Origin of the sequence: Wolbachia endosymbiont of Aedes aegypti, from assembly GCF_021496215.1 — a bacterium.
Lineage (GTDB): Bacteria > Pseudomonadota > Alphaproteobacteria > Rickettsiales > Anaplasmataceae > Wolbachia > Wolbachia pipientis.
Map to the genome: position 1 here is coordinate 1095759 of NZ_CP090902.1, position 172026 is coordinate 1267784.

Consider the following 172026-nt stretch of genomic DNA (forward strand, 5'->3'; position numbering starts at 1 on the left):
TATAATAGCAAAAGAGATATTTAGAGAGCTCAAAATCTATCTTTGCCTGCGGATTAAACAACTAAATTTTAGTAAAAAATGATAGTATTACAAATCGTAAAATACTTTCAACATAGGAAAAATAAATTGCATATTTTTCAGTAAATTAGCTATGCTAAACACATGCAAAAACGTCATATAACTATTTGTTTCATACTGCTTTTTATAATAGGGATGTTATTCCTGATGCGTCCTATGATTTTTCCATGTTTAATATCTATTATTATTGCATATTTGTTTAATCCGCTAGTAGTCAAGTTTGAAAAGTATAGAATACCACGTTCATGTTCTGTAATTTTTATAATACTTATTTTATTAATAGCTTTTATACTAGTCATAACATTTGTTTTACCTATTATATATGTTCAAATTACTTCAATATTAAATTTCTTAGTGAGTAAAGTGCCCTCATTAAAGTTTAAAGTAATCCCCTCTGTATTAGAATTTCTTAATATGAAAATCGAGGATAGCTTATTTGATCATTTATCTAAAAATCTAGCAGAAAATTACAGCAACTATGTATCTTATTTCATGAATGCTCTTGATATTGCTAGTAACTTTATAATCCAAGTGTTAAGTTCAAGCTTTAACACGGTATCATTAATGGTGATTACTCCTGTAGTGTTTTTCTATATATTACGTGATTGGCCTTTAATTATAGAAAAAGCTAGTAAATTAATCCCTATTCCTTACAGAGGAAAAATTGCAGATTATTTTTCCAAAGTGGATTTCATTATATCTAATTATCTAAAGGGGCAGGTAAATGTATGTATTGTCATGATGGTCTTTTACTCTGTGAGTCTGAGCATAATTGGATTGGAACACTCTATTGTTATTGGAATTTTATCAGGAATGTTAACGTTCATACCTTACGTAGGGCCATTATTATATACCATTATTGGGTTTTTGAGCGCTATCACTCAATTTAGTGGATGGTTTGAAAGTGCTGCTGTTTTGCTATTATTTGGTGTTGGACAATTAATAGATTCAAATATATTAGTTCCTTTATTAATAGGAAAAAAAGTTCATATACATCCAACTGTAATTATTCTGGGAATTACTATATGCGCTTCATATTTTGGATTTACAGGTATATTACTTTTTATTCCAATAATAGCAATGTTCAATGTATCAGTAGAATATGCAATCAATAAATATTTTAAAAGTGAGCTTTATAAAAACGGCTAACAGACCTTTTGCATAATCAATTTATGGTAAGAGGAGAAATGAGCCCAGAATACCTGACACATTTGAGGAGCGTAAGTAAATTTCTGCGCAAAAATTACTACCAGAAAGAGGTTACGTAAGAGGTTCAACGTGCAATTAAATTTATTTAACAACAATCAAGCTGATTATAGCCGGCAAAATTACATCATCTTAGATGAAAATAAGCACGTATATAATTCGGTAGTTAATGATTTATCTTGGAAATGTCTGATTCTTTTTGGACCTAAAAGCTCCGGTAAAACTCATCTTGCTCATATTTGGCAATCAATAAACGATGCAATCTTTATCAATGTGAATAACTTCGTAAGCGAGATTAGGTATAGCGATGCTTTTATTTTAGAAGACGTACAAAACATTAAAGATGAAGCCATGTTATTACATTGTTACAATTACATGAAAGAAAACGACAAGAGGCTGCTAATCACTTCTTCAATTTCACCAAAAAAGCTTAACTTCAAACTAAGAGATTTAAGTTCTCGAATATTATCAACTATCAGCGTAAAAATTTTGCCTGCAAGCGAGGAATTATTAAGAATTATGCTAATAAAACGATTTTCAGATAAACAGTTAAAAATTGATTTAAAAGTGATTAATTATATTTTAGCAAGAATAGAACGTTCTTTCTATAGCATTGATAAAATTATAGAAAAGATAGATAATGAATCTATAGGGTCAAATGTGACCGTTCCTTTTATTAGCACTTTATTAAAAAAAGATGCCATTTGATTTCTTCTTTTGTAAAGGTGTATATTAAAAATTTATTAACACCCATAACACTAACGTAATTGGAATCTCTACCTGTCCATGTTAGAATTATAATCAATGTTATGTTATAATAAATATAGATAGATACAGCTAAGAAGTATTCTATATTTATAGTAGAGCTCACTTTATAAGGTGTTTTTTATAGATTTAACGTTATAATTTAACTATGATAAGAGTAAGATTAAATTTAAGAAAAAGGTTAAAGCAAAAGTTTGTGATGTTCACTCTATTGATAAATGCTTTATTTGTCTCATATTTTCTCATAAGAAACACAGGGAACACTTCTAATCAAATTATAGCCAAAGAAATAAATATAGGAACTGATAATGAAAAATAAACAGTCGCAAAATAAAAAAGAAAATCTTTACATAACATATTACATAGATGCTTTAGCTTCAGAGAGGTCCGCTGCACAAAATACTCTGGAAAGTTATCGTTCGGATTTACACCAGTTTGAAGAATTTTTATTGGAAAGCGGCACTACCTTGGTTGGTGTAAACAAAACCAATATTAAAGATTATGTGAAATCTTTATGTACACAAAAAAAATATAAAAGTAGCTCTATATCAAGAAAAATATCCGCTATGAAAAATTTTTACAAGTGTCTATTTAATAACGGAATAATAGATTTTAATCCAGCGCCGGCTAATGATGCTGAATTAAAGAATCCAAAAGTTTCTCGTCCTTTGCCTAAGTATTTAAGTGTCGAAGAAATATTTTTGCTAATAGACACAGTGAGAAAATCAGCAAGCGAATCGAATAAAGAGATAAGCAGTAAAAGGCTATGTGCGATTTTAGATATCCTTTACTCTTCTGGAATGCGTGTTTCTGAACTAATTAGTATGAAATTATGTGAAGTGTCACATTTAATAAACAGTAATAACAAAGAATGCTATATAATAATAAAAGGAAAAAGTGGTAGAGAGAGGCAAATTCTTTTTAATGAACAAGCATTGCAGAGCCTTAGAAATTATTTATCAGTTCGTGATAATCTGATCTCTAAAGAAAAGGAATCCGATTGGCTATTCCCAGGTGATAAACCTAATAAACCAATTACAAGGCAGAGGGTCGGTCAATTAATGAAGGAGTTGGCAAGAAAATGCAATATTGATGAAAATAAGATCTCTCCACACGTGGTTAGGCATTCTTTTGCTACCCATCTACTAAATAGCGGAGCAAATATTGTGTTGATACAGAAAGTTCTTGGCCATACTAACCTTTCTACAACACAAATATATACTCATATTGCTAACGAAAAGTTAAAGGACAAATTAGCTGATTCGCATCCTATTACTCAGATGATCAATAATTAAATTTATTGTTTTTAATTTGTAATAAAGTTAAATTTAAATAAATTTATGTGAGTTTGTGATTTCAAGTTTATTGTTTAATTTCTTTCTTATATTATGGGAGGTATTCTATACTTTCATTACTCTCCCTGTAATTTTCTTTTCTGAGTGTGTAATAACCATTTTCCTCGTCTGTTCGGTGAGAGTTGTATTATTCATGCTGCGTTTATTATGTGGCATTAAATATGAAGTGAGGGGAATGGAAAACATCCCTAAGCAACCTTTTATCATTGCATCTAAACACCAATCTCCATTTGAAACATTTATTTTTATACTACTATTTAGAAAAGCGGTTTTTATTTTAAAACGTGAATTGAAATGGATTCCATTCATTGGTTTGCATCTTATAGCGCTGAAAATGATTTTTATTAACCGTTCAGATGGTATCAGTTCTATACGCCATATAATCAAACTAGCAAAAATGCGTATAAAAGAAAATAGAAGCATAATAATATTTCCTGAAGGTACAAGAACAACTATAAACCAAAATATAAAATATCAACCAGGTATTGCTGCTTTATATAGCGTATTATCTGTTCCTGTGTTACCGGTTGCTTTAAACACTGGTTTGTTTTGGCCAAAAAGCATACTTTCTCTGAGAAAGAATCCCGGAAAGGCAGTAATAGAAATATTGCCCCCAATATATCCTGGGTTAAACAAAAATGAATTCTTGCAAAGTTTAGAAAAAATTATTGAAGAGAGAAGCAGTAGATTAACCATAGGAAAAACTGATATTGCAAATTAACAAAAAAACTTTATAATTAAGAGAAAAGTACAGTATTTTAGGTATTAATATATGGCAAATCATAAGAGTGCTAAAAAAATGATAAAGGTAATAGCAAAGCGCACTTTAATAAATAAGATGCGGAAAAGTAAAACTCGCACTGCTATTAGAAATTTGGTTGATATAATCAAGTCTGGCGACAAAGAAAATGTTGTTCTGGCATTTCGGAATGCTGAATCTAATTTACACAAGTGTGTGAATAAAGGTGTTATTCATAGGAATACCGCTGCGCGTAAAATAAGTCGCTTAAATGCAAAAGTAAAAGCATTGATGACCGCTTAATACGGTTAATGTAAAGTTAACTGTATTAATATATACTCCTCAGTTTGTATATTCTGTATAAAATTTAAGTAGCTTAAGTGATGGATAAAAAAGTGCTATTAGAACTAAGTAATGGATTAAAAATCGAGCTACCTGTATTAAGCGGAACAACAGGTCCTGATGTGTTAAATATCAAGGATTTATATAAGATGACAGGATTATTCACTTACGATCCAGGGTTTGTTTCTACAGCTTCATGCTCTTCTACAATTACATTCATTGATGGAGATGAAGGAGTTCTTAAATATAGGGGACATAATATAGCTGATTTGGCAGAGAATAATAATTTTACTGCTGTGATTTATTTATTGCTCTATGGTGAATTACCCAGTTCAGAGCAACACAAAAAATTTCTTCTCAAAATACAAGAATCATCCAAAGTATCAGAGCAAGTTACAAATGTAATTAAAGCATTTCCAAAAACTGCTCACCCTATGTCAATCTTAGTTGCATGTTTTGCAAGTTTGTCAGCATCTTATCATGAAAAGCATGGCAACAATGTCAATGGTGAAGACCTAGATTTTGGAATTTCTGCAATAGCGCAAGTTTCCACAATTATTGCAATGATTTATAGGCATATCAACAATCAGGAATTCATAAATGCTAACAATGAATTAAGTTACAGTGAAAATTTCTTAAAGATGATATTTGGCGATGCTGTTGATAATGATAAAAGCGCCCTTTTTGCAAAAGCTCTGGATAAAATATTTACTCTCCATGCTGATCATGAACAGAATGCTTCTACGGCGGCTGTCAGATTGGTGGGATCGGCTGGTTCTAATCTGTTTGCAAGCCTCTCTGCAGGAGTTGCTACACTTTGGGGACCAGCACATGGTGGAGCTAATGAGGCAGTTATAAATATGCTAAAAGAGATAGAGCAAAGTGGAGATATAGATAAATTCATCGAAAAAGCTAAAGATGATAAAGATCCATTTAAATTGATGGGATTTGGACATCGTGTTTATAAAAATTATGATCCGCGCGCGCGTATATTGGAAGGCGCTTGCCATGAGGTTCTAAGTAAACTAGAACAAAATAATGAACTGCTTAAAATTGCAAAAAAACTTGAAGAAATAGCTTTAAAGGATGAATATTTTATCGTGCGTAAGTTATATCCAAATGTTGATTTTTACTCAGGTATAATAATGAATGCTATTGATATCCCCTCAAATATGTTCACGCCTATTTTTGCACTCGCAAGAACCACTGGTTGGGTTACTCAGTGGTATGAAATGATAAATGATAAAGAAACTAAGATCTGTAGACCAAGGCAACTCTATTTTGGTAAATAAATTTATTTTCACTTCATTAGACTTCTTGCATAACCCAAACTAAGTAGAAAAAAGGTGTCATCCGAGTAGCTGACACTGGTTCCTTTACGACGGAAGTGTCCAGAGGTGTCATTCCAGTCTGGAATCCAGAAAAAAGGATGGTGTCATTCCGTATCCGTTCAGCCAATGGCGTCAACTTAAGAGCTTTCATTAGCAAACTCTCCTAAAGACATGATGGCGTTTAGGCTTATCTACTTTATTGCGGCTGTCCCGGTCGGATTTTAACTTTAGCGCGTATACTTAAAAAGGGCTTGAAAGTTTTTTGGCGCAATAAGTACCTGATAGAGTTTCTGTCTCATTACACTAAATAAAACTGAAAAATTTAAACGATACTCAGTAATTTGATCTGGGTTCCAAGGCCCTTGTGCATCACATATATGAAGCGATAATATATTGCACATGACCAAGTTTGCCCAAAATTCTTGTAATACAGCCTCTCCAGAAAAATTCTCTAACTCTGCTCCTACTTTGAGTCGTTTATAGCACTCCTCTATGTGCCACCTTAACACATAAGCTTTGCTCCAAAGTCTCGGTCAAAAACTCTGTTTCTCAGTTGGCTAATGTCAGCACTATAACTCTTACTTTCTGTCCTTTCATTTTATTTTTTAGCTTTTCATTTTCTAATATAAAATCAAAATCTAATTCGCCAGCGTTCCCATAGCTTACTATAATTTCTTTTTTGCAAGCGAAAAATAAAATCTACTTCCAAATTATAATGCTGCTGAATGAATTTTACTGAAGACGATCATAGATAAATAATAATTTCTCTTGATTTAATAAACGCATTTGAGTGATAACTTCGGGTAATTGCTCTGCCGCCAACGTTTGTTCACCTATATTCCAAGCTGCAAGACGAGCACTGCAAATCAGCGAAGTACACAAATCAACAAACAAATTGCCAATGGTGCCTGTTGTTCCATTTGGTTCAAACTCGGATACAATTTCCCCAGAGCTGGGTAATCTCATACCAGAACCATCTGCTGCAATAAGTCTATAGCCTCTCCAACTCAGGTTCATCCTGATAGGCTGTTTGGATGCTTAGATTCTTGAAAGCCTGTATGGCAAATCTTATACCTTGCTTTAGAAAAAGCTTGCTTTGAGGGTACATGTCAATGGCTCCATAAGTTCACATTCTATTCCCAAACTTTTTTTAACTAACTTTAAAATCATAGAAAATACTGTCGAAAAAGGAAGTTTTCTTGTTCGTGTAAAACTCAACACAATGGATTTTCTGAAAAGTTTTCGAGTATATTGCATTTTTAATTTGTAAGATAAGATCTTTTCCTTTTTGCATGCCTCACCTAAAAAAGACACATTTTAAACTTTTTTGTTGCAATAAAATAGAAACAAAAGTGCTGTCCCTTGCACTCTTTGGATAATTTAATGATAAAAAATTTAGAGAGAAATTTTATATACTATCGCTGATATTTTTCCTTAAGTTGACGCCATTGCCTGAACACTTACCTAATGATGAAGCTATCGAAAACATAGCAAAGAGACTTCAAAAATCTATAGACGATGCAAAAAAGCACAAGGTCATGTTTAGTGTTGATGTATTCCAAGGAGAAAAAAGTAATCAATAATAGATTATTCGATACTGATCTTATACCACCTCATGGAGCAAGATAAAAATGTTACTGAGACTGGAAAAGAAAAACTACGGCCTCTTATGTTAGAAATGTTTAATCTAGTTTCAACAGGCACTGATGTGAGCCAAGAAGTTCGGAGATTATTGCCAGAAGATATACTGAAAGAACGCGGCGAATATTTGTCACGTCTAAAACAAATTGTAAGTGATAGTATTGAAAATGACAAAAAAAAAGGAATTGTAGTAGAAAGAGATAATAAATTTTATTATGTACAGTGTCCAGAAAAAAGTGTGATCACTCCTGCAAAATTTATGAACTCCCCGGAATTTAAGGACTTAGAATATGGTGCATTGCGAATAAGAGAAGGAGATAATCTAATCTGAATAAAAAGCTGGCAATATCATGATATGCAAGGCAAAGTAAAAATGACCTTTAGGGTAGGCGATGAAAAGATCGAAATGATTTTATCTTCTGAAAAAGCTGAAAGTTTTGGTAAAATAATGGTACATATGGATGACAAAAGTTGTGAAATCTTCTCAAAGTACCTAAAAGAGCTAGAAAAAGAACCTCGTATAAGCAAGGTTGTTGAAGCTGCTAAAAGTTTTGCACAAACGAAAAGCAGTGCAGTTAGTCCACCTCTTTCTAATATGAAAAGAGTTGACACATCGCAACATTTTCAAAGTAGTGACCATGAATCACCAGAGCATTAACAATTATCATACATACATTGTTGCATATAGCAATAGTGTATGTGTATAGTTAGTAGGGTTTGTAAACTTAATAAAGTCTACAACTAATTTGAAAACTACTTTATTGTATGCAAGACTTTAAAATACTAGAAAATCTAAAAACCAAAGCACTAGAAGCTGAAAAAGGAGGCGGTTCTGACAGGATTACCAAACAACATGAAAAAGGGAAATTAACTGCTAGAGAAAGGCTCAGTATATTGCTCGATGAAAGTTCTTTTGCAGAATACGATAAATTCGTAAAACATCATGCAAATGATTTTGGCATGCAAAATGCTAATTTTTTAGGTGATGGGGTAGTGATTGGTCGTGGTACTATTTATGGCAGAAAAGTTTTTGTTTATTCTCAGGATTTTACTGTCTTTGGTGGTTCACTTGGTGCGTCACATGCAAAAAAAATATGCAAAATTATGGATATGGCAATTAATGCCAGAGTTCCAATTATCGGACTAAATGATTCTGGTGGAGCCAGAATTCAGGAAGGAGTAAATTCTCTTGCTGGTTATGGAGAAATTTTTCAAAGAAACGTAAATGCATCGGGTGTTATACCACAAATTTCTTTAATTATGGGCCCATGTGCAGGAGGTGCAGTTTATTCCCCAGCATTAACTGACTTTACTTTCATGGTGAAAAACAGTTCATATATGTTTATAACCGGGCCAGATGTAGTAAAAAAGGTTACCTACGAAGATGTAAGTTTCGAAGACCTCGGTGGAGCAAAAATTCATACAAGCAAAACAGGAGTAGCGGATTTTGCATTCAATAATGATGTTGAAATGCTGCTAAAAATGCGTGAATTCTTTACTTTCTTACCAGCAAATAATCAAGAATCACCAAAATCTGCACCAATCTGTAATGATGTTGACGACATTGATGAATCCTTAAACACTCTAATTCCTACCAATCCTAATACTCCTTATGATATGTATGAACTCATTGAAAAAGTTTGTGATGAAAGGAATTTCTTTGAACTGAAACCTGATTTTGCTCGTAATATCATAACTGGTTTTGGTAGAATTGGAGGAAATACTGTCGGTATTGTTGCAAATCAACCTATGCACCTTGCAGGATGTTTGGATATTGATTCTTCAAGAAAAGCTGCGAGGTTTGTAAGGTTTTGTGACGCATTTAACATTCCGATCATCACACTTATTGATGTTCCAGGATTTTTGCCGGGTACAAATCAAGAATACAATAATATAATACAACACGGAGCGAAACTGCTTTACGCTTACGCTGAAGCGACCGTGCCGAAAATTAGCCTTATCACTAGAAAAGCGTATGGTGGTGCATACATTGTTATGAATTCGAAACATCTAAAAGGTGATATAAATTATGCCTGGCCAACTGCTGAAATAGCTGTGATGGGCCCTGAAAGTGCAGTTGAGATTATATTTCGACACGAAAAAGATCAGCAAACGTTAATTAAAGAATATAAAGAAAAATTTGCTAACCCATTTTTTGCTGCATCATATGGATACATTGATGACATTATAGTGCCAAGTAAAACAAGGTATCACTTTTGTAAAGCATTAGAGCTACTCAAAAACAAGAAGGTAGAAAGGATATGGAAAAAGCATGACAACTTACCTCTGTAACTTTCTTCTAAGCCTTGCTTACAAGTTATGCAATATTATAAGTATAATCAGTGTGCCGTTACCAAGACTCGAACTTGGGACCTCGTCATTACCAATGACGTACTCTACCACCTGAGCTACAACGGCAAGTTTATATATTATGATAATGAATAACACAAAAAAGAATAAGGAAAAAGAAGAGGAGAAAAAAAGATTAGCGAAAGCTTTAAAGCAAAATATTTTGAAAAGAAAAAAGCAGCAACAGAGTAGACAGAGAACCCTTTCAAAACTCGTTTGTGGTGAGGAACTTTTAGGAGAAAGCACCGCAGAATACTCGAATGTATTTGAGAACGACAAAATTACCATCAGAAACTTAAGTTTTGAAGGAGGTATCATGCCAGAACTACCGGAAGTGGAAGTAATCTCTAATTTTTTGCTTGATAAAATTAAAAACAAGCAAATCAGTAATGTTATAGTGAATAATTGGAATTTACGTGCCCCAATAACAAAAAATATTGATGATATGCTAAAGGGCAAAGTCATACGCAACATCAAGCGTAGAGGTAAGTATACCATCTGGAATACAGATGGTAGTGTGGCTGTAATCATACATCTTGGCATGAGCGGAAAGCTTATATATGCTGACCACGATCAAATGCGGAATAAGCATGATCACGTGGTATTTTTATTTTCTGACAATACTTCAATAATTTTTAATGACCCAAGAAGATTTGGATTAGTTATCGTTTTAAATAAAGAACAAGAAACGGATTTTTTTAGCGATTTTGGAATAGAGCCCCTCACGGATGAATTCAGTGGAGACTATTTACAGGAGTTGCTGAAAAACAAAAAAGTGAATATCAAATCAGCGTTAATGGACAATAAATCAATAGTTGGCGTAGGCAACATATATGCTTCTGAGAGCTTGTTTAGAGCCCGTATATCACCACTCAGGTCAGCAAAAAACTTGACCTATAGAGAGTGCGAAAAACTTGCTGCTGAAATAAAAAATACTCTGAGTGATGCAATTGCTGCAGGTGGTTCAACACTGAAAGATTATGCACAGCCATCTGGATCTGCTGGATACTTTCAAAATAACTTTTACGTATATGGTAAAGTTCAAAAACCTTGCAAGATTTGCAATAATATCATAACACTTATACGACAAAATGGCCGTAGCACTTATTTTTGCAACGCGTGCCAGAATTAAGATTTTATTTTTTGATATGATATTTTCACTTGAAAAAGATCCATTTGATTTGTTTTCAAAGTGGTACAAAGCAGTACTTAATTCTCCGTGTGAACAACCAACTGCAATGACGCTAGCAACTTGTAGCAAAGACTGTATTCCATCTGCAAGAGTGGTATTACTAAAGGAATATAGCAAAGAAGGTTTTGTGTTTTTCACTAACGTAAACAGTAAAAAAGGGAAAGAATTGACTGAGAACCCCAAAGCTGCGTTAGTGTTTCATTGGATAGAATTTGCTAGGCAAGTGCGAATTGAAGGAGAGGTTAAACTTCTAAACGATGAAAGAACTGACAAATACTTCTCTTCTCGAGCGCTGGGTAGTCAAATTAGCGCATGGTGCTCAAAACAATCGAGCATTCTGAAAGATTGGCAAGATTTTGAGCAAGCTATAAAATTGAAGGAAAAAGAATTTCACAATACACAAGTTTCTCGTCCTGATTTTTGGGTGGGATTTTGCGTAATCCCAAAAGTAATTGAATTTTGGCAAGAAGGTGAATATAGGAAGCATATTAGATTTAGATACACTCTTGTTGAGGGAAGCGATTGGAAAGTGGAACAACTATATCCTTAAAAATGGTTGCGGGAGTAGGATTTGAACCTACGACCTTCAGGTTATGAGCCTGACGAGCTACCGAGCTGCTCCATCCCGCGTCGTTGCTTATTTAGTTATTATATATACAAATAATGAAAAAAGAAAAATAAAATTTCACCACATGCAAATATCGACACACTTATTAACTTTTCTTGACATAATAGTTAGTTATATACGTAACAATCTGCGCAATGAACAATATAACTTGATACTGTGGTTTCCTGTTCTTCAGTGTGCAGGAATTTTAACATATTTTTCCCTAAGTTTTGAACCAAGCTGCATATCTATTTTTCTTTTGCTTTTACCCACACTAATTTTGATTGCAATATTATACAGAAAGTACGCAATATTATGCATTGCTTTAATTGCAGTGCTCATAGGATTTACAGCCAGTAAATTAAGAACAGCTTTAGTTGATACTCAAATTCTTGATAAAGAGAGGTATGTAAAAAATATCGTTGCCACAGTGAAGGATATTAACGACAGGGGCTCATATAAACAATTTCTGCTTTCTGTTGAAAAATCCCCTACTATCTTAAAATCCTCTCCTGTCATCCCAGCGCCCCCTTTTGTCATCCCAGTACTTGATACTGGGATCCAGAAAAAAAAGATATGGATTCCAGCGTCACGCGCTGGAATGACACCGGATAGAGCTCTAGATAACATCAGAATATCAGTTAGAACCAAAGTGGAAAAAGGCATTAAAATAGGCGATCAAGTAAAATTATCAGCAAAACTCTTCCCTCTAAAGATTGCACCTTCGGAGTATGCATACGATTTTGCAAGAATAGCATATTACCAGAAAATAAGTGCAACAGGTTTTGCAACAAGCAAAATAGCCCTACACAAAAAGGCTGAAGCAAGGCAATTTCTAGAGTATATAGAATCTTTCCGTCAATACATTTATGAAAACCTGCAGCAAAATATCAAAAAACCACATGCGGATATAATCTCTGCATTACTGATCGGTAAAAAAGATGGCATAGATCAAAAAACTATGGACGCGATACGAGATTCAGGTATAGCACATTTGTTTGCCATATCTGGTTTGCATTTATCATTTGTTGCTGGTCTGTTTTTTGTAGTGTTTCGTAATTTATTCGCAATATCTGAAACTTTGACTCTTAAGTATAACACCAAGAAAATATCTGCATTCCTTACTATCTTGCCAACCACGTTTTATTTATTGATTACCGGTATGCAAATTTCTGCTCAGCGTGCCTACATTATGGTGATTTTAGTACTCGTTGCAATAATGATAGAGAGAAAATATCGAGGGTTAATAGCAATTGCGTTTGCTGCTTCAGTGATACTCTCAGTAGAACCAGAAGCAATTTTAAAGCCTGGCTTTCAGATGTCATTTTCTGCTGTTTTGGCACTGGTTGCCAGTTATCAAATTAATGCTAATAAGTTGTTCAAAATAAAAATAATGAAATATTTTGTGTCGATAATGATCAGCTCAGTAATAGCAAGTTTAGCAACTGTTCCGTATACGATATATAATTTTAATTATTTTTCAATTAGTGGCATTATCACAAATTTAGTTGCTATACCAATAGTTACATTAATTATTATTCCACTTGGAATAATCTATGTTTTGTTGATTCCTTTGGGTGTTGAATGGATTATAGCGCCATTTATAGAGCGCCCAATTGACAGCATTTTGTATATAACAAATGCAATCGCTAGTCTTCAGTATTTGGTTATTCCCATTCGTACTTTTCCTGCCTCATCAATTATTATAATAACATTTGGGTTATTGTGGCTGTGCTTGTGGGAAAGAAATTGGCGTTTCTTCGGAATTTTCTTTATTGTGCTGGGTATTTTCTCTAGTGCTATGTATAGAACTCCTGATATCTTGATAAATGCTGATAATGTTGCTGCAAAGGAGAGTGATAACTTACTATATTCTCTCACCAGAAAAAATAGGAACTTTGTTGTCAAAACATGGGCGAAGCAAAATGGGCAGAACCAAATTTTGAATCATAAAAAATACAATAACTCAGATAAAAGGCTAAAGTGTAACGATTATGGCTGCATATATAATAAAGGAAATAATAAATTAGTGCTGCTAGCTTATAAAAAAGAAGATATTTCAGAAAATTGTGATAAAGTTGATTTAACAATTCAATTAAGTGAATTCGACTATTCAGCTTGCAACGTTAAAATTATTAAACATGCTGATCTAGAAACGTATGGCACACATTCTGTTTGGTTAACAAGTCGTTACGTAAAGATTAATACAGTGCGCTCCAATAGGCCTTGGCACATGTTGAAAAATTAAGAAACTTGATTTTAAGGTTTGGTTAACGTATACCTAAATAAGTTTAAACTAGAAAAATGTTATGGTTACAGACACTCAAGATCCTTTCAAAGACTATTTTGATTTTTTAGGATTTAGAAAACTTTCTGACCAGCCCAGTAGAATTTTGAGCTCTATAAGAAAGTATTCTGGTACTATATCGATAGCAAGTACCATTGCTACTCTTATAGCATTTACTGCCTTTTCTATTCAGCCTGTTACAGTAAGTATTGCTGGGTTTGCGTTCACGCCAGCACCTCTTGCCTTTATTCCTCTTATAGTTCTCTTATTTACTGCTGTTATAAACTTTATAAATACACAAAAAATAAAAGAGAATGAAATAGATAAAAAAATAGGAAACTATCAAGTTGATGAACAGTACAGCCAGATTGCTCAAGAAGCTAAAAAAATTGAAATTGTAACAAATTTAGATCAAAAGGGGGAAAAGCTTTCAATAGTTTTACCAATTTCTAAGACGCAGAGAGAAATACTAGAAGATATAGAAGCAGAAAATAGAAATAGGATTCTCTTGTTTACTGGATCATATGTATTTGGTACTATTATAGTAGTTTCAGCAATATCACAATCCATTAATGCTCCAATAATATTAATAGCTTTATTAGTCGCTATTCTTTTATGCATCATATCAACACTTAGCAATCTAATAAGTAATAGCGTGGATCATGAAAATCATACTATTAGAAAACACAGTTCTTTAGGTCTTCTATTTCCATACTGGTCTGGAAAGGGCATGGTTGTATCAGTAGTAGAAAATAAGCTTGGTAAAAGGGAAAATGAACTAATATCTCTAATGAAAAAACTACTTAGTCCGCTTTGCAACTCATTTGACAGTAACCTTAAAAAAGCTTGCGATTTACTTGATAATAGCCTTTTAAAGCCTGCAAATATTAACATTAAAGAAACGCTTGATCACCTAAAAAAAATCAGAGAAGACATCAAAAAAGATTTAGATTGGCTACATGCAGAAATTTCAGAAGTTTTAAACAACACTAAAGAATTGACAAAAAAAGCACATTCACTAGATATTGAAGGTACTTTTTCTAGGTTAGAGAATGCTATTAAAATTGCTGAAGATAAAATTGAACGATTTGAACCAAGCCGCTTTGTAGGCTGGCTTCAATCAACTACGCAGTCTAATAATAACGAGTTCCTTAGCATGCTAAAAAAGTTAAAAGAGGATACAGAAGAGGAAAAAACGGAATTGAAGGAGCAATTAAACGTAGTAAGGAATGAATTAGAAGAAATAAAAAAGAAGCAAGCTCAACCAAGTACGCCTGATTTAGAAGCTAACAATGGAAATAATACTAATAAATTATTAGTATTAGAAAATAAAGTCAAAGAACTACGTGACACAGTTAGAAAGTTAGAGCTGGAAGCAGAACAAAATAAGCTGCAGCAAAAGAAGGAAAAGTTAGAGCAAAAAAAATCTGAACAAGAGAAAACAGATGAATGGAAAGAAAAAATCAACGGCAAACCAAGTGAATTCTTATATTATTTATTAGAATCTATTAAGCTGGAAGAAAAAGATAATAAAGAAAAAAAGGTTGAGGCAACATTACGAGATTTTGATAATAAAGTTACAATCTACTGGAAAGATGGCTCTCAAACAATTTGCCATATTAAAAAACAAGGTGATCTGCAAATTGAGTCTAGTGCAACAATGTTTACAGACCCAAATGTTCAAGCAGCATGGGAAATGGCGCGGGGTAAATCACTATAGATTACTCAATAATAACCTTAAGTGTTAATAATGATAAAGAGAAATTAAGGTTAGACACCTATATAGCTGAAAAATGCAACATATCACGCAGCAAAGCGCAAAGATTGATACAAAATGAGCAGGTGAAATTACTTGGCACACCGATAATTAATAATGACTACATAGTAAAACCAGATGAAGAGTATGTGGTGCATCTCGTTCAACCTGACATATCCACATCAATTGAGCCTAATTATGACATAAAACTTAATATCGTCTATGAAGATGAGGACATTATAGTTCTGAGTAAACAAAGTGGATTAACAGTGCACCCAGGTGCTGGGACAAACAATGATACGCTTTTGAACGCAGTTATCGCTCACCTTAATGTAAGACCAGGAATTGTTCATAGACTCGATAAAGATACTAGTGGGCTAATGGTAATTGCAAAAAATGAAGCAGCCCATAGTTTTTTGTCTGAATTGTTATCGAATCGCAAAATAAAGCGGGAATACTTAGCAGTAGTTTGGGGAACATTATCTTCTCAGCAAGGCACGATAAAAACTAACATTGCTCCCAAACGCGGTAATAAAGAAATGATGTGTGTAACAAAAATCACAGGCAAATTAGCAATCACTCACTATTTAGTGCAAAAAGTTATAGGACAAGTAAGCCTCGTTAAATGCACTTTAGAGACAGGCAGAACACACCAAATTCGAGTCCACATGAGCCACATAGGACATTCCATAGTTGGTGATCAAGTTTATGGAAAAAATAGTAGTAAAAGCACAAAATATGCTAAAAACTCTAGTTTCATTCGTAATTTCAATAGACAAGCACTACATGCTTATACACTGGGCTTATACCACCCAAAAAGTAAGGAATACATGGAATTTGTCTCTGATTTACCGCAAGATATAAAAACTTTAATTGGTGAGTTTGACAACATATCTTAATAACATTCGTATTAACCTATCAATATTATCATCCATGTTATCAGGAAGTTAATTAATGAAAGAAAAACTGCTGCACTACCTAGATCTTTCACCTTTTTTGAAAGTATGTGTTGTTCACTGGAAATACGCTCAATTGTCGTTTCAAAAGCAGTGTTAACAATTTCCACAATTAACACCAGGAATAGGCTGCTTATCATTACTGCACGTTCTAGATTACTTACATCCAAAACAAACAAAATTGAGACACATACTATAAAAAGCAGTAACTCCTGTCTGAACGCAATTTCTGATATAAAAGCTGATTTTATTCCTTCACAAGAGTATTGAATTGCTTTTATTAGACGAATAATGCCCTTCTTCATTATTATTCACAAAACCCTTTAATCAAAATTTTAACTCATTTAGATTTGCTACACCCTATAGCATTTTTATCATTTGTTCACCCTATTGGTTTTGAAATTAAGATTTACCGCAACTACAATAAGTACTCTTATCATCACATTTTGGTGTTAAGTCAGGATAGAACGTGAGTATAGCATCATTCTTTCTTACAAACACTGATTGATAATTGTCATCTTCCATTTCATATAGACACATTCCATCTTTTCCTAATTCCTTAAACGCCTTAGTTGCAGAAATTATCGGCATGAAGGTTATATGCGTATCCATTTGGGCATTTAACTTTCACTTCCCCATCCTTACCCAAATATTTCATTCCAAATGTATAAACCGGCGGCTTAATATCTGATTCATTGCACAGGATTCCAACTGCCCATTTATCCTCTTGAGCTTCAACATATCTACCTACAAAATGCATACCACCTAATTTATCGTTTGGCTCACCACAAAAAATATGTCCAAACCCTATAGTTTCTTTTTTACTTCCACTATTTGTAAACCAAATGTTAGCCAGTTCATCTTTAAGTAACTCCAAATCCGCATCTGGCGTAATCACTTATATATTCCTTTCACTACTTCTTGATGCTGCGGACAACTAAGTAAAATTTTGAAATCTTCTTTATCTGGATGTGCTCCCCAATCTCCACAAACTTTCAACACTCCTCTATCGAAGTCAGTTAATTCTGAAACGGTGGCTGGTTGTGAACTGAAAAATGGTTCAAAATTGACTTCAACATTTTCTTCTACATAGCCGGTGTGAAAATAATGATCCTTAATATAAAAAATAAATCCTATTATTGGTATTATTAAACACAAAATTAGTTTAACTGTCTTCGACATAATCACGTTCACAAAAAAGCTAGCCTATAAGAAATAATTTAAAAAAGTTTTAATCTAATCGTTTTTGCAGAGCAGCAACTCCCGGCATTTCATCGCCACTTAACCAATCTAAAAATGCTCCTCCACCAGTGGAAACATATGTAAAATCCTTATCGGCAAGGCCTGCAGCGCTTATTGCAGATAGACTATCGCCTCCCCCTATTATGCTGGTTAACTTTCCTTTGTGCGTTAAGTCACTTACGATTTTCATTACCCCTATTGTACCGCTTGCAAAAGCTGAATGTTCAAAAACACCAATAGGTCCATTCCACAGCAGAGTCTTACTGCTTGCTATTATACTGCTTATTGTACTCAAAGTTTGTGGTCCGATATCCAAAATTATATCACCGTCCAAAATGGACTCAGTTCTTCTTGAAATACTAGTGCTGTAATCAGAGTTTACTGCAACCAGCACGTCTTCTGGCACAACTATTTTGCAATTGTTTTTATTTGCTGTTTCAAGAATATTATGCAGAAGGTCGTCAACACCATTTTGAAAGAAAGATTTCCCTATATTTACTTTGCTGAATGACAAAAAATTATTGGCTATTGCACCACCTAGAACTAGGTAATTAACCTTTTCTGTTAGCTTCATAAGCACTTTTATTTTAGTTGATATTTTAGCTCCCCCAACTATCGCAGTAATAGGTTTAGCTTTAAACGATACAGCTTTTTCAAGATACTTTAGCTCATCTTGCAAGCAAAACCCTGCATAAGAGGGTAAAAATTCTGTAATGCGTGAAATAGAAGCGTGAGCTCTGTGAGAGCAAGAAAATGCATCATTTACATATATATCCGCTAGAGATGCTAGTTGTTTGGCAAAATTTGAGTCACTTTGCTCTTCCTCTTTATAAAATCTTAGATTCTCTAGTAATATTATATCTCCTGCATCCATAACACTTACTGCTCTTTGTACTTTTTCACCAAAGCAATCGTCAATGAATTTCACTTTTTTATTTAGTAACTGCGATAAAGTGTCAATTACATTTTTTAGCGACAGATTATTGTCTCTGGCCTTTGGGCGTCCAAAATGTGATATAATAATAATCTTTGCACTCGCATTCACTAAATACTGAATAGTAGGCAATGCTCTCAAAATACGAGTGACGTCACGAATTTCTCCATCTTTTATAGGAACATTGAAGTCAACTCTGAGTAAGACGGTTTTATTGTGAAGATCACAATTTTCTATACTAGGTATATTCATTACAAAATTGAAGCTATAAAGTCACTATACAGCAGTTTGATCTAAAGTAAAGTTTTAAGCTTACGAACGTTTAAGGAAATTTGCATGCCAAACGCTTGACACTGGAACCTTATCGTCATGCCATCACGAACCGTCATACCGCCGGGTATCTCTTAGCCGCTAACACGTAGCGGGATACTTGACCTTTACAGGGATGACGATTGTCGTTTAGCCATAAATATTTAAGAAATTTACTAAACAGAAAAAAAGGCAAAAGAAACCCTAGGGTAGCTAATTATTCACTATCCATTTTTTAAGTTGGCGTTTTTTGATGTTTTAAATGCTTTATAAGCGTATTTCAGCTTGTATAGGTAAAAACCTAGAAATTTGATAAAGACATAGAGTGCACATAGTGCAAAAAATTAAACATGAGACGCCAGATACGTTGAGTTTTTTTGTCATTTAATCTGTACAGAGAAGATAAATAAATAGCTTCAGTTTCATGATAAGGAGGCTGGCGGAGTTTGTCAAGTAAATTTTTCGTTTAATCCGTTTCTTGATTTAGGTGCCCTTGACTTCCGGCTGGGTCGAATTTGTATAGCTACATTGTCGGTAAATCTAAATTGCTTTAATGATTTTGATTGAAAAATAGTTTTTCTATTATATAAATGCTACTTTAGGGTAATCAAAATGGAAGACGATAAATATAGCCTAGGTTTAAGAGTTATCCATTGGTTGATGGCTGTTTTTATTATCGGTATGCTTTGTTCTGGACTTTATATGAAAAGCCTGCCACTTAGCAATGAAATTAAGTTCAACATATACGCTATTCATAAGGCTTGCGGTATCACTATTCTTGGATTAATCATAGTACGCATATTTTTTCGCGTCTTTACTTATGTTCCACCACTTCCAGCAAATTTTTCTCGGTTTGTAATCAATATAAGTAAAGCAGTACACTTTGGTTTATATTCTTTGATGGTGCTAATGCCACTATCTGGCTATGTCATGTCTTCTGCTTCTGGCAAACAGATCAAATATTTTTTTCATATCCCTTTGTTGATTAATCAAAACAAAGATCTAGCTAACACGGCTAACGAGCTACATTCGATGCTTGCATATTTTATGGTACTCTTTATAATCTTACATATACTTGGCGCCTTAAAACACACATTTATAGATAAACAAAACATTTTTAAACGTATGATATAGGTTATATGTTAAGTAGCCTCTGGAAAAAAGGAACAGATTTTCTTAGCAGTGAGTTTGCTATAATGGGTGGTGCTATGAGCTGGGTTTCAGAGAGGAACTTGGTCTCAGCAATCTCAAACGCTGGTGGTTTTGGTGTGATTGCATGTGGTGCAATGTTTCCAGACTTGCTAAAAAAAGAAATCATAGAGACGCAGCAATTAACTAACAAGCCATTTGGTGTAAATCTAATTACTATGCACCCAAAGTTGAGTGAGTTGATAGATGTGTGTATTGAAACGAAAGTGAGCCATATAGTGCTTGCCGGTGGACTGCCAACAAAGCCTAATATAGAAAAAATCAAGGGTGCAGGCATTAAAGTTATGTGCTTTGCACCAGCATTAAGCCTTGCGAAAAGGTTAGTAAAAATGGGAGTAGATGCATTAATAATAGAAGGAATGGAAGCAGGTGGGCATATAGGTCCAGTTAGCACTTCTGTTCTTGCACAAGAGATATTGCCTCATTTTAAAAATGAACAAATACCAGTGTTTGTTGCAGGTGGAATAGGAAGAGGTGAAATGATAGTTAATTACCTGGAAATGGGAGCAAGTGGCTGTCAAATAGGTACATTATTTGTCTGCACTAATGAGTCAATTGCCCACAAAAATTTTAAGGAAGTGTTTATTAAATCGGCCGCACGTAATGCAATACCTTCTGTACAGATAAGTGCTGATTTTCCTGTAATTCCAGTAAGAGCTATAGCCAACAAAGCAAGCGATGACTTTATGAAGCGTCAAAAAGAAGTTATTGATGAATACCAAAAGGGACAGATCTCAAAAGAAGATGGGCAGCTTGAAATAGAAAAATTCTGGGCTGGAGCTTTAAGAAGAGCAGTAATTGATGGAGATGTTGAAACGGGATCTTTAATGGCTGGCCAAAGTGTTGGCATGGTTGATAAGGAAAAGCCTGTAAAAGAAGTAGTGGATATGTTAGTTCAACAAGCAAAGAATCATATTAATAGCAAATCTGTAGAAGTAGAAAGCCCAGAAAGCAAATAGTTAAGCGACCTTCCAATAAGCAAGTTGCCGCAATTATTTATAATATGGCATAATTGCCCAGTTTTAATGTAAAATTAACGCTAAAGAGGTATCTATACATTTTGTTATGTATGGAGGAGTCTATGCTAAGTTCTAAAAAAGATATTAACCAACAATTGCACGACACTATATACAAAAAGGTAACAAAAGAAAATCATAAATATGGAAGCCCACAAAAGGGAGATGGAACTATCAAAAAATGCATAGAGTTGTTCAAGGAAGGAGCTAGTCCTGAGGTATTAACTGAATTAGAAAAATCGCTGAGAGAACAATTAGAAAAATCACCAGAAAAACAAGAGGAATATCAAAAACATTATAAGTATTATATCGAAAACTTTCTTCCTGCATTGAAAGATGAAGTAATAAAATCAGAAGAACTAGCTGTACCTAAAGTATTTAACAATGAAAGAGAACAATCACAAAGACCACAAACAATAAGAGGAAAAATAGTAAAAACAATTTTGGATATTACTAACAGGAGCAGCAGTGTAAGCTCAATACCAAATGCTGTTGAAGAAAATATTGAAGATCAAATGCAGCTAAAACATATTGAAGAGCAAAACAACACACAAGAAACACCCTTGAATGTAGCTGAGAAAAAAAATGGTGATAATAAAATACTTAGTAATTCAGATGTTGCAGAGGAAGTGTTTGAAAAATATAGCAAGGTTGTGAAAGAAATAGAGGAGAAGAAAACTTCTAAACTCAGTAGTGGCAATGACTCAGATAGTGGAATAGACTCACCTAGAACGAGTAAAGAAAGTTTGAAATCACCAGTAAGTAGCAGAAGGAGCAGTTTAACTTTAGTAATAAGCACTTCATCTGAGGAAAGTTTAAACTCAACATTGAGCTCTGTTGAAGGAGATAATGGCTTACAACCAGAGGGTGGAGAAAAAACTGAGTTATTAGAATCAAATTTGGAATCCCCAAAAGAAAACGAGACTCAAGTGCAGCCAGAGCAGACTGTAAAAAAAGAGCCAAAAATGCAAGAAAATGAAAACTCAGATGGTCAAGCAAATCCAGATCAAGTTAAGAAAGATATCCTACTTAAAAACCAACCCAATAACAGAAATCTTCACGTTGCACTTGTAGCAGGTTGTGCTCTCTCCACAATAGGGTGCATTGTTGCAGGAGCAATGACATCAGGATTGATAGGAGCAGGACTACTTGCTATGGCTGCAGTGTTTGCTATAGCAGCAGTAGCTGAATTGCATTCAAACTTCCTATCAAGTAAATTAACATCCATTAATGTGAGTCCTCTTGTTGATGATAAAGAGCTTACAGCATGTTCACGTCTGTAAAAATTAAATATGTGTTACTTGTAGTGGATAAGTGAATTCAGTTCTTGCCTATTGATATAAAAGTTGTTATATTTAAGAAATGTTTAAAAGGTATTTAGTTGATGCGCATTCAATTGAATAAAGTTTTGGTTTTTATAGCCTTATTAAGTTTCATTTTTGCATCATATTCTAGCGAAGCAAGTTCGGCGAGTGATGAATTAAAGGGTATACAAGAAACGGTAAAAAATTTTATTTCTTCATTTTCAGTTAAAGATACTGTAGAAAATATGAGTCCTTCAACAATCATAGGGTTGTGTATAGCTGCAGTGATACTTGCAGTAGTGTTCAGAGGTCTAATCTTTTTTATGATAATGTTTGGTGTACTGGTCCTGATGTTCGGTAGTACAGAAAAGGCAACAGACTACTTAAAAGAAAAATTTAACTTTGCAAAAGATATAAAATTACAATCCGATAGCGAAAAAAAAGATAAAAATTAAGATAGTATTTTTATCTTTTTTAATTATCTTTATTGAATACGCATATGCAGTTAAAAGTACCAACAGTTAACTCTAAGCTTAAAAAAAAGAACAACTTAGCATTACTAGAAAGCATTGATTTAGATTTTGTTCCTTATGCTTGTCATTACGATGAAGAAACCATACTAACAAAACAGGGAGAATTGTTAAAAATAATCAAGTTAGAAGATTATTCTTCTGTTGATAACTACAGCGACCTCAGAACTGAAATTAGAAAAAGCATATCAAAAAATATTAATAGCCTGTGTTTTACCGTTTGGATTCATACCGTTAGAAAGCGCAATAAACTGAGCTTGAAATGGAATAAAACTGAAGACTTCTCTGACAACCTACATTCAACGTGGTTTAATAAACTAACTGATAGTAAATTACAGTATATAAATGAACTATACATTGTAATATTGTTTAGCGATTTTGGCAAGCATACTAATAATTCGTTTTTTTTCAATAGAATAAAGAATAAGCATAAGTTGTCTTTACAAGAAAGCCATCAGGAGTTGCAAAAGATAACTGACGTAATTCAAAATGATTTAGGACCTTTTGGAGCTAAAAAACTGAGTCTAAGGTTTAGTGAAGGTAAAATATATTCTGAAATGATAGAATTTCTCCACTATATTGTTACATTAACGCACAAAGATTATCCAATACATGAAAGGGACCTGTCGCAATATATTAGAAATTTTAAAATAGCTTTTGGTTTCAATACGTTTCAAACAATATTTGAAAATCAACAGAAATTTGGCTCTATTTTCAGCATAAAAGAATACCGGGAAATCTCTTTAGGTAATATAGATAGATGCTTGCAGCTTGAATCTGAATTTATCATTACAGAAATAATGATATTTACTAGTAATAACAAAGCAATAAAAGAATTTAAAAAACAAATCAACATGCTGCAAATTAGTGAGGATAGTACCTTACTTAAAAGCTCAGGAATTGAAGAAATAATAGAGCTTGAAAAGACCTCTAGTATAGACTTCTGCCAACAGAAAATTATTTTTACAATATTTGCAGATGATAGGAATAAGTTAGCTGAAAGTATTAGTGATTTATCTTCTATAATGTCATTAGTTGGCTTCATGATGTTTAGAACTGATTTACATATGGAAAGTCATTTTTGGGCACAACTTCCAGGCAATTTTGCTTTTATTACGCAACCGAAAAATATCTTAACAAAATACGCTTGCAGCTTTGCTATGCTGCACGATTTTACGTCAGGTACATTAAAAGGAAGAAGGTGGAAAGAAGCGGTAATGATTTTTTTTTCAAAAAAAGGAAATCCTTACTTCTTTAATTTTCATGGAAGAAGAAATAATGGCCATACTACGATACTCGGAGCTCCAAATTCAGGCAGAACTTCACTCATTAATTTTCTATTATCAGAATCAAGAAAGTTTAACCCAAGAATTGTCATATTGGATAACACTGGAAAATCAATAATTTTTACTAAAGCAGTGAGTGGTAAATATTACATAATCGATCCAAAATATAAGGACAAAAGCCTAAAATTTAATCCACTAAACATTGAAGATAGTGCTTCCAATCGCAATATGTTGGTTGAACTGATCAGAAGAATGGTAGCCGATACGAGCTTGGTGGACGTAGAAGAAAAGATAAGAAAAATTGTGGATTCTATATTTGCTATACCCAAGGAATCACGTTCTATTTCACAAATTTCTGAGGTGCTCTTGCTCCTTGGGGGTAAGATAAGTAGATGGTGTGACGATGGTGACTTTGCTTACTTATTTCAAGATGGTGATGAATCAGATATTGACTGGGAAACAAAAATTATATCTCTCAACACCGCAAACCTTACAAAACAAAAGGAATGTATGTCCGTGATACTTTACTATTTTTTATATTCTTTTGAGGCAAAATGTGATGGCTCGCCTGCAATACTTGTTTTGGATGAAGCATGGGAGATAAGTAATATTTTTCCTACAGAGAAAGAGTTTGATAACTGGATGCAAAGAATGACGGAACTAAATGTTGTAGTAATCCTAAGTACTGAGAATTTAAATCTCGCATTTGCTAGCAAATTTACTCAATATTTAGATAAACATGTTGATACAAGAATCTTGATGCCGAACGTCAATGCAAATAGATTATACATGAAGGCATTTTCTCTATCGAAAGAGGAGCTGAATATAATTCTGCAGACGCCAACACAGGAAGGTTTATTTTTGATAAAACAGTACAAAGGATTAGTAACCTTAAATCTGGATTTGAAGGATATGCAAGAAATACATGTACTTTCAGCTAACAAAGAGACTATAAAGTATATGTATGAGGCAATAAAAGAAAAAGGAGAAGAAGTTAATGAGTGGTTACCGGTATTTTATGAGAAGTGTAAGGCTTAATTTCTTATTGATATTTTTTTTGATACTTGGTCTTTCGTATCAAGGATATGCTGATTGTCCAACATTTGTAGAAAGTAATACTTGGTGGGAAGCAATAGTTGGTGGAGATTGGGTAAAGGAAATTAAGGTGCAAGCAATAAAAGATCAAGGAGTTGATGGTTACTTTAATCCCAAAATTAGAGTATGTGCTTATGATGGACAAAGTTATTGTTATGACTTACAAAGTGGGGAATCCTGCCGCCAGATATATGGAACGCAAGGTACAGGAGCTGGAGTTTCTGCTGCAGCTTTTATCGACTGGGAAGGAGATAAAACAAAAGCTGGAGGAGAAATTGCTCGGGGTCTTAAATGGGAATGGGCAGACGGTGTTACTGATGAGGAAAAAAGAAGATTCGCTAACTCTCCTAAAATATGTGCTTGCAGTCAAAAAGGGGCTTGTATTTCAGGAATTTCTTCATGGGGTTCTAGAGTATTTTCGGGTGAGAATATTTTCCGTCCTGGGGAGATGGAAAAAGTCTGTGATACCTGCTACCAAACGGCAGTAAAATGTGCTCCTGTTCCACTTGCACCTGGCCCCCCTCCATTTTGTGAACAACTTGCAATGTCGCTTCCACAAGTTAGAATTGCTCCTATAACAGATAAAGACAATGATTACTTTAATCCTAAGGTTAAGGTAATCATTGGTGATCTGAAAGGAAGAGACGGAGAGATTGGAGAAAAATTAGATTTCCCTAAAGGGTATGGAGAAAATAAAGCTGAGTGGCGCTCTATTTTAGACAAAGATGGCATCACGTACTACTTCAAAACTTATAGAGAAAAAGATAAGCTCTGCGCTGAATACCTTGGAACTCAAAGTATAGATGAAAACAATCCACAGTTCATCCGCTGTTTTCCTGCACCACCTGCTCCAGAACCTGAGATAGTGGAGATAGTAAATGCAAATACATTGAAAGTAGAAATGAAGATGAGTGAGAGCACTTGTGCTAAAGCACATGGAACCTATAGTAATGGTTCCTGTACTTTTAATGTTAATACTGACCTCAACCATCCTATAAACATTGGCCCCCTATCTTTAAAAGTAGTAAAACCAGCAATAGTAGCAAAAACAACTGATAGTAATATTGATAATATTATAGAAGGTATATTAGAAAGTAATCCGCAACAATTTAAAGTTCTGAAAGAATATGGCTATGTTCCTGATGTGCAAATTAAATGTTCTAAAGGCGGAAGTTTTTATAGTTTTAATGATTTTGAGAAAAAGTTAAAAGACAAATCTATTCAATGTGAATTTAATAACTCTGGGCAGCCGGAAATAGAAGTAAAGTATAAAGGAAATTCTAACAGTAAAATGCTTTGTCTTTCTGGATGGCAGCCAGAACCAGAGGAGTTTGTTCTTAAAAGAGAAAATAAAATAATACCACTAAAATTAATGGGAACAAGATATACTAAATACAATGCTGTTTACTCCAAGGAATCAAATCAGTTCTATTATCTTCCAAGCAAGGAAATAGTTTACCCTTTGAAAGAAACTCAAGAGAGGTTGGATAAAATAATATTTAATAAGCAAGAGTATGTTTTCTTCCCTGATGAAAATGAGCAGAAGAAGGAAGAATGCAGTTATTGTGTGAAGAAAGATAGCAAAATAGACGAAAAATTAAAATCTGGTGAAGGACTGAAAGTAGTATACAAATTGACGGGTGTAGAGCATAAAGAAGGATGTGAGCAAGGTGATGATGGTTGCATCTGCTTTGATGGAAAGTGTAGCCGTTCAAAACAATATTTGAATAAAAATGAAGATGATAAGCCGTTCTACTTAAGGTATGAGGAAGTGGATTGTAAAGATAAGGATGGTAAAGTATTAAGAGATGAAAAAAATGAAGTACGAAAGTGTACACAATTAAAAGATCAACTGGTTAAAGCAAACAGAACAGAGGTTTTTTACGCTGATAAATTGTGTAGGTTCGATTTAGAAGGTCTCAAAAAGAAATTAAAAGAAAAATTAAAAGAGATAATCAAGGAACATCTGAAAAATAAGAAACCAGATCTTGAAAAAAATAATGAAAAATCCTATGATCATAAAAATAAAGATGTTTATACAGATGACTTATCAATAAAATTTGATCGTATTAAAATAGAAGCGTGGGGAAGTGGTGAAGCAGGTCATATACAAGGTAGTGGCTGTGACAATCAAAAATGCCATTCTACTGAAAGCAGAGTAGGGATGCCAGGAGATTATATTAAAGCTAAACTGAAAATCGATCCTAATTATCCTATAATTAAGGTGCAAGTCACAGAGGGAGGGGGTAACCAGGAAAGTAACTTCTCAGATAAGGACGGGGGACCTGTTTTCATAGAAATGTGCAATTCGCAGAAGCAACATTGCCAGCAACTGATTACTGTTGCAGGTGGAGGTGAGTATAGAACATACGGTGGTAAGGGTTATGAGGAAACAGTAATTCATAAGCAAGATTTAAAGCTAGAGGAGAAAATTGTAAAGGCAGATAAACTGAAGTCTACACAAGACAATCAAATAGCATATATAGAAAATGGTGAAATCAAGTATGAAACAGTAGAGTGTGGAAGTGGTTTGAGAAGCAGTAGATCTGGTGCAGGTGGCTGCATTAATAAAAGCAAAGGAATTGATGGTAAAGGCTCTCCAGGGTATGTGAAGATTAGACCTATTATAAAGGAATTTGACGAAGAAGAAATAAATGCTGCTATTAAAAAAGTAATAGAGAATCTATACGATCTTGAAACTATGACTGATTTTTGGGTAGGGGATCTTAACGTGAATATAAGTGGGATAATTAAAGAGGAAGTCAAAAAAGAATTATCAAGGTAAAAAGATATAGCTCTGGAAATGATGCTCTTGTTTTAATAATTAATTAAAGTAAAGCATGTAGTAAATGGTGTAATTGCTGTATCTTAACAAAAAGGTATAACGAATGTAGGAGGGTGCTTTATGTCTCTAAAGAATAAAATTTCTGAGTTAATAGAACAACAATTTAGCATTAAATACCATGACAATTATTTGGCTTACACTATACATAATTGGGCTGCAAGCGAAATATCTGATTCTATTACTTTTTGCATAATTGGTTGTGGAAATTGCAAGATTGGATATCAAGATGTTGCAAAGTCATTCAACATAACAAAAGAAGAAATTGACCAAGGTAATATTGCAAGCATAGAAAGTAAAATAAAAAGTGAAGCTGAAAAATCAGGTAGCGAGTTTTCTGAGTTGATTTCTAGAGTGGATCAATCGCTAAAAGAGCAGAGTGAAAAGTCTATTGTACAAATTTTAGATTCATCCGCTGAGGAGATGTTAAGGAGTTTCTGTGATAGCCCTGTACAGTCTCCAGAGCCTCAAGAACCCTCTGCTTCATCTGAAGAGCATGCTACAGAAGGCCCAGAAACTAGTGTTAATTCAGATCTTTTGTCAACCTAATCAACCCCATATATATGTTTTTTTTGTACCCATGCTTTGCGTTTTGGGGTGGAAAGAAAGCACCATTCTTCGTTGCATTTTTCTATCTTCATCACAACAAACTTGTCTATTTTCATAGTAATCTTGCTGTCTACACTCTGTTTTTGATATCCATAAGTATCTTCTTTTACAATCGCGTAGCGCTTATCACTAAGAAGATTGCCTTTTATCCATCCGCAGTCTTCATCTATATCGCAGACCTTTTTCCAACTCTCAAACTCTTCTATCACTTTCAGGGGCAGATTTTTGCAAGTGTATATCCATTTTACAGGATAGTGAAACCCTGGCCCCGTTCTCATGTTGATCTTATTTGATTTGGTTGAAACAAAGTTGTTAGCAAACAAGCTATGGCTAAATAATAAAAACAATAGGATAATAGTACTGAACCAAGATCCCAGTGTTACGCACTGGGATAACGTGAGGGATAGTGTAACAGACTTATTCATCATAATTCACGATTAGGTTGACATAAGATAAAGAGTAAATTAAAAATTGAATAGATCTTTAAATGCAAAATCAATGCCTATAGAAATATTAATGCCTGCTCTTTCACCAACAATGAGCAAAGCTGGAGGAAAAATTGTAAAGTGGCATAAAAAAGAACAAGACAAAGTTGAAGTAGGCGACGTAATTGCTGAGATAGAGACTGATAAAGCCATAATGGAGTTTGAATCTATAGATGAAGGAGTTTTAGCAAAAATTTTAGTAACAGAAGGAACAAGTGGCGTGCCTGTAAATCAACCAATAGCTTTAATGCTGGAAGAAGGAGAAGATGAAAGTGCACTTAACAACTATACTTCAACTTCCATCAATAGTGCAGTTAAAAAGGAAGTGACAAAAAGTGCTGTTGATAATCAAAAATCAGAACACCAAGATTTAAACGGAAAGCCAATAAGTCATTCTTCGGTGTCATTCCAGCGCGTGACGCTGGAATCCAACCCCTCAATGTCATCCCAGTGCTTGACACTGGGATCTAGAAAAGAAGAATGGATCCCAGTGTCAGCTACTCAGATGACAGAGGGTTATGCAGAAGGTAGAACAAAAATAAGCCCATTAGCTAAGAAAATAGCTCAAAATGAAGGGGTTAATGTGCAGCAATTAAAAGGTACAGGACCATATGGTCGCATAATTAAGGCTGATGTGTTGGAGTTTTTAGGCAGTGGTATACATACTGAAAGTCCTGAGAAAGATACCATAGTTGAAGTAAGCAACATGCGCCAAGTGATAGCACAGCGCCTGACTGAATCAAAACAGAATGTTCCACATTTTTATTTAACTGTAGACTGCCAGGTTGATAAGTTAATATCGTTAAAAAACGAGATTAACTCAGCAGATGAAAACAATAAAGTAACAATTAATGATCTAATCATAAAAGCTGCAGCTTTCAGCATGAAAAAATTTCCTGATATAAATTCTTCGTGGATAGATAATAAAATACTGAGATATTCAAATATAGATATTTCAATCGCTGTGGCACTTGAAGATGGGCTAATTACTCCTATAGTAAAAAATGCTGATAAAAAGGGTATTTTATCTATATCAAAAGAAGTGAAAGATTTAGTAAGCAGAGCAAGATCTGGAAAATTGAAACCTGAAGAGTTTCAAGGAGGAGGGTTTACTATCTCCAACTTAGGGATGTTTGGTATAAAAGCCTTCAGTGCTATAATCAATCCGCCGCAATCTTGCATTATGGCAGTTGGTGCATCTAAAAAACAACCAATTGTTATGAATGAGAAAATAGAAATAGCAGAAATAATGACAGTAACGCTCTCTGTTGACCATAGAGCAGTTGATGGGGCACTCGGAGCAAAGTTTTTAAATGCCTTTAAGCATTATATAGAGAATCCTCTGGTGATGCTTATTGAAACTGCGGTAATCTATTAGCATTGTTATTACAAAATTAATACCTCTAAGTTTATACTTTTATTAGTTAATAGGTTTAGAGGTAAAAAAATGAATACTACAGTAGAAAAAAATAATCCAAAAATTTTTCCTCAAAATGAAGGAAAGATTAACTCAAAAGGCATGGTTGCCCCACCTGTTCCTCCGAAATCTTCCCAAGCTAAATTTGCTGGAATAAAAGCAATTTTTGAGCGAAATGTACCTCATTCTCAAGCAAATGATAGTAATAAAACAGTGAGTAGCAATCTTGGAAGAACATTTGGCCCAACAATGCAAAAACTCATGGAAGACAACATTCATAGCACTCCTAACAAACAACGCCGCAATTCAGGGGATAGTGGTATCAGTGATATTAGTAGCAGCACTTCTGATGATGAGGATAGAACAATAAAAGATAAAATGATGGAAAATGTTAAGCAGGATAACCATCAAAAAAGCTTTGATTTACATAAAGTACAAGCAACTGATGAATTAGAAACCGTAAAATTTCTCAAAACGCTAAGCAAGAAAGAAAGAGAAAAACTTGGTTTTTCTCCTAAACAGCAAAATAACCAAAAGGTTGAGACTAGCAAAAAAACTTATAATCCACTTGATTGGAATCCAATCTATCAAGGTAAAAAGCTCTTTAGCTTAGGCAATATGTCGAGTAATTCGTCTTCATGTAGTGAAAAAAGCAATATTTCAGATGTAAGCGATAAGTCTAATAATTCAAACATTGTTAGATGTAATATTACTAGGAGTAACAGTAAGGAAGACCTTCGTAAACCTGATGCTTCACATAATGACAAATCTGCAGGTAAAAAATTATCTAATGTCAATGTAAGCGAATTAATCAGAAAGTTTGAACAAGGTAATGACATAGTAAAAGGGCGTTAATCAAATGTTACCCTATCTTTGTATATGTAAAGGTAGGGTATCTTTTCAAAATAGTATATCCTTTATAGCTTTGTTAATTTTTGACTCCCTCTCTGCAAAAGCAGTTTCTAGAGAGGTTTTAAGTTTTTCCCATTCTTCTTGACCATTTAGAACTAAAGATTTATATTCATTTTCAATTTTTTCCAATGCTCTTTGATATGAAAAACCTAATTCCTCATATATATCAATATTTATCGATTGCAGTATTACCAAAAATGAAAACAAATTCGGATCAGGTAATTCTTCTCTTGTGTGATTCAGAAGACACAGCTTTATTTTTTTTACGCAGTATTCTATTGTTTTTAACGATAGTGACAGGCTTTCTGCATAAAATATAAAACTATCTACAATCAAATTTTTTGACTTTTTCGGTAATTTAATATTTTCAAATAGTTCTTTTGTAAATTTTTCTATCGGTTGTTTTGGCAAATGTAAAGAGAGATCAGTAAAAGATTTTAGGTCAAAATTTGGTCCAAGTATTGTGCTGATTGCTCTTTGTACATTACTCTTATCTTTACTTACAGAAATAATGAAAACCAGCCCCTCCACATCAAGCATATACTTTATAGATTCCAAAAAATCGACAACGAATTTAGGACGGCACACATCAAGATTATCCACCATTATATAAATGTTTTTGTCTTTTCTGATTTTATTAACCACATCCGCTAACTGTGTTTTAAAATCTCTAGTACTCTCTTTTCTTCTTTGGAGAAGACTTAATTCACTCAAGACAAAACCTATGTCTTTTTTATCAGCCTCTTTTGCAGCATCAAGAAATACTGAAAGCATAGCAAGTGGAGATTTACTGATCAGCTTTCCTAGTGTGTTTAGAGAAAATAGCTCTTGGTTTATGTTCTTGAACTGTTGTATAACACTTCTTTTTACTTTATACGATACAAATAAATCTTCAAATAGGAAATTTAAAAAAGAAGGCAGTGGTTGGTCCAATGCATTGATATCCCATGCACTATAATAAGCTGCAATTTCATTTTGCTGTTTTAACTCTTTTACCCATTCTTTCAAAAAAAACGTCTTGCCCCATCCATCATATCCTTCCAAAGATATTATTGTAAAAGACTGATCAATTGTTTTAATTATAGTGTTGAATTTACCTGAAAATTGCTTATAGTTTAGGTGGTTATTTTCCCAAGCCACCACTTTAAGTGGTGGCACTATTTTTTTCTTTTTGAATGTTATTAGCGATATAAGTTTTTTTAAGCACATGTCTTATTTTATATTTAACTCATATTCTTGTCTTGAAGTAAGTGCTATCCTCAGCGTTCCTTCATCAAGATAGTCAATTTCTCCGCCCATTGGTATGCCGCAAGCAAGGCGTGATATTTTCACATCCAAATTTTTTAGCAATTCAATTATATATTGTGCAGTAACTTGGCCCTCTAATGTCGGATTAATTGCGATAATTATCTCTTCAATTTTAGACTCTGTCACTCTTTTCAGAATAGTGTCAAGGTTGAGTTCTTTTGGACCTATGCCATTTATTGCAGACAATCTGCCACCCAAAACATGGTATAAACCTGAATATATATTTCCTTTTTCAAACGCCCATAGATCACCTAATTCTTCTACTACACACAGTAACTTAGTGTCACGTTTTGGGTTAGTACAAATAGAACAAGGTGACTTAGTATCTAGATTTCCGCAAACTTCACACTCTATTATAAGATCTGCTAGCTCTTTAATCAAAGATGCAAGTGGTAGCATAACTTTTTCTTTGTTTTGGAGTAAATGTATAACTAACCTGCGTGATGATGATGGCCCTAAACTTGGCAATTTAGAGAAAGCATGAACTAGATTCTTTATGTTAACGTTCATTCAATAAATTCAGAATAGGCAGTCAAATGGTAACATCAAACCCTTTGTAAAGAAAGTGGTAAGTTTCTCTTGATCCCACTTTGATTAGCTATAGAAAAAATTTTTTACTCTAACGCAAAAAATTACTTCCGCACACTTAAAGCCTGATTATAATAGACTTCTTGCATAATCCAAACTAAGTAGAAAAAAGGTATCATCCGAGTAGCTCTCCTTTGTCATCCCAGTGCCCAGACACTGGGATGGCTTTGTTGCATCGCTAGCTATGATGGATTAAAGATAAAAAAGGTGGAGAATATCAGTAGCTTATTATTCTGGTATTTATAACAAGAACGGTCAGTGAATACCTAAATTTGAGTAAAAGAAATTTCACTACCACTCACTAATCCGGCTAAAATTCAAGAATTTCAATGCTTTAGCTATTTTCAATAGAATTAAATTTATTAATATAAATAACAAGTTACTATTCTTAAATTTGATCAGATTGATTGCAAAAAAAACAAGATTTTCAATAAGTTGCTTATAATCCTAATTATAGTTAGCCTTTCATAAGTAGCGATGCAACAAAGCCCACTGGGATCCAGGAATTTTATTAAGTTTGTAAGCATAAAAGTATAGCTAACGTGAGCTCTACGTCATACTGCCGCGAACCGTCATACCGCGATTCATTCGCGGTATCTCTTAGCCGCTAACACGTAGCGGGATGACGGTTGTCAGGCTAGCTGTCATCCCAGTGCCCAGACACTGGGATCCAGAAATTTTAATTGTAAGTAAGCATACTGGGTTGATAAGTATAAAAGTAGCTAGAAAATAAACATTTTTGATGAGATTATATGGAAAACTGGATGCCAGTGTCAAGCACTGGCATGACACCCTTCACGGACTTTTAAATTACTTTAGCTATAAATATTAAGAAATTTACCAAATAAAAAAAAAGGCAAAAGAAGCCCTGGGGTTATTATCCGCTTTAAAATATTGGCGTTTTTTATGTTTTAAACGCTTGACAAGCGAGATTCAGCCGCTTTTAATTGCAACTAACTTACGCTGCAAATGTTTAAGAAATTTACTAAGCAGAAAAAAAGACAAAGAATCCCCGAGTTAGCTAGTCTTTTACTATCTCTGTCGAGTATTGGCATTTTTTGATGTCTTGTAACGCTTTATAAGCGCGTTCAGCTTATTTAGATAAAAATCTAGATGTAGATGAAGTTTTGTAAAGACATGCAGTATCTATATACTGCAAAAAATTGAACATAAGACGCCGATACATTAAGTAATCCTTACCTTTTAATCTGCAGATTGGCGAAAGCAAATACAATAGCTTCAGTTTCATGATAAGGGGACTGGCGAGGTTTGTCAAGGAAGTTTTTTCGTTTCTATGTTGTCAGCTACTTGGATGACGCCAATCTGAGTTGACTACACCAACTCACATTCAGCAAAAAAGAAAGCTATCTCCTTACGAGCATTTTCTAGACTATCTGAGCCGTGAACTCTATTTTCACTAATATCATCAGCAAAATCACCCCTGATTGTGCCTTTATCTGCCTGCTTTGGATCGGTAGCTCCCATGATTTGTCTGTATTTACTTACTGCATTTTCACCAACTAAAACTTGAACTACCACAGAACCAGAGGTCATAAACTCTACTAATTCCCCAAAAAAAGGCCTATCTTTATGAATTTCATAAAACAGCTCTGCTTGTTTTTTTGTTAGTAACATCATTTTTTGTGCTGTGATTTTCAGCCCAGATTGTTCGATGTAGGAATTTATATTGCCTGTAATATTATTTTTTACTGCATCAGGTTTTAATATCGAAAGTGTTCTCTCAATTGCCATATTATTTCCTTATATAAAATAGTATATTTATAGATTTATTTTATTGTAAATTTTGATTTGATAAAAGCAGTTTTTTATTTATAGTTAAGAATAAACCATCAAGGAGGTATTGTATGGGTGAATGTTGTAAAAATAACACTACTAAACAAGCTGAGCCTACCACTAAAAAACAAGCTAAATCTACTACTAAAAAATTAGTAAGTAACTTTAAGTCATCACTTTTTTGTGGAACAAAAGGGTTTTTGACTTTTAGTCTGGCATTTTTAAGTTATTTGGAATATAGTTCACATCATAATACGAAATTAAAAGAAGGTGCTGCCTTTGCAATGAAAAGAAACACTATTCCATTTCTTGAAATGACAATCATAGCACCGCTTGTTTGTTTTGCACTGCCAGCTATGCTAGGCAGTATGAGCCTCATGTAATGCGCACTTTTATGTGCTTCCTTAATGATTGCCACATGTTTTATTGTCAGAACTTTTCATCTGCGTGAGAAGTTAATGGAAAAAATCACTAACCATAGTAGAAAAGAAATAGACGCGGAATTTAAGAAAGATACTATAAAATTTCCTATCTTTGATCAAAATAGAAAACACACCGAGTATAATTCGCCTAACTCAGGGCGACTACTGGATGAAACAAGTAGCACCTCTCTTTTCGTTAAAGTTTTACTTTTTCCCCTCAAGGTTCTTCTGAATGTCCTGCAAAGTTGTATAATGCTATCTTTAGCTGCTGTTGAACTTCTTGAAACGGTACCAAGTCTTTTTGTCGATACATTTTTCGATTGGAACTTCACATCCACCAAGAGTAACCTGAAGAGATCAGGCCACTTATTGTATGCCAGTGTAAGAAATTTAGTGCCTATAACTAAATTTGATGAGTGTGTAGCTAATTTTATAGGCACCCCAGAAGTAACTTGTTGTAGTAGTGCGTAGGTGAAAAAGGCAGTTATCTTATTTAATCTTGGCGGGCCTGATTCACTAAATGCGGTCCGTCCTTTTTTATTCAACCTTTTTTATGACAGGAGAATAATCAATCTACCGAATCCCTTTCGGTTTCTTTTAGCAAAGTTTATATCTGCGAAACGAGAAAATACTGCACGAAAAATATACGAGGAAATTGGAGGTAAATCGCCAATTCTAGAGAATACAAAAATGCAAGCTAATGCTTCAGAACTAAAATTAAACGAAAATAGAAACCATGTACACAAGGTATTCATCTGCATGCGCTATTGGCGTCCATTTGCTGACGAAGTTATTGAAAGTGTAAAACAGTTTGATCCTGACGAAGTAATTCTGCTGCCACTGTATCCACAATATTCAACTACCACAACTCTGTCATCCATCGAGAATTGGCAAAAAAATGCTAAACGGTATGGCCTAAAATGCAATACAAAAATGATTCACCGTTATTATGATAACCAAGATTTTATTGAAGCTCACACTAATCTGATAGCTAAGTACTATAAATTGGCTAGAAAAATCGGTAAACCAAGAGTCCTATTTTCAGCCCATAGCTTACCTCTTAGTATCATTAAAAAGGGCGACCCTTACGCTTCACAGGTAGAAAGAAGCGTAGAGTTAATAGTAGAAAAGTTAGCTATCAATAACTTAGATTGGTCAATATGTTATCAGAGTAAGATTGGTCCTGTAAAATGGCTAGAGCCAAGCACTGAAAGTGAGCTATTACGCGCAAAAGCTGATGGTGTACCTGTAGTTCTATCACCTATATCTTTTGTTTCTGAGCATTCAGAAACTCTAGTTGAACTTGATATAGAATATAAAGCAATTATCAAGGATGGATATTACTTTCGTGTGCCAACTCTCAGTACCGATCCCTTGTTTATAAAATGCTTAGCCGATTTGTGCATAAATCTCCCTTAAAGTCCTGATTCATAGGGCTTTTCTTTTAGGATTTTATGTGATAGAATAACAGGAAGTTATTAACTATTTCATGCCAAATAAGCTAAAAAAGAAATCTAACATACTCGCACAAAGGGTGCATGATATTTATGATCATGATTTCAGGAAGGTAATCTGCATCACAACAGGTTTAACAGCCCTATTGTGTAAGATTTCACTGCAATTTTGCTGCGAGTTCATTGACAATAATAGATCCAATATCTTTCTTATACGGAATGTTGCTCGACTAGTAAAGTTTCCGACATCTATTCTATACATTGCCCATTCTGCATTTACTCTACAGGATCTAATTAAGGATTACAGAAACCCTGAGAGTAAAAAAGAGCTGGCAAAAATTGTGGGTAAATCGGCTAATCTTGCAAGCAGCACCATAGAAGCATTGATGATGTTGAAAGTCATCCATTTTTTGGCTAGAGGTAATGCAGATGTAACAAGTTATATTAGTTCAACATCAACGATCCTATTTTTGTTCATTTCAGAACCTATAAGCTATTATTATACATGCAAGAAATATCTGGATAATAAGGATCCTGAAAAGTCTGCTAAGTGTAAGAAGGACCTTATTATCAGCACATTAACTTTGTCGTTAGGTTTATTAAACTTCATATTAAGAAGGATAGAAACTCCAACTATACCAATAAACTTGGGTAGTGGTATAATCTATAATTTCAACTTAAGCGTAACAGTCAGCATAATATATAGTACAGTATTTCTTGCAGTTCAACTTGATAAGTTGTTTAATCAACCTGTCAATGATGATCCTTCCACTGAACTTGATGATGTTCATAATATAAACGGTCATTCTAATGACAGCACTGTAGAGGTATAAGAATTAGGGATGAAAAGATTTTATTTCTACTGCCAACGCTAGTACTGCTAATTTGCTAACAATACTCCAAAGTGATAGAATTTTACCTTCTACAACCTGGCTAACATCATGAAACTCACAGTCAGTGGCATTCAAGCTAGAATATACATCTTTTCTGCTATTACATCGGTATAAGTAACATGTTGAAGTATCTCCTATATAGTATATTAGCGGTTCTGCAGAACTGCTTTTAAACATGTCAATGGTTGGTACACCTTCTTGTATAATAACGCTATTGATTGCTATTCCTTCTTTTATCTTTTTCATTTTATGACGCTTTTTTTTATTGAGGTTTAATATTTCCTCTCCACTTGTTGCTGTTATAATGCCCATCCCATATGTGCCATTGCTTGCTTTGATAAAAACGTAAGGTTGTGTTTTTATTTTATATTCTTCGTATTTTTTTTGCACTAGAGATAATATTTGGTCAACTTTAGTTGCTACTGCTCCTAGTGACAAATCATCATCAAAATCAACTCCATCACAGCTCTCTGTAAGCACAGAAATTAGCCATGGGTCTATTTTAAATTTGCCACAAAACTCAGATGCTAATTCTTGATAGATTTCAAAATACTTAAATTTCTGCCTGCTATGCCAACCGTATAGTGGGCTTGGTACTATATCTTGCTTTACGTCTTTCAGCGTGTCTGGAATGTGGCTCGTCATATCACGGTTCAGTATAATAACATCAGGCACAAATCCTGAAGTTGTCTTTAGCAGAGAGTTTTCTTTCACAACAGTTTCATACTGTTCTATTAAATTGTATACTTCATTATATAAAAGGCCAATTCTAGTCTCAAAACCTGCGAGTTGTAGTATTTTCTCTATAACAAATACGTTTTCTATATACATTTTATTGCGTGTATAATTTTCCGGTATTATAAGAACCTTTTTGTATTGATGTCTTTTAAAATAGCTTTTTATCAATCTTGCTGCCATCGTTCTTGATTCTTCACTTAAGTTATTGAACCCCGCAGGAAATAAATTAGCGTCTACTGGAACGATTTTATAGCCAGAGTTTCTAAGATCTATAGAGCTATAAAATGGCGATGTAAGGCCATTAAATTTTGCTTCGAACCAATTATTTATACTTTTTTCCAAATCTGGGTGAATTATGTTTTGCATCTGCACTTTAAATGTTATAAGGAAGGTATTATATTATAAGCTATAGTTGAACATATTTAGTAAATTTGACTAAAGATTAAAGTATAATGAGATTCTTATTTAAAGTGATAGAAAAATGATTCAACACGATAACAATAAAATGTATGGCACTACTATATTATCAATTAGAAAAGATAAAAGTGTAGTAGTAATAGGTGACGGACAAGTTTCACTGGGCCACACTGTTATAAAATCTGGAGCAAAAAAAGTTAGGCGTCTTTCTGGTGATTCCGTAATTGCTGGATTTGCCGGGGCAACAGCCGACGCATTTACTCTTTTTGAAAGATTAGAATCTAAACTTGACAAGCACCCAGGGCAATTAATGAGAGCATGTGTTGAACTTGCAAAAGACTGGAGAATGGATAAATATCTGAGGAAATTAGAAGCTATGATGATCGTTGCAGATAAATCTATTTCATTAGTAATTACGGGAACAGGTGATGTTCTTGAACCTGAAGATGGAGTCGCAGCTATTGGCTCTGGGGGAAATTTTGCTCTATCTGCAGCAAGAGCTTTAATTGACATTAAAGGAATATCAATAGAGGAAATTGCGAAAAAGGCTATGAAGATAGCTGGCGATATATGTGTTTATACAAATCATAATGTAGTTATTGAAAAGATAGAGGAGTGATATGTCTTCCAAGCAAAAAACTTTATGCACCAATTTTTCCAATCAGCCCATAACCCTTTCAGAAGGGTGGTCTTGTAGTAGTGACACCTACGATGAAAAAGATAACCTCTATAAAGATACTAAGAGTGGTTTTGATTCAAATGACAGCGATGTTCAAGTTAATGACAGCACTCAAGTTTTGTTAGATGACCTGCCACCACAGAAGATAGTTAAAGAATTGGACAGATTCATAATCGGACAGGATGATGCAAAGCGTGCTGTTGCTATTGCGCTCAGAAATCGTTGGCGTCGCAATCAGGTTCCATTTCCATTGCGTGATGAAATCATACCTAAGAATATATTGATGATCGGTCATACAGGGGTTGGTAAAACTGAAATAGCTCGTCGCTTAGCAAAACTTGCCGGTGCACCGTTCATAAAAATTGAGGCAACGAAGTTTACTGAAATAGGGTACGTTGGACGTGACGTTGATTCGATAATACGCGATTTAGTTGATGCAGCAATAGTTTTAGTTAAAGAGAAAGCCCGTAAAGCCTTAGCTAAAAAGGCTTTAATTTTAGCTGAGAAAACAATAGTAAACTCTATGGTAGGCGAAAATGCAACCGAAGAGAGTAAAAAAATTTTTAGAGAAAGGTTGAGGAATAAAGAGTTTGAGGACGGAGAAGTTTCTATTAACGTCAGAGAGAGCAAGAGTATGTTACCTACTTTCGATATACCAGGCATGCCAGGTGGGCAAGTTGGTGTGATGAATGTAACAGAAATAATGGGCAAGATGTTTAACGGGAGCAAAAAAACAAAAACTATTACGGTGAAGGTAAAAGAAGCGCGTGAAATATTAATTAATGAAGAAAGTGAAAGGCTAATGGATGAAGATAAGATAATCAAAGAAGCCATTGATCTTGTTAGTAATGACGGTATAGTATTTTTGGATGAAATAGACAAAATTGCAGCGCGTACAGAAGTAAAAGGTGAAGTAAACAGAGAAGGAGTGCAACGCGATCTGTTACCATTACTTGAAGGAACAACTGTTACAACTAAGTATGGCCATGTAAAAACAGACTATATATTATTTATTGCATCTGGTGCTTTTCATCAGTCTAAACCATCTGACCTCTTACCGGAATTGCAGGGCAGATTACCGATCAGGGTAGAACTTAAGGCACTTACTCAAGAGGATTTAATAAGAATATTAAAGGAACCAGAATCTAGTTTGTTAAAGCAGTACATAGCTTTAATGAAAACAGAAAATGTGACACTTGAGTTCACTGATGATGGTATAAAAACCATAGCTGAAATAGCGTTTACAGTTAATAGGCAAGTGGAAAATATAGGCGCAAGAAGGCTTCACACTGTCATGGAGAAGCTTTTAGATGAAATAAGTTTCATTGCTTCTGAGAAAAATAGCGAAAAATTCATTATAGACAGCAAGTATGTAAAAGATAAACTTGAGTCAATTTCGAAGCAGCTTGATTTATCTAAGTTTATACTTTAGGAAAAACGAAAAGCCTACTTTAAGTAGTATAGAGAGTGTTCAGAAGATTAGCCAGTAGACCTAAAATTTCAGCTATATTCTTTAGGCTGTTTTTCAACAGTAGAATGGTGTGCTGCGACCTCTTGCTTAACATCTAAGCTTAAGTCAATTATTGAGATATTTTCTTCATCATAATCTATGTCTTTTATTAACATATCGTCAGTAATAGTCAAAAGGTCAGGCGGAGAAAGAATAGTTCTTTTATTACCAGCTCTCATTCCCACAACTCCAAGCTCTATAGCAAGTGGTATTTTTTTATCGCCAACCCTAAATTGCACTGTTTGATCTTTGACTATATATTCCCCATTATGCTCCTTTACGCTATATTTAACCGATATCTCATCACCGCACCTTACTTGTTTTCCAGTCTTGTTAATTAAGTCATTAAAAACCATCAGATTATTTACTGAGTCGGGATATTTATCCTTTACTTCGATCAGTTTGACGTAATAAGAATTAAAATTCATTTTGTTCTCATTGGCAATAGTAACTACACGCTCTCCGCCTTCTTTCATACCTATTACCCCTAAACTCACTTCTTTTAGGTCATCTTGACCTATTTTCAAAGTAACATCAGAAACTTTGCTAGGGAGTGTTGCTGAGTTATTATTAGAAATTTTATATATTTGCAATAGGACTTCCAGGCCACAAAAAGCCTTGCTGCCACTGCCTTCAGTAATTTCATAAAAATTTATTGAATCTTCTTCCTTTTGCTGCGTTATTTCTTCTAAATATTCTGTCAGCCCATGCTTTTCAATATAGCGGTCAAGTGCTGATTCAAGTATTGGCTTCACTAGGTAATGTGCTATCGTCTGTATCAAACCACCATGCGTGGCATTTATCTCATAAAGCTTGTCCTTTTTTTCCGGTTTACCTTTGTTTATATAGACAATAGTAAACACAAAAGCAGAAGTTAAAGTGAGAATCATTACTACGGAAATAAGCATTTGTAATATAATTTTTCTAACCATCTTTCTTTACTTGATTCAATAAATCATATAAATAATTAGTATCCCCTGAAAGCGCACTCAAATTATCCAAGCCTTGTTTAAAGAGGCCGTCTATATAGTCCTCTACTTCACTTTTACCAAGCACAGACATAAGATTATTTGTTTTATCTTGTTCGTAGTCTTCAATATCATCCTTAGCTTGAAAGATAAGCCCTAGATTTATTCCATAGTTATATAACGCTTTACGTTGCTTGTCTGTAGCACCCCCTATTATAGCACCTATTTCACATGAAGCTGCAAATAGTTTTGCGGTTTTCATCAAATGAATTTCTTTTATTTTATCAGCTTGGCCCGACGTCATTCCAGCGTCATACATACAGTCGTACGAATGTTGTAGTTTTAAGGTAGAAAGGGTGTCATGCAAGTAGCTGACACTGGAATCCATTTCATGTTCAGCTCCACTATCGCATGGCTTTTTGCACGAAATGCTTGTAGGCAAAGCCTTCTGGATCCCAGTGTCCGCTACTTGAATGACAGAGGGTTGGGGGCTAAAATCTATATGCTCACTGTTAATATCTAAAGCCTGTCCTCCCACCATTCCCCTAATTCCTATTGCCTGAGAAAGAACTTTTATGATCTCACAGCGTTTCTCATTTAACGAAGATAATACCTCAAAAGCCAGAGTAAGTAGTGCATCTCCGGCAAGCACTGCTGTTGCTTCATCAAATTTTTTATGGCAGCTTAGCTGGCTTCTGCGAGTATCACTGTTGTCCATGCACGGTAAATCATCGTGAATTAGAGAGTAAGCATGAACAAATTCAATTGCTGCAGCAACTGATATTACTTTTTTAGCTTCCGCGTTAAACACTCGCGATGAAGCTACGACTAAAAAGGAGCGTATATGTTTTGCAGGAGCAAGGAGTATATAACGCATAGCTGATATAAGCTTATTCTCGCTATTTTCGGGTAAGAGTTTATTTACTTCTACAATAAGCAAATTTTTTGTTGTTTCGTCTAGCATTTTTGAATTGTTAATTGTTTAGCACGTAACGCTAGCCAGCTAGGGCAGTAGAAAACTTTACTGTAGTTTACCAGTTATAAAAGATATTGCAAACATAAAAATTTTTTATAACATCAAAGAATAGGTTATTTTTTTGGTAAGAAATGTGAATAGCGAACTAGCAAAGAGCACTAGAGAAGACATAGAAGAAAAAGTGAAAAAGATTATACTAGAGCATATTAGTAAGGATGTAGAGAAATTCAACAGCTCTTCAAAGCTTTCGGAGCATGGTACAGACAGCTTAGATGCAGTTGAAATCATCATGGCAGCAGAAGAAGAGTTTGGAATAGAAATTCCAGATGAAGACGCACAAAAAATGGAAACTATGGAGCAAATAGTTGAGTACATTAATAATAAAAAAGGCTAATAGTTAGTGTTAAATGAGCAGAAGAGTAGTAGTCACTGGTGTTGGTTTAATCACTCCACTAGCGGCAGATGTTGACAACACTTGGTCAAGGCTAATAAAAAGTGAGTCTGGCATAAAAGCAATCAATACGGAGAGATTTGACTCTTCTGATCTTGCTTGCAAAATTGCAGGGCAGGTGCCGTTGCAATCAGACAACATTGAGCACCATTTCAATCCACTAGATTATATTTCTGAGAAAGACTCAAAAAGGACAGATCGTTTTATCCATTACGGTATTGCAGCAGCTATTCAGGCAGTAGATGATTCATTAATTTTGGAAAGCCAAAATATCAATCGGGAACGTGTTGGTGTGACTATTGGCTCTGGTATAGGTGGTCTTCCGTCAATTCAGGAAAATGTTATTACCATGCAGGAAAAAGGGCCCAGACGTGTCAGTCCATTTTTTGTCCCTGCAAGTCTAATAAATTTGATATCTGGCCATATTTCTATTAAATACGAATTTACAGGTCCAAACGATTCAGCAGTAACCGCATGTGCAACAGGTGCGCATGCAATCATAAACTCAGCAAGAACTATAAAACTTGGTGAAGCGGATGTTATGATTGCAGGTGGAGCAGAAAGTGCACTGTGTAGAGTTGGAATTGCAGGTTTTGCATCTATGAAGGCGTTATCAACTAAATTTAACGATAAACCGGAAGAAGCTTCAAGGCCATGGGATGAAGAACGCGATGGTTTTGTTATGGGTGAAGGAGCAGGTATATTGGTGCTGGAGGAATACGAACATGCGAAAAAAAGGGGGGCAAAAATACATGCTGAACTGGTTGGGTACGGACTCACAGGAGATGCGCACCACATTACAGCACCACATCCAGAAGGAAGAGGCGCATTTAAGGCAATGCAGCTTGCTTTAAAGAGCGCACAAATTAATCCCAATCAAGTAGGGTATATCAATGCACATGGAACTTCAACGCCACTTGGAGATAAAATTGAAGTAATAGCAATGAAACAGTTATTCGGTGACTACGTTTATAAAATACCTGTTTCTTCAACTAAATCTTCTATAGGACATTTACTTGGTGCTGCAGGGAGCGTTGAAGCAATATTCAGTATTCTTGCGTTAAATAATGGAATTATTCCGCCAACCTTAAATTTACACAAGCCTTCAGAAGGATGTGATTTAAATTTTGTACCGTTTAAAGCTCAGGAGCATAAAATTCAATATGCACTTTCTAATTCGTTTGGTTTTGGTGGCACTAATGCATCGCTCATATTTGGACAAGTTTAGTTGATGTCACCCCAGTGTCTTCCTCTTGTCATTCCAGTACCCTCCTCTTGTCATGCAAGCAGCTCTCCTACTGTCATCCCAGCACGTGACACTGGGATGACAAACGGTTGTGAAAGGGAATACATATAAAAATTAAACTATCAATAGCAATTCAAAAAGAAAAAATATTCTATTCATCCCTGAAGAAGTATTTTATTGACAATTTATGAATAAAGATCAATAATGCAGAAAAGGAATTGATGGGCGTATGCATGAATTTAACCACTATTAATTGTACATTATTTGTTGTAATTACATATTTTTTGACGTGCATTATAGCTTGGTGCTTACCTTTCAAAGACATAACATTATTAACAACATTTGTTCCGGCTTCAGTTGCAATTTTGCTAACCATTTATAATAAACAGAAGGTAAGGGATCTTTTTAAACTTAGTTCGCCAAAAAACTGTCTATTAGGGTTTATACTTATTCTGGTAAGTATGCTAATTTCCAATGGTCTTTTGTCAATTTATTGCGGTTTTTCATTTTTCCGAGAGTCTTTTACGTTAGACCGTGTAAAGGATTTGAGTGCAGTTTTGAGTCCATTAGTGATGTTATTTGTTTTATTATCAACCTTTGTGATGTGGATCATTATGTCTCTTGGTGAAGAGATCGGTTGGCGTGGCTATCTTTTGAAAAATCTTAAAAGCAAAATATCAAATTTTTATATCAGAGCAATTATTGTCGGTATTATTTGGTCAGTATGGCACATACCAACTTATGTGGTTGCTGGCTCAGCTTTGTGGAAGGATGGCTTTACATTCCCGACTATTTGTGCTTATACCCTTTATATTTGTGCAATGTCTATAATGTTTACCTGGTTGTTTGAAAAAGACAACTCGATTTGGCCAGTAACTATTGCTCATGCAACAAATAATCTTGTGTATAGTGTTTTGAGCATTCTAATGCCGTCTCCTCCTCTGTCAACTTTCGATGCAGTAATTCGCCTTACATTAGGAGCAGCTGGTTATTTCATTGTTGCAATTGGTGTTATTTGGTTTGATAAAGCTCGAGAGCGTCATTTGAGTAATTCATAGTATAAAATTTCGGGGGCAATTCGCATCAGGTGTCATGACACTGGGATGATGAGGAAGAAAAAGCAAATTTTGCCTTTTACGGTCAATCTATTATACTTAGTAAGACTTCAATAAACTAATGAATTATACTTTATATCTAATTAAATGCACAAGATATTAATAAGAAATAACTACAAACCTTTGGTCGGAAAAATCAAGATTAATGGCTCAAAAAATGCTGTTTTACCAATAATGGCAGCAAGTCTATTAAGTAGCTCCTCGGTAATTTTGCATAATGTACCTGATTTAATTGATGTGCATCTAATGTCTAAGTTGCTTGAAAGTCTTGGAGCAGAAGTGAACTTTATGCACAATAAAAATTATAAAGCGAACCATACTTTGAAAATTGACTGCAGCAATATCAACAATCACGTGATGCCATATAAAACCGCAAGTAAGCTAAGAACTTCTTTTCTAATATTGGGTCCAATGCTTAGCAGATTTGGCAAAGCGAGAACAGCATTTCCTGGTGGATGCAACATTGGAAAGCGTCCCGTTGATATGCATATTAAAGCATTAGAAGAAATGGGAGCTAAAATTGAAATTGACGGCTATAATATAATTGCAACAGTGAAAGGAAAGCTACAAGGAAAAGAAATTACATTTGAGAAAATAAGTGTTGGCGCAACAGAAAATGTAATAATGGCAGCAACATTTGCAGAAGGAGTGACAACAATAAACAATGCTGCAACTGAGCCGGAAGTTCTTGATTTAATAGATTTTCTGAAGAAAATGGGTGCTGATATTGAAATTGATAATACAAAGGTCATAATAACAGGAGTTGAAGCACTAAATGGATGTGTTCATAAAATAATACCAGATCGCATAGAAGCAGGCACCTATGCACTAGCTGCTATAATAACCGGTGGTAAGTTGGAGTTGGAAGGAATAAATCTATCTGATATAAGGTGTATTACAAATGAGTTGGAGACTATAGGAGCTATGGTTGAACTGTATGATGGAGGCATTGTTATTTCCAGAAAAAATGGCTCTATTAAGTCTGCTAACGTTGCGACAGATCCATATCCCAATTTTCCCAGTGATATGCAACCACAACTGATGTCTGCAATGTGCATCGCTGATGGGATATCAGTAATTGAAGAGAACATTTTTGAAAACAGATTTACACATGCAGATGAATTGAGAAAGTTAGGTGCTAATATCAGCATCGAGAAAAGCAAAGCTACTATAAGTGGAATAAAAAGCTTATCTGGAGCTAATCTATATGCTACTGACTTAAGATCAACAGCAGCTTTGGTGCTTGCTTCTTTGGTAGCCGGTGGAGAAACTATAATAAACAATTCACATCATTTATGGAGAGGATATGAAGCAATGCATGAAAAACTCAATTCATGTGGAGCTGATATCTCCATTTCGTCTTGAGGATATTTTATGAATGAAGCAACCAAACGAACTATAGTAAAAGAAATAGATGCAATCTTATATGAAGAACATAAGGTATTAGACCATGGATTTATTCGAGTAGTGGATTATATGGGCTCTGATAGCGCTATAGTTCAAGCTGCTCGTGTTTCTTATGGCAAGGGAACAAAACAGATAAGTCAGGATGAAGCACTTATAAAGTATTTAATGAGACATCATCATACAACTCCATTTGAAATGTGTGAAATTAAGTTTCACGTGAAACTTCCAATTTTTGTTGCAAGGCAATGGATAAGGCATAGAACTGCAAATGTGAATGAATATTCAGCAAGGTATTCAATACTTGATAATGAATTTTATACACCTAAACCAGAACAAGTTGCAAAACAATCTGACAATAATAAACAAGGTAGCGGGGAAGCTTTTGATCCAGATACCTCAAAGGAAATAATAGATTCTCTAATAAATGACTCTAATTTAGTATATTCTCATTATGAAAAATTTATTGAGCAGGGGCTTGCAAGAGAAATTGCCAGAACTAACCTAATGCTTAATTACTACACGCAATTTTATTGGAAAATAGATCTGCATAATCTCCTTCATTTTTTGAAGCTTAGAGCTGATAAGCATGCCCAATATGAAATCAGAGTTTATGCAGAAGTTATGCTGGATATAATAAAAAAATGGGTTCCACTGGCCTACAATGCCTTTGTTGAATATTGCCTAGAATCAGCCTGTATTTCAAGAACTGGTCTAGAAATAATTCGCAAATTAATTAAAGGGGAAAACGTTACTAGAGAAGAAAGTAATATTGGTAAAAGAGAATGGGGCGAGCTGATGTCTATACTTGATAAACAATCTTAAAGATAAAGGCATACGTGTCAATCTCCTCTGTCAGTTAACTCTCGTTCACCAGATTGAATCTTGCTTTTTACATCACATTAACTCATCACTTTTATAGAACATCTCATTAAAATCATTTAGAGTTCCAAAATCCTGACCCTTGATAAACAGGTGATCATTAGCAACATGTGCTTCATCAAGAGTAAACAGCTCGTAATGATGATTGTGAGCGGGCCTAACAATTTCATTATATAAAACCATTACTTGTTCGTAGTTATATCCATCGCCAGCATGATATTTACCACGTACGGTATCATAAAAATTCTTTACATCATCATATGTCACTTGCAGCTCCACCTTATACTTTCCCACTTCAAGAGGACTTCCTGTCTTTATTTTTAAGGGATGTTGTGAATTTGCAACACTGTTAGAAGTTTCTGCTTCAATATCAGAATTTTTATCCATATTTTCTATCACACTTGCCATAACAGTTTCTTGTTCATCTTCTGTTGGTTTTGTTTGTTTTTCAGTCTTATTACTGCTACTGTCAGTTTCCACAGTTACTTTTTTTACTTCTATATCTTTTTGAGCTTTCTCATTACTTTGCTTGTGTATTTCATCTCCATGCAATTTTTCCTGCAGAGCTTTTTTCGTATCAGCATAATCATCACGATTGCTTTGCAAAGCTGGTTTATAACTGCTGCTATCATCCGCTTGCATTTGATCTATATAGTTAGATTCTTCTTCCTGTATAGTATTTTTTGCGTTATCCTCACCAACCGTTCCTTTCTCCCCAGACTTGGCTTCACTCTCTACCACAACTTCTTCGTCTACTTGCTCATCATCAATTGTAAATTCAGTACCTATCTGATTGCTATCTTCCTCCAATTCATTAGATAATTTTTCAGATAGCTGGTCACCACTCAAATATGGTTCTTTTGAATATTTAGCATAATTATGGGGATCGGTTCTGTTTTCTGAATAAAACCCACTTTCAAAGTCTGAGTAGGAGCTTTGATTGAGCACAAAAAATAAGTTTTCATAATTAACCAGCATATCACTATCAGGGCTAACAAAATTTAAATATTCATCGCCTTCCCATTCTGGGTGGTGTCTATACTCTGCTATGTAGTATTTACTAGAGTCGAGAGGTATCTTGTCACCTTCTTCCCCATCAAGTTGTAAAACTACTGCTGAATGCCCATTACCTAAATCATTACCTTTTACCACTTTGAATATTTTAATCTCATCCTTTTCTACAAGTTCTTTTAACTCCTCGTTCTTTTCATTTAACTCTTCCTCCCTTTGTCTTTCTGCTTCTCTCTCTCTTGCCAATCTTTCTGCTTCTTCATCAGCTTTCTTCTGCAGTTGTGAGAATACATTTTGTAATATATCTTGTGTGGTTAAGCTATTTGTGTTGCTTAAAAAATTATCTAACACATTTGATGCAATTGGTGACAATTCACCGTGATCATCAAATACTTTTTCCTTTGCTTTATCATAGTGATTTGGGTTATAGATTGCATACAGAGGATAAAAACCATAATCTGCAATTGACGCTCCGTCAGGTGATAGTTCCATTGAGAATCCATAGTAATTAAGTGGAAGATTGGAGGTTAAATATTTACCGTTATCATCCCTAACGTGTAGCTCACTTCTACCATTGTGCTCACTATATTTGTTGTAGTAGATATAAAAATTCTCATGGTTAAGATTGAAGTGATCATCTAGATTATCGAATTGAATTGTACTGCCAAGCTTCTCGCGCAAAAGATTTTTGCTTTCATCTGTAAGCTTTATATGTGCAGAAAAGTAGTATCGATCTATAGGTTCGCCTTTTTCTATTTCAAAGTTCAAAGTAATCTTGTCGTTGACCATTGGTAGCCTCCACAAATTCTATAAATCATTTTATTTATCAATCATACGGTCTGTACTATGAAAAATGTGTTAAACGTTAAGATTTTCTCTGTACCGATTCATCTATATTGCCAAGCTTAATAAAGTTACAAGCTCTTTAAAACAATGTTAAACTCAATCACTATGGCAAAAACAGTTGACGTATTACTACCACTTCCAATTGATCAGTTATTTTCATATGCAATTGAGGAAAATACTGAGATTTTACTTGGAGATTACGTAGTGGTGCCATTTGGCAAAAAACGCTTAATCGGAATAGTTTGGAAATACAGTGATAAAAGTAACCGAGAATTAAAATTTATTGAGCAAAAAATTGATTTACCAAATATTAGACCAAAATTGATCGCATTTGCAGAGTGGGTTGCGCAGTATAACTTAATACCTGTTGGTATGCTTGCCAAAGTGATAATGGGAGGAGTGTTAAAAGTAAATCACATAGATAAATTGGTTTGTGCTAAGCAGAAGCAGGAAATAAGTGAAATAAGTTGCCAATTAAGCCCTGAACAGCAGGTAGCTAGTGATAAAATAATCAGCAGTTTGAATGAGTATTCAGTGACTTTGCTTGATGGTGAGACAGGATCTGGAAAAACGGAAGTTTATCTCTCTGTGATTGCACAATTGATTAAGAATTACACTGCCGTTCCAAATGCTGCTCAGACTTTACCATCCCAGTGCCCAGAGACACAACTGTACGAACATTGTGATTTGGGTCTACCAAGAGGGTGTTATCCGAGTAGCCTGACACTGGGATCCAGTTTTTCATATAACCTCATTACAAATGTTTATTTTAACTTAAAACCAATACCTAATTTACAATCAAAATTCCTGGATTCCAGTGTCAAGCGCTGGAATGACACCTTTATACTCAAGGCAAAACCCACTGTAACATTTAGCATACCGTCTTTGCCACGTACTAGTATGACACCAGAATATGTTGAAATGACATCAGGAGAAGGTAATACACAAATTTTAATCCTCCTACCTGAAATTGTTTTAACTTCACAATTGGTAAATCGTGTTCGCGGTCAGATATCAAAAAACTTAGTTGAATGGCACTCAGGACTCACTCCAAAAACTCGCCGGAATAATTGGCTCAATATAGCAAGTGGAAATGCGCAGATAATTATTGGTGCACGATCAGCACTTTTTTTGCCTTATAAAAACCTAAAATTGATTATCGTTGATGAAGAGCACGACTCATCTTTTAAACAAGAACAGGGAATTATATATAATGCTCGAGATATGGCGATAATCTTAGCCAAATTTGAAAATATTCCGATTATTTTATCATCAGCTACTCCACTGCTTGAAACGATTCATCATGTTAAAAACGGGAATTACAATCATGTAAAGCTAACTAAACGATTTGGTGGTGCAGAATTGCCACTCATTAAAGTAGTAGATATGAGGAACAACAAGCAATGGATCTCCTCTGAGCTTTTTGAAAGCATCAAACAAACCATAGAGAAAAAACAGCAGGTTATGCTTTTTCTAAACCGCAGAGGGTATGCACAACTGGCAATTTGTAAAAAGTGTGGATATAAAATTTCCTGCTTAAATTGTGCTGTTTGGCTTACATATCACAAGAAAAAAAATGCTCTTTTGTGCCATCATTGCTCTTATCAATTAAAACTTCCAGAGAAATGCTCTAATTGCCAAAGTGAACAGCCATTGTCCCTCTACGGCATAGGAATTGAAAGGTTGCTTGAAGAAATGGTGAAATTAATACCAAACGCAAAAACTGCGATGATAAGCAGCGATCAGAAGTCGGTTAGTAACGTAATTGACTTGATATTGAAAGAAGAGGTGAACATTATAATCGGCACACAAATAATTGCTAAAGGGCACAATTTTCCCAAATTAACTTTGGTTGGAGTAATGAATGCAGATTTGAGTCTCGAAAATTCTGATTTGAGAGCAGCGGAAAAGACGTATCAATTATTGCACCAAGTTGCAGGCAGATCAGGAAGGTTTAATGAAAAAGGAATGGTAATAGTGCAAACCAATAATCCTGAAAGTTCAATAATAAAAGCATTGCTGCATCAAAAAAGAGACTCATTTTATGAAATCGAACTTAAGTCAAGACGCGAAGCCAAAATGCCACCATTTAGCAGATTAATAGCGCTTATAATCTGTGGTAAGAATCAGATTGCAACACAAAAAGCAGCGAATGAAATAGTAAAATCTCTTCTCTGTCATTCAAGTAGCTCAACTATTTGTATCCAGGAAAAAAATGTAGGTGTAGACAAAAAGGAATTTGAAATTCTTGGCCCATCACCAGCAGCGATAAATTTTTTAAATAATAAGTATCGGTATAGGGTATTATTAAAAATACACAATAAGCATAGTCTATCCATACAAAAAAAGCTGAAATATTGGATTAAAAATTGTAACTTGAATTCGAGTATTGCAGTGATAATAGATGTTGATCCTGTGAGTTTTTTTTAACGAGTTTATTTATATTCGTTAAGCCTTCTTGCCAATTACCACAACATTCTCACTGGGAAAAAAATAATCAGGTACAGCCATATTTTTCGGTGCAGGACCCCCAATTACTCGACCTGATGTATCATAATATGAACCGTGGCAAGGACAGAACCAACCATTACCATCTCTTGTAGCGTGGTCAACCGGTACACACCCAAGATGTGTACATATTCCAAGCATAATTAACCATTCGTCTTTTCCTTCGTATACTCTCTGCTCATCTAATTGAGGATCCCTCAAGCTCTTCACATTCACAGCTCTTGCAGCCTCAATTTCTTGCTTTGTGCGTCTACGAATGAATACTGGTTTACCTTGCCACTTTACTTTTACTCCATGTCCTTCCTGAATTCCAGACAAATTCACCTCCACTGTGGAAGTTGCTAGAACTTCAGCAGAAGGATTCATAGATTTAACCAGTGGCCAAAGTCCGCTTGCAGCTCCTATACCTGCCATAGCGCATGTAGTTAATGTTATAAAATCTCTCCTACTCTTATTTTTAGTAAGATCTTTAACAGGAGGTGTTTTTTTATCCTCTTTGTCTGCCAGTGGTTTTTTATTTTTAGTTAATTTTTTGTCCATTGATCTTTACTTAGCCATAAGTATATATTTTAATTTAAATACTGCGTATTAATCAACAAAAACTTGCGCTTTTTGTTTAACCTATACTACGGTTAAGAAGCGATAGAGTTTTCAACTTCAAAAATACTATCTTCAGTGGAATCAGGATCTTCAATTTTCGCTACTGACACCACTTTTTCTCTACTTTCTGTTTTAAACAGAGTGACTCCTTGAGTGCTGCGTCCTGCAATTCTAATCTCATTGACCGAAATGCGAATTAACTTTCCTTTATCTGTAATAAGCATTATATTATCACCCTGCTCAACTGGAAAACTAGCAACAACATTACCGTTTCTGCTAGTAGTAAGAATATTGGTGATACCAACACCACCCCTGTTAGTTACTCTATACTCATACGCAGAAGTTCTTTTACCAAAGCCATTTTCAGTAATAGTTAATATAAACTCCTCATTCACTGCAAGTTTTAAGAATAATTCGTTATCTATTCCTAAATCATTCAAAGTTTTTTCCAATTTAGAATCAATGGAGTTATTAATTGCAGTCCCCAGTCTTTTTGCAAGTGGAACTTTTAAGTAAAGTTCTTTTGTTTCTGTTGCTACACCTATCCCATTTAATATGGTCATGGATATCACGCTGTCATTCTTTACAAGTTTGATACCTCTTACGCCATCTGAATTGCGACTCTTAAATTGACGCACATCACTTACAACAAATCTGATACTTTTTCCAAGCGTTGTTGAAAGTAAAACATGGTCAATTTCATTACATACCTTAACCGATACTAATTTGTCTCCTTCATCGAGCTTTATTGCTATTTTTCCATTGCTTGGAATATAGTGAAAGTCCGCTAAGGAGTTACGCCTTATGTTTCCATAGGCAGTAGCAAAAACTATGTTTTGATTTTCGTCATTTTCACTTGGCAATGGCATGATATTAGTTATAGTTTCACCATCGCTAAGCGGAAATATGTTAACAAGTGCTCTTCCACGTGCGGTTGGCTCTGCAAGAGGTAACTTATAAACTTTTAATCTATAAACTCGACCAATGTTAGAAAAGAATAAAAAGCTAGTATGGGTATTTCCAACAAATAATTCTGTGATTACATCCTCTTCTTTTAATCCCTGTCCTAGCTTTCCTTTTCCACCACGACGCTGAGTTCTGTAGTGAGAAAGTTTTACACGCTTGATATAACCATTCATAGTTACGGTTATCACCATATCCTCTTGTGGAATTAGATCTTCAGCTTCAATGTCCGCGTCTGACTCTTCTATTGAAGTTTTTCGCGGCACAGCAAATCTGTTCTTTATTTCTTGTAGATTGTTTTTTATTTCTTTCATCAACTTCTCTCCTGAGCCAAGAAAAGCGATATATTCTTTTATCAGGTTGATCATTGAACTTAGCTCAGCTTCTAATTTGTCTTTTTCAAGGCCTGTTAAACGCTGCAGTTTCATATCAAGGATAGCTTTAATTTGTAGTTCAGTTAATCTATACACTCCATCTTTCAAAAAGCTTGCGCTATCTGAAATCAACTCGATAATAGTATTGATTTCATTCGAAGTTTTCCATTCTTTATTTAAAAGTTCTCTACTTGCTTCCGCAGGATCTTTTGCACCGCGGATGATTTTTATCACTTCATCTATGCTGAGGACCGCAATGTAGAGCCCTATATATATATGAGCTTTTTCCCTCGTTTTTCTTAGACGAAATTCTGTTCTCCTGATTAATACTTCTTTTCTAAAATCAACAAAAGCAGTTATGATTTCTTTCAATGACATCAAAGCAGGCCTGTTGTTATTGAGCACTAAAGTGTTAACACTAAAACTACTTCTTAGTGGAGTTAGCCCCAATATTTGATTAAGTATAAAACTTGCTTCAGCATTTCTTTTGAGGTCAATTACTACTCTAATACCAGACTTATCGGACTCATCCCTAATTTCTGTTATACCATCAATTCTTTTTTCTTTTACAAGCTCACCTATCTTCTCAATTAATTTTCCTTTATTTACCTGGTAAGGTATTTCATCAATCACTATTGCTTGCCTATCTTGTGGCAGATCTTCTATATGAGTCTTGCCTTGCACAACAATTGATCCACGACCAGTTGCAAATGCTGATCTTATTCCAGACCTTCCAAGAATTGTTCCCCCAGTTGGAAAATCCGGCCCTGGCATCACTTCAAGTAACTCATCCAAAGTAACTTCAGGATTATTTACATATAATATACAAGCATCTATTATTTCTCCAAGATTATGAGAAGGAATATTGGTTGCCATACCAACTGCAACACCACTTGCACCGTTTACCAATAGATTCGGAAACTCTGCAGGCAGCACAACTGGTTCTGTTTCATTTCCATCGTAGTTTGGCCTAAAATTAACTGTATCTTCATCAATATCATTCAGTAAAAAGTGCGACACTTTTTGAAGTCTTGCTTCTGTGTATCGCATTGAAGCTGGTGGATCTCCATCTATCGAACCAAAGTTACCTTGCCCATCAACAAGTGGTAAAAGAAGAGAGAAATCTTGGGCCATTCTAACCAAGGAATCGTAAATAGCTGCATCACCATGTGGGTGATATTTCCCCATTACATCCCCAACTATACGAGCTGCCTTTTTATATGGCTTACCGGCATCGAATCCAGCTCTTGACATTGCATATAATATGCGCCTGTGAACAGGTTTAAATCCATCCCGCACGTCAGGTATAGCCCGGCTTATGATAACGCTCATTGCGTAGGAAAGATAAGAATCTTCCAGCTCTTTTACTATTGAGATTGGTACTATATTATCCTGCATTTTCTATACTTTAATTGAAGTAATTAATAATACTAACATTCAGTTAAGCAAATGGGCAATGACAGACTTGAACTGCCGACCTCCTCGGTGTAAACGAGATGCTCTACCAGCTGAGCTAATTGCCCCTTTAGATCTAATTCTATAGCTCAATATTATTATTGTAAACAAAAATAGCAATAAATTGTATCCGTTCAGCAGAGTGGCAAAATAGGTAGACAAGGTGATCTAAAAAGATAATCATAGAGTAAATGTGAGGTAAGTCCTTACAATAAATGGTGTCATCCAAGTAGCCGACACTGGGATCCAGAAAAAAGAATGGTATCATTCCAGTGCTTGACACTGGAATCCAGCTTTTTTATAATCATTAAAACGTTGTATTTTTACATAAAACAGCTATTTTTATGCTCGCCAACTTAATAAAATTCCTGGATCCCAGTATCAAGCACTGGGATGACACCCTCCTGATGGGCCAAAATCACAATGTTCGTACAGTTATGCATTTGTTGTGTAAATTACCTTTGCAAACAAATGTTCGTATATCTGTGTTTCACACACTTTGCTTCAATATTTGCACATTAGCCACTCCCTTGAACAGATACGATAAATTAGATTTAGGTGAGCTATAAGCTTTTATGAAATCTTTGAGTGCGTGCTGTGAAGTTTTATAAATTTTAGTCTTGCTGTCACTCTGTATAAAGGTATTTTTTCACTCACATCTTTCGAAGTTGTAGCCATGTTCAACAATTTTAAGTAGAATATTGTAGCATTTTGAAAATCTGAAAGTTTATCTAGAATAACAGCTAAATTATAAGTATAAAAAATATTGTTTTCATCGAGGGAAATAGCAGTTATCATATACTCTTTACCTTTTACATAATCCTCCTTTTTCATATAGATCATACCTAAATTTGCTAATAAAGGAGCATAATTTTTATGTATATCATACAATTTTAACATTTCACTCAACGCCAGATCAGGATTATATTGTGAGATTATCGTCAGAAAATTTTTTAATATGTAAGGGTTACTAGGGTGTTCTTTTAACAGTCTTGTGTAAATCTCTACAGCTTTTTTGTATTCTTTATTAGCGTAATAAATATTTCCCAATCCAATTAAAGCATTTTTATGATAAGGAAACTTTGCAATGATCTGATTAAGGAGAGAAATAGCTGTTTCATTATCTCCTGATTCAAAGGAATCTTTTGCTTTTTTTAAAGTAGAGTATATGTCAAAACTCTTGCCAGAATTCTGCGCAATTTTGATGTTAAATTTATCACTTTTTCTCTCAATAACATCAAGATCTTTATATTTTTTATCAGCTTTTATATGCTTGACAACACTATCAAAGGCCTTCTGTATCTCCAAATTTTCACTAGCATAGGTAACAGAAGACCTCCATAAAATCACAACGCAAATTAACATGCAGATAAACATAGGTCCTAGTGTTGTGGCATTGGCTGCAGCGTGTAACCAGTAAACCTTATTTCTTTGAGCTATATGCAACACATTACAAATTCATAAATGCTAAATTACCTATCTCATACAATAATAAAGATATTATTAATTAGCGGGACGAACATGCTGTGTAGCCTTTCAGAATGCATTTATCTTTTGTCTTCCATATTTCGCTTTATTTCCACAAAAATGCTTCAATTTATCTTAACATTTTGTCAACTACCTTTGTAGATTTAAAAGGGCATTTTTACATATTCCATATGGCTGCCAGTTGCACCCCTCACATGCGTACTCGAATTTCTCTAAAGACATTTTCTCCCTAATCTTTTCTACCGCTTCACTCCAGGTCAAAGTCTCGCCAATTTTAATTCCTAAAATTTCCATATGCCTTCTATCTAGCTCTAAAACTTTAGCTTGTTCGGTGCATTTACCTTGTTTAGTCTGGTTTGGGCAAGCACTACAAATACTATCAAGATTACCAACTACTTCGATTTGAGTACTAACCACTTCACTTGCTATCTTCCTATAATTTTCTACAAAACCCTGAGAATACCCATATCCCCGAAACGCGAGGGTGCACATAAAATGATGAGGGCGAAATTTTATCATTTTTTCAAATATTGCAAAGCTGCTACAAGTAGAAAAATTTTTATCAAACCAGGAAGGATAAATGGTAAAACACCCACCATTATTGCTTGTCCCAGACCCAAGTAAACAGCAAGCCAACTAACACCACAAATAAAGATTACAACTGTACCAGCCAGACAACTTAAAGAATTACACACAAATGATTTATATTTAGAGTTCAGTAATTCATTTACTTTGCTCATTACCATAACAGCAGCTAAACAGCCAATTAAATATCCACCTGTTGGTCCAAGGAGAGCGTGATAACCACCAGAAAAATTTGCAAGAACAGGCAATCCTGCTGCACCAAGTGATAGATATGTAAGCACAGAATAGAATGCTGTTCTGCGGTGAAATTTAAGCCCAATAAGCATTACTCCTAAAGTTTGCAATGTGATAGGCACAGGCTGCAATGGTATACTTATTTGAGCCATCAAGAATAAAAGTAAAACGCAAGACAATATTTCAGCCAGTGTTGATCTGCTGCTAGATTGTGTTATAAACATACCTTCCCAATAAAAATAACTTATTAAATGTAATATATGTGTATGAGAGGTTTTGCAATTTAAATTTTGCTTATATTGTGCTACAATGAATTATTTATGCACTATTAAATTAAAAATGATGAGTAAACAAGATCTATTATCGTTGATGAGAGCAAGACACAGCGGACGTTCATACGATCCTACAAGAGCAATATCTCAGGAAGACATGGATATTTTAATGGAAGCTGTAAGGCTGACTCCCTCATGTTTTGGTGATGAACCCTGGAGATACGTAATATGCAACAAACAGAACAATCAAAGCGCATGGGAAAAGCTGCTAAATTGCCTTGATGAATCTAATCAAAAATGGGCAAAAGATGCACAAGTGTTAATCATATCTTTAAGCGCTAAGAATTTCCGCAAATCTGATAAAGGTGAAAATTTTTGGGCTAATCACGATACTGGTGCAGCGAATTATGGACTTATGTTACAAGCTGCAGTTATGAACTTAATGGCCCATCAAATGGGTGGATTTGATAGAGATAAAATAGTGAAAGAGTTCAATATACCCAATGACTTTAACGTAATGTCAGTGATAGCGGTTGGTTACGAAGAAGAGGGTGCTGAAACAAGTAAGAAGAAAAGAAGACCAATAGAAGAAATATTTTTTTATGATGAGTGGCCAAAATTCTGAAAATTTTATCAAAATGCACGGCACTGGTAACAATTTCGTTATCATAGACTCACGTTCAACAAACAATTTAGACTGGAACCATAGACAAATTGCTGATCAAAGCAGTTGTGATCAAGTGATAATTATAACAATGTCTAATGCTGCAGACTGTTTTATGCATATCTATAATGCTGATGGCAGTCGAGCTGAAATGTGCGGAAACGCAGCACGCTGTGTTGGATATTTGATAATGTCAGAAAAAGGTGCTGAATACTCCATTATTGAGCTAACAAGCAAACGCATTTTAGAGTGTTTTAAAGTGGGTGATAAATCCATAAAGGTTAACATGGGTAAACCTTTGCTAAAATGGCATGAAATTCCCTTATCTACTGAGTGTGACACTCTTCACTTACCTATAGAGCTTGAAATGCTAAAAGATCCTGTTGCAGTAAATATTGGCAATCCTCACATAGTTTTTTTTGTTGATAACATAAGTGAAATACCATTGCGAAATTTAGGACCAAAGCTAGAAAATCACGCATTATTTCCTCGGAAAATTAATGTTAGTATTGCACAAGTTGAAAAGTCTGGAGAAATAGCTTTAAGAGTTTGGGAAAGAGGTACAGGCATTACTGCATCATGCGGTAGTGCAGCATGTGCAGCACTTGTTGCATCCACACTACGTGGATCTCTGGTTGCCCAACAGACTTCAGTAAATTTACCAGGAGGCAAGTTATTAATCGAATGGGCAAATAACGTATTCATGACCGGTGATATAGGGTTTTTGTGACCCTAATTCTAGTGATGCATTACTTCCAATACCTTCTTACCAATTACTGCAGGGGTTTCAGCAATTGCAATTCCAGCGCTCCGCATAACTTCTAGTTTTGCACCAGCACTTCCACCGCTGGAAGAGATGATTGCTCCAGCGTGTCCCATACGTCTTCCTGGAGGTGCCGTTTGGCCTGCTACAAAACCAACGATTGGCTTTTTAGTTTTTTCTGTTTTCACAAAATGTGATACATCTTCTTCTTCGTTTCCACCTATTTCACCAATAACTACAATACCATGAGTATCGTTATCTTTTAAAAAGAGCTCCATACAGTCGACAAATGTTATACCATGAACTGGATCCCCCCCAATTCCGATACACGTGGATTGACCAAGACCAACAGCGGTTGTTTGTGCTACTGCCTCGTAAGTTAAAGTTCCGGAGCGAGACATAATTCCTATGTGTCCACGCTTATGGATATGGCCAGGCATAATTCCTATTTTGCATTCTTCAGGGGTAATAATTCCCGGGCAGTTGGGACCAATCAATCGACTTTTTGAGCCGATAAGCGCACGCTTAACTTTCACCATATCAAGTATAGGAATGCCCTCTGTAATACAAATTATCAATTCTATTTTTGCATCTATTGCTTCAAGTATTGCAGCAGCAGCAAATTTAGCAGGTACATATATAACTGTAGCATTTGCACCGGTTTTTTCTTTGGCTTCTGCTACAGTATTAAAAACCGGTAAATTAAGGTGAGTGCTCCCACCCTTTCCAGGAGTTACACCTCCCACCATTTTCGTTCCGTAATCAATTGCTTGCTCTGAATGAAATGTGCCTTGTGCGCCAGTAAAACCCTGGCATATTAATCTTGTATCTTTGTTTACTAAAACGGACATGCTTTATTTTACCTCTTTTACTATCTTTTGCGCAGCTTCATCTAGCTCATCTGCAGCAATAATATTTAATCCTGACTCTTCTAAAATTTTTTTTCCTTCTTCAAAATTAGTACCTGATAATCTAACCACTAGAGGAACTTTAATGCTCATTTCTTTTGCAGCCGCAACAATTCCACTTGCGATAATATCGCAACGCATTATACCACCAAATATGTTAACCAGAATTCCTTTTACGTTGCTATCAGACAATATGATTTTAAATGCTTCAGTTACAGTTTCTTTACTCGCTCCACCACCAACATCCAAAAAGTTAGCAGGCTCTGCTCCGTAGTATTTTATTATATCCATTGTTGCCATAGCAAGACCTGCACCATTTACCATGCAACCAATACTGCCATCCATTTTGATGTAACTGAGCCCATACTTTGAAGCCTCTATCTCTTCTTTCACTTCCTCATCATAATCACGAAGTTCCATAATTTCTGGGTGACGATATAAAGCATTATCATCGAAATTAATTTTTGCATCGAGCGCAATAAAATCTCCAGAATTTGTTTCAACCAGTGGATTAATTTCAATTTGGCTCGCATCAGTTGCAATAAACGCATCATATATTTTTTTTGCAATGTTCGATATCTTTTCTATTTGTTCTGGACTCAAATGAAAACGGCTGCTTAACTTGCTGCTATCAAAACTTGTAGCAGGATCAATATCAAATTTCACAATTTTTGCAGGAGAATTTTTTGCCACTTCTTCGATGTCCATTCCACCTTCTGAGGAAAATATGAATATTGGCCTACTGAGCTTCGGGTCGATTACCAGGCTTAAATAATACTCTTTCTTAATGCTTGAGCCTTCTTCAACGTACACTTTTCTTACTTGCTGCCCGCTTGGCCCTGTTTGATGAGTAACTAAAGTCATACCAATCATGTCCTTTACAAACTGTTGAGCTTCTTCAACTGACTTTGCTAGCTTTACGCCACCGGCTTTACCCCTACCACCTGCATGAATTTGAGCTTTAACTACAAACACGTCAGATTTTAATTGACTTACTTGAGTCTTTACTTCTTCTGCAGATGTAGCAACAAAACCTTTTGGCACTGGGACATTAAATTTATGGAAAACTTCTTTCGCTTGATATTCGTGAATATTCATAAAATAACCAATGATAAACTATTAACTTGAGTACAAACTACCAACCATAACGTTGCCTTCTGCACTCTTGTTGGTACCTCTTTTTTTTAGCTTCAGCTTTCTTTTTAGCTCTTTTTTCTGATTTTTTTTCATGATATTGTTTTTTCATTTTCAACCCTCTTCCTTCCTTTTGAATTGTTTTTTTCAATACTGGAAGAGATCTGTCTACATCACCATAATGGACTAATACTTCTATCAAACTCTATACCTCCTTCGATAATCATTTCAAAATCTATTTATAAATTAGAAAATTAACATTGTCAATTATTTTATAAACTTGAGCGTTAAAATGTAATATGCCATAATTTACATGGTAAATAATGTCATTCCAGTGTCAGCTACTTGCTTACTGATGGAGATTGCTCTTATGTTACAGCGTTCTTACAATTATACTAACATCGGGGCGGAGAGATTTGAACTCCCGACCCTTTGGTCCCAAACCAAATGCGCTACCAGGCTGCGCTACGCCCCGACTTCTTTACTCAGAGTATCAATAACTCAGGCAAAATGCAAGATTCATTTGTTTACTTTAGAAAAAATATAATATGAGATTTAATATTATCTTAGAATATGTTTTTTATTAGCTCCTCTTTAACAACAGACTGCTTCGTAGAAAGTCTACAGGGTTTTTGTGCGCGCAACACTGAACCAGATTTCTTTATGACCCAAACCTTAGTCATATTTAAAAATCTAGCTACACCAATTGGTGAAAGTGAGTGCAGCAACTACAGCAGTATCGACCCTTAAAATTCTTTTTCCTAGACTCAATTTTTGACAAAACTTATCGGCAAGATCAAGTTCATAAGATGAAAAACCACCTTCAGGGCCAACAATAATAGCAACATTTTTTTTGCCTTTCAGCACTTTGTCAGCTTTACCTGTTTCATCACACAAAACAAAATTTTTACTCTGGGAATCAGGTAACTCACAAAAGTTAATAGGAGGCAAAATCTCTGGTATACTTATCCTACCTGATTGTTCCGCTGCTTCGATTGCTTGTAATTTTGCTCTACTTAGGTTAATATTTTTTACCACTGTACGTTCCGTTGAAATAAATTGAATGCAGATTACTCCCATTTCAGTTGCCTGTCTTACTATGTTGTTCAAAGCAGCACTTTTTACCATGGCACAATACAGGTATAAATTTTCCTCATATTGCTGTTGTTTAGTGCATTCTTTGGGTGTAACTTCTGTCAATTTACGCGATATATTAACTACTTCTCCTAACCATTCTCCATCTTTTCCATTAAAAAGAGAGAGATTATCATACTTCTTAAGCCGCATTACATTGCAAATATAGTGACTTTGTTGTGGATTAAGTGCTAAACTCACGCCTTGTGATAAAGCTTCTTCAACATAGAGCCTAATTTTTCCCATTCAAAACTTTAATTATATTCTACTTGAGTGACTCTTACGGGATTTGAACCCGTGTTACCACCGTGAAAGGGTGGTGTCCTAACCACTAGACGAAAGAGTCAACTTGAATCTAACTAGGTTATATCGATTACATATATAAAGTCAATTCAATTATTTTGAATCACATAGTTAGAGGGATATATCAGTAATCTTATATCGACAGCCTCCTATTACTCCATGCTCAATACTCACTGAACCTATCTCAGATTTAGGAGCTAATTCTAATTGTTGTTCAACTTTTGTATCGGAATCATAGCCAGAATCGTAGCCAGAATCTCTACGCTCATATTTCTGCCTTATTTCTTCTACACTAAAGCCAGCCTTGGTCTTAATTTTTTGATCATTAGTCTGTTGCTGACTTATCGACTTATTAGCACTTAGCTCATTTAGCTTCACTTGCCAATCATTCACTTTATCTTGCACTAACCCATGGCAAGTTCCAGAATTAGCTTTTATGTCTTTTGCTTTTCTTTCTGCTCTTTTCTTGGACAAATCTACCCTAGCATAAATAGGTTCTGACGACTGTTCTGGCTCTTTCTGTTTTAGGCTAGTAGGCTTTTTTTGTTCTGAAAGATCATCTATAGTGCAATAAATAGGTTCTTCTGATATACTCAAATAACCACTATCTTCCAATGATAAATTTTCAGTGGATTTTTTATGTGAATCATATATTTCAGCATAAATAGATTCTTCTGATACACTCAAATAACCATTCTCCCCTAATGAGTTACTAACCTTAGCATCATACACCTCAGCGTAAATTGGCTCTTTTGAAGGCAAAGCATCATAATTAGTGCTCTTTGGCTTATACTCAAAAGTTCTAGAAGGTTTTTGAGGTGGTATTACATTGTTGTTCACCTCAGCGTACATAGTTATTGGCTCATATTCAGAGGTTCTAGGAGGTTTTTGTTGTATAGCTTCAACATTCAAATCATCTGTAGAATAATACTCTGCGCCTTTTCCTAGTAAAAAGGAAACTGTGGGGTGAAGAATTATCTCTGCTGGTAAGTTTTTCTCACTATCCAATTTTAGATTTTTTGATTCTGCTAAACTCTCAATAACACGAATTATAACATTCTTTCCATTCTCATCTATTGAGTGGATATCAGCTCCACGATTAATCAGCAATTCCATTATTTTGTGATCTGTAGCATGTCCTAAAGCCTGATTTAAAGCTTGATTATTATTTATATCAAATGATCCTGTATTCTTGAGAGACATAGTCTTTGAAAAGAATTTTCTAAAACTATTTAATGCATCATAGAGAATTAGAGTCAGTTTAACACCTTTTATGTCATTGTTTTTGACAGATTTAATTAAAAAATTATCTATTATGCCCATGATTATACCCCCTATATAAAAGCTCACTACCATGGTACAATTTTAAACTATGATGATTTATTTTCTACTAATAGCAGCTCTCTATAACCACTTAACAAGTGGTGGCATTGACATCATAATTGCATCTGGATTGCCGTCAGTCATTAAACCAAACCTTGTGCCACGATCGTATAACAGATTGAATTCTACATATCTGCCACGTTTTATTAATTGATTTTCTCGTTGTTCTTTTGTCCAAGATTTTTGTATATGTTTACGTATGATGTGCAAATAAATTTCCAAAAAGGCTTCACCTACTGCTTTTGTGAACTCAAAATCGTTTTCCCAGTTGCTAGAACTCAGATTATCATAGAAAATGCCACCAATACCACGCGGCTCTTTTCTGTGTTGTAAGAAAAAATAGTTGTCACATTGCTCTTTAAATTTTGGATAATATCCGGTGTCAAATCTATCACATGTCATTTTGATTGATTCATGAATATACTTGCAATCTTCTTCATTTTTATATATTGGCGTAAAATCCATTCCTCCACCAAACCATTGTTTTGAAGTATATATCAGCCTTGTGTTCATATGTGCTGCAGGGATAAGGGGCGATTGCATATGAGACACTAAAGATATACCGCTTGCCCAGAACTCTCCGTTACTTTCACTTGCACCAGGAATTTCATTAATGGCTGAATCTGCAAATTTTCCGTGTACTTTTGAAACGTTTACTCCAACTTTTTCAAAAACATTACCAAAAATAATTGTAGATTCACCACCTCCACCACCTGGGCGATCCCACTTTCTCTTTTCGATTTTTGGCTCTGCGGATGATTGTTTTTCAATTAATAAGAAAGATTCTATAATCTTATCTCTTAGTGCACAGAACCATTTAAATGCTTGTGTTTTTTGTTTTTCCATAATATCCTCTTGCTAGCTTATTAACATTGTTATATCTGATATTTAAGGAACTTAATTAGATTTGGATGATAATTATCTATCAAAGACGTTAATAAATCTATAATAATTAAATCAATATAATAGAACATTTTCGTATGTACAACAATGCCAAGTAACAATAATGAATAAAAGATACATAGATAACAAAAAAGAGAACAGGGTTGACTTCATACTAAGAAATTATGGAATGTCAATTGTTGTGATGGCAGTTATTATGCTCTTACCTCCAGTAGCAATATCGATACTCTACTTTTTTGATATATATAGTCAGCATATTAATATAGAGATTAATTTATTAGTTAGCATTCTAACAACTCTCTTTATGATGTATAATGTAAAACGCTACAGATACCTACTTAATACTATAGAATTTCAAAATGCAATATTTGCAAATGCACTAAATCATAATACAGAATTTTGCCTTATTTTACATAAAGATGAAGGTATTATTTATGCTGATGCAAGGTTCTACGAAAGGTTTAAAGATCATATAGATGATGACATTACGTTAGACAAGATTCTTGAAATAGGAGATGTTTCAGAAGCAGACAAAAAAGTACTCTATCATGCACTAAAAAATAACTCTTCTGTACAGGTATGCATTTCCTTAAACAAGAAGAATAGAGTATCTAACTTTCTTTTGCTCTTTGAGCCGATACCAGATAATCCCCAAATTGCTATAAATAGTAATAAGATTTTAAATTTATCATTAGTGCCAATAGCAAGGCCAGATGGGTATTTTGTATTAAAAGCAACACAGATAAACAAGGAGCAGATATATGAAGAGTTAATAGAAAAACACAGCATAGGAACTTACATTGCAAATGCCAAAGGGGTGATTTTATCTGTAAATAAAAGATTTTTAGACATATTTGAACTAAAAAAACTGGAAAAAGGTAGCTCAATCAGTGATTTTATATCTCAATCTAAATATAACAATACAACAACCGATAATGAAATTTTGTTTTTTACTATAAGTGGTATTCCATTCAAGGCTTATATGAGCACTGCTATATTTTGTGATAAATACAACCATAGCTATATATATGGCTTTATAACACCAACCGAATCAAATATTGTTGATTATCAATTACACCCTTGTTTTGCAAATTCATCAATTGCTATTGCACAATGTGACATAAACGGCAACTTTGTAAAGAAAAATACGGCACTAATAAAGCTTGCAGGGTCAGATAATAATTCAATCTTTACGTTGATATTGGATAGTTATCATGTGAAAATACGTGAATATTTTTCGAGTAATANAATAAATAATGCGTCTTTTGATGTACAGCTCAACGGCGGTAATAACATAAAAATATATTTCAATAAGTTTCTTCATAATAAAATGATCTTCATACTTTGTTATTTTATTGACAATACTGAACACAAAAACCTAGAGATAAAGCTTGAGCATTATCAAAAGATGCAAGCTATAGGGCAGTTAGCAGGTGGTATTGCGCATGATTTCAACAATATATTGACTGGGATAATAGGATTTTGCGATTTGCTTTTACTCCAACACTCAGCTGGTGACCCATCTTTTGGAGATATAATACAGATACAGCAAAATGCAAAGCGTGGATCAAATTTAGTAAGACAATTGCTTGCTTTCTCAAGAAGACAGACCTTGCAGCCAAAAATTATTGATGTAAATAATACTATAGCTAATCTTTATGAAATGATAAAAAGATTAATAGGTGAAAATATAAAATTTAATATTTATTATGGTAGAGACTTGGGTGCTGTTAGGGCTGATCAAGGGCAATTAGAGCAAGTTATACTTAACTTAGCAGTCAATGCTAGTGCTGCTATGGAAAAGGGCGGAGAATTAACTATACGAACCTTTAATCAAAAGATTGACTCATTAAATTCTACACCTCAGGATATGTTTTCTCCAGACAAGGAAGCGATTGAACATGGAAATTATGTTGTGATTGAAGTAATTGATACTGGATGTGGAATGACGAGTGATACAACTGAAAAGATCTTTGATCCATTTTTTTCTACCAAAGATATTACCTCTGGTACAGGTCTTGGCCTCTCTACTGTATATGGCATTATTAAACAAACTGAAGGATACATCTATGTTGCTAGCAAAGTAAATCATGGAACTAAATTTAGCATATTTTTGCCCATGGTTTACATATCAGATGAAAGTGATAGAGAGGAAGATAGTGAAGAAACAGAAAAACCGGTAGTAAGTGAAATTAAAGGTAATGGTATAATTTTATTAATCGAAGATGAAGATTCAGTAAGGGAATTCATCTCTAAAGCACTCAAAAGAAAAGGATTTGATGTAATAGAAGCAAGCATAGGCAGCGAGGCGCCAGAAATAATCAGTAAAAAAAGTCAACATATAGATCTTATAATCACTGATGTAATCATGCCAGAGGTGAGCGGCCCAGAAATAGTTAAAGAAGCATTGATCCATAGGCCAAATATCAACGTTATTTTTATTTCTGGGTATGCAGAAGATGCTTTTTTAAAGAGTGATGACATCAATATAGAAGATTTTCACTTTTTGCCAAAACCATTCACTCTGAATGAATTAGGAAACAAGGTTCAAAGTGTGTTACACAAAGCAAAAAAGACAGTCTAATTTTAGTGTGGTTAGCAACAAAAAAATTTTCTAATGCAAAAGTTTCTTGCATATATACAATAGAATTATTTTATACATAAGATAAAAGGCGTGAGCAAGATTATTGCAATAGTAAATCAAAAGGGTGGAGTTGGCAAAACCACAACTAGTATAAATTTGTCGACAGCCTTTGCTGCTGTGGGAAAAAGCACTTTATTGGTAGATCTTGATCCTCAAGGAAATGCTAGCACCGGACTCGGGATTTCTTATCGTAGTAGGGAAGAAAAAAACATATACAAAATACTACTAAGCAGCGAAAATAAATTGATAGAATCGGCAATTTTCAATATAAAGGAAATTCCGAATTTATCGCTAATTTCGTCAGTAGTTGATTTGTCAGCTGCAGAAATTGAATTATCGCAACTTGAGCGAGGAAAATTCGTACTAAAAAGCGCATTGGAGAAGATACGCGATAATTATGAGTATATAATCATCGATTGCCCTCCATCACTTGGGCTTCTGACCATAAATGCTTTGAATGCTGCTAATTCTATTATTGTTCCTCTTCAGTGTGAATTTTTTGCTCTGGAAGGATTAAGCCATTTAGTTAAAACTGTGGAGCTAATAAAAAGGAATAACCTAAACCCTTTTTTGGCAATAGAAGGGATAGTGTTAACAATGTATGACAGGCGCAACAAACTCAGTGAACAGATTAAAAACGATATTTGCCAGTATTTAAATGATAAAGTATACAAAACTATCATCCCATTGTATGAGACTGTTATTCCACGTAACGTACGGTTATCAGAAGCGCCTTCTCATGGAAAACCCGCTATTGTGTATGATCTTAAGTGTCCTGGTGCACAAGCATATATAAGTTTGGCAAGGGAAATTTTAAAAAAGCATGCGAGCAGTTGTAAGGAGAAGAAACTAGTAAGCGAGGGCGTAGTATGAAGGATGATAGACGCCTCGGCAGAGGTCTTGCCGGCCTCATAGGCGATAATTATGATAATAAAGAAGATCGACAAGAGCATTTGCCTATTTCATTACTGCACCCAAGCAAATTTCAACCGAGGAAACATTTTGACGAGGAGTCATTAAGAGAACTTGCAAATTCGATAAAGAAAAGTGGCATTATACAGCCTATCGTGGTACGCAAAGATTCAAATGATGATGGTTATGAAATAATAGCTGGAGAACGTCGTTGGCGAGCAAGCAAGATTGCAAATCTTGATAGTGCACCGGTTATCATAAAAGATCTGAGCGACAAGGAATGCTTGGAAGTATCCATTATTGAAAACATACAAAGGCAAGATATTAATCCAATAGAGGAAGGTGAAGCTTACAGAAAACTGATAGATGAGTTTTTCTATACACATGAGGAATTAGCTTCAGCTATAGGCAAAAGCCGCAGCCACATAACCAATATGATTCGGATGTTGTTGCTCCCTGATAGGGTGAAAACAATGATCAATGAGAAAAAATTGTCTATGGGTCATGCAAGAGCGTTGATTAATGTTGAAAATGCGGAAAGTATTGCAGAAAAAATAGTTTCTCAGGGCTTAAGCGTTAGACAAACTGAAAAACTGATAAAGGACCTACATCAAAACAACAATCAAAAAGAGCAGAGATATACTAGAAATCAAGATATGACAGTAATAGAAGGCGCTATATCTTCTCAACTTGGTTTAAAGATCAAAATTAATGACAACAATTCTAAGGGTAAAGTTATGATACGGTATGATAATCCAAATGAATTGGATTTGATATTGAAAATTTTGAATAGGAAACTTGAGGCATAGCTAGTAGTTGGCTAGCAAAGCAACAAACCAATATCAACTGTTGGTGTCATGAAAGTAGCTGACACTGGAATCCAGGAATTTTATTAAGTTGGTAAGCATAAAAGTATAACTTCTACGTCATACCGCCGCGGTATCCGCTAACAAGCAGCGGGATGACGATTGTCAGGGTAGCTGTCATCCCAGTGCCCTGACTACTTGGATCCAGGAAAAAGAATGGTGTCATCCAAGTAGCTGACACTGGGATCCAGAAGACTTAATTTCAACCAAGTGGCTGCATAATAAAGGCTGGATTCCAGTGTCACGCACTGGGATGACACCCTAGTAGAAATCGTTTTTGTAATTGCAACATTCGTGCAATCTTTAGCCATAAATATTAAGAAATTTACCAAATGAAAAAAAAGGCAAAAGAAGCCCTGGGGTTATTATCCGCTTTAAAATATTGGCGTTTTTTATGTTTTAAACGCTTGAAAAGCAAGATTAAGCTGCTTTTAATTGCAACTAACTTACGCTGCAAATGTTTAAGAAGTTTACTAAGCAGAAAAAAAGACAAAGAACCCCCGAGTTAGCTAGTCTTTTACTATCTCTGTCGAGTATTGGCATTTTTTGATGTCTTGTAACGCTTTATAAGCGCGTTCAGCTTATTTAGATAAAAATCTAGATGTAGATGAAGTTTTGTAAAGACATACAGTATCTATATACTGCAAAAAATTGAACATAAGACGCCGATACATTAAGTAATCCTTACCTTTTAATCTGCAGATTGGCGAAAGCAAATACAATAGCTTCACTATCATGATAAGGGCGCTGGCGAAGGGTGTCAAGTAAGTTTTTTCGTTTCATCCGATGCGCTGCCAAAAGCTATGCAAAAAGTCCAATGAGTTAACTCCCATATATCCTGAGTAATTCTTGTGCATTAGCTTTGATTAGGATAGGGCATTTTCTATCATTTAATAGGGAACGCAATATTTCAGTTGCACCTTTAATGTCGTTATTATGTATCTTTACTACAGCGATAGCTTCTTGGCTTGAATAAGGATACACTGTGCTTGATTCTAAATTATCAATTTTGTCTTTATTTATTTTTTCACCGTTGGAGTGAAGTAAGCTCATGACTTCTAAATATTGTGCTAACTCACGCAAAACATTAGGAGCATCTTTATCATCTGCCAAATCATTATAAATAGATGCTGTGTCTGTTGGCATTGAATCTGAGATATGATTGAATGCGCGTTCAAAATTTGCTAAATACTCCCAATTTGAATCTATTTCTTCTAGCAGCGGCTTATTATCTTTTTTTAAGAATAATACTTCGTAAAACTTGTCACCTGCAGTTATAGATTGTTTTGTGTTATCAATGTTGCGCAATAAGTATAATGTGATGCCAACTAACATTGGCGCGAGTGCAAGCAGAAAGATGTATTTTTTCATGGTAATATTCTGAATAGTTATATATTTATACATTAATGCTTTTGATTTGCAAAAACATATTGACATAGTGATTATATCACATAATAATATTCTTAAAGTTGTTTGAATAGTTGGAGATTAAAATATTTCTAAAGTAGAAATAAAGACAGCAGTATTAAGCTAAATTATTTTTTGTCGGATTTATCCGATGTACCCTCAACCTTTTATAGGTTGAAGTCTAAATTTGAGAGTTTGATCCTAGCTCAGAATGAACGCTGGCGGCAGGCCTAACACATGCAAGTCGAACGGAGTTATATTGTAGCTTGCTATGGTATAACTTAGTGGCAGACGGGTGAGTAATGTATAGGAATCTACCTAGTAGTACGGAATAATTGTTGGAAACGGCAACTAATACCGTATACGCCCTACGGGGGAAAAATTTATTGCTATTAGATGAGCCTATATTAGATTAGCTAGTTGGTGGAGTAATAGCCTACCAAGGCAATGATCTATAGCTGATCTGAGAGGATGATCAGCCACACTGGAACTGAGATACGGTCCAGACTCCTACGGGAGGCAGCAGTGGGGAATATTGGACAATGGGCGAAAGCCTGATCCAGCCATGCCGCATGAGTGAAGAAGGCCTTTGGGTTGTAAAGCTCTTTTAGTGAGGAAGATAATGACGGTACTCACAGAAGAAGTCCTGGCTAACTCCGTGCCAGCAGCCGCGGTAATACGGAGAGGGCTAGCGTTATTCGGAATTATTGGGCGTAAAGGGCGCGTAGGCGGATTAGTAAGTTAAAAGTGAAATCCCAAGGCTCAACCTTGGAATTGCTTTTAAAACTGCTAATCTAGAGATTGAAAGAGGATAGAGGAATTCCTAGTGTAGAGGTGAAATTCGTAAATATTAGGAGGAACACCAGTGGCGAAGGCGTCTATCTGGTTCAAATCTGACGCTGAGGCGCGAAGGCGTGGGGAGCAAACAGGATTAGATACCCTGGTAGTCCACGCTGTAAACGATGAATGTTAAATATGGGAAGTTTTACTTTCTGTATTACAGCTAACGCGTTAAACATTCCGCCTGGGGACTACGGTCGCAAGATTAAAACTCAAAGGAATTGACGGGGACCCGCACAAGCGGTGGAGCATGTGGTTTAATTCGATGCAACGCGAAAAACCTTACCACTCCTTGACATGGAAATTATACCTATTCGAAGGGATAGGGTCGGTTCGTCCGGGTTTCACACAGGTGTTGCATGGCTGTCGTCAGCTCGTGTCGTGAGATGTTGGGTTAAGTCCCGCAACGAGCGCAACCCTCATCCTTAGTTACCATCAGGTAATGCTGGGGACTTTAAGGAAACTGCCAGTGATAAACTGGAGGAAGGTGGGGATGATGTCAAGTCATCATGGCCCTTATGGAGTGGGCTACACACGTGCTACAATGGTGGCTACAATGGGCTGCAAAGTCGCGAGGCTAAGCTAATCCCTTAAAAGCCATCTCAGTTCGGATTGTACTCTGCAACTCGAGTGCATGAAGTTGGAATCGCTAGTAATCGTGGATCAGCACGCCACGGTGAATACGTTCTCGGGTCTTGTACACACTGCCCGTCACGCCATGGGAATTGGTTTCACTCGAAGCTAACGACCTAACCGCAAGGAGGGAGTTATTTAAAGTGGGATCGGTGACTGGGGTGAAGTCGTAACAAGGTAGCAGTAGGGGAATCTGCAGCTGGATTACCTCCTTAGGCTTTGCACATAATTTACCATTTTTAATGATGGTGTTGTTATGTGCTATACTGCTGTCTTTACTTCTACTTTATTTTAATTTCCCGATAACGGAATTTTATGAGTGATAGACCTCTTTCTCCACATTTACAAATATATAAAGTACAAGTTACTAGTTTTTTCTCTATTATGCATAGATTGACTGGTATCTTGCTATTCCTTTTATTAATGATACTTTCTTGGTATTTCATATTACATGTTTACTTTCCTGAGTTACTTATAGTAAGGTACTTAAATGCATTATTATTCACTCCTGTTGCTAAATTAGCTTATGTCTTATGTTTTATAAGTTTTGTATATCATTTTCTTAATGGTATTCGTCATTTATTGTGGGATGTTGGGCTTAATTTAGAAATTACTGGCGTTTCAAGGAGTGCTATACTGCTGACAGTAACGCTACTTCTTTCTACTATGGCTTTTTTATTTATGTTTATATGAGTCAGTCTGGAAATTCAGTACATCATTGGTGGGTTCAGCGTGTTTCTGCGGTAATTTTACTGTTCCTGTTTCCTTGGTTTATCTATTCATTTTCTTGCACATTTTATACTGATAGCTCTTTGTCTTTTAGTGAAAAATTTATTAATCACCCTCTAGAGCTTTTATTTTTTGTTGTATTGTTGTTTTGCATTTTTTGGCACGCAGTTCTTGGAATGCAGGTAGTATGCGAAGATTATATACACAGCGTACCTTTGAGGATTTTTACAATTACATGCATAAAGTACTTATCAAGCATTACTTATATAACCCTCGCTTTTACAATCTTTATCTTCTACAGGCATATTTTCTTGTAAAATCACCGGTGCTGTGTTAATATATTGTTAGTGTACTAGTTTTATTATTGAACTATAGCATTATAGCGATTTTGGTTTGACAATATGTTTGAAGCATTAAAAAAGGGAGCAATAGATCTTACACTTAAAGCAAAAGGTCTGCTTACTTCACCTGAATCTCAAGTTTACGTCGAAGACCTTAGAAAGGTAATGATGTATGATGGAAGGAAATGCCAGTATCCAAAAAATTATGATCAAATTGTACAGTCTGCTAAAATCATAGAAAACAGGGATATGCATGGAAATGCTATACTAGATAAAGATAAAAATCCAACCTATAAACTTTTGTATGGTCAAAAAGATGAGAATGGAGAACAACCAAGTTTCAGATTATCTTTAGTTACCAAAGATAAAGATAATGATAGATCTTATTTTACTATCAATTATATAGACAATCAGGGTAAGCAAATTCCGATAAATGAGTTGCATAAGTCATATTTTGAGCCATTAGGCTTTTCGAGAATGGATTTGAAAAAACACGTGCCAATTTTTGAAGCTGAAAAAACTAAGGATCCTCAATATCCATTTGAATTAACTAATTCTTCTGTGCTAACTAAAGAGGTAAAAAATAAAGAAGGTAAAGTTCAGGAAGTTGTTGATGAAAAAGGAAGAAATGGAGAATTGTTATACACTAGTGATTACAAGAAGCTAAGCACCCATTTTTCAGAAATTAGAGATCAGAATGGTAATCTAGAGCTAGATAAAAGTCTTATATCTGTTCCTATCGTTTTTGCTACAAGTTTAGCTAAAGTTTGTACTAAATTGTTGACTTCTCTTCCTATAAAGTTAGGGGAGCATTTAATAAGCGAACAAAACCCAATTGCAAAGTCTTTTGGTTATCTTTTATTTACTCCTGCAATGGCAGTAAAAAATTTAGTGGATATGGGAGCTACCATACTTAAGGCTCCAATTTTATTGTTTGTAGCAAATGAGAAAAAATATGGTGATGCTTACTACACCATGTGGAAACACCAACTGAAAGGATGTTTGGAAGAAGCAAAAAGTGACTTTAATGTTATTAAAGGTGAAGAAAGGCTAAAGCCGGATCATGGGAATCGTGATTCACTAGTGGGCACATGGGATGAGCTTAACGCTAGAAGGCCAAAGAAACAAGGGGATGATAAAGAAGTTAGCAAGAGTAATGAAATACTAAAGAGTCCTGAGGAAGAACAAAATAAGGGTAATGAAATATTAAGTGATAAAAGAAAAGGTCATGTTGAGGAATTACAAAATAGAAGAAATTCACAGCACGGGCAAGGCGCTACACATGATCACTCTCATTAGCAATTACTTTAAATCAACATTTACTTTCTTTATTAACTATTCCACAACAAAAACTTGCATGTATTTTGCCCTCAGTATAAGATATTAATTATTTAATTAATATCTTAACTAAATGCGCCCTGTAATATTGTGTGGTGGTAGTGGTAGCAGACTTTGGCCTTTATCTAAGCCAAAGCAATTTCAGAAAATATTTAGTCAGAACACTATGTTTCACAACACTTTGTTGAGGCTAAAAAGCGATTATATGCCGCCCATAATTGCTACAAATATACAGTACGAGTCATTAGTGATGGAGGAATTGCATGCACTGCAAGAATATAAAGTGATTTTCGAACCAGTGAAAATTGGAACAGCAGCGGCAATATTAATTGCTGCACTTCTCTGCAATGAAAACGAGACAATGTTAATTCTGCCTTCAGACCATTTTATAGGTGATTTGAATAGTTTTTATGCTTCTACTCAAAAAGCGTCTAAGTTAGCCTCTGAAACTAACTCTATAGTCACTTTTGGGGTTAAGCCTCATGAATTCAATTCTGAATACGGCTATATAAATGCAGTATATGATCAGAAAGAAAAATGTCATATAGTGAAAGATTTTACAGAAAAGCCCGAGCGTAAGTTAAGTAACGATCATTATTGGAACTCTGGAATATTTGTGTTTAGAGGTTGTCCGGAAACAAGTAAAAGGCTATAATATCTGAAATTTTAGTACGGGGTAAAGATGAGAAAAAAGTATCCAACAGATCTAAGCGAAAGGGAATGGTCAAGAATAGAAAAACACTTCAGAGTATCATACAAGAAAGGAGGAAGGCCGCCAAAGTATAGCAAAAGAGAAATATTAGAAGCAATTTTCTATGTATTGCGTACAGGGTGTCAATGGCGGTATTTACCAAATGATTTTCCGCTATGGAAGACTGTGTATGAGCAGTTCAGGCAATGGAAGAAGCAGGGAATTTTTGAGAAAATGAATTATGAAATTACAAAATATAGTAGAAGAAAAATAGGAAGGAATGAGCAGCCGAGTGCCTGTATAGTAGATAGTCAATCTGTAAAGACTACAGAAAAGGGGGGATCAAAGGCTATGATGGAAGTAAAAAAGTAAAGGGTAGAAAAAGGCATATAATTACAGACACTCAGGGTTTTATACTAGGTTGTTACGTAGGTGCTGCTAACGAAAATGATAGAGATGGTATTAAAATAGCATTAAACAATATGAGAACAAAATATACTAAAGTTAAAAAAATGTGGGCTGACATGGGATACCAAGGAAGAAATTTAAAGAATCACATAAAGGAAGAATATGACATAGATATTGAAATTGTTAAAAGGCCTCCATGTAGATTTTGGGTGCACAAAGATACGCCACCTGAGCTACTACCAACAAGAGAACAAGGGTTTAAAGTACAGCCAAGAAGATGGGTTGTAGAAAGGACTTTTGCTTGGGTTAATAGGAATAGAAGGCTATCGAAGGAGTATGATTTACTCACAACATCCACTGAGAATTTCATATACCTAGCTATGAGTAGGGTTATGTTAAAGAGGGAATATGCTTGAATTTACTAGTTTCCGGACAACCTCTTAAAGCAAAACGCTACATAGATGAGATTAAAAAATCTGCCCCGAATCTTTACAATTTATGTTTTAAATATTTCACACCGCAAGAGAGATTTCTGTATTTAAAACAACGAGATTTTGCAGGAATTGAAGGCATATCCATTGATTACTTGGTGATGGAGAAAGCAAAAAACGTTGCAATGATAGAAGCTAATTTCGATTGGTTGGATGTTGGAACTTGGAATTCAGTTTTAGAATTGAGTGAGAAGTTTAGTAAAGAACCGGCATCATTTCAGCATGTGATTAGAGAAAAAGAACCAGTTTCAACGACAGAAAGTAATAAAAATTTATTGAGTGGAGCTTGTAAGCAACCAAACAAAAGTCTAATTTCATTTATTCATAAAGTGAAGAAAGTAAAGGTGATAAGGAAAGAAGTTAAACCATGGGGATTTTGTAGTATAATTTTAATGAGCGAAAATTTTCTTATAAAATATCTTTTTATCAATCCATTAAGCTGCACTTCTAAGCAATTCCATCACTATAGAGATGAATACCATATAGTGCTATCAGGAGTTGGATATGTTAGTTTAGAAGACAAAGAATATGCTATAGCAAAGGACCATATGATAGAAATCCCAAGGGAAGTTTCCCATAGGATTGAAAATAGAAGCACAAGCTTTCCACTTGAAATAGTTGAATTTCAGATAGGAGAGCATTTATCTGATAATGATATAGTGAGATTGGATGATGTATATGGAAGAATATGGTAACGCCATAAATGCATTTGTTGGCAATTTATAATATGGGTATAGCTGCTTTATGTAAAAAATAATATTTACTAAATCTTAATATTTTAAACCTATACCCATATTTTAATAAATAATGAGTTGTAATTAATATGAAGGATCCATTTAAAAGTGACAATTATAGAGAAAATCTCGGTTTCCTTAAAGAAGCTATAAAAGCAAGAGATGAGTTAGTAACTATTAGACATTATAATAAAACGGTAAGGGATTTATCTCAGGCATTAAAGCGTTTTACAGATAAGGCAGAAGATGTAGCTAAGTTTGTTATACGTAGTGACTCAATTGATTATGTAAAATCGATGAATGGAAAGCCATCAGGTCTTAAGATATTAAAGGAAATATTGAATAGAATCTCGGGAAGAAATGTTCCAGTTAAGAATATAAGTAGTTTTATTGATAAATTACCTCCTCCTACTTCAATGACAATCTTTGAATATCTAGAGGCTTATCGTAAAATTTCAGGTTTGGAGCAAGTTGAAAGAGGAAATATTGCAATAGCTCCAGAAAAGCCAGAACGCAGTTTTCTAAAAGAAGATAGACAAGTAGAAGTTAATTATAATGATTCAGGCCATGGAAATTCATTAGATGAAAAGCCTGGATACAAAGAGATATCAAATTATCAAGAGAAGAAGAGTAAAATTTTAACAGAAAATTCACAAAGTTCAAAATCGCCTAGAGAAGAGCTAATTTATGTAACAGTTCCTAAAGAACATATGGAAGCAAAAAGAGAACTTAAACAAAAACAACAATCTAAACCTCCAATATTGCCAAAACCATCAATAGCATCCCCATTGCCAAAAAAAATGTTTACTGCTGGTCAAGAAGTTAGACAAAAACCAAAAGTAGTAGGAACTGTTCCTAAATCAACTAAAGATAAACCTGAATTACCACTAAAACTTAAAAAGTTAGGTCATACTGATCAAAAATCAAGCACAAAGCTAGAAATGGTAGTATCTTCTATGGAAAAAGAAATTAATTATAATATCGATATTAAAGTACAAGAGATAAGAAAAAAATTCAAACAAAATCAAGCAAAAGAAAGTCCTAATGCGCAAACTATTGAAAGCAGGACCCCTCCTGTTGCACAAGTGAATATAGATGTGGAGAAAAAAACTAGGCCATCACCAAAAGTTGCTTCCCAATCTCGCTTATTTCCAATGAGGGATGAAATATCTCAGATGAATCCCTTATCAGCAAAATCTGATCCGAGACCTCATGTTAGCAAAAATGCTCTTCTCACAGATGTAAATGTAAAGCAACTAGTTGTACAATTTGAAAATTATGGAAGGAAAGAATTATAACTTATTGAATAAACCCAATAATATTCTTGATTTTTTCTATGTTATAAAAGCACAAGCTCTCCACTTGAAATAGTTGAATTTCAGATAGGAGAGCATTTATCTGATAATGATATAGTGAGGTTGGATGATGTATATGGAAGATTTTGAAATTCTAATGTTAAAGATACTCTATAAGTCTGCTAAATTTAAGGAAGCAAAAATCTCTAGTTTTTAAATAAAGAAAAGTCTACAATTATACGAAGTTTCAAAAATATAATGTCTAACCTCAAAATATTTTGTAATGTCCATTGCCTTTGAAATTACTATGGCTGCTTGCTATTTGCGAGCAAGAAATGCCAGATTTTGCTCTATAATGACTTTGTTCTCTATTATCGGCATTGCCCTTGGAGTTGCAACACTAATAGTGGTGATGTCTGTGATGAACGGATTCAGAGCAAAGTTGCTTGACTCAATACTTGGCATTGATGGCCATATTAACGTTTATTTTGATAGGAACATAAATTCAGATTACTACGCAGTTTCAAAATCTATTGAGAGAATTCCTGGTATATTAAAAGCTACTCCTATGACCAATGATCAAGTTATTATTGTAGCAAATGGTAAAATTGCAGGTAGCGTAGTGCGAGGTGTGTCAACTAAAGATTTGCTTGATAGTACTGCCGTTACAAATAATGTAATTATAGGTGATGTAAAAAAATTTAATGAAGGGATAATAATAGGAGCACGCTTAGCAGAAGTTTTGAACATTGACTATGGCGACGAAATTACGTTTATATCATCTGAAGAATTTGATGCATTACTTGGTGAAATGCCGCGAATGAAAAAATATAAAGTTATAGCAATATTTGATATGGGTATGTTTGAGTATGATAATACCTTGATATATATGCCTCTAAAATCAGCACAAGCCTTTTTTAGTTATAAAAATAGCATAAAAAATATAGAAGTACTTGTAGACGACGTTACTAGAGCTGATAAGCTGGCAGATGCTATAGAAAAAGAAATAGGAATGGAAGCTGAAAGTTGGCAATCACAGCAAAGCCATTATTTTAGTGCTTTAAAAACTGAAAGAAATGTGATGTTTTTAATTCTCACTTTGATTATAGTTGTAGCAGCGTTTAATATTATCTCAAATTTAATGATGATAGTGCAAGAAAAGAAATCCGCGATTGCAATTATGCGTACATTTGGTGCAACAAGTGGAAGCATTATGCGTATATTTTGCGCTTGTGGTCTATTAATCGGTTTTACGGGAACTTGTCTTGGCTGTATTATAGGTGTCGTTTTTTCTCTCAATATCGAAAGCATTAGAGTGTTTTTAGAAAACATTACTAACGTCAAGCTGTTTGATCCTATGATATACTTTTTTTCAAGTTTGCCAGTGATATTAGTACCCCAAGACGTAGTAAATATTTCTGCACTTGCGTTACTCTTATCATTTTTAGCGACAATTGCTCCTGCGTTGCAGGCAGCTGCACAAGATCCTGCGGAGATACTACGTTATGAATGATACTCAGCAAAAGTACATAGGTTGGTTCTTAATTGTATTGTTATTTACCGGTTACATCACAATAAATAACATAATCTTTTTAAAAATAAATCAGCAAGAGAGTGAAAACAATGTGAAAGCTTTAACGGAAAACATGGATGAATTTAGAATTTTGCTTGAAGTTAATCAATCTAGAATAGAAAAAAAGATATTTGACCTCAAGAGAAGTCAGCATACTCAATGTGAGCAAGGTGATAATAACTCAAGATGTAAGAACCTTGCAAAATTGCTATTACTTGTGGTTAAAATGAAGAATTCGTTATTGCGAGAAGCAAAATTTGATAACCATATAAATTCAATAAAGCCTTTGATATCAGAGCTTGACGATCCAGAGATAGAAAATGCAGTAGATGAATTAGAAAATTTGAAAGAGATAAATACCTTACACGAATTGAAGTTATCTTTTGAAAAAACTATTGATACTATCGATTACAACAAAAGTACATTGTCTAAAAAAATCATTTCAAACTGGATAAAGGTAGACGACCGAAATGATCCATTAAGAGTAAAATTCGCAGAAATTGAGGAGTCAATAAATGATAATGATTGGCAAAATATAACTGTTACAGTAAGCAATTTAACGCATTCAGAATTCAAGCTATGGCTGAATAAATTGAATGGTTTTATTGTAGCTTCTAAGAATATTTCAACAATATATCATCACTTATTACAATATATCTCATGATTTATTTTATAATTTTCGCTTTTTCGTTTTTATTTGGTATATGGGTCAAGGTAAGTGGTGAAGTAATAAAATTGGAATTAGGCAATTACACTATAAGTATTGATCTATATTTCATTATTTTTACTTGTGTAGTTTTATTATTTTTATTAATTACACTTGTACGCTTTTTTTCCTCCATTTCATCAACATTTGCCAACATAAGAAATAGAAGAAGGGATAGGGAAGAATTGCTTCTCTTTGAAGCTTTCTTTAGCATAGACTTAGACAATATAGAGAATGCCCAAAAGCTAGTTAAAAGTCTGAGTGAGGAGAGCGATAGGTTGTCTTTAATAAAGCTCTTTAACTCAGGTAAGACGGGAAATTANCAGCTTTTTCAGTAACGGTTTAACAAATATTGCAAATAAAAATCGTAACTTAGCTCTACTTCTAGCCAATAAGCTGATTGTCCACCTCAAACAAGAAAAAGTAGTCTTTCAAAAATTTATAGAATATTGCTCTAGTTCAATTAACGATAAAATGCTATCTATTCCCTTTCAAATAGAGCATTGCATATTGAAAGAAGATTGGATTAATGCAATTTTGAGGTTGAAGGAAGCAGTTAAGTCCAATATTTTTCTCCCCTTTGATCATAAAGAAATGTTTGCAGTGTTTTATTGCGCTTTAGCAAAGCAATATGAAAGTAAAGGAAATTTTAAGGAGGCTATAAAGTCTTTATTTAGAGCACAACGTTATAGTGCAATTTTTCAGCCCATCAATTATTTAAAGGCAGAATTATATATTAAACTTGGAAAAATCAGAAAAGCTTCTGCAGTGCTAGAGGCAGAGTATACAGTAAATCCTACTCCTCAGTCAGCTAAAATGTACATCAATTTAAATAGTAAAGGTGCTGAAAGACTATACAACTTACGCCCTGATTGTTATTTTAGTTACTGTTTACTTGCTTTGTCCTCAATGAGTTCAGGTAAATATGATCTTGCAAGTCAATATTTAGATACTGCTATGAAAAAAGCTAATTACATGTCAATCTACTTTATTGTAATACAACTCAAGGTTACATTGCAAGAACACGACAAGGTAATTTATTGGCTAAACAAGATGGGCTCAGAAGCTTTGCCTGATCCAGGCTGGAAATGTAAAAATTGTAACAGGGAACTAGAACAATGGGATCATAAGTGTTCAAGTTGTAATAGTTTTAATTGTGTTTATTATATATTATAAAATTCCACAAAGTGTAGAAATTACCATTAGGCTACTTTCACATTGATATTGCTGAAGTTAGAGCACTTTCTTAATATAATCCTTATCTCCAAACAATAAACCTGCAAGTTTCTTAGCTAGACTTGGTTTTAATGTCAAAAAAACTTGCTTTTAGACACTAACAGTTATATATTTTAATAAATCAGGGTTGTATACAAAATGAAGAGCTTAAAGGAATTATCCTTAAGAATTAAGAATATTAGGTCTGTACAGAAAACCACGAAAATAATGCAAATGGTTTCTGCAGCAAAGTTGTTACAAAGCCAAAAGAAGTTATTAAATTCAAAATTATATGTATCTAAGCTGCATAACATTATTTTTTCATTAATGCTATCAGTTGATCAAGAATTACTGGCAAAAATTCTAAATGTCAGTAACGACGGTTCTTACCTAGTATTCATTATTGCGTCTGATCGTGGCTTGTGCGGCAACTTTAACTCTTCTATTGTCAAATTTAGTCAAGAGCGTGTAAATAAGTCAATCGCAAATGGCAAAAAAGTAGATATTGTATTTCTTGGTAAAAAAGCTTTTGATGTAGGTAAAAATAGATTTGACTCTAAAAGTATCTTAAAAATTGAAAATAGTAAGGGAATCACGTTAAAGCACGTAGAAGCTTTGGTTGATGGTATAGATTTAAGTAAATACGATAAAGTTAAAGTTTTTTATAGTAAATTCTATAATACCTTCACGCAAAAACCAATGTTGGAAACAATAAAACCATGGAGTAAAGACTCATCCTTGATTGATAGCTCTCTGGCTGGTCCAACAACAGATTACGGCTATGAGTATGAACCACAAAATATTGAATTTATTTTAAAATCTTTGGTTCAAGATTACGTTGTAATTGCTCTTTACTCTGCTTTACTTGAAAGTGCAACGAGTGAGAATAGTGCTAGAATGGTTGCTATGGAATCAGCAAACAGAAACACTAAAGAGATACTGAACAAATTAGCATTGCTTTATAATCGTTCTCGTCAAGCAGCGATTACGACTGATTTAATTGAAGTTATAGGTGGTGCAGAATCTTTATAGAAATCTAAGGAATAGAAAATGAATATATTAAATATTGCAGCAGATATTACTAAACTAATAAAAAAGCAAAATCAAGATGCGGAAGTTACAATATATGAAACTAATAAGACTTCAGTTTCTCAGCGTCTATCAAAAATTGAGCAAATATCACAATCTAAAAATTGCACTGTAGGAATCAGAGCTATAGCAGGTAAAAACAAAGCTGCGTATATTTCTACAAACGATTTGAATAATCTGAGTGATACAGTAAGCCAAGTGGTAGAAATGGCAAAGAATGCGCCAGAAGATCCTTGCATTAATTTTGCTGTAAATGGTAGTAATTATATCTCTTCTGCAGATTTAAGTATCTCAGATAATAATGTTGTAACCGTTGATAACCTAAAAGAAATTGCTGAAGCTGCAGAAAATTCAGCCCTTGCACATAAGAGTATCACTAATTCTGAAGGAGCCTCTTCTTCATACGCTTTAGTGAATACAGTATTATCGACTGTTTCTGGTTTTATTGGCTCGTTTAGTAAATCAACCTTTGCTAATCAGGTCTCTGTTATTGCTGGAAGAGAAAGTGAAATGAAGGTTGGTTACGATTATGATATAGCATGTAATTTTAGTGATTTAAAGTTGCCAGAGTTAATGGGAAAAGAAGCAGCAAAAAGAGCAGTTGATCAATTGAATTCACGTACAATGAAAACTGGTAAATTTCCAGTTATTTTTGAAAAAAGAGCAGCAAAAGGGCTAGTAAAAAGTTTTGCTTCTGCTATAAATGGGAGCAGTATTATAAGCAACAGTTCTTTCTTGAGGGGTAGTTTAAACGCTCAGATTTTCAACGATAGAATTAATATTATCGATGATCCATTGTTGCCAAGAGGCATAGCATCGAGACCATTTGATGGAGAAGGGATAACTAGCAAGAAAAATATATTTGTAAAAAACGGAATATTACAAAATTGGATTTTAGACTTATACTCGGCTAGAAAATTAGACTCAGAAACAACCGGAAGTGCAACTCGTGCAAGTAATGCTGCAGTTATTCCTGCAGCTAGTAACCTCTACATTGAGAATGGTGATGTATCGTTTGAAGAATTAATTCAGGAAGTGAAAGAGGGAATATATGTAACTGATTTATTTGGTTTTGGTGTCAATTTAATCAATGGCGATTACAGCCAAGGCGCTTCCGGATTTTTTATAGAAAATGGAAAAATAACGTATCCAATACATGAGATTACCATTGCTAGCAATTTGAAGGATATGTTTAGCAATTTAGTCGTTGCAGATGATCTAACTTTTTGTGGGCAATTTAATTCACCAACGATTAAAGTTAGCGAAATGACGGTTGCAGGTTCGCTTAACGATTAAAAAATTTATTTGCATCAAGTACAACAATTGTGTATTATTGTCATGTAATGTTAAGAATAGACTATGGAGTATAAAGGTTTAGTTTCAATAGCTAAGCTTAGAGCATTCTCAATCGTAATTTCAAAGTTTTTCATCACATTAGTAATGTTAGTTAATAATTTAGGAGTTGTTTAAATGGAATTTGGTAATGTAAAATGGTTTAATGCCGAAAAAGGCTATGGTTTCATCAAGCCAGAAGGTAAAGGGGGTGACGTTTTTGTACATATTAGCACATTGGAACGTTCGGGAATAAGACCTGAGGCACTTAAAGGAGAGAATAAAGAGAAGGGAATAAAAGGAGAAAGGGTGAGTTATGAGGTTAAAGAGGAGCGCGGTAGAAACGGAGAAGATAAAAAATCTGCAATAAATTTAAGATTGGAAGATTAATCTATTATGAAGTCTTTTAACAGGATTAACGTATTGTGAATAATTTTCATGAGATGGGTCTCCCAGCTTCGCTTAGACAAGCTCTAGATAAAAATAATCTTTTCGTCCCAACTCCAATTCAAATACAAGCGATTCCCTTAGCGCTACAAGGTAAAGATATTCTCGGATCTGCTCAAACGGGGACTGGAAAAACTTTAGCATTTGCTATTCCGTTGGTTGCTAAGTTGCTGAATGAGCCTAACACTGGTTCAGCTTTAGTCATCGTGCCAACCAGAGAGCTTGCGCATCAGGTAACAAATGAGATAAGAAAACTCTTATCTCAAAATTCTGCACTAAGGGTCGCTTTGTTGATTGGTGGTGAGCCTATTTTTAGGCAGCTAAATCAGCTTCAGAAAAAACCACAAATTGTAATAGGTACTCCTGGTCGTATTATAGACCATATTGAGCGTAAAACTTTGATTACTCGCAATGTTAGCGTTCTTGTGCTTGATGAAACGGATCGTATGTTTGATATGGGCTTTGGAGTTCAGATTGAAGAAATTATGAAGCATTTGCCTAAAATAAGGCAAACTCTTATGTTTTCTGCAACTCTTCCTGGAGATATAGTAAAACTTGCTGAGAAGTACCTTAATCGACCAGAACGTATTTCTGTTGATTGTGAGGCTACAACTTCTGTAAAAATTAAGCAAGAAATTGTTTATGCATCAGAATCAGAAAAATATGAAAAGCTTGTTACACAACTATGTCAGCGCGAAGGATCAATCATTATCTTTGTCAAAACAAAGCGAGGAGCGGATCAGCTAGCTAACAGATTGCACAAAGATGACTATAGCGCTTTAGCAATTCATGGTGATTTAAGGCAGCACAAGCGCGAAAGGGTCATTAATTCTTTTCGTCGTGGCCGTAATCAAATCATGGTTGCAACAGATGTTGCTTCTCGCGGCCTTGATATTCCCCACATTCAACATGTTATCAATTATGATGCACCACAATCGCAAGCTGACTATATTCATCGTATAGGTAGAACTGCACGCGCTGGAGCTGAAGGGTATGCGCTATCTTTTGTTACACCTCAAGATAAGAGAAGACTGCCTGCACTGGCAGACAAAGAAGGAGAGCTAAATTTTGATTGTAGTGTGCAATTTAAAAAACGTAACAGCAAAAAGGTCTTTAAAAGGCCAAGTACGTTAAAGACTAAATACGGTAGAAAAAAGATCAATGCATTTAAGAAGAAAAGCAGAGTACTAGAAAAAGCGTATTAAATAGGATTTACCTACAATTTGATAAGCGTAAAACTCGTCATTCCGCTACTCATTAGCGGAATCTATGCTGAGATATTGCGGTGCTATGACGTAGATCCAGAGTGGGATTCAAATTGGCTACAGCGAACTGCTGGATTTCAATTTTTTTAATAATTGTGTGCTATTCATTATATATGAGTTCCCACTTTTAAAGAGAATAGGAGATGATTTCCAAAAACTTAGAGGCAAGTTTGAATAGAGCACTATTCATTGCTTCTAATTTTAATCTTAAATATGCGAAAGTAGAACATTTATTGCTGGCGTTAACTAAAGACGTGGATGTAAATTACGTTTTATCAAGATGTAATATCAGAGCCGATGAAATCATCAGTATGGATAACATTCTATCAAGATGCAATATTAAGGCTAATGATTATAATAATAATATAAAAGGGTTTTTACAAAGCAGTTCTGAATTGATTATCAGTGGAGTTAAACCTAGCTCAATGTTTCAATGCATAATACACAGAGCAATAATACGGGCTCATAGCTTGGGGAAAAAAGAAATAAATGGAGCAAGTGTTCTAGTAGAAATTTTGTCTGGGCAAGATTTATACGTTGAAGATCTATTGCAGAAACAAAGTGCGAAAGATTCCAATTTGATTTACCACATATCTAACATGAAATACTCTAACGATATAGATGAATACACCACTAATCATAAAGTAAAACTTGATAAAAATAATGATGCTCCTACTACAGTAAATAAAGGTGAGCTACTAAAAGATGAGGAAATTCTACAAAGTTATTGTAAAAATTTAAATGACTATGCAAGAAGCAAAAAAATAGATTATGTTATTGGTCGTGATTATGAATTAAATCGCACTATAGAAATATTATTGAGGCGTAGAAAAAACAACCCTTTATATGTTGGAGATCCAGGTGTTGGCAAAACCACAATAGTTGAGGGTTTGGTACTCAAAATCATTGAAAACAGTGTTCCAAGTGCGCTCAGGTCCAGTATAATTTATGCTTTGGATTTAGGGTCACTCCTTGCAGGGACACGCTATAGAGGTGATTTTGAAGAGAGAATAAAATCTATAATAAAAGCGATTGAGGCAAAACCAGGTGCTATCCTTTTTATTGACGAAATACACACTATCATTGGAGCAGGTTCTACAAGTGGTAGCTTTCTTGATGCAGGTAACCTACTCAAACCTGCGCTTGCAAGAGGTACACTGCGTTGTATAGGTGCAACTACATATAGAGAATACAGCAATAGTTTTGAAAAAGATAAAGCATTAGCGAGGAGGTTTCAAAAAATTAATGTTAAGGAATCTTCTGTTAACGAAACGATAAAGATACTAGATGGTATAAAGCACTACTATGAAGGGTATCATGGAGTATATTATACAAAGAATGCCATTAGGTCTGCGGCTGAACTTTCGCATAAGTATATTACTGGGCGAATATTACCTGATAAAGCGGTTGATGTTATTGATGAGGCAGGGGCATATTGTAAATTGCTAAGAAACAGGGGTAAAATTGTAAATAGTAAAGATATTAAGAATACCATTACTAGAATTACAAATGTGCCTTGCGGATCTGAATCTGATGATTTGCAGAAAGTAAAGTCTTTAAAAGCTAATCTAGAGAAGGTGATTTTTGGCCAAGAGCAGGCAATAGAATCTCTTGTTAATTCTATTAAAATTGCTAAATCTGGGTTGAGAAATTACAATAAGCCTTTAGCAAATTATCTTTTTGCAGGGCCAACCGGTGTTGGTAAAACCGAGCTAGCAAAACAATTAGCAGAAAGCATGGGCATGAATCTTATACGCTTTGATATGTCCGAATATATTGAGTCTCATACGATATCAAGGATGATTGGTTCTCCTCCTGGATATGTAGGTTATGATCAGGGTGGATTACTCACAGAGTCTGTATCTAATAATCAATATAGTGTTGTGCTGCTTGATGAAATTGAAAAGGCTCATAGCGATATCTATAATATATTGCTACAAATTATGGATTATGGTTGCGTTACAGACACTTACGGACGTAAAGTTAACTTTTCCAATATAATCTTAATTATGACAACTAATGCAGGAGCAGCTGAACGCAGCAAAAGTTTTGTTGGCTTTGGGCATAAAAAATTTAACACTGGTGATAGTGAAAAAGCGATAGAACAGGTTTTTAGCCCTGAATTTCGTAATCGTCTTGATGCGATTATTTCTTTTTCTGACTTAAATGCGGATATAATTCTGCATATTGTAGATAAATTTATTCAGGAACTGAAAAAGCAGCTGACGCAAAAAGGCATAAACTGCTTGGTAGAAGATGAAGTGAAATCTTATCTTGCACAAACAGGTTATAGTAAGGAAATGGGAGCACGTCCGATAGAGAGACTTATTGAAAAAGAGATAAAAAGTTACTTAGCGGAAGAAATACTGAATCGTAAATTAATAAAAGGAAAGAAATTAAGAATCTATATGAATAAAGTAGAAAATAAAATTGCTTTTGATATAGTTTAAAATCCTTGTATTGAACTTCATCTTTGTTACAATCTATAACTTAAATTCAATTTGAATTATAGTGATAAGTGATAAAGTAAAACAAGTCCTAAGCTACTACGAAAGTGAAAACCCTGGGGTAAAAGCAAATCTTACTCGTATTCTCATGCATGGAAAGCTTGGCGGCACTGGCAAGTTAGTGATTCTGCCAGTAGATCAAGGATTTGAGCATGGTCCAATTAAAAGTTTTGAAGTTAACCCTGATGCTTATGACCCACATTATCATTTTCAGCTTGCGGTTGATTCGGGAGTAAGTGCATATGCTGCTCCACTTGGTATGATTGAAGCTGGTGCTGCAACTTATGCTGGAATGCTCCCACTTATTTTGAAACTTAATAGTTCCAACTCTTTACATTCAAAGGATCTAACCTCTGATCAGGCAATAACCTCTTCTGTGAAAGATGCGCTGCGTTTGGGATGCTTAGCTGTCGGATTTACTATATATCCTGGTTCTGCTAAGTGTTTCGATATGATGGAGGAAGCCCGTGGAATCATAGCTGAAGCCAAATCTTATGGACTTGCAGTAGTGCTATGGTCTTATCCACGCGGTGAAGGGATTTCCAAAGAAGGTGAAACAGCAGTTGATGTTATTGCCTATGCTGCGCACATGGCAGCTTTGCTTGGCGCTAATATAATAAAAGTAAAACTTCCAACTAAATATTTGGAAAGGGAGAAAATAGAAACAGAAAATATTGAATCATTATCTAAAAGAATTGAATATGTTAAAAGGTCTTGTTTTGCAGGGAAAAGAATAGTAGTTTTTTCTGGTGGTGAATCGAAGGAAGTAGATAACATATACAATGAAGCGAAAGAAATTAAGCAGGGTGGCGGTAATGGTTCAATCATTGGACGTAACACTTTTCAACGCAAAAGGGAGGAGGCTTTATCTATGCTAAAAGATATAATGGATATCTACACATAAAAAACGGCTGGGTGGCAGAATGGCTTATGCGGAGGACTGCAAATCCTTTTATACCGGTTCAATTCCGGTCCCGGCCTCTTTCATTCTCTATATCTTGTAAAAGTTAACAGTAGCTTTAAGTGTGTAACCTATAGAGAAAGCTTGTCTATAGTAAAATCAATTTCTTTTCAAGTTATGGTTATACTCTTATAGCGTTTCATGGTAAAAAATAAACTAAAAATAAGCAAAGTGTTTTACAAACGTAATTTACTATTTTTACTACCGCCCGAAGTTGCTCACTCTTTGGCAATTATGGCATTAAAGAAAATGCCTTATAAGAATCCTATAGAGCTACCAGAATCTTTGAGTGTGAATTTTTTTGGTAATAAGCTCAGAAGCCCCGTAGGTCTGGCTGCAGGTTTTGACAAGAATGCAGAAGTTATAAGGCCTATGCTCTCATTTGGTTTTGGGTTTATTGAAACTGGTACTGTAACTCGTAATCCACAATATGGAAACAAAAAGCCAAGAATTTTTCGGTTAATTAAAGATCAAGGGGTAATTAACAGATTGGGATTTAACAATAAAGGAATAGACTATTTTCTTAAACAAATAGGTGAAACCAAGCTTGATGACTGCATTTTTGGCATCAACATAGGAAAAAACAGTACATCAAAGGACCAAATCAGCGATTATGTTGACTTAATAAAGATAGTATATGGAAAGAGCAATTATATAGTGCTGAACATCTCATCCCCAAACACGCCTAATTTACGCAATCTGCACAATAAGCAAGAATTATCGGAATTGTTGAAATCCGTAACTCTAACCCGAAAATCAATTGATAATTCTAAATCCATACCAATAATATTAAAAATCTCACCAGATGTAGATCAGCAAACGAAAGAAAATATCGCTGAGCTTGCGTTGGAATATAAGATTGACGGATTAACAGTAAGCAACACTACGGTAAGTAGAGATAATCTGCATTCTCACCATAATGAGAGTGGTGGGTTGAGTGGCAAACCGCTGTTTAAACTTTCAACCGAGTTATTGGGCGATATGTACAAATTTACTAAGGGCAAAATATTATTGATAGGGTGCGGAGGAATCTCAAGTGGTGCTGATGCATATAAAAAAATAAAGGCAGGAGCTTCTTTGGTGCAGTTGTACACTGCTCTCATATACCACGGACCTCAAGTTGTAAACAAAATTAATCTAGAACTTGCAGAACTAATAAGGAGAGATGGATTTAGTAACATTAATGAGGTGGTGGGTTGTATACATTAATTTTGAAAGTTGGTGGTATTATTTTAATAAAATAAAACTAATTCTCTGGTATAAAGGTGGTAGAAAGTGCTTTTCTTTTAAATAATGGGTATGAAGAGTTTGAATGATGCAATATCTAAGATCATTGATTATAAATTTACAAATTATGCAATATTAGAAGAGGCACTAACTCACCCAAGCGTAAATAAAAGAAATAGCAAAAACCAGATTGTAAGCTACGAAAGACTAGAGTTTTTGGGCGATAGTGTTTTGAATATGGTTGTATCTGCCACACTGTTTAAACTATTTCCTGAAGAAAAAGAAGGAGCATTGGCAAAAAGAAAGACGGATTTAGTTTGTGGCAACACCATTGCTAATGTTGCTAAAGAAATAAAATTAGGCAGCTTTATCATCATGAATAATAGTGAACGCTGCAATGGAGGGAGATGTAACTTAAAAAATTTAGAAAACTCGCTTGAAGCACTAATAGGTGCAATTTATATTGATGGCGGGCTTGAAAATGTTGAAAAATTTATTATCCAATATTGGGAAAAGCTAGCTAAAGGCATGCTTGACCCCCCTCAAGATCCTAAAACCTCACTGCAAGAGTGGACTCAGAAAAACAAATTGCCTTTACCAGAGTATGAGCTTGTAAAACAAACTGGACCAGCGCACAATCCTGAATTTACTATATCAGTTTGCATAGAAGATTATGGTAAAGTTTCTGCATGCGCTTCTAGTAAAAAGATTGCTGAACAAAAAGCTGCTGAGTTGATGCTAGAAAAAATTGGAAAAGACGCTTCAGTTTAGGCAAAATAGGCATTAATGTAAATTTTAAGGAAGCTAATAGCGTTTAGGGTAAATGGTCAATTTAAGGAGAAGCATAGTATTATTCATAAAAAAGTTGATTTACCAAAAATCAAGCCTTATGTAGTGGAATATCAATGGCTGTTGTCGGAGATGCGGAAAAAAAGAAGTAGCAAGTTACCAAAAGGTGTTATGCCAGATACATTTGGTCCAAGAGTTGTTTTGTGAAGTTGACAGAGTCAATGAGAATGAAAGTTTTAAAAAATAGCATATTTTTTAATTATAAAAATTTGATATTAACTGTTGTTGGTTGATTGAGTAAAAACCAGTGAATGGTCACGTTAAAACATATTTTTAAATTTCTGCCAAAATCCTGGTTTATTATCATTAACCTTTGTAAATGTTATATTTAAACTGTATTTCGGATCATTTGGCACGTCGTATTTTATGCTAAATGTTGAAACTTTATCGTTATTGTAAATATGTACATCATCATATGATAGCTTTGTTGTGTAACACTTTACATACTTTTGCTTATCATGCACTAAATCACCTGACTCCCTTTCTAGTTCCACAAATTTCGTTTTTTTCTGACATTCCTTCATTTTTATTAAATCCTTATCTAGTGATATTGAAACTGGCAACGTATTTCCAGCATATTCTTTAGCTAAAAGTTCACTTTGAGGATACATTTTTATTTCCCTGCCAAAATGTGAGTCTATGAAATTATTACTCCAAAATTTATCGCCAGAATGCACGTACTCATCAGTAGCATACGGCACCCCACCATAATTGCATTGAACTTTGTAATCTCCAACACCGTTGTTTTGAAAAAAATCATGAATAGCAGTGTAGCTACCGGCAGCATCATTTATATAATCCATTACTTTATTCCTTAAATTTTTAGTTCATTATATCATAATCACTATGCCAATCAATCAAAAAAGCTCTCCCTTGCTGTTTTTAAAACTGATTTTGAGCAAGCGCTCTCGATTAGTTGGGAGCGTATTTGTAAGATTGTGACATTCGTGCCTCCCAGTTTTTCACATACTGCTGAATCAATTCAGGATAATCTGTAATAATTAATAAATTTTCAGCATTTCCTTTTTTAGCTGTCTTACTAAGGTTAAATGACCCTGTGATGACTTTTTGATTGTCAGCAATCATTATCTTATTATGAGCAATCTTTGGCTTATCATCGATCCAAATTGGTACTCCACCTGAAAATAATTCATTTATAACACTATATTTTGAGTAGAGTTGCGATTTATCTAAGATGACTTTAACATCAACACCGCGTTCTTTAGCATTAATCAAAGATTTTGCAACTGTTCCAAGAGTAAATGTATATTCTTGAACTAAGATAGATTTTTTAGACTGATCTATTACGTTGATTATCGGTACAGCACAATCTTCTCCAGGTGAAAAGCAAACCGTAGCTTTTGGGCAGGGCGAAAATATAAAACCCGCATAGTAATACAGAGAAAAACACATTAACAAGAATAAAAAGTGAAAAAGCCTCACAACAACCCACCCCCGGATATACGGCGATAGGCTACATTATAATTTAATCACCTGTCAATAGACTTCTTGCATAGTTTTTGGCAACAACCGTTAGAAACGAAAAAACTTACTTGACAAACTCCGCCAGCCCCCTTATCATGAAACTGAAGGCATTCAGTTATCTTCATCTGTGCAGATTAAACAGCAAGAAAACAACGTAGTTGGCGTCTTATTTTTAATTTTTTGCACTATGTGCACCTTATGTCTTCACAATATTCTAGGTTTTTACCTGCACAAGCTGAAACGCGCTTATAAGTCGTTTAAGACAGTATAGTACGCCAATTTGCAGGATTAGGGAGTGACAACTAGCTAACACGGGGTTTCTTTTGCCTTTTTTTCTGCTTAGTAAATTTCTTAAACATTTAAACTAAGGTGAGTTGCATTTAAAAGCAGCTAAATTGCAGTGTTTAAGACTTAAAAAACGCCAATGTTCTAAAATAGATATTAGCTGGGGCTTCTTTTGCCTTTTTTTTCGCTTGGTAAATTTCTTAATGTTTATAGCTAACATGAAGCTAAGTACGAACTTTGTTAAATACAACAAATGGTGTCATCCCAGTGCTCCTTTTTTTGTCATCCGAGTAGCTGACACTGGGATCTATTTTGCATGTAACTCCAATTGTGTTTTGGCATAAAACGCGACGCGTATTAGACTTATTTGCAAGCAAAGCTTGCTAGATCCAAGTAGTCAGGGCACTGGGATGACATCATAGGGACACTGGGATGACACCCTGACAATCGTCATCCCGCTACTTGTTAGCGGATGAGATACCGCGGCGGTATGACGGTTTGTGGCGGTATAATGAAGCTTGAAAGCGGATCACCTTTCACGACCCGTGTTTACTTCATTCACTTTAGGAGTATTAACAGGCGTTATTGCCGGGTTTTCAAGCTTTGTTGCCTGCTTCAAACCCTCGCTTACACTTTTGTCCTTTAAAATTTCATCAAGCTGCTTACTCTTTTGTTGCTCTTCGTTATTTGACGTATCTCTTTGAGCATCTTCTTTCATGCCACGAGCATTCTCTACATCCTTTTCACCTTCACCTAAAAATTTTTCTAATATTTTCTTAACAAAGCGCTTCAGAAGACTCAAAAACCCTTCTTCTTTTTGATTTTCTTGTGGTTGAGGCGTGTTATCTTTTTTGTCCGGCTCAGTGTTGAGCTTCTCTTTTACAGAACTCTTGCTTACTGAGGGATTAACGGTTTGTGAATCGTGCTCTGATGCTGTTTGCACAGAAGCTTCAGTAGTCTTTTTTTGTGTATTATGTTCAAGGTCTTTAACTGCTGTTGTAGTTTTTCTCGGAGTGTCTTGGAGTTTTTTGTCACTTTTTGGCTCTGCAACTTTTTCACTTGTGAAGATGCCCTTCCCTTTATATTGTTGGTCAAGCTCAGCAATTCTTTCAAAATCTTGACGTACTTTTTCATCTGCACGTCCTTTTTGACTTTCAAATTTCTGACTCAATTCTGCAACGTTTTTCATTTTGTTCTCAAGCTCCTTACTTTTCACAGCTTTTAGAGCCTCTGTTCCTTTTGCGATATAATTAACCTTCTTTTCTAATGAGGTACCTTCTGGAAAAGCACCTGGAGAACGTTCAAAAACATCTTTAAACTTTTTTTCAACACTTTCTTTAGATGTCTGGGCCATACCTGTTACCTATTAAAACATATCATATAATCAGTATATTAGCTAATTATATAAAAAACAGTTAACATAACTTGTGGTAAAAAGTGTTTATCAAGGGCGTCCTATTTATATCTTTTTCATTAAAATGCTATTTACTTATTAAGTTAAAATGTATAATTATATAAGAGATGAAAGATAGCTCATTAGCAGTAGTATTCGATTGGGATAATACCTTAGTTGACACTCAAGATAATATTTTTAATGCTATGCATACCATAAACTCAATGGGGTATAGTAATAAAGCTGCTGATAGAAATTCCCATGAGTCGAGAAAGAGCTATATGGTCAATTTATTTGGCGATCAGTGGAAAAAAGCGAATCAGATATATCAACAATATTTAGATGATGCACTATTGCAAAACATTGCTTTGAATCAAGGAGTAGAGAAAATGTTGCAGACACTGAAAAGCCACAATATTTATCTAGCAATAGTAAGTAATAAGAAAAATACTAATTTACGTAAAGAAGTTGCCTATTTTAAACTAGATTCCTACTTTGAAAGAGTGGTTGGGTCATGCGATACTGCAGAAGATAAACCATCTGCAACCCCACTGCTATTTGCACTAGAAGAGAGTACGTTGCCTATAAATAGAGAAAATGTGTTTTTCGTTGGTGATAGCATCACAGATGTTCTGTGTGCACAAAATGCCAATTGTTTACCTATTATATACGGTCAATCAATAAGCGGTTATGAAGATTTGTTATGTTTTCAACATTTTGATAAACTTACAGATTTTATAATAAAGTATTTAGAAGATAGGTAATGACCACTGTTACAGAGATTGCCAGTATAATAAGACGCTTTTGCGCATATTTGATAGATAGAGCAATTTTATTAATTCCAAACTTATTAATCAGACTATTGTTAAAGAATTTTCCGTTAATTTCATCTATGTGTATAGATTGCAGTTACTTCACATATTTTATATCTTCAAAAGCCCAAGCAACTCCTGGTCAGCAATTAATGAACATACATACCATAAGTTTGGACGGTTCTAAAATAGATTTGAGTTTAGCATTTGATAGAAGCATTTCTCAGTTTTTTCTTTCTCTATTATATAACATAATAGTTATCCTCATCGAGCTTTTCCAAGAACAGGACGTGTTAATAAACGCTTTCGATATATTAATAGTGCTACTCACTATATTAACGGTGCTGCTCACTCTTTGCTGGTATCTAGTTGCTTGCTTCTCTAAGAAAAAACAGACATACCACGACATGCTATTTAATACGGTTGTTATCAAAGGAAATATTAAATGAGTTGCTATAACTATCGTTATCATATAAATTATGCTGATGAATTGAACTAAGGGAAGATTATGAATGAAGAGATAGTAAAACATTTGAACAAATTATTGACCAATGAGCTAACTTCTGTACGCCAGTATCTTTTGCATTTTGCGATTCTCAAAAACAATGGAATTAATAGATTTGCAGAAAAGGTAAAAAATGAGCTTAACGAAGAACTTGAACATGCAAACAAGTTGGCAGAAAGAATTTTGTTATTCAAAGGAGTTCCAAATTTTCAGGATACAAACGAAATATCAAAGCATGATGGAAAGTTTACAAAAGACACAATACGGAAAATCTTAGAAGCTAATTTGAAATTAGAGGGAAAAGGTATTAAGGATATCAAAGAAACGATTTCTATCGCTGAGAAAGAAAAAGATTTTGTTAGTGTAATGTTATTAGAAGAGATGTTAAAAAATGAAGAAGAGCACTTCCATTGGATTGAAAAACAGATTGACCTTATTGAACTAATGGGTGTTGAAAACTATTTAAGAACACAAATATAGAGTGTTAAAAAAAATAGTATTTATTTTAATTGTACCTTGCTTGCTCCTTTTTTTATTAGGATCATGGCAAGTATTCAGATTGAACTGGAAGAATAATATTATCAAAAATATGAGTCTTCCTGTTGTTCATCTGTTGCCCAATAACGACCTTGAAAAATTTAACTATAGGCATGTCAAGATTGATGGGATTCTAAGTGACATAGAACTATATGTTTTTGCAGGGCAACACGGCTATCACGTGCTGTCTCCTATGTTGCTCACCACTGGACGTTACATGTTGGTGAATAAAGGAATAGTCGGAGAAAAAAAGGAGAAAAAAGTAAAAATTGAAAAAGTAGTTGCAGATGGAATTTTATATTGCGATAGCAATAAAAGTAAAAATTGGTTTATCAAGAACGATACTGCTTCGAATACATGGTTTACCCTGAGTACAGAAGAAATTTCCAATGAGTTAGGTATTAAGCTAGAGAAGTGTGTATTGTGGCCGAACAATTTTGGCAGCAAAGTAGCTATACAGCCAATGAAGCATTTGGAATATGCAATCACTTGGTTTGCACTTTCCTTAATTTGGTTGATTATGTGCGTAATTTACTATAGGCAAAACCTCAATAAAGCTTGAAGCTTTCTGTACATAAAATTAGAGAAGTAGTTATTCATCTTTATCACTACCAAGGTCTTTTAACATACTGTAATTGCCTTTTCTGAATCTACTTTTTAAAGACGTAACTCCACTTTCGCTAATACCACTAAGGCTCAGTGCAGCTCCACCTAGCTGCAATCCTATCTCAGATGTTTCAGGAATAATTTTACTAGCTCCTAGATCTCTATAAACCTCCACATTACTCAGATCTGGTAAGCGTATTACAATATTTACATGCGGAAAATTTGCTGCAACTAAAGAAACAACTTTTTTTATAGTAACTTCATTCTTTATTGAAATAACGAGAGCTTGAGCTCTTTCTATTCCTACCGATTTTAAAATTTCACATCTTGTAACATCTCCAAGATATATAGGAAAACTATCACTTTTTCCTTCTTTGACTATTTTCGATTGAATATCTACAACAACGTAACTTAAATGCTCTGCCGTAAGCATTTTTGTTACCATATATCCCACTCTACCAAATCCAGCAACTATCACATGGTTATAAAGATCTTGTGTATCTGTTTCAACAGCTTCATCATCTAATATTGTTTTCTCAGTGCTAAATGAGTTTGCTATCCAATCTCCAAGCCCCGATAAAAGAGGAGTGAAAGCCATGGTTACTGTAGTTACCATCATAAGTACTTGAGCGATTTCACTTGGTAGCACATTTAGCTCATCTGCTAAGCGAAACAAAATAAACGCAAATTCACCGCCTTGTGAAAGCAGTAACCCAGCTTGTATAGCAGGTGCACTCTTAAACCCAAAAAATCTACACAATATATATATAATAGATGTTTTTAAAACGATAAGGATAATCGATAATAAAGTAATTAGTGGTAACTTATTGAGTAAAAGTTCGGTATTGATGGACATACCAACAGTCATGAAAAATAAGCCAAGAAACAAATCTTTAAATGGCAATACTGCGTGTTCTACTGAGTGTCTATATTCTGTTTCTGCAACTAACAATCCAGCAACAAATGCACCTAATGCTAACGATAAATGGAATTGCTCAGTAATAAATGCTGCTCCTAATACTATTAAAAGCGTTGTTGATATAAAGATCTCATTACTTTCCATTTTAGCAATAACCGAAAATAAAGGTCTAAGCAATAATCTACCAGTTATAAATATCAGCACTAATGCAATAGCTGCTTGCACCAATGAACCTGCCAATGAGCTTATCAGGCTGTGCTCAGAATTGCCAGTAAGTAAAGGTACCAATACTATTAATGGTACCACTGCAAAATCTTGCATTAATAGCACTGCTATCGACAACCTACCAACCTGACTTGCTTGAGAACCTTTTTCTTGCAGAACCTGCAACACTATTGCTGTTGAGGATAGCGCAAGCCCACCACCAATAACTGTTGCTATATTCGTATTCACTCCGAAAGCAAGAGCGATGCACCATATTGCTACCATGGTAACTATAACTTGAAGAGAACCGAACCCAAATACATGAATACGCATAGCGATCAGGCGTTCAAATGTCAATTCAAGGCCTATAATGAATAATAGAAAAACTACACCAAATTCTGCAAGATTATCCATTGCTTCAGCTGAGTGTATCAGATTAAATCCGTGAGAACCAATAACTGCACCTGCAACGAAGTAACCAAGCACTGGACTAATATTCATTTTCCAAAATGCTATGACTATAAACACAGCAGCAGAAAGCAAAATTATAATATCAAACAAATGCTGAGAGCCACTGTGCATGATATTTAACCTGTAGAATTAGACCATTTAATTGAGCAGCCAATACTTGATTTTTGGTCAATTGGAGAATTACCAGTTTCTGCAATAAATTTCATAGCTTGAAATAAGTCACTACTTCCTACTTCATAGCTTTGAACCTTTTCTTTTTTTGTGTCGTTAAAACGTCCACGATAGCAAAGGTTTAAATTGGAATTAAAGCCGAAAAAGTCAGGAGTGCAAACAGCCCCGTATTCTTTAGCTATTTTCTGTGTACTATCAATTAAATATGGAAATATAAACTTATTTTCCTTGGCAAAATTAATCATATTTTCAAAGGAATCTTCTGGATATTCATTTACATCATTTGGCATTATTGCAATGGTGTTTACCTGATAATCTTTTTTCAATTGATCAACATCGCTTACCAGATTGCTAATAATTGACTGAACGTAAGGACAGTGATTGCATATAAACATTATAATAAGACCATTTTTTCCACAACAGTCACTTAATGCATAATATTTATTGTCTACTCCCAAAAGATTAAAATCTTTTGCAGTAAAACTAAAATCGACTTTAGGAGTATTCAGAGCAACCATAGACTATTATTATACCACATGTAATTTACGGTCTTATTATTTAAATGTCAAACGGTTTCTATGTATACTGTTTGCATATTCTTTTTTAGTATTATAATTATAAAACTTATGTTCATAACTTTCGAAGGAATAGACGGCTCTGGTAAAACAACACAATCTAAGCTACTTGCAAATCATTTTAAGCAAATTCGCGGCGAAAATAATGTGGTATTGACTCGAGAACCAGGTGGCACTAACTTTGCAGAGAAGGTAAGAGGAGTATTGTTAACGAATAATATTGATTCTATTTCTGAACTCTTGCTACTTATCTCGATGAGGCGCGAACATATGAAAAAATTAATATTACCAGCTCTTGCAGAAGGAAAAATAGTGATTTGTGATCGGTTTATTGATTCAACTATTGCATATCAAGGATATGGGTTTGGAGTTGACTTAAGGCTAATAAGGGACTTACATAAGCTAGTGGAAATTAAATATCCAGATATTACATTCATTCTAGATATTGATGTTAAAGTTGGGTTAAATAGAGCAAAAGACAAGAATAAATATGAAGAAATGGATGTTAATTTTTACAATAAGGTCAGAAAAGGATTTCAGGAAATAGCCATAAAAGAGCCCGTTAGGTGCAGTGTTATCACTGGAATTGAAACAAAAAATGATAATCACGTACACAATGAAATTATTGATAAAATCACCTAGCTTGTGATAGAAAATTATCAATTTCAGGTAACATTATTTCATATGAATAACTTTTTGTTTGAGTAGCTAAAAAACCTGTATTTTGTCTGGATCTTCTTCACTTATCATCTTATATGCCCTTGCGAGGTTCATTAATTCACTTCTATTTTTTTTATTGCTTACTTCAGTAATAGTAAAAAATTGATCAAAATGGTCTAAGAGGTCTTTATTTTTTATTGAAGACACAATATCGTCAATTTCTTTCACATATAATGCAAGTTTGTGTGCTTTACTACGATCTTCAAAACAAAGATTAACAAGCACGTTACGAAACCTATCTTTCGTAGTACTTCTCACTTCTGCTAATAAGGACTTAATATTTTCCTGGCAATGCACTCTCTTTACCGATTCAGCCGGTTCAACCATACCAAGAACATTCTTTACCAAAGATTTTTCTTCACAACTAAATATGAACATGTAATAACCCATCGATAAAGTGAAGAGCAAGAACATAGCCGGAAGTAAAAACGGAGCTAATACATTTTGTGACGCAGGGAAAATAAACCAGGTAACAGTTGCTATTGACACAGTTACAAATAATCCTGATAAACATAATTGTGCTTTTCTTCTATAATTCTGATCAATAACTGTACTTACACCAATAGAAGCTATATCAATCATTACTCACACCTCATTAAACATTAATACTAACTGAATGATAGCATTATTGTGATGAAAATGCAATATTATGAATATTTTAATACAATTTATATTGACAGTTACAATTCTGAATGTTTTATTGCAGCGTTAGCTGATTAGCATTTTTAAGATGAGGTCAACTCTCATAGAGAGAGGATTTTTTTACTTTCTCATTCTTCTCATTTTCTTCTCTAACAATTTTTTTTCCGTTTAGTATATCCTTTATTTCATCTCCTGTTAAAGTTTCAAACTCCAGTAGATTTTCAGCAATAAGCTCTAAGCCTTTCTTATGCTTGGTCAAAATGTCTTTTGCTTTTTCATAGCAAGAAGATATGATTTTTTTCACTTCTTCATCTATGAGCTTTAGCGTATCTTCAGATGTCATATGAGGATGTTGTGGATCTTGCTGCTCACGATTGTGATACACTAGCCCTATCTCATCATTCATTCCACATTTTTTTACCATAGCACGTGCTATGTTAGATGCTTGTCGTATATCAGAAGACGCGCCACTTGTAACTTTATCGTAGCCAAAAATTAACTCTTCTGCTGCCCTGCCACCCATGGCAACAGTTATATCTGCTATCAGCTTTTCTCTTGTGTGGGACACTCTATCTGTTTCCGGTAGTCTCATAACTAAACCTAAGGCCATACCTCTTGGAATGATTGTTGCCTTGTGTATAGGATCAGAAGCAGGCATATTAACCGCAATTATCGCATGACCAGCTTCATGGTATGCAGTCAGTCTCTTTTCCTCTTCTGTCATAATTAGGGATCGTCTTTCTACCCCCATCATTACTTTATCACGTGCATATTCAAAATCATCCATGGTAACAATTTTCTTGTTTCTTCTTGCAGCGATAAGTGCAGATTCATTCACCAAATTTGCTAGATCAGCACCTGAAAAACCTGGTGTTCCTCTTGCAACTGTTTTCACGTTTACATCTGGTGCTATTGATATTTTCTTTATATGAGTATTTAATATCTTTTCACGCCCATTTATATCGGGTAAAGAAATAGTAATCTGTCGGTCAAAACGACCAGGTCTAAGCAGTGCTGGATCTAAGACATCCGGACGGTTAGTCGCAGCAATTATTATTACACCTTCATTAGACTCAAAGCCATCCATCTCAACTAATAACTGATTTAATGTTTGTTCTCTTTCATCATTGCTGCCACCAAGACCAATGCCACGATGTCTACCCACCGCATCTATCTCATCTATAAAAATTATACAAGGAGCATTTTTCTTGCCTTGATCAAACATATCACGAACACGGCTCGCACCAACACCAACAAACATTTCAACAAAATCAGATCCAGAAATGCTAAAGAATGGCACATTAGCTTCTCCTGCAATTGCACGAGCAAGTAAAGTTTTACCAGTTCCAGGAGAGCCAATTAAAAGGCACCCTTTTGGTATTTTTCCACCTAATATTTGAAATTTTTGCCTTTGTTTAAGGAAATCAACGATCTCTACTAGCTCTTCTTTTGCTTCATCAATTCCAGCAACATCATCAAATGTTACTTTTTTTCCACTAGTCATGAGTCTAGCCCTTGACTTGCCAAAGCTTATAGTGCTGTTGCCTCCCGCTTGTGTTTGTTTAAGAAAGAATAGCAAAAAGCCAATAAAGATAAATGTTGGGACCCATGAGATAAGTAATCCACCAATTACGTTCATGGCAGAATCTCCAGTTGAAAAGGAGAATCTCACTTTTCTATCATGTAAATTTTTTATTAGGTCGCTATATATGACACCGCTTGAATTGAAACTTGAACCGTCCCTGAACTTGCCTTCAATGCTCTGGTTTTTTATGACAATATTTTCTACATCATTGTCTTCTAGTCTAGTTAAAAATTCCGAAAAAGGTATAATTGTTTTACTTTTACCTACATTTCTGCTGAATTGAATACAAGCAACTGAAATAAGAACAATAATTACTAACCAGATCAATAAGCCTTCTAAAAATTTTTTCATTTCTATTTCTAACTAAATACTAATCAAGCTTACCAAATTTTGTTTTATCGTGCTATTAATAATGCATTGAACCTTATCGTCATTGGTATTTTTTCCGTTATAATTTACATCAGGATAAGCAAGCACCTTGCTATCTTTTTGTACTGTAGGCAAAGAGTAGAAAACTTCAGGGCAGCAGTTGTAATCCTTCAGAAATTCAGGAACTTTTTGTGTTTTTTTTAATGGAGCGATGATAACTGAACACCCTTGATTTCCGAGTATTGTGCAGCTAAATCTGTTATCCCATTGGGTAGGTTCATTTAAAGGTAGGTTTACGGTAATTTCTTGTATCCTTGACGATTCTCTAATTATTAAGATATTTTCTCCATACTTTCTTATTTTACACCCAGAAAGTGTACAGTTAACATTACTATCCTTTTGCAATATTCTATTAAATATTGCAATGAGGCTGCTGTACCTTGGTTTATAATGTTTACTGGCAATTGCCATTATAGAGTAAAGAAGAAGCCTCAAGGCTATTTCCTCTGGCAATTGATAAAATTCACTTAGTTTAATTTCAATATAACCAAGATCATGCACATTAACGCAGTCATTAAACGCAAGGCGTGTGTAGTGCATCAACGCTTTTGCAGCTCTTTTCATATGAAGGGCTGTGAGGCATATTCGCTCTGTTAAAATCTCTTGATTATCACTTGCTTTAAGTAAGTTACGGTATAAAGTTCGTCTGTATTTTAAGTCATGATTGCTTCTATCTTCGATCCATTTTAACCGATGAAGCTTAGCGTACTTTTCTATTTCACTACGACTAAAATTTAACAATGGCCTAAATATATCAATACCATTTAGGAAAGACTTGTAGTCCATTGATGATAATCCATCTACGCCACTACCTCGCTCTAATCTTAACAAGAACGTTTCTGCTTGATCATCTTTGTGATGAGCAACAAGTAAATATTTAACATTATTATTTTTACACCACTCTGCTAGTAACTTATACCGTGCTTTTCGTGCCTGTAACTGAATATTGCCTTTAATATTTTGCTTCTCCCAATTTAATATGAACGATTCCTTTGCTCCAAGTTCCTTTGCATAACTTACAACAAAATCAGCTTCTTTTTGAGACTCTGGACGTAATCCATGATTTACTGTTAATGCTATAGGAAGTGAAAGCTTGTTTTTTTTTGCCCAGTTAGTCATTAAGTGCAGTAAGACTATACTATCTACACCACCTGATACTGCAACTGCAACTTGATTGTTATAGAAAGCAGAACTATTAACCACATTTTGAAATAATAACTCTAATTCCATTATGTCTCTTGACGGCCAGACAGGTCAGATCTCTTACGTCATACCGCGACTTATTTGTGGTATATATAGATCCCGCTAACAAGCAACGAAATATGACAAGTTTGTCCTTTTTTGTCTACCCCAGTGCCCTTTCTTTATGTCATCCCAGTGTTTGACACTGGGATCCAGGTTTTAATGCAAGAAACTATTTCTTTATTCCAGAAAATGAAAATTCCACTCTACGATTTTTAGCATGCTCTTTTTCATATTTAGAATTTCTAGAATCATCTTTTACATTAACCAAAGGCTCAGTTTCACCTTTAGAAGCAGTTTTTATTCTGTTTTCTATGTAGGGTGTACAACTAACCATAAATTTTTTAGCTGCATCAGCCCTTCTAGCGCCTAGCGCAAGATTATATTCATGAGAACCACGGTTGTCAGTGTGACCAGTTAAAGTAACCTTCGCGTCAGGGTTATCTTGTAACACCTCCATTACGTCAAGTAATGCATCTGCACTTACTTCAGCAATACTAGATTCATCATAACCAAAGAAAACTCTTTTATCACCTATCTGCTTAACAACAGAATTTATTTTATTTGTTGTATTTGCTCCTTTTTTTGGGCAAGAACTTACACCAGTAAGTAATAAACAAAAACAGCACATTATAACCAGTCTACTCCACATTACTAAACCTCCATAAATTTTAAATAGTGCGTAACTTTAATTTCAGTAGCTAATATCTCTCCATATTGTAATATAGTCAAGAGAAATAAAATACTAAATACTTTTTGTACAACCTTACAATTAATTTTCCTATAATATGCTGGACTCTGAGTAGAAAAATCCAATAAAAGAATAAAAAGTACAATTTTTTATTGTACTTTAAGCAAATATACTTTTAACTTTATTATTAATCTATTACGGTATTAAACAGATGTTTTCTAAAATAATGAACAAATATGCAATCTTATAAGTTTTTAGAGGAAGTATTATATAGGGTAAAGAATATCGAAAATACGCTAAAAGTACTAAACCAAAGCCAATTGAATATAGAGGACAAAGTTGAACAAATGAGTCTTCTAGAAGAAATCAGACATGAAATTATCTCTCATGACGCAATAAAGGAATCATTAGCAGATGCTCTTGGTAACAAAAAAAGTGCAAATACTCAGCAGCTAAAGTTAATAGAGAGAATACATAAAAGCAACAGTGCTGTTCCTATTGATTTAGTAAAGTCTTTATCCAAAGCTAAGGTTGAATGCCAAAATTTATGGAAGCTATCTCATTCTGAAACCAGTAACTTAGAAAAACTAAAAGAACGTTTTACTGATTTAATCACACTCATTCGCGAAGTAGCTTCTATAAAATCGCAGCAATTAAAATGCTCAAAATACGACTCACTGCTTGCTGACTATGACTCTGATATCACAGAAAAGAATATAAGGGAAGTATTCCCCAAGGTAGGCAAATTTTTTAGCGAAAATGTAGATAAAATAATTGAAAAGCAGAAAAAGGATAAGGTTACTAATATACAAAAAGTTGCTACTCAGAAACAGATTGAACTTGGCTCATTATGTTTACAGCAAATGGGTATTGCACTAAATGAGATTCGTACTTCTTATTACTACCCTATAGATTATGATGAATCTGATTTTTGTTATGGTTTATTTTCACTTTTACGGCATAGTGGTTATGCAATTTATCAAAAATGTTTAGCGCAAAATTCTATAAGTAGTCCAATTACGAGACATGTTATGTATGAAACTCAAGGGTTATTCATGGAAAGGATGATTGGAACATCCAGAGAATTTATTGAGTTTATTCAACCACACATAAAAGAGAAATTTGCTATAAAAGGCAAAACTAACGAGAAAGTTAGCAGTGTTGAAAATTTGTACTTGATTTTCAATGAAATAAACCTTTCTTCTTTTTTAAAAAATGCAGATGAATTTAGTCTGTTAGCTCATATTATGTTGAGAACTAGGTTAGAACAAGATATAATAAATGGTACATTGGAAGTCAAAGACCTGCATGATGCGTGGCTGGAAGGTATGAAGCACTATAAAATTCCAGTAAAAGCTGAAAATGAGCTAAACACTTATTTTCAAGATGAATATTGGGCAAGTGGTGTTATGGGCTACTTTCCTATAAAAATTATTGCTTTAATTGCTGCTGTGCAGATTTTCTCTTGCGTTAAAAAGAATCATTACGAATCATTAAGTGCTATAATAAAAGGAGATTTTAGTTTACTTATCAGTTGGTTATCTCAAAATATATACAGTGCAAAGTGTGGCCTGGAACTGCTAAAAAAAGTAACAGGTAAGGGTTTAGACGTTGAGTGTGTTACTTACTACTTATCTGAAAAGTATAATTTGTCTTAATAAATGGTTTTCTTGAGTTATGTATGAATTTTGTTCGAAAATTAACCGGAAAGTTTTATAGCCTTTTTACTTTCAAAGGTTTGTTTGCTAGCGATATTGCTATAGACCTTGGTACTGCAAACACTTTAGTTTATCAGAAAAATCAGGGAATAGTGCTTGATGAGCCTTCAGTTGTAGCAAGAATAAAAGAAAAAGGAAGTTACGTTCCTTATGCTTTTGGTAAAAAAGCTAAAATGATGCTTGGGAAAACGCCTGGAGAAATAGAGGCGATAAGGCCCTTAAAGGATGGAGTTATTGCTGATTTTAAAAGTGCGGAAGAAATGCTAAAATATTTCATACGCAGTGCAAACACAAAATTCACTGTTAATAAACCTAATATTATCATATGCGTTCCATCTGGATCCACGCCAGTTGAAAGGCGTGCTATACAAGATGCAGCAGAAAGTGCTGGTGCAAATGAAGTATTTTTAATTGAAGAACCAATGGCTGCAGCAATCGGAGCTGGGCTCCCGGTTACTGAACCTGAGGGTTCTATGATTGTTGATATAGGAGGCGGTACAACTGAAGTTGCAATTATTTCTTTAGGCGGAATTGTTTATTCACGTTCTGCCAGAGTAGGTGGCGATATTATGGATGAGGCAATAAAGTCATATATTCGTGAAAATCATAAATTATTAATCGGTGAAACAACCGCTGAGAAAATTAAGAAAAGCATAGGTTCAGCCAGTCTGCCAGGTGAAAATAACAAAGAGGGAATGATAATTAAGGGCAGGGATTTAGTGAGTGGCATGCCAAAAGAAATGCTTTTATCAGAATACCAAGTTGCAGAGAGTTTAATAGAGCCTGTACATCAGATAATTTCTGCTATTAAGACTGCGCTGGAGAGCACTCCACCTGAACTTTCTTCTGATATAGTCGATAGAGGAATAGTTTTATCCGGTGGTGGTGGATTATTACGTAATCTAGGTAAAGTTATCAGTGAAACAACAAAATTACCGGTTCGTGTTGCAGATGACCCACTTTGTTGTGTTGCTCTGGGTAGCGGAAAAGTGCTTGAAAACATGGATTATTTTGGCCATGTTTTATTTAAGCAGGATTAAATTATTTTTAAAGGTAGTTCATCGAATTTTATAGCAAATTTTACCTCAAGCATAAAGATGTCATCCAAGTAGCCAACACTGGGATCCAGAAAAATTGACTATAAACAAGTATGCTGTTTCGATGAAATTGTGTAATAGAAACTAGATTCCAGTGTCAGCTACTTGCATGACACCAAGTTTGTGTTTATAAATTAAGGCGATTATGCTAAAAGAATTTGAAATAGAACCTCTGCTAAAAGATAAAGCTCCGCACCAGACCAAGGCTGTTGTTGCAATGTCCGGGGGAGTTGATAGCTCCGTTGCTGCAGCACTGCTACATAACCTTGGGTACAAAGTGGTAGGTGTGACTCTTCAACTCTATGGCACCGACGGTAATGCTAACGCAAGAAAGGGCGCATGCTGCGCTGGACAGGATATTTATGACGCTAAGCGTGTAGCTGAAAGTGTTGGCTTTCCTCACTATCTTTTAAACTATGAGGAAATATTCAAAAAGGAAGTAATAGAGGATTTTGCGAGTACCTATATGCGTGGGGAAACTCCCATACCATGCGTGAGATGTAACCAAACGGTAAAATTTCGTGATCTATTGCAAGTTACAAAAAATCTTGGTGCGGATGTGCTCGTAACAGGACATTACGTGAGAAGGTTAGAAAAAAATGGTGAGGTAAAGTTGTGCAGAAGCATTGATAAAAGTAAAGATCAAAGTTATTTTTTGTTTGCTACAACTCAAGAGCAATTGAAGCTTTTGCGATTTCCACTAGGTGGGTTCTATAAAAGTGATATAAGAAAATTAGCAAAGTATTTCAGCTTACAAATTTCTGAAAAGCAGGACAGTCAAGATATATGCTTTGTTTCCGAAAGCTATAGTAAAACAATAGCTAAATTAGCTCCACAATCTGTACAGAAAGGTAAAATAGTGGATGTTAATGGAAAAGTGCTAGGCGAGCACAGTGGCATAGTAAATTTTACAGTGGGGCAAAGAAAGGGCTTGGGTATCGCACACAATGAACCTCTTTATGTGATAAAAATTAATACAGAAAATAATGAGGTTATAGTAGGTCCGATCAACGTATTAATGCAAAAAAAAATATTGATCAAGGAGTTAAATTGGTTAGAACAACCAAAGGAAGGTATGGAAGTAACTGTGAAGCTGAGATCATCACATGTGGGAAGTTTAGCAACAATACATTCAACTGACGAAAAAAATAAAGCCTGTGTCATTTTAAACGACGATTACTTTGGCATCAGTCCAGGTCAAGCCTGTGTAGCGTATAAAGATGAGCAAGTTATCGGCGGTGGATGGATATGCTCTTAACTAAAAGCTTTAATGCAGAGTGTAAACATACAATAGACTTCTTGCATAACCATATAACAGAAACAAAAAAACTTGCTTGACAAACTCCGCCAGCCCCCTTATCATGAAACTGAAGCTATTTATTTATCTTCTCTGTACAGATTAAATGACAAAAAAACTCACGTATCTGGCGTCTCATGTTTAATTTTTTGCACTATGTGCACTCTATGTCTTTATCAAATTTCTGGGTTTTTACCTACACAAGCTGAAATACGCTTATAAAGCATTTAAAACATTAAAAAACGCCAACTTAAAAAATGGATAGTGAATAACTAGCTGCCCTAGGGTTTCTTTTGCCTTTTTTTCTGTTTAGTAAATTTCTTAACGTTTATAATTTAGATTAGTTGCGGCTTAAAAGCAGCTAAATCGCGGTTATTAAGTGTTTAGAATAAAAAAACGCCATACTTGAAAGTATAATGTAAGTAATTAGCCAACCACGGGGCTTCTTTTGCCTTTTTTTTTGTTTGGTAAATTTCTTAATGTTTATAGCTAAACGACAACCGTCATCCCGCTAGCGGGATCTCTTGTTAGTGGCTGAGAGATACCGCGAATGAATCGCGGTATGACGGTTCGCGGCAGCATAAAGATAAGTCTCGTCATCCCACTGCTTGTTAGCGGGATCTGGAGATACCGCGGCGGTATGATAGTTCGTGGCAGCATGAAGATAAGCTCGTTATCCCGCTAGCGGGATCTCTTGTTAGCGCCGCGGCGGTATGACGGTTCGTGGCAGCATAAAGATAAGTCTCGTCATCCCGCTACGTGTTAGCGGGATCTCTTGTTAGTGCCGCGGCGGTATAGCTATACCTTTTTCTACTTAGTTTGGGTTATGCAAGAAGTCTAATAACATTTATTGCTATTTTGCCATGTATCCCTTATACTATAAAGTAGAACATTATAGGTTTCAGCAATGATAAAAGAAATTGAAGAACTAATAAAAATTGTTGGTAAGGGTAATTTATTAGAGACGTTATTTATTTTTTTAGGTAGCTTTCAACATGCTGACTTAGGTCGTTTTATGGATCACAGAAATCATTTTGGTTTGTCTGAATTCATTAGAAAAAAAGAGGAACCATTAGATAAATATTTTAACTTAAAATTTAGTCTACAAGGGCTGTTTTTAATTTATGCTCAAGCTTATCAAATTCTAAGTGAAAACAATAACCTGAATACTAAAGATGTCATAGATAAAATATATGAAGTTATTAAAGGATCTGAGTTAAATGAATATATAAATGAAGTAGTAGATGGAAGAAAATGAGATTTACTTAATATCTTAGCAAATCCAAAGAGAGAACCAATATTTAAAACAGAAGAAGATTTTGAAAATAAAGTACTCATTGGTCTTAGAAAGTTACTAAGTGAAGGAAATACATTAAACAAATATGACAGAGAATTTGCATTAAATAAGTGCGTTATCAGCAGCTATTATTCCATTCATGACATAAAAGCAGATAAAGATATAGCATTGTTCTTTTCTTTGGGTGGTCACTATAAAGAACTTTCGTCATCTAACAAAACAGTAAAAAGAGAAGTATTAGAGATATGTGAGAATCAGTTAATAGAGAGCTATATAATGTTCTTAGCTGGCAAACTACACATGATCGGATTATCAAGTAGAGATAAATATACAATCGACCATGAGAATGTGGATCGGCAAGAGAAAGCATTGAAAATGGATGGATTAATATATCCTATAAATACAAAAAACACCCTAGAGCAACTGTTAAAAAACCAAAATAGTGATGAATTTGAACAATTAATAACGAGCCCTGATAATATATACTACTCAGTGCTGCAAGAAGAGAATGAATGTAGGCCAAATCCTATCACCAGCAAGAAAAAAGAAAAAGACCATAAAAACACAGTCTGTAAACTTATTTTAGGTATGTTTGTATTATCTGTTGGGTTATATGTTGCTGATTATTTCTTTATGGAGCAAAAATTATTTAATCCAATAAAGGGTGTCCTACCACAGGATAATTTTGCTAATCTAGTAATTGCTGCAGTGCTTACTATCGTAATAGTATATGCTTTATTTCAATTATCACAGGAACCACCACTTTCAACAGTCAATAAGATGACGAATGAAAATTTAGGACAGCCCGTGCAAAATAAGTTTAGAATTACATAAATGTAGCAACTTAAAAGCATATATTGTATAATGCTTATTCTTAAGTTAAGAGGTAATTTATGGATTTAAGTAAAATAACAGCAGGACCAAATGCGGTGAATGTGGTAATTGAAATAAGTGCGAATGCTGAGCCTGTAAAGTATGAATTTAATAAAGAGTTTAGGTTGTTACAAGTTGACAGATTTTTATCTACCTCAATGACTTATCCTTGCAATTATGGGTTTGTACCAAATACCTGCGCAGGTGATGGTGATCCTGTGGATGTTTTGGTGCTAACTCAATTTCCCTTAGCATCTAGTGTTTTAATATCGGTGCGTCCAATAGGTGCATTACTCACTAAAGATGAAAAAGGAGAAGATGAGAAAATATTAGCAGTGCCTGTTTCCAGTGTTGATAGCTATTATGACAATATAAAGGACTATTCTGACTTATCTAAAAGCCTACTAGATAAAATTACTCATTTCTTTTCTCATTATAAAGATCTGGAAAAGGGAAAAACGGTAGCAGTTGGAGAATGGGTTGGTGTGGAAGAAGCAAAGAAAATCATTGAAAAAAGCAGAAATTAGTTTTTATTGATTTATAGCTAAAGTGGCTTAGGTTTGCCCACAAATTGAAAAACAACAAATTCGTCATTCCGCTACTTGTTAGCGGAATCTATACCGCGCACAACTGTACGAACATTGCAATATGGCACATAGTAAACGATGTCATTCCAGTGCGTGACACTGGGATGACAAGAAAGGGAGCACTGGAATTTTTGTTTCAGCATTAGCCATGCATCTGAACAGATACAAATATTGCAATTAAAAGCATTAGACAGGTGGTAGAGGTCTTGGTATTATATAATCTTTAGGTTCTAAATTTGGAAGGGTGGCCGAGCGGCTGAAGGCGGCGGTTTGCTAAACCGTTATACGACCCAAAAGTCGTATCGAGGGTTCGAATCCCTCTCCTTCCGTATACTGTTTTTAGCACGGTTTAAATTCGCTATATTAGCATGTTTTTAGCCTATTTACCAGCGTACCTGATTTTGTTGCAATGGTTTTTATTTCCATTGTCACTGAGATCACTATTAAAAAGTTGGCTAGCATTGACTCAGTATTTATTATAGAATTGGTTATTAACTTTACTTGTATGTATAAAATACTAATTTTACTGTTGATAGTGTTGCCACTTAGGTTGCTTGCAACCGAGATTGAAATTGTTGCAGATGTAAATGGTGAACCAATTTCAAATTTAGATATCGAAAAACGCATCAACTTTATAAATTCATTGTTTGGCACTCAAAGTGTTAATCAAAAAGAAGCAAAGCCTCAAGTGCTTAGGGAGCTAATAGACGAAATTATCATTATCAATGAAGCACAGAGGCTGAATATAAAATTGAGCAACGAGGAGTTAGATAATGCTATTATGTTATTTTTAACCCAAAGTTTTAAACTTAAGGCTAATGAAGTTGATCAATACATAGAGAAGCATAATATAGATCTTGGTATTTTAAGAAAACAAATAAAATGTCAGTTACTGTGGGGCAAAATTATTGAAGTAAGAATTGTGCCATTTATTAATATAAGCGATAAAGAAGTAGATGATGTAAAAAGGCAAACAGAAAAGCCGGATTATCTTATCACGTTCCAAGAGTTTATAATTCCTGATCAAAAAGACAAGGACGTTTATGGTATAGCTGAAGATTTAGTAAAAAAATTACGCAACAGTGATAACCCAGAATCTCCAATAAAGATGCGTAAAGCAACAGTTAATTTAAGTCAGCTAAAAGGAAAACTCAAGAGCGTTTTAGAAGGATTAGAAACCAGCGACATAGCAGGTCCATTCAGTTTCAGTGAAGGTTACTCCGTTATAAAAGTAATAGATAAAGTACAACTTAATCATGCACTGCTGGAAAGCACTTTAAAATTAAAACAGATTGTGGTTGAAGGTTCAGAAAGTTTATTAGATAATCTCAAGGAGCAAAAGGTCAGTTGTTTAAATTTTGATAAATTGGCAGATAATTTTAAGCTGCCAAACGCAAAAGAATTTGAAATAAAAATGCGAGATTTAAATCCTGATTTACAGATTTTATTTAGTAAAACAAGTGTGAATGAAATAGTAGAATTGAGAGAAAATGGCACTGCAAAGTTGATGATGTTGTGTGATATCAAGAGTAATGTAGCGGGTATAGAAGCAATCAAACAGAAAATGTACCAACAAAAGATTATGATACAAAGCAACTTGTTATTAGATGATATGCGTAAAAATGCAGCTATCAGTTATCGGTATAGTTGAAGTCAGAGAGTGTTCTTGTCTTTGTGTATAGAACTATATAAATTACTTTGTTCTATAAAATTTCAAAAAATTTGAACAAATGCAGTTAAAATAGCACATGAAGAATATAATGCTAATTGGTGGTGGAGTTGGAAATGCAGTGTTATTTTCGATAGGGAAGGCATGTCTTGAAAATAATAACAAGGTTTTGTACTTTGCTGGCTATAAGAAGTTAAGTGATGTATTTAAACGAGCACTGATAGAGCGTGCATCAAATGCAGTAGTTTGGGCATGTGAAGAAGGATTGATAGAAACAAGCAGAGATCAAGATAAATCCTTTCATGGTAATATAGTTGATGCAATAGTCTCTTATCAACAAGGAAGATTAGGTATTAATTTGAACGTTATAGATAAAATTATCACTATTGGTTCTGACAAAATGATGAAAGCTGTGAATGAAGCTAGAAAAACAATTTTAAAGCCATATCTGAAATCAGGCCACATAGCGATATCATCAGTTAATTCTCCTATGCAGTGTATGATGAAAGAAATCTGCGCTCAGTGTGTGCAGCAACATATAAATGCGAAAACAGGAGAAAGGAGTTTTGTTTATAGTTGCAGTAATCAAGACCAGGATATGGGGTGTGTTGACTTTGACTTTTTAAGTGAGCGCTTGAAGCAAAATAGTTTACAAGAAAAACTTACTGCAAAATGGATAGATCATGTTCAAAGATATTAAACAGCACAAAAAGGAAATAAGAGAGCAATATAGAGCTATAAGAAAAGATATTGATGAAAGTTATTCCAGTTATGCGGCAAATTCCCTTATTAATCTCTTTAATCAGAACTTAAGCTACGTTAAAGGCAAAACAATAGCAGCTTACATTCCAATGGATGAGGAAATAGATGTTGTGCCTTTGATGCATAGTTTACTCGATTTAGATTATAAAGTAGCAATTCCTAATAAAAATAAGTTACTAAAATTTGAGGAATGGAACAAAACAAATGAAGACGTAATTCCCGACACAATCATTACTCCTGTTATTGCTTTTGATGATCATTTTAATAGATTGGGTTTTGGCGGTGGTTGGTATGATACAATGATAGAAAAACTGCGGCCACTTGGAAAAATATTTATAGGTGTAGCCTATGAGAAACAATATTGTAAAGATTTACCTGTAGAAAAACATGATCAAAAATTGGATATTATAATCACTGAGATGTGTGTTAGATGTGGAAGTGGATTGCTCAAAAAAGTGGATAAAAAAGAATAGATCTCTACCTTTTCCATTCCCTCCCTCTCCAAGCCATCAGAGGGTTTTGGTTTCTCCTGTACTCGCTTGTTCAGAACTTGGACTATCTAATTGAGGAACTGGTGACTTCATTTGGTTAACTTTATCATTAACCATTTTTCTACCTCCTCTATTTTACCCTCACCAATGGCCATAATTTTAGATTGAAATTTCTCCATAAGTTCCTCAAGTGCTTCCTTATCACTTTCATAAGTACTAGTACCTTTTTCTCTAAGCTTTTTCATGTCATCTTCTGAAAAATTTTGAATAGTTCCATTCTTTACTAACTCTTGTATAGCAGATCGCTGCCCTTCATTTTGAAGCATGCCTATGACCTTTGCTTTACTCTGGGCGTTTTTTATTTTTTCACCTTCTTCGGACATATTATAGCCTATAATCTCTTGAGCCAAACTGTTGTATAATTTACTAAAGTTATCTTTTTTTGGCCCAACCTCAGGCAATTTATCCCCTAAATTTTTAGATAAACTTTTCACTGCTTTTCCTGCATCAATCGCACCTTCTTTTATTTTTTCCCCTGCCTTTACTATACCTATTCCTGCATAACGTGCTCCAATACCTACAAGTGCTATTAATGTAGCAAGCACAATAAGTGGAGAAAATGCTGCTCCTAATACCATTACGGCAGAAGCTATTCCAATTTTTTTATTTGCAGATGCTGATTTAAAATAATTGACTAGATTGTCCAGTGGACCTTTATTATTATTTATAACATTACTTATTGCTTGCTGATTAACAGATTTTAACGCCTCTTCTATTATTTTTGAGTCAACATTTTCAGAAGTTAAACCTTCAAGCGCTTCTTCAATGAATTGTATAAATAATTCTTTGTTGACCTCCTTTTGCAAGCCTTGGTCATTAATCGCTAAACCTAAATCTTTGAGGTTCATCCCTTTAACTTGTTCTGATAGGGTTGTAAATAACTCTTTTTTCCCCTCTTGTGGGATTGTGCAATACTTTCTATTATATCTGAAATAGCTTTTCTTAGTTCTGGATAGTCAGTGTCAAAAAACATACTATTGCTAGATTCCATATTCAGCTTCGTTGATTATAAATATGCCTAATTATACATACTAATCATTAATTATATTATAATTGATATAACATACCCCTTTCCAAATATAGAATTTGTATTAAAATATCTAGATTATATGAAATCAAGGTACTTTATGGGTGAAAAAAAATTAAAAGCTGCTGTGGTCTTATCAGGGTGTGGTCACCTTGACGGTGCAGAGGTAAGAGAAGCGGTTTTAAGTTTGCTTGTGCTTGATCAGCAGGAAGTGGATGTTAAATGCTTTGCACCTGATATCAATATCACACAAGTTATGAATCATAGAACAAAAGAGGCAACAAAAGAAAAAAGGAATGTACTTGTGGAAGCAGCAAGAATCGCAAGAGGCGAAATATATGACTTAAAAGAAGCCAAAGCTGAAAATTTTGACATGCTAGTTGTACCTGGTGGATACGGGGTTGCGAAAAATTTATCTGACTTAGCTGAAAGTAAAGACATGGTGACAGTAATGCCTGAATTTGAAAGATTAGTTTCAGAATTTTTTGTTACAAAAAAGCCAATAGGAGCGATATGCATATCTCCAGCCATCATTGTTTCAATTTTAAGTAGCAAGATAGGTAAAGAAGAAAGTAAGGTTAAGGTAACTATAGGAGATGACAGAGAACAGTTGATAGAAAGGCTTGGCGGCGAGCACATAAAATGCGATACAGAGTTATCAATAGAAGACGAAGAACATAATGTATTTTCCTGTTCTGCTTATATGCGTAGCGACGAAAGTACATACTCTGTATATCAAGGGATAAAGCATATGATTGACAGCATGGTAAAAAAGATTAACAAAAAAACTAAACAGCCATTCCTATAAGGTGTACTAAATAAGACTTCTCTATTAATCACACAATTAACTGTTGAATTTTACATTTCTAGCTGTATTATGGCTACGTAGCTAAAGTAACTTAGGTTTATCGACGCTTTACTACTTGTTAGCGGTGTGGTGTAGTGGCCATATATGTTTAGTTCTTTTTTTTAAGGTATTTTGTATGTCAGATCTTTTCTATATTGAAACTACGTGTTGTGTGGACGGTCAGTGTGATGTCTATACAGGGGAAGTGAGTTTTAATGATGTCATGTTAGGCAAGTTCAGTCTAAATTCGTGCAGCGGGAAAGAAGCTATGATAAATCTAGACATTATTACATTCGATATTAATATCGCTATTGATGGTCAAAATGGAAAGACAATAAAAAAAGACCTTAAAGGTCTTGAATTTGTAACTAAAGATGATGGTTCTTGGTATATTAATAAGGATTTTGGTGATGATAAATTTGAAGTTGTAGTAAAGCAATCATAATTTTACATCTCAGGTGTAACATTTAGTATAGGCGCTATTCTATTTATAATGTTCTTTACTATAGGCGCAGCAATTATTCCCCCGGTATGGTGCATCCCTTGAGGCTCATCAATAGCAATTAGCACTATGTACCTTGGGTCAAGCATAGTTAGCACTCCTATAAATGATGCTATGTTTGCATCTTTGCTATATTTACCATCTACAACTTTTTCCGCCGATCCAGTTTTTCCTCCTATTGAATATGCCTTTATTTTTGCTTTTCTGCCAGTGCCATCTGTTACTGCTGCACGTAATAATTTTCTCATTTCCCTGGAAGTTCTTCTTGAGATAATTTGCTCTCCTATACTTCTTTTATTCAACATCAAGGTTGCGTTATGAAATATCCCATTGTTGATTAATGCTGCTGCAGTTTGTGCAAGATGTATAGGAGTTACAGCTATGCCATAACCATAAGATGCTGTTATTAAAGTGGTTTCACTCCATTTATCCGGGATTATCGGTGTGGATTTTTCTGGTATTTCTATTTTCAAAGGAGAAAATAGCTTCATAGCTTTAAAGTATTCTACCTGTTTTTCAATACCTAGTTTGACTGCAATTTTTGCTGCACCAATGTTGGATGATTTTACAAATATATCTTGCACAGTAATTTTTGGAATTTTAGATTTATGAAAATCCTGAATTTTATACTTTCCGATGGTGATTGGTGTTGATACGTCATATAAATCGCTAGTTTTTGTAGCGTTTGCATCAAGCGCTGCGGCTATTGTAAAGTATTTTAATACCGACCCCATCTCATATACCCCAAGACTGGCGCGATTAAACTTTTGTACGTCTTCTGCCTTATTCTGTAAGTTGGGATTAAAATCAGGTAGGCTGACCATCGAGATAACTTCACTATTTCTCACATTTAAAACAATTCCTACTCCGCCAAGTGCCTGATATCTTCTTACAGCTTTAGTTAGCTCTTCATGCACTATGCTTTGCACTCGTGTATCTAAGGATAGTATTATGGGCTTTTCTTGCTCATTGTTTTTACTTATATACGCCTCAACTCCTGCAATACCATTGCCATCTATGTCAGTGTAACCAAGCACGTGTGAAAATAAATTACTGTGAGGATATATACGCTTTATGTCGTCATCAAAATTTACTCCTGGTACACCAGCGTTTTTGATCGCTAGTAATTCTTTTGGAGTCAAGTGCCGCTTTATCCAAGCAAATTTCTTTTCTGAAGTAAGTACTCTATATAAGTTCTTGTATTCGAGGTCATGCAAAGTAGAACACAGTTGTGCTGCTATACTTTCCGGATTCTTTACTTTGGTTGCATCTATATATAGTGATGTTGTGGGCACATTTGTTGCTATTACCACTCCATTTCTATCTAAAATATCAGGTTGTTTATGTACTATATTATCTTTTCTAAAATTTTCTGAAGTAGTAAGTTGATCAAATGTTAAAGAGAATATGCGAAAAATAATTATTATATAAAATATAAATAATGGTACTATAAAACACAGTGAGCGGAGCTTATTTTTAAGTAATGCTTGCATATTTACTTGATTTGACAAAAATGGAAATCATCTTAGCTGAACCACGAGGTTTTTGTGCCGGGGTAAAAAGAGCTGTGGACATATTAGCTATTACTTTAGAAAAATACAAAAACGAGCGCCAAGTTTATGTGCTACACGAAATTGTTCACAATAAATATATAGTAGAGGACTTTAAGAAACAAGGAGTGGTTTTTGTAAGCAGTATCGAGGAAATTGAAGATAATGAAGGAATACTGATCTTCAGCGCGCACGGAGTATCAAAAAATATAGAAGATGAGGCAAAAAGAAAGGGTATTCAAGTGATTGATGCAACATGTCCTTTAGTCAACAAAGTGCATAAAGAAGCAAAAAGGTATGAAAACAGTGGTAAAGAATTAATTCTCATTGGGCATGAAAACCATCCAGAAGTTAAGGGAATTAGGGGAAGAGTAAACAATCCTATCACTTTAGTGCAAACTTTGCAGGATGTATATGATTTAAAGGTTAAAGATCCAGATAATTTGTCTTATGTTACACAAACTACGTTAAGCATCGACGATACCCGTGACATTATTGCTGCCTTGAAATTAAGGTTTCCAGGCATAACAGGTCCAGATTTAAAGGACATATGCTATGCAACGCAAAACAGACAAAATGCTGTTAAAAAGCTAGCTGAAATTGTAGACATGGTATTAGTTGTAGGAAGTAAAAATAGCTCAAATTCAAACCGCTTATTAGATCTGTGCACTGCCAGAGGAAAAAGAGCCTACTTGATTGATAATTACAGCTGTGTGAATAAAAGCTGGTTTCAGGGCGTAGAAAAGATAGGAATCACCGCAGGTGCTTCCGCTCCTGACATATTAGTTGATGAATTAATAGACTACCTAAAAGTAAACCTGAGTGTAAAAATTTCAGTTATGCCAGGTGGTATTACTGAAAATGTTCAGTTTAAAATACCGAATCTGGTTTAAAACACAACTTATCTACTAAACTTCTCTTGAAATCACACAAACCAGCATCTATAGCTAAGACGTCATACCGCGATTCATTAGACTTCTTGCATAACCATATAACAAACTTTTATTGGGAATAGAAACGAAAAAACTTGCTTGACAAACTCTGCCAGCCCTCTTATCATGAAACTGAAGCTATTGTATTTGCTTTCGCCAATCTGCAGATTAAAAGGTAAGGATTACTTAATGTATCGGCGTCTTATGTTCAATTTTTTGCAGTATATAGATACTGTATGTCTTTACAAAACTTCATCTACATCTAGGTTTTTATCTAAATAAGCTGAACGCGCTTATAAAGCGTTACAAGACATCAAAAAATGCCAATACTCGACAGAGATAGTAAAAGACTAGCTAACTCGGGGATTCTTTGTCTTTTTTTCTGCTTAGTAAATTTCTTAAACATTTGCAGCGTAGGTTAGTTGCAATTAAAAGCGGCTGAATCTCGCTTGTCAAGCGTTTAAAACATAAAAAACGCCAATATTTTAAAGCGGATAATAACCCCAGGGCTTCTTTTGCCTTTTTTTTCATTTGGTAAATTTCTTAATGTTTGTGGCTGAACGACAACCGTCATCCCGCTACTTGTTAGCGGGATCTCTTGTTAGCGGCTGAGATACCGCGAATGAATCGCGGTATGACGGTTCGCGGCGGCATGACGATAAGGTTTATACCTTGTCATCCCAGTGCCCAAACACTGGGATCCAGTTTTCTTTACAAATTCACCAAAAGTGTTTCATTCTATAACATAAAACCCATACTCACCAAATCCAATGCATTACTTGCAATTAAGTTTCCTGGATCCCAGTGTCTGGGCACTGGGATAACAAAGGAGGACGTTATTCTAGTGCCAAGCACTGACCATTTCTGGTCTCTTAAATTGCAACTAATCTAAGTATTAAAAAATTTACCAAACGAAAAAAAAGGCAAAAAAAGCCCGATGGTTGGCTAGTTACTTACATTATACTTTCAAGTATGGCGTTTTTTTATTCTAAACGCTTAATAACCGTGACTCAGCCGCTTTTAAGCCGCAACTAATCTAAATTATAAACGTTAAGAAATTTACTAAACAGAAAAAAAGGCAAAGAAACCCTAGGGTAGCTAATTATTCACTATCCATTTTTTAAGTTGGCGTTTTTTGATGTTTTAAATAGCGTATTTCAGCTTGTGTAGCTAGAAATTTGATAAAGACATGAGGTGCACATAGTGCAAAAAATTAAGCATGATTTACGCCAAATACATTAAGTTTTTTTGTCATTAATCCACTGCAGAGATTGCGAAGATAAATAAATAGCTTCAGTTTCATGATAAGGGGGCTGGCGAAGGGTGTCAAGGAAGTTTTTCGTTTCATCCAATGCGCTGCCAAAAGTTTGTTATGCAAGAGATCCCATAAATTGGGTGTCATAATAACTACACCCACATTAATTTTGGTGTACGTGACCTTGAAAGATCGTGATTCAATACTTAAATTATTAGGGTAGTAGGCAAATAATGGAGCTCAAAATGCATAATGTACAAGAAACTGAAAATTTAAAATTTGACGCTGAGGTAGGGAAAGTACTGAATATAGTGATTCATTCACTTTACACCAATAAAGACATTTTTCTGCGTGAATTAATATCAAATGCATCAGATGCATGTGATAAGTTGCGCTATGAATCTCAACTAAACCCTAATTTGCTAGATTTGAGTGACGAATTAAAAATCACTATCAGCTCCAATAAAGATAAGAACGAGCTATATATCACTGATAATGGCATTGGAATGAATAGACAGGATTTAATAGACAATCTTGGTACAATTGCAAGCTCTGGTACGCAAAAGTTCTTGGATGCGATTAAGAATAGCAAGGATTCAAGCCAAACTGTGGAGCTGATTGGGAAGTTTGGTGTTGGTTTTTACTCAAGCTTTATGGTTGCATCAGAAGTAATAGTAGAATCGAGAAAAGCTGGAGAAGAGGAGTCTTGGATCTGGCAATCCAAAGGAGATGGGGAATATTCAATCAGCAAGTCAGATAATCAAGTCCCTCGCGGAACCAAAATTACGCTCATTATGCATCCTGAAGAAAACGAGTTTTTAGATAAATTTCGTGTTGAAAATATTGTCACTACTTACTCTGATCACATAAATTTTCCTGTTGAATTTATAGACGAAGAAGGAAAAAGTGAAAAGTTAAACAGTAAGGCTGCAATTTGGACTAAGCCAAAAAATGACGTTACTCAAGAGGAGCACAACGATTTTTTCCGCAGTGTTGCCCACGTTGGCGGGGAGCCCTGGATGATATTGCATAATAAAAATGAAGGTGCAATAGAATATACAAATTTGCTTTATGTTCCTTCTATAAAACCTTTTGATTTATTCCATCCAGATAGACGTTGCTCTGTTAAGTTATATGTAAATAAAGTATTTATCACTGAAGATAATGTACAGATCATACCGCAGTATTTACGTTTCTTGAAAGGTATTGTTGATTCACCGGACTTACCTCTTAATATCAGCAGAGAAACGTTGCAGAATAATCGTGTTGTTGAGCAAATCAGGAAATCCCTCACTAAACGCGCGATATCAGAGCTCGGTAAAAAGGCAAAAGAGAATTTAGAGGAGTACACAAAATTCTGGACCAATTTTGGTGCAGTATTAAAAGAGGGTCTTTGTGAAGCTATGCCAACTGATGAGAGAGAAGCGCTGCTCTCGATTTGCAGATTTCATAGCACTGGTGATGAGAAATTAGTCAGCATTGATGACTATATAAGCAGAATGAAGCCTGAGCAGGAGCATATCTATTATCTCACTGGAAATAGCTTGGATTCAGTGAAAAACAGTCCGCAACTTGAGGGATTCGTCAGTAAAGGACTAGAAGTGCTCCTATTTGTTGATCCAGTTGATGACTTTTGGACTAGTGTAATTCATGAATACAAAGATCAGAAAATCAAGTCTGTAACCCGTGCAGATGTTGATTTAGAAAAATTCTCTTCAGAAGAAGATAAGACAGATGAAGAAAATAAATCGAATGAAGAAAAAACTGAGGAAACTATACTGCAATATTTTACCACAGTGCTTGGAGATTCAGTAAAAAGCGTAAAAATTTCCAAAAAATTGACTGATAGTCCCGTATGCCTAGCGGTTGATGAAGGTGCTATGGATCTTCGCATGGAGCGTTTTTTGCGTGAACAAAAGCAGCTAAATTACCGCACGCCAAAGGTGCTTGAAATTAATACTAAGCATCCTTTAATAAAGAGTATAATGAAATCTTATGCTGAAAGTGGTGAAAACCCAACATTAGAAGACATGATTCATTTATTATTTTACCAAGCTTGCATCGTGGAAGGTGAAGAGATGGATGATGTAAGTCTGTTTGCTAAGAGATTGAATAATTTGCTTGGCAAGATTTCTGTTTAATGCTATACTTAGCTTAGCTGCTAGTTAGGAGGTAAAACATGTTTGGTTCCAATTTTAGAGACTTTGTATCACAGGATACAACTTCACAGGGCCAATCAAATTCTGAAAGATTAATCAAAAGTTGGCATGGTTTTGAAAAACCAGATTCTGAAGATTCAGGTATTGAAGGAGAGTTTGAAGTTTTAGATAGCGAAAGTCAAGAGATACCAGCTACTCCATGTAGCACACCCTCTGAAGATCTAAGTTTAGAGAATGCAATACTTGCAAACTTTCCTGATGGTTGTGATAGGTCGTTTACCGTAGAATCAAAAGATGAAGGTTCATTTGATACCATTCCTAAAAGTTTAACTTTCGCTGAAATAACAAATATCCTAAATCAAGCTATACAAGAAGATAATTGTGAAGAACTAGACAAGGTTGTACAAAATATTGAAGATTATGAAGGCAGGTCTATTACGCTGGATAATGTAAATTTAAAGAGTTTTTGTGAGCAACAACTTAACTTAGATTTACAAGATAGAAGCGATCATCAACATATATACTCAAATGTACTATCACAGTATAAATTTGATCAGGAGAATTTTGAGTGTGATTATTCAGTAAAAGAATTGGTATTATTGGCAATTGCAGCTAATGACAAGCTAGTAGAGCAATATCAGGATTTTCTTTTTGCTGAAGAAAATTTAAGTCTTTTACCTGTACTTGTTGGTGGTCAAAAATATATTGAAGCTTTTATAGAAAAATTCCATGGTACTGATGGAGTTTATGGAAGATTAAAAGGTCAAGCTATACAACTTGTCGAACCTAATAAGATTGACTTTTTCTCAGTTATAGCACTAAGAAAAGAGCAAGAATTACTAGAGACAGTTTTTGTCGAATACGTTTTAAGAGATTTTGGACAGGTGTTAAAAACAAGTAAACCTAATCCTTTGTATGGTGCGCTTGAAACAGCATCTCTGATCAAAAATGAAGAATTCATCACGATAGTGCTAGATGCATTTGAAAGATATATTAATGAGCTAACTAAAAAAGCCTCAACAGAAGAGTTATTAAAAAAGAGCTTTGCTACCTTGTTAGAAACTGCGATAAGCCAGGAACACACATCTGTCATTGAATACCTGTGCAAACGATACACTAATAGTGCAGATCGTGCCATTTACGATGTATATGAACAAGCATTTGCAGATGATAAAGTTATTACAATACTAAGGCAACAAATCCTGAAAAACATAGGAGCTCGTGGCAGAAAAGAAATTTATGATTTAATTCTGAAAACTGCATTGGATGCTGGTAATATTGCATTTATCGAGCACTTGTGTGAAAAATGTGCTAAATGCAGCAATGATGTTATTAATTATCTTGATCATAAATCTAAAAACAACGAGTTTGATGAAATATATGAATCAATTCTGATTGCATTGTCTAATACTGAAAGTCAAGACATTATAGTCAGTGTTCTAGCTCATGTTCAAATTTATCAAAGCATACTCAATAATAAACAGCAAGTAGTCAGGCAAACCATACAAAATATACTGAGAAATGCAATAAAAGAAGCTAGTTATGGAGTTGTTGTACCCTTATGTCAGCATGTTGACCTAAAATTCGCAGCTCTTCAGGCAATATGCAAGGAAGAATTTGAGAAAGCTTTACCAGTAATTGCAGAACAGCTTGAAAAAATAAGTATGGAACTTTCTCCAAGTATGACTCGTAATGAGTATCAAAAAAATAGAGATACTTTGAGTCATCTATATCTAATTAGAAATTTGTTAGAAAGTAGTAAATTAATCAATACTTCCAGTAAAGCAAATATACAGACACAAGCGAATACACAAGTTAATAAAAGAAGCAGCAGTGATAATGCAGTATCACCTGTTATAAAAGGCGATACGGCTGTAGTAAATGAAGAGAATAACAATCAACCAAGCAGTCAAAGAAACCCAAAATCCAAAAGTGCTGGCAGTCAACAGACAGAAAAAAATGTTCTTGCAGGGGAGGAAGAAAATGCTATCTTAAATAACACAGGGGTTTCAACGCAGGAGCCTTTAATTAATAATTTTGAGGAGGGTGAAATCAAAAAAGGCAGCGGAAAAAAAGGTGTTAAGCAACTTGCCAGTCCTGTTAAGAAAAAGATTGATGGACTTATAAGCAAAACCAGTACTAACTCAAGAGAAGAACTCGAAAATATTCTAAAAAGTAACTCTCCTACTCTTGTACTACAATATGTAAAAAATAAAGACGGTCCCTTTAAGGGTAAAGTAGAAGAAATTAAAAAAGAAATTAAAAACCATAATACAAAACAAGGTAATGTTAATATTTCACTGAACAACGATTTGCCAAATTCAGGAGACCAATCTACAAGTTCTAATAATACCGGAAGCAATAGTACACTTACCACAACTCCAGAAATTACGGGTTGTGAAAAGAAGTTGGGGGTAAGTGAAGTTTCTTCGAATGCTGACAATGTGTCTACAATTGGAGGTGTTATTAACAGTAAGGAAAAGCCTGCAGCAGTAGAAAAAACTAGTGCTATAAACAATCAATCAACCTCTATTACTGCAACACAAAATACGCAAAAGAGTAAGTGGCCTACCATAGCTACATGGACGTTAGCAGTAGCTGGAGTTGTTTCAGGAGTAGCTATTGCAGTTTATTTGGAAATGCTAGCTGCAGGAATAGCAGTTGGAGCTTGTTGTCTGGTTGCCGCTGCAATTATATACTGCTGTACACCTAAAAGCCAAGTTGAAAACAACAAGGTTGACAAACCTTTCAACACGGGGAAAGTACCTACTGCCGTACATGTATAATAAATATAGTAGTTTACCATTTAATAATTTATTATAATTATGTTAATTATCGGTAAATAAGAACTTGGTAAACTACGAAGAAATATTCTTGAATAAAATAAAAGATATAAAAGATGAGGGGCGCTACCGTGAATTTACGCACTTTGCGTCATTACCAGGTAGGCTCCCCCACATTATGGACTATGAAAGAAATAGGGAAGTAATAGTCTGGTGCAGTAATAACTATTTGGGAATGTCACAAAATGAGAGTGTAATTGCCGCTATCCAAAATTCATCTGTTGGTGCTGGAGGAACAAGAAATATATCTGGTACAACAAAAGAGGTTGTTGAACTTGAAAAATCCTTAGCTTGTTTGCATAAAAAAGAGGCTGCTTTAACTTTTGCTTGTGGCTACCTCGCTAACCAGACAACACTTAGCACTTTATCGTCTGTTATTCCGGGCGTAGTAATTTTTTCAGACGAGAAGAACCATTCTTCGATGATAGAAGGCATAAAATCAGGAAAAAGGCCAAAACATATATTTAAACACAATGATGTTAATCATCTAGAGCAGTTACTCAAGTCTATAGACAAAAAGACACCAAAAATAATAGCACTTGAATCCGTATATTCAATGGATGGTGATGTAGCTCCGCTTAAAGAAATATGCGACCTGGCAGATCAACATAATGCAATTACCTATTTGGATGAGGTGCACGCAGTTGGCATGTATGGTTCACATGGTGGCGGAATTGCAGAAAGAGAAGGTCTGATGGATAGAATAACCGTTATTCAAGGTACACTATCAAAGGCTTTTGGAGTGATGGGTGGGTATATAGCGTCTTCAAAGAGCTTGGTAGATGTAATAAGAAGTTCCGCTCCAGGATTTATTTTTACCACTGCTATGTCGCCTGTTTTAGCAGCGGCAGCAAAGGCAAGCGTTGAGCACCTAAAATCGAGCAACATTGAAAGGGAAAAGCAAAAGCAAGTCGTTGAAAAAGTAAAAAGCTCACTGAGAAATGCAGGAATTAACTTCATTCCAACAGAAACTCATATAATTCCAATAATAATTGGCAACTCAGAGTTATCCAAAAAAGCATCAAAATTATTATTTGATGAGTATGGAATATATGTTCAACATATAAATTACCCGACAGTTCCAAGAGGAACTGAGCGTTTCCGTATTACCCCTACACCTTATCATACCGATGAAATGATAGAGCATTTAACAGAATCTCTTGTAAAAGTTTTCGAAAAGTTGTCTATCTCTGTAGCCTGTTTATGCTATAGCTAGTACAGCCCTACGTCATACCGCGATTTATTCGCGGTATCTCAGCATGGATTCCGCTAACAAGTAGCGGAATGACGAGTTTTACGCTTATCAAATTGTAGGTAAACATAAATTACTTTAGCTATAGTTTTATATCTCCAGCAATGATTAGCCTGTTGTCTTCCGTTAGCCTTCCACCGCTTTCTTGCAGAAAAAGTCTACCGAGCAAGGCTTTATATTTGTTAACTCCAGAGTAAATTATTCCACTGTGCCTTCCTGCCGCAAGGTATGCAAAGCCTAAAATTGTTGAACCTATGGAGCGTACATTACTATTGCCAGGCAGCAATTTATTTAACAAATTACCACTTACATCTATTAGACCCCCTTCACGGCTTTTCACTCGCATTTTTACATGACGAGATCTAAAATCCTCAAGAAAAGCACCTTTCTTTTCTTCTGCCCAAAAAGTTTCTCTAAGAGCCGGAGCATCAATTACAGCTGCCACAACTTTATTTTTATGAATGAGACAGACTGATACTGCAAAATAAACCATGCAACTAGAAAAGTTCTCCCTGCCCTCTATAGGCATAATAAACCAGGTATAAGTGTTATCTTTTACTTCTTGATCAGTATCATCTTCAAAAATAAAACCATAGTCTCGTTTGTAGTCGTGCAAGCAATCGTATATGGTTTGCTTGGATTTTGAATAAGTTTTATTAATAAAGTCTGCTGATTTAACATTAGAAATTTGCAATTCATTAAAATCGCGCATAAGCTGCTTGGAAGCATTACGCACAGAATCAAGCATCACATTAATTCGTGGTGATGAGAGGGACATTCTTCCTTTTACTCTTTCACTCTTTCATAATAGCTGTCACCTGGAGTATATACTACAATTTTATCCTCTTCTTTTATAAATTGAGGCACGTTAACGCGCATTCCGTTTTCCAAAATTGCAGGCTTATAAGAAGCAGTAGCAGTTTGTCCTTTAATAACAGACTCTGTTTCTTTCACAGCAAGTGTAACATAATCAGGCACATGCGCAGAAATTATTTTGTCTTGATAAGCTACAACTTTAATTTTCATGTTATCCTGTAAATAAATTTTTTTTTCTCCCAATAAGTCCAAATTTATAGTGATTTGCTCGTAATTACTTGGATGCATAAGATTTACAATGTTTCCTTCAGTGAAAAGGTAAACATATTCCTCTTCATCTAAAATTGCCCTTCTGATTGTTGCATCAGAACGAAATCTTTCATAGTGTTTTGCTCCGGTTTTGATGTTTTTCATTTCGGCTTGTATGTATGCACCACCTTTACCAGGTTGAGTATGCATAATACCTACAACCAAAAATAATCCGCCGTTATGTTCCAACACCTGACCTGGTCTGATATCGTTAGCTCTTTCTGCCATAATTACATTTTCAATTTGATCTTATAATTATAAATAGCTTTATATAAATATCAAAGTCTTTATTAGTCAATAAATTCTGGTATATTTAATACTATATACCTCCCCTTTATATTTATATGTGGAAATATCTCTTTAGTGAAAGACAGCATAATACGTTTTTTTGTGCTGATAACTAAAATTTCTAATATATCCCCTGAGCCGAAATTATACACAGATTTTACATAGCCATATAATTCATTACTTTTCAGCCTTACTTCCATATCTACAAGGTCACTTTGGTAAAATTCATCCTCATCATTTAGCTCTGGTAACTTGCTTCTTTCTATATATAGCTTCTTATTCCTTAAAAGCTCTGCTTCATTACGGGAATTTACTCCGCTTATTGTAGCTATTACTAAATTATCACCTATGACGGATACTGAGTCTATTTTATAATTCTCATCACCACTTATTAGCTTACCATATAAGGAGATATTTTCAGGCTTTTCAGTAAAGGTTTTTACTTTAACAGCTCCTTTAATTCCGTGAGGAGAGGTAATAATTCCTAAGCATACCAGATTGTCGTTCATATTAATGCAAGTATCTAATCAGAAGATTTCTCAGATAAATATTGAGTCAAAATCTCGATGCCTTCATCAATCTCTTTTTCAGTGATAATGAGTGGAGGTAAAATTCTCACAACGTTATCTGATGTTACCCCAACAGTAAGCAAGCCGCGATGACTTAACTCTTCTGCAAACTTTTGATTGTCTGCTTTCACTTTTATTCCAAGCATTAACCCTTTCCCTCTTACTTCCTCTATTATTGGAAATTTACTTGCTAAGTCTTCTAGTTTATTTTTTAAGTATTTACCTCTAATTTCAACATTTTTCAAAAAGCCGGGGCTGAGCAATTCTTCGAGCACAGCATTACCTACTGAGGTTGCAAGCGGATTGCCACCAAAAGTGGAACCGTGCATACCGACCGCCATATATTTAGCAGCATTTTCAGTTGCAAGACAAGCCCCCAGCGGAAACCCCCCGCCTATTCCCTTTGCAAGAGCACATATATCAGGTTCCACTCCTATATGTTCGTATGCGAATAATTTTCCTGTCCTACCAGCACCGCATTGTACGCAATCAAAAAATAACAATATGTCATTTTCATCACACAGCCTTCTTAGTTCTTTCATAAAGACTTCATTCATTACTTTGATACCACCTTGCCCTTGTATTGGTTCTATTAATATAACGCCTATGCCACTTGAAATTGCTTTCTTTACGCTCTCAATATTGGGCTCGATGTTATCACACCAATCAATGTAGGGATTTAGTAATTCAGAAAATTTCTGTTTATCGTTTGTAGCACAAGTTAAAAAGGTTCTTCCATGAAATGCACCATGAAATGTTAAAATTCTGTGACGATTTTTATTGCCTTTTCCATTTTGATAGATCCTAGCAATCTTAAGTCCACATTCTACTGCCTCTGATCCAGAATTTGAGAAAAATACAGTGTCAGCGAAACTATTGTTTATTAATTTTTCTGCAAAGTTATTGGCAGCAGGTATATTATAGGTATTTGATATATGCCATAATTTTTCTCCTTGCAATTTAAGAGCACTAATTAATCGCGAATTAGTGTGACCTAAGCTACTAACGGCTATTCCGGAGTGAAAATCTACGTAGCGCTCACCATCAACATCATATAGGTAGATACCTTTGCCATGAGAAAAATTTATATTAACAGGAGAATAAACTGGCAAAATAGGAGAAATTGTCATAAAATATTATATGCTAAATTTTATTATTAATAACATAAAAACCGTTGTTTCACAATAAGAAGGATATGTATAAGCTAGGTAAATTGATGTTTTCTGCGTTGAAGAAAAACAAATACACAAAAGTTATTGTATTACTCTCATCGATCTTTATGATTTTATTCAGTGTGATATATTGTAATCATTTACTAAGGAGTAATTTCCTTTCTTCTTACCGTGATTCAAGTGTAAACTTAAAAAGCGTACTGGAAAATGGCATAATAAAAAAATACCATTATTTACTAATAGAAAAGCATCACATTAAATACAAAAATTTTGACTACATAAACCAACTAGTAAAACTACGTGCTGAATTATTACAATCAGTGAGCAAAGTAAAGGATTTCAGCTTAATACTGTATGATCAAAACGGCAGAATAATATTCAGTAATTTTAACACTCAAGATTATGATTATGAACAGTTACTTACAAACGATGAAATTGATAAACTATTAAGTAACCAAGAAATATTTTATACTACAGGAAATACATTAACTTCTATTTTCCCTATATTCCATGAAAATAGCGTTAAACCGTCGTTTTTTTTGAAGATTCTTCGAAACTACAATAATTCTTATGTTATAGCATATGGCCTGTTTTTAACATTTTTGGGCCTATTATTAATAATCTTAATATTAATAATGTTCTATTTGCACTTTTCTAATACCCAAATGCTAGCCAAGCAACATAAAACTAACATTGAATTACAGCAGATAAAAGAGACATTAGAGCAAGAAAATGCAAACAAGCTAAAGTTTTTTGCAAGCGTTACACATGAATTACGCACACCTCTTAATGCTATTATTGGATTTGCAGAGTTGATCAAAAATGAAACTTTAGGTTCAATGGATAACTCTCAATACAAGGAGTATGCAGACGATATATATAATGCAGGGACACACTTACTTGCCTTAATTAATGATGTGTTAGATTTTTCAAAAGCTGAATCAAGTAGTTTAACAGTAGAAAAAGTGAAGTTTAACCTGAACAAAATAATAGATTCATGTGTAAATATGCTATTGCCTAAATTAAAAGAAGCCGGGATTAATTTAAAAAAAGAGATGACTAATAAACAATTATTAGTCATTGCAGATCCCAAGAGAATGAAACAAGTTATAATAAATTTATTATCAAACTCAATCAAGTTCACTCCCAAAGATGGTTTAATAAGAATGGTGATAAAAGAAAATATAGAAAAAAACTTATTAACTATTGAGTTTCATGACAATGGAATAGGAATAATGCAGCAGGACATATATAAAGTTATGTCTGTTTTTGGCCAAGCAGATTCGGGGTATAGAAACGAAGGTACGGGCATCGGATTGCCGCTAAGCAAGAAATTAGTAGAGTTAATGGATGGAACTTTTGACATTAAAAGTGAAGCAAAACTTGGTACTACGATAACATTGAACTTCTTTTATGAAGAACAAACATGTGAAGATTCGATTGATTTTTAATAGGATCTATTTGATATGGCCTTACATCAGACGAAAACCACACTTTATCAAGAGCGGCAAGCCGAGAAGGTAGGCAGAAATTCATCAATAAGCCCCCATCAAGAATCTTATCTGTTAGCTATATATAAAATTTGATACTCTGACTACAATATACTACTATAGATGGAAGTGTTATTAATGGAGCAAGGTATGGAATTAGCAGTAGGAAATAATGCACCCGATTTTAGCTTGCCAGCAGATTCTGGTGAAAATTTATCACTGAGTGAATTTTTTGATAAAAAAAATGTAGTTCTTTATTTTTATCCTAAAGACGATACTCCGGGTTGTACAATGGAGGCAAAAGGCTTTAGAGATAAAATAGATGATTTTTCTTTCCTTGACACAGTGATAATTGGTGTATCAAAAGATAGTGTTAAGTGTCACACTAACTTCAAAGCAAAATATTCTCTGCCGTTTTCTTTAGTTTCTGATGAGAATGCTGAAATGTTGGGAAAATATGGTGTTTGGGTAGAGAAAAGTATGTTTGGCAAAAAGTATATGGGAATAGAACGCACTACTTTTTTAATAGATAAAAAAGGTAAAATAGTGAAGATCTGGAAAAATGTAAAAGTTAGTGGACATGTTGATGAGGTTCTGGAAGAAGTAAAGAGAATATAAACTAAAGAATAGGTTAATGGCTACCCATTGCTACATAAAAAAGCTGAAATTACATAATTTTCGTAGCCACTCAAACTTTGAACTGGATTCAGATGATAGCTCAGTTGTAATAACTGGCAAAAACGGTATTGGTAAAACTAATATACTTGAAGCAATCTCGTTGCTTGCTAAAAGCAATGGAATGAAAAAAGCAAAAGCCAGTGAGATACAAAATAGATTCAGTAATGAAGATTGGGTAGTGCACTATGATTTTTTTAATGGAATGGATTTTAATTCAATTGGTATCGCAAAGAGTTTTGATAAGAAACTAATACAAATTGATGGAAAAACGCAATCGAGTTATTCATCTTTGTATAAGATATCCAATGTAATATGGCTGATTCCACAAATGGACTATGTTCTTCTTAATTCTCCAAGTGACAGATTAAAATTTTTAGACCGTATAGTCTCACTGTTTGAGGAAAATTACACTTGCTGCTACATGAAACACAGAAAAGCTAAACGTGAGCGAAGTAAACTGTTGAGAGAGAACACCTTGGACGAAAATTGGCTCTCTAGTCTTGAAAACATAATGGCCGTTAATGCAGTTAGTATTTTACGTATGCGATCGTCTGTTTTAAAGACACTACAAGACACAATTGATAACCATTCCAGTGAGTTTTTTCCGAAGGCAAGTTTGAAATTCAGCAGCCAGCTAACTTTGGACGATACTGCAGAATATTTTCAGAATCTTCTAAAGGAAAACAGAGAAAAAGATTCATTGACTGGTAGAGTAACCTTTGGTGTGCATAACGATAATTTTCGGGTTTTTTGTCAAAAAAGAAACGTACCAATAAATCTGTGCTCCACTGGAGAACAAAAGTTATTACTGCTTTCTATTATTTTATCCAGTGTAAAAGCAAGGTGTATTCATTACAATAAGGCACCACTTCTTCTACTTGATGATATAATGTCTCATCTGGATAAACATTACAGAAAGGCGTTAATGGAGGAAGTGTTAAGTATTCAATGTCAAACTTGGATAACTGATGTAAATCAAGATAATTTCAATAGCTATCTTTATTCTTTCAAGTTTTTTGAATTATCAAATGAATTAAATGCAAAACTTCCTTGACAAACCTCGCCAGCCCCCTTATCACGATACTGAAGGTATTCAGTTATCTTCATCTGTGCAGATTAAACAGCAAGAAAACAACGTAGTTGGCGTCTTATTTTTAATTTTTTGCACTATGTGCACCTTATGTCTTCACAACATTTCTGGGTTTTACCTATATAAGCTGAAACGCGCTTATAAGTCGTTTAAGACAGTATAGTACGCCGATTTTGCAGGATTAGAGAGTGACAACTAGCTAACACGGGGTTTCTTTTGCCTTTTTTTCTGCTTAGTAAATTTCTTAAACATTCAAACTAAGGTGAGTTGCATTCAAAAGCAGCTAAATTGCAGTGTTTAAGACTTAAAAAACGCCAATACTGAAAATAGACAATGACCAGGGCTTCTTTTGCCTTTTTTTTCGTTTGGTAAATTTCTTAAATATTTATGGCTAAACGACAACCGTCATCCCGCTACTTGTTAGCGGCTGAGATACCGCGAATGAATCGCGGTATGACGGTTCGCGGTGACATGACGATCAGCCTTGTCATTCTAGCGCGTGGCACTGGAATCCAGACTTTAACTGATATGATTACAGAAAGAGAATTTATTAGGTAGTTATAGACACTGAAAGTGGTAAAACTTACCACTTTCAAGTAAAGAAAACTACGTTTACGCCTTCTATAATTTCTATGGATTATTCACTACTGCACCGTCTTCACAAATCACACCTCCTGGTGTTATTTTTGAAACGACTACAGGAGCGCCAAAAAACACAGCAGTAAATGCACCGAGTGCAAAAAGCCCTGGCCATGGCATTCTGCCAAATATCGCAAGCAAAGCTGCACCTATTATCACTATTGTGATCATCGGCCCACCTATGCCGTGAGTATAGCCTAACGCCTCCTATAATTTCTGTTTCATGTTTGATTATCTATCGCTTTGATTAAATTTAAGTAAATGGTGAGGGTTCTAGTAAATTTGTCATCCTATCAGTTTATAAAAATTCCCGGATCTCAGTGTTATTCACTTGGACAACATTTATACAATTGTGGAATAATGGTGCTCCTTTAAGGAGCACCATTTAGCTAATGTTTTTCTGAAATTTTAGTGCCTAGTTGCATGTATTTGTTGTTGCATTCCATACTTTACCATCAGGGCAAGCAGTTGCACCATTTTTACAAATCACACCGCCTGGTACTATTTTTGAAACAACTACAGGCGCACCAAAAAACACAGCAGTAAATGCACCGAGTGCAAAAAGCGCTGGCCACGGCATTCTGCCAAATATTGCAAGCAATGCTGCACCAATTATTACTATTGTGATCATCGGTCCACCTATGCCGTGAGTATAGCCTACTATTTTGCATATTGTATTTGACGTTGCGTCATCAGTAACACTGCTAGCAAAAGCATTATCAAATGCAAAGAAGAGAATTAACGCCACTAGTAGAAGAAAATTTTTCATTATGCCTCCAATAATTTCTATGGCTTATTCGCTACTGCACCGTTTTGACAAATCACACCTCCTGGTGTTATTTTTGAAGCGACTACAGGAGCGCCAAAAAACACAGCAGTAAATGCACCGAGTGCAAAAAGCGCTGGCCACGGCATTCTGCCGAATATTGCAAGCAACGCTGCACCTATTATCACTATTGTGATCATTGGTCCACCTATGCCATGAGTATAGCCTATTATCTTGCATATCACCGATGATGTTGTATCATTTGTATCAACAAAAGTAGTAGGAAGAGCATTTGCATCAAATGCAAAGGAGAGAATTAATGCCACAAGTAGAAGAAAATTTTTCATTATGCCTCCGATAATTTCTATTTAATGCTGGATTATCTACCATTTTGATTAAATTTAAGTAAATGGTGAGGATTTTTTTGCTTAAAAGTATCCTTTATTTCATTTAGAATACTTTTCTTGGTTCGTTTATATTACAGTGCCACAGAAATTTTACAGCATCGTTTATTGTCTTTATCGTGCTTTGATTGACACAATTTATAATGATGGAGTGGAGCATGCAGGGTATTTATCATTTTTAATTCTGTTATCAATATTTCCTTTTCTCATCGTTTTAATGGCTATGGCGTCAACATTTGCAAATTTTTTAGACCAGTACAACATTGGCTGGGTATTTATCATTGATAACATGCCACAGGATATTTTATCATCTTTGATGCCGCGTATTAGGGAGATAATATCAGGCCCGCCGCAAAGCTTACTAACTTTAGCAATTGTAGGTGCTGTTTGGACCGCTTCATCGACAATTGAAGGGCTTAGAACAATACTCAATAAGGCCTATAAAGCTCCGGTTTCGCCGCCTTATATATTAAGAAGAGTACTAAGTATATTACAATTTTTAGTAATCACGCTTATTATAACTCTAACTATAGTGTTTTCTACACTAGTACCAATGCTAATTGATTTTTCCTATCAGGGACTAAGTTATACTAGGTATTTACTTATTGAATTTGTACTTTTCACAGTAGTCTCTTGGCTATATTTTATGTTGCCAAACATAAAACAAAATTTATCAGACGTATTTCCTGGATCTTGTGTAGCTGTTATTCTTTGGACGATTTCTGCTTCAGCTTTTAAGCAATACTTAAAAGCTTCCTTTGGCCAACTGGATTTGATATATGGAAGTTTAGGTGGTGTGGTAGTGTCATTACTATTTTTTTATATGCTAAGTTTGATTTTTATATATGGAGCAAAATTCAATTTTCAGCTAAAATATTTCAATGAATCTCGCTAAGGAGAAAGAAATGGGTAAGTTAGAAGGTAAAGTAGCTTTAATCACCGGAGCTTCAGGTGGAGTAGGCTCTGCTGTTGCAAAAAGGTTTATAAGAGAAGGTGCATGTGTGATTCTGATTTCAAGATCTCTTGATAATCTCAAGCCACTATATAATGAAATTGAAGAGCTTGAAGAATTTAAAGAAGGCTCTGTGAAACTAATTCAGCTTGATCTTTTAGACTTTGAGAATGTAAAGATACTGACAAACATGATAGAAAGCCTGAAATTATCAGAATCTGGAGCACTTGATATATTAGTTGCGTGTGCTGGAATTTTAGGCAAACTGAACCCCATTCATGACTGTGAGATTGAAGAGCTACAGAACGTAATGAATACAAATTTTACTGCCAATTGGTACTTACTAAAAAACTTAGATCCAATGCTAAAAAAGTCTAATGCTGGAAGAGCGATATTCATGACCTCAGAAGTGACACTTTCTCCTTCCTCTTATCCATATTGGATGCCGTATGCTGCAAGTAAAGTTGCACTAGAAATAATGGTGCAGATATATGCATCTGAGACAAAACATACAAAATTATGTGTAAATGCTGTATACACGGAAGGACCTGTGGGTAGTGAGCAGGCATTTCCTGGATCTGAATTGGTGTCACCTGATAAACTAACAGATAAATTTGTGGAATTAGCTTCTGAAGACTGCAGCATATCAGGAAAAATCTTACCGCTCAGCAAATCTCCCGAATAAATTACCATAGTATCTGCAAAGATACCGTTAAGCCCACAATTGTATGAACATTGTGATTTGAGAGTAATCTCCACTAGGAAGGATGTCATCCCAGTGCCTCTATGGTGTCATTCCAGTCTGGAATCTAGTCTTTATTATGCAGCCACTTATTTAAAGTTAAGTTTTCTGGATCCCAGACTGGGATGACACCTCTGGGCACTGCCGTCATAAAGGAACCAGTGTCAGCTACTTGAATGACATCATTTGCTGTGCAATTTACCTTCAAAAATGAATGTTTGTACAGCTGTGTGTCAAGCACTGGAATCTGCCACGCAAATTGCAATGTTCGTACAGTTATGCGTCAAGCCTAAAAGTAATTAGCTAATAGGTTTAATAAAAATTCACATATACAGGAAAGATTGGTAACATTACTTGAATAGAGACCGTTATTGTAATTATGCCGAAACGCACAGATATAGAATCTATATTAGTAATAGGAGCAGGCCCAATAGTTATAGGTCAGGCATGCGAGTTTGATTATTCCGGAACGCAAAGCTGTAAAGTATTAAAAAGCGAAGGTTATAAAGTCATTTTGGTTAACTCCAACCCCGCAACTATAATGACAGATCCTGAGTTTTCTGATGCGACGTATATTGAGCCGGTACTGCCTGAAATCATAGAGAAAATTATAATTAAGGAGAGGCCAGACGCAATATTGCCAACAATGGGCGGGCAAACAGCGCTCAATTGTGCAATAAAACTTGCAGATGATGGAGTGTTAGACAAATACAACGTAGAATTAATAGGGGTAAATAGAGAAGCAATAAAAAAAGCAGAGGATAGAGAGTTATTCCGTCAGTCCATGGATAGAATAGGACTGAAATACCCCAAAAGTATCATTATAAAAAATCAAGAACAAATAAAAAAGGCTTTGGATTACGTTGGATTACCAGCAATCATTCGTTCATCATTCACTCTTGGTGGTGCAGGTAGTGGCATAGCATATAATAAAGAGGAGTTTTTCAATATCGCAGAAAGTGCTCTCAAAATTTCGCCAATAAATGAAGTTCAGATAGATGAATCAATTATCGGCTGGAAAGAGTATGAAATGGAAGTTATCCGCGATTGTAAAGATAACTGCATAATAGTCTGTTCGATAGAAAATGTTGATCCGATGGGAGTGCACACCGGAGATAGTATTACGGTTGCTCCTGCTTTGACTCTGCGTGACGTAGAATACCAACAGATGAGAAATGCATCTATAGCAGTGCTGAGAGAAATTGATGTTAGTGCCGGTGGTGCAAATATTCAATTTGCAGTGAATCCTAAAGAAGATGGAAGCCTCGTTGTGATTGAGATGAATCCAAGGGTTTCTCGCTCTTCTGCACTTGCTTCGAAAGCAACAGGCTATCCTATTGCAAAAGTTGTAACTAAACTTGCTATTGGCTATTCGCTCGACGAAATACGTAACGACTGTGCTCCAATAATACCAGCAGCATTCGAACCAGTGATTGATTATATCGTCACTAAAATTCCTCGATTTGAGTTTGAGAAATTTAAGGGGACGAATTGTGAATTATCAACCTCCATGAAATCAGTGGGAGAAGTGATGTCTATAGGCCGCACTTTTAATGAGTCACTACAGAAAGCTTTCCGTTCACTTGAAACTGATTTTACAGGACTTGATGAAGTATTTCCTGAGAACATTGATATTGATCACATAAAATCTCAATTAGCAAAATTGCTACCAAACAGATTACTGATTGCTGCTGACGCAATGCGCCACGGAATTAGCATAGAAGAAATAAATTCGATTACAGGATATGACTTATGGTTTCTGCAAAATATACAGCAAATTATATTAACTGAACAAAAAATCAAGGAAAATGGATTTCCTGGAACTGCGTACGAAATGTTAGAGCTGAAAAAAATGGGATTTTCAGATGCAAGATTAGCAAAGTTAAGTAATAGACCTACCTCTGTCATTCCAGTACCCTCTAATGTCATCCCAGTGCGTGACACTGGGATCCAGCCAGCGTTACACGCTGGAGATCGAGTAAAACAAATCGAAGAAATAAGAAAAAAATTTGGCATTAAACAAGTTTATAAACGCGTAGACACCTGTGCAGCTGAATTTGAATCGAGCACTGCTTATATGTATGGCTGCTATGAGGGTGATGTTGAAAATAAAACGGAATGTGAGGCGAATATTTCTGACCGAGAAAAGGTTGTCATTTTAGGAAGTGGTCCAAATCGCATTGGTCAAGGTATTGAGTTTGATTATGCATGCGTACATGCAGCTTCTGCCGCCAAAGAAATGGGGTATGAAACAATAATGATCAACTGTAATCCCGAAACTGTCTCAACTGACTACGATACCGCTGATCGTTTATATTTTGCACCACTCATTGCAGAGGATGTGCTTGAAATACTAAGTAAAGAGCAAGAAAATGGCACACTGGTTGGTGTAATAGTTCAAATAGGCGGTCAAACACCTTTAAAGTTAGCCAAAGTGCTTAACGAGAGAGGTTTCAAAATTCTGGGAACTTCGTTTGATTCTATTGACCTTGCAGAAGATCGCATGAGGTTTAAAAACCTTGCTTTGCAACTTAATTTAAAACAACCTGAAAATTCTATCTGCCATTCAGTAGAAGAAGCGTTAACCAACGCAGAAAAGGTGGGGTTTCCACTAGTAGTCAGGCCATCATATGTCCTCGGCGGTCAGTCTATGTCGATTAGACACGATACTCAGAGCTTTAAAGAGTACGTCTTAGATCAAACTAAAATCTTTGAGCATGGTTCGCTGCTTCTTGATAAATTTTTAGTCAATGCAGTTGAGGTTGACGTTGATGCTGTATGTGATGGGGAAAAAGTTTTCATTGCAGCGGTCATGGAGCATATTGAAGAAGCTGGTATCCACTCTGGTGATTCAACATGCTCAATACCGACAAATACATTGAGTGACGAAGTAATAAAAGAGATCGAGCTCCAAACTGAGAGAATAGCATTAGCATTAAAAGTGAAAGGTCTGATAAACATTCAGTTTGCTGTTCAAGAGAATAGACCTCTTGCAGAACCTGTTTGTGATGAGAAATCTTTAGGAAAAGTGCAGATGAGCACCACAGAATACTCGAATGTATTTGAGGAGCGCAGACAAGCTTTGACGACAAAATTGCCTTCAGAAATCGAGTTATGCAAGAGGTCTAGTGATGTATACATACTTGAAGTGAATTTAAGGGCTAGTCGAACCGTTCCTTTTATTTCCAAGGTAATCAATATTCCTATTGCAAAGCTTGCCACTCAGGTTATTTTGGGTAAAAAATTGAATCAGGAAAACAAGCCTTTCAATCATTTTGCAGTTAAAGCTGCTGTTTTTCCATTTACCCGCTTTGCAGGAGTTGATACTTTACTTGGTCCTGAAATGAAATCAACAGGAGAAGTGATGGGAATTGACTCATCATTTGAAGCTGCACTTGCAAAAACGCACATTGCTGCAGGATACAAGTTACCAACAGAAGGAACAGCTCTGGTTTCAGTAAAAGATGATGATAAAAAGTATATATTGCCAGTTGCACGAATGTTGAAAGAACTGAGTTTTGAAATATATGCCACCAAAGGCACAGCTTCGTATCTGAACAATAACGGCATTGCTGCACAAGCTGTAAATAAAGTAAGAGAAGGCAGACCCCACATAGTTGATATGCTCAAAGATGGAAAAATAAATCTAGTGATTAATACTTCAAAAGGTGTAAAGTCAGTCTCAGACAGCAAAGATATCAGGAGAACTGCTATTTTGCAAAATATAGCTTACAGCACCACAGCTTCCGGAAGTAAAGCGTTAGTGCTTGCAATTCAATATGTAAAGAATAGCAAACTGGAAGTGAAATCATTACAGCAGATACAAAACGTTTAAATATCAAAACTAGAATAATTCACTCTCAAAATGCTAAAGAGAACATAATAAAAAGATGGAAATTTTGAAGGAAATAGTATACCTAAAGAATCAACTAGCGTAATTGAACAGCCAAATGCTGCAACGAATGCTCCACAATCTCACCTAGAGGACACTTCCCTTATATGTTAAGAACAAGTCTTTATAAATATCAAAGTAGTGAGATTAAAGACACACAGAGAAGAGGAATCGTCACGCCCCTTGATTATAAGAATCGTTGTTCAGCAAGGTTCTCTTCTCTGGTTTATTATACTGAAAGTTCGAACAACTGATTGAGCTTTTAGGCTCGTATATAAGGCTGGAAAATGCAGTATATGTTATTATTACGGAGGAATTATGAATTCATCAAACATTATTGCTGGCATTGATGTTAGCAAAAGTAAATTAGATCTCCACATTCACCCACTTGAGCATTATAAAATATTTGAAAACAATGTACAATCCATTGATGAAATGCTGGACTTTTTACGTTTGCATAATGTAACCAAAATTGGTCTTGAGGCAACTGGTGGATACGAAAAATTATGTGCCTATACTTTACTAAGCAATGGTTTTGAGGTGTACGTCATTCAACCAAGGTGGGAGAGACTATGCTAAAAGCCTTGGTATTACTACAAAAACTGATAAAATAGACTGCAGTATCATCTCACGTTATATTAATAATACAGATATGCGTGTTACTCCTTTAACAGTTAGTAATGGTAATATTGATTGCTTGAAACAAAAATTATCTCGTAGAAACCAACTTGTAGAAATAGCAAAAATACAAAAAACCCAAATCCAACAGGTAACTGATACATCTATAATCAAACAAATAGAGGAACTTCTTGCAATTTTACGTAATCAAATTAAAACTTTAGAAGATGAAATGATTACATTTATCGATCAAAACCAAGAGCTTAAAAGAAAATATATATCAATAACTATATAGTAGCGGGATGACGGTTTTTCAAATTATCGGTAAATCTAAGTCAGTTTAGCTATAGGCAGCAATTTTCTGTATTTATTTTAAATTGAAGAAAGCTCAAATGAAAGATCGTGTTTTGCTAAAAATCACAGAATGCAGTCTGGTTACTATTTAAAAGGATATGTTCAAAAAACTGTGTCAAATCAACTCATACACTTCATTACCAACTTCATGATGAAGTTCCGCAGTTGGATGGAAATAATCAAAAAAGAAATAATCCTTTAGTGTTTCTTTGCTACACCCAGGGTTATAGTGAACGTCAAGTTCCCCTTTAAATATCAACTTTAAGAGTATTTTTATATTTTCTTTAAATCTCCCAACTTGGTCTGCAATGTTCGATGTGCATGCATCTTGACAATTTAAACCTTTGCTTTTGTATTCGCTAAACATACTTCTCATTTTAGAGTTAAGATCAAATGCTTTTATTTCAAGATTTGTACTTTTCTTCATATAATCTAAGCCTTTAGCCAGTTTTGCATTGAAACTCTCCGTGAGCTTTGTAGCTAGTTCCCTTGCTTCTTCATCTCTATTAAAAGCTGGTATTGAGCCAACTTCAGGTGCATTTGCAACAACTACACGCTTAACACCATGTTCATTTAGAACCTTAAGTGCATTACATATTTCACTCACTGCTTGTTCCAACACTTCTTCCGCTTTAGTATCGTCATAAGCAGTGGCAACCATAACATCATTTCCGCCGATTATGATGCAAAATAAATCTTCTTTACCTATATCTGGATGATGTTTAATTACCGCATCTAGCTGGTTAGCTAAACGAAATTTATTGAAGAAATAAGAAAAAATAGGGTCAAAAATTTCAGATGCTGTTGCATATGAAACTGCGTAATTCTGACCTTGCTGTTCGTGGCATCTCCCAAAAAATGAATAACTCCACCCAGGTTTAAATTCATCTAAATCTAAATATTTTGCTATATATTCAACAGCAGTAGGGCCATTGCTAAAAGATCTTCCTTGATAAAAAGGATCATCAAATTTTACGCTTTTTGCAAAGGATAAATTATTTAAAATTCCAATGATTGCGCCATTATCGGATAAGCTATCACCCAGAACATAAAAATTTCTATACTTTGAATTAGAATTGTCATTTTTGTTTGTCATAATATTTACCGTAGATTAGCATATTGTTTCATTAGATTCATAGAAAAAGAAAAATAGCGGTGAAATTATACAACTTTGGCCTAACTTGCTCTCCACTTTTTCCGGGCAAAATCAGCTTCTTCTTAACTTGACACGTATACTTAAAAGAACCCTCTAAGTTTTCTAGCACGGCTTGGATGTTTCAACTTGCGCAGTGCTTTTGCCTCTATTTGCCTAATTCTCTCACGTGTTACATTAAAAATTTTTCCTACTTCTTCTAAAGTATGTTCCTTCCCATCTTTACCAAGGCCAAAACGCATTCTTAAAATTCTTTCTTCCTTTGGTGTTAAAGTTGCAAGAACATTGGTTGTAATGCCACGCAAGTCAGCAAGTATTGCAGCATCCTCTGGCCTGGAGACTCGCTTGTCTTCTATACAATCACCAAAGGTACTACTATCATCTTTTCCTGTTGGAGCTTCAAGACTTACTGGATCCCTTGCTATTTTCATAACTTTGCGTATTCTTTCCAGTGGCATTGTCAGTTCTACACTCAATTCCTCTAACGTCGGCTCTCTTCCCATCTCATGAGTCATCTTTCTTAATGCTCTGTTGATTTTACTGATAATTTCCACCATATGAACTGGTATTCTAACTACTTTGGACTGCTCAGGTATTGCTCTAGTGATTGATTGTCTTACCCACCAAGTGCCATAAGTTGAAAATTTATATCCACGTTTGTAATCAAACTTATCCACGGCCTTCATAAGACCAATATTGCCTTCTTGTATCAAATCAAGCAGATCAAGGCCTCTTTTTGAATACTTCTTAGCAATGGAAACTACTAGCCTTAAGTTAGCCTTAATCATTTCTTGCTTTGCTTCAGAGACTTCTCGTTCGTGTTTTTGTATTCTCTTGATTAGCTCCTTAAATTCTTGTACGTTATCTTCCTGTATATGCTGCTTAATACCGTTCAAGGTACTAGCTATATGTTCAGATTTATCGTCTATAAACCTTAAAAATTTGTTTTTTAATTCACCTGTAAAAGAGGACTGATTTTCATTGATCTTTAAAAGACTTATCTTTTTCAATTCGTGCTTTAAAAGCACGTCATCATAAACTTTATAGAAACTTTCTCTATCGATATCGTATTTTCTAGCCTCAGCAATAAGATTAGCCTCTTCAAGCGTAATGGATCTATTGATCTTATAAAGTTCTTGTGTAATTCTGGCAACAGCAGCATCACTTAACTTAATTTGTAATGCTATAGACCATATTTGATTATACAAATTTTCTAGCTCATTAGAGAAATTTTTAGAATTTTTTCTTAATATCAACGCTTCATTTGTTAAAGTAATTATCTCATCCAATGCAACTATGACCTTTGGCAATAAGTCACTTTCCATTTCAAGAATAGAAACATTTAAATTGACTGAACTTATATCTTCATTATTACCGTCTTTCTCATCATCACTACAGTACTCAGCATCTTCAGAAACATCCTCAGAATCCTCAACATCTTCAGCACTTTCTTCACTCTCTTCACTTTCTTCTTTGGGTACCACATTAAAATCAGAGTTATACATTGCATCCAGATCTATAATTTCTCTCAGTAAGAGAGCTCCATTACTTAAATCATCACGCCATACTTTTATCACCTTTAATGTTACTGATGTTTCAATTATTGCACGTAACATGTTATGCTTTCCAGATTCAATTTTTTTTGCTATCTCGATTTCATCTGCCCTTGATAAAAGCTTTACGGAGCTCATGTCTTGTAAATAAATCCTCACTGGATCATCATTTTGTACTAAAGTTGCAGTAACATTTGGCGATGTGTCATCATCATCAAGTTTACTATCATCACTGTTGGAAGGAATATCTTCTTCATCTTCGCTACTTTCAAGCACATTAATTCCGGAATCCTGCAATAAAGATATAGCATCATCTATAAAGTCAGATGAAAAATTTTCATCTGATAATTTATCATTTATATCATCAAAGGTGATAAAACCACCCTTTTTTATACTCTTAGTTACCAGATCTTTGATAATTTTTTTCTTATCTTCTGCATCATTAATAGTTGACATCATTACCTTTATAGTTTATAATTTTATTTCTTATTAACAAACAAACTTACAACGAGCAAGTCTATAATTTTACTTTTAACTTGTGGCTATTTGTTACTTCATATAGTTTAAGATACTGTTAATTTATGTACACTTGTCTTAATCAATTGTTCCATACTTTTCTTCCATTTTTACTGCTATGGATAATCCAACTGAAAATGTTGCAATTCCAACCACTATAGCAGTAAGCATTAAAACATGGGGTATAGGATTGCTATATGAATAAAAATTTGAAACCAATATAGGAGGCAAGGAACTTTTTATATATCCTAGAGATATGTAAAATAACAAAACAGATGCTTGGAAGACGCTTACCCCTATCATTTTCTTGATTAAATTTTTATCGTTTATAATAATATATAAACCTAGCACCATTAATACAATAATAATCGTATAATTATATAAAGTCATTGTTTTTTCCTACGAGCAAAATTTATATATATAATTAACATAGAGGAGCAGACAGTAAATGCTACACCTAATTCCACCAAAAAAATACCTAATTTTTGACCGGTTCTATTATTGGTTAACAAGATATCATAAGATAAAAAATTTTGGCCAAGTAAAGTTGTTGCAACGCCCGTTCCTCCATAAATTAAAATACCTAACACGTTAGTCAATCTAATCACAGAATAAGGTATTGCTTTTAGAGTTGTAGATACACCAAATAGCATTGAATATAATATTATCCCGGAGGCAATAATTATTCCTGCTTGAAAACCTCCACCCGGAGTGTAATCACCGTGAAATTGTATGTATAAACCAAATAAAATGATAAAAGGTATCATCAAAAATGTTACTGCATTTAATATCGGATCTTTAATCATTTTCTTTTTCTTCTTTTAATATCAACGTTATACAAAGCGCAGCAGTAAAAACTACTATAGTTTCTCCAAACGTGTCATAACCACGAAAGCTTGCCAAAATAGCTGTCACTATATTAGGAATACCGGTAGCTTTTTCGGTATTTTCCACATAATAAGGAGCAACATGCAAGTGGATCGGAGCATTGTGGCTGCCAAAATCTGGCAATTGAATCATAAAATATGACAAACATACAGCCAGAAATAACATAAAAAAAAGCGTTATAGGGTTATGAGATAGATTTACTTTATGATTCTTTATCAAGGAGAGTGCTGCAAACGTAAAAACTGTACTGAGCCCCGCACCAACAGAAGCTTCAGTAATTGCAACATCAGGTGCATTCATAATTAAGTATATAAGCGCAATCAGTGAACTAAATACACACATTAGAACAGCACTTACGACTAAATGTCGCGAGAAAACTATAAAAACCGTAACTGTTAGTAACAACAAAAGTAACACTACATTTAATATTTCTAACACCTTAGCCTTCTTTAACAGTTTTTTTCTTAACTTTATAATGAGTGCGCGCTAAAATATAGCTATTAGTTGAGTTAGCTACCCATATTATAAAAATTAATAATACTATTTTAACAGTATTGATTGAAAATCCATTCTGCAAAGCAAAACCAATTAACAATAACGTTGCACCGCTAGAATCTGTAATACCTGCTGCATGTAACCTAGTATAGAAATCAGGAAATCTGATCACCCCTATATTTGAAATAATTATCAAACAAATACCTAAAAATATGAAAATGGATCCTATCATAAATTATCAAAACAACATTAATCTCATTAGTGCTATAGTTGATATAAAGCTAACGCTAGCATACAACAATGCTATATCAATTAAAAAAAAATTATTCAGAATGATTGATATTGCTGTTATAAGTACAACTACTTGCGTTGAGAAATTATTGAACGCTAAAACCTTATTGTACACATCATTTGACTTAGACACTATGCAACACAACATTACACTCATACAGAACAACAGTGTATAGATAGCAATGCAAATCATTTAAAGACTATGTGACTTCAGTAGATTTCTAAACGGATACTTCTTCATCGCCATCTTGATCATTTATTTCATCATCTATTTCACCATCCACTTCATAATCTTGGCTTTCTTGACTTGCATCAAGATCTGTGTTATCAGAAAAATTTAATAAATTCGCTAGCTTACTTGTATTACTGCTGTAAACATTATTCATATTTCCTTTCATGTATTCCTTGCATCTACCTACCAAAAGGCTAAACAGCTCATGAGTATCCACCTGTTTTCCTGCTATTTCATGTAAGGAAACTATGGTATTTTTATGACCTTTAAACTTAGCTGCTTGAATTGGATTACTTGCCCCTGTATTTAAATCATGTGTTCTTTGACTTGCCAACAGAACCAATTTGAAACGGTTACTTACCCGTTCTATACACTTTTCTACAATAGACTCAGCCATAAGATACTACCTTAATAAGTTTTATACTATATCACAAAAAACAAGTTGTCAACTTTGTATCTATTGCGATTCAACTTCATGTTTTACTTTTTCTGCCTCAGATTTTATTTCTTGGCTTTCTGTCATCGTGATTGTTATCTCATGATCAAGTTTTTTTAGAAATCCTAACAATCGCTCTAAAGAAAAACCATCTATTTTACCATTTTTAATTTGCGATACCTTTGGCTGATCAATACCAAGTTTCTCAGCTGCAAAAGCCTGAGTCCAAGCATTTTTTTCTATAATTTTATTTATTATATAAAGCAACTTTGTTTTTATTCCTGCACTGTCTAAGTTATTTAACGATATTATTTCCATAATTCTTACACTCACATATCAATTAACTTTATTAAATATTATAACATAATATTTAATATACCAAGATATTAATATCATGTAACTTGTCAATAATTATATGATATCAATATTTAAAACTTTAAGTTGATTATATATTAATATTTTTATCAAATTTCTAGTAATTTTAAATTACCATTTTACCATCAGTCTATCTGAAAAAACCATTTATAGAAAGAACAAGCTAAGATTACAAAGCTTGAAATACAAAAATAATTATTTTATAAATTTATCTTACATAAGAAGTTTATATCTCTATATCTTAATATAAATATTTATTTAAATTTTTAAAATTTCTATTTTAACGAGAATTCTATATTTATAATATAATTTAAATATTTGTTGCTTTTTAGCTGGAACATTATTTAGTTAGTAAGTAAAATTGTGTTGAATATGACAAAAATAAAAAAAGATGTTGCTGTTATTATGGGAAGTGAGTCAGATTACACCACTATGGTCCATACTGTTGATATGTTAAAAGCATTAGAAGTTTCACATGATATATTCATAATATCTGCACATAGAACACCAGAAAGACTCTTCAATTTTGCTAAATCTGCACAAGAAGAAGGTTTTAAGGTTATTATAGCTGGTGCAGGAGGTGCAGCTCATTTACCTGGTATGGTTGCGTCACTAACTTGTTTACCAGTTATCGGCGTTCCTGTGCATAGTAAACAATTAAATGGGCTGGACAGCCTACTCTCTATAGTTCAAATGCCAAAGGGTGTTCCAGTTGCAACCATGTCTATAGGGGGAAATGGAGCACATAATGCTGCCATTACCGCCGTATCTATATTGTCAATTTCTAACAGTGAAATTGCAGGTAGGTTAAAAAAGTGGAGAGAGAAGCAGACCAAAGAAGTAAAAGAAAAACCAATTTCATAATAAATCTATGGCAATAATTCTTTTAGACACAAAAACCATAAACCGTATAGCAGCGGGGGAGGTGATAGAAAGGCCAGCAAGTGTAGTAAAGGAATTAGTGGAAAATGCAATAGATGCTGGAAGTTTAGAAATAGAGATTAAAATAGAAAGTGGTGGGCGTAACCTTATTATTGTGACAGATGATGGTAACGGAGTAGAAAAAAACGATTTAGAACTTGCGTTTATGCGCCATGCTACTTCAAAATTGAGCGACAATGAGTTGATAGAAATCAAGCATCTTGGCTTTAGAGGAGAAGCTCTGCCTTCAATAGCAGCAGTAAGTAGGATAAAATTATCGTCTAAGGCAAGAGAAGCAAATGAAGCATGGTCTATAAGTTATGAGGGTGGAGAGAAAATAGGGGAGCAAACTCCTTACTCTTTATCACAAGGCACACATATTGAAGTACGAGATTTATTTTTTGCCACTCCAAATAGACTAAAATTTCTAAAAACTGAAAGAGCAGAAACTCAAAGCATTGTTGATATTGTAAACAACCTAGCAATGATTAACTATCATATAGGGTTTACTCTCACTTCAGGTAATAAAAAGCTCTTAAAATACGCTAAGCAGACTTCGTTATTTCATAGATTGTGTGAAGTAGAAGAAGAATTTCAGGGCAATTCTTTGGAGATCAATGAAGAAGAAGACGGCATTAAACTTACGGGACACATCTGTAAGCCGACCGTCAATCGTGGTAAGTCCACTCAGATCTATACGTTTGTTAATGGAAGGCCAATTAAAGATAATTTACTTATTGGCGCAGTTAGGTATGCATATCATGATTTTATTCCAAGCGATAGGTATCCTTTTGCAGCGTTACATTTAGAGATACCTTATGATCAAGTAGATGTAAATGTGCATCCAAATAAGTCAGAAGTAAGGTTTCAGAATAAGAAGCTCATATATGAGATAATGACAAGAGGATTAATTAAAGCATTGTCAAGAAGGATAGGCACTTTTCCAGCGCATGACCAGAAAATGGATTCAACATTGCCGGATCCTTTTGATAAACCTAATGTTCAAAAAGAATTTTATGAAAAAAGACCAAGTCCTTTTAAAAATCAACTAATAAAAGAATTTGCTTCTCCAAATGAAAAAGCAAAAGGCTTATCAGAACAGTCAAAATCGTTTGATTATACCGGCATACAGAAATTTCCATCACAAGCGGAGACTATGGTTCTAGAAAAAAAGGTGTTAGAGCAAGTTGATTTGATAGAGAGCCACCCGCTCGGGTTTGCACGCTGTCAGGTCTATAATACTTACATTATTGCCGAGGTAAGAGACAAATTGATTATAGTCGACCAGCATGCAGCCCACGAAAGGCTAGTATATGAATGCTTAAAACAAAAATCAAGTGTAAAAAGACAAAAACTACTTCTTCCTGAAACGGTTGAAATCAAAAATCAAGCCGGAATGGAGATGATTGAAATCTATAAAGATAAGTTATTTGAAATGGGTTTTGATATTGAGATCAAACCAGAAAATAAAGTGATAGTAAAAGAAATCCCTGCAATTTTGGGAGCAATAGATGTGAAAGAGATGCTAATTAATATAGTCGATAGATTAACGGAAATAGAAGATACATTGCCAGTAGAAGATAAAGTGAACAAAATATTGGCCACTATCGCTTGTTATGGATCAATTAGAGCGGGTAGAAAAATGAGATTCGAAGAAATGAATGTGCTGCTTAGACAAATGGAAAAAACCCCATATTCCGGGCAATGCAACCACGGAAGACCAACTTATATAGAAATGAAACTCAGTGATATTGAAAAACTTTTTGAGCGTAGGTAATGAGGTTGCCATAAATATGTAAGTGCTCCTTTCTCGTCATCCAAGTAGCTCATAGAAACGAAAAAACTTCCTTGACAAACTCCTCCAGCGCCCTTATTATAGTGTTAAGGGTATTTATGACTCAAAACTTGTTTTTGACCTGCAGGCTCAATGACAAAATTCAGTAAAAAACTCAGGGTGTTTTTTGGCGGATTACATAAAATTATAGCGGCTGCATGTCTTTTAAATTTTTTCTACATTCAGCCAAACCGCGCTTAAACTAAGCGTCAGCACATTATTACAGCGCCACTTACAGTAATATAGAGTCAAAACTCGCTACTCGGGGCTTCTTTTGCCTTTTTTTCGTTTGGTAAATTTCTTAAATATTTATGGCTAAAGTAACTTAAGTTCACCGACAATCGTCATCCCGCTACGTGTTAGCGGGATCTATGCTTTGAGATACCGCGAATGAATCGCGGTATGACGGTTCGCGGCGGCGTGACGATAAGCTCGTCATCCCGCTGCTTGTTAGCGGGATCTATGTTAAGGTATAGTAGGGGATCTATGTTAAGAGATACCGCGAATGAATCGCGGTATGACGGTGTAGATGATGGTTAAGTAATTCGTCATCCCGCTGCTTGTTAGCGGCTAAGAGATACCGCGGCATGACGTAGGATTGTTGTCATCCCGCTGCTTGTTAGCGGGATCTCTTGTTAGCGGCTGAGATACCGCGAATGAATCGCGGTATGACGGTTCGTGGCGGCGTGACGATAAGGTTTATACCTTGTCATCCCAGTGCGTGACACTGGGATCTAGCCTTTATTATGCAGCCACTTGGTTGAAATTAAGTCTTCTGGATCCCAGTGTCAGCTACTCGGATGACACCATTCTTTTTTCTGGATCCAAGTAGTCTGGGCACTGGGATGACACCATAGGGGCGCTGCCATTATAGAGTGAACCAGTGTCACGCACTGGGATGACACCCTGACAATCGTCATCCCGCTACGTGTTAGCGGGATCTATGTTAAGAGATACCGCGGCGGTATGACGTATAGAAACTAAAAAAGTTCTTTTTTAAAAAACTTAAGTTATACTTATAAGTATTTGATACTTTTTATAGTGATTATGTCGAGTTCAAGCTGCCTTTATGGTGATAATGCAGAATTTGTGGAAGAAATGTATAGCCGTTATTTGCAGGGTGATAAATCAATCGGGGAGGATTGGTATAGAATTTTTTCAAGCAATTTAGAAGTTAATAAAGCGGAGACCTGCGGTGCACAACATGTAACTAAGGTGGATGATTCAGTTTCTAGTTTAGCAAATTTTTTCAGATCTTACGGTCATTTTTTTGCGGATCTTAATCCGTTATTACCCAATGTGAATAAGGAAGTAGATTATCAGAAATATTCGAATCTATATCCGGCAAGTGACGCTGGAATCTATAGAGATATTTACTGCAAGAACATCGGTTTTGAATTTATGCATATCTCCTCTTATGAGGAGAGGATGTGGCTGCAGGAAAAGATCGAAAATCAAACCTATACGCTGAGTTCACAAGATAAAAAGGAAATACTGAGGCACTTGATCGAATCTGAGATGTTCGAGCAATTTCTCCATATGAAATTTCCTGGATATAAACGCTTTTCTATTGAAGGTGGAGAATCAGCTATCGTTGCAATTGAAAAAATCATTAGTGATTCTACGGTTTTTGGTATTGAAGAAATAGTCCTTGGCATGGCTCACCGCGGACGACTCAATGTTCTAACCAAAGTGATGGGGAAAGAATATGCGGCAATGCTGTCTGAATTTCAAGGCAATCTTGCATACCCAAGTGGTCTTGAGGTGTCCGGTGATGTTAAATATCACCTTGGTTACTCTTCTGATCGAGCACTTTCAGGTGGCAAAAAAATACATTTAAGTTTATGCCCTAATCCATCTCACCTTGAAGCGGTAAATCCGGTTTTGGCTGGAAGAATAAGAGCAAAACAGAATATAAGATCTGTGCTTGGCATATCAATTCATGGTGATGCGGCTTTCATCGGTCAAGGAGTGGTTGCTGAAACTTTAACCTTAAGCAATATTGAAGGCTATAAAGTGGATGGCATTGTGCACATTGTCATTAATAACCAAGTTGGTTTTACTGCTAACCCATGTTGCGCACGATCCTCTTTTTATTGCACTGATATAGCAAAATCAATAGAAGCTCCAGTGTTTCACGTCAATGGAGATAACCCGGAAGCTGTGAGTTTTGCTACAAGTCTGGCGATGGAATATAGGCAGAAATTTAAAAAGGACGTAGTAATTGACATAATGTGCTACCGCAAATATGGCCATAATGAAGGTGATGAACCGAATTTCACTCAGCCACTTATGTATAAGGCGATATCAAAGCATAAAACTCCTGGAACATTGTATGAAGAAAAATTGACTGCAGAGAAAGTATTAGATGGCGATGAAGTAAATAAATTGCGCAGTGAATTCAGGGCAAAATTAGATAAAAGTCTTGCTGAATCAGCGGCTTACACTCCAAAAAAAGCTGACTGGTTCGGTGGAGTGTGGTCAAAATTAAGAAGAGCAAAGCTGAACGATTTGAGCGAATACTACACGGATTCTGGTGTTCCGCCAGATGAGCTGAAAAAATTAGGTGTGCGTATAAATAGCAATATCCCAAGTAACTTTAACATTAACAATAAGGTTAGAAAAATACTCGATGGCAGAATAGACAGCATAAATTTTGGTAGTAATATAGACTGGGCAACTGCCGAAAGTCTTGCGTTTGCATCACTGCTCACAGAAAGAATAGGAGTGCGTTTATCAGGACAAGACTCTGGTCGTGGAACTTTCTCGCACCGTCATTCAAGGCTTGTTGATCAGGTAACAGAAGAAGCATTTATTCCGCTAAACAATATAAATGAAAAGCAAGCTCACTTTGAGGTCATAGATAGCGCACTATCTGAGTATGCTGTAATGGGCTTTGAATATGGATATAGTCTTGATTCTCCGTATTCACTGGTGCTCTGGGAAGGACAATTTGGTGATTTTGCAAACGGTGCGCAAATTATGATCGACCAGTTTATCGCATCTGCAGAAACAAAGTGGTTGCGATCAAGCGGTCTAGTTTTATTGCTGCCTCATGGTTATGAAGGACAGGGACCTGAGCATAGCTCCGCACGTATAGAGAGATTTTTGCAACTCTGCGCAGAGGATAATATGCAGGTAGTTAATTGTTCCACTCCGGCGAATTACTTCCATGTCTTACGCAGACAAATGCATAGAGACTTTCGTAAGCCTCTGGTAGTGTTTACACCTAAATCGCTACTGCGCCACAAAAGAGCAGTATCTAACCTATCTGATTTTGAAGGAAAATTCCTCACAGTAATTCCAGAATGTAGAACAGGTTTAGTTTCGAATGATAAAATACGTAAAGTTGTAATATGCAGTGGTAAAGTTTATTACGACATATGTGAAGCACAAAAAATAAACGATATAGCAGTAATACGTTTGGAGCAATTCTATCCTTTTCCTGCAGATAAACTAAGTAATGAACTTGAAAAGTACAAAAACGCTGAAATTATATGGTGTCAAGAAGAACCAAAAAATATGGGAGGATGGTTTTTTGTCAACCCATTGATAGAAGAAGTGTTATCTAATCTCGATATCCAAGCAAAAAGACCTAAGTGTATCGCAAGACCTGCTGCTGCATCTCCTGCATGTGGTTATGTTAGTGTTCACACTCAGCAGCAGGAGGAGATTTTAAAGCAGGTTATGCAGGGGATCTAGCACAATTGTGCAAATATTGAAGCGAAAGCTGGCAAGCGAACATTGTTCATCAGATCTTGACGCTGGGCACTGCAGCCAGGCGCAATAGAAAACGCATTACACCAATAAAGCCCTTTTGGTACTCAAGCAAATATAAAAGATTTTTATTCTATTAAAAAAAATTTAATTTTTATTAAAATTTTCATTTATTTTTATTTAAAAAGTAAACATTATTAATATTTACTTTAATTAATATAGGATATATATGAATACAAAAATATTTGAGATGTTAATAAGGAGAACTGGTCTACGCAGAGATAGCAAAGCTGAGATCATACAGTTAAATAGAAATGAAAAAGCTTTTGTAGATGAGGATAAAGAATCTATCGAATTAGCTGAGGCCATTTTTGAAGAGAATAATATGTTTCGTTTCCGCAAATCAGGTCCTGCTATGGATTACATTTTGCACAAATTAATAAATGATAGGAAGCTTTTCGAGGAAATGAAAGATAGAGGTACAAGTATAATACGTCTTTTTTCTTTGTTCTCAATGTATCATGGTCGTCTCAATTGCTGTGTTATAAGAAAAGGAGGGTGTATTACTGAGTGTGGCATACTTGATTACGCTGGCACCTATCCAGAACTAGTGCCTTTAGAGGACTTTATACTTATTGAGCCTTCCTCGTACCTCGAGTACATTGTGTTTGACAATGAGAATATCAGAAATAGGTTAGCTGAAGACTTAACTGAAGATAAAACAAAATTAGATATCTTTTTGAATGGAATTTTAGCAACAAAGAATTCGGATTTAGTATTATCTTGTATTAACAAGATAGAGGTTCTTAATGAGGAAGATAGATATTTTGTTAATCTCTTACAGAAAAACGGCATGCTAGACTACATCTTAAACAAAGATGATACAACACTTGCAAAATCAACTCTAAAGGAGTTGTTGAAGCTTTCTATTTTGCAGGAAGAAAAAAGCACTGAGTTAGAATCTCCCCAAGCTTCAAGTGTAAATGTTAGCAAAGCTCAGCAACATTGTAGTATATAGCTGGTGATAAAGTTTAAAATAATTGCATATACTGAGGCTCATTTAGGTATAGAGCCTCAGTGGTGCTTAATTTTTCAATTTATGGTAGACTAGTAGCCCTACTATGATGTGGATCTATGCTCGCTTATAACTAAAATTTCACTTCCACCAAGGGGATATTATTCCAGCTATTGCTTCCATAGTCATCAATAGAAGCGTTTAAGTAATCTGTATCAAAGCGCACGGGCACATCAAATTCGAAGCTCGCAGTGATTATTGCATCTTTTACTGGCGGTTTCATGAATGTTATTTCTCCCGTTGAATAATTTACTGAATATTCACTCTCTTCTTTACCATTTAAATAAATCTTTACTGTCCCATACACTGGCTTTTTGATCATACGTATATGCTTATCTTCCCCACTTACATAAGTTTTGATTAGCTGAAAAGTCGTTTTTTTGTTATCTCCTATACCAATCTCTTGGTTGATGGCTATAAAATCCGACCAATCCTTAAAACGAAACCCTATTGCTTTACCTTTTCGTGCATGAAAAAATGTTATTAGTTCTAGTAGCTGCTCGTTTGATCTGACCCCGTAAGCTATGTTGTATCTAGTGCGTGCATGAGACCAATTGATGTTGCGCTGTTCACAACCATTGTGAGTTGTTACAACGTCAGTGGAAAATTCCGGTCCTCCAGTGGAACCATAAGATATATTTTCTGGAAATCTAATTTCTGTGAATGACATATGTCCTCCTGTGAAAGTAAAATAGTTTGGTTGAAGAAAATGTTGTAATTTGAAAGCGTTTCACATAGTAAATGACGCTATGGAAAGTGGATGAGACTACTGAGTTAAACTGCTGTCACACCCACAATTACTATACTCAGGTTCATTTGAGTTGTCAAGCAAAAAAATAAAATTTTATGGCAAATTGTAACTAGCCTTGCTTGTGACTTAATTCATCTACTTTTTTGCGTAATACATTCAAATCAGTTGCTCCTACAAACAGGCTATCTCCAATTATTAAAAAAGGTGTACCACCTACTCCCAAATCTCTTACTAGAAGCCTACTGTTGTTTATCATTTGCTCAATTTTGTCCGCGTTATCTTTTATGGAATCATTAAAATCGTCCTCATCAATCCCTATGTTTTTCACTATATCCAATATGCTTTCGTCTGAAAATTCTCCTTTGTGACTTAAAGCAGCATGGTGAAAATCGAAATATTTTTCTTTATCGAGAAAATAGACAGCTAAAGCACTTTTTGCTGCCTTTAAAGAAGCGTTACCAAGTATTGGAGCATCCCTAAAGATATACTTAATTTTGCCGTCGTTAATTAACTGCTTTATATCATTCTTTATAGCTTTGCAATGTCCACAAGAATAGTCAAGGAAGCCTACAGCTATAACACTACTATTTTCATTTCCGGAGTAAGGATAAGTAAGGTCAAATATTTGATCCTTGTATTGTGAAATTTTACTTTTGGTTACATTATCTCGAGCAGCGTAACTACTTTTAATCGACTCCTCTTTGAGAGTTTTTACGATCTTATCAAAATTTCTGCTTATATAATTATCTAATTTCTCACCTATATAATCATCGTTTAGCATTTGGCTGCGATTTGAAAGCCAATTGTTTATTATCGGCAAGCTTGCTATTGCTATTATTAAAATTAATAAAAACGATATTCTAGACATACAATTTATTTAAAAACCTACAATATAAAACTTTTAGTACACATTTATCTATATATTAAAAGAAGCATCTAATGTTAATATATAAAAAAATTTATATCAAGTGTATTTTATAACCAGTTTTGCCTCAAATGCAAACTTTACACAATAAAACTCAAGCACATTACCACAAAGTTCATCAGAAGACTTGGTAGCAGAGGCGCGCGGAGCGTAGATTTAAGTTGTTTCCGCTGTGTATAATTTTCCGCGGAATAAACATATGAACGAGCCAATAATTGGTAGAGAAAAAGAAATAGCTATTCTACAAGACAAACTTCTTTCTCAATCAGCCGAATTTATTGCTGTTTATGGTCGGCGTCGTGTAAATGTTGTATTATCTGCATTTTATCAGCATAATATAGAAGTAATGTAATGCAGATATTATGCCGATGCCAAATTATACGATTACTTCTAAAATTGCTAGTTGTCTTATAAGGATTGAAGCAGCAAAAGAAAAAGTGTTACATTTGCCGCTCACTGTATCAATGCTTTTGTCTCTTCGTGAAACTGCACGGCTTTATACCACACACTATTCTACTATGATTGAAGGAAATCGACTTGAACCTAAACAGATTGAAGAGGTTTTAAGTGGTAAAAGCCACTTTCCAAAATATAGGAGAGATGAAAATGAGGTTAAAGGATATTATGCAGCTTTAACTCAAGTTGAACAATGGGCAGCAAGGAGAATACCCATTACTGAGAAAGCTGTTCAAACACTACATGCTCTAGTAATAGCAAGTGGAAAATCTAAAATAAAATCAACACCTTATCGTGATGGTCAAAATGTTATCCGCGATAGTCTTACACGTGCAATAATTTATATGCCACCTGAAGCAAAGGATGTACCAAAGCTCATGAGCAGTATGATTGATTGGATTCGTAACAGTGAGCAAGTGCCTTGCCCAATTATTGCAGGTATTGCGCATTATCAATTTGTAACAATTCACCCTTACTATGACGGTAATGGTCGTACTGCAAGATTGTTGACTACATTAATTTTACACCTTGGTGGGTATGACCTAAAAGGACTTTATTCATTGGAAGAATATTATGCTAAGAATCTAGGAGCTTATTATGAGGCAATCAGTGTAGGTCCATCGCACAATTATTATATGGGACGAGCTGAAGCAGATATCACTAAGTGGGTGGAGTATTTCGTAGAAGGTATGGCAAATTCATTTGAGAACGTTTTACAACGTATAAATGAAGAAGAATACCACACTGATCAGACTGATCTTATACGTAAGCTTGATCCTAAACAACGCAAAGCTCTTGAGCTCTTCCAGGAGTTTTCCGCTATTACAGCTAGTCAGGTTGGCGAACTATTTAATTTTAAGCCTCGTACCAGTGCGCAACTTTGTAAAAAGTGGGTGGAAATGGGGTTTATCAAGATTGTAGATTTTTCCAATAGAGGAAGGAAATACAAACTTAGTAAGCAATATGAAGATTTGATCTCAAATTAACTGAAAGCTCGCTAGACAGTGCATAGGTCAAATTTCAATAAAGTGCTTGAAAACTAGATATAAACTTAAAATTTTAAAAACTGGAATATGTACAACAACTTACGCGACTTCATCAAAGCCTTAGAAGAAAAAAAAGATCTGATTAGGATTAAGGAGGAAGTTTCAACAGTTCTTGAAATGACAGAAATTCATCGCAGAGTTTTGTCAAGCAAAGGGCCAGCGATCATTTTTGAAAATGTTATCACAGAAAATGGCAAAAATTCGATTCCAGTTTTGGTGAATTTATTTGGTACTATTAAGAGGATTGCATTGGGGTTGAACATAAATCCTGATGAACTAAGAGATCTTGGTAAACTTTTAGCATTTTTGCAATCACCTGAGCCGCCAAAAAACTTTAAGGATGCTATAAAAATGTTTCCTTTGTTGAAAGTCGTGTTATCGATGCGAAGTAAAGTCGTGAGCAAGGCTCCATGTCAAGAGGTAGTGCTAACCGGAGATGAAGTGGACCTAAGTCTACTGCCCATTCAAACATGCTGGCCAAATGAACCTGCACCACTTATCACCTGGCCGATTGTGGTAACAAAAGGACCCACGAAAGAAAAGCAAGATAATTTTAATCTTGGAATATATCGTATGCAGGTTATAGATAAAAAAACAACACTAATGCGTTGGCTTGCACAAAGAGGTGGCGCAACTCACCATAAGCGTTGGAAGGAAGAAGGCAGAGATATGAAATTTCCTGCTGCTGCTGTGATCGGTAGTGATCCTGCAACGATTATTGCTGCGGTAACTCCAGTGCCAGAAACATTGTCAGAATACCAATTTGCTGGATTACTGCGAAAGAAGCCGCTTGAGCTTGTAAATTGTAAGACTATTCCACTTCAAGTGCCAGCTCACGCAGAAATCGTTCTGGAAGGCTATGTGAGTTTGGATAGCTATCAAGACGAAGGGCCATACGGAGACCACACTGGCTACTATAATTCTGTTGAGCAATTTCCTGAATTTAATATTACTGCAATTACTATGCGCAAAAATCCAATTTATCTCAGCACTTTCACTGGCAAGCCACCTGATGAACCATCGATTCTTGGTGAAGCACTCAACGAAATTTTTGTGCCCATTCTTATCAATCAATTTCCAGAGATAGTGGACTTTTATCTGCCACCGGAAGGTTGCTCATATAGAATAGCGGTAGTGTCGATAAAAAAATCCTATCCAGGGCAGGCAAAAAGAATTGTTATGGGCATACTTTCCTTTCTAAAGCAATTTTTATACACGAAGTTTATTATCGTTGTTGATGATGATATAAATGTACGTGATTGGAAGGAAGTGATGTGGGCAATGTCAACAAGGATGGAGCCTGTGCGTGATACAATCATGATAGAAAATGCACCTATTGATTATTTAGACTTTGCTTCCCCTGAAAGTGGACTTGGAGGTAAGATGGGATTTGATGCGACAAATAAAATCCCGCCTGAAACCAAACGAGAGTGGGGAAGGAAAATTGAGATGAGTGAGGAAATAGTAAGGAAAGTCGCGGAGAAGTGGGAGGAATATATGGACTAGACTTCTTGCATAAAAGCAGAAAAAAGTTTGGCGTTTTTTATAATGCCGCATTAACTGATAATTGTGATTTAAGTTCGTCACAGTGCCCTTTTTTTGTCATCCTATAGCTATACCGCCGCGGTATCTCTTAGCCGCTAACAAGTAGTGGGATGACGAGCTGATCGTCATCCTGCCGCGAACCGTCATACCGCGATTCATTCGCGGTATCTCAGCCGCTAACAAGCAGCGGGATACTTAGGGATGATGGTTGTTGTTTAGCTATAAATATTAAGAAATTTACCAAATGAAAAAACAGGCAAAAGAAGCCCCGTGGTTATTATCCGCTTTAAAATATTGGCGTTTTTTATGTTTTAAACGCTTGACAAGCGAGATTCAGCCGCTTTTAATTGCAACTAACTTACGCTGCAAATGTTTAAGAAATTTACTAAGCAGAAAAAAAGACAAAGAATCCCCGAGTTAGCTAGTCTTTTACTATCTCTGTCGAGTATTGGCATTTTTTGATGTCTTGTAACGCTTTATAAGAGCGTTCAGCTTATTTAGATAAAAATCTAGATGTAGATGAAGTTTTGTAAAGACATACAGTATCTATATACTGCAAAAAATTGAACATAAGACGCCGATACATTAAGTAATCCTTACCTTTTAATCTGCAGATTGGCGAAAGCAAATACAATAGCTTCAGTTTCATGATAAGAGGGCTGGCGGAGTTTGTCAAGCAATTTTCGTTTCTGCGAGTACCTGAGTTTATTGACTTCATTAGAGCCAAAACTCTTGAGACCTAGGTGATAATTCTATCTAAAAGGATGCCAAAAAAGAGAAGCAACCCTACGTAGGAATTATTTTTAAATATGGACATGCATTGACTGGGATCGTCAGGATTGAAATTTTTGTATTGGCGGTGAAATATGAACCCTACAGCAAGTAGAGCAATATAAAAAATGTTATTTAATGATGATAAGATACCAGCATATAGCCACGTCATAAGAGATATTAAATAAAATCTTTTCAACCAAGATTTTGTTGTATCACCAAAATATAATGCGGTAGATTTCATCCCGAGTTTTTCATCATCTTTTTTATCTTGATGGGCGTATATGGTGTCATAGCTAAGTGTCCAAAAGACGCATCCTATATAAAACAGCAAGGATTCTATACTGATCTGGTTTGTTATTGCTGCTGAGCCCATGAGCGATCCCATATTGAAGGTAAACCCTAAGAACAATTGTGGCCACCAAACATACCGCTTTAATAAAGGGTAAGTAGCTATCATACACATTGAGATTATTCCAAGTATGAGTGTAGTTTTATTAGTTAATAATAAGATTACCAGGGCAATAGACAGTAACAGTGAAAGTAAAGCTAAAGCCTGCTTTATGTTTAATGCACCACTTGCAAGTGGCCTATATTTTGTTCGTTCAACGTGCGCATCTATTTTTCTATCGAAGATATCATTGATTATGCACCCTGCGGGTCTCATTAAAAATGCACCTATAGTAAACAAAACAAGGAGAAAAAGAACCTGATACGATAGAGAAGTTGAGGCTAAAAGAATACCGCTCAAACTGGGAAATAGCACAAGCCACAAACCTGTTAAACTGTGCAACCTCATTAATGAAAAGTAATGGTTGAAATACATTAATTAAGTGTGATTATGTAATATTTTGCTTACATTAACAAAATTATCGAACGCTAAATCAGGCTTGAAAACTAACTCAGGTATAAATCGCAAATCAACATAACACAATATAGATTTACGTATTGACCATGCAGACTGGTTCATTTCATTAACAACAGTGTTAATATCACAATTATTCTCAGAAGGATCTCCAGTGCGTCTTTTTTCTGGATCTAAGTAGTCAGCTACTTGAATATTCAATGAAGATAACACAATATATACATCTGCTTTTTTCAAATCTTTACTTAATTTTACGTCAGATACCGCTACATTTTTATTGAACACCTTACCTTCCATTAGAACTCTTGATATTGCTCTATGCAATACCGATGCTATCTTTAGGTTTCTAATTTCCTTTTTCATATCCAGCTACTATAACACCCTTTCTTCTTGCACTAATTGATAAGCTTCCAAAATATCTCCAACTTTAATATCGACATTACCCTCTAGTGATACTCCGCATTCAAAGTTTACACCTACTTCTTTAATATCATCTTTAAATCTACGTAGTGCTTTTAACTTTCCTTCATGCACCAATTTGCCACCACGCATTACCTTAATTAAAGAATCTTTTCTTATGACTCCATCACTTACGTAACATCCAATGATATTACCAGCTTTAGATACGTTAAATATTTGCCTCACAGATGCAAAGCCAACACGAACCTCTCGTGTAACAGGCTTTAACATTTTAGTTAAATACATTCTCATGTCGTCAATGAGCTCGTATATTATGTTATAAGTATGTATTTCTATACCTTTTTGTTTTGCCAAGTCCCTTATTTTTGAGTCCACTTTTACATTAAAAGCTAAAATTACTGCACTTGATGCTTCTGCAAGCAGCACATCTGAATCTGTTATCCCTCCTACTGCTTTGTGTAGGATATTTAATTTCACTTGGTCTTTACCGAGTTTATCAATTGAACTTGATATTGCTTCAATAGAACCAGTTACATCGCACTTTAAAACTACAGATAGTTCTTCTGTTTCGCTGTTATTACGACTGAATATATCTAAATTATTGTCGCCCAAATCTTCTTTCTTTTTCTTGATTAACTCTAGCCTGTATTCAACAATTTCACGCGCCTGCTTTTCAGAATTTACAACAACAAATTTATCTCCAGCATTTGGTACACCATTTAGACCAGTAATTTCAATTGGAGCGGAGGGTAGTGCTGCTTTTTCTCTTTGACCGAGGTGATTAACCATACTACGTACTTTGCTGTATGTTGTACCAACTACCAATATATCACCAACCTTTAACGTTCCTTCCTCAACTATCAATGTGGCTGATATTCCTTTCGCTTTATCTATTTTGGATTCTATTACCCATCCAAGTGCTCGACAATCTTCTATTGCTTCTAGCTTCATTAATTCAGCGATTAACAAAATCGCCTCTTCTAGTTTATCTAAATTAGTTTTCTTTTTTGCTGATACTGGCATAATCATAACATCACCACCAAGCCCTTCAGGGATGAGATCATATTGAGGCAAACTATTAATTATTTTTTCTACATCACCAGGCTCAGATTTATCAATTTTATTAATAGCAACTATAATGGAAACATTTGCTGCTTTTGCATGATTTATTGCTTCAACTGTTTGTTTCATGATTCCATCGTCAGCTGCAACTACTATTACAACTATATTAGTAATATTGGCACCACGTGCACGCATCGCAGTGAACGCTTCATGTCCTGGTGTATCAATAAAGGTAATTTTTTGCTTATCTTTTGTCGTTATTTGATAAGCACCTATGTGTTGAGTTATGCCACCTGACTCTCTTTCTGCAACATTAGATTCACGAAATGCATCGAGCAATGAGGTTTTACCATGATCGACGTGTCCCATAAAAGTGACGATTGGTGGTTTAGGTTTTTTAGGCAGGCTTTCTCTGCCTTCTATAAAAAATAAATCTTTTTCTCTGTTGGTATCGCTCACTCGTTTAGCCGTATGATTAAATTTTTCCACTATTTCACATGCTATATCTGGATCCACCAGATCATCTACTCTATAACTCTCACCGACTTCTTCTTTGAACATTTTTAGCACACTCTTGCTATCTTCTGCCATGCGAATAGATAACTCCCTGATAGTTATTTTGTCTGGTATAATAACTTCTCTTGATATATTTTTACCCTTAGTAAACTTTGACTTTCTACCTCTTATACCAAACCTTTGCTTAAATACAGGGGGTTGTTCAGTTTTTTCATCTATTGCCTGTGCAATTACCAGTTTAGAATGCTTAGAATATATATCTTTGTTGACTTTAAAAGACTTTTTATCGTTGTCCTCATGGTCAATACTATCTTCTTTTGGTTCAACTAAGTGGGTATTACTTAAAACTTGCTTATTTATTTCCTTAGATAAAGCGTCCGCTTCATTTTTCTCGTCAATCTCTTTATTGCTGTCTTCTTTTGCTGTTTTCTCTTTTTCTTCTCTCTGATTTCTTTCTTTCAGCAAAGCAGCATTCTGCACAGCATTAATGCGAAAAATTTGTTCTTTCTCTGTTAAAGAACATAATTTACTCTCGTCAAATAAATTATGTTCTTCTGCATCATGAGATTTTTTTCTTCTTTTTTTTACTACTGTAGCTCCAGTACTTGGGCTAGCTGAAGAGTTTAAATTGAGGTCTAATTTAAGCTTGCTTAAACCTTGGAGCGTTAATTTTTTATCACTGATATCTTCATTATTCATATTATTTTATTATATTAATCCAAGCTTTTTACGTGCTTCTATGATTATTGAATCTACTGTATCTTTTAGATCTTCTTTGCTATCGGATGAGGAAGAGAGTATGCTGCAAAACTCATAACTTGATAAATCTGCTATGTCCTCTAAAGTCTTAATATCATGCTTACTAAGAGCAATTTTATTGTCTATTGATAAAGTTAAATTGATTACATCATCCTCCATACCTAAACTTTTTAGCTCTTCTATTTTTCTATCATTTTCTGCTTTCAGGTACTTATTTGCTCTATTGTGAAGTTCGTTTGCAATATCTTCATTAAAGCCCTCTATTGAAGCAAGCTCTTTAATTGAAGCGCTAGATATGTCTTCTACACTTGAAAAACCTTCTGTTACCAATAGCTGACCCATAATCTCTTCTAAGTTTAAAGCTTCAGCAAATAAAGCTGAACATTGACTAAGTTCTTTACTTCGCCTTTCTGATTCTTGCTGAGTGCTTAATATCTCAATTTTCCATCCAACAAGCTCTGAAGCTAATCTTACATTCTGGCCCTTTTTTCCTATCGCTAAACTCAATTGATCTTCAGCAACTATTAACTCTATGCAATTTTCATTTTCATCAATAATAACCTTCGATACTTCTGCAGGAGTAATGGCTTTAATAACGAATTGACCCAAATCTGAGGAGTAATTTATAACGTCAATTTTTTCACCATTTAATTCGTGTATAATAGTTTTTATTCTATCTCCCTTAACTCCAACACAAGCACCTACTGGATCAATGTTCTTGTCGGGAGAGAAAACGGCAACCTTAGACCTTGAACCAGCATCTCTAGCTATACCTTTAATTGTCACTAATCCGTCAGCAATTTCTGGTATTTCTTGATTTAATAATGCCTCCAAAAAGCCTTCATGAGTCCTAGAAAGAATAATTTGACGTCCATCATCAGAGTGCTTAACAGTCTGTATGTAAGCTTTAACCTTATCACCTTCACGAAATGATTCACCACCAGTTAAATTTCGCAATGGAAGATATGCCCTAGTGCCATTTATGTCTATAATAAGATCTGAATATTCTACTTGTTTAACAATACCATACCTTATTTCTCCCACTTTATCTTTAAACTCCTCATATTGCTTTTTTGACTCTTCATCTTTAATTACTTGAGCAATCTTTTGCTGGGCAATTCTTGCTGAAGCAAGATCAGTGTTAAGAGAGAGCAATTCACTAACAGTATCTCCAACTTTTGCATCTCCTTTTATTAATTTAGCTTGTGTAAGCGTAATTGATTCACACTCAGTATTCTCTTTTTCATTTGATTCATCATCAATAACTTTTAGTTTTCTATATGAAGTAACTTTGCCTGTGTTTCTATCTATATCAACTACAATTTTACTTTTGCTACCATATTTTTGATGAGCCACTGCTTCTATAGCACTTTCTAGTGCCTTTATTACAACATCAAAATCTAAACCTTTTTGAAGTGAAAGCTCTCCTGCTGTTTTTATTACATCAAGGCTTCCAACTATGTTATTCTTGTTACTTTTCTGCTTAACACTGCTTTTACGATTAGCAATCATAATAAATAAATCCAATGTAATTAGTTATAATTATAGCTCCAACGGGCAAAGAACACTATCTTAAATGTTAAATGATTGCTAACTTAAGTCAAGTTTTTTCATGTTTTTGTATAACAAGCAACGCAGGAGTAAAGAATAAAGTTAAAACCGTTGCAGCCAATATTCCACTTGCTATGGTTGTTGAAATGTCAACCCACCACTGGCTTGATGGAGCATCATATGTGATTTGTAGCGTAAAAAAATTGATATTTAACCTGGTAATCATCGGTATTAAACCAAGAACTGTGGTTGCAACGGTAAGCAATATTGGCCTAACGCGAGAAATTGCAGCGTTTATTACACATCGCTTGATGTCATTTTTGTGTACCTTAATTTGATGATGAAAGGCATCAAGCAATAGTATGTTATTATTCACTATAATTCCTGCCAAAGCAATTATCCCCACTCCACACATAACAACTACGAAAACTTGTTGGATAAGAAAGAAAACAAAAAACACACATGTTGTGGATAAAAACACTGCTGTCATTACGATAAATGTATGGTATACATTATTAAACTGTGTCACTAATACCAATATCATTAGTGTAATCGCTAATATAAAAGCCTTTAACAAAAATGCTCCTGATTTTTGTTGATCTTCTTTGTCGCCTTTAAAATCAATTTTTACTCCCTTGTCCCAATCCTGGGCAATAGAATTCTGAATGAACTTTACTCTTTCATCAACAAGATAGCCAGTATCAACGTCAGCAGAGATTGTCACTGTGCGTAATCCATCAATCCTGTTTAGTTTGTTTACCTTTTTTTCGGGAGCATATTTTACTATGTTGCTCATAGGATACGGGCCATTAACTGTATTGATAAAAAGATTGTCTATAGTCTTCATATTGCGGTCCTTTCTGGGGAAACGGAGTACAATATCGATTTCTTCATCCGTGTTATTTGGTCTATATTTTCCAATCAATACTCCATTTGTAACCATCTTTATAAAATCGCCAATGGTTGCAACACTTACTTCAGAGCTTGTAGCCTTACTCTTATCAACACTCATATTCCACTCTATTTCAGGTGCTGATCTGCTATCTTGAATATTTATAAACCCGGATGAAGGTTGGTTCATAATTTCTAGAATTTTCTCTGCTGCTAAATTCAAACTGGATACACTCCCGCTGAGGTTAATTTGTATTGGCTTGTCAGCCGACGGTCCTGGCTTTTCCTCTTGAACATTAATTATTATTCCTTTCATGTCTTGCACACTGCTCCTTATATCATTTAGTATGTGCTTAGCTTTGCGCCTGAAGCGCCAATCCATAAGTTCTAGTTGTATTCTGGCGATAACGTTGTCTGAAAATGCTCCTGATCTAGCATAAGAAACATGAATTTCTTTTTCAATGCTCAAAATGCGTTCTTCCACTTCTTTGAGTATCAGATCTCGTTCTTTGGCTGATAAGCTTTCTTTTGCTTTAACACTGATTAAAATATTATCTGAATCCACTTTCGGAAAAAACTTTACTCCAGGACCAAAAGTAAAGTACAGCACACTAAATGAAAACAAAACGAATACAGTAGCACATACGAATTTTTTAGGATGATCCAAAACCTTCTCTAGCATGCGTATGTAAGCTCTTATTATAGGCCCAGCATTTTTTATTTCACCACTTTCTATAGCACTCATTTTTTTTATTTCTTTTTTTGAAGTTATCGAAGGCTTACCAAATATTGCACCAAGTGTTGGTATAAAAACCAAAGCCATAATGAGCGATCCAGTCAAAGTTAGGATTATTGTAATTGGTATGTACTGCATGAATTTACCAACAGTATCAGGCCAGAATAATAGAGGAAAAAACACTGCTAATTTAGTTAACGTTGATGATAGAACCGGATAAAACATATCACGAACTGAAGTGTAAAAAGCTTCTACTTTGTCCATTCCGCAGATCATCTTTCTATCGGCATATTCGCTGATCACAATTGCATCATCAACCAGCATGCCAACAGCCATAATTAAACTGAAGAGCACAACGATATTTAAGGTTATACCCATAAAGTAAAGAGCTATTATCCCAATGAGAAAGGAACCGGGTATCGAGAGTGCCACAAGAATAGCAATCCTTGTTCCCATAGAAAGCATCATTATGATCAATATTAACAACACAGCAAATATTATGCCGTTTTCCAAGTCATCAAGCACATCGAGGACGTTTTTTGACTGGTCGTTTAAGTACACCACTTTTAAATTTTCAGGTAATTGATCTTTTGCCTTATCCATTAAGTATTTTACTTGATTTACTGTGTCTATTATGTTTTTTCCGTTACGTTTTGAAATTCCTAGCACGACACTAGGTAATCCATTAATGCGAGCAAATCCTTGGTGATCCTCAAACCTAGGGTATACTTTTGCTATATCTTTGATTCTCAAAACTGCATCGCCTTGAGATCTAATAGGAATATTCATAATATCTTCTATATCTTTTAATAACCCTGATATTTTAATCGAATATTTACCGGTATCATTTTCCAGTGACCCAGCTCCCACTAGTCTGTTATTGCTTGATATAGCTTGGAATATTTCGTTTGATTGAATGTTATATTTTGTTAGAACTGTGGGCTCAACTATCACTTCCACTGTTTCTTTACGCATACCTGCCACTTCAACTTTGAGAACATTTGGCAGAGATTCTATTTCTTTCTTTAGCTTGCGTGCTATTTCAGTTAAGGCTCTTTCTGGCAAATTACCAATTAAGCCGACATTGAGTATCGGAAATAAGCTCAAGTTTATTTCATTGATTATCGGAGATTCCGCTTCAACAGGTAACTTCGATTTTATGTTTGAAAGCTTTGAACGGACATTATCGAGCACTTCTTTATTATCATACTCTGTTCCAAATTCGAGTATCATGTGAGCACCATCATTAGTTGCAAAAGCTCTCAATTCTCTTACACCTTCGATGGATCTTAGTTCATTTTCTATAGGAAGCACTAATAGCTTTTCACTATCTTGAGCAGAAATCCCAGGAAGTCCAACAAACACGCTGATTATAGGAATCTGTATACCAGGATTGCTTTCCCTTGGCATTTTTACATAAACGTATGAACCGAAGATAAAAATTACTATAAGTAATAATACCACCGCCCTGTTTCGCTCTATGAGTAAGCTCTGCATGTTGAATGTTAGCTGAATATGTGCGTTTGTACAATATTATAGTCGAGATACATTGCATATTAATTAATCCTTGTGTAGCTTTAAAACTTTACGCAAATAATTAAAATTTTTGCAAAATTGCAAGTATAAGAAAATTTCTGTATAATAATTCTAGAGCAGTATTTGAGAGGTTATTATGGTGGCAATTCTAAATATAACAAAAGGCAAAAATAAAGTTATTGTGTCTGGATTAGCTGGAGCTTTATCAGCTTTAATATTTTTAACAGCAATCCACATTGCCGCAAAGATAGCCATTATCGTTTCTGCTGCTGCAGTTACTTACTTATTACTTTCGCTGATTCATAAAATAAGAACTAAAAAAGAACAGCCTGCTGAAATTACTGGTGTTTCAGGAGATGAAGGTGAAGAAAAAGGTACCGTAAAAGAACCAAAAAGAACTGAAACTGAGCTAGCAGAAGAAATAATAAGGAAAAGAGCAGAAGAGCGCATGGAGAAAGGATCACTTGGTGGCCCTATAAATGCGTTTGGCGAACCAATTCTTGATGAATTTAAGAACACTGAAGGCAGTCATTCTGCTGATTATACAAAAACTATGGTAGTACCTGAGAAAATTATTCTTGACATGTCAGATGATAGAAATCCTGCACAAAATAACTCTAGCTCTATAAAGAATCAGATGAAATCTCTCCCTGAACACATGGATGTATCTGGTAATCCACTTCCTGAGCAGCCACTGAGCAACCTTACCAATATAGGGCTTGGATCATCTAAAAGTACGCAGAAACTATCTGCTGCAGACTTGCTATTACAGTATGGGAATGTAAATAATGATGTGAGGAAAGTGCTAGAATGGCCAATTACCTCAAAGGAGTTTAATGGGTTAGGGTTTAACAGGTAGTTGCTATATCAAACTCTCCATCTTATATTGAGGATCAGATGCAATGCCATACACTCTATTTGGCGGAGCAATTTTGTTCTCTATACCAAAAACTATACCTTCAATTATTGCTGTGAGTACTTTTTCAAGGTTACAATCTGTTCCAGGAACACGGTGCTCTAGGCGGCATCTTTTGGAATCGTTGCCAAAATAGGGAATTCTTATCGCAGCAGTTCTGTTATTTACTCCCCAACTAATCGTAGTTGGAGTGTGAATATCCGGATACTGAAATCTTAAATATGAATCATCATTTGGAGCAAAAAACAACATATGTTTTTTCATCATTGCACATAATCCACCAATACTATGAATCAGATAGTCACTGTACTTTTGCTCATTGATATAAAATAAGTTACCGTTATTTGAATTCACGAGATTAACATGCACATTTAATGCACTGCCTGCTCTATCCAAATAAGGCTTTGCTTTAAAAGAAACATTCCCACCTAGTTTTTGTGCTGTTTCAGTAAGTGATTGTTTTGCTAACTCAAAATGCTTAATTAAATTGTAGGAGTTCGTATAACAACCACTTTTTATCTCATACTGATGTGTAGAATTCTCCTTCTCGCAAGAAAATTCAAGAGATGCTATTTTATTTTTGATGCTATTCAGAAATAAGTATTCTTTTTCTATTCCTTCAATGTAAAACTCTAGTTCAATACCGAATACAGCATAACAACTCAAATTACTTAATATAATCATAAATTTGCTTCAGTAAATCTATATTAGGTTAGCTATATTTATATGAATACTTTACTTATTTGCCAGTAAATTTAACATCTGATTTATACATAATGTATTACTGTTTTTAATAGCATGCTTCTAATCCTCGATACAAGCGACATTTACAAATTTTTCATTTTTTTGAAATAAAAA

The 172026-nt window shown here is 34.9% G+C and carries 156 protein-coding genes, 7 tRNA genes, 1 rRNA gene and 10 pseudogenes; 104 read left to right on the plus strand and 70 right to left on the minus strand.

The genetic code is table 11. From position 1 onward, the window contains the following. Positions 1-162: 162 nt before the first annotated feature. From L0Z58_RS05660 to L0Z58_RS05690, 6 genes are all read left to right on the plus strand, one after another. Complete coding sequence (locus L0Z58_RS05660; protein ID WP_010963061.1) at positions 163-1227, plus strand: AI-2E family transporter; 1065 nt, start codon at positions 163-165, stop codon at positions 1225-1227. A 129-nt stretch (positions 1228-1356) separates the two neighbouring features. Continuing rightward, positions 1357-1992 carry a DnaA ATPase domain-containing protein gene (locus L0Z58_RS05665; RefSeq protein ID WP_006280257.1) on the plus strand — a complete coding sequence of 212 codons (636 nt, stop codon included), beginning with the start codon at positions 1357-1359 and terminating at the stop codon, positions 1990-1992. Positions 1993-2357: 365 nt separating this feature from the next. Further along, positions 2358-3344: a site-specific tyrosine recombinase gene (locus L0Z58_RS05670; RefSeq protein ID WP_010963062.1), complete on the plus strand. Its 987-nt coding sequence runs from the start codon at positions 2358-2360 to the stop codon at positions 3342-3344. Positions 3345-3588: 244 nt separating this feature from the next. Then, positions 3589-4125, plus strand: coding sequence for a lysophospholipid acyltransferase family protein (locus L0Z58_RS05680; protein WP_227738645.1), 537 nt, complete (start codon positions 3589-3591; stop codon positions 4123-4125). Between the two features lie 51 nt (positions 4126-4176). Next, positions 4177-4446 carry a 30S ribosomal protein S20 gene (gene rpsT / locus L0Z58_RS05685; RefSeq protein WP_010081981.1) on the plus strand — a complete coding sequence of 90 codons (270 nt, stop codon included), beginning with the start codon at positions 4177-4179 and terminating at the stop codon, positions 4444-4446. 80 nt (positions 4447-4526) lie between these two features. After that, the gene (locus L0Z58_RS05690; RefSeq protein ID WP_010081982.1) at positions 4527-5777 is read left to right on the plus strand and encodes a citrate synthase; all 1251 of its coding nucleotides are present in this window, start codon (positions 4527-4529) and stop codon (positions 5775-5777) included. A 16-nt stretch (positions 5778-5793) separates the two neighbouring features. Here the strand turns inward: L0Z58_RS05690 and L0Z58_RS05695 are convergent, their stop codons facing one another. After that, a complete protein-coding gene (locus tag L0Z58_RS05695) occupies positions 5794-5967 on the minus strand; it encodes a hypothetical protein (RefSeq protein ID WP_210168241.1) in 174 nt (57 codons plus the stop codon). Continuing rightward, positions 5967-7110, minus strand: a pseudogene (locus L0Z58_RS05700) (transposase). Before L0Z58_RS05700 ends, L0Z58_RS05695 begins: the two are co-directional and overlap by 1 nt. A 154-nt stretch (positions 7111-7264) precedes the next feature. On the opposite strand from L0Z58_RS05700, the gene L0Z58_RS06690 reads away from it, so the two are divergent. The 4 genes from L0Z58_RS06690 to L0Z58_RS05715 all read left to right on the plus strand — a co-directional run bounded on the left by L0Z58_RS06690 (position 7265) and on the right by L0Z58_RS05715 (position 9749). Further along, positions 7265-7399, plus strand: coding sequence for a hypothetical protein (locus L0Z58_RS06690; protein ID WP_255322259.1), 135 nt, complete (start codon positions 7265-7267; stop codon positions 7397-7399). A 32-nt stretch (positions 7400-7431) separates the two neighbouring features. Continuing rightward, positions 7432-7788, plus strand: a complete 357-nt coding sequence (locus L0Z58_RS05705) for a hypothetical protein (protein WP_233406919.1) — start codon at positions 7432-7434, stop codon at positions 7786-7788. A 24-nt stretch (positions 7789-7812) separates the two neighbouring features. Beyond that, positions 7813-8115 (plus strand): hypothetical protein, encoded by a 303-nt coding sequence (locus tag L0Z58_RS05710; RefSeq protein WP_010963066.1) that lies wholly within the window; start codon positions 7813-7815, stop codon positions 8113-8115. A gap of 107 nt (positions 8116-8222) precedes the next feature. Further along, positions 8223-9749 (plus strand): acyl-CoA carboxylase subunit beta, encoded by a 1527-nt coding sequence (locus L0Z58_RS05715; RefSeq protein ID WP_010963067.1) that lies wholly within the window; start codon positions 8223-8225, stop codon positions 9747-9749. 53 nt (positions 9750-9802) lie between these two features. Here L0Z58_RS05715 and L0Z58_RS05720 read toward each other — a convergent pair. Further along, positions 9803-9875 (minus strand) — tRNA-Thr (locus L0Z58_RS05720). A 247-nt stretch (positions 9876-10122) separates the two neighbouring features. On the opposite strand from L0Z58_RS05720, the gene mutM reads away from it, so the two are divergent. Continuing rightward, positions 10123-10938, plus strand: a complete 816-nt coding sequence (gene mutM / locus L0Z58_RS05725) for a bifunctional DNA-formamidopyrimidine glycosylase/DNA-(apurinic or apyrimidinic site) lyase (RefSeq protein WP_010963068.1) — start codon at positions 10123-10125, stop codon at positions 10936-10938. A gap of 16 nt (positions 10939-10954) precedes the next feature. Continuing rightward, a complete protein-coding gene (gene pdxH / locus L0Z58_RS05730) occupies positions 10955-11548 on the plus strand; it encodes a pyridoxamine 5'-phosphate oxidase (protein WP_022626142.1) in 594 nt (197 codons plus the stop codon). Positions 11549-11551: 3 nt separating this feature from the next. Here the strand turns inward: pdxH and L0Z58_RS05735 are convergent. Continuing rightward, positions 11552-11628, minus strand: a tRNA-Met gene (locus tag L0Z58_RS05735). A gap of 62 nt (positions 11629-11690) precedes the next feature. Here L0Z58_RS05735 and L0Z58_RS05740 point away from each other — a divergent pair. From L0Z58_RS05740 to L0Z58_RS05750, 3 genes are all read left to right on the plus strand, one after another. Then, positions 11691-13853 (plus strand): ComEC/Rec2 family competence protein, encoded by a 2163-nt coding sequence (locus tag L0Z58_RS05740; protein ID WP_010963070.1) that lies wholly within the window; start codon positions 11691-11693, stop codon positions 13851-13853. Positions 13854-13914: 61 nt separating this feature from the next. Beyond that, positions 13915-15612, plus strand: a complete 1698-nt coding sequence (locus L0Z58_RS05745) for a hypothetical protein (RefSeq protein WP_010963071.1) — start codon at positions 13915-13917, stop codon at positions 15610-15612. Beyond that, the gene (locus tag L0Z58_RS05750; RefSeq protein WP_038227940.1) at positions 15603-16547 is read left to right on the plus strand and encodes an RluA family pseudouridine synthase; all 945 of its coding nucleotides are present in this window, start codon (positions 15603-15605) and stop codon (positions 16545-16547) included. Before L0Z58_RS05745 ends, L0Z58_RS05750 begins: the two co-directional genes overlap by 10 nt. Positions 16548-16558: 11 nt before the next feature. On the opposite strand, the gene L0Z58_RS05755 is transcribed toward L0Z58_RS05750, so the two are convergent. The 3 genes and pseudogenes from L0Z58_RS05755 to L0Z58_RS05775 form a co-directional block, all read right to left on the minus strand. Next, positions 16559-16909 (minus strand): diacylglycerol kinase, encoded by a 351-nt coding sequence (locus tag L0Z58_RS05755; protein ID WP_007549043.1) that lies wholly within the window; start codon positions 16907-16909, stop codon positions 16559-16561. 97 nt (positions 16910-17006) lie between these two features. Next, positions 17007-17786, minus strand: a pseudogene (locus L0Z58_RS07145) (EndoU domain-containing protein). Between the two features lie 49 nt (positions 17787-17835). Continuing rightward, positions 17836-19032 carry a phosphoglycerate kinase gene (locus L0Z58_RS05775; RefSeq protein ID WP_010963073.1) on the minus strand — a complete coding sequence of 399 codons (1197 nt, stop codon included), beginning with the start codon at positions 19030-19032 and terminating at the stop codon, positions 17836-17838. Positions 19033-19701: 669 nt separating this feature from the next. Here L0Z58_RS05775 and L0Z58_RS05780 point away from each other — a divergent pair. From L0Z58_RS05780 to L0Z58_RS05810, 7 genes are all read left to right on the plus strand, one after another. After that, on the plus strand, positions 19702-20223 hold the full coding sequence (locus L0Z58_RS05780) for a cytochrome b (RefSeq protein ID WP_010082022.1): 522 nt from the start codon (positions 19702-19704) through the stop codon (positions 20221-20223). A 5-nt stretch (positions 20224-20228) separates the two neighbouring features. Continuing rightward, positions 20229-21257: an NAD(P)H-dependent flavin oxidoreductase gene (locus L0Z58_RS05785; protein WP_010082023.1), complete on the plus strand. Its 1029-nt coding sequence runs from the start codon at positions 20229-20231 to the stop codon at positions 21255-21257. A 122-nt stretch (positions 21258-21379) separates the two neighbouring features. Continuing rightward, positions 21380-22597 (plus strand): hypothetical protein, encoded by a 1218-nt coding sequence (locus tag L0Z58_RS05790; RefSeq protein ID WP_038228074.1) that lies wholly within the window; start codon positions 21380-21382, stop codon positions 22595-22597. A gap of 101 nt (positions 22598-22698) precedes the next feature. Continuing rightward, a complete protein-coding gene (locus L0Z58_RS05795) occupies positions 22699-23073 on the plus strand; it encodes a hypothetical protein (protein ID WP_022626145.1) in 375 nt (124 codons plus the stop codon). A 44-nt stretch (positions 23074-23117) separates the two neighbouring features. Then, a complete protein-coding gene (locus L0Z58_RS05800) occupies positions 23118-25472 on the plus strand; it encodes a VirB4 family type IV secretion/conjugal transfer ATPase (RefSeq protein ID WP_022626146.1) in 2355 nt (784 codons plus the stop codon). Beyond that, positions 25453-28314: a hypothetical protein gene (locus tag L0Z58_RS05805; protein WP_022626147.1), complete on the plus strand. Its 2862-nt coding sequence runs from the start codon at positions 25453-25455 to the stop codon at positions 28312-28314. The genes L0Z58_RS05800 and L0Z58_RS05805 overlap by 20 nt, the downstream gene beginning before the upstream one ends. 120 nt (positions 28315-28434) lie before the next feature. Continuing rightward, a complete protein-coding gene (locus tag L0Z58_RS05810) occupies positions 28435-28920 on the plus strand; it encodes a WBM0748 family T4SS-associated protein (RefSeq protein WP_010082090.1) in 486 nt (161 codons plus the stop codon). On the opposite strand, the gene L0Z58_RS05815 is transcribed toward L0Z58_RS05810, so the two are convergent. Continuing rightward, positions 28917-29405, minus strand: a complete 489-nt coding sequence (locus L0Z58_RS05815) for an SH3 domain-containing protein (protein WP_006280060.1) — start codon at positions 29403-29405, stop codon at positions 28917-28919. The genes L0Z58_RS05810 and L0Z58_RS05815 overlap by 4 nt on opposite strands. Before the next feature lie 73 nt (positions 29406-29478). On the opposite strand from L0Z58_RS05815, the gene L0Z58_RS05820 reads away from it, so the two are divergent. Further along, positions 29479-30843 (plus strand): pyruvate dehydrogenase complex dihydrolipoamide acetyltransferase, encoded by a 1365-nt coding sequence (locus L0Z58_RS05820; RefSeq protein ID WP_010963079.1) that lies wholly within the window; start codon positions 29479-29481, stop codon positions 30841-30843. Between the two features lie 69 nt (positions 30844-30912). Then, positions 30913-31737, plus strand: coding sequence for a hypothetical protein (locus L0Z58_RS05825; protein ID WP_007550761.1), 825 nt, complete (start codon positions 30913-30915; stop codon positions 31735-31737). 45 nt (positions 31738-31782) lie between these two features. Here the strand turns inward: L0Z58_RS05825 and L0Z58_RS05830 are convergent, their stop codons facing one another. After that, a complete protein-coding gene (locus L0Z58_RS05830) occupies positions 31783-33003 on the minus strand; it encodes a KAP family P-loop NTPase fold protein (protein ID WP_010082095.1) in 1221 nt (406 codons plus the stop codon). Between the two features lie 3 nt (positions 33004-33006). Further along, on the minus strand, positions 33007-33612 hold the full coding sequence (gene recR, locus L0Z58_RS05835; protein ID WP_010963080.1) for a recombination mediator RecR: 606 nt from the start codon (positions 33610-33612) through the stop codon (positions 33007-33009). Between the two features lie 700 nt (positions 33613-34312). Here recR and L0Z58_RS05840 point away from each other — a divergent pair. Further along, the gene (locus tag L0Z58_RS05840; RefSeq protein WP_080717651.1) at positions 34313-34423 is read left to right on the plus strand and encodes a WPE palindromic element domain-containing protein; all 111 of its coding nucleotides are present in this window, start codon (positions 34313-34315) and stop codon (positions 34421-34423) included. 599 nt (positions 34424-35022) lie between these two features. Here the strand turns inward: L0Z58_RS05840 and ndk are convergent. Further along, a complete protein-coding gene (gene ndk, locus L0Z58_RS05845) occupies positions 35023-35442 on the minus strand; it encodes a nucleoside-diphosphate kinase (protein WP_010082097.1) in 420 nt (139 codons plus the stop codon). A 113-nt stretch (positions 35443-35555) separates the two neighbouring features. Between ndk and L0Z58_RS06845 the strand changes: the two are divergent. The 3 genes and pseudogenes from L0Z58_RS06845 to L0Z58_RS05865 all read left to right on the plus strand — a co-directional run bounded on the left by L0Z58_RS06845 (position 35556) and on the right by L0Z58_RS05865 (position 38193). Then, a pseudogene (locus L0Z58_RS06845) lies at positions 35556-36377 on the plus strand (hypothetical protein). After that, positions 36378-37325: a ferrochelatase gene (gene hemH, locus L0Z58_RS05860; RefSeq protein ID WP_010082099.1), complete on the plus strand. Its 948-nt coding sequence runs from the start codon at positions 36378-36380 to the stop codon at positions 37323-37325. A gap of 70 nt (positions 37326-37395) precedes the next feature. Next, positions 37396-38193: a hypothetical protein gene (locus tag L0Z58_RS05865; protein ID WP_010963084.1), complete on the plus strand. Its 798-nt coding sequence runs from the start codon at positions 37396-37398 to the stop codon at positions 38191-38193. A gap of 3 nt (positions 38194-38196) precedes the next feature. Here the strand turns inward: L0Z58_RS05865 and gshA are convergent, their stop codons facing one another. After that, a complete protein-coding gene (gene gshA, locus L0Z58_RS05870) occupies positions 38197-39357 on the minus strand; it encodes a glutamate--cysteine ligase (protein WP_010963085.1) in 1161 nt (386 codons plus the stop codon). A gap of 115 nt (positions 39358-39472) precedes the next feature. Here gshA and hslV point away from each other — a divergent pair, with 115 nt between their 5' ends. Both hslV and hslU read left to right on the plus strand, forming a co-directional pair. After that, positions 39473-40027: an ATP-dependent protease subunit HslV gene (gene hslV, locus L0Z58_RS05875; RefSeq protein WP_006280198.1), complete on the plus strand. Its 555-nt coding sequence runs from the start codon at positions 39473-39475 to the stop codon at positions 40025-40027. A 1-nt stretch (position 40028) separates the two neighbouring features. Then, positions 40029-41519 (plus strand): ATP-dependent protease ATPase subunit HslU, encoded by a 1491-nt coding sequence (hslU, locus tag L0Z58_RS05880; RefSeq protein WP_041580658.1) that lies wholly within the window; start codon positions 40029-40031, stop codon positions 41517-41519. 68 nt (positions 41520-41587) lie between these two features. Here the strand turns inward: hslU and L0Z58_RS05885 are convergent, their stop codons facing one another. Continuing rightward, positions 41588-42529 (minus strand): FKBP-type peptidyl-prolyl cis-trans isomerase, encoded by a 942-nt coding sequence (locus L0Z58_RS05885; RefSeq protein WP_010963087.1) that lies wholly within the window; start codon positions 42527-42529, stop codon positions 41588-41590. Continuing rightward, entirely contained in the window at positions 42522-43529 is a 1008-nt protein-coding gene (locus L0Z58_RS06930; protein ID WP_010963088.1) for a polyprenyl synthetase family protein, read from the minus strand. Before L0Z58_RS06930 ends, L0Z58_RS05885 begins: the two co-directional genes overlap by 8 nt. 145 nt (positions 43530-43674) lie before the next feature. On the opposite strand from L0Z58_RS06930, the gene acpP reads away from it, so the two are divergent. From acpP to L0Z58_RS06695, 3 genes are read left to right on the plus strand one after another with little or no spacing between them, the layout of a single operon-like run. Beyond that, positions 43675-43935 carry an acyl carrier protein gene (gene acpP / locus L0Z58_RS05895; protein ID WP_006279836.1) on the plus strand — a complete coding sequence of 87 codons (261 nt, stop codon included), beginning with the start codon at positions 43675-43677 and terminating at the stop codon, positions 43933-43935. 13 nt (positions 43936-43948) lie between these two features. Further along, positions 43949-45220, plus strand: a complete 1272-nt coding sequence (fabF, locus tag L0Z58_RS05900; protein ID WP_010963089.1) for a beta-ketoacyl-ACP synthase II — start codon at positions 43949-43951, stop codon at positions 45218-45220. Positions 45221-45223: 3 nt separating this feature from the next. Continuing rightward, positions 45224-45349 (plus strand): hypothetical protein, encoded by a 126-nt coding sequence (locus tag L0Z58_RS06695; protein WP_255322260.1) that lies wholly within the window; start codon positions 45224-45226, stop codon positions 45347-45349. Positions 45350-45389: 40 nt separating this feature from the next. Here the strand turns inward: L0Z58_RS06695 and L0Z58_RS05905 are convergent, their stop codons facing one another. Then, the gene (locus tag L0Z58_RS05905) at positions 45390-45614 is read right to left on the minus strand and encodes a hypothetical protein (RefSeq protein WP_010082031.1); all 225 of its coding nucleotides are present in this window, start codon (positions 45612-45614) and stop codon (positions 45390-45392) included. Between L0Z58_RS05905 and L0Z58_RS05910 the strand changes: the two genes are divergently transcribed. From L0Z58_RS05910 to thyX, 3 genes are all read left to right on the plus strand, one after another. Continuing rightward, positions 45523-46296, plus strand: coding sequence for a CPBP family intramembrane glutamic endopeptidase (locus L0Z58_RS05910; protein ID WP_416635899.1), 774 nt, complete (start codon positions 45523-45525; stop codon positions 46294-46296). The two genes, L0Z58_RS05905 and L0Z58_RS05910, sit on opposite strands and share 92 nt — an antisense overlap. 144 nt (positions 46297-46440) lie before the next feature. Continuing rightward, positions 46441-47718 (plus strand): UDP-N-acetylglucosamine 1-carboxyvinyltransferase, encoded by a 1278-nt coding sequence (murA, locus tag L0Z58_RS05915; RefSeq protein WP_010963092.1) that lies wholly within the window; start codon positions 46441-46443, stop codon positions 47716-47718. Between the two features lie 9 nt (positions 47719-47727). After that, positions 47728-48582, plus strand: coding sequence for an FAD-dependent thymidylate synthase (gene thyX, locus L0Z58_RS05920; protein ID WP_010082033.1), 855 nt, complete (start codon positions 47728-47730; stop codon positions 48580-48582). A 72-nt stretch (positions 48583-48654) separates the two neighbouring features. On the opposite strand, the gene L0Z58_RS05925 is transcribed toward thyX, so the two are convergent. Further along, entirely contained in the window at positions 48655-50439 is a 1785-nt protein-coding gene (locus L0Z58_RS05925) for a hypothetical protein (protein WP_010963093.1), read from the minus strand. Between the two features lie 144 nt (positions 50440-50583). On the opposite strand from L0Z58_RS05925, the gene priA reads away from it, so the two are divergent. Then, positions 50584-52926: a replication restart helicase PriA gene (gene priA / locus L0Z58_RS05930; protein WP_010963094.1), complete on the plus strand. Its 2343-nt coding sequence runs from the start codon at positions 50584-50586 to the stop codon at positions 52924-52926. A gap of 18 nt (positions 52927-52944) precedes the next feature. On the opposite strand, the gene petA is transcribed toward priA, so the two are convergent. The 4 genes from petA to L0Z58_RS05950 form a co-directional block, all read right to left on the minus strand. Beyond that, positions 52945-53544: a ubiquinol-cytochrome c reductase iron-sulfur subunit gene (gene petA, locus L0Z58_RS05935; protein ID WP_010963095.1), complete on the minus strand. Its 600-nt coding sequence runs from the start codon at positions 53542-53544 to the stop codon at positions 52945-52947. A 92-nt stretch (positions 53545-53636) separates the two neighbouring features. Next, positions 53637-56339, minus strand: coding sequence for a DNA topoisomerase (ATP-hydrolyzing) subunit A (gene gyrA, locus L0Z58_RS05940; RefSeq protein WP_010963096.1), 2703 nt, complete (start codon positions 56337-56339; stop codon positions 53637-53639). A 52-nt stretch (positions 56340-56391) separates the two neighbouring features. Next, positions 56392-56464, minus strand: a tRNA-Val gene (locus L0Z58_RS05945). A 14-nt stretch (positions 56465-56478) separates the two neighbouring features. Then, complete coding sequence (locus tag L0Z58_RS05950; RefSeq protein WP_138344586.1) at positions 56479-56679, minus strand: hypothetical protein; 201 nt, start codon at positions 56677-56679, stop codon at positions 56479-56481. 61 nt (positions 56680-56740) lie between these two features. Between L0Z58_RS05950 and L0Z58_RS05955 the strand changes: the two genes are divergently transcribed. Next, on the plus strand, positions 56741-56965 hold the full coding sequence (locus L0Z58_RS05955) for a hypothetical protein (RefSeq protein ID WP_147155118.1): 225 nt from the start codon (positions 56741-56743) through the stop codon (positions 56963-56965). A 4-nt stretch (positions 56966-56969) separates the two neighbouring features. Here L0Z58_RS05955 and L0Z58_RS05960 read toward each other — a convergent pair whose 3' ends face one another. The 3 genes from L0Z58_RS05960 to L0Z58_RS05970 form a co-directional block, all read right to left on the minus strand. Next, on the minus strand, positions 56970-57845 hold the full coding sequence (locus L0Z58_RS05960; protein ID WP_010963098.1) for a tetratricopeptide repeat protein: 876 nt from the start codon (positions 57843-57845) through the stop codon (positions 56970-56972). Positions 57846-58013: 168 nt separating this feature from the next. Beyond that, positions 58014-58403, minus strand: a complete 390-nt coding sequence (locus L0Z58_RS05965) for a DUF1284 domain-containing protein (protein ID WP_010082044.1) — start codon at positions 58401-58403, stop codon at positions 58014-58016. Then, a complete protein-coding gene (locus tag L0Z58_RS05970; protein ID WP_010963099.1) occupies positions 58400-58927 on the minus strand; it encodes a biotin transporter BioY in 528 nt (175 codons plus the stop codon). The genes L0Z58_RS05965 and L0Z58_RS05970 overlap by 4 nt, the downstream gene beginning before the upstream one ends. Positions 58928-59012: 85 nt before the next feature. Between L0Z58_RS05970 and L0Z58_RS05975 the strand changes: the two genes are divergently transcribed. Continuing rightward, a complete protein-coding gene (locus L0Z58_RS05975) occupies positions 59013-59600 on the plus strand; it encodes a nitroreductase family protein (protein ID WP_010963100.1) in 588 nt (195 codons plus the stop codon). Beyond that, complete coding sequence (gene dapF, locus L0Z58_RS05980) at positions 59581-60369, plus strand: diaminopimelate epimerase (RefSeq protein ID WP_022626152.1); 789 nt, start codon at positions 59581-59583, stop codon at positions 60367-60369. The genes L0Z58_RS05975 and dapF overlap by 20 nt, the downstream gene beginning before the upstream one ends. Positions 60370-60377: 8 nt before the next feature. Here the strand turns inward: dapF and sucD are convergent, their stop codons facing one another. From sucD to hemF, 8 genes are all read right to left on the minus strand, one after another. Next, positions 60378-61253, minus strand: coding sequence for a succinate--CoA ligase subunit alpha (sucD, locus tag L0Z58_RS05985; RefSeq protein ID WP_010963102.1), 876 nt, complete (start codon positions 61251-61253; stop codon positions 60378-60380). Between the two features lie 3 nt (positions 61254-61256). Then, positions 61257-62408 (minus strand): ADP-forming succinate--CoA ligase subunit beta, encoded by a 1152-nt coding sequence (gene sucC / locus L0Z58_RS05990; RefSeq protein ID WP_010963103.1) that lies wholly within the window; start codon positions 62406-62408, stop codon positions 61257-61259. Positions 62409-62445: 37 nt separating this feature from the next. Continuing rightward, the gene (gene rpsU / locus L0Z58_RS05995; RefSeq protein ID WP_010963104.1) at positions 62446-62646 is read right to left on the minus strand and encodes a 30S ribosomal protein S21; all 201 of its coding nucleotides are present in this window, start codon (positions 62644-62646) and stop codon (positions 62446-62448) included. 199 nt (positions 62647-62845) lie between these two features. After that, positions 62846-62919, minus strand: a tRNA-Pro gene (locus L0Z58_RS06000). 218 nt (positions 62920-63137) lie between these two features. After that, the gene (locus L0Z58_RS06005; protein WP_006279818.1) at positions 63138-63824 is read right to left on the minus strand and encodes a 16S rRNA (uracil(1498)-N(3))-methyltransferase; all 687 of its coding nucleotides are present in this window, start codon (positions 63822-63824) and stop codon (positions 63138-63140) included. Between the two features lie 28 nt (positions 63825-63852). Then, positions 63853-63924 (minus strand) — tRNA-Glu (locus tag L0Z58_RS06010). Between the two features lie 68 nt (positions 63925-63992). Beyond that, positions 63993-65204, minus strand: a complete 1212-nt coding sequence (locus tag L0Z58_RS06015; RefSeq protein ID WP_022626153.1) for an ankyrin repeat domain-containing protein — start codon at positions 65202-65204, stop codon at positions 63993-63995. Between the two features lie 81 nt (positions 65205-65285). Then, positions 65286-66110 carry an oxygen-dependent coproporphyrinogen oxidase gene (gene hemF, locus L0Z58_RS06020; protein WP_022626154.1) on the minus strand — a complete coding sequence of 275 codons (825 nt, stop codon included), beginning with the start codon at positions 66108-66110 and terminating at the stop codon, positions 65286-65288. 160 nt (positions 66111-66270) lie between these two features. On the opposite strand from hemF, the gene L0Z58_RS06025 reads away from it, so the two are divergent. The 4 genes and pseudogenes from L0Z58_RS06025 to L0Z58_RS07150 form a co-directional block, all read left to right on the plus strand. Beyond that, positions 66271-68751: an ATP-binding protein gene (locus L0Z58_RS06025; RefSeq protein WP_234964226.1), complete on the plus strand. Its 2481-nt coding sequence runs from the start codon at positions 66271-66273 to the stop codon at positions 68749-68751. 90 nt (positions 68752-68841) lie between these two features. Then, a complete protein-coding gene (locus L0Z58_RS06030; protein WP_010963109.1) occupies positions 68842-69684 on the plus strand; it encodes a ParA family protein in 843 nt (280 codons plus the stop codon). Beyond that, positions 69681-70532: a ParB/RepB/Spo0J family partition protein gene (locus tag L0Z58_RS06035; protein WP_006279814.1), complete on the plus strand. Its 852-nt coding sequence runs from the start codon at positions 69681-69683 to the stop codon at positions 70530-70532. The genes L0Z58_RS06030 and L0Z58_RS06035 overlap by 4 nt, the downstream gene beginning before the upstream one ends. A 235-nt stretch (positions 70533-70767) precedes the next feature. Further along, positions 70768-70851: pseudogene (locus tag L0Z58_RS07150) on the plus strand (WPE palindromic element domain-containing protein); the annotation flags it as partial. Positions 70852-71411: 560 nt separating this feature from the next. Here the strand turns inward: L0Z58_RS07150 and L0Z58_RS06045 are convergent. Then, the gene (locus tag L0Z58_RS06045; protein WP_010963111.1) at positions 71412-72026 is read right to left on the minus strand and encodes a hypothetical protein; all 615 of its coding nucleotides are present in this window, start codon (positions 72024-72026) and stop codon (positions 71412-71414) included. A gap of 153 nt (positions 72027-72179) precedes the next feature. Between L0Z58_RS06045 and L0Z58_RS06050 the strand changes: the two genes are divergently transcribed. The 20 genes and pseudogenes from L0Z58_RS06050 (at position 72180) to rnc (ending at position 92589) form a co-directional block, all read left to right on the plus strand. Further along, positions 72180-73684: ribosomal RNA gene (locus tag L0Z58_RS06050) — 16S ribosomal RNA — on the plus strand. A gap of 100 nt (positions 73685-73784) precedes the next feature. Continuing rightward, a complete protein-coding gene (sdhC, locus tag L0Z58_RS06055; protein ID WP_010963112.1) occupies positions 73785-74162 on the plus strand; it encodes a succinate dehydrogenase, cytochrome b556 subunit in 378 nt (125 codons plus the stop codon). Beyond that, the gene (gene sdhD / locus L0Z58_RS06060; protein ID WP_010963113.1) at positions 74159-74515 is read left to right on the plus strand and encodes a succinate dehydrogenase, hydrophobic membrane anchor protein; all 357 of its coding nucleotides are present in this window, start codon (positions 74159-74161) and stop codon (positions 74513-74515) included. The genes sdhC and sdhD overlap by 4 nt, the downstream gene beginning before the upstream one ends. 84 nt (positions 74516-74599) lie before the next feature. Next, positions 74600-75838 carry a hypothetical protein gene (locus L0Z58_RS06065; RefSeq protein ID WP_010963114.1) on the plus strand — a complete coding sequence of 413 codons (1239 nt, stop codon included), beginning with the start codon at positions 74600-74602 and terminating at the stop codon, positions 75836-75838. Positions 75839-75950: 112 nt separating this feature from the next. Beyond that, positions 75951-76502, plus strand: a pseudogene (locus L0Z58_RS06070) (sugar phosphate nucleotidyltransferase); the annotation flags it as partial. Positions 76503-76559: 57 nt separating this feature from the next. Beyond that, a pseudogene (locus L0Z58_RS06075) lies at positions 76560-77392 on the plus strand (IS5 family transposase). Positions 77393-77418: 26 nt separating this feature from the next. Continuing rightward, positions 77419-78162 (plus strand): annotated as a pseudogene (locus L0Z58_RS06080) (cupin domain-containing protein); the annotation flags it as partial. A 128-nt stretch (positions 78163-78290) separates the two neighbouring features. Further along, positions 78291-79499 (plus strand): hypothetical protein, encoded by a 1209-nt coding sequence (locus tag L0Z58_RS06085; RefSeq protein WP_010963117.1) that lies wholly within the window; start codon positions 78291-78293, stop codon positions 79497-79499. A gap of 280 nt (positions 79500-79779) precedes the next feature. Beyond that, complete coding sequence (locus L0Z58_RS06090; RefSeq protein ID WP_010963118.1) at positions 79780-81009, plus strand: lipoprotein-releasing ABC transporter permease subunit; 1230 nt, start codon at positions 79780-79782, stop codon at positions 81007-81009. Further along, positions 81002-81733: a hypothetical protein gene (locus tag L0Z58_RS06095; protein WP_010963119.1), complete on the plus strand. Its 732-nt coding sequence runs from the start codon at positions 81002-81004 to the stop codon at positions 81731-81733. Before L0Z58_RS06090 ends, L0Z58_RS06095 begins: the two co-directional genes overlap by 8 nt. After that, positions 81730-82951: pseudogene (locus L0Z58_RS06865) on the plus strand (heme biosynthesis protein HemY). The gene L0Z58_RS06095 and the pseudogene L0Z58_RS06865 overlap by 4 nt, the downstream one beginning before the upstream one ends. 198 nt (positions 82952-83149) lie before the next feature. Further along, positions 83150-84022 carry an ATP synthase F1 subunit gamma gene (gene atpG / locus L0Z58_RS06110; protein WP_010081973.1) on the plus strand — a complete coding sequence of 291 codons (873 nt, stop codon included), beginning with the start codon at positions 83150-83152 and terminating at the stop codon, positions 84020-84022. A gap of 18 nt (positions 84023-84040) precedes the next feature. Next, positions 84041-85375: a TldD/PmbA family protein gene (locus tag L0Z58_RS06115; RefSeq protein ID WP_010963122.1), complete on the plus strand. Its 1335-nt coding sequence runs from the start codon at positions 84041-84043 to the stop codon at positions 85373-85375. Positions 85376-85549: 174 nt separating this feature from the next. Beyond that, entirely contained in the window at positions 85550-85801 is a 252-nt protein-coding gene (locus tag L0Z58_RS06120) for a cold-shock protein (RefSeq protein ID WP_006279919.1), read from the plus strand. Between the two features lie 35 nt (positions 85802-85836). After that, positions 85837-87063, plus strand: a complete 1227-nt coding sequence (locus L0Z58_RS06125; protein ID WP_010963123.1) for a DEAD/DEAH box helicase — start codon at positions 85837-85839, stop codon at positions 87061-87063. A gap of 203 nt (positions 87064-87266) precedes the next feature. Continuing rightward, entirely contained in the window at positions 87267-89573 is a 2307-nt protein-coding gene (locus L0Z58_RS06130) for an AAA family ATPase (RefSeq protein ID WP_010963124.1), read from the plus strand. Between the two features lie 64 nt (positions 89574-89637). Continuing rightward, positions 89638-90534: a class I fructose-bisphosphate aldolase gene (locus L0Z58_RS06135; RefSeq protein WP_038228077.1), complete on the plus strand. Its 897-nt coding sequence runs from the start codon at positions 89638-89640 to the stop codon at positions 90532-90534. 5 nt (positions 90535-90539) lie between these two features. Further along, positions 90540-90611 (plus strand) — tRNA-Cys (locus L0Z58_RS06140). Positions 90612-90732: 121 nt separating this feature from the next. Beyond that, positions 90733-91800, plus strand: coding sequence for a quinone-dependent dihydroorotate dehydrogenase (locus L0Z58_RS06145; protein WP_010082053.1), 1068 nt, complete (start codon positions 90733-90735; stop codon positions 91798-91800). A gap of 90 nt (positions 91801-91890) precedes the next feature. Then, positions 91891-92589, plus strand: a complete 699-nt coding sequence (rnc, locus tag L0Z58_RS06150) for a ribonuclease III (protein ID WP_006279914.1) — start codon at positions 91891-91893, stop codon at positions 92587-92589. Between the two features lie 338 nt (positions 92590-92927). Here the strand turns inward: rnc and L0Z58_RS06160 are convergent, their stop codons facing one another. Both L0Z58_RS06160 and L0Z58_RS06165 read right to left on the minus strand, forming a co-directional pair. Then, a complete protein-coding gene (locus tag L0Z58_RS06160; RefSeq protein WP_006279913.1) occupies positions 92928-93470 on the minus strand; it encodes a hypothetical protein in 543 nt (180 codons plus the stop codon). A gap of 109 nt (positions 93471-93579) precedes the next feature. Continuing rightward, positions 93580-94110 carry a phospholipase D family nuclease gene (locus L0Z58_RS06165; protein ID WP_010963125.1) on the minus strand — a complete coding sequence of 177 codons (531 nt, stop codon included), beginning with the start codon at positions 94108-94110 and terminating at the stop codon, positions 93580-93582. A 530-nt stretch (positions 94111-94640) separates the two neighbouring features. Between L0Z58_RS06165 and L0Z58_RS06170 the strand changes: the two genes are divergently transcribed. Continuing rightward, a complete protein-coding gene (locus tag L0Z58_RS06170; RefSeq protein ID WP_153296786.1) occupies positions 94641-94781 on the plus strand; it encodes a hypothetical protein in 141 nt (46 codons plus the stop codon). A 185-nt stretch (positions 94782-94966) separates the two neighbouring features. Here the strand turns inward: L0Z58_RS06170 and L0Z58_RS06175 are convergent, their stop codons facing one another. Next, positions 94967-95791 carry a hypothetical protein gene (locus L0Z58_RS06175; protein WP_022626161.1) on the minus strand — a complete coding sequence of 275 codons (825 nt, stop codon included), beginning with the start codon at positions 95789-95791 and terminating at the stop codon, positions 94967-94969. Positions 95792-95958: 167 nt separating this feature from the next. Here L0Z58_RS06175 and L0Z58_RS06180 point away from each other — a divergent pair, with 167 nt between their 5' ends. Genes L0Z58_RS06180 through L0Z58_RS06195 form a run of 4 tightly spaced genes read left to right on the plus strand, consistent with a single transcriptional unit; the run spans position 95959 to position 98246 of the window. Next, positions 95959-96594, plus strand: a complete 636-nt coding sequence (locus L0Z58_RS06180) for an HAD family hydrolase (RefSeq protein WP_010963128.1) — start codon at positions 95959-95961, stop codon at positions 96592-96594. Further along, entirely contained in the window at positions 96594-97091 is a 498-nt protein-coding gene (locus L0Z58_RS06185) for an RDD family protein (protein ID WP_010081931.1), read from the plus strand. The genes L0Z58_RS06180 and L0Z58_RS06185 overlap by 1 nt, the downstream gene beginning before the upstream one ends. Positions 97092-97150: 59 nt before the next feature. Further along, positions 97151-97627, plus strand: coding sequence for a bacterioferritin (bfr, locus tag L0Z58_RS06190; protein WP_010081932.1), 477 nt, complete (start codon positions 97151-97153; stop codon positions 97625-97627). A gap of 1 nt (position 97628) precedes the next feature. Beyond that, positions 97629-98246 (plus strand): SURF1 family protein, encoded by a 618-nt coding sequence (locus L0Z58_RS06195; protein ID WP_010963129.1) that lies wholly within the window; start codon positions 97629-97631, stop codon positions 98244-98246. A gap of 30 nt (positions 98247-98276) precedes the next feature. Here the strand turns inward: L0Z58_RS06195 and L0Z58_RS06200 are convergent, their stop codons facing one another. Together L0Z58_RS06200 and L0Z58_RS06205 are read right to left on the minus strand one after the other, a co-directional pair. Then, entirely contained in the window at positions 98277-99995 is a 1719-nt protein-coding gene (locus L0Z58_RS06200; protein WP_010963130.1) for a monovalent cation:proton antiporter-2 (CPA2) family protein, read from the minus strand. A gap of 5 nt (positions 99996-100000) precedes the next feature. Further along, positions 100001-100573, minus strand: coding sequence for a thioredoxin family protein (locus L0Z58_RS06205; RefSeq protein WP_010081997.1), 573 nt, complete (start codon positions 100571-100573; stop codon positions 100001-100003). A gap of 108 nt (positions 100574-100681) precedes the next feature. Between L0Z58_RS06205 and tmk the strand changes: the two genes are divergently transcribed. Then, on the plus strand, positions 100682-101272 hold the full coding sequence (gene tmk, locus L0Z58_RS06210) for a dTMP kinase (protein WP_038227975.1): 591 nt from the start codon (positions 100682-100684) through the stop codon (positions 101270-101272). 66 nt (positions 101273-101338) lie between these two features. On the opposite strand, the gene L0Z58_RS06215 is transcribed toward tmk, so the two are convergent. From L0Z58_RS06215 to L0Z58_RS06230, 4 genes are all read right to left on the minus strand, one after another. Continuing rightward, complete coding sequence (locus L0Z58_RS06215) at positions 101339-101932, minus strand: hypothetical protein (protein WP_010963132.1); 594 nt, start codon at positions 101930-101932, stop codon at positions 101339-101341. Between the two features lie 154 nt (positions 101933-102086). After that, positions 102087-103928 carry an ATP-dependent zinc metalloprotease FtsH gene (ftsH, locus tag L0Z58_RS06220; RefSeq protein ID WP_010963133.1) on the minus strand — a complete coding sequence of 614 codons (1842 nt, stop codon included), beginning with the start codon at positions 103926-103928 and terminating at the stop codon, positions 102087-102089. A gap of 12 nt (positions 103929-103940) precedes the next feature. Further along, positions 103941-105236, minus strand: coding sequence for a tRNA lysidine(34) synthetase TilS (gene tilS, locus L0Z58_RS06225; protein ID WP_010963134.1), 1296 nt, complete (start codon positions 105234-105236; stop codon positions 103941-103943). Positions 105237-105420: 184 nt separating this feature from the next. After that, positions 105421-105900: an OmpA family protein gene (locus tag L0Z58_RS06230; RefSeq protein WP_010081889.1), complete on the minus strand. Its 480-nt coding sequence runs from the start codon at positions 105898-105900 to the stop codon at positions 105421-105423. A gap of 275 nt (positions 105901-106175) precedes the next feature. On the opposite strand from L0Z58_RS06230, the gene L0Z58_RS06235 reads away from it, so the two are divergent. The 11 genes from L0Z58_RS06235 (at position 106176) to L0Z58_RS06285 (ending at position 115712) form a co-directional block, all read left to right on the plus strand. Then, the gene (locus L0Z58_RS06235; protein WP_010963135.1) at positions 106176-107597 is read left to right on the plus strand and encodes a gluzincin family metallopeptidase; all 1422 of its coding nucleotides are present in this window, start codon (positions 106176-106178) and stop codon (positions 107595-107597) included. A 23-nt stretch (positions 107598-107620) separates the two neighbouring features. Further along, a complete protein-coding gene (locus tag L0Z58_RS06240) occupies positions 107621-108697 on the plus strand; it encodes a rod shape-determining protein (RefSeq protein WP_007548791.1) in 1077 nt (358 codons plus the stop codon). 202 nt (positions 108698-108899) lie between these two features. After that, positions 108900-110012 (plus strand): tRNA 2-thiouridine(34) synthase MnmA, encoded by a 1113-nt coding sequence (gene mnmA, locus L0Z58_RS06245; RefSeq protein WP_010963136.1) that lies wholly within the window; start codon positions 108900-108902, stop codon positions 110010-110012. Positions 110013-110958: 946 nt separating this feature from the next. Next, a complete protein-coding gene (locus tag L0Z58_RS06250; RefSeq protein WP_010963138.1) occupies positions 110959-111309 on the plus strand; it encodes a hypothetical protein in 351 nt (116 codons plus the stop codon). 12 nt (positions 111310-111321) lie between these two features. Beyond that, positions 111322-112182 (plus strand): WD1261 family protein, encoded by an 861-nt coding sequence (locus tag L0Z58_RS06255; RefSeq protein ID WP_458694689.1) that lies wholly within the window; start codon positions 111322-111324, stop codon positions 112180-112182. Positions 112183-112241: 59 nt separating this feature from the next. Further along, on the plus strand, positions 112242-112748 hold the full coding sequence (ppa, locus tag L0Z58_RS06260) for an inorganic diphosphatase (RefSeq protein ID WP_010082061.1): 507 nt from the start codon (positions 112242-112244) through the stop codon (positions 112746-112748). Between the two features lie 44 nt (positions 112749-112792). Next, entirely contained in the window at positions 112793-112954 is a 162-nt protein-coding gene (locus L0Z58_RS06265; RefSeq protein ID WP_010963140.1) for a hypothetical protein, read from the plus strand. A gap of 92 nt (positions 112955-113046) precedes the next feature. Continuing rightward, a tRNA-Ser gene (locus tag L0Z58_RS06270) sits at positions 113047-113137 on the plus strand. 176 nt (positions 113138-113313) lie between these two features. After that, on the plus strand, positions 113314-114459 hold the full coding sequence (locus L0Z58_RS06275; RefSeq protein ID WP_038228080.1) for a SurA N-terminal domain-containing protein: 1146 nt from the start codon (positions 113314-113316) through the stop codon (positions 114457-114459). A gap of 97 nt (positions 114460-114556) precedes the next feature. After that, positions 114557-115177 (plus strand): ferredoxin reductase domain-containing protein, encoded by a 621-nt coding sequence (locus L0Z58_RS06280; RefSeq protein WP_006279429.1) that lies wholly within the window; start codon positions 114557-114559, stop codon positions 115175-115177. Then, entirely contained in the window at positions 115161-115712 is a 552-nt protein-coding gene (locus L0Z58_RS06285) for a 5-formyltetrahydrofolate cyclo-ligase (protein ID WP_010963143.1), read from the plus strand. The genes L0Z58_RS06280 and L0Z58_RS06285 overlap by 17 nt, the downstream gene beginning before the upstream one ends. A 107-nt stretch (positions 115713-115819) precedes the next feature. Here L0Z58_RS06285 and L0Z58_RS06290 read toward each other — a convergent pair whose 3' ends face one another. Both L0Z58_RS06290 and L0Z58_RS06295 read right to left on the minus strand, forming a co-directional pair. Then, entirely contained in the window at positions 115820-116638 is an 819-nt protein-coding gene (locus L0Z58_RS06290) for a hypothetical protein (RefSeq protein WP_010963144.1), read from the minus strand. Then, positions 116635-116781: a hypothetical protein gene (locus tag L0Z58_RS06295; RefSeq protein WP_010963145.1), complete on the minus strand. Its 147-nt coding sequence runs from the start codon at positions 116779-116781 to the stop codon at positions 116635-116637. Before L0Z58_RS06295 ends, L0Z58_RS06290 begins: the two co-directional genes overlap by 4 nt. A gap of 136 nt (positions 116782-116917) precedes the next feature. Between L0Z58_RS06295 and elbB the strand changes: the two genes are divergently transcribed. Together elbB and L0Z58_RS06870 are read left to right on the plus strand one after the other, a co-directional pair. Continuing rightward, the gene (gene elbB / locus L0Z58_RS06300; RefSeq protein WP_022626165.1) at positions 116918-117625 is read left to right on the plus strand and encodes an isoprenoid biosynthesis glyoxalase ElbB; all 708 of its coding nucleotides are present in this window, start codon (positions 116918-116920) and stop codon (positions 117623-117625) included. Positions 117626-117800: 175 nt separating this feature from the next. Continuing rightward, on the plus strand, positions 117801-118109 hold the full coding sequence (locus L0Z58_RS06870; protein ID WP_010081942.1) for a hypothetical protein: 309 nt from the start codon (positions 117801-117803) through the stop codon (positions 118107-118109). Between the two features lie 2 nt (positions 118110-118111). On the opposite strand, the gene L0Z58_RS06310 is transcribed toward L0Z58_RS06870, so the two are convergent. Beyond that, complete coding sequence (locus tag L0Z58_RS06310; RefSeq protein ID WP_010963147.1) at positions 118112-119659, minus strand: peptidoglycan D,D-transpeptidase FtsI family protein; 1548 nt, start codon at positions 119657-119659, stop codon at positions 118112-118114. Positions 119660-119679: 20 nt separating this feature from the next. Here L0Z58_RS06310 and ispH point away from each other — a divergent pair, with 20 nt between their 5' ends. The 5 genes from ispH to hemA all read left to right on the plus strand — a co-directional run bounded on the left by ispH (position 119680) and on the right by hemA (position 128121). Next, positions 119680-120609: a 4-hydroxy-3-methylbut-2-enyl diphosphate reductase gene (gene ispH / locus L0Z58_RS06315; protein ID WP_010963148.1), complete on the plus strand. Its 930-nt coding sequence runs from the start codon at positions 119680-119682 to the stop codon at positions 120607-120609. A gap of 637 nt (positions 120610-121246) precedes the next feature. After that, on the plus strand, positions 121247-121540 hold the full coding sequence (locus tag L0Z58_RS06940; RefSeq protein WP_010963150.1) for a hypothetical protein: 294 nt from the start codon (positions 121247-121249) through the stop codon (positions 121538-121540). Positions 121541-122148: 608 nt separating this feature from the next. Beyond that, complete coding sequence (gene htpG, locus L0Z58_RS06325; RefSeq protein ID WP_022626167.1) at positions 122149-124044, plus strand: molecular chaperone HtpG; 1896 nt, start codon at positions 122149-122151, stop codon at positions 124042-124044. A 38-nt stretch (positions 124045-124082) separates the two neighbouring features. Then, positions 124083-126848, plus strand: a complete 2766-nt coding sequence (locus tag L0Z58_RS06330; RefSeq protein ID WP_010963152.1) for a host RNA manipulator TomO — start codon at positions 124083-124085, stop codon at positions 126846-126848. A gap of 64 nt (positions 126849-126912) precedes the next feature. Further along, positions 126913-128121 (plus strand): 5-aminolevulinate synthase, encoded by a 1209-nt coding sequence (gene hemA, locus L0Z58_RS06335; protein ID WP_010963153.1) that lies wholly within the window; start codon positions 126913-126915, stop codon positions 128119-128121. 118 nt (positions 128122-128239) lie between these two features. Here hemA and L0Z58_RS06340 read toward each other — a convergent pair whose 3' ends face one another. The 4 genes from L0Z58_RS06340 to L0Z58_RS06355 all read right to left on the minus strand — a co-directional run bounded on the left by L0Z58_RS06340 (position 128240) and on the right by L0Z58_RS06355 (position 131269). After that, a complete protein-coding gene (locus tag L0Z58_RS06340) occupies positions 128240-128935 on the minus strand; it encodes an inositol monophosphatase family protein (RefSeq protein WP_010963154.1) in 696 nt (231 codons plus the stop codon). Positions 128936-128943: 8 nt separating this feature from the next. After that, positions 128944-129510 carry an elongation factor P gene (efp, locus tag L0Z58_RS06345; protein ID WP_006279719.1) on the minus strand — a complete coding sequence of 189 codons (567 nt, stop codon included), beginning with the start codon at positions 129508-129510 and terminating at the stop codon, positions 128944-128946. A gap of 62 nt (positions 129511-129572) precedes the next feature. Continuing rightward, complete coding sequence (gene rimM, locus L0Z58_RS06350; protein ID WP_006279718.1) at positions 129573-130079, minus strand: ribosome maturation factor RimM; 507 nt, start codon at positions 130077-130079, stop codon at positions 129573-129575. Between the two features lie 14 nt (positions 130080-130093). Continuing rightward, positions 130094-131269: an aspartate aminotransferase family protein gene (locus L0Z58_RS06355; protein WP_010963155.1), complete on the minus strand. Its 1176-nt coding sequence runs from the start codon at positions 131267-131269 to the stop codon at positions 130094-130096. Between the two features lie 65 nt (positions 131270-131334). Here L0Z58_RS06355 and L0Z58_RS06360 point away from each other — a divergent pair, with 65 nt between their 5' ends. From L0Z58_RS06360 to L0Z58_RS06375, 4 genes are all read left to right on the plus strand, one after another. Further along, positions 131335-132762 (plus strand): sensor histidine kinase, encoded by a 1428-nt coding sequence (locus L0Z58_RS06360; RefSeq protein ID WP_010963156.1) that lies wholly within the window; start codon positions 131335-131337, stop codon positions 132760-132762. 189 nt (positions 132763-132951) lie between these two features. After that, the gene (bcp, locus tag L0Z58_RS06365; RefSeq protein WP_010963157.1) at positions 132952-133419 is read left to right on the plus strand and encodes a thioredoxin-dependent thiol peroxidase; all 468 of its coding nucleotides are present in this window, start codon (positions 132952-132954) and stop codon (positions 133417-133419) included. Positions 133420-133435: 16 nt separating this feature from the next. Next, the gene (gene recF / locus L0Z58_RS06370) at positions 133436-134533 is read left to right on the plus strand and encodes a DNA replication/repair protein RecF (protein WP_010963158.1); all 1098 of its coding nucleotides are present in this window, start codon (positions 133436-133438) and stop codon (positions 134531-134533) included. Between the two features lie 423 nt (positions 134534-134956). Continuing rightward, positions 134957-135127: a hypothetical protein gene (locus L0Z58_RS06375; RefSeq protein ID WP_200170472.1), complete on the plus strand. Its 171-nt coding sequence runs from the start codon at positions 134957-134959 to the stop codon at positions 135125-135127. Between the two features lie 72 nt (positions 135128-135199). Here the strand turns inward: L0Z58_RS06375 and L0Z58_RS06380 are convergent. From L0Z58_RS06380 to L0Z58_RS06390, 3 genes and pseudogenes are all read right to left on the minus strand, one after another. Beyond that, a pseudogene (locus L0Z58_RS06380) lies at positions 135200-135409 on the minus strand (TrbC/VirB2 family protein); the annotation flags it as partial. Positions 135410-135623: 214 nt separating this feature from the next. Further along, the gene (locus L0Z58_RS06385; protein ID WP_010081965.1) at positions 135624-135977 is read right to left on the minus strand and encodes a TrbC/VirB2 family protein; all 354 of its coding nucleotides are present in this window, start codon (positions 135975-135977) and stop codon (positions 135624-135626) included. A 17-nt stretch (positions 135978-135994) separates the two neighbouring features. Beyond that, a complete protein-coding gene (locus tag L0Z58_RS06390) occupies positions 135995-136321 on the minus strand; it encodes a TrbC/VirB2 family protein (protein WP_022626171.1) in 327 nt (108 codons plus the stop codon). A 136-nt stretch (positions 136322-136457) separates the two neighbouring features. On the opposite strand from L0Z58_RS06390, the gene L0Z58_RS06395 reads away from it, so the two are divergent. Continuing rightward, a complete protein-coding gene (locus L0Z58_RS06395; RefSeq protein WP_010963163.1) occupies positions 136458-137273 on the plus strand; it encodes a YihY/virulence factor BrkB family protein in 816 nt (271 codons plus the stop codon). Next, positions 137260-138015: an SDR family oxidoreductase gene (locus tag L0Z58_RS06400; RefSeq protein ID WP_022626173.1), complete on the plus strand. Its 756-nt coding sequence runs from the start codon at positions 137260-137262 to the stop codon at positions 138013-138015. The genes L0Z58_RS06395 and L0Z58_RS06400 overlap by 14 nt, the downstream gene beginning before the upstream one ends. Before the next feature lie 124 nt (positions 138016-138139). Here the strand turns inward: L0Z58_RS06400 and L0Z58_RS06405 are convergent, their stop codons facing one another. Then, complete coding sequence (locus L0Z58_RS06405) at positions 138140-138313, minus strand: hypothetical protein (protein WP_167471214.1); 174 nt, start codon at positions 138311-138313, stop codon at positions 138140-138142. Between the two features lie 138 nt (positions 138314-138451). On the opposite strand from L0Z58_RS06405, the gene carB reads away from it, so the two are divergent. Both carB and L0Z58_RS07155 read left to right on the plus strand, forming a co-directional pair. Beyond that, positions 138452-141907, plus strand: coding sequence for a carbamoyl-phosphate synthase large subunit (gene carB / locus L0Z58_RS06410; protein WP_010963164.1), 3456 nt, complete (start codon positions 138452-138454; stop codon positions 141905-141907). A gap of 375 nt (positions 141908-142282) precedes the next feature. Continuing rightward, positions 142283-142871, plus strand: a pseudogene (locus L0Z58_RS07155) (IS110 family transposase); the annotation flags it as partial. Between the two features lie 180 nt (positions 142872-143051). On the opposite strand, the gene L0Z58_RS06425 reads toward L0Z58_RS07155, so the two are convergent. The 9 genes from L0Z58_RS06425 to L0Z58_RS06465 form a co-directional block, all read right to left on the minus strand. Next, positions 143052-144032 (minus strand): SGNH/GDSL hydrolase family protein, encoded by a 981-nt coding sequence (locus tag L0Z58_RS06425; RefSeq protein ID WP_010963165.1) that lies wholly within the window; start codon positions 144030-144032, stop codon positions 143052-143054. 140 nt (positions 144033-144172) lie between these two features. Then, the gene (gene rpoD / locus L0Z58_RS06430; protein ID WP_041580664.1) at positions 144173-146098 is read right to left on the minus strand and encodes an RNA polymerase sigma factor RpoD; all 1926 of its coding nucleotides are present in this window, start codon (positions 146096-146098) and stop codon (positions 144173-144175) included. 138 nt (positions 146099-146236) lie between these two features. After that, positions 146237-146548 carry a cation:proton antiporter subunit C gene (locus L0Z58_RS06435; protein WP_006279706.1) on the minus strand — a complete coding sequence of 104 codons (312 nt, stop codon included), beginning with the start codon at positions 146546-146548 and terminating at the stop codon, positions 146237-146239. Further along, positions 146545-146964 carry a Na(+)/H(+) antiporter subunit B gene (locus L0Z58_RS06440; RefSeq protein WP_006279705.1) on the minus strand — a complete coding sequence of 140 codons (420 nt, stop codon included), beginning with the start codon at positions 146962-146964 and terminating at the stop codon, positions 146545-146547. The genes L0Z58_RS06435 and L0Z58_RS06440 overlap by 4 nt, the downstream gene beginning before the upstream one ends. Next, positions 146957-147484, minus strand: a complete 528-nt coding sequence (locus L0Z58_RS06445) for a DUF4040 domain-containing protein (RefSeq protein ID WP_015589497.1) — start codon at positions 147482-147484, stop codon at positions 146957-146959. Before L0Z58_RS06445 ends, L0Z58_RS06440 begins: the two co-directional genes overlap by 8 nt. Before the next feature lies 1 nt (position 147485). Continuing rightward, entirely contained in the window at positions 147486-147773 is a 288-nt protein-coding gene (mnhG, locus tag L0Z58_RS06450) for a monovalent cation/H(+) antiporter subunit G (RefSeq protein WP_006279703.1), read from the minus strand. A gap of 6 nt (positions 147774-147779) precedes the next feature. Further along, positions 147780-148025: a monovalent cation/H+ antiporter complex subunit F gene (locus L0Z58_RS06455; protein WP_007548527.1), complete on the minus strand. Its 246-nt coding sequence runs from the start codon at positions 148023-148025 to the stop codon at positions 147780-147782. Positions 148026-148053: 28 nt separating this feature from the next. After that, a complete protein-coding gene (gene rpoZ / locus L0Z58_RS06460) occupies positions 148054-148461 on the minus strand; it encodes a DNA-directed RNA polymerase subunit omega (RefSeq protein WP_007548528.1) in 408 nt (135 codons plus the stop codon). Between the two features lie 60 nt (positions 148462-148521). Next, positions 148522-148818, minus strand: a complete 297-nt coding sequence (locus tag L0Z58_RS06465) for a helix-turn-helix domain-containing protein (RefSeq protein ID WP_010081926.1) — start codon at positions 148816-148818, stop codon at positions 148522-148524. Positions 148819-149247: 429 nt separating this feature from the next. On the opposite strand from L0Z58_RS06465, the gene purE reads away from it, so the two are divergent. Both purE and mutL read left to right on the plus strand, forming a co-directional pair. Next, a complete protein-coding gene (gene purE / locus L0Z58_RS06470) occupies positions 149248-149739 on the plus strand; it encodes a 5-(carboxyamino)imidazole ribonucleotide mutase (protein WP_022626177.1) in 492 nt (163 codons plus the stop codon). Positions 149740-149746: 7 nt separating this feature from the next. After that, positions 149747-151573, plus strand: coding sequence for a DNA mismatch repair endonuclease MutL (gene mutL / locus L0Z58_RS06475; protein WP_010963168.1), 1827 nt, complete (start codon positions 149747-149749; stop codon positions 151571-151573). A gap of 845 nt (positions 151574-152418) precedes the next feature. On the opposite strand, the gene L0Z58_RS06700 is transcribed toward mutL, so the two are convergent. Then, positions 152419-152550 (minus strand): hypothetical protein, encoded by a 132-nt coding sequence (locus L0Z58_RS06700; protein WP_255322263.1) that lies wholly within the window; start codon positions 152548-152550, stop codon positions 152419-152421. A gap of 127 nt (positions 152551-152677) precedes the next feature. Here L0Z58_RS06700 and L0Z58_RS06480 point away from each other — a divergent pair, with 127 nt between their 5' ends. Both L0Z58_RS06480 and L0Z58_RS06485 read left to right on the plus strand, forming a co-directional pair. Beyond that, the gene (locus tag L0Z58_RS06480; protein ID WP_010963171.1) at positions 152678-155332 is read left to right on the plus strand and encodes a 2-oxoglutarate dehydrogenase E1 component; all 2655 of its coding nucleotides are present in this window, start codon (positions 152678-152680) and stop codon (positions 155330-155332) included. 244 nt (positions 155333-155576) lie between these two features. Then, on the plus strand, positions 155577-156365 hold the full coding sequence (locus L0Z58_RS06485) for a hypothetical protein (protein WP_010963172.1): 789 nt from the start codon (positions 155577-155579) through the stop codon (positions 156363-156365). 130 nt (positions 156366-156495) lie between these two features. Here the strand turns inward: L0Z58_RS06485 and L0Z58_RS06490 are convergent, their stop codons facing one another. Continuing rightward, the gene (locus tag L0Z58_RS06490; RefSeq protein ID WP_010963173.1) at positions 156496-157092 is read right to left on the minus strand and encodes a TIGR02217 family protein; all 597 of its coding nucleotides are present in this window, start codon (positions 157090-157092) and stop codon (positions 156496-156498) included. A 190-nt stretch (positions 157093-157282) separates the two neighbouring features. Beyond that, positions 157283-158041 (minus strand): DsbA family protein, encoded by a 759-nt coding sequence (locus L0Z58_RS06495; RefSeq protein WP_010963174.1) that lies wholly within the window; start codon positions 158039-158041, stop codon positions 157283-157285. A 256-nt stretch (positions 158042-158297) separates the two neighbouring features. On the opposite strand from L0Z58_RS06495, the gene L0Z58_RS06500 reads away from it, so the two are divergent. The 3 genes from L0Z58_RS06500 to L0Z58_RS06510 all read left to right on the plus strand — a co-directional run bounded on the left by L0Z58_RS06500 (position 158298) and on the right by L0Z58_RS06510 (position 161106). Continuing rightward, positions 158298-158450 (plus strand): hypothetical protein, encoded by a 153-nt coding sequence (locus tag L0Z58_RS06500; protein ID WP_010081826.1) that lies wholly within the window; start codon positions 158298-158300, stop codon positions 158448-158450. Between the two features lie 10 nt (positions 158451-158460). Beyond that, positions 158461-159540: a Fic family protein gene (locus L0Z58_RS06505; RefSeq protein WP_010963175.1), complete on the plus strand. Its 1080-nt coding sequence runs from the start codon at positions 158461-158463 to the stop codon at positions 159538-159540. Positions 159541-159627: 87 nt separating this feature from the next. Continuing rightward, complete coding sequence (locus tag L0Z58_RS06510) at positions 159628-161106, plus strand: UbiD family decarboxylase (protein ID WP_010963176.1); 1479 nt, start codon at positions 159628-159630, stop codon at positions 161104-161106. Between the two features lie 778 nt (positions 161107-161884). On the opposite strand, the gene ubiA is transcribed toward L0Z58_RS06510, so the two are convergent. From ubiA to L0Z58_RS06535, 5 genes are all read right to left on the minus strand, one after another. Next, entirely contained in the window at positions 161885-162742 is an 858-nt protein-coding gene (gene ubiA, locus L0Z58_RS06515; protein ID WP_010963177.1) for a 4-hydroxybenzoate octaprenyltransferase, read from the minus strand. A gap of 3 nt (positions 162743-162745) precedes the next feature. After that, entirely contained in the window at positions 162746-163144 is a 399-nt protein-coding gene (locus L0Z58_RS06520) for a ribosome-binding factor A (protein WP_006279769.1), read from the minus strand. Between the two features lie 9 nt (positions 163145-163153). Further along, a complete protein-coding gene (gene infB, locus L0Z58_RS06525) occupies positions 163154-165478 on the minus strand; it encodes a translation initiation factor IF-2 (protein WP_010963178.1) in 2325 nt (774 codons plus the stop codon). 9 nt (positions 165479-165487) lie between these two features. Then, positions 165488-167050 carry a transcription termination factor NusA gene (gene nusA, locus L0Z58_RS06530; RefSeq protein WP_010963179.1) on the minus strand — a complete coding sequence of 521 codons (1563 nt, stop codon included), beginning with the start codon at positions 167048-167050 and terminating at the stop codon, positions 165488-165490. Positions 167051-167138: 88 nt separating this feature from the next. Then, positions 167139-170213, minus strand: a complete 3075-nt coding sequence (locus tag L0Z58_RS06535) for an efflux RND transporter permease subunit (protein WP_010963180.1) — start codon at positions 170211-170213, stop codon at positions 167139-167141. A 175-nt stretch (positions 170214-170388) separates the two neighbouring features. Between L0Z58_RS06535 and L0Z58_RS06540 the strand changes: the two genes are divergently transcribed. After that, positions 170389-171111: a hypothetical protein gene (locus tag L0Z58_RS06540; RefSeq protein ID WP_010963181.1), complete on the plus strand. Its 723-nt coding sequence runs from the start codon at positions 170389-170391 to the stop codon at positions 171109-171111. A 3-nt stretch (positions 171112-171114) separates the two neighbouring features. Here the strand turns inward: L0Z58_RS06540 and L0Z58_RS06545 are convergent, their stop codons facing one another. After that, positions 171115-171852, minus strand: a complete 738-nt coding sequence (locus L0Z58_RS06545; RefSeq protein WP_010963182.1) for a type I glutamate--ammonia ligase — start codon at positions 171850-171852, stop codon at positions 171115-171117. Between the last annotated feature and the right edge of the window lie 174 nt (positions 171853-172026).

Bases quoted from the DNA above. Each gene is read 5' to 3' on its own strand.
- L0Z58_RS06295 (WP_010963145.1), bottom strand. From the start codon at position 116,781: ATGGAATCTAGCAATAGTATGTTTTTTGACACTGACTATCCAGAACTA.
- L0Z58_RS05795 (WP_022626145.1), top strand. From the start codon at position 22,699: ATGCGCATTCAATTGAATAAAGTTTTGGTTTTTATAGCCTTATTAAGT.
- rpsT (WP_010081981.1), top strand. From the start codon at position 4,177: ATGGCAAATCATAAGAGTGCTAAAAAAATGATAAAGGTAATAGCAAAG.
- atpG (WP_010081973.1), top strand. From the start codon at position 83,150: ATGAAGAGCTTAAAGGAATTATCCTTAAGAATTAAGAATATTAGGTCT.
- L0Z58_RS06180 (WP_010963128.1), top strand. From the start codon at position 95,959: ATGAAAGATAGCTCATTAGCAGTAGTATTCGATTGGGATAATACCTTA.
- L0Z58_RS05715 (WP_010963067.1), top strand. From the start codon at position 8,223: ATGCAAGACTTTAAAATACTAGAAAATCTAAAAACCAAAGCACTAGAA.
- L0Z58_RS06390 (WP_022626171.1), bottom strand. From the start codon at position 136,321: ATGAAAAATTTTCTTCTACTTGTGGCATTAATTCTCTCCTTTGCATTT.
- L0Z58_RS06400 (WP_022626173.1), top strand. From the start codon at position 137,260: ATGAATCTCGCTAAGGAGAAAGAAATGGGTAAGTTAGAAGGTAAAGTA.
- L0Z58_RS06185 (WP_010081931.1), top strand. From the start codon at position 96,594: ATGACCACTGTTACAGAGATTGCCAGTATAATAAGACGCTTTTGCGCA.
- mutL (WP_010963168.1), top strand. From the start codon at position 149,747: ATGGCAATAATTCTTTTAGACACAAAAACCATAAACCGTATAGCAGCG.
- L0Z58_RS06360 (WP_010963156.1), top strand. From the start codon at position 131,335: ATGTATAAGCTAGGTAAATTGATGTTTTCTGCGTTGAAGAAAAACAAA.
- L0Z58_RS06280 (WP_006279429.1), top strand. From the start codon at position 114,557: ATGAAGAATATAATGCTAATTGGTGGTGGAGTTGGAAATGCAGTGTTA.
- L0Z58_RS05955 (WP_147155118.1), top strand. From the start codon at position 56,741: ATGCTCGCCAACTTAATAAAATTCCTGGATCCCAGTATCAAGCACTGG.
- L0Z58_RS06540 (WP_010963181.1), top strand. From the start codon at position 170,389: ATGGTGGCAATTCTAAATATAACAAAAGGCAAAAATAAAGTTATTGTG.
- L0Z58_RS06480 (WP_010963171.1), top strand. From the start codon at position 152,678: ATGTCGAGTTCAAGCTGCCTTTATGGTGATAATGCAGAATTTGTGGAA.
- ppa (WP_010082061.1), top strand. From the start codon at position 112,242: ATGGATTTAAGTAAAATAACAGCAGGACCAAATGCGGTGAATGTGGTA.
- L0Z58_RS05660 (WP_010963061.1), top strand. From the start codon at position 163: ATGCAAAAACGTCATATAACTATTTGTTTCATACTGCTTTTTATAATA.
- infB (WP_010963178.1), bottom strand. From the start codon at position 165,478: ATGAATAATGAAGATATCAGTGATAAAAAATTAACGCTCCAAGGTTTA.
- L0Z58_RS06205 (WP_010081997.1), bottom strand. From the start codon at position 100,573: ATGGTTGCTCTGAATACTCCTAAAGTCGATTTTAGTTTTACTGCAAAA.
- L0Z58_RS06520 (WP_006279769.1), bottom strand. From the start codon at position 163,144: ATGAAAAAGGAAATTAGAAACCTAAAGATAGCATCGGTATTGCATAGA.
- L0Z58_RS05905 (WP_010082031.1), bottom strand. From the start codon at position 45,614: ATGGTTAGCAAAATTGCAACTGAAGCCGGAACAAATGTTGTTAATAAT.
- L0Z58_RS05785 (WP_010082023.1), top strand. From the start codon at position 20,229: ATGTTAAGTAGCCTCTGGAAAAAAGGAACAGATTTTCTTAGCAGTGAG.
- pdxH (WP_022626142.1), top strand. From the start codon at position 10,955: ATGATATTTTCACTTGAAAAAGATCCATTTGATTTGTTTTCAAAGTGG.
- fabF (WP_010963089.1), top strand. From the start codon at position 43,949: ATGAGCAGAAGAGTAGTAGTCACTGGTGTTGGTTTAATCACTCCACTA.
- L0Z58_RS06005 (WP_006279818.1), bottom strand. From the start codon at position 63,824: ATGGGAAAAATTAGGCTCTATGTTGAAGAAGCTTTATCACAAGGCGTG.
- L0Z58_RS06170 (WP_153296786.1), top strand. From the start codon at position 94,641: ATGTTTATAGCTAACATGAAGCTAAGTACGAACTTTGTTAAATACAAC.
- L0Z58_RS06015 (WP_022626153.1), bottom strand. From the start codon at position 65,204: ATGGGCATAATAGATAATTTTTTAATTAAATCTGTCAAAAACAATGAC.
- hemF (WP_022626154.1), bottom strand. From the start codon at position 66,110: ATGGAAAAACAAAAAACACAAGCATTTAAATGGTTCTGTGCACTAAGA.
- rpoD (WP_041580664.1), bottom strand. From the start codon at position 146,098: ATGTCAACTATTAATGATGCAGAAGATAAGAAAAAAATTATCAAAGAT.
- L0Z58_RS06130 (WP_010963124.1), top strand. From the start codon at position 87,267: ATGATTTCCAAAAACTTAGAGGCAAGTTTGAATAGAGCACTATTCATT.
- tmk (WP_038227975.1), top strand. From the start codon at position 100,682: ATGTTCATAACTTTCGAAGGAATAGACGGCTCTGGTAAAACAACACAA.
- L0Z58_RS06235 (WP_010963135.1), top strand. From the start codon at position 106,176: ATGCAATCTTATAAGTTTTTAGAGGAAGTATTATATAGGGTAAAGAAT.
- L0Z58_RS05830 (WP_010082095.1), bottom strand. From the start codon at position 33,003: ATGTGCTTAAAAAAACTTATATCGCTAATAACATTCAAAAAGAAAAAA.
- ftsH (WP_010963133.1), bottom strand. From the start codon at position 103,928: ATGAAAAAATTTTTAGAAGGCTTATTGATCTGGTTAGTAATTATTGTT.
- L0Z58_RS05745 (WP_010963071.1), top strand. From the start codon at position 13,915: ATGGTTACAGACACTCAAGATCCTTTCAAAGACTATTTTGATTTTTTA.
- purE (WP_022626177.1), top strand. From the start codon at position 149,248: ATGACAAAAATAAAAAAAGATGTTGCTGTTATTATGGGAAGTGAGTCA.
- L0Z58_RS06440 (WP_006279705.1), bottom strand. From the start codon at position 146,964: ATGATTAAAGATCCGATATTAAATGCAGTAACATTTTTGATGATACCT.
- L0Z58_RS05800 (WP_022626146.1), top strand. From the start codon at position 23,118: ATGCAGTTAAAAGTACCAACAGTTAACTCTAAGCTTAAAAAAAAGAAC.
- L0Z58_RS06700 (WP_255322263.1), bottom strand. From the start codon at position 152,550: ATGACGATTGTCAGGGTGTCATCCCAGTGCGTGACACTGGTTCACTCT.
- L0Z58_RS06490 (WP_010963173.1), bottom strand. From the start codon at position 157,092: ATGTCATTCACAGAAATTAGATTTCCAGAAAATATATCTTATGGTTCC.
- L0Z58_RS05790 (WP_038228074.1), top strand. From the start codon at position 21,380: ATGCTAAGTTCTAAAAAAGATATTAACCAACAATTGCACGACACTATA.
- L0Z58_RS06290 (WP_010963144.1), bottom strand. From the start codon at position 116,638: ATGAACCTCAAAGATTTAGGTTTAGCGATTAATGACCAAGGCTTGCAA.
- sdhC (WP_010963112.1), top strand. From the start codon at position 73,785: ATGAGTGATAGACCTCTTTCTCCACATTTACAAATATATAAAGTACAA.
- L0Z58_RS05970 (WP_010963099.1), bottom strand. From the start codon at position 58,927: ATGTTTATAACACAATCTAGCAGCAGATCAACACTGGCTGAAATATTG.
- L0Z58_RS06510 (WP_010963176.1), top strand. From the start codon at position 159,628: ATGTACAACAACTTACGCGACTTCATCAAAGCCTTAGAAGAAAAAAAA.
- L0Z58_RS06695 (WP_255322260.1), top strand. From the start codon at position 45,224: ATGTCACCCCAGTGTCTTCCTCTTGTCATTCCAGTACCCTCCTCTTGT.
- sdhD (WP_010963113.1), top strand. From the start codon at position 74,159: ATGAGTCAGTCTGGAAATTCAGTACATCATTGGTGGGTTCAGCGTGTT.
- L0Z58_RS06385 (WP_010081965.1), bottom strand. From the start codon at position 135,977: ATGAAAAATTTTCTTCTACTAGTGGCGTTAATTCTCTTCTTTGCATTT.
- L0Z58_RS05670 (WP_010963062.1), top strand. From the start codon at position 2,358: ATGAAAAATAAACAGTCGCAAAATAAAAAAGAAAATCTTTACATAACA.
- htpG (WP_022626167.1), top strand. From the start codon at position 122,149: ATGCATAATGTACAAGAAACTGAAAATTTAAAATTTGACGCTGAGGTA.
- L0Z58_RS06355 (WP_010963155.1), bottom strand. From the start codon at position 131,269: ATGACAATTTCTCCTATTTTGCCAGTTTATTCTCCTGTTAATATAAAT.
- murA (WP_010963092.1), top strand. From the start codon at position 46,441: ATGCACAAGATATTAATAAGAAATAACTACAAACCTTTGGTCGGAAAA.
- L0Z58_RS06240 (WP_007548791.1), top strand. From the start codon at position 107,621: ATGAATTTTGTTCGAAAATTAACCGGAAAGTTTTATAGCCTTTTTACT.
- L0Z58_RS06035 (WP_006279814.1), top strand. From the start codon at position 69,681: ATGAAGGATGATAGACGCCTCGGCAGAGGTCTTGCCGGCCTCATAGGC.
- rnc (WP_006279914.1), top strand. From the start codon at position 91,891: ATGAAGAGTTTGAATGATGCAATATCTAAGATCATTGATTATAAATTT.
- L0Z58_RS05865 (WP_010963084.1), top strand. From the start codon at position 37,396: ATGCCAAATAAGCTAAAAAAGAAATCTAACATACTCGCACAAAGGGTG.
- L0Z58_RS06115 (WP_010963122.1), top strand. From the start codon at position 84,041: ATGAATATATTAAATATTGCAGCAGATATTACTAAACTAATAAAAAAG.
- L0Z58_RS06200 (WP_010963130.1), bottom strand. From the start codon at position 99,995: ATGCACAGTGGCTCTCAGCATTTGTTTGATATTATAATTTTGCTTTCT.
- priA (WP_010963094.1), top strand. From the start codon at position 50,584: ATGTTAAACTCAATCACTATGGCAAAAACAGTTGACGTATTACTACCA.
- L0Z58_RS06455 (WP_007548527.1), bottom strand. From the start codon at position 148,025: ATGATTTGCATTGCTATCTATACACTGTTGTTCTGTATGAGTGTAATG.
- L0Z58_RS06535 (WP_010963180.1), bottom strand. From the start codon at position 170,213: ATGCAGAGCTTACTCATAGAGCGAAACAGGGCGGTGGTATTATTACTT.
- tilS (WP_010963134.1), bottom strand. From the start codon at position 105,236: ATGGAATTAGAGTTATTATTTCAAAATGTGGTTAATAGTTCTGCTTTC.
- L0Z58_RS06065 (WP_010963114.1), top strand. From the start codon at position 74,600: ATGTTTGAAGCATTAAAAAAGGGAGCAATAGATCTTACACTTAAAGCA.
- L0Z58_RS06500 (WP_010081826.1), top strand. From the start codon at position 158,298: ATGAACGAGCCAATAATTGGTAGAGAAAAAGAAATAGCTATTCTACAA.
- L0Z58_RS06175 (WP_022626161.1), bottom strand. From the start codon at position 95,791: ATGGCCCAGACATCTAAAGAAAGTGTTGAAAAAAAGTTTAAAGATGTT.
- L0Z58_RS06505 (WP_010963175.1), top strand. From the start codon at position 158,461: ATGCCGATGCCAAATTATACGATTACTTCTAAAATTGCTAGTTGTCTT.
- elbB (WP_022626165.1), top strand. From the start codon at position 116,918: ATGGGTGAAAAAAAATTAAAAGCTGCTGTGGTCTTATCAGGGTGTGGT.
- L0Z58_RS06230 (WP_010081889.1), bottom strand. From the start codon at position 105,900: ATGTGGAGTAGACTGGTTATAATGTGCTGTTTTTGTTTATTACTTACT.
- L0Z58_RS06085 (WP_010963117.1), top strand. From the start codon at position 78,291: ATGAAGGATCCATTTAAAAGTGACAATTATAGAGAAAATCTCGGTTTC.
- rpoZ (WP_007548528.1), bottom strand. From the start codon at position 148,461: ATGGCTGAGTCTATTGTAGAAAAGTGTATAGAACGGGTAAGTAACCGT.
- rimM (WP_006279718.1), bottom strand. From the start codon at position 130,079: ATGAACGACAATCTGGTATGCTTAGGAATTATTACCTCTCCTCACGGA.
- L0Z58_RS05975 (WP_010963100.1), top strand. From the start codon at position 59,013: ATGAATTATTTATGCACTATTAAATTAAAAATGATGAGTAAACAAGAT.
- mutM (WP_010963068.1), top strand. From the start codon at position 10,123: ATGCCAGAACTACCGGAAGTGGAAGTAATCTCTAATTTTTTGCTTGAT.
- L0Z58_RS06545 (WP_010963182.1), bottom strand. From the start codon at position 171,852: ATGATTATATTAAGTAATTTGAGTTGTTATGCTGTATTCGGTATTGAA.
- L0Z58_RS06285 (WP_010963143.1), top strand. From the start codon at position 115,161: ATGTTCAAAGATATTAAACAGCACAAAAAGGAAATAAGAGAGCAATAT.
- L0Z58_RS06160 (WP_006279913.1), bottom strand. From the start codon at position 93,470: ATGGATTATATAAATGATGCTGCCGGTAGCTACACTGCTATTCATGAT.
- L0Z58_RS06495 (WP_010963174.1), bottom strand. From the start codon at position 158,041: ATGTCTAGAATATCGTTTTTATTAATTTTAATAATAGCAATAGCAAGC.
- L0Z58_RS05690 (WP_010081982.1), top strand. From the start codon at position 4,527: ATGGATAAAAAAGTGCTATTAGAACTAAGTAATGGATTAAAAATCGAG.
- L0Z58_RS05925 (WP_010963093.1), bottom strand. From the start codon at position 50,439: ATGGTCAACGACAAGATTACTTTGAACTTTGAAATAGAAAAAGGCGAA.
- hslV (WP_006280198.1), top strand. From the start codon at position 39,473: ATGATTCAACACGATAACAATAAAATGTATGGCACTACTATATTATCA.
- L0Z58_RS05810 (WP_010082090.1), top strand. From the start codon at position 28,435: ATGTCTCTAAAGAATAAAATTTCTGAGTTAATAGAACAACAATTTAGC.
- L0Z58_RS06120 (WP_006279919.1), top strand. From the start codon at position 85,550: ATGGAATTTGGTAATGTAAAATGGTTTAATGCCGAAAAAGGCTATGGT.
- thyX (WP_010082033.1), top strand. From the start codon at position 47,728: ATGAATGAAGCAACCAAACGAACTATAGTAAAAGAAATAGATGCAATC.
- L0Z58_RS05775 (WP_010963073.1), bottom strand. From the start codon at position 19,032: ATGAATATACCTAGTATAGAAAATTGTGATCTTCACAATAAAACCGTC.
- dapF (WP_022626152.1), top strand. From the start codon at position 59,581: ATGAGTGGCCAAAATTCTGAAAATTTTATCAAAATGCACGGCACTGGT.
- L0Z58_RS06045 (WP_010963111.1), bottom strand. From the start codon at position 72,026: ATGTCAATATGTTTTTGCAAATCAAAAGCATTAATGTATAAATATATA.
- L0Z58_RS05815 (WP_006280060.1), bottom strand. From the start codon at position 29,405: ATGAATAAGTCTGTTACACTATCCCTCACGTTATCCCAGTGCGTAACA.
- L0Z58_RS06465 (WP_010081926.1), bottom strand. From the start codon at position 148,818: ATGGAAATAATATCGTTAAATAACTTAGACAGTGCAGGAATAAAAACA.
- efp (WP_006279719.1), bottom strand. From the start codon at position 129,510: ATGGCAGAAAGAGCTAACGATATCAGACCAGGTCAGGTGTTGGAACAT.
- L0Z58_RS06145 (WP_010082053.1), top strand. From the start codon at position 90,733: ATGGTAAAAAATAAACTAAAAATAAGCAAAGTGTTTTACAAACGTAAT.
- L0Z58_RS06250 (WP_010963138.1), top strand. From the start codon at position 110,959: ATGATAAAAGAAATTGAAGAACTAATAAAAATTGTTGGTAAGGGTAAT.
- L0Z58_RS05820 (WP_010963079.1), top strand. From the start codon at position 29,479: ATGCCTATAGAAATATTAATGCCTGCTCTTTCACCAACAATGAGCAAA.
- mnmA (WP_010963136.1), top strand. From the start codon at position 108,900: ATGCTAAAAGAATTTGAAATAGAACCTCTGCTAAAAGATAAAGCTCCG.
- ndk (WP_010082097.1), bottom strand. From the start codon at position 35,442: ATGGCAATTGAGAGAACACTTTCGATATTAAAACCTGATGCAGTAAAA.
- bcp (WP_010963157.1), top strand. From the start codon at position 132,952: ATGGAATTAGCAGTAGGAAATAATGCACCCGATTTTAGCTTGCCAGCA.
- ispH (WP_010963148.1), top strand. From the start codon at position 119,680: ATGGAAATCATCTTAGCTGAACCACGAGGTTTTTGTGCCGGGGTAAAA.
- L0Z58_RS06340 (WP_010963154.1), bottom strand. From the start codon at position 128,935: ATGTCCCTCTCATCACCACGAATTAATGTGATGCTTGATTCTGTGCGT.
- recR (WP_010963080.1), bottom strand. From the start codon at position 33,612: ATGAACGTTAACATAAAGAATCTAGTTCATGCTTTCTCTAAATTGCCA.
- L0Z58_RS05825 (WP_007550761.1), top strand. From the start codon at position 30,913: ATGAATACTACAGTAGAAAAAAATAATCCAAAAATTTTTCCTCAAAAT.
- gshA (WP_010963085.1), bottom strand. From the start codon at position 39,357: ATGCAAAACATAATTCACCCAGATTTGGAAAAAAGTATAAATAATTGG.
- petA (WP_010963095.1), bottom strand. From the start codon at position 53,544: ATGGACAAAAAATTAACTAAAAATAAAAAACCACTGGCAGACAAAGAG.
- ubiA (WP_010963177.1), bottom strand. From the start codon at position 162,742: ATGTATTTCAACCATTACTTTTCATTAATGAGGTTGCACAGTTTAACA.
- L0Z58_RS05710 (WP_010963066.1), top strand. From the start codon at position 7,813: ATGCAAGGCAAAGTAAAAATGACCTTTAGGGTAGGCGATGAAAAGATC.
- L0Z58_RS05805 (WP_022626147.1), top strand. From the start codon at position 25,453: ATGAGAAGTGTAAGGCTTAATTTCTTATTGATATTTTTTTTGATACTT.
- L0Z58_RS06275 (WP_038228080.1), top strand. From the start codon at position 113,314: ATGTATAAAATACTAATTTTACTGTTGATAGTGTTGCCACTTAGGTTG.
- L0Z58_RS06435 (WP_006279706.1), bottom strand. From the start codon at position 146,548: ATGACTTTATATAATTATACGATTATTATTGTATTAATGGTGCTAGGT.
- sucC (WP_010963103.1), bottom strand. From the start codon at position 62,408: ATGAATATTCACGAATATCAAGCGAAAGAAGTTTTCCATAAATTTAAT.
- mnhG (WP_006279703.1), bottom strand. From the start codon at position 147,773: ATGATAGGATCCATTTTCATATTTTTAGGTATTTGTTTGATAATTATT.
- L0Z58_RS06485 (WP_010963172.1), top strand. From the start codon at position 155,577: ATGAATACAAAAATATTTGAGATGTTAATAAGGAGAACTGGTCTACGC.
- L0Z58_RS06310 (WP_010963147.1), bottom strand. From the start codon at position 119,659: ATGCAAGCATTACTTAAAAATAAGCTCCGCTCACTGTGTTTTATAGTA.
- bfr (WP_010081932.1), top strand. From the start codon at position 97,151: ATGAATGAAGAGATAGTAAAACATTTGAACAAATTATTGACCAATGAG.
- L0Z58_RS06090 (WP_010963118.1), top strand. From the start codon at position 79,780: ATGTCCATTGCCTTTGAAATTACTATGGCTGCTTGCTATTTGCGAGCA.
- L0Z58_RS05705 (WP_233406919.1), top strand. From the start codon at position 7,432: ATGGAGCAAGATAAAAATGTTACTGAGACTGGAAAAGAAAAACTACGG.
- L0Z58_RS06870 (WP_010081942.1), top strand. From the start codon at position 117,801: ATGTCAGATCTTTTCTATATTGAAACTACGTGTTGTGTGGACGGTCAG.
- L0Z58_RS05695 (WP_210168241.1), bottom strand. From the start codon at position 5,967: ATGAAAGCTCTTAAGTTGACGCCATTGGCTGAACGGATACGGAATGAC.
- L0Z58_RS05755 (WP_007549043.1), bottom strand. From the start codon at position 16,909: ATGAAGAAGGGCATTATTCGTCTAATAAAAGCAATTCAATACTCTTGT.
- L0Z58_RS06095 (WP_010963119.1), top strand. From the start codon at position 81,002: ATGAATGATACTCAGCAAAAGTACATAGGTTGGTTCTTAATTGTATTG.
- L0Z58_RS05840 (WP_080717651.1), top strand. From the start codon at position 34,313: ATGACGGTTGTCAGGCTAGCTGTCATCCCAGTGCCCAGACACTGGGAT.
- L0Z58_RS05885 (WP_010963087.1), bottom strand. From the start codon at position 42,529: ATGGTTAGAAAAATTATATTACAAATGCTTATTTCCGTAGTAATGATT.
- L0Z58_RS06375 (WP_200170472.1), top strand. From the start codon at position 134,957: ATGGCTAAACGACAACCGTCATCCCGCTACTTGTTAGCGGCTGAGATA.
- gyrA (WP_010963096.1), bottom strand. From the start codon at position 56,339: ATGCAGGATAATATAGTACCAATCTCAATAGTAAAAGAGCTGGAAGAT.
- hslU (WP_041580658.1), top strand. From the start codon at position 40,029: ATGTCTTCCAAGCAAAAAACTTTATGCACCAATTTTTCCAATCAGCCC.
- L0Z58_RS06215 (WP_010963132.1), bottom strand. From the start codon at position 101,932: ATGATTGATATAGCTTCTATTGGTGTAAGTACAGTTATTGATCAGAAT.
- carB (WP_010963164.1), top strand. From the start codon at position 138,452: ATGCCGAAACGCACAGATATAGAATCTATATTAGTAATAGGAGCAGGC.
- recF (WP_010963158.1), top strand. From the start codon at position 133,436: ATGGCTACCCATTGCTACATAAAAAAGCTGAAATTACATAATTTTCGT.
- nusA (WP_010963179.1), bottom strand. From the start codon at position 167,050: ATGATTGCTAATCGTAAAAGCAGTGTTAAGCAGAAAAGTAACAAGAAT.
- L0Z58_RS05740 (WP_010963070.1), top strand. From the start codon at position 11,691: ATGCAAATATCGACACACTTATTAACTTTTCTTGACATAATAGTTAGT.
- L0Z58_RS06330 (WP_010963152.1), top strand. From the start codon at position 124,083: ATGTTTGGTTCCAATTTTAGAGACTTTGTATCACAGGATACAACTTCA.
- sucD (WP_010963102.1), bottom strand. From the start codon at position 61,253: ATGTCCGTTTTAGTAAACAAAGATACAAGATTAATATGCCAGGGTTTT.
- L0Z58_RS05780 (WP_010082022.1), top strand. From the start codon at position 19,702: ATGGAAGACGATAAATATAGCCTAGGTTTAAGAGTTATCCATTGGTTG.
- L0Z58_RS06425 (WP_010963165.1), bottom strand. From the start codon at position 144,032: ATGACAAACAAAAATGACAATTCTAATTCAAAGTATAGAAATTTTTAT.
- L0Z58_RS06930 (WP_010963088.1), bottom strand. From the start codon at position 43,529: ATGCTAGACGAAACAACAAAAAATTTGCTTATTGTAGAAGTAAATAAA.
- L0Z58_RS05965 (WP_010082044.1), bottom strand. From the start codon at position 58,403: ATGATAAAATTTCGCCCTCATCATTTTATGTGCACCCTCGCGTTTCGG.